This is a genomic window from Neobacillus oceani (genome assembly GCF_046237595.1).
Taxonomy (GTDB): Bacteria; Bacillota; Bacilli; order Bacillales; family Cytobacillaceae; genus Bacillus_D; species Bacillus_D oceani.
Map to the genome: position 1 here is coordinate 3917512 of NZ_CP143543.1, position 230686 is coordinate 4148197.

General features: G+C 46.5%; 219 protein-coding genes, 1 tRNA gene, 1 other RNA gene, 3 pseudogenes and 1 riboswitch. Of the genes and pseudogenes, 74 read left to right on the forward strand and 150 right to left on the reverse strand.

Translation table 11 applies throughout. The annotated features are described in order from the left end of the window. Positions 1-37: 37 nt before the first annotated feature. Entirely contained in the window at positions 38-493 is a 456-nt protein-coding gene (locus V1499_RS19895; RefSeq protein ID WP_409271943.1) for a GNAT family N-acetyltransferase, read from the reverse strand. A gap of 352 nt (positions 494-845) precedes the next feature. Between V1499_RS19895 and V1499_RS19900 the strand changes: the two genes are divergently transcribed. The 3 genes from V1499_RS19900 (at position 846) to V1499_RS19910 (ending at position 1788) form a co-directional block, all read left to right on the forward strand. Further along, positions 846-1025 (forward strand): Spo0E family sporulation regulatory protein-aspartic acid phosphatase, encoded by a 180-nt coding sequence (locus V1499_RS19900; protein ID WP_409271944.1) that lies wholly within the window; start codon positions 846-848, stop codon positions 1023-1025. A 336-nt stretch (positions 1026-1361) separates the two neighbouring features. Further along, entirely contained in the window at positions 1362-1496 is a 135-nt protein-coding gene (locus tag V1499_RS19905; protein WP_082306974.1) for a YuzL family protein, read from the forward strand. 97 nt (positions 1497-1593) lie between these two features. Next, a complete protein-coding gene (locus tag V1499_RS19910; RefSeq protein WP_409271946.1) occupies positions 1594-1788 on the forward strand; it encodes a cysteine-rich CWC family protein in 195 nt (64 codons plus the stop codon). A 232-nt stretch (positions 1789-2020) separates the two neighbouring features. On the opposite strand, the gene V1499_RS19915 is transcribed toward V1499_RS19910, so the two are convergent. Genes V1499_RS19915 through V1499_RS19925 form a run of 3 tightly spaced genes read right to left on the reverse strand, consistent with a single transcriptional unit; the run spans position 2021 to position 2745 of the window. After that, positions 2021-2218 carry a hypothetical protein gene (locus V1499_RS19915; RefSeq protein WP_409271948.1) on the reverse strand — a complete coding sequence of 66 codons (198 nt, stop codon included), beginning with the start codon at positions 2216-2218 and terminating at the stop codon, positions 2021-2023. A gap of 1 nt (position 2219) precedes the next feature. Continuing rightward, on the reverse strand, positions 2220-2447 hold the full coding sequence (locus V1499_RS19920) for a helix-turn-helix domain-containing protein (protein WP_409271950.1): 228 nt from the start codon (positions 2445-2447) through the stop codon (positions 2220-2222). Between the two features lie 31 nt (positions 2448-2478). Further along, on the reverse strand, positions 2479-2745 hold the full coding sequence (locus tag V1499_RS19925) for a hypothetical protein (RefSeq protein ID WP_409271952.1): 267 nt from the start codon (positions 2743-2745) through the stop codon (positions 2479-2481). A gap of 335 nt (positions 2746-3080) precedes the next feature. Between V1499_RS19925 and V1499_RS19930 the strand changes: the two genes are divergently transcribed. Both V1499_RS19930 and V1499_RS19935 read left to right on the forward strand, forming a co-directional pair. Then, complete coding sequence (locus V1499_RS19930) at positions 3081-3362, forward strand: hypothetical protein (RefSeq protein ID WP_409271953.1); 282 nt, start codon at positions 3081-3083, stop codon at positions 3360-3362. 12 nt (positions 3363-3374) lie between these two features. After that, a complete protein-coding gene (locus V1499_RS19935; RefSeq protein ID WP_409271955.1) occupies positions 3375-3707 on the forward strand; it encodes a spore coat protein in 333 nt (110 codons plus the stop codon). A 125-nt stretch (positions 3708-3832) separates the two neighbouring features. Here V1499_RS19935 and V1499_RS19940 read toward each other — a convergent pair whose 3' ends face one another. The 8 genes from V1499_RS19940 to V1499_RS19975 all read right to left on the reverse strand — a co-directional run bounded on the left by V1499_RS19940 (position 3833) and on the right by V1499_RS19975 (position 9542). Beyond that, positions 3833-4066 (reverse strand): DUF3953 domain-containing protein, encoded by a 234-nt coding sequence (locus V1499_RS19940; RefSeq protein ID WP_409271957.1) that lies wholly within the window; start codon positions 4064-4066, stop codon positions 3833-3835. Between the two features lie 61 nt (positions 4067-4127). After that, positions 4128-4361, reverse strand: coding sequence for a hypothetical protein (locus V1499_RS19945; protein WP_409271959.1), 234 nt, complete (start codon positions 4359-4361; stop codon positions 4128-4130). Further along, entirely contained in the window at positions 4358-5065 is a 708-nt protein-coding gene (locus V1499_RS19950; protein ID WP_409271960.1) for an alpha/beta family hydrolase, read from the reverse strand. Before V1499_RS19950 ends, V1499_RS19945 begins: the two co-directional genes overlap by 4 nt. Positions 5066-5157: 92 nt before the next feature. Then, complete coding sequence (locus V1499_RS19955) at positions 5158-5415, reverse strand: YusU family protein (protein ID WP_409271962.1); 258 nt, start codon at positions 5413-5415, stop codon at positions 5158-5160. Further along, a complete protein-coding gene (locus V1499_RS19960; protein WP_409271964.1) occupies positions 5372-6178 on the reverse strand; it encodes an IucA/IucC family C-terminal-domain containing protein in 807 nt (268 codons plus the stop codon). Before V1499_RS19960 ends, V1499_RS19955 begins: the two co-directional genes overlap by 44 nt. Before the next feature lie 302 nt (positions 6179-6480). After that, a complete protein-coding gene (locus tag V1499_RS19965; protein WP_409271966.1) occupies positions 6481-7308 on the reverse strand; it encodes an ABC transporter ATP-binding protein in 828 nt (275 codons plus the stop codon). Between the two features lie 174 nt (positions 7309-7482). Beyond that, a complete protein-coding gene (locus V1499_RS19970; RefSeq protein WP_409271968.1) occupies positions 7483-8538 on the reverse strand; it encodes a FecCD family ABC transporter permease in 1056 nt (351 codons plus the stop codon). Then, positions 8535-9542 carry a FecCD family ABC transporter permease gene (locus V1499_RS19975; RefSeq protein WP_409271970.1) on the reverse strand — a complete coding sequence of 336 codons (1008 nt, stop codon included), beginning with the start codon at positions 9540-9542 and terminating at the stop codon, positions 8535-8537. The genes V1499_RS19970 and V1499_RS19975 overlap by 4 nt, the downstream gene beginning before the upstream one ends. A gap of 373 nt (positions 9543-9915) precedes the next feature. On the opposite strand from V1499_RS19975, the gene V1499_RS19980 reads away from it, so the two are divergent. From V1499_RS19980 to V1499_RS19995, 4 genes are all read left to right on the forward strand, one after another. Further along, the gene (locus V1499_RS19980; protein WP_409271971.1) at positions 9916-10881 is read left to right on the forward strand and encodes an ABC transporter substrate-binding protein; all 966 of its coding nucleotides are present in this window, start codon (positions 9916-9918) and stop codon (positions 10879-10881) included. Positions 10882-11111: 230 nt separating this feature from the next. Then, entirely contained in the window at positions 11112-12590 is a 1479-nt protein-coding gene (locus V1499_RS19985; protein ID WP_409271973.1) for a spore germination protein, read from the forward strand. A gap of 15 nt (positions 12591-12605) precedes the next feature. Further along, on the forward strand, positions 12606-13703 hold the full coding sequence (locus V1499_RS19990) for a GerAB/ArcD/ProY family transporter (RefSeq protein WP_409271975.1): 1098 nt from the start codon (positions 12606-12608) through the stop codon (positions 13701-13703). Further along, entirely contained in the window at positions 13690-14769 is a 1080-nt protein-coding gene (locus tag V1499_RS19995; protein WP_409271977.1) for a Ger(x)C family spore germination protein, read from the forward strand. The genes V1499_RS19990 and V1499_RS19995 overlap by 14 nt, the downstream gene beginning before the upstream one ends. Positions 14770-14841: 72 nt before the next feature. Here the strand turns inward: V1499_RS19995 and V1499_RS20000 are convergent, their stop codons facing one another. Next, complete coding sequence (locus V1499_RS20000; RefSeq protein WP_409271979.1) at positions 14842-16002, reverse strand: FtsW/RodA/SpoVE family cell cycle protein; 1161 nt, start codon at positions 16000-16002, stop codon at positions 14842-14844. Between the two features lie 593 nt (positions 16003-16595). On the opposite strand from V1499_RS20000, the gene V1499_RS20005 reads away from it, so the two are divergent. Further along, positions 16596-17378: an undecaprenyl-diphosphate phosphatase gene (locus V1499_RS20005; protein WP_409271980.1), complete on the forward strand. Its 783-nt coding sequence runs from the start codon at positions 16596-16598 to the stop codon at positions 17376-17378. 144 nt (positions 17379-17522) lie between these two features. On the opposite strand, the gene V1499_RS20010 is transcribed toward V1499_RS20005, so the two are convergent. Next, positions 17523-18011 (reverse strand): C40 family peptidase, encoded by a 489-nt coding sequence (locus V1499_RS20010; RefSeq protein WP_409271982.1) that lies wholly within the window; start codon positions 18009-18011, stop codon positions 17523-17525. A 304-nt stretch (positions 18012-18315) separates the two neighbouring features. Beyond that, the gene (locus tag V1499_RS20015) at positions 18316-18987 is read right to left on the reverse strand and encodes an FMN-dependent NADH-azoreductase (protein WP_409271984.1); all 672 of its coding nucleotides are present in this window, start codon (positions 18985-18987) and stop codon (positions 18316-18318) included. 447 nt (positions 18988-19434) lie between these two features. Here V1499_RS20015 and V1499_RS20020 point away from each other — a divergent pair, with 447 nt between their 5' ends. The 4 genes from V1499_RS20020 (at position 19435) to V1499_RS20035 (ending at position 23078) form a co-directional block, all read left to right on the forward strand. Continuing rightward, positions 19435-20382: a substrate-binding domain-containing protein gene (locus V1499_RS20020; protein ID WP_409271986.1), complete on the forward strand. Its 948-nt coding sequence runs from the start codon at positions 19435-19437 to the stop codon at positions 20380-20382. Then, on the forward strand, positions 20375-21241 hold the full coding sequence (locus tag V1499_RS20025) for a substrate-binding domain-containing protein (RefSeq protein WP_409271988.1): 867 nt from the start codon (positions 20375-20377) through the stop codon (positions 21239-21241). Before V1499_RS20020 ends, V1499_RS20025 begins: the two co-directional genes overlap by 8 nt. Before the next feature lie 407 nt (positions 21242-21648). After that, the gene (locus V1499_RS20030) at positions 21649-22347 is read left to right on the forward strand and encodes an ABC transporter permease (RefSeq protein ID WP_409271990.1); all 699 of its coding nucleotides are present in this window, start codon (positions 21649-21651) and stop codon (positions 22345-22347) included. Continuing rightward, entirely contained in the window at positions 22344-23078 is a 735-nt protein-coding gene (locus V1499_RS20035; protein ID WP_409271992.1) for an ABC transporter ATP-binding protein, read from the forward strand. The genes V1499_RS20030 and V1499_RS20035 overlap by 4 nt, the downstream gene beginning before the upstream one ends. A 344-nt stretch (positions 23079-23422) precedes the next feature. Here V1499_RS20035 and V1499_RS20040 read toward each other — a convergent pair whose 3' ends face one another. From V1499_RS20040 to V1499_RS20050, 3 genes are all read right to left on the reverse strand, one after another. Continuing rightward, on the reverse strand, positions 23423-24499 hold the full coding sequence (locus tag V1499_RS20040) for a GGDEF domain-containing protein (RefSeq protein ID WP_409271994.1): 1077 nt from the start codon (positions 24497-24499) through the stop codon (positions 23423-23425). A 164-nt stretch (positions 24500-24663) separates the two neighbouring features. Further along, a complete protein-coding gene (locus V1499_RS20045; protein WP_409271996.1) occupies positions 24664-26037 on the reverse strand; it encodes an ATP-binding protein in 1374 nt (457 codons plus the stop codon). Further along, positions 26030-26728 carry a response regulator transcription factor gene (locus V1499_RS20050; RefSeq protein ID WP_409271997.1) on the reverse strand — a complete coding sequence of 233 codons (699 nt, stop codon included), beginning with the start codon at positions 26726-26728 and terminating at the stop codon, positions 26030-26032. Before V1499_RS20050 ends, V1499_RS20045 begins: the two co-directional genes overlap by 8 nt. A 570-nt stretch (positions 26729-27298) precedes the next feature. Between V1499_RS20050 and V1499_RS20055 the strand changes: the two genes are divergently transcribed. Next, positions 27299-28663: a sensor histidine kinase gene (locus tag V1499_RS20055; protein ID WP_409271999.1), complete on the forward strand. Its 1365-nt coding sequence runs from the start codon at positions 27299-27301 to the stop codon at positions 28661-28663. 283 nt (positions 28664-28946) lie between these two features. Here the strand turns inward: V1499_RS20055 and V1499_RS20060 are convergent, their stop codons facing one another. After that, positions 28947-30479, reverse strand: a complete 1533-nt coding sequence (locus V1499_RS20060) for a flotillin family protein (protein ID WP_409272001.1) — start codon at positions 30477-30479, stop codon at positions 28947-28949. A gap of 11 nt (positions 30480-30490) precedes the next feature. Beyond that, positions 30491-31033, reverse strand: coding sequence for a hypothetical protein (locus V1499_RS20065; protein ID WP_409272003.1), 543 nt, complete (start codon positions 31031-31033; stop codon positions 30491-30493). A gap of 195 nt (positions 31034-31228) precedes the next feature. On the opposite strand from V1499_RS20065, the gene V1499_RS20070 reads away from it, so the two are divergent. Beyond that, positions 31229-31363, forward strand: a complete 135-nt coding sequence (locus V1499_RS20070; RefSeq protein ID WP_409272005.1) for a hypothetical protein — start codon at positions 31229-31231, stop codon at positions 31361-31363. A 143-nt stretch (positions 31364-31506) separates the two neighbouring features. Here the strand turns inward: V1499_RS20070 and V1499_RS20075 are convergent, their stop codons facing one another. The 12 genes from V1499_RS20075 to V1499_RS20130 form a co-directional block, all read right to left on the reverse strand. Further along, positions 31507-31884 (reverse strand): hypothetical protein, encoded by a 378-nt coding sequence (locus V1499_RS20075; protein ID WP_409272007.1) that lies wholly within the window; start codon positions 31882-31884, stop codon positions 31507-31509. 476 nt (positions 31885-32360) lie between these two features. Then, on the reverse strand, positions 32361-33101 hold the full coding sequence (locus V1499_RS20080) for an amino acid ABC transporter ATP-binding protein (RefSeq protein ID WP_409276346.1): 741 nt from the start codon (positions 33099-33101) through the stop codon (positions 32361-32363). A gap of 99 nt (positions 33102-33200) precedes the next feature. After that, a complete protein-coding gene (locus V1499_RS20085; RefSeq protein ID WP_409272009.1) occupies positions 33201-33899 on the reverse strand; it encodes an amino acid ABC transporter permease in 699 nt (232 codons plus the stop codon). Then, positions 33886-34716: an amino acid ABC transporter substrate-binding protein gene (locus tag V1499_RS20090; RefSeq protein ID WP_409276347.1), complete on the reverse strand. Its 831-nt coding sequence runs from the start codon at positions 34714-34716 to the stop codon at positions 33886-33888. Before V1499_RS20090 ends, V1499_RS20085 begins: the two co-directional genes overlap by 14 nt. A 422-nt stretch (positions 34717-35138) precedes the next feature. Next, on the reverse strand, positions 35139-36566 hold the full coding sequence (locus tag V1499_RS20095) for an amino acid permease (protein WP_409272011.1): 1428 nt from the start codon (positions 36564-36566) through the stop codon (positions 35139-35141). A gap of 156 nt (positions 36567-36722) precedes the next feature. Further along, a riboswitch (Lysine riboswitch) is annotated at positions 36723-36898 on the reverse strand. Between the two features lie 136 nt (positions 36899-37034). Next, entirely contained in the window at positions 37035-38237 is a 1203-nt protein-coding gene (locus V1499_RS20100) for an MASE3 domain-containing protein (protein ID WP_409272013.1), read from the reverse strand. 289 nt (positions 38238-38526) lie between these two features. Continuing rightward, positions 38527-38703, reverse strand: a complete 177-nt coding sequence (locus V1499_RS20105) for a hypothetical protein (protein ID WP_409272015.1) — start codon at positions 38701-38703, stop codon at positions 38527-38529. Between the two features lie 71 nt (positions 38704-38774). Further along, a complete protein-coding gene (locus V1499_RS20110) occupies positions 38775-39050 on the reverse strand; it encodes a hypothetical protein (RefSeq protein ID WP_409272016.1) in 276 nt (91 codons plus the stop codon). A gap of 214 nt (positions 39051-39264) precedes the next feature. After that, complete coding sequence (nadE, locus tag V1499_RS20115; RefSeq protein ID WP_409272018.1) at positions 39265-40089, reverse strand: ammonia-dependent NAD(+) synthetase; 825 nt, start codon at positions 40087-40089, stop codon at positions 39265-39267. Between the two features lie 255 nt (positions 40090-40344). Further along, complete coding sequence (cls, locus tag V1499_RS20120; RefSeq protein ID WP_409272020.1) at positions 40345-41856, reverse strand: cardiolipin synthase; 1512 nt, start codon at positions 41854-41856, stop codon at positions 40345-40347. 115 nt (positions 41857-41971) lie between these two features. Further along, complete coding sequence (locus V1499_RS20125; protein WP_409272022.1) at positions 41972-42289, reverse strand: hypothetical protein; 318 nt, start codon at positions 42287-42289, stop codon at positions 41972-41974. A 267-nt stretch (positions 42290-42556) separates the two neighbouring features. Further along, entirely contained in the window at positions 42557-43579 is a 1023-nt protein-coding gene (locus V1499_RS20130; protein ID WP_409272024.1) for a ThiF family adenylyltransferase, read from the reverse strand. Positions 43580-43753: 174 nt separating this feature from the next. Here V1499_RS20130 and V1499_RS20135 point away from each other — a divergent pair, with 174 nt between their 5' ends. Continuing rightward, on the forward strand, positions 43754-45595 hold the full coding sequence (locus tag V1499_RS20135) for an aldehyde ferredoxin oxidoreductase family protein (protein WP_409272025.1): 1842 nt from the start codon (positions 43754-43756) through the stop codon (positions 45593-45595). A 115-nt stretch (positions 45596-45710) separates the two neighbouring features. After that, positions 45711-46421, forward strand: a complete 711-nt coding sequence (locus tag V1499_RS20140; RefSeq protein ID WP_409272028.1) for a methyltransferase domain-containing protein — start codon at positions 45711-45713, stop codon at positions 46419-46421. A gap of 455 nt (positions 46422-46876) precedes the next feature. Here the strand turns inward: V1499_RS20140 and V1499_RS20145 are convergent, their stop codons facing one another. From V1499_RS20145 to V1499_RS20165, 5 genes are all read right to left on the reverse strand, one after another. After that, a complete protein-coding gene (locus V1499_RS20145; protein WP_409272029.1) occupies positions 46877-47767 on the reverse strand; it encodes a DMT family transporter in 891 nt (296 codons plus the stop codon). A 269-nt stretch (positions 47768-48036) separates the two neighbouring features. After that, the gene (locus V1499_RS20150) at positions 48037-48969 is read right to left on the reverse strand and encodes a nucleoside hydrolase (RefSeq protein ID WP_409272031.1); all 933 of its coding nucleotides are present in this window, start codon (positions 48967-48969) and stop codon (positions 48037-48039) included. Next, positions 48966-49928 (reverse strand): nucleoside hydrolase, encoded by a 963-nt coding sequence (locus V1499_RS20155; RefSeq protein ID WP_409272033.1) that lies wholly within the window; start codon positions 49926-49928, stop codon positions 48966-48968. Before V1499_RS20155 ends, V1499_RS20150 begins: the two co-directional genes overlap by 4 nt. Before the next feature lie 475 nt (positions 49929-50403). Further along, the gene (locus V1499_RS20160; RefSeq protein WP_409272035.1) at positions 50404-50679 is read right to left on the reverse strand and encodes a hypothetical protein; all 276 of its coding nucleotides are present in this window, start codon (positions 50677-50679) and stop codon (positions 50404-50406) included. Position 50680: 1 nt separating this feature from the next. Beyond that, positions 50681-50953 carry a ubiquitin-like small modifier protein 1 gene (locus V1499_RS20165; RefSeq protein WP_409272037.1) on the reverse strand — a complete coding sequence of 91 codons (273 nt, stop codon included), beginning with the start codon at positions 50951-50953 and terminating at the stop codon, positions 50681-50683. 133 nt (positions 50954-51086) lie between these two features. Here V1499_RS20165 and V1499_RS20170 point away from each other — a divergent pair, with 133 nt between their 5' ends. The 3 genes and pseudogenes from V1499_RS20170 to V1499_RS20180 all read left to right on the forward strand — a co-directional run bounded on the left by V1499_RS20170 (position 51087) and on the right by V1499_RS20180 (position 53453). After that, positions 51087-51566, forward strand: a complete 480-nt coding sequence (locus V1499_RS20170; RefSeq protein WP_409272039.1) for a GNAT family N-acetyltransferase — start codon at positions 51087-51089, stop codon at positions 51564-51566. A 484-nt stretch (positions 51567-52050) separates the two neighbouring features. Continuing rightward, positions 52051-52344 (forward strand): annotated as a pseudogene (locus tag V1499_RS20175) (helix-turn-helix domain-containing protein); the annotation flags it as partial. 137 nt (positions 52345-52481) lie between these two features. After that, positions 52482-53453, forward strand: a complete 972-nt coding sequence (locus V1499_RS20180; protein WP_409276274.1) for an IS3 family transposase — start codon at positions 52482-52484, stop codon at positions 53451-53453. A 54-nt stretch (positions 53454-53507) separates the two neighbouring features. On the opposite strand, the gene V1499_RS20185 is transcribed toward V1499_RS20180, so the two are convergent. The 6 genes from V1499_RS20185 to V1499_RS20210 all read right to left on the reverse strand — a co-directional run bounded on the left by V1499_RS20185 (position 53508) and on the right by V1499_RS20210 (position 59537). Continuing rightward, positions 53508-54251 (reverse strand): glycerophosphodiester phosphodiesterase, encoded by a 744-nt coding sequence (locus V1499_RS20185; protein ID WP_409272040.1) that lies wholly within the window; start codon positions 54249-54251, stop codon positions 53508-53510. Positions 54252-54343: 92 nt separating this feature from the next. Beyond that, complete coding sequence (locus V1499_RS20190; RefSeq protein ID WP_409276348.1) at positions 54344-55651, reverse strand: ABC transporter substrate-binding protein; 1308 nt, start codon at positions 55649-55651, stop codon at positions 54344-54346. 147 nt (positions 55652-55798) lie between these two features. Further along, complete coding sequence (locus tag V1499_RS20195) at positions 55799-56611, reverse strand: carbohydrate ABC transporter permease (protein ID WP_409276349.1); 813 nt, start codon at positions 56609-56611, stop codon at positions 55799-55801. Between the two features lie 2 nt (positions 56612-56613). Further along, the gene (locus V1499_RS20200; RefSeq protein WP_409272042.1) at positions 56614-57543 is read right to left on the reverse strand and encodes a carbohydrate ABC transporter permease; all 930 of its coding nucleotides are present in this window, start codon (positions 57541-57543) and stop codon (positions 56614-56616) included. Beyond that, a complete protein-coding gene (locus tag V1499_RS20205; RefSeq protein ID WP_409272045.1) occupies positions 57540-58673 on the reverse strand; it encodes an ABC transporter ATP-binding protein in 1134 nt (377 codons plus the stop codon). The genes V1499_RS20200 and V1499_RS20205 overlap by 4 nt, the downstream gene beginning before the upstream one ends. Positions 58674-58733: 60 nt before the next feature. Further along, on the reverse strand, positions 58734-59537 hold the full coding sequence (locus V1499_RS20210) for an MgtC/SapB family protein (RefSeq protein WP_409276350.1): 804 nt from the start codon (positions 59535-59537) through the stop codon (positions 58734-58736). 124 nt (positions 59538-59661) lie between these two features. On the opposite strand from V1499_RS20210, the gene V1499_RS20215 reads away from it, so the two are divergent. The 3 genes from V1499_RS20215 to V1499_RS20225 all read left to right on the forward strand — a co-directional run bounded on the left by V1499_RS20215 (position 59662) and on the right by V1499_RS20225 (position 61910). Continuing rightward, positions 59662-60540 carry a glycerophosphodiester phosphodiesterase gene (locus tag V1499_RS20215; RefSeq protein WP_409272047.1) on the forward strand — a complete coding sequence of 293 codons (879 nt, stop codon included), beginning with the start codon at positions 59662-59664 and terminating at the stop codon, positions 60538-60540. Positions 60541-60714: 174 nt separating this feature from the next. Continuing rightward, the gene (locus tag V1499_RS20220; protein WP_409272049.1) at positions 60715-61017 is read left to right on the forward strand and encodes a transposase; all 303 of its coding nucleotides are present in this window, start codon (positions 60715-60717) and stop codon (positions 61015-61017) included. Next, a complete protein-coding gene (locus tag V1499_RS20225; RefSeq protein WP_409272051.1) occupies positions 61014-61910 on the forward strand; it encodes an IS3 family transposase in 897 nt (298 codons plus the stop codon). Before V1499_RS20220 ends, V1499_RS20225 begins: the two co-directional genes overlap by 4 nt. Before the next feature lie 430 nt (positions 61911-62340). Here V1499_RS20225 and V1499_RS20230 read toward each other — a convergent pair whose 3' ends face one another. From V1499_RS20230 to V1499_RS20255, 6 genes are all read right to left on the reverse strand, one after another. After that, positions 62341-63996: a glycerol-3-phosphate dehydrogenase/oxidase gene (locus V1499_RS20230; RefSeq protein WP_409272053.1), complete on the reverse strand. Its 1656-nt coding sequence runs from the start codon at positions 63994-63996 to the stop codon at positions 62341-62343. Positions 63997-64158: 162 nt separating this feature from the next. Next, positions 64159-65649 (reverse strand): glycerol kinase GlpK, encoded by a 1491-nt coding sequence (glpK, locus tag V1499_RS20235; RefSeq protein WP_409272055.1) that lies wholly within the window; start codon positions 65647-65649, stop codon positions 64159-64161. A gap of 148 nt (positions 65650-65797) precedes the next feature. Further along, positions 65798-66367, reverse strand: coding sequence for a glycerol-3-phosphate responsive antiterminator (locus V1499_RS20240; RefSeq protein ID WP_409272057.1), 570 nt, complete (start codon positions 66365-66367; stop codon positions 65798-65800). A 122-nt stretch (positions 66368-66489) separates the two neighbouring features. Further along, on the reverse strand, positions 66490-67446 hold the full coding sequence (gene msrB, locus V1499_RS20245) for a peptide-methionine (R)-S-oxide reductase MsrB (RefSeq protein ID WP_409272059.1): 957 nt from the start codon (positions 67444-67446) through the stop codon (positions 66490-66492). Positions 67447-67462: 16 nt separating this feature from the next. Continuing rightward, positions 67463-68017, reverse strand: coding sequence for a TVP38/TMEM64 family protein (locus V1499_RS20250; protein ID WP_409272061.1), 555 nt, complete (start codon positions 68015-68017; stop codon positions 67463-67465). 402 nt (positions 68018-68419) lie between these two features. Continuing rightward, on the reverse strand, positions 68420-69730 hold the full coding sequence (locus tag V1499_RS20255; RefSeq protein WP_409272063.1) for an alkaline phosphatase: 1311 nt from the start codon (positions 69728-69730) through the stop codon (positions 68420-68422). Between the two features lie 512 nt (positions 69731-70242). Between V1499_RS20255 and V1499_RS20260 the strand changes: the two genes are divergently transcribed. From V1499_RS20260 to V1499_RS20275, 4 genes are all read left to right on the forward strand, one after another. Next, complete coding sequence (locus V1499_RS20260; RefSeq protein ID WP_409272065.1) at positions 70243-71382, forward strand: zinc-dependent alcohol dehydrogenase; 1140 nt, start codon at positions 70243-70245, stop codon at positions 71380-71382. Positions 71383-71553: 171 nt separating this feature from the next. After that, positions 71554-73017, forward strand: coding sequence for a diguanylate cyclase domain-containing protein (locus V1499_RS20265; RefSeq protein WP_409272067.1), 1464 nt, complete (start codon positions 71554-71556; stop codon positions 73015-73017). A gap of 135 nt (positions 73018-73152) precedes the next feature. After that, a complete protein-coding gene (locus V1499_RS20270) occupies positions 73153-74808 on the forward strand; it encodes an FAD-binding dehydrogenase (RefSeq protein ID WP_409272069.1) in 1656 nt (551 codons plus the stop codon). 143 nt (positions 74809-74951) lie between these two features. Beyond that, on the forward strand, positions 74952-75161 hold the full coding sequence (locus V1499_RS20275) for a TM2 domain-containing protein (RefSeq protein ID WP_409272071.1): 210 nt from the start codon (positions 74952-74954) through the stop codon (positions 75159-75161). A gap of 76 nt (positions 75162-75237) precedes the next feature. Here the strand turns inward: V1499_RS20275 and V1499_RS20280 are convergent, their stop codons facing one another. From V1499_RS20280 to V1499_RS20295, 4 genes are all read right to left on the reverse strand, one after another. After that, positions 75238-76395 carry a cation:proton antiporter gene (locus tag V1499_RS20280; RefSeq protein ID WP_409272073.1) on the reverse strand — a complete coding sequence of 386 codons (1158 nt, stop codon included), beginning with the start codon at positions 76393-76395 and terminating at the stop codon, positions 75238-75240. A gap of 254 nt (positions 76396-76649) precedes the next feature. Further along, on the reverse strand, positions 76650-79724 hold the full coding sequence (locus V1499_RS20285; RefSeq protein ID WP_409272075.1) for an efflux RND transporter permease subunit: 3075 nt from the start codon (positions 79722-79724) through the stop codon (positions 76650-76652). Between the two features lie 195 nt (positions 79725-79919). After that, positions 79920-80843: a response regulator gene (locus V1499_RS20290; RefSeq protein ID WP_409272077.1), complete on the reverse strand. Its 924-nt coding sequence runs from the start codon at positions 80841-80843 to the stop codon at positions 79920-79922. 5 nt (positions 80844-80848) lie between these two features. After that, complete coding sequence (locus V1499_RS20295) at positions 80849-82147, reverse strand: ATP-binding protein (RefSeq protein ID WP_409272079.1); 1299 nt, start codon at positions 82145-82147, stop codon at positions 80849-80851. A gap of 332 nt (positions 82148-82479) precedes the next feature. On the opposite strand from V1499_RS20295, the gene V1499_RS20300 reads away from it, so the two are divergent. The 3 genes from V1499_RS20300 to V1499_RS20310 all read left to right on the forward strand — a co-directional run bounded on the left by V1499_RS20300 (position 82480) and on the right by V1499_RS20310 (position 85711). Then, positions 82480-83793 carry an anaerobic C4-dicarboxylate transporter family protein gene (locus tag V1499_RS20300; RefSeq protein ID WP_409272081.1) on the forward strand — a complete coding sequence of 438 codons (1314 nt, stop codon included), beginning with the start codon at positions 82480-82482 and terminating at the stop codon, positions 83791-83793. Positions 83794-84033: 240 nt separating this feature from the next. Continuing rightward, positions 84034-85491, forward strand: coding sequence for an aspartate ammonia-lyase (aspA, locus tag V1499_RS20305; RefSeq protein WP_409272083.1), 1458 nt, complete (start codon positions 84034-84036; stop codon positions 85489-85491). Between the two features lie 4 nt (positions 85492-85495). Continuing rightward, complete coding sequence (locus V1499_RS20310) at positions 85496-85711, forward strand: hypothetical protein (protein ID WP_409272085.1); 216 nt, start codon at positions 85496-85498, stop codon at positions 85709-85711. A 95-nt stretch (positions 85712-85806) separates the two neighbouring features. Here V1499_RS20310 and V1499_RS20315 read toward each other — a convergent pair whose 3' ends face one another. Beyond that, positions 85807-87354 carry a YndJ family protein gene (locus tag V1499_RS20315; RefSeq protein WP_409272086.1) on the reverse strand — a complete coding sequence of 516 codons (1548 nt, stop codon included), beginning with the start codon at positions 87352-87354 and terminating at the stop codon, positions 85807-85809. 303 nt (positions 87355-87657) lie between these two features. Between V1499_RS20315 and V1499_RS20320 the strand changes: the two genes are divergently transcribed. Next, positions 87658-88362 (forward strand): DUF421 domain-containing protein, encoded by a 705-nt coding sequence (locus V1499_RS20320; RefSeq protein ID WP_409272088.1) that lies wholly within the window; start codon positions 87658-87660, stop codon positions 88360-88362. A 174-nt stretch (positions 88363-88536) separates the two neighbouring features. After that, entirely contained in the window at positions 88537-89721 is a 1185-nt protein-coding gene (locus V1499_RS20325) for a hypothetical protein (RefSeq protein WP_409272090.1), read from the forward strand. A gap of 103 nt (positions 89722-89824) precedes the next feature. Here V1499_RS20325 and cysC read toward each other — a convergent pair whose 3' ends face one another. The 3 genes from cysC to V1499_RS20340 form a co-directional block, all read right to left on the reverse strand. Beyond that, positions 89825-90439, reverse strand: a complete 615-nt coding sequence (gene cysC / locus V1499_RS20330) for an adenylyl-sulfate kinase (RefSeq protein WP_409272092.1) — start codon at positions 90437-90439, stop codon at positions 89825-89827. Continuing rightward, positions 90432-91595, reverse strand: coding sequence for a sulfate adenylyltransferase (gene sat / locus V1499_RS20335; protein ID WP_409272094.1), 1164 nt, complete (start codon positions 91593-91595; stop codon positions 90432-90434). The genes cysC and sat overlap by 8 nt, the downstream gene beginning before the upstream one ends. A 65-nt stretch (positions 91596-91660) precedes the next feature. Then, the gene (locus V1499_RS20340; protein ID WP_409272096.1) at positions 91661-92401 is read right to left on the reverse strand and encodes a phosphoadenylyl-sulfate reductase; all 741 of its coding nucleotides are present in this window, start codon (positions 92399-92401) and stop codon (positions 91661-91663) included. Between the two features lie 251 nt (positions 92402-92652). Here V1499_RS20340 and V1499_RS20345 point away from each other — a divergent pair, with 251 nt between their 5' ends. From V1499_RS20345 to V1499_RS20415, 15 genes are all read left to right on the forward strand, one after another. Further along, positions 92653-93390 carry a 2-phosphosulfolactate phosphatase gene (locus tag V1499_RS20345; protein ID WP_409272098.1) on the forward strand — a complete coding sequence of 246 codons (738 nt, stop codon included), beginning with the start codon at positions 92653-92655 and terminating at the stop codon, positions 93388-93390. Continuing rightward, complete coding sequence (locus V1499_RS20350) at positions 93338-94108, forward strand: phosphosulfolactate synthase (RefSeq protein ID WP_409272099.1); 771 nt, start codon at positions 93338-93340, stop codon at positions 94106-94108. The genes V1499_RS20345 and V1499_RS20350 overlap by 53 nt, the downstream gene beginning before the upstream one ends. Continuing rightward, positions 94105-94503: a VOC family protein gene (locus V1499_RS20355; RefSeq protein WP_409272101.1), complete on the forward strand. Its 399-nt coding sequence runs from the start codon at positions 94105-94107 to the stop codon at positions 94501-94503. The genes V1499_RS20350 and V1499_RS20355 overlap by 4 nt, the downstream gene beginning before the upstream one ends. Before the next feature lie 286 nt (positions 94504-94789). Continuing rightward, the gene (locus V1499_RS20360; protein ID WP_409272103.1) at positions 94790-95791 is read left to right on the forward strand and encodes an XdhC family protein; all 1002 of its coding nucleotides are present in this window, start codon (positions 94790-94792) and stop codon (positions 95789-95791) included. Continuing rightward, the gene (locus V1499_RS20365; protein ID WP_409272105.1) at positions 95788-96420 is read left to right on the forward strand and encodes an NTP transferase domain-containing protein; all 633 of its coding nucleotides are present in this window, start codon (positions 95788-95790) and stop codon (positions 96418-96420) included. The genes V1499_RS20360 and V1499_RS20365 overlap by 4 nt, the downstream gene beginning before the upstream one ends. A 108-nt stretch (positions 96421-96528) precedes the next feature. Next, positions 96529-98859 carry a xanthine dehydrogenase family protein molybdopterin-binding subunit gene (locus V1499_RS20370; protein WP_409272106.1) on the forward strand — a complete coding sequence of 777 codons (2331 nt, stop codon included), beginning with the start codon at positions 96529-96531 and terminating at the stop codon, positions 98857-98859. Continuing rightward, positions 98846-99691 (forward strand): FAD binding domain-containing protein, encoded by an 846-nt coding sequence (locus V1499_RS20375; protein WP_409272107.1) that lies wholly within the window; start codon positions 98846-98848, stop codon positions 99689-99691. Before V1499_RS20370 ends, V1499_RS20375 begins: the two co-directional genes overlap by 14 nt. Beyond that, positions 99681-100154 carry a (2Fe-2S)-binding protein gene (locus V1499_RS20380; protein ID WP_409272108.1) on the forward strand — a complete coding sequence of 158 codons (474 nt, stop codon included), beginning with the start codon at positions 99681-99683 and terminating at the stop codon, positions 100152-100154. Before V1499_RS20375 ends, V1499_RS20380 begins: the two co-directional genes overlap by 11 nt. Positions 100155-100306: 152 nt before the next feature. Next, positions 100307-101341, forward strand: coding sequence for an ArsR/SmtB family transcription factor (locus V1499_RS20385; protein WP_409272110.1), 1035 nt, complete (start codon positions 100307-100309; stop codon positions 101339-101341). A 102-nt stretch (positions 101342-101443) separates the two neighbouring features. After that, positions 101444-102454: an ABC transporter ATP-binding protein gene (locus tag V1499_RS20390; RefSeq protein WP_409272111.1), complete on the forward strand. Its 1011-nt coding sequence runs from the start codon at positions 101444-101446 to the stop codon at positions 102452-102454. Continuing rightward, complete coding sequence (locus tag V1499_RS20395) at positions 102417-103199, forward strand: ABC transporter permease (RefSeq protein WP_409272113.1); 783 nt, start codon at positions 102417-102419, stop codon at positions 103197-103199. Before V1499_RS20390 ends, V1499_RS20395 begins: the two co-directional genes overlap by 38 nt. A 2-nt stretch (positions 103200-103201) precedes the next feature. Further along, on the forward strand, positions 103202-103990 hold the full coding sequence (locus V1499_RS20400; protein ID WP_409272115.1) for an ABC transporter permease: 789 nt from the start codon (positions 103202-103204) through the stop codon (positions 103988-103990). A 298-nt stretch (positions 103991-104288) separates the two neighbouring features. Continuing rightward, complete coding sequence (locus V1499_RS20405) at positions 104289-106364, forward strand: carbon starvation CstA family protein (protein ID WP_409276351.1); 2076 nt, start codon at positions 104289-104291, stop codon at positions 106362-106364. Next, positions 106357-106560, forward strand: coding sequence for a YbdD/YjiX family protein (locus V1499_RS20410; RefSeq protein ID WP_409272116.1), 204 nt, complete (start codon positions 106357-106359; stop codon positions 106558-106560). The genes V1499_RS20405 and V1499_RS20410 overlap by 8 nt, the downstream gene beginning before the upstream one ends. A 142-nt stretch (positions 106561-106702) precedes the next feature. Next, positions 106703-106903: a twin-arginine translocase TatA/TatE family subunit gene (locus V1499_RS20415; RefSeq protein WP_409272118.1), complete on the forward strand. Its 201-nt coding sequence runs from the start codon at positions 106703-106705 to the stop codon at positions 106901-106903. Between the two features lie 52 nt (positions 106904-106955). On the opposite strand, the gene V1499_RS20420 is transcribed toward V1499_RS20415, so the two are convergent. After that, complete coding sequence (locus tag V1499_RS20420) at positions 106956-107483, reverse strand: GNAT family N-acetyltransferase (RefSeq protein ID WP_409272119.1); 528 nt, start codon at positions 107481-107483, stop codon at positions 106956-106958. Next, positions 107467-108291: an aminoglycoside adenylyltransferase domain-containing protein gene (locus tag V1499_RS20425; protein ID WP_409272121.1), complete on the reverse strand. Its 825-nt coding sequence runs from the start codon at positions 108289-108291 to the stop codon at positions 107467-107469. The genes V1499_RS20420 and V1499_RS20425 overlap by 17 nt, the downstream gene beginning before the upstream one ends. Positions 108292-108426: 135 nt before the next feature. On the opposite strand from V1499_RS20425, the gene V1499_RS20430 reads away from it, so the two are divergent. Further along, complete coding sequence (locus tag V1499_RS20430; protein ID WP_409272122.1) at positions 108427-108897, forward strand: DinB family protein; 471 nt, start codon at positions 108427-108429, stop codon at positions 108895-108897. A 42-nt stretch (positions 108898-108939) separates the two neighbouring features. On the opposite strand, the gene V1499_RS20435 is transcribed toward V1499_RS20430, so the two are convergent. Next, the gene (locus V1499_RS20435) at positions 108940-109449 is read right to left on the reverse strand and encodes a hypothetical protein (protein ID WP_409272123.1); all 510 of its coding nucleotides are present in this window, start codon (positions 109447-109449) and stop codon (positions 108940-108942) included. A gap of 126 nt (positions 109450-109575) precedes the next feature. Between V1499_RS20435 and V1499_RS20440 the strand changes: the two genes are divergently transcribed. Beyond that, positions 109576-110091: a hypothetical protein gene (locus V1499_RS20440; protein ID WP_409272124.1), complete on the forward strand. Its 516-nt coding sequence runs from the start codon at positions 109576-109578 to the stop codon at positions 110089-110091. A gap of 137 nt (positions 110092-110228) precedes the next feature. Here the strand turns inward: V1499_RS20440 and V1499_RS20445 are convergent, their stop codons facing one another. Next, on the reverse strand, positions 110229-111227 hold the full coding sequence (locus V1499_RS20445; protein ID WP_409272126.1) for a DoxX family membrane protein: 999 nt from the start codon (positions 111225-111227) through the stop codon (positions 110229-110231). Between the two features lie 139 nt (positions 111228-111366). Here V1499_RS20445 and V1499_RS20450 point away from each other — a divergent pair, with 139 nt between their 5' ends. After that, positions 111367-111810, forward strand: a complete 444-nt coding sequence (locus V1499_RS20450; protein ID WP_409272127.1) for a cell wall hydrolase — start codon at positions 111367-111369, stop codon at positions 111808-111810. A 93-nt stretch (positions 111811-111903) separates the two neighbouring features. Here the strand turns inward: V1499_RS20450 and V1499_RS20455 are convergent, their stop codons facing one another. The 17 genes and pseudogenes from V1499_RS20455 to allW form a co-directional block, all read right to left on the reverse strand. Beyond that, entirely contained in the window at positions 111904-113103 is a 1200-nt protein-coding gene (locus V1499_RS20455) for an MFS transporter (protein ID WP_409276352.1), read from the reverse strand. 291 nt (positions 113104-113394) lie between these two features. Then, positions 113395-114690 (reverse strand): diguanylate cyclase domain-containing protein, encoded by a 1296-nt coding sequence (locus V1499_RS20460; protein ID WP_409272128.1) that lies wholly within the window; start codon positions 114688-114690, stop codon positions 113395-113397. A 131-nt stretch (positions 114691-114821) separates the two neighbouring features. Next, positions 114822-115769, reverse strand: a complete 948-nt coding sequence (locus tag V1499_RS20465) for a ring-cleaving dioxygenase (RefSeq protein WP_409272130.1) — start codon at positions 115767-115769, stop codon at positions 114822-114824. Between the two features lie 50 nt (positions 115770-115819). Then, positions 115820-116767, reverse strand: coding sequence for a ring-cleaving dioxygenase (locus V1499_RS20470; protein WP_409272132.1), 948 nt, complete (start codon positions 116765-116767; stop codon positions 115820-115822). 64 nt (positions 116768-116831) lie between these two features. Then, positions 116832-117257, reverse strand: a complete 426-nt coding sequence (locus tag V1499_RS20475; RefSeq protein WP_409272134.1) for a MarR family winged helix-turn-helix transcriptional regulator — start codon at positions 117255-117257, stop codon at positions 116832-116834. Between the two features lie 29 nt (positions 117258-117286). Then, positions 117287-117694: a transcriptional regulator SpxA gene (gene spxA, locus V1499_RS20480; protein WP_409272136.1), complete on the reverse strand. Its 408-nt coding sequence runs from the start codon at positions 117692-117694 to the stop codon at positions 117287-117289. Positions 117695-117897: 203 nt separating this feature from the next. After that, positions 117898-118491, reverse strand: coding sequence for a hydrolase (locus V1499_RS20485; protein ID WP_409276353.1), 594 nt, complete (start codon positions 118489-118491; stop codon positions 117898-117900). A 781-nt stretch (positions 118492-119272) separates the two neighbouring features. Then, positions 119273-119860: pseudogene (locus tag V1499_RS20490) on the reverse strand (3-hydroxybutyrate dehydrogenase); the annotation flags it as partial. Positions 119861-119969: 109 nt separating this feature from the next. Continuing rightward, positions 119970-120581: an NAD(P)H:quinone oxidoreductase gene (wrbA, locus tag V1499_RS20495; RefSeq protein ID WP_409276354.1), complete on the reverse strand. Its 612-nt coding sequence runs from the start codon at positions 120579-120581 to the stop codon at positions 119970-119972. A gap of 145 nt (positions 120582-120726) precedes the next feature. Beyond that, positions 120727-121119: a DoxX family protein gene (locus V1499_RS20500; RefSeq protein ID WP_409272138.1), complete on the reverse strand. Its 393-nt coding sequence runs from the start codon at positions 121117-121119 to the stop codon at positions 120727-120729. A 279-nt stretch (positions 121120-121398) separates the two neighbouring features. After that, positions 121399-122163 (reverse strand): (S)-ureidoglycine aminohydrolase, encoded by a 765-nt coding sequence (gene allE, locus V1499_RS20505; RefSeq protein ID WP_409272139.1) that lies wholly within the window; start codon positions 122161-122163, stop codon positions 121399-121401. A gap of 38 nt (positions 122164-122201) precedes the next feature. Continuing rightward, a complete protein-coding gene (gene allD / locus V1499_RS20510; RefSeq protein WP_409272141.1) occupies positions 122202-123251 on the reverse strand; it encodes an ureidoglycolate dehydrogenase in 1050 nt (349 codons plus the stop codon). A gap of 28 nt (positions 123252-123279) precedes the next feature. Then, positions 123280-124511 (reverse strand): annotated as a pseudogene (gene allC / locus V1499_RS20515) (allantoate deiminase). Positions 124512-124561: 50 nt separating this feature from the next. Continuing rightward, entirely contained in the window at positions 124562-125836 is a 1275-nt protein-coding gene (locus V1499_RS20520; protein WP_409272142.1) for an MFS transporter, read from the reverse strand. Positions 125837-125905: 69 nt separating this feature from the next. Next, a complete protein-coding gene (locus V1499_RS20525) occupies positions 125906-127237 on the reverse strand; it encodes an allantoinase (protein WP_409272144.1) in 1332 nt (443 codons plus the stop codon). Between the two features lie 88 nt (positions 127238-127325). Continuing rightward, complete coding sequence (gene allB / locus V1499_RS20530) at positions 127326-128681, reverse strand: allantoinase AllB (protein WP_409272146.1); 1356 nt, start codon at positions 128679-128681, stop codon at positions 127326-127328. 170 nt (positions 128682-128851) lie between these two features. Next, positions 128852-130279, reverse strand: a complete 1428-nt coding sequence (gene allW / locus V1499_RS20535) for an allantoin permease (RefSeq protein WP_409272147.1) — start codon at positions 130277-130279, stop codon at positions 128852-128854. A 581-nt stretch (positions 130280-130860) separates the two neighbouring features. Here allW and V1499_RS20540 point away from each other — a divergent pair. Both V1499_RS20540 and V1499_RS20545 read left to right on the forward strand, forming a co-directional pair. Next, entirely contained in the window at positions 130861-131181 is a 321-nt protein-coding gene (locus V1499_RS20540; protein WP_409272149.1) for a winged helix-turn-helix transcriptional regulator, read from the forward strand. Positions 131182-131603: 422 nt separating this feature from the next. Continuing rightward, positions 131604-132011, forward strand: coding sequence for an LAGLIDADG family homing endonuclease (locus V1499_RS20545; protein WP_409272151.1), 408 nt, complete (start codon positions 131604-131606; stop codon positions 132009-132011). Between the two features lie 412 nt (positions 132012-132423). Here V1499_RS20545 and ssrA read toward each other — a convergent pair. The 8 genes from ssrA to nagE all read right to left on the reverse strand — a co-directional run bounded on the left by ssrA (position 132424) and on the right by nagE (position 140429). Then, positions 132424-132759, reverse strand: a transfer-messenger RNA (tmRNA) gene (gene ssrA / locus V1499_RS20550). Between the two features lie 160 nt (positions 132760-132919). After that, positions 132920-133387 carry an SsrA-binding protein SmpB gene (gene smpB, locus V1499_RS20555; protein ID WP_316572323.1) on the reverse strand — a complete coding sequence of 156 codons (468 nt, stop codon included), beginning with the start codon at positions 133385-133387 and terminating at the stop codon, positions 132920-132922. A 151-nt stretch (positions 133388-133538) separates the two neighbouring features. Next, the gene (gene rnr / locus V1499_RS20560) at positions 133539-135899 is read right to left on the reverse strand and encodes a ribonuclease R (RefSeq protein WP_409272153.1); all 2361 of its coding nucleotides are present in this window, start codon (positions 135897-135899) and stop codon (positions 133539-133541) included. 30 nt (positions 135900-135929) lie between these two features. Next, positions 135930-136676, reverse strand: a complete 747-nt coding sequence (locus tag V1499_RS20565) for an alpha/beta hydrolase (RefSeq protein ID WP_409272155.1) — start codon at positions 136674-136676, stop codon at positions 135930-135932. A 241-nt stretch (positions 136677-136917) separates the two neighbouring features. Continuing rightward, the gene (locus tag V1499_RS20570) at positions 136918-137319 is read right to left on the reverse strand and encodes an NUDIX hydrolase (RefSeq protein WP_409272156.1); all 402 of its coding nucleotides are present in this window, start codon (positions 137317-137319) and stop codon (positions 136918-136920) included. A gap of 108 nt (positions 137320-137427) precedes the next feature. Further along, complete coding sequence (gene secG / locus V1499_RS20575; protein ID WP_115451366.1) at positions 137428-137661, reverse strand: preprotein translocase subunit SecG; 234 nt, start codon at positions 137659-137661, stop codon at positions 137428-137430. Positions 137662-137827: 166 nt separating this feature from the next. Continuing rightward, a complete protein-coding gene (locus V1499_RS20580; RefSeq protein WP_409272158.1) occupies positions 137828-138745 on the reverse strand; it encodes a haloacid dehalogenase-like hydrolase in 918 nt (305 codons plus the stop codon). 307 nt (positions 138746-139052) lie between these two features. After that, complete coding sequence (nagE, locus tag V1499_RS20585; RefSeq protein WP_316572329.1) at positions 139053-140429, reverse strand: N-acetylglucosamine-specific PTS transporter subunit IIBC; 1377 nt, start codon at positions 140427-140429, stop codon at positions 139053-139055. Between the two features lie 239 nt (positions 140430-140668). On the opposite strand from nagE, the gene V1499_RS20590 reads away from it, so the two are divergent. Next, positions 140669-141595: an immunoglobulin-like domain-containing protein gene (locus tag V1499_RS20590; RefSeq protein ID WP_409272161.1), complete on the forward strand. Its 927-nt coding sequence runs from the start codon at positions 140669-140671 to the stop codon at positions 141593-141595. 242 nt (positions 141596-141837) lie between these two features. On the opposite strand, the gene eno is transcribed toward V1499_RS20590, so the two are convergent. From eno to V1499_RS20635, 9 genes are all read right to left on the reverse strand, one after another. Further along, entirely contained in the window at positions 141838-143133 is a 1296-nt protein-coding gene (gene eno, locus V1499_RS20595) for a phosphopyruvate hydratase (protein ID WP_409272163.1), read from the reverse strand. Between the two features lie 76 nt (positions 143134-143209). Further along, on the reverse strand, positions 143210-144745 hold the full coding sequence (gpmI, locus tag V1499_RS20600) for a 2,3-bisphosphoglycerate-independent phosphoglycerate mutase (RefSeq protein ID WP_409272165.1): 1536 nt from the start codon (positions 144743-144745) through the stop codon (positions 143210-143212). Further along, positions 144745-145500: a triose-phosphate isomerase gene (gene tpiA / locus V1499_RS20605; RefSeq protein ID WP_409272167.1), complete on the reverse strand. Its 756-nt coding sequence runs from the start codon at positions 145498-145500 to the stop codon at positions 144745-144747. The genes gpmI and tpiA overlap by 1 nt, the downstream gene beginning before the upstream one ends. A gap of 24 nt (positions 145501-145524) precedes the next feature. Beyond that, positions 145525-146712 (reverse strand): phosphoglycerate kinase, encoded by a 1188-nt coding sequence (locus V1499_RS20610; protein ID WP_409272168.1) that lies wholly within the window; start codon positions 146710-146712, stop codon positions 145525-145527. A 140-nt stretch (positions 146713-146852) separates the two neighbouring features. Then, positions 146853-147860, reverse strand: coding sequence for a type I glyceraldehyde-3-phosphate dehydrogenase (gene gap, locus V1499_RS20615; protein WP_409272170.1), 1008 nt, complete (start codon positions 147858-147860; stop codon positions 146853-146855). Between the two features lie 86 nt (positions 147861-147946). Then, positions 147947-148978, reverse strand: coding sequence for a sugar-binding transcriptional regulator (locus V1499_RS20620; RefSeq protein WP_409272171.1), 1032 nt, complete (start codon positions 148976-148978; stop codon positions 147947-147949). A 154-nt stretch (positions 148979-149132) separates the two neighbouring features. After that, positions 149133-149393, reverse strand: a complete 261-nt coding sequence (locus tag V1499_RS20625) for a glutaredoxin family protein (protein ID WP_409272173.1) — start codon at positions 149391-149393, stop codon at positions 149133-149135. A 15-nt stretch (positions 149394-149408) separates the two neighbouring features. Beyond that, the gene (rpoN, locus tag V1499_RS20630) at positions 149409-150716 is read right to left on the reverse strand and encodes an RNA polymerase factor sigma-54 (RefSeq protein WP_409272175.1); all 1308 of its coding nucleotides are present in this window, start codon (positions 150714-150716) and stop codon (positions 149409-149411) included. 194 nt (positions 150717-150910) lie between these two features. After that, a tRNA-Arg gene (locus tag V1499_RS20635) sits at positions 150911-150982 on the reverse strand. 215 nt (positions 150983-151197) lie between these two features. Here V1499_RS20635 and clpP point away from each other — a divergent pair. Beyond that, positions 151198-151803, forward strand: a complete 606-nt coding sequence (gene clpP / locus V1499_RS20640; protein WP_409272177.1) for an ATP-dependent Clp endopeptidase proteolytic subunit ClpP — start codon at positions 151198-151200, stop codon at positions 151801-151803. Positions 151804-151875: 72 nt separating this feature from the next. Here the strand turns inward: clpP and V1499_RS20645 are convergent, their stop codons facing one another. From V1499_RS20645 to hprK, 14 genes are all read right to left on the reverse strand, one after another. After that, positions 151876-151989 carry a DUF3221 domain-containing protein gene (locus V1499_RS20645; RefSeq protein WP_409272179.1) on the reverse strand — a complete coding sequence of 38 codons (114 nt, stop codon included), beginning with the start codon at positions 151987-151989 and terminating at the stop codon, positions 151876-151878. Next, complete coding sequence (locus V1499_RS20650; protein WP_409276372.1) at positions 151940-152173, reverse strand: hypothetical protein; 234 nt, start codon at positions 152171-152173, stop codon at positions 151940-151942. Before V1499_RS20650 ends, V1499_RS20645 begins: the two co-directional genes overlap by 50 nt. Before the next feature lie 137 nt (positions 152174-152310). Beyond that, positions 152311-152568, reverse strand: coding sequence for an HPr family phosphocarrier protein (locus V1499_RS20655; RefSeq protein ID WP_409276355.1), 258 nt, complete (start codon positions 152566-152568; stop codon positions 152311-152313). A 99-nt stretch (positions 152569-152667) separates the two neighbouring features. Further along, entirely contained in the window at positions 152668-153615 is a 948-nt protein-coding gene (whiA, locus tag V1499_RS20660; protein ID WP_316572341.1) for a DNA-binding protein WhiA, read from the reverse strand. 255 nt (positions 153616-153870) lie between these two features. Then, entirely contained in the window at positions 153871-154854 is a 984-nt protein-coding gene (locus V1499_RS20665) for a uridine diphosphate-N-acetylglucosamine-binding protein YvcK (RefSeq protein WP_409272180.1), read from the reverse strand. Continuing rightward, entirely contained in the window at positions 154851-155744 is an 894-nt protein-coding gene (gene rapZ, locus V1499_RS20670) for an RNase adapter RapZ (RefSeq protein WP_409272181.1), read from the reverse strand. Before rapZ ends, V1499_RS20665 begins: the two co-directional genes overlap by 4 nt. A gap of 16 nt (positions 155745-155760) precedes the next feature. Beyond that, positions 155761-156219 (reverse strand): NUDIX hydrolase, encoded by a 459-nt coding sequence (locus tag V1499_RS20675; protein WP_409272183.1) that lies wholly within the window; start codon positions 156217-156219, stop codon positions 155761-155763. Between the two features lie 313 nt (positions 156220-156532). After that, the gene (gene trxB / locus V1499_RS20680; protein ID WP_409272184.1) at positions 156533-157486 is read right to left on the reverse strand and encodes a thioredoxin-disulfide reductase; all 954 of its coding nucleotides are present in this window, start codon (positions 157484-157486) and stop codon (positions 156533-156535) included. A gap of 209 nt (positions 157487-157695) precedes the next feature. Continuing rightward, positions 157696-159186, reverse strand: coding sequence for a tetratricopeptide repeat protein (locus tag V1499_RS20685; protein ID WP_409272186.1), 1491 nt, complete (start codon positions 159184-159186; stop codon positions 157696-157698). A 529-nt stretch (positions 159187-159715) separates the two neighbouring features. Next, entirely contained in the window at positions 159716-160255 is a 540-nt protein-coding gene (locus tag V1499_RS20690) for an acyltransferase (protein ID WP_409272188.1), read from the reverse strand. Next, on the reverse strand, positions 160252-160911 hold the full coding sequence (gene ppaX, locus V1499_RS20695) for a pyrophosphatase PpaX (RefSeq protein ID WP_409272190.1): 660 nt from the start codon (positions 160909-160911) through the stop codon (positions 160252-160254). Before ppaX ends, V1499_RS20690 begins: the two co-directional genes overlap by 4 nt. Beyond that, the gene (locus tag V1499_RS20700) at positions 160908-161849 is read right to left on the reverse strand and encodes a nucleoside recognition domain-containing protein (protein ID WP_409272192.1); all 942 of its coding nucleotides are present in this window, start codon (positions 161847-161849) and stop codon (positions 160908-160910) included. Before V1499_RS20700 ends, ppaX begins: the two co-directional genes overlap by 4 nt. A gap of 371 nt (positions 161850-162220) precedes the next feature. Further along, positions 162221-163045, reverse strand: a complete 825-nt coding sequence (gene lgt / locus V1499_RS20705; protein WP_409272194.1) for a prolipoprotein diacylglyceryl transferase — start codon at positions 163043-163045, stop codon at positions 162221-162223. A 75-nt stretch (positions 163046-163120) separates the two neighbouring features. Continuing rightward, positions 163121-164047, reverse strand: a complete 927-nt coding sequence (hprK, locus tag V1499_RS20710) for an HPr(Ser) kinase/phosphatase (RefSeq protein WP_409272195.1) — start codon at positions 164045-164047, stop codon at positions 163121-163123. Positions 164048-164239: 192 nt separating this feature from the next. Here hprK and nagA point away from each other — a divergent pair, with 192 nt between their 5' ends. From nagA to V1499_RS20725, 3 genes are all read left to right on the forward strand, one after another. Further along, entirely contained in the window at positions 164240-165418 is a 1179-nt protein-coding gene (nagA, locus tag V1499_RS20715) for an N-acetylglucosamine-6-phosphate deacetylase (protein WP_409272196.1), read from the forward strand. A gap of 85 nt (positions 165419-165503) precedes the next feature. After that, a complete protein-coding gene (gene nagB / locus V1499_RS20720) occupies positions 165504-166238 on the forward strand; it encodes a glucosamine-6-phosphate deaminase (protein WP_409272198.1) in 735 nt (244 codons plus the stop codon). A gap of 216 nt (positions 166239-166454) precedes the next feature. Next, positions 166455-167252 carry an N-acetylmuramoyl-L-alanine amidase gene (locus tag V1499_RS20725; protein ID WP_409272199.1) on the forward strand — a complete coding sequence of 266 codons (798 nt, stop codon included), beginning with the start codon at positions 166455-166457 and terminating at the stop codon, positions 167250-167252. Between the two features lie 133 nt (positions 167253-167385). On the opposite strand, the gene V1499_RS20730 is transcribed toward V1499_RS20725, so the two are convergent. The 9 genes from V1499_RS20730 to V1499_RS20770 form a co-directional block, all read right to left on the reverse strand. After that, positions 167386-167742, reverse strand: coding sequence for a phage holin family protein (locus V1499_RS20730; RefSeq protein ID WP_409272201.1), 357 nt, complete (start codon positions 167740-167742; stop codon positions 167386-167388). A gap of 103 nt (positions 167743-167845) precedes the next feature. Beyond that, positions 167846-168970, reverse strand: a complete 1125-nt coding sequence (locus V1499_RS20735; protein WP_409272203.1) for a DUF4097 family beta strand repeat-containing protein — start codon at positions 168968-168970, stop codon at positions 167846-167848. Between the two features lie 102 nt (positions 168971-169072). After that, positions 169073-169381: a DUF4870 domain-containing protein gene (locus V1499_RS20740; protein ID WP_409272205.1), complete on the reverse strand. Its 309-nt coding sequence runs from the start codon at positions 169379-169381 to the stop codon at positions 169073-169075. A 67-nt stretch (positions 169382-169448) separates the two neighbouring features. Then, entirely contained in the window at positions 169449-170363 is a 915-nt protein-coding gene (locus V1499_RS20745) for an ABC transporter permease subunit (protein WP_409272207.1), read from the reverse strand. Then, entirely contained in the window at positions 170360-171304 is a 945-nt protein-coding gene (locus V1499_RS20750; RefSeq protein ID WP_409272209.1) for an ABC transporter permease subunit, read from the reverse strand. Before V1499_RS20750 ends, V1499_RS20745 begins: the two co-directional genes overlap by 4 nt. A gap of 397 nt (positions 171305-171701) precedes the next feature. After that, positions 171702-174584, reverse strand: a complete 2883-nt coding sequence (uvrA, locus tag V1499_RS20755; protein ID WP_409272211.1) for an excinuclease ABC subunit UvrA — start codon at positions 174582-174584, stop codon at positions 171702-171704. 7 nt (positions 174585-174591) lie between these two features. Next, positions 174592-176571: an excinuclease ABC subunit UvrB gene (uvrB, locus tag V1499_RS20760; RefSeq protein WP_409272213.1), complete on the reverse strand. Its 1980-nt coding sequence runs from the start codon at positions 176569-176571 to the stop codon at positions 174592-174594. Positions 176572-177025: 454 nt separating this feature from the next. Continuing rightward, on the reverse strand, positions 177026-177259 hold the full coding sequence (locus V1499_RS20765; RefSeq protein WP_409272215.1) for a CsbA family protein: 234 nt from the start codon (positions 177257-177259) through the stop codon (positions 177026-177028). A 31-nt stretch (positions 177260-177290) separates the two neighbouring features. After that, positions 177291-178136, reverse strand: coding sequence for an STAS domain-containing protein (locus tag V1499_RS20770; protein ID WP_409272217.1), 846 nt, complete (start codon positions 178134-178136; stop codon positions 177291-177293). Positions 178137-178304: 168 nt separating this feature from the next. Between V1499_RS20770 and V1499_RS20775 the strand changes: the two genes are divergently transcribed. Both V1499_RS20775 and V1499_RS20780 read left to right on the forward strand, forming a co-directional pair. Further along, the gene (locus V1499_RS20775; protein WP_409272218.1) at positions 178305-179111 is read left to right on the forward strand and encodes a YqjF family protein; all 807 of its coding nucleotides are present in this window, start codon (positions 178305-178307) and stop codon (positions 179109-179111) included. Between the two features lie 220 nt (positions 179112-179331). After that, positions 179332-180420 (forward strand): SGNH/GDSL hydrolase family protein, encoded by a 1089-nt coding sequence (locus V1499_RS20780; protein ID WP_409272220.1) that lies wholly within the window; start codon positions 179332-179334, stop codon positions 180418-180420. A gap of 140 nt (positions 180421-180560) precedes the next feature. On the opposite strand, the gene V1499_RS20785 is transcribed toward V1499_RS20780, so the two are convergent. Both V1499_RS20785 and speD read right to left on the reverse strand, forming a co-directional pair. Continuing rightward, positions 180561-182021 carry a spore germination protein gene (locus tag V1499_RS20785; protein WP_409276356.1) on the reverse strand — a complete coding sequence of 487 codons (1461 nt, stop codon included), beginning with the start codon at positions 182019-182021 and terminating at the stop codon, positions 180561-180563. Between the two features lie 237 nt (positions 182022-182258). Further along, the gene (gene speD / locus V1499_RS20790; protein WP_409272222.1) at positions 182259-183155 is read right to left on the reverse strand and encodes an adenosylmethionine decarboxylase; all 897 of its coding nucleotides are present in this window, start codon (positions 183153-183155) and stop codon (positions 182259-182261) included. Positions 183156-183395: 240 nt separating this feature from the next. Here speD and V1499_RS20795 point away from each other — a divergent pair, with 240 nt between their 5' ends. Both V1499_RS20795 and V1499_RS20800 read left to right on the forward strand, forming a co-directional pair. Then, positions 183396-183857 carry a PCYCGC motif-containing (lipo)protein gene (locus V1499_RS20795; RefSeq protein WP_409272223.1) on the forward strand — a complete coding sequence of 154 codons (462 nt, stop codon included), beginning with the start codon at positions 183396-183398 and terminating at the stop codon, positions 183855-183857. A 296-nt stretch (positions 183858-184153) separates the two neighbouring features. Next, positions 184154-184609 (forward strand): PCYCGC motif-containing (lipo)protein, encoded by a 456-nt coding sequence (locus tag V1499_RS20800; protein ID WP_409272224.1) that lies wholly within the window; start codon positions 184154-184156, stop codon positions 184607-184609. Positions 184610-184821: 212 nt separating this feature from the next. Here the strand turns inward: V1499_RS20800 and V1499_RS20805 are convergent, their stop codons facing one another. The 4 genes from V1499_RS20805 to V1499_RS20820 all read right to left on the reverse strand — a co-directional run bounded on the left by V1499_RS20805 (position 184822) and on the right by V1499_RS20820 (position 188248). Further along, positions 184822-185148: a four-helix bundle copper-binding protein gene (locus V1499_RS20805; RefSeq protein WP_409276357.1), complete on the reverse strand. Its 327-nt coding sequence runs from the start codon at positions 185146-185148 to the stop codon at positions 184822-184824. 406 nt (positions 185149-185554) lie between these two features. Beyond that, positions 185555-186493, reverse strand: a complete 939-nt coding sequence (locus tag V1499_RS20810) for a F510_1955 family glycosylhydrolase (RefSeq protein WP_409272226.1) — start codon at positions 186491-186493, stop codon at positions 185555-185557. 23 nt (positions 186494-186516) lie between these two features. After that, positions 186517-187908: a 4Fe-4S binding protein gene (locus V1499_RS20815; protein ID WP_409272228.1), complete on the reverse strand. Its 1392-nt coding sequence runs from the start codon at positions 187906-187908 to the stop codon at positions 186517-186519. Beyond that, entirely contained in the window at positions 187868-188248 is a 381-nt protein-coding gene (locus tag V1499_RS20820) for a hypothetical protein (protein WP_409272229.1), read from the reverse strand. The genes V1499_RS20815 and V1499_RS20820 overlap by 41 nt, the downstream gene beginning before the upstream one ends. Positions 188249-188521: 273 nt before the next feature. Between V1499_RS20820 and V1499_RS20825 the strand changes: the two genes are divergently transcribed. After that, positions 188522-189100, forward strand: a complete 579-nt coding sequence (locus V1499_RS20825; RefSeq protein WP_409272231.1) for a hypothetical protein — start codon at positions 188522-188524, stop codon at positions 189098-189100. A 112-nt stretch (positions 189101-189212) separates the two neighbouring features. Here the strand turns inward: V1499_RS20825 and V1499_RS20830 are convergent, their stop codons facing one another. The 4 genes from V1499_RS20830 to V1499_RS20845 all read right to left on the reverse strand — a co-directional run bounded on the left by V1499_RS20830 (position 189213) and on the right by V1499_RS20845 (position 193339). Continuing rightward, positions 189213-191645 (reverse strand): heavy metal translocating P-type ATPase, encoded by a 2433-nt coding sequence (locus V1499_RS20830; RefSeq protein ID WP_409272233.1) that lies wholly within the window; start codon positions 191643-191645, stop codon positions 189213-189215. Positions 191646-191764: 119 nt separating this feature from the next. Further along, positions 191765-191971 (reverse strand): copper chaperone CopZ, encoded by a 207-nt coding sequence (copZ, locus tag V1499_RS20835; protein ID WP_409272235.1) that lies wholly within the window; start codon positions 191969-191971, stop codon positions 191765-191767. A gap of 25 nt (positions 191972-191996) precedes the next feature. Continuing rightward, positions 191997-192407: a metal-sensitive transcriptional regulator gene (locus V1499_RS20840; RefSeq protein WP_409272237.1), complete on the reverse strand. Its 411-nt coding sequence runs from the start codon at positions 192405-192407 to the stop codon at positions 191997-191999. Positions 192408-192709: 302 nt separating this feature from the next. Further along, a complete protein-coding gene (locus V1499_RS20845) occupies positions 192710-193339 on the reverse strand; it encodes a nitrite reductase (RefSeq protein ID WP_409272239.1) in 630 nt (209 codons plus the stop codon). 181 nt (positions 193340-193520) lie between these two features. Between V1499_RS20845 and V1499_RS20850 the strand changes: the two genes are divergently transcribed. From V1499_RS20850 to V1499_RS20860, 3 genes are all read left to right on the forward strand, one after another. Next, on the forward strand, positions 193521-193880 hold the full coding sequence (locus V1499_RS20850; RefSeq protein WP_409272240.1) for a hypothetical protein: 360 nt from the start codon (positions 193521-193523) through the stop codon (positions 193878-193880). 333 nt (positions 193881-194213) lie between these two features. Continuing rightward, the gene (locus tag V1499_RS20855) at positions 194214-194825 is read left to right on the forward strand and encodes a hypothetical protein (protein ID WP_409272242.1); all 612 of its coding nucleotides are present in this window, start codon (positions 194214-194216) and stop codon (positions 194823-194825) included. Continuing rightward, on the forward strand, positions 194818-195387 hold the full coding sequence (locus V1499_RS20860; protein ID WP_409272244.1) for a peroxiredoxin family protein: 570 nt from the start codon (positions 194818-194820) through the stop codon (positions 195385-195387). Before V1499_RS20855 ends, V1499_RS20860 begins: the two co-directional genes overlap by 8 nt. 62 nt (positions 195388-195449) lie before the next feature. On the opposite strand, the gene nhaC is transcribed toward V1499_RS20860, so the two are convergent. Next, positions 195450-196853, reverse strand: a complete 1404-nt coding sequence (gene nhaC, locus V1499_RS20865; protein WP_409272246.1) for a Na+/H+ antiporter NhaC — start codon at positions 196851-196853, stop codon at positions 195450-195452. A gap of 590 nt (positions 196854-197443) precedes the next feature. Between nhaC and V1499_RS20870 the strand changes: the two genes are divergently transcribed. Continuing rightward, a complete protein-coding gene (locus V1499_RS20870; protein WP_409272247.1) occupies positions 197444-198586 on the forward strand; it encodes a PP2C family protein-serine/threonine phosphatase in 1143 nt (380 codons plus the stop codon). A gap of 272 nt (positions 198587-198858) precedes the next feature. On the opposite strand, the gene V1499_RS20875 is transcribed toward V1499_RS20870, so the two are convergent. From V1499_RS20875 to V1499_RS20900, 6 genes are all read right to left on the reverse strand, one after another. Next, entirely contained in the window at positions 198859-199674 is an 816-nt protein-coding gene (locus V1499_RS20875; RefSeq protein ID WP_409272249.1) for a CheR family methyltransferase, read from the reverse strand. 12 nt (positions 199675-199686) lie between these two features. Then, on the reverse strand, positions 199687-202521 hold the full coding sequence (locus tag V1499_RS20880; RefSeq protein WP_409272251.1) for a response regulator: 2835 nt from the start codon (positions 202519-202521) through the stop codon (positions 199687-199689). Between the two features lie 231 nt (positions 202522-202752). Next, positions 202753-203109 (reverse strand): STAS/SEC14 domain-containing protein, encoded by a 357-nt coding sequence (locus V1499_RS20885; protein WP_409272253.1) that lies wholly within the window; start codon positions 203107-203109, stop codon positions 202753-202755. A gap of 276 nt (positions 203110-203385) precedes the next feature. Beyond that, the gene (locus V1499_RS20890; RefSeq protein ID WP_409272255.1) at positions 203386-204123 is read right to left on the reverse strand and encodes a hypothetical protein; all 738 of its coding nucleotides are present in this window, start codon (positions 204121-204123) and stop codon (positions 203386-203388) included. Positions 204124-204237: 114 nt separating this feature from the next. Next, complete coding sequence (locus tag V1499_RS20895) at positions 204238-204576, reverse strand: YmaF family protein (protein ID WP_409276358.1); 339 nt, start codon at positions 204574-204576, stop codon at positions 204238-204240. Between the two features lie 84 nt (positions 204577-204660). Continuing rightward, complete coding sequence (locus V1499_RS20900; protein ID WP_409272257.1) at positions 204661-205170, reverse strand: GNAT family N-acetyltransferase; 510 nt, start codon at positions 205168-205170, stop codon at positions 204661-204663. A gap of 108 nt (positions 205171-205278) precedes the next feature. Here V1499_RS20900 and V1499_RS20905 point away from each other — a divergent pair, with 108 nt between their 5' ends. After that, positions 205279-206106 carry a sulfurtransferase gene (locus tag V1499_RS20905; RefSeq protein ID WP_409272259.1) on the forward strand — a complete coding sequence of 276 codons (828 nt, stop codon included), beginning with the start codon at positions 205279-205281 and terminating at the stop codon, positions 206104-206106. A gap of 158 nt (positions 206107-206264) precedes the next feature. On the opposite strand, the gene V1499_RS20910 is transcribed toward V1499_RS20905, so the two are convergent. After that, positions 206265-206798 (reverse strand): CueP family metal-binding protein, encoded by a 534-nt coding sequence (locus V1499_RS20910; protein ID WP_409272261.1) that lies wholly within the window; start codon positions 206796-206798, stop codon positions 206265-206267. Between the two features lie 203 nt (positions 206799-207001). Between V1499_RS20910 and V1499_RS20915 the strand changes: the two genes are divergently transcribed. Both V1499_RS20915 and V1499_RS20920 read left to right on the forward strand, forming a co-directional pair. Further along, positions 207002-207322 carry a YbjQ family protein gene (locus V1499_RS20915; RefSeq protein ID WP_115451298.1) on the forward strand — a complete coding sequence of 107 codons (321 nt, stop codon included), beginning with the start codon at positions 207002-207004 and terminating at the stop codon, positions 207320-207322. Continuing rightward, positions 207322-207552 carry a hypothetical protein gene (locus V1499_RS20920; RefSeq protein ID WP_409272263.1) on the forward strand — a complete coding sequence of 77 codons (231 nt, stop codon included), beginning with the start codon at positions 207322-207324 and terminating at the stop codon, positions 207550-207552. The genes V1499_RS20915 and V1499_RS20920 overlap by 1 nt, the downstream gene beginning before the upstream one ends. A gap of 362 nt (positions 207553-207914) precedes the next feature. On the opposite strand, the gene V1499_RS20925 is transcribed toward V1499_RS20920, so the two are convergent. The 3 genes from V1499_RS20925 to V1499_RS20935 all read right to left on the reverse strand — a co-directional run bounded on the left by V1499_RS20925 (position 207915) and on the right by V1499_RS20935 (position 211320). Then, a complete protein-coding gene (locus V1499_RS20925) occupies positions 207915-208811 on the reverse strand; it encodes an aminoglycoside phosphotransferase family protein (protein WP_409272264.1) in 897 nt (298 codons plus the stop codon). A 102-nt stretch (positions 208812-208913) separates the two neighbouring features. Beyond that, positions 208914-209828: a VOC family protein gene (locus V1499_RS20930; protein ID WP_409272266.1), complete on the reverse strand. Its 915-nt coding sequence runs from the start codon at positions 209826-209828 to the stop codon at positions 208914-208916. 298 nt (positions 209829-210126) lie between these two features. Then, the gene (locus V1499_RS20935) at positions 210127-211320 is read right to left on the reverse strand and encodes a PDZ domain-containing protein (protein WP_409272268.1); all 1194 of its coding nucleotides are present in this window, start codon (positions 211318-211320) and stop codon (positions 210127-210129) included. Between the two features lie 203 nt (positions 211321-211523). On the opposite strand from V1499_RS20935, the gene V1499_RS20940 reads away from it, so the two are divergent. Then, complete coding sequence (locus V1499_RS20940; protein ID WP_409272270.1) at positions 211524-212042, forward strand: sigma-70 family RNA polymerase sigma factor; 519 nt, start codon at positions 211524-211526, stop codon at positions 212040-212042. Further along, the gene (locus tag V1499_RS20945) at positions 212035-213036 is read left to right on the forward strand and encodes an anti sigma factor C-terminal domain-containing protein (RefSeq protein WP_409272271.1); all 1002 of its coding nucleotides are present in this window, start codon (positions 212035-212037) and stop codon (positions 213034-213036) included. Before V1499_RS20940 ends, V1499_RS20945 begins: the two co-directional genes overlap by 8 nt. 121 nt (positions 213037-213157) lie before the next feature. Here V1499_RS20945 and treR read toward each other — a convergent pair whose 3' ends face one another. The 3 genes from treR to treP all read right to left on the reverse strand — a co-directional run bounded on the left by treR (position 213158) and on the right by treP (position 217260). Beyond that, on the reverse strand, positions 213158-213868 hold the full coding sequence (gene treR / locus V1499_RS20950; protein WP_409272272.1) for a trehalose operon repressor: 711 nt from the start codon (positions 213866-213868) through the stop codon (positions 213158-213160). Positions 213869-214033: 165 nt separating this feature from the next. Then, on the reverse strand, positions 214034-215710 hold the full coding sequence (treC, locus tag V1499_RS20955; protein WP_409272274.1) for an alpha,alpha-phosphotrehalase: 1677 nt from the start codon (positions 215708-215710) through the stop codon (positions 214034-214036). Positions 215711-215838: 128 nt separating this feature from the next. Beyond that, on the reverse strand, positions 215839-217260 hold the full coding sequence (treP, locus tag V1499_RS20960; RefSeq protein ID WP_409272275.1) for a PTS system trehalose-specific EIIBC component: 1422 nt from the start codon (positions 217258-217260) through the stop codon (positions 215839-215841). Between the two features lie 344 nt (positions 217261-217604). Between treP and V1499_RS20965 the strand changes: the two genes are divergently transcribed. After that, positions 217605-217868: an excalibur calcium-binding domain-containing protein gene (locus V1499_RS20965; RefSeq protein ID WP_409272277.1), complete on the forward strand. Its 264-nt coding sequence runs from the start codon at positions 217605-217607 to the stop codon at positions 217866-217868. A 398-nt stretch (positions 217869-218266) separates the two neighbouring features. Here V1499_RS20965 and V1499_RS20970 read toward each other — a convergent pair whose 3' ends face one another. From V1499_RS20970 to V1499_RS20995, 6 genes are all read right to left on the reverse strand, one after another. Beyond that, positions 218267-219718: a S41 family peptidase gene (locus V1499_RS20970; RefSeq protein WP_409272278.1), complete on the reverse strand. Its 1452-nt coding sequence runs from the start codon at positions 219716-219718 to the stop codon at positions 218267-218269. 384 nt (positions 219719-220102) lie between these two features. Further along, positions 220103-221425, reverse strand: a complete 1323-nt coding sequence (locus V1499_RS20975; protein ID WP_409272280.1) for a murein hydrolase activator EnvC family protein — start codon at positions 221423-221425, stop codon at positions 220103-220105. 101 nt (positions 221426-221526) lie between these two features. Then, positions 221527-222411: a permease-like cell division protein FtsX gene (gene ftsX, locus V1499_RS20980; protein WP_409272282.1), complete on the reverse strand. Its 885-nt coding sequence runs from the start codon at positions 222409-222411 to the stop codon at positions 221527-221529. After that, complete coding sequence (gene ftsE, locus V1499_RS20985; RefSeq protein WP_053368262.1) at positions 222401-223087, reverse strand: cell division ATP-binding protein FtsE; 687 nt, start codon at positions 223085-223087, stop codon at positions 222401-222403. The genes ftsX and ftsE overlap by 11 nt, the downstream gene beginning before the upstream one ends. Before the next feature lie 492 nt (positions 223088-223579). Continuing rightward, positions 223580-223888, reverse strand: coding sequence for a cytochrome c551 (gene cccB, locus V1499_RS20990; protein WP_409272284.1), 309 nt, complete (start codon positions 223886-223888; stop codon positions 223580-223582). Between the two features lie 51 nt (positions 223889-223939). Further along, complete coding sequence (locus V1499_RS20995) at positions 223940-224809, reverse strand: YitT family protein (RefSeq protein ID WP_409272285.1); 870 nt, start codon at positions 224807-224809, stop codon at positions 223940-223942. 409 nt (positions 224810-225218) lie between these two features. Here V1499_RS20995 and V1499_RS21000 point away from each other — a divergent pair, with 409 nt between their 5' ends. Next, a complete protein-coding gene (locus V1499_RS21000; protein WP_409272287.1) occupies positions 225219-225644 on the forward strand; it encodes a hypothetical protein in 426 nt (141 codons plus the stop codon). A 102-nt stretch (positions 225645-225746) separates the two neighbouring features. On the opposite strand, the gene prfB is transcribed toward V1499_RS21000, so the two are convergent. Together prfB and secA are read right to left on the reverse strand one after the other, a co-directional pair. Next, positions 225747-226848 (reverse strand): peptide chain release factor 2 gene (gene prfB / locus V1499_RS21005; protein ID WP_409272289.1). Its coding sequence is split into 2 segments (ribosomal slippage): positions 225747-226775 and positions 226777-226848, totalling 1101 coding nucleotides; the frame shifts between segments, so codons are not numbered across the junction. A gap of 696 nt (positions 226849-227544) precedes the next feature. Then, complete coding sequence (secA, locus tag V1499_RS21010) at positions 227545-230052, reverse strand: preprotein translocase subunit SecA (protein WP_409272291.1); 2508 nt, start codon at positions 230050-230052, stop codon at positions 227545-227547. Positions 230053-230686 lie beyond the last annotated feature (634 nt).

A 230686-nucleotide genomic window follows, 5' to 3' on the forward strand; every position in this document is an offset into this window, starting at 1 on the left:
GTTTTCGTTCGACTAAGGGTATTCGCGGATCCACTCTCTAGCGGTGGCCGTCCAATCGGGCCTGGATGTATCCATAATAGGCACATGTGCCGTTTATAGCAGGGTCTTTTACCTCGAAGCCGCATTTTTCGTAGAACGGGAAATTGTTAGCGGAAGTGTGGGCGAACCAATCCCCGTGCGGGAGTTTTTCAAGGCAAAGGGCGACAAGTTTTCGCCCGATGCCTCTACCTTGGTAGTCTGAGCGGACGATAAGGTCCATAATCGTCGCAGCCATGATCTGGTCGGAAAGAACGCGGACCATAGCGATCATGTCATCTTTATCCCAGATAGTGAAAGCCCAAGTAGAGTTTTTGAAAATCAAAGTGAATTTTTCCTTTTGCCAATTCGGCGTGTTCCGGGCCCAACCGGCATCTTCGAAAAGGGCTTCGACTTTTTCGGCTGGAATACCTTCCGTTCCTTCCCTGATCACGAGGCCGTTAAAGTATTGATACATATCGGATTCCCCCCTTTGTCTTAGCCTTAAGATTCGAGATTGGGAAGAAAAATCCTTTTTTAAAAAAATTCGATGAGGGCTTGCCTTGTTTCGCTTTTACCCTCCCATCAATTTTCGTTGGCGTTTCGTAACGATTTTCTCGCTCTGGAACATTTTTTATTTTGAGATTTATTTAAGGAAATGTTAAAGGTTTGTTCATAGTTTGTTCATTTTTGCGCGTTATGATTGATTTGTGAAAAGGAACCCCCTCAACTTTTTCATACTCCCCCTCTTTTAATATAGAGTCCATATCCGGCTTTTTAGCCGGATCTTTTTTTACGCTTTTCAGACTATCCTGACAGGAGGGCTCGCAATGGGCAAACGACTGCGATTTAAGTTGGACGGATTGTCTGCCTACATCGAACTACTACGGATCGATATGCTGGAAAAAAGCCAGCAGCACGGAATTAATCATCACGCAACCCTCCTGGCCAGCCAGGAACTCGACTACTACATCCTTCTATACCAACGAATGGCCAAAAAAGAATTGTGAGGCTCTGAATAAAAGGCCAGTCATCCAAGTGGAACGTTTCTTGACCCACTGTCTCATGTACTATTTGAAACATCCGGATTCTTTAGAAAATCTTAACATTAAGTTCATATTGTGTTCATATTGGATGGATAGGATGAAGGCATGGAAGGTTACCCCACTTTCCATACTACCCCTCTATTTAATATAGACACCCTTTTTTCCGGCCGAGTGCCGGTATTTTTTTTCGAATTCAATAGATTCGGGATTTCATTATGAAAAGGGCAGATGGGTTGGCACCTTAATATACACAATAATGCCCGATAAAACAGGGCATATTAAAGTGAGGGGTGATTATTGATGGCGAGGTTGAAGAAGAATCCTTCGGAGGCTGGAGTGAGTGCGGCGAGTGTGAAGGGGAATGCGGGTCCGCATAATATTCGGCATCGGAAGAATAAGGTGAACAGCCAGAACAATCAATTTAAAAAGGATTAAATTCAAGGCGCCCTTCATGGGTGCCTTCTTTATTTTGAGGTAGGACTATCCGCCAAAAAAGCTTAAAATAGAGAAAAACCGATGGGAGGGGCTGGCGATGGCGGGGAATATTTGCCCGCTTTGCGGGGAGGAGAACGGGTGCATGTCGTGGAAAACCGAAGCTTGTTGGTGCACGCATGAAGAATTCCCAAGCGGGATTTTCGAATTAATCCCAAATGAGCTTTTGCACAAAGTGTGCATTTGCCGGAAGTGTTTGCTGAAGTTCAAGGAAGAAATGGCGGCCGGCCGTTAAGGACCCGCCGCCCTTTTTCATTTTGGAAAAAAGTTTTAAAAAAAAAGCAATTAGCCTATGCTAACTGCTTTCTGTTTTCGTATATTCGACGAAGTTCCCAAAAATCAGGAGGATCCCCAATTTAATTTCCTGTTCCAAAACTTTTCCAAATCGCGAGTGATTTTCCAAGCAAAATGGATTCCTCCCTTTTTGTTTTTTCGGTATACTAGATTTGATAAACAGGGGCGCATCCCTATTTATCATCTTTTTCGGGGAGAGGATTCAACTCAAGGGTTGGGTCCTCTTTTTTATCATCATCGTTCTCCTCTTTATTCGCTTTAAGATGCAGGTCCAAAATGTTATTAATTTTTAATTGAATATCTATTTGGCGAAAAAGCACTCCCAAGACCACACAACTAATAATAAAGGTCAAGGCGTATATGATTTCCATGTTAAATTCCTATCTCCCCTTTCCGGACTAGTTCTATAAATGATGTTTTCATCTCCTGCTTGAAATCATCTTTTGGCATCGAGGTATAACGGGAAAGCCTGTTGATATCGTCTTGGAAAAAATCCCGAATCACCATCATGGCTTCATTATCACCTGCTTTTGCCTTTGCTAAGATGGAGTGGAATTGTCCCATTCCTGCTTCAGCTTCTTTAGGTATTTGTTTTTGCATTTGGATACCCCTTGCCTTGAAATCTTTAATTTTATTGCCACTTCTCTTTCTGTGTTCCCTTGAATAATGGTGCTATAAATAATGTAGCTCGCCTTATTTGGCATTTTTCGAAGAACCTGCTTAATATAGAGATCGAAATTTTTTCCTTTATGGAATCCTCTGTTCCCACAAGTTCCTCAATTAAGCATATTTCATTTTTTATCCTCCTCCTTTCATAGTATTGAATTCTCCAAGCAAGCCTCCTAAGATTAAGCCTGAGAATCTCCTTTAAGAATTCATCATCCAGTGTATCCTCCATTCCCACATGCAAAATAGAACATATGTTCGATTTAATTATACAATAACATGCCGAAAAATGGCACTTGGGAAAACCCATATCAAGCGAATCCACTTTTCGCAAACTATTCCTTGTACTTTAAAGGAGGAATTTTTCAATAAAAAGCAACCTCTTTATTTTCATATACATTCATTTTAGTAAAAATTCAGATTTAATTAAACGCTCATTCAAAACCACAAATGAACAGTTTTAACCACGGGAAATCCCTTCTATGAATTTCTCATTCCCCGAATATTTCCTATGCCATTGGGGATGTTAACGGATGCGGGATTATTTTGTTCAGGAGGTTTTTAACTATGCAACAGCAACAGAATCAAGGCATGCAGAATCAGCAGGGGGTTATGCAGCAGCCGCCAAATGTGTTGTCCGGAAAGGATGAGCTGTATTTGACGGATATGCTGACGTGGAATTTGCTTGCGGCGAAGAAGGCGCATTTTTACGCGCAGCACTGCCAGATTGAGGCGATGAGGGCAGAGGCCGAGCAGGTTGGGCAGATGCACCAGCGCCATTATGAGAAAATCCTTGGCCATTTGAACGCCCACCAGAACCAAAATGCGCAGCAATACATGCAGCAGTAGGAGGAACAGACGATGACCAACAATTCGATTTCAAACCAACCGACGAAGGTTGAGAAAAACCCATCCATGAACGACCGGGATTTTATCAACGATTTGCTGGCGACAGAGAAATATATGACCCACGGCTACGATGTGTTTTTGAACGAGGCGAGCCATATGGGCCTTTACAAGGATGTCCTTGATATTTACAATGAAACGCAAAACGTGCAGCGCCATTTGTACAATGTGATGTTCCAGGAAGGCTGGTACAAGGTTGAACCGGCCCAGGCGCAATCGCTGCAAAAGAAGTCCCAGCAGTTCTCCGGCTATCGTGAGCAGCTTCCGTATGGCGAGAATGTGCAGTAAATGTACCAAATTGCACCGCAATCTGCGGTGTTTTTTTGTTTCACCAATAGAAAGGCCCAGTTCCGACATGATATGAACTGAGCCATTTAGTATGTACTTTTTTCCCAATTCAACTTAGGCTCCGGTTACTTCAAAATAAAACTTTTGATTGATACAAATAAGATTAATATAAAAACAACTATGCTTAGCCAGCCAGCACCTTTTTTTCCTTTTTGAAATTCTTCTATTCCTAGAAGCAACATCACAAAACTTAATAACAACATCATATATGGTTGTAATGCAAAATTCTCGTTAATCAATCCATATCCTGCGAGTAAAATAACTATTACTGATAAAATAATCCTTAAAAGTTTTAACAACTAAATCCCCCTATATGAAATCTTTTCACTTTCCTTTCCTCTTAAAAACCAAAGCTTCCAACTATTTTAAATCATTGCCGTCCTGTTTCAGCAGCACTTCCTTCACAAATTCCTTTACTTTGTCACGCTTTGGCCCCAGCCTTGATACGCTGAAGTCGACATCTTTTAAAATGATCAGGAGTTCAATTAACAGGGCAGTAACGATGCCAAACGCGATCATGCCGCCAATTGGGCCAAGCAGAAAAAGGGCTCCGCCGACAAAACTCATCAATACTGCAATCAAAAAGACTCTCATATACCTCTCCTTTGTTTATGAGGGTTTGTTTCCCCGCCTGCTTCCGTTTCTATTCCCCTGCGGCTTGGGCTGATTCCTATAAAATCAATTAGTGTTTCCATAACGAGTTCCATCACCGAAAGAGATTGCCGCGTGTTATAAGGTTCGATTTCAAGTGAATGGCCAGCATTTGGAATCGCTATGACTTTGACGAGCGGATTGGTTCCGATTTCAGTGACTTTGCTTTCAATAAAATGATGATCGTTCCCACCAATGGCGACCAATGCCGGCTGGCGGCAATTCATTAAAGTTTCGCATATATCATTGTATTTTAGGAGCGGTGTCAACAGCACCATTTTCGAATTCTCATAGCGGTTGTTCCTGATAAAATCATGAATGATAGGAATCGTCCCGAGCGATTTTCCTAAGAAGAGAATCGAATCGTATTGCTTCTTTCCAAGAACGTCGGTTATCACGGGATGAATATCGCTGCATAGAGTATCGTTTATTTCTGAAAGAGAGCGTTTGAACAAGGGCCCGTACTCATAGGAATAGTGGATATGGATCACGTCGTACCCATTCTCAAGCATGGCCATGGTCGAATAGTATAGAAGCGGTTTTTCATATGTATAACCGGCGCCCGAGAACATAAAGCAAACTGCCGCTCCCCCATTGTCAACAAAAGTGTAACGGATTTGGTTGATTGTTCTTTTTTCGACTTTCATTGGCAGCACCCCTGCAATTTGATTACCTAATTTTACCATTTAAACAGAAAGGTGTATACCAATTTTCCACAAAAAAAGCCACTCCCTACAGTTTAAGGGTGCGGCTTCGTGTTACGATGCTCTTCGTTTAGGCGTTTGATATCGGCCATAAGTTCCTTCATACCGTCCTTCGCATCTGGATAAAGGGCGTTCCAATGCTTGGCAAGGGCTGGCATCGTCTTGGCGATGTGTGTATAGAGGGCATACATCTTCACTTTCTCGGTAATGTCCTTGTCTGAGGTGCCGACGAGGAGTTCAGCGTATTTTTCAAGTAAGGCTTCGAACTGCATCGCAAACGTTTTCTGGTCCATTTGAGCATTTGCCCTCCATTTCAAGTTTCCGGCACGGGCACGTTTTACAGCGCTTTGCCTTTTCGCCGGTCAAATAGGAAAAACAGCATGTTTGGCGGATCCGGACCATTTCATCAAGGTCATCCACGTATGTTTTTTCATAGTAAAATTTGCTGATTGGATTGCGGTTATACCTTCCGAACAGGGACCCTTCCGCTTTTTTGAAAAGAAAATCCAGGTCGTGGTCTGCATTTGGTACATTTTCAAGTTTTGATTCATACAGCCACATGAGATAGACAGCCGTGTTTTCCCAAAGGATCAGTTTTGAAAGGCCGGTTGTTTTGGCAAGCCTTTCGATGACCGGGTTGATGTGGTCGGCGAACAGCTCGGAAATCCCTTTTTGCAAGAGCGTTTGGCGGTCTGCATTAGCAAATTCCTCTGTTTGCTTGTTTTTCAAGAAAAACTTCGGAAGCCATTTCGGTTCAGCTGAAGGCGGTTCGAAATAAATGTTTTCCAGACATATATTAAGTTTTTTGTTCCAGGCCGTTATTGTGTAAAGGGCGACAACGGCTAGAAACGCATACCGCTTCATAAAAACGGATGCCGCAACTTTATCGGAATCCGTTTGGAACGTGGCCTTAAGCCGCTCAATCAACGACTGCATTTCAGCTGGCTCCAGCATCGCTTGAACGGAAATCATCCCCTCCATCGGCTCATCCGAAAAACGGAAATCCTTCAAAACTTCCTTCTCTGTATCCGTCAATTTGCCTACTTTGAACTCCAAAATCCACACAACCCCCTTCCCTAAAAAAGTATGAGCAAACATCAAGGGGCATGGCACCGTTCTTGGGACGCCAGCAGATGTTAGAAATCTTCTTTTAGTGACCGAAGGACCCCCTGAACACTGCTGTTCGGGCATTAAATCCTCTTTTAACGACCGAAGGACCCCCGGAACACTGCTGTTCGGGCGTTAAATCCTCTTTTAACGACCGAAGGAACCCCTGACCAATGCTGTTTGGGCGTTAAATCCTCTTTTAACGACCGAAGGAACCCCCTGAACACTGCTGTTCGGGCACTGAAATAATTTTAGCTATTGGCGGCGATGGGGTTTTTTAGAATACAGCGGCCTTTCCCATATGGGATGCAGAGCGGTGTACCGAAGAGCGGGTCGATTGTGACTTCGCAATCCATACCGAAAACATTTTTGACGAGTGAGCAGTTGATAACGACTTCTGGACGGCCTTGGGCAAAGATTTGTTTGTCCTTAATGGCGACAATGTTATGTGCGTACCGGCAGGCGAGGTTCAGGTCGTGGAGGACCATGACGATTGTCCGGTTTTCACGCTCGTTCAATTCGAAAAGCAAATCAAGAATTTCTATTTGATGGGTCATGTCCAGGTACGTTGTCGGTTCATCAAGAAGCAGGATATCGGTATCCTGCGCCAATGTCATCGCAATCCAGGCGCGCTGCCTTTGCCCGCCGGACAAAGAATCGACGGGACGGTCCTTTAGTTCCTCAAGGCCGGTCGCCTTTAGCGCATCGTTCACCTTTTTTTCGTCCTCTTCGGACCATTGCCTTAGCCAAGATTGATACGGATACCGTCCCTGTTTTACAAGCTGGAGGACAGTCAGCCCTTCCGGAGCAACAGGGGTCTGCGGGAGGATGGCCATATTTTTGGCGACTTCCCTTGTCGATAGCTTTGAAATGGCCTTTCCCTCAAGCAGGACTGTGCCTGACTTTGGTTTCAGCAGGCGCGCAATTGAGCGAAGAAGGGTCGATTTCCCGCAGCCATTCCCTCCGATAAAAACAGTTATTTCGCCTTTGGGAATTTTCAGGTCAAGTTCTTCGATGATTAATGTATCTCCGTAGGAAAGGGACAGTTCTTTCGTTTCAATTGCTTGCGCATGTGTCAATTCAGACAGCTCCTTTACACGTAATCACGTTTTGTTCAAATGGCTTAATCGGTGTCTATTTTATCCGAGGACGGTTTTATTTTTCGTAAAAGATTTCTCAAAATCGGTTTGTTTTTTAATATGACCAAGTTGCTTCGTTTAGAATTTCTTCTCTCCAATTATTCAACCATACTTCTACTGGTTCCTTGTTTTAAAAAGAAGGTAGATGAAGTAGGGCGCCCCGATGCCTGCGGTGAAGACGCCGGCTGGTACTTCAAGCGGCGAGAACATGGTCCGTCCAATAAGGTCCGCGGCCATGACGAGGATTCCGCCCAGTATGGCTGCCACGGGGAGCAGCGCCCCAAAGGATGAACCGACGAGCCTGCGCGCCATGTGCGGAGCCATGAGGCCAACAAAGCCGATACCGCCCGCGAATGCAACGGAAGTTCCGATTAATCCGGTCGAAATTGCGAGCAAGGCAAAGCGTTGTTTTTGTACACGCGAACCAAGCCCAGTAGCGACATCATCACCAAGCTCCTGAATGTTCAAGTTCCTGGCAGCAATGATGGCTAGTACTATTAATATGATTGTGGCCGGCAAGGCGATTGAAACGTTCGCCCACGTCGAACCATAAACGGTTCCTGTTATCCAAATATTCGCCTGGCTTGCCTGAAAAATCGGTCCTAGGATCATCATCATCGTTGTTAAAGCTTTCATTAAGGCCATAAGCCCAATCCCAATAAGCACAAGCCGAATTGGCGAAACGCCATTTTTCCATGCAAGAATGTATACAAGGAATGCAGCAACCGCGGCACCAATAAATGCTGCGACCGGAAGCCAGGCGATGCTGACGGTCAGGGCGTTGCTTCTATCACTGAATATGGCGAGAAAGCCGACGACCGCGACCGATGCGCCGCCAGTAATACCGAGGATATCAGGCGATGCGAGCGGGTTGCGGATCATCCCCTGTAGGATGCCCCCAGCCACGGCAAGCCCCATGCCGACCGTAAGCGCGATAATGATGCGCGGAAGCCGGAACGATTTTACGATCAACTGATCCATTTCTGTTCCGCCGCCAAAAAATACTTGGAGGACGGTGAGAGGGCTAATTTTCATTTCCCCCATCGCCGTACTCCCTACGAAAAGGGCAAAGGCGGCTAAGGCTAGCCCTAAGAAGACAAACAGTGCTTTTTTATCAAGAAGGAAGGAAATCCTTCCTTTTAAAAATCGAGTGCTCTTAAATTGGCTCATCGGCTGTTAAACCCCCTTCTCGCAATATAAATGAAAAATGGGGTACCGATGATCGCTGTTGTGACGCCGACCGGAACTTCCTGTGGCATAAGCAGGTAACGGGAGGCGATATCCGCCGCCAATAAAAGCATGGCTCCAAGGAGCGCCGCATACGGGATGACCCAGCGATGATCGATGCCGACAATTGAACGGGTTACATGCGGGATGACGATACCGATAAATCCGATCGGGCCGGCTACCGCGACTGCCCCGCCAGCGAGAAGGATGACAAGGATCCCGATGCCAATTTTAACAAAAGCGGTGTTTAGCCCAAGGCCTTTCGCCACGTCCTCGCCCATCGACAGGACATTCATTTTCGAGGCAATGAGCAGCGACCCGATCCAGCCAATTGCCAGGTACGGAAGCACGGCAACGAGGTTATCCAGCTCCCTTCCGGCGACGGACCCCGCGAGCCAGAATAGCACCTGCTCAAGAGCCGCTTCATTCAGGACGAGCAAGCCTTGGGTAAAACTGGCGAACATCGCGGAAAGCGCGGCGCCAGCGAGAGTCAGCTTCATTGGGGTAAGCCCTTCGCGGCCGAATGATCCGACTGCGTAAACGCCGATCGCGGCAGCCGCTGCCCCGAAAAACGATAGCCAGGTGAAGGCCTGGATGCTGTCGACTTTAAGGAGCGTGACAGCGATAACGACCATCATCCCGGCACCCGCATTTACGCCAAAAATATCCGGCGAGGCGAGCGGGTTTTTCGTTAGTGTCTGTAGAAGCACCCCCGACACAGCGAGGCTCGCTCCGACCGCTGCGGCGATGAACGCGCGCGGCAGCCGGACCGATTCTATAATTAAATGTTCATTGGATCCGTTAAAGTTGGTGAATGTTTCGATGGCCATTTTAATTGTTGTGTCCGTATAGCCAAACACAATGCTGGCTACCATCAGGGCAAGCATCAATAAGATGGCCCCGAAAAGGCCTAGCCACTTTAAACCTGTATTCTTTAGGAGAACCATAATAGTGAAAACCTTTCCCACATTTACATGATTGACTAGTTATATATCTAGTCTAAAGCGGCTCGGATAGGGTGTCAATGATTCTGAGAATCATTTTCAGTTGGTTTTCCCTCTTTTCACCGATTTGTCAAACTGCCGATGGGATATATGTGCCAAGACCATAGGCGACACTTTTTGTATCCCTTGGCTAACTGGAACCATCGTTACGGCTCAGGTATTTCCTCTTCTTTTCAGGTTTTTGCCTGTTCACATTTCCGCCAATTACTTGAGAATTATTTTCAATTAAATCATTGACATGTTGATTTTATCATTTTATGATGATGGTGGAATTGAAAATGATTATCATTAACATTTATCAGGAGGCACGACAAACATGAGAAAGATGAAAAGCATATTCTCACTGATTGCGATTTTCACGGTGCTGCTATTGGCAGCTTGCGGAGGAAATGATAAGGACAACTCGGCTGGCAAGGATAAATCCAAGACTGAGGAAGATCAAAGCTATACGATTGAACATGCAATGGGAACAACCAAGCTTAAAAAGACTCCCGAGCGTGTCGTTATTTTAACAAACGAAGGTACTGAAGCATTGCTTGCCCTGGGCATCAAACCGGTTGGCGCTGTTCAATCGTGGACAGGCGACCCTTGGTACGACCACATCAAGGATGACATGAAGGATGCAAAGGTTGTTGGCGTTGAAAGCCAGGTCAATGTTGAAGCAGTTGCGGCTCTGAAGCCGGATTTGATTATCGGCAACAAAATGCGCCAGGAAGAAATTTATGAACAGCTGAACGCAATTGCTCCTACAGTATTTGCCGAAACGCTGAGGGGCGACTGGAAACAAAACTTCGAGTTATATGCGAAAGCTGTCAATAAAGAAGAAAAAGGCAAGGAAGTACTTGCCGATTATGGAAAGCGCATCGAAGACTTGAAAGGCAAGCTTGGCGATAAGCTTAACATGAAGGTTTCAATGGTCCGTTTTATGGCTGGCGATGTCCGTATTTACCATAAGGACACATTCTCCGGTGTAATTCTTGAGGAGCTCGGCTTTGCCCGTCCGGAAAGCCAGGAAGTGGACGATTTTGCCGAAAAGAACGTAACAAAAGAGCGCATCCCGGCGATGGATGGCGACATCCTCTTCTACTTCACATATGAAGAAGGCGATGGCAAGGCGTCCCAAGTTGAAAAGCAATGGATTGAAGACCCTCTTTTCAAAAATCTTGAAGTTTCCAAGAAGGGCAATGTCCATAAAGTCAGCGACACGATCTGGAACACAGCCGGCGGCGTTATTGCTGCAAACCTGATGCTCGACGATATTGAAAAGATTTTCGCGGAGTAATTTCAGCGAAACAGGCGTATATGCTCCCTCGCGCGACAACTCTACCCTCCCATATATAACCTTTTGCACCTGCTCATGCGGGTGCTTTTTTTGTTTGTATAAGTACATGAACCCACTTGGACGTATTTGCTCTATTTTCGTGCTTGCACCTTTTTGAAACTTTCCCTATTTTTCATATTTGTGGTTTTTTGGGGGATGCTATTTATGTTGATTTTGTGGAGGTGTAAGCGATGGGGCGGAAGACTGGAGTGGAAGTGCCGCTTCCGGATATTATTTTGCAGTCGAAAGATTTTGTTCAGCAGGAATATTCGAATCGGAAGACGGGTGTTAAGTTCCATTTGTCCTTTTTTTCTACTTTAGTGGACGAAAAGATTGTGCAAAGGGATATTCTTCCCTACCTGCTGGAACGGCACTTCGAGTTTATTGATGATGTGACGGCGTTGGCGCCTATTACTGGTATAGAGATATTGGAAAAACCGGATAAGCTTGAGGAAAAGGTGCTCAGAGGCTATCTTCTTTTGACTGTAGGGACAGACCCAGGGAAGTTCGCGCTTTTTGAAACGAAAGAGGCGAATGTCCGCGCCATCTCCCCGCCTGAGGTTGAATTCAGCGTCATTGGGCCAAAGGAAGCGTTTGTGGAATCGATTGTGGTAAATACAAACTTGATTCGGAAACGGCTGCCAATCAAGGAACTCGTTTCTGAAGAAATCACGGTCGGGTCGCTGACGAAAACGAAGGTTGCGGTCTTCCATATCAAGGGCATTACCGACCCGGACAATGTAAAAACAATTACGGACCGGATAAAGGCAATCGATTTTGATGCGGTTATCGACAGTTCCTACATCGTGCAGCTAATTTCCGACAATAGGAATTCCCCTTTCCCACAGCTTCTCGATACGGAGCGGCCGGACCGGGTAACTGCAATTCTTGCAGAAGGAAAAGTCGCGGTCCTTGTCGATGGATCGCCGCATGCGTTGATTGGGCCTACAACGCTTAGCGAGTTTTTTAGTTCATTTGATGATTATTTCCTTAACTGGATTTTGGCCTCCTTTTTCAGGCTAATCCGTTTTTTTTCTATTTTGTTTTCGGTGCTAATCACTCCTGTGTATGTCGCGGTCCTGACGTACCACTACGAATTGATTCCAAAGGATCTGCTAACAACTCTAGTCAGTTCGAGAAGGGTGATCCCGTTTCCTCCAATCATGGAAGCACTCATCCTTGAATTAACAATTGAATTGCTCCGGGAGGCCGGTGCCCGACTCCCGACAAAGGTTGGCCAAACAATCGGTATTGTAGGAGGAATTGTCATTGGGACAGCCTCGGTAGAAGCGGGGCTTACAAGCAACGTTCTCCTCATTTTTGTAGCACTTGCTGGGCTTGCCTCATTTACGACGCCGGTTTACAAAATGGGGAACACAATCCGTTTGCTGCGCTTTCCATTTTTGCTATTTGCTGCGTTATGGGGATTGCTGGGCATTGTCTTCTGCTTTTGCATTTTACTAACTCATTTAATTAGGCTTACTTCTATGAACAGGCCGTTTCTTCACCCTTTATATCCGCCTCGGCTTGCCGATAACAAGGATGTTCTTATCCGGTTCCCGTTCTCAGCCGTAAGTACCAGGCCGATGTTTTTGCGTACGAAAAATCCATTCCGATTCAATCCTAGAAATATGAGTAAGCTAAAGGAAATGAAAGACATAGACGACTAAAAAGGGGTGGATGGAATGTCTGAGATGGTTCCGGATAAGGCTAAAATTTCCCCATTCCTCGTTTTCTTCATCATTCACGGAATGCAATTCGGTGTTGGCGTCCTTGGCTTCCAGCGTATCATCGCCAAGCACGCGGGCTATGATGCCTGGATTGCGGTATTAATCGCCGGTATTGCAATCCATCCTTTAATTTGGATGGTTTATAAAATGGCGGGAATTGCAGGTGGGGATATTGTCTCCATTCATGAGTTTACTTTTGGTAAGTTGCTCGGAAGATTAGTTAGCCTGCCTTTGATCCTTTATTTCACACTAACTTCGATTGTACCGCTTAGGAGCTTCATCCAAATTGTCCAGGTTTGGATGTTCCCCGGCCTTAGTACATTTTGGTTTGGGCTTGCATTTCTCCTGCTGGCCATTTACGTCATTCAAGGCGGGTTCAGAACGATTACTGGAATCGTCTTTTTTGGGGTTTTTTTGACCTTTTACTTGTTGTTCGTTTTTTTATACACGATTCCTTATTCCGACTACTCGGATTTGCTGCCTATTTTCAACCATTCATTTAAGGATTTAGGGCTGGCGGCGTTATACATGTCATTCACCTATCTAGGCTGGGAAAGTCTGCTTGTTTTGTATCCTTTGATTAAAAATCCCCAGTCCTCGCATAAGTGGGCGCAGCGTGGGATTTTGTTTACAACCTTTCAATATGTATTCATCGCCATAATTTCTTTTGGCTATTATTCCGAGGGCCAGCTGCAACGAACGATTTGGGCAACGCTCTCCATGTTTAAAATTGTGGAACTGCCTTTCATCGAGCGGTTTGAATATATCGGAATTGCGACCTGGGCACTAAACGTCCTTCCGATTGTTTGCCTTGGCTTATGGGCCGCCTCACGAATCCTAAAACGTACTTACAATATAAAACAAAAATACAGCGTTTATTTTCTTGCAGTAGTAACCCTTATCTGTATAACCCTTATTCAATCCCGGGAACAGGAGGCTGCGTTAACTACTTTCTTAGGAAGAGCGGGGTTCGTTCTAGGTTTCGGTTATTTACCCCTCCTTTTTATTGCAGTTCTTATCGCTAGGAAGGTGAAAGGCAATGGGAAAACATAGGTGGTATTGCCTCCAGTTTGGGCTCTGCTCCTTGCTTCTTTTAGGTGGATGCGTACAAACGGAAATTATTGACGATGTCCGGCTTGTCACAGGCATCGGTTATGATAAGGGTCAGGGGGATAAGGTGGTCGGGACCGCTTTGATTCCGTTCTATTTGCCTGACCGAACAGTAGAAAATTACACCCTGACTACCTCAGCTTCGCCAACGAAGGATCTTTTTAACAACTTTCAGCAGATGTCTCCGGATCCGGTTGTAGCGGGTTCTATGGAGGTAGCTCTTTTTGGGATGGATTTTGCAAAAGACGGGATTTATCAAGTTCTTGACGCCCTTCAACGTGACCCTGGTGTCGGAACAAAAACTCATTTGGCAATCGTTGACGGAAAGGCCCAGGAAATTCTTGAAGGAAATTTCGGAAAGCGGGGAAACGCCTCCTTTATTGCCGATATGCTGGAACATAATATAAAGACAAGAGACTTGCCAAAAACAAATATGCACCTGTTTATGTCCGATTATTATCAAACAGGAAAAACCGCATACCTTCCCATTATCAAAAAAAAGGATGACAAAGCCGTCCAGCTTAACGGAATCGCCCTTTTTAAAGATGGAAAGGTTGTTGATAAAATCCCCCGAAATGAAATGTTCTTTTTCAAAATAATGACCGGGGATTATGGGGAGGCGAGCCAAAGGGTGGTTCTTGGTAAAAATAAGGCTATGGTTGAAAGTATAAGAACAAAATTTAAGAAGAAGCTGGTCCGCCGCAATCCTTATGAAATCGATGTGCACATTAAGGTCAAAGGATTCCTTCCTCAGTATACAGGGCATCACCTTGACAAAAAAATCATTAATGAAGTTGAGCGCGCCTTGGAAAACCAAATACGATCTTACTCGGGGAAACTGGTAAGACAATTTCAGAAAAAAAACGTAGACCCATTCGGCTTCGGGCACTTCGTTAAATCAAAAACCCGCGGCTTCAGCTATAAAAAGTGGAAACAAACAGACTACAGAAGCCTGAAAGTGAACATAATACCAAAAGTCCAAATCCTAGAAAGTGGTGTCATTCAATAAGCGAGATGTTTTGGGTTACTCCTACAAAGAACATTGGAATCGACCAAAAAGGTGGCCGGATGAACCTGCCACCTATTCTTTGGTTGAGAACATGTATTTTTTATAGTGGTAGCGGATGGAGAAGATAAGTGCGATGGCGAGCATGTTGCCCATGAGGGAGCTGCCGCCGTATGATACAAATGGCAATGGGATCCCTGTAATGGGCAAAAGTCCGATGGTCATACCGATGTTCTGGAAGACATGGAATGTGATCATCGAAATAACGCCGACGCACAGGTACGTATAATAGTTATTCTTCGTTTCCATCCCTACCTTGGTGATATGGTAAATTAGCAAAAAGAACAGTGAGATGAGAATGCTCGCGCCCACGAAACCAAATTGCTCGCCAACGACAGCGAAAATAAAGTCCGTATGGCTCTCCGGCAGGTAGACCTGTAGCTTCCCGAAGCCTTTCCCTTCCGTTTGTCCAGAACCGATAGCAAGCAGCGAACGCGTAAGCTGGAATCCGGTTGAGCTTTGGTAATTGTACGGGTCAAGCCAGGAATAAATCCTTCCGAACTGGTATGGCTGGACACCGAGGTATTTCTCAAGGAGCTCAGGCTTCCAAAGGACAAAGTATAAAATCGCCGCTGCAAGCGACAGGCCCCCGGCAAAAATCGGGACGAGCAGTTTCCATGTAATGCCCGAAATAAAAATCATTCCAACCAGGATGGCGATGAACACGAGCGATGTGCCTAGATCGGGCTGCTGCATGACGAGTACGAGCGGCACAAATGTCACGGCAGCCAATTTTACCAAAAGGACAAAGTCAGTTCCAATCGTTTTGACCGGGTATTTCTGGTGGTGGTCCCAAATGAGCTTTGACAGTGCAAGGATAATAAACACTTTAATAAATTCTGACGGCTGGAGAGACCCGATTCCAGGAACCTTGAACCACGATTTCGCTCCGTTGATGCGAGGGGCGATGGACTCGGGCGCAATAATTAAGAGTATTAGCAGGAAAACCCCGAAGCCATATGCATACCAGGTTATTTTTTTCAGTTGGTCCGAGTCAAGCGAGACAACGGCGGCTATGATGCCGCTGCCAACTGCGTACCAGAGGATTTGCTTCACAAGGAAGTTTCCTTGGTACTGGCCGGAGCTCTGCGCGCTGTAGATGGCGATACAGCTTGCGAGAAAAAGCAACAGCAGGATAAGTGCAAGATTATAGTCAATTTTTGATGTATTTTTCATTTTGGCGGTGCTCTCCTTCGTCCCTTCCAGTGTGGAACGGCAAGGGGTTTTTGTGTGCGGTAATCGTCTATCTGCCCGCTGGCAATAACGGATGGCCCGTGCTTGTCCCAAAGCATTCATCTTTGTAAGCGTGGCAGTTTTTCAAAAGCTCTAGCAAGAACGGAATAATTGTCACATAAATACCGGGTAATACCGGTTAGGCTACAATACTTCATTATATTTTTTTCAGAAGGAAATCTCAACATAAAAGCGGCACCAGGGAAAATTTGTATACCGAAGAATCCACCTTATCAAGTCTTCTTCCTATTTCCTCCAAAAACCGTTCATCAAACTCCCTAATTTAATCCCGGTTCTTCATGTTAGCTTTGCGTAAGTATGTAATTTTCCTTGACGGATATCCGGAGAGGCAACTAAAATGAAATGGTGCTACTGGAAATTATTGCTTAGTTTTCCCCTGAATACACTGTTTCACCCAGCGCTACCGCGAACATTTTACACATACATATAGATGGATAGATTAATGGACATCATTTCAACCGAGTATATTACGCCGGCCAAGCCCACGCCTTATCCACGAAATCTGGAGGTACGCGATGTTAACGAAAATTGAAGCATTCATTCTTGGGCTGATCCAGGGATTGACTGAATTTTTGCCAATCAGCTCAACTGGCCATCTCTACCTGGGCCGGAACTTATTTGGCCTGCAGGAAGCCGGGCTGCTGCTTGACACGATGCTCCACGTCGGGACACTAGTGGCGGTGTTTGTTTTTTACAGGCACGAATTTTTAAAAATCATTCGAAACCCGTTCGGAAAACTCACATGGCTGCTCGTTGTCGGAACGATTCCCGCAGTGGTTGTTGGCCTCTTGTTGAAGGATTATATCGATGAAATTTCCAAAACGGGCTCAACCATCGGGTGGGAGTTCCTCATTACGGGGTTGTTCCTGTGGATGGCGGATTCAATTAAAAACGGCCAAAAGAAAATGGAGGACATTTCCTACAAAGATTCATTTATTATTGGTGTCTTCCAGGCAGCAGCAATTATGCCTGCAATTTCACGTTCGGGCTTTACAATTGTCGCCGCGCTTTGGAGAAAGCTTGACCGGGAAACGGCAGCCTATTTCTCGTTTCTCCTATCCACACCGGCCATTGTTGGAGCGGTCGTCCTGCAATCCTTCGATCTGATGGAAGGCGGCGCCGAAACAATTTCCCTATCCGCTCTTATCGTTGGCATCATTTCTTCAGCCATTTTCGGCTATATTGCGGTACGGTGGATGATTGGCTACCTGAAAAACCACTCCCTGAAACCATTCGCGATTTACGTGTGGATTTTGGGCGTGGCCGTCTTGTTCTTTCAATTTACAGGTAAATTTTAAACTCCAAAGCTGAACACCCGCCCATGGCATGGACGGGTGTTTTTTTAAACGAACAGACGAAGATTTTCCGTATGAAGAAAAATTCATTCTTAATAAAACACGAAGAGGGGCGGAAAGGCACAGTCCTTATCTTACTCGGCCTTCTTACTGCTCAAGGACCCTCTTTGCTCCCACGTACCGGTCTTTCCAATACACAGTATTCAATGATTGGATAGAGACTCCTTTTGAAGGTGTAACGGTGATGAATTTATCTTTGCCGAGATAGATGCCTACACAAGATACGTCTTTGTCATTCGTATTGAAAAATACAAGATCGCCTTCTTTAAGATTTTTCTTAGAAACTGTTTTCCCGACTTTGTATTGATCTTTTGAAGTGCGTGGAAGGCTGATTTTTGCGGCGGATTTTTTGTAAACGAACTGAGTGTAGCCGGAAGCATCAAAGCCTCTTGGTGATGTACCACCCCATTTGTACGGTGTGTCGATATAGCGTTTAGCCACTTCCGTTACTTCTTGCCCCCATGAAACAGATGCCTCCGCCTTTTTCGCAAACGATGCAAAGACCATGGATAGTGCCAGTGCCAAAACCAAACCTAATAAAACAAATCTTTTTGTTAATTGAATTCGTATAGCCATGTTCATTAACCCCCAATTTTAATTTTTTGTTCGTTACGACACTATAGTCGAGGGGAAGGCCAGTATAGTTTCTGTTTTTCCAAATGAAGTGCTCGACAATAAAAATGCCGTAGAACGACAAATTTCCCAGGAAATAGCGGTCGAGGGCTGAAGGAAATGGTCCTAATGGCTTGAAAATCATGGACGAAGCTAATCGAAAGGAATATATTTTAGTATCTAACAACAATAAAAAGGCTTAGAAAGAAGTAAGTCCTTCATTAAGCCTTTTACATTTCTAATTAGTATAAAGTTTTCCACATAGATTCTAACCTTTATCTACTACAACATTCCCTCTCGCCATTTCACGTGCGGCTTCTGCTGCGCGTTCTTTTGCCGCCGCCATGATGGCAGAAACTTCTTTCGGGAAGTGGTCTACCCCCTCAGCGTAAACAGTCGGCAGGACTTCCATCCCTAGGAAACGAAGCGCGGTCGTTAAGTACTGGTCGCCGAAGTTGAAATCCTTAAGCGGTCCGTCGGAGTAAATTCCTCCGCGCGTCTGCAAGTGGATAGCCATCCTGCCTGTAAGCAACCCATGCCGGTTCCCGGGATCCGGGTCAAACGTCTTCCCTGCGATGAACAGGTTATCCATGAACGTTTTTAAAATTGCCGGCGAGCCAAGGTTCCAGATCGGGGATACAAACACATAATAATCGTTGTCGATAAAACGATCGGCGAGCGCATGCATCTCGGTGATCTGTTTCCTCTCCCCTTCGCTTAGATCCTCCATCTTCTTCCCCATGAAGCTCAATTTCGCTCGTGCATACAGCATATCCATATCAATGATCGGGATATCCATATCGTAAAGGTGCATATGTGTTATTTCAACATCCGGCTGCTCCTGCTTGAAGGCATCAAGAAACGCCTCGCCAAGCTGCATTCCTTTAGAAATTTTACTGTCGGTCTTCGGTGTGGCGGTTACGTAAAGCAGCTTTGCCATGAACATCCCTTCCTTATACAAAATCTACTCTCTTCCATAGTACAGTAAAACTCATCTGTGAGGGGTTGAACAATCCGTGACGTTTATGGAGATTATGTGAATGGCATACCAAGATCTTGACCAACCGAGTCTCCGCTCTGTGCTCAAAAACCGAATATAACTAAACAAAACTTAACTAAACTAAATAAAAATTGACAAAACGTAACAAAAATCACTTCCCCTAGTATTGGAAATCGTTTACTATGAAACTATCAGACAATTTGTAACGCTCCTGAAGAAATGGCAAGTCCAATTGAAATTGTTTGGGTGCAATGGCCGAATTTCTATTGAATTACACTCGCGGTAATGCCAGTTTTTTAAAAATGTTCGGCCTGAAACGCTATATACCTATTTAACGCTCCGGCTCAAACATTACATGCTATTTTAAAACAAAAAGGAGGCTCTTTCGTGGAATTGAAGGCATATACGCCAGATGAGGTAGCGCGGATTTTCCAGATTTCCAAACACACGGTGTACGAGATGATCAAACGCGGTGAGCTTCAAGCGTTCAAAATCGGCAATAAAATGCGTATCGAGCACGATGAAATAGAGCGCTACAAGGAAAGCATGAAGGCGCCAACCCGAAAGGCTGCCCCTGAACAACAGCAGCCGGCGGCAAGCAGGCAAATCCAGGCGCGTTTGGCCGGAAGCCATGACTTTCTTGTCGAGCATCTCGTAAAGGAAACGGCCTCAGCCCAAGGACTGCAAATTCAGCCAACGTATATCGGTAGCCTTGAAGGCCTAATGATGCTGTACCGTGGCCAGGCCGACATAGCAGCGATGCACCTGTTGGACCCAGCCTCGCAGCAATACAATTTACCGTTCATCCATCAGCTGTTCGTCTATGAAACAATTAGCGTCATGCGGCTCGCTTCCAGGGAGCAGGGCTTTATCGTCGCAAAGGGAAATCCGAAGGGCATAAAAGGGTTCAGCGACCTTGCCCGGAAGGATATCCGTTTCATCAACCGGCAAAAGGGCTCCGGAACCCGGTTTCTGCTCGATTCTAAGCTTCTTGCGAACGGGATTGCCCCGGCTGACATCAACGGTTATGAGAATGAGGAATGGACACACCTTTTGACGGCCTCCCACATTAGCAGGGGCGCCGCGGATGCCGCATTCGGAATCCGTTCGGCTGCGTCCTATCTTGGCCTCGATTTCATTCCAATCGCGAAGGAGCAGTTCGACCTTGTGTTCCGCTGGACGGATGAAAATCGGGAAACGCTCGGGAAACTGGCTTCATTTTTACAATCGGCAGAATTTAAAACGAGCCTTTCAGACATCGAAGGCTATGACATAAGCGAGCTCGGCGCAATGATTTATAAAAATACCCAACCGGAGGAAACTTTAAATGTTTAAAAATCGCTATCTATCTGTCCTTATGATTGCATTCCTGCTTCTGTTATCCGCTTGCTCAAGCTCTGGGACATCGGCCGAAAAGAAATCGGCTAATAATGAAAAAGCGGCAGAACCGCCTCAAGATGTCATTCTTGCCACAACGACGAGCACCCAGGACAGCGGGCTCCTCGATGTGCTCATTCCTGTATTTGAAGAAAAGTATAACGCAAACGTAAAAACAATTGCCGTCGGTACTGGCCAGGCGCTTGAAATGGGCACGAAAGGCGAAGCGGATGTCCTGCTCGTCCATGCCCCTGATGCCGAGCAGGCCGTTGTCGATGCCGGCGATGCGATCAACCGGAAGCGCGTCATGTATAATGATTTCATCGTCGTAGGCCCGACTAGCGATCCCGCAGGAATCAAAGGCCTGCCGACAAAAGAAGCGTTCAAGAAACTAGCTGAGTCAAAAGCCATTTTCGTATCCCGTGGCGACGATTCAGGCACGCACAAAAAAGAACTCGGCATCTGGAAAGCCATTTCCGTAACGCCAGCAGGAGAAAGCTATGTTGAAAGCGGCCAAGGAATGGGACCAACCTTGCAAATTGCTTCTGAAAAACAAGGCTACACCCTAACTGACCGGGCGACATACCTTGCCCAGGAGAAAAATCTTCAAGAATTCGGTATTATCGTCGAAGGCGACCCTGACCTGCAGAACATCTACCACGTCATGCAGGTTAATCCGGAAAAGCACGACAAAGTCAATGCAAAAGGCGGCGAGCAGTTCGTCGAGTACATGGTAGACAGCAAAACCCAGGACATGATTGAAGAATTCGGCAAAGAGGAATATGGCCAGTCACTGTTCTTCAAATATACGGAGTAATTGGCCGCTCTCCTGGAAAAATAGAATCTATACTTGCCCACGGGTCGTTAAGCCGCGGGGCGTTCCAAGCAGTAGCAAACAGGATCTTCCCTTCCTGTTTCTATAGAGTTCCCTTTTATCTGCCCCCGTTTTCGCCAAGGACGGGGGCAGCCCTATTTAGTCCTTGATCGTTTTATAGTTTAATTGAATAGTAGGTACATTTTATTGCAGCTTTGCCACGTTGGAATGTGCCCTTTGGTGTAATAGCACTCTATTCATTTGGCTGTTGTTTTCCAATTCAGGCACACGTCTGAAAAGGAACTCCCAACGATAATTACCACTAGCCGGAAATCGGCTACTAACTTTGAAGCTTAAACGAATGACCATAAACACCTCTACCTCTACCATACATGAAAGGTCTGTCTGCGATGGATTTAATTATTGATGGTTTTTTAAAAGCAATAGAGATGATCCTGTCCGGGGACAGGGAAATAGTCGAAATCACACTACTGACCCTCCGGGTGTGCTTTCTGTCCATCCTAATCAGCACGCTTATCGGGATACCATTCGGGATGCTCCTCGGGCTCGCGCGGTTCAGGGGGCGAAGCCTTTTGATGGTATTTATAAACATCGGCATGGGGCTACCGCCAGTCGTCGCGGGTCTGACCATCACGATTATGCTCTGGCGCTCCGGACCGCTCGGAGACCTATCGCTCCTTTATACGCCGACCGCCATCGTGATGGCACAAATCCTCGTGTCGTTGCCAATCGTCACCGGGCTGACGGCATCGGCGTTCCAGGCGCTTGACCCGAAACTACTTTTACAAATAAAAGCCCTTGGCGCGACGGGCGCACAATCGCTTTGGCTGCTGCTGAAGGAGGCGAAAATCGCCATCCTGGCAGCTGTCATGGCCGGTTTTGGGCGGGTCATCGCCGAGGTCGGCGCTGCGATGATGGTCGGCGGAAACATAAAAGGTGACACGCGCATCCTGACGACATCCATTGTCATGGAAGTTTCGAAAGGGAACTTCGACGTCGCCATCGCCCTTTCATTCATCCTGATGACTCTGGCATTCCTAATCACGTTTTTCCTGACAACACTTCAGCAAAGGAAGCGGCCTCTATGACTCCATATCTTCATTTTCATGGTATCAAGCATTTTTTTGGAAAAAGAAAAGTCCTTGAGATTCCCGAGTTTTCAATCTCCGGGGGTGAGTTTCTTGGTGTAATGGGGCCAAATGGCGCCGGAAAAAGTACATTTTTAAAAATTGCATCCTTCCTTGAAGCGCCATCGGAAGGCTCGATTTCGTACAAGGGAGAGGCAGTTCCTGATATCGGCGCGCCTCTTGATCTGCGCCGGAAATTTTCAATCGCGCTTCAGCAGCCCCTCCTGCTCGATACGACCGTTATGCAAAACATCGCAGTCGGACTGAAGCTACGCAAAGTTCCACGGGCTGAAATTTGGCGGCGCGCGGAGATGTGGATGGACCGCTTCCAAATCAGCCACCTTGCCCGGAAAAACGCCCGCTTCCTATCCGGCGGCGAGGCGCAGCGTGTGTCTCTTGCACGGGCGATGATCATCGAGCCCGAAATTTTGTTTTTGGACGAGCCGTTCTCCGCACTCGATTTTCCAACAAAAATCAAGCTAATGGAGGATTTCCGTGAAATCTTCGCAGGGTCTGGCACCACCGCGATGTTTGTCAGCCACGACCTGATGGAAGTGAAATTTTTAACGAGCAGGCTTGCGATTATGGTTGACGGCGAAATCAAGCAGTCGGGTCCAACCTTGGATGTATTGGATGAGCCGAATGAAGCGGCTGCTGATTTCCTTGAGGTTTGGAAAAGATATAGTGTGTGAAGGCGGGATTATGCCGCGGGGTTTTTCACCCGGGCGGCATGCCAACCATTTTGGATAGCCGTTGATTCGCGATTGAAGAACTGCCAACTCGGATTGAAATTTGATTTATCCACTTGTGGATAAATGAGAAATTGTGGATACCGCCTCTCGTATTGAAGCGGTATTTTCTTGTTTCCTGGGGATAACCGGTATTCTGTTGTGGAATTGTGGACATGTAAAGATCTGAATGGGGATAAATAGCTGGAACCTGACACTTTGGGCAGCCTTTTATAATTTGGTTACTGGCATGTGGATAACGAAGAAACGCCCCGACTGACTCTCCGGAGCGGCCTTCGTTTAATCGATTAAACAGCCTCCGCGCAAACCCGGTTCCGGCCGAGATTTTTGGCGCGGTACAGGCATTCATCGGCCTGTTTAATCAATTGGCCGATTTCGTTCGTCGTTTCCGGATAGGAGGCTACCCCAACGGAAACGGTAATGTTGATTTCCTTATCCCCAGAGAGGGAAAACGCATGCTCCTGCACCCTCTTCCTTACTGTTTCGGCAACTGCTTTCGCTCCGGTTTTTGTCATCCCCGGCAGGATGATGGAAAACTCCTCCCCGCCATTCCTTGCCGCGATCCCGGTATTGCCCGCCGCGTCGGCCAGCAATTCACCAAGCTGCTTCAGGATCCTGTCGCCATCCGGATGCCCGTACTTGTCGTTGATCAATTTGAAATAGTCAATGTCAATAACCAAAAGTGAAAGCGGCTCCCCAGTCTGAATAGCCGAAGAAACCTTGTTATTCCACGTTTCGTCAAACTGCCTGACATTGTTAAGCCCCGTCAGGAAGTCCTTTGTTGCCGATACCTTCAGTTTTCGATAGTTTTCATTGGAGCGGTTGATGAAGTCGCATACCCATGCGGAAAGGCAGCCGCCTACCAGCGAAAAAACGCCATAATAAAGAAGCAAGGACATTCGAAGGTCTGCGTTTTTAACCAAAAACGTAATCGCAATCGCAAATAGTAAGACATTACACAGATTGGCTAGTAAAAATTTTGTAAATAGGGTGGCTTTCGATTTTTTTAAATAGCTCGTAAGTAGAATGATGACGATGATGACAAAGCTCGCTGTCAGCGAGGAGGGATTCACCCCGAAAAAGGCAAACCGGTTGCATATAATAAGAGCGCCAGCCGCAAGCCCGCTTGGAAGCCCGCCGTACAGCGTTGCGATTATAACAGCCAAATTCCGGAAATCAATAATCACATTGTTTTCAATTTTTACGGAGAACAGCATGAGAAGCGATCCCAGCAGCCCCGCGGCAATTCCTCCAACGATCTTTGTCATGATGGACGTATCCATTGGTTTTATTCGGGTTAACTGTCCTGTAACTGCAAGGCACGAAATCATAATGGCAATATTCGAAATTAAGTCTTTATACATAGAAACTCCCCTCTTCGATTCTATTTTATAACAAAATTTTCCCAAATCGAAGAGGTTTTTCGACAATCTTCTTTCAAATTTTGACAGTGTTCTAGTCGCTAAACTGTGCAAAAAACCACCCCAATCAACGGAGTGGTTTACTTTGAGGGGTTATTTCTCTCTGCTCATTCCTCTTCGCGCGGGAACCACAGCGTCATGGTTGTGCCTTTTTTCAGCCGGCTTTTCACCTGGATGCTTCCTTTGTGGGCATCCATGAGCGCCTTGACAATTGAAAGGCCGATCCCTGCACCGCCCGTTTTCCTGTCGCGCGACTTGTCGCCACGGTAAAAGCGTTCGAAAATATGCGGGATGTCATCTTCCGCAATCCCGGCTCCTTCATCCTCAACAATGAAGCCGACCGAGTATTCATTTTCACCCGCCACGGAAATCGCAACCTGCTTTTCCTCAGGTGTGTATTTCAGCGCGTTGTTAATGACGTTTGAAAGGATTTGCATCACCTTGTCCTTATCGCCGTAAAACCATTCTTCTTTTTCAGGAAGGCTGCACACAAGCTTGACCCCTTTGTTGGCAAAAGCGGGTGAGAATATCTCCGAAAGCGAGGAAAGGACCGCGCCCGCTTCAAGCCTGGCCATTTCCAAATGGATTTGCGGATTTTCAGCCGCAAGCAATTTCTCCAGTTCATTCACGAGCCGGACGAGCCTCATCAATTCCGCATGGCTCGCTCCCAGCCGCTGCTGTGTCGGCTCCCATATACCGTCCTGGAACGCCTCGATCTGGCTCCTTAATGTTGCGAGCGGAGTCCTTAGCTCGTGCGCCAAGTCACCGGTAAATTGCTTTCGGAGCATCTCTTCTTTCGAAAGCGATTCGGCGAGATTATTGAACGAAATCGCAAGCTGCTTCACTTCTTCCGGCAGACCCCGGAGCGGAATCCGGATTTCAAGGTCATGGTTTTGGAGCTGGTTTGCGGCAAACTGGAGTTTCTTCAGCCCGGACGTCAATGTTTTTGAAAAAAACAGCGAGAAGATAATCGCGATAATCACCGTCAGGCACACTGCCCCGTATATATACAGCTGGATCGTTTGCAGGAACGTAGATTCATCCTTAATAAATCCACGCGGATAAATCGCGACCACCTCTCCAACCGCCTTATCGGCGACAATGAGCGGATATGACTTGGAGAGCCAGCCTTCCGTATTTTCCGGCACGGCAATCCCCATATTGTTCATTACGGCCCTGATCGCAGATGTATCCCGCCGCGTATGGCCGGCAACATCGTAAACCTGAAAATATAGCTGCTCTGTCAGCGCGTATTCATTCATCAATCTCAGAGTCTGGTCATCTACCAATTTCCCTTCACGCTGATACCCGGCTTTTACAAGATTGACAACCCTCTCGATTTTCTGGTCGCGGTTCCGTTCAAGGTATTTGTTGAAGCTCTTGTCGAAGCCCCATTGGATAAAAAGACTGACGAGCACAATCCCGACCATCGACACAAACAGGATGTAAAAAAGCAGTTTCGCCCTGAGCGTCTTAAGCATTCGGAGTGCCCCCGAATTTGTAGCCCATCCCGAACACCGTCACGACAAACTGGGGCTGCCTTGAATCCAGTTCGATTTTCTTGCGGAGATTCTTAATATGCGTGTCGACGCTCCGCTCATAGCCTTCATAAAACATGCCCTCATCCTGGATTTTCTCGAGCAAATCCATCCGGCTGTACACCCGGCCAGGATTTTCGGCCATATTCGTCAAAAGCTTGTACTCAATCGGAGTCAGGCTAATCAATTCGCCGTTCATGGTCACTTCCTTTTTCTCTGTATCAATCGTGAGGCCGCCTTTGAATTGAAGTTTGTCAGACTTCTCCACCGATTTTTTGGCCCGTCGCAAAATCGCCTGGACACGGACGACAACTTCCCTCGGCGAGAACGGTTTTGTTACATAGTCGTCTGCTCCCATCACGATTCCGTTGATTTTGTCATCCTCTCCGGATTTCGCGGTAAGCATGAGAATCGGTACCTCCGACTCCTTCCTCACAAGCCGGCATACTTCCTCTCCGGAAATGTCCGGAAGCATCAAATCCAATATAATTAAATCAGGGTTTTCCGACCGCGCTTTCTTCAGCGCGTCTACCCCGTTATCGGCTTTCGTAATGGAGTAGCCTTCCCGTTCCAGGTAGGCTTCAAGCACTTCAATAATCATTCTTTCATCATCAACAATCAGAATTTTTGCCATAAAAATACACTCCTTCCGCCACTTCCATCATACCATCTAAAACACGCGGCAAATTTGAACAATTTTCATCTTCACAAAAACCACACAACTTCTTCATACCATCTACATTCCCTTTTTCTATTATAGAGATGTGGTAAAGGAGGGGGACGAAAAGCCCCTGACAAACCCAAAATTCAGGAATCGATCCTGAAATGCCGTAAGGAAATAAGCCGAATGCCGCATGGTGGGGCCATGACAGCATGAAGCCGAAGCTGACAAGGCAAATCAGATTGCTTAAATACGCAACACTGACTAAACATCTGTTTTACCAAGTTTTTTTGTTTGAACTATCTGGCTTTACCCTTAATTAACCTCCCTTTTATAATACGGGTGCCTGCGACGCAGGGCCCACTTTTTTTTGCCAAAATTCCCCCAAAATGATGTATTCTAAATTTATCTCCCTCTCCACGATTTCCGCAATTGACAAAAGCCTTTATGGCAATGGGATGTTATTTTTCAAAAAAAGTTCTTGTCTTATTGGATCTTCTAGACTTCATGATCTGAACTTTGCGTATTGGAGGCAATTTTCCTATGAACAAACTTTCCTTCAAAATTGGCCTGGTCTTTTTCGCAGCCATCTTCCTGCTTCAAATCGTTCTGATGGTGTTCCTCCATAGCAACATCATTCATTCACGGGTAAATGATGAACTCTCCGCCTTGAAGACACGCGGTAACAACCATCGCGAAATCCTCGAGGGAAGCTTTCATGAGGAAACAATTCGGCATATCGCCCTTATGGAATCACGGACAGATACAATGGTCGTCCTCACCGACACGTACGGCACCATCCTCATGTCGTCGAACACCGTTACCCCTGCCATGAAGACAACGATGGGACTGAGGCCAGATAATGCTCCCCGCCAAGGGATGATCCTTGAAGACGACTGGAAAAACAGGCCTTTCATCACGTCCGTTTCCCCCGTCAGGATGGATGGCGGCGGGATAGGCTATATTTACATGTTCCAGGATACGGGCAAGCTAAAGGAGCTCATCGCCAACATGAACCAGCATTTCCTGATCGCCGGATTGCTTGCGCTCCTGTTCATGATCGGAGCCGTCGCGTTCCTATCCCGCGTCCTCACTCTGCCGCTTGTCAGGATGAACGAAGCAACAAAGCGCATCAGCAAAGGGGACTTCTCGGTAACCTTGCCAAAGCTGTCCAAGGATGAAGTTGGCGAGCTTGGCCAATCGATCGAAATCCTTGCCCGGGATCTCGCGCTTTTGAAAACCGAGCGCAACGATTTTCTCGCGAGCATTTCGCACGAGCTTCGCACCCCGCTTACCTATATTAAAGGCTATGCCGAAATCGCCAGGCGTCCCGATATTGCAGCGGCTGAGCGCGACAACTATCTGTCCATCATACACGAAGAATCCGGCAAACTCGCAAAGCTCATCAAAGAACTGTTCGACCTCGCCAAGATCGACGAAAACACCTTTTCCGTCGAGAAAATGGACGTCGAGCTCGAGCCTTTTTTCAAAGCCCTTTTGGAAAAAGTGGCCCCCGCCTTCAGGGAACGGCTAATCAACCTCCGTCTCGATTGCCCGGCGGGGTTACGCGCATGTCTCGACCCTACGCGCTTCGAGCAGGTTATCGTCAACCTGTTGGACAACGCCCGCAAGTATTCCGATGCGGGAAGCTCCGTCACCCTGGAAGCGGCTCCCTTGGATGGCGGACGCGTAAGGATATTCGTCCGCGACACCGGGTGGGGCATTCCCGAACAAGACGTGCCAAGGATTTTTGAACGCTTCTACCGCGTCGACAAATCCCGGACCCGCGCACTCGGAGGCAGCGGCCTCGGCCTCGCCATCGCCAAGCAACTCATTGAGGCCCACGGCGGTACCATAACAGCCAAAAGCGAACAAGGTTTCGGAACAGAGTTTGAAATCATCGTATAGAAAACTGGGTGCCCATTGTTGGGTACCTTTTTTTTGACCAGTGACAGTGGGTTTTAAGAAACTACCGGATAAATATTTTAAAAGAACTTCAGGATAAAACTTTTGAAAGAACTACAGGATAAAACCCTAAAATTTCAGGATAAAACCGAAAAACTTCGGGGGATCGCTAGCAACTTGCTATCAAATTGCTAGCAGTATCCCCACCACATATAATAACACCCAAACAAAAAGAAAAGCCACTCCAGCTAACTGGAATGGCTTTTCGATTATCTATTCTATGCACTTACATCTGAACTGGTTCCTTTTGGCTTTGGCTCTCTTCCTTGGCAGCATGCTCGATTATATTTTGGCGAAGGCTGTTTTTACCGGCATAGCTTTCAATCAGTTCCTTCAAGTCAATGCCGCTAGACGCTTTCAAGGTTTCCTGGAGTCCGGCCATCAGGTTCGTGGCATAGCCTGTTACCCGATTCGCGCCGCTGTTCGCACCGCCACCGCCAGTATCAACGATGGAAATCTTATCGATGTTCGCAAGTGGAGCTGCGACCTGCTTCGCGTATTCAGGAAGCATCTTCATGATCATATCCATAACGGCTGCCTCGCCGAACTGTTCGAACGCTTCGGCGATCTTCTGCTTCGCTTCAGCTTCCGCAAGACCTTTCAGGCGGATGATTTCCGCATCGGATTCACCCTGTGCCCTGACTGCGTCAGCCTTTGCAAGACCGTCGAGGCGGATGCGCTCCGCTTCTGCTTTTGCCATTGCTTCAATCCGGTATTTGTTCGCTTCGGCTTCAGCTATCTGCTTTGCCTTTTCAGCGGCAGCAGCTTGCTCAACGGAGTAACGGTCGGCGTCTGCCTTCTTCTTGACTTCTGAATCGTACTGGCGCTCACGGCGGAGGATTTCTTTTTCTTCAAGCTCGATTTGCTTCTGGCGCTCTATGATCTTGATTTGCATTTCCTGCTCGGTAACCTGCTGCTTTGAGCGGGCTGTTTCAAGGTCGTATGCCTGGTCGGCACGGGCTTTCGCGCTGTCCTGTTCGGCGCGGAATTCCGCGACCTTCAGCTGGTTGATTTTTTCAGCTTCAGCGATTTCAGTTGCACGCTCAAGCTCGGCGCGTTTCGCTTCCTTCGCGGCTTCTGCCCTTTTGACGCGTGTTTCCATTTCCGCTTCGGCTGTCGCGATATCGGCATCTCGTTTCACCTGAGCGATTCGCGGTTTACCAAGCGAGTCCAGGTAGCCGTTTTTATCACGGACATCCTTAATTGTGAAAGAAACAATCACGAGACCCATTTTTGCAAGGTCCTGGGAAGCGACACGCTGGACTTCCTGCGAGAACTTGTCACGGTTTTTATAAATCTCTTCAACAGTCATCGAACCGAGGATGGAGCGGAGATGCCCCTCAAGGACTTCCTTCGCTTCGTTCTCGCGGTCTGCCGTCGCTTTACCGAGAAACTGCTCGGCCGCGGTCGCGATTTCGGAAATCGATCCGCCAATTTTAATGATCGCGACGCCGTCCGCCATTACTGGAACGCCTTGCTCTGTGTATACTTCCGGAGTCGTAACCTCAAGCTTGCTCGACAAAAGGCTCAGCGGCTGGGACTGCTGGAATACCGGCAGAATAAATGTACCGCCACCGCGAATAATCTTAATTTTATTTCCCGACTCATCGACGTGGACATTCCGATTGCCAAGCATGCTCCCAGTTACAATCAGCGCCTCATCCGGGCCGGCCGTCTTATATTTTGTTACGAAAACAGCAAGAAGCGCTACTACAATAAATACCGCTATTCCTATTGCAATCAACGTCAAATCAATCATTCAATCTCCTCCTAAATCCACTCTTGTTCTAATTTTTCTTTTACTGCGACTTGAAGCACTCCGTTGGCCGTATCGACAACCAGTACATCCTCGCCGGAACCGATTTCGGTGCCGTCATAGCTTGAAGCCGGCTTGGAAATCCTCCCGCTGATACTGTCAATCATCACTTCGCCGTACCCGTTCACAGGTATGGACGTAATCACTTTTCCAATCCGGCCCCGCAAATCGGACTCGTTGTAGGAAAGCGACGCCTCTGCCTGGGAAAGCGGCACAAGGACGAACACATTCAGCAAGGTAACGAGGATTGCGGAAATTCCTGCGGAAACCAAAAGAATCACCAGTGACGAAATAGCCGTCACTTTTTCCAAAATAAACCCACCAGCCGACAAAAAGGTAATAAATGAAAATAAAAGGACGGGATTTAAAAAATCAAGACTGTCCAACAGGCCTGACAGCAGATCGCTAAACAGCACATAAATCAACGTCAACGCACCAGCTATGATCAGACTGTACAGGTAAATCGTTTCTATCGGGATGCCATTAATCGTTTCCATTCAATCACCCCCGTTTAGTGTCTTCCCTTTTATTTTACAGTAAGGTATACGGCGATTGACAGGTAAAGTTTCAATTTCTGCAATAATTGTAAAAATTTTTATACTATTTGGTAAAGCTCTATGCCGTTTGCCCTATTCCCAAATAGGGTATAGGGAATTTAACGCAACGAATACATTCAAGGGGAGTGCAACGCGATGGAACCTATCGACCATTTGGCATGGGTCGTGCCAACAGTACTGAGCATCTCCTTCGTCGCTTCATTAATAGCGGTTTCGAAAAAGCCGACTTACCTGACCGACAAACTCAAAAGGCGGAATTACCATAAGTAAACCTGGCATTTTTCTAACGAAAGGCTGTCTATTTCTTAAAACGAGTATATTGGCAATCTATCATGTTATTCAAAAAAGCTTGAGGATACCTCAAGCTTTTTTAGTAAAACTGCCTTTCCCGACAGAACTTCTTTTTAAAATATCTATTCCAGATCCTTCGCGAACTCAAATTTCGTATCAATATCCCAATAACCGATTACAATGTTTCCTTTAAATAAATAAAAGGCATGCTCCACCTTTTCCTCTTCATTTTCAAAAATCAGGAATCCGTAAGGCAGGTAATCGTAGGTGAATCCCGTTTTGCGCAGAAACCTCCTCGGGCTGTCATTGATCCGGTCAATGATTTCCTCGATTGCTGCTTTATTTGTAATAATCGCAACCGTTTTATCCATTTTTGTAATCGTCAGTTTATCATAATCTCCATCTATGATGTTGTAATGGTACGCCGCAATGACCATTATCAAGAAAATGCTCGCTAGAAAAGCAATAATGGTAAGCGAAAGCTTCTTCCACCTCACCACCTAGCCCCACCTTTCTATCCTTTTTTCTACTATTTTATCACCGTTTTCCTTTAATTTAGGAAAAACATTGAAAAATTACCAGGTTTAGAAGTTGGGAAATATTTTCGGAATATTGAGATAAAGGAAAATCAACATAAAAACAGGGCGAATAAATGAAAAAATGCGGTGAATTCTTTAAGAAATGGGGTGAATAAATCAAGAAGAAGCCAAGCCAACATCGTTACAGACGTTTTTTTGCAAAAAAACCCCAGCGTGGGGTACCATTCATAGTCATCTTCTTTAAATTCTAGCATCTGTCGTTATCTTTGGATGTGGACATCGCCCAAATCAAAAGGATAATGCCAAAACATCCAAAAACCGCACAAAAAACAGCCCGATTGCAACAATCGGACTGTTATTAGTAAACTTCTCCGGAATCGAGGAGCCCGGCTGGGACAAAAACTCCGCATAAATACGCATGGCACCTACTAACCCACTTATTCCGGCCGAATAAGGTTGAGGAATTGCCTCGTTCGTTCGTGTTTTGGGTTGATGAAGAAGTTTTCGGGGTGGCCGCGCTCGACGACGACGCCTTTGTCCATGAAGATGACTTCGTTGGCGGCTTCGCGTGCGAAACGCATCTCGTGGGTGACGACGACCATGGTCATCCCTTCGTTCGCCAAATCCTTCATAACCTTCAACACTTCCCCAACCAGTTCGGGATCCAATGCGGATGTCGGCTCGTCGAACAACATAACCGCGGGCTCCATTGCAAGCGCCCGGGCAATGCCGACCCGCTGTTGCTGCCCGCCGGAAAGCTGGTGCGGGTAATAATCAAGCTTATCGCCAAGGCCAACCTTCTGCAGAAGCATCGCCGCTTTTTGCCTGGCGTTCTCCCTGTTTTCTCCTTTGACGGTAACCGGCCCTTCCATCACATTCCCGAGCGCCGTCATATGCGGGAAAAGATTGTAGCTTTGGAACACCATCCCGGTCAGGCGCCTGAACGAAGCGATATCCTTCTTCGGCACGCCACCCGAGAAATCAAGCGTTTGCCCGGCGATCGAAATTCTTCCCTTTGTCGGCGTCTCAAGAACATTGAGGCAGCGGAGAAGTGTTGTTTTACCCGAACCGGACGGGCCGATGACAACGACGACCTTCCCCTTCTCGACTTCCAGGTCAATACCCTTCAAAACCTCCAGCTCGCCGAACTGCTTATATAAACCATTAATCGAAATCATCGGCGCCCCGGACCCGGCACCGCCATCGGAAATAACACCGGAACCTTGAAGGCCAACCGATCCATTCACAGTACTCATCTAACAGTCCCCCCTTCCCATCTATTTAACATACCGGTCAAACCTTGCTTCCAGCTTGCCCTGGAAGATGGAAAGGATGAAACAGACAACCCAGTAAAGCAGGGCTGCTTCCAGGTAAAGCAGCAAAAACTCATAGTTCGTCGACGCAATCTCCTGCGCGCGGCGGAACATTTCAGTCACTAGAATCATCGCCGCAAGCGACGTGTCTTTTACAAGGCTGATGAACGAGTTCGACAATGGCGGAACCGATACCCTCGCCGCCTGTGGCAAAATGACTCTCTTCAAAAGCTGCGGATAGGTCATCCCGATCGAATAACCCGCTTCCCACTGCCCCATTGGAATCGACAGGATCGCAGCGCGGATGATTTCCGAAGCATACGCTCCAACACTAAGCGAAAAACCGATAACCGCCGCCGGGAACGGATCGATAACGATTCCGACAGTCGGCAGCCCGTAAAACAGGATGAACAACTGTACCAAAAGCGGCGTGCCGCGAATCGCGGATACATAGAAACGCGCGATGCCCCGGAGCACCTTCACTTGGGAAATCCGCGCGAGCGCCGTTAAAATGGCCAAAATCAGCCCCAACGCGAAAGAAATTAGCGTCAAAGGAATGGTATTGGCAATAAGTCCTTCCAGCAAAGGCTGGAAAGAGTTTTTCGCAATTGTCACTAACCTGTCCATCCGGGCAGGGTCTGTGAAAATACTACTTAAGTACATTCTCACCAAACCATTTCTTTGAGATTTCGTCGTACGTACCGTCGTCAATCATTTCTTTAAGAGCCTTGTTCACTTCATCCACAAGTGTCTGGCTGTCCTTGCGGAACATGAGTCCGCTCTTTGAAACATCGCTTTCCGTCGCAACGACTTTTACTTTCGCCTCAGGACGGTTCTTTTTAAAATCAAGGAACGCAATCTTGTCATTGATCGTCACATCAACCCGCTTCGAGTTCAAAAGCTCGACCGCCTGGTTAAAGCCCTCAACGCCAACAATTTCCGCACCGTATTTCCTAGCGATGTCGGCATAATTACTTGTCATCGACTGAGCAGACTTAAGCCCCTTAATATCCTCAAACTTGGTCACTTTGTCATTGTCTTCACGCGTAATCAGGACGGCCGCGGAAGTAATGTAAGGCTCGGAGAACAAGTACTTCTCCTGGCGGTCCGGACGGATACCGACCTGGTTGGCAATCATGTCAAAACGCTTCGCATCAAGCCCAGCGAAAATCGCATCCCACTGCGTTTCAAGGAATTCAACCTCCACGCCAAGCCGCTTTCCGACCTCCTCGGCAATTTCAACGTCAAAGCCAGTCAGCTTGCCCTTATCATCGTGGAACGTAAACGGAGGGTATGTACCTTCCGTACCGACAACAAGTTTGCCTTCATCCTTCACCTTGGAAAGAACATCATTCCCGCCAGTCTTCTTTTCTTCATTATTCGTATTGTTATTAGCATTATTTTTGTCGTTCGTACCACACGCAGCAACCACCAGCACAAGGCTTAGCATGAGTGCAAACAGAATCGATAACTTCTTCAACATTAATACCCCCTAATTCTTATTGGTTTGGTCAACATTAAACATCATAGTACAGGAACGCCAGCCATGTCAAAGATTAATTTCTGTATATTTTACCCTGCCTTTTGCAGATTAATCGTTTTCTTGAGGGATATGTTGGAAAGCTATCCGAATTCTTTCTAAAGACGCCTTTTGGAAAATTGGCCACCCGGGCCAAGCAGGCAGAATGTTTATGTAAATCTTCTCCCCACCTCTGTTTTTTCCTTTACTATAAATATTTTAAAAAACCGCCTGGGAACCCCCAAGCGGTTTAAGTTGTTTCTATAAATCTTTTTGCGGCACAGGATAGGATCTTACCTCGCCCAGGTATTGATCAATGCGCTTGGATAAGCCCATCTTTCAATGGAACTTGAGAAGTTAAAGCTAACTTTTGTTGATTACCCTTAAACCGCAGGTCTCTTTTTAACAGACCTGTTTCCAGCATTCGCCCTCCAGAGCGGCCCGTAAAAGAAAATTCCGCTTGCAATGAGTAGCATCCCAAAGGTGAATGTTTTCAGGTCGGCTGTCCCGCCAATGATGACCCAAGTAGAATAAATCGTCGACATCGCAGCAATGATTCCATCGGTCGCACGCGATTTGTCACCTAGGTATGTTTCCCCAGTCACAACTAGCTTAAGCTGGTATAGTGAAGCGATGAAGTAAGGAACGAGATACGACAGGGTCGCAATGAAAATAACAAAACCGAACGCCTTCGAAATGGAGTTCGAAATCGTCGAGAAAATGAACAGCTGACCAAGTCCGTTTGTAATGATCATCGAACGGACTGGAATACCTTTTTTATTTTCCTTTAGGAACCACGGCAGGAAAAGCCCTTGCTTTGCAGCCTGGAACGGGATTTCCGCACTCAGCATTACCCAGCCAAGCGTCGAGCCGACTAGGCTGATCAAGCCAATTGCGGCGAGCGCCTGGCCACCAGCCGGTCCGAGCACCTTGGTAATCGCGTCGATAAGCGGCTTGTCGGAAGCAATGAGTTCTCCCTGGCTGAGCATGCCCATAACAAGGATGGAGATACCGATGTAAAGCGCGAGTGCGATGAGCAAGCCCAGGATGGAAGCCCGTTTTACATCGATTTGTTTTTTCGCCCTTGATGAAAAGACAACAGCGGATTCAACGCCGATGAATGCCCAAAGTGTTGACAGGGCGGCTGAATTCACCTGGCCAAGCAAACCGATCGTCTGTCCGCTACCGTCGACCCGTGGAGCGGTGAGCGGCAAGATGTTTGTTTTACTGAATGCGAATAAACCAACAATAATGAATAGAATAAAACCAATAACCTTCGCAGCGGTGGCAGCGAAATTCAGCTTTCCGGCGTTCTCAATTCCGCGAAGGATGATGGCATGGGTAGACCAAAGCATCACCGTGCAGACGATAAACGTCATACCGTTGCCGACCTTTACGGTTAATCCGCCAATCGAAAACCATTCCGCCTGGCTCGTCAAAATCGGGAAGAACGTTGACAGGTAGCCCGCGAACGTCGTAATAATCGCAATATTCCCGGCAAGGTTCCCAATCCAGTAGCCCCAAGTCGCCATGAAGCCTGACAGCGTCGAAGCCTGAGTGCCCGGCCTGAACAATTCCTTCGCATATATTTGCGGCCCACCCTTTAGCTCCGGCTTCCGAATCGCTAGGTTTCCGAACACAAGGACCGTCATCATGACCCCGAATCCGGTCAACCCCCACGCCATCATCACGCCTGCCGGACTTGCCGCCTCAGATAGCGAGCGCGGCAGCATGAAAATGCCGGATCCAACCATATTTCCAACGACAAGTGCCGTCAATATCCATAAACCAAGTTTCCCTTGTTTATTCATCTATGATGTCTCCTCTCTTCGTTGTTGAAAGTGAAGCATTGCGCCATCCCCTCCTCCACTTTTCTGAAAGGTGGCGGAGTAAACGGAAGCATCTGCTTCAAAAACAGGCAGAAAAAAACACCCCTGATACGGAGTGTATTTGTGCCGCATCAGACAAAACGGGATAGTTCACCATAGTTTCCCATGGCAGTCCTGCACCTATTCGGATACAGTCCCAGCTGACGCAGTCAGTGACCTGCGGCGCTTCGGCGGTCATTCCTTTCATCCGGCCTCCCCGGGGTGCCTGCCCCTCTTCCGAATTACTCCTAATACCCGCGACCTCTACCTCATCTCGCTGATGAGGAATCTATATATTTGAATTATGTGATGTTTTTTTAGCCTTACCTAGGATAAAGCCTCGCAGGGGGTTTGTCAACCTGTTCCGCGCAACGCCCAGCCCGGGTGGCCAATTTTCCACAAAGCCGTCAATCATAGTGTTTTCAAGGCTTTCCCTTTCCTGGCAACTGCCGATTGTGGCCTCTCGCGGGCTCCATAATGGACGAAATTGGAAACATCGACGGCGGTGCCCGCAATTTCCTCGACCTTCCCGCCTTTTACGATTGGTACGAGGGAAATGGCGAAATGGCTTTTTTTAATATTGGCCAGAAATGTCTGTTTGGCGCCGGTTTCCCAGCATTCGTGGCAGTAGTCGAGTGCATCGCCTTCCATTGGAGGCATCAGGTCTTCAACGTCGGTGCCAGTGATTGCGGACGGCTTGAGCCCATTCTCGCGGAGCAGGCCGCCTTCCATATAAGTAAACATGAAGCGCCCTTCTTTTTTCATAATCGAGAAAAGGGCCCCTGGGATTTGCTTTACAACGGTATTTTCATCTGGCACAGGTTCCTTTTTCTTCAGAAGCAGGAAAACGCCTTTCAGGATGAAATAATAACCGAGCACCTTGAAAATGTGGCCTGTAAAATTATCGAGGTCGAATACACTTTGGTAGACGGTGAAGATCATCTCCGACAGGAACAGAAGTGTAAAGGCGAGCGCGAGATTTAGGTGTGTGGTGCATTTTTCAAGATAATAATGGTGCAGGCAGACGACGAGTGACAGAAAATGCAGGAAGCTGATGAAGTACTCAAGGCCATTTTTAAGAGGAGTGGTCCCTTGCCCTTCGACAACAAGGACGGGAAGGCTCTTTTCAAAGATGAAAACAATTGCCATGATTGCAAGTCCGAGCATGATTGCGGCGCTGAGAACCGGCTTCCGCAAATCCCGTCTCACCAGCTTGTCCGGCATCAGCATCACTACCAGCATCAGGATAGCCTCGACCATCCGCGCAACAATCCAGAAACCAGTTGCTTTCGCCACGGAGCTCTCGGTTAGGAAGTAGGGCATACCTTTAAAGGTCACCGTGTGGAGGAGATCAACCATTCCCACTGTGGAAAAAATGAAAAGAATGAGCAGCAGCCTTACAGAGCGATTCCGGTCTAACACTCTCCAGCTGTACAAGACAATTACGAACGAAATCATAATACTGAAAAACTCAAGCAGTGCGTGGAACGATACATAGTTCACCGGGTTGTAAACCTGGACTAGCTGCGGGTGGAAAACATGGATTCCCATAAGAGTGATGATCGCCCCGGCCACCCATGCAAGAAAACGTCCTTCCGTCATCGTGTTCCTCACCTGACTCCCCCCTTCCAAGCCAATTTTCTCCATTATAAAATCAATACAGGTGCTTTGGCGGTGGTGAATATAGCAGATTTATGAAAATTTATGCAACACTTTGTGGCTTGGCGACATGCGGGGAAGGGGATGGGGCTCTTTGGGCCGAGCCTGGCCCTGATTACTATGGGTGCGGACTCTCTCGTACCGAAAAGCCGGCTTAATCTTAGGCGCAATCGGTTTCCAAAAAGCTGTCTGAATGACTGGCGCCTTCGGACACAGGAATACCGACGCCTTGTTCCTCTGCAAATCACTCCCCAAGCACCCCACGGATTCCGTCAATCAGCTCGTACTTCTGCTCCTCGGTATGAATGGCGGTATGGCCGAATTTCGGCATCGACAAGTACATGCCGTCACCAACCTCTTGGACGGCAAATAGGTACATTTGTCCCTTTCTCAAAAGTTCGTCATTTTCGAATTTCAGCAAATAAAGCTTGCCGCCTTCCTTGAAATACCCGCCGTTCTGGATGACTGTAATACCGCCAAGCAGGGCTCCCTTTATATTTTTTGCGTGACACGCACCTCAAAAAAAGTGGCGGGATTTCCCGCATGGGAACCGCGGCCTTTTTCCTCAAGGACCTCACCAATGAATATCCGGTCAACTCCTTCAACAAGCGTTTTCGTATCCGAAAAATCTTTTTCGAACTCGTACGTTCTGTTGACTGTTTCCGCCGAACTTTTAAAATCGAGCAGCATCGTATACTGTTTTACATAAAAAAGGCCAGCAGCCACTACAAAAAACAGGAGCAGCAAAATCCAACTCTGCTTTCTCATCCCGCACCTCATTCCGGACAAAATATCTTCCTTCAATTATAAAGGTTTCCCGGATTCGCATCTGTGAAAATTCAAAGAAACCTGAAACGGCATAGGCCTTAAACCAAGCTTCAGCCCCCTTCCCATACAAAAAACACAGCCCCGATAAAAATGGACTGTGTTCCAGTAATTTACAATTGTGGCCTGCTAAACCAAGCCGCACCTTAACAAAAATTTACTTCTTCCACCATTCACTATACGGATTGGCCGGCATATGCCGCTTATGCTCTGAAATGATGAAGCGCTGCTCGATTTTCTTGGCGTTCTCTTCGGAAATCTGCTTGCCTTCCAGATAATCATCGATGACATCGTACGAAATCCCGAGCTCAGTCTCGTCCGCCTGCAGCGGGACATGGTCAAGCAAATCGGCAGTCGGCTCCTTTAAGTACAGCCGCTCAACAGCGCCAAGCTCCTTCATCAGCGCACGGCCCTGCCGCTTGTTCAGGCCAGTCAGCGGGAACACATCCGCTCCCCCATCGCCAAACTTTGTGAAAAATCCGGTAACCGCCTCGGCCGCGTGATCCGTTCCGATAACAAGCAATCCGTTCATGCCCGCATATGCATACTGCGCTATCATCCGCATCCGAGCCTTCACGTTCCCTTTTTGGAAGTCAGCGAGCACCTGGCCCTCCCCTGCACGCTCGTACTCCGCCTTCACCGCATCGACGGCATCCTGAATGTTAAAGGTAAACTCCTCGTCCGCTTTAATAAAATCAAGCGCAAGCTGCGCATCGTCTTCATCCTTCTGAATTCCATAAGGAAGGCGCACGGCAATGAATTTGGCAGTGTAGCCCTCTTCGCGAAGCTCCTCGGCCGCAAGCTGTGCGAGCCGTCCCGCAAGCGTTGAATCCTGGCCGCCGCTAATCCCGAGCACGAACCCTTTTGCCTTAGCCTTCTTGCAATACTCCTTCAAAAAGCCAATCCGCTTCTTAATTTCCTCCTTCGGATCGATCTCCGGCTTCACATTCAATTCCGCGATAATACGCTCCTGCATACTCAACGCAAATCCCTCCTAGCCTAAATTACACTTTACTTCACTCTTCAGGGACACATTGAGCCCTAGTCGCTGTAACAAGCTCCAATCCGAGTACGAACCTCATCAATTACGTTGCGACTCCGAGTATACATTAAAGACATCTGTCCCTAAAGATCCGATTGATCATCAATTTATTTTAACCCTTCTTGGAAAAATGTCCAAACAAACAAAGGGTACGTTCCCTGTTGGCCAAGCTTTCACTATCTCTGCCACAACACTCTATAGAACCCCCGAGAACAAACGGGCGAATGATTCTTTCAGCCGGTTCCACAACCCGCGTTTATAAAAGTCGACGGCGCCAATTTTCTCGCTTTCCTTCATATCCTCTTCAAAATGGGCAACAAGGTCGCGGATCGAACTCGTCCCGTACAGGAACACGTTCACCTCGAAATTCAGGTGGAAGCTCCGCATGTCCATATTCGCCGTCCCGATCGAGGCAAGATTTCCATCGACAATGATGACCTTCTGATGGAGGAAACCTTTTTTATACGAATAAATTTCTGCGCCACTGCGGAGCAGCTCAGGAAAATAGGACCGCGTCGCATACTGCGTCAGGAAGCTGTCGTTGATTTCCGGCACCAAAATCCTGACCTCAAGCCCTTTCGCCGCTGCAATCCTGAGCGCGGTCCGGATTGACTCGTCCGGGACGAAATAAGGCGTCGCAATCCAGATTGAATGGTTGGCCGCAGCCATCATCGCATAATAAAAATCACTCATGATCCCTTGCTGCGTATCCGGTCCACTTGGGACTACCTGAATTGCGCCATCCAGCTCCTCATCCTCAATCGGGTACTTCTCGAGCGGGAATTCATTCAGCACCTTTTCCCCGCTCACATACTCCCAATCAAGGAGGAAAATCGTTTGCAGCGTGTAAACCGCTTCACCCGTCAGCATTAGATGCGTATCGCGCCAGTAACCGATCGTTTCATCCTCACCCAAATACTCAACGCCGACATTCAAGCCGCCGACAAAACCGACTTTTCCATCAATAATTACAATTTTCCGGTGGTTCCGGAAATTGAATTTTTGGTTAAAGAACCCGAATTTCAGCGGCGAAAACGGGATGGCATTAATCCCCGCCTCCTTCATCGCCTTCAGGTCAGCCACCGACAGCGTCCTGCTCCCGGCCGCATCGAAAATGAACCGCACCTCAACACCGGATCGCGCCTTATCAATCAAAATATCTATTATTTCCTTCCCAAGCCGGTCCGACCGGAAAATATAATATTCAATATGGATATAGGACTCCGCTTTCCGCAGCCAATCCTTTAGTTCCCCGAACGTCTCTTTTCCATTTTTTAAAACAACCGACCGAGAAGCCGTGCTAATCGGCGTCTTCGCGGCCTTGCCAGCAAATCGCGAGAAATTCTCCTGGCTGCCGACGAGGAAAGTCAAATCCGGCGTAACCTCCGACCGCATCATCCTCTCCCACTGGTCCCGGTTCAGCTGCCGCTTCGACTTGAACAAATAACCCTTCAAATAAAGCTGGCCCGAATACAGGTAAAAAATATACCCAAGCAGCGGAATGAACACCAGCACATAAATCCACAACAGCGTATGCTGAGCCGAACGATTTTCAAGTATAAGCGAAAACACGCTCACTAAAATAATCCCGGCATATAACAGGCCGAACCCCAGCTTCCATAAAGGTCCCACCCTTGTAAAAAACACCATATACAAAGATATGGTCAGAACAATCACAAATATAAACTCAACTCTCCGTTTTAGCATACGCTCTCCCCAAGTCAGCCGCAGCGAAATTCACTTCCATTACTCTATACCCTTCTCCTTTTGAGAAAAAAACATCCCTAGCCCAGGCACCCTGTCAATCCAGCCTGGCTTTTTATTACCAAAAATGCCAGCTATAGCAAAGGGGCAGCCGGCGGATTCCGGTGCTCGCTCCGCCGGTTGAAGGAGCAAATACCGCGAACACAGATAAACCGCCTTCGCTTACTGATAAAACGGTTGCATTTGCTAACAAACCACGTTCGTTTACTGATAAAATGGTTGCGTTTGCTGATAAACCACGTCCGTTTACTGATAAACAGCCTTTGTTTACTGATAAATCCCGTTCGTTTACTGATAAACTCCGTTCGATTGCTGATAAAACGGTTGCGTTTGCTGATAAACCGCCTTCGTTTACTGATAAACAGCCTTCATTCACTGATAAACCCCATTAGAATGCTGATAAACCATCCGCAAAAGCTGATACACGTTGCTTCGAAGCTTTTACTCTTTTGTAAACGCAAAAAGGAGGGTGCACCCCCTCCTTTGCGGCTAATTCACAAAAATCCCCAGCATGAACTTGCTGTTCTAAGTACCCGGTTTGATCTTTTTAACGCATTTGGAACTATATAATTCCCTATTTCATAATCGCCTGAAAAAATACGCTTGCCATTTCACAGGCAATCCACTGTAAATTTACCTGGCCTTAAGCCCCTGCGTACCTGGCAAAATACGATTTTGCCTCAGCCAGGTCGTTTGTGCCGTGCACCAAAACGCGTCCGTCCTTGAAAAACACCATGGTGATGCGTTCATCGGGCAAAAATTTCAGCAAAAATGGGTTCGCCGCGGTAACAGTGCCTGCTTCGCGGAGGACGCCAGCCAATTTTTCCAGCTCGACCAGGTCCTTTTTCCGCGGATTGATCTGGACGGTGTCGCGCCCGCATAACGCGGTAAAAGCGACTTGTCGGTCAGAGGAACGGTCGAGGAACTCGAATTGCCGTTGCCCACAACACGGGCAATCTGGGTTCCTCCCTTTGGAAATGTCCATTTGCATGTTCGAGTTGTACCAAATGTCGATTTGCTCGAGATTCGGGTTGTGCTCTGCTCCGACTAAAATTTTGAGTGCCTCCATCGCTTCGAACGAACCAATAATTTCGGTGACAGGCGACAGGACGCCAATCGTGTCGCACGTCTCGCCGAGGCCAGCCTGAGCGTCCGGGAACAGGCACCGGTAGCACGGCGTCTTTCCTGGTTTAATAACAGCGAACATGCCGCGCGAGCTAACTGCGCCGCCATACACCCACGGAATCCCGAATTTGACAGCTATATCGTTCACCAGGTACCGCGCTGAAAAGTTGTCGGTGCCATCGACGATAACATCAAACCCCGCCAAAAGTTCCTCCGCGTTATCCAAGTTTAAGTCGGCAATGACCGGGTCAATGGTGATTTCCGAGTTAACCGCCCTCAGCCTCTCAGCAGCGGCAACTGCCTTGGGAAGATTTTTACGCGCATCGTCCTCGGTATAAAGTGTCTGGCGTTGCAGATTGGACAACTCGACCAAGTCTCGGTCAATAAGCCGTACATATCCCACCCCCGAACGGACAAGATGGTTGGCGATCACTGTTCCAAGCGCGCCCATCCCGACCACTGCCGCCCGGCTTTCAAGCAGCCGCTTCTGCCCTTCTTCCCCAATCGGCTTAAAAAGTATTTGGCGAGAATAACGTTCCATCCGCCAGCCTCCCTTCGTTTCGTCTTTCTTCTATTATAAAAGATAAACAGTAATTAACTAAAAATTTTAAATTATTTTTAAAATAGGAAGGAATATGCAATGCGATGAAGAATATATAACAGGTACATGCGTTTTTTTAGTTCAATCCAATCCATGTAAGGGGGCTCCAAATCAATGAAACTTGGCGGTTTCAAAAACAGGGAAGCAGTTGTTGATTTGACCAATGGAACAGTGGAGTACAGGGGCATTAATGAAGAAGATGCACGGAAGTATATCGGCGGGCGCGGCCTTGGCGTCAAGTATGTCCTTGACAACGGGCCGGAGGTGGAACCGCTCTCGGAAGAAAACATCCTCTGCATTATGACCGGGCCGGTGACAGGCTCCCGTTCCTCGATGAGCGGACGCCTTGCGGTTGTAACAAAGTCGCCGTTGACCGGAACGGTAACCGATTCCCATATGGGCGGCTGGACTGCAGCGCGCCTGAAATGGTCCGGTTTTGACAACATTATTTTCAAAGGAAAAAGCGACAAGCCGGTTTACCTCTACATAGAGGATGGCAAAGCGGAATTGCGCGATGCATCCGCCGAGTGGGGAACGTCCACACGGGCAACGGTCAAAGCGATGAAGGACCGATACGGCGCGGAAGACCTTAGCGTTATGGCAATCGGCCAGGCCGGGGAAAACACCGTCCGCTACGCATCCTTCATCAACGAGCATGACCGTTCTGCCGGCCGGGGTGGAACAGCCGCTGTTGCCGGATATAAAAAATTGAAGGCGATCGTCATCAAGGCTGCGCAAAAAGGCAATATGCCGCAGCCAGCACTTGAAAACGAGTACAAAGAGGCAAATAAAAAAGCGGTTAAAGCGATTCTTGAAGGCGGCCTGACCGCGCCGAACAAGGGCGGTTTGTCCGTATACGGTACAAACGTCCTGACAAACCTGATCAACGAGGTTGGAGCGCTTCCGACAAAGAACGCCCAGTTCACCAACTGGGACCAAGCGGAATTGCATAGCGGCGAGTATGTAAACGAGCACCTGCTTGTTGCCAACAATACATGCCACGCCTGCCCCGTCGCCTGTAAAATTGAAGTCGAAGTCAAGGACGGCAAGTACAAAACCCGGGTTGAAAGCTTCGAATTCGAATCCGCCTGGGCGCTTGGCGCGAACAGCGGCCTGAGCAACTCCGAAGCAATCGCCTACTTGATCGACTCATGCAACGAATACGGAATCGACACGATCGAGCTTGGGAATGCCTTCTCGGTCACGATGGAAGCATACGAAAAAGGCATCGTCGACGAGCAGCTTGACTGGGGCGACGCCGATAAGATGATTGAAATGACAAGGAAAATCGCCCACCGCGAAGGCTTCGGCGGCATCCTTGCCGAGGGCCCTGCCCGTGCATCCGCAATGTGGGGAGCACCTCACCTGTCAATGTCGGTCAAAGGCCAGTCAATCCCGGCATACGACCCGCGCGGCATCCAGGGGATCGGCCTTGGCTATGCGACAAGCAACCGTGGCGCCTGCCACCTGCGCGGCTATACCGTTGCATCGGAAATCGCCGGCATCCCGGAACCAACCGACCGCCTGCAGCCTGAAGGAAAGGGCGAGCTCCTGAAAATATTCCAGGACCTACTCTCCTTCTCCGACTCGATGAATATTTGTAAATTCTCATCCTTCTCCGAAAACGCCGAGCATTATGCCGAGCAGTACAGCACAATGACCGGCATCCCGATGACAGCGGAAGACGTCATGCTCGCCGGGGAACGGATTTACAATCTTGAACGCTATTACAACAACCTCGCCGGCTTCAACCGCCGTGAGGACGACTTCCTGCCGAAGCGCTTCACCGAAGAGCCGGCAACAGGAAACAGCGCCGGATCCGTCAGCCGCATGGACATCATGCTTGACGAATACTACCAGGCCCGCGGCTGGGTAGACGGCGTCGTACCGGAAGAAAAACTACGTGAACTCGGGATTCTCCCCGCCGCCGCGGAACCAGGAAGCCAGCTCGTTTAAAACAGGCGGCTACAATAAACCTGGGAATGCATCTTATTTGAAAAATAAACCAAGGCTTCTGCGCGATTTGTGCAGAAGCCTTACTTTTTCCAATAGTATCTATACGAGGTGACCAATGAAAGATAAAGTAAAAGATGTTTTTAACGGGCTTTCTGGCGCTTATGAAAAATCGGTCGACACAAACAGTTTGTACAATAGCGAATACGAACGGCCAGCCATGCTAGCGGTTTTGCCGGAGGATTTAACCGGGAAAGTAATCCTCGACGCGGGCTGCGCAGCTGGGTGGTATACGCTTCAGCTAGCTAATCGAGGCGCGAAGGTCGTGGGCATTGACTTAAGCCCCGAGATGGTCAATGCCGCCAAACGGCGTGTTGGCGACAAAGCCAAAATCTTTTGCCACGACTTGGCGGAACCCCTCCCATTCGCCAGCCAGTCATTCGATTACGTTGTCAGCTCGCTCACTCTCCACTATTTACAAGATTGGCAGCTTACCTTTAATGAATTCAACCGCGTTTTGACTCCCGGGGGCGATTTCCTGTTTTCCATTCGCCATCCGTTCGCAGATATCAAATTCCTTGAAAACCCAGACTATTTTTCAACCGAGCTGATCATCGACCAGTGGAAAAAGGATGGCAAAGTGTTCAATGTGCCATTCTACAGAAGGCCGCTGCACAAGATTTTGAACGACACTCTTGCCTTTTTTACCATAAAGGAAGTCATAGAGCCCATCCCAACGGAAACATTCAAAACCCAGAAGCCTGATGCCTTTGAAAAGCTTCTCCAGACACCACAGTTCCTAATTATTTGGGCAAAAGCGGCAAACTGAATGGAAACGACGAGTACCTCCGGAAAATGAAGATGGGTTCAAGTAGACTTGCAAGTTAAAACTCTCTTGGATCGAAGGTATGAAGACACTTTCAGAGAAGCTTCCCCGTTGAAACTGCCTTCATCGAAGATATGAAGACACTTTTGAAGCGGTTTTCCTGTTGAAACTGTCTTCATCGAGGCTATGAAGACACTTTGGGAGCAGCTTCCCCGTTGAAACTGTCTTCATCGAAGGTATGAAGACAGATTAAAGTAAACTTGCAGCTTAAAAGTGTCTTCACCAAGAAAAAAGAGGTTACTACATGAAGGACGCGCCGGGTTATCACGACCGTTTCATGGAGCTTACACAAGTGAAACGGTCCTGACAGGCAGTATCAAGACCATTTCGAATGACTTTTACAGGCGAAACGGTCGTGAAGCCGTTCCTTCCAGTAACGAATCCCTAACCCCCCGCCCCTACGCCTTTCCGGTCTCGCCATGCCGTACCTGTGACACAACAATTCCGGTAAGGATGAGCAGCATCCCGATCCACTGGACGAGGACGACCTGTTCGCCCAATATCAGATTGGAGGCGATGATGCCGATCGGCAATTCGACTGAACTCAAAATGGACGTTAGCGTTCCGCCGATTTTTGGCGCCCCGTAAGTGAACAGGACCGGGGGCAAAAGCTGGGCGAGTATCCCAAGCAGCAGTCCCCATTTCAGAACCGCGCCGAACGGGTTGATTTCCGCTAGTGGCGTAGTCACCGCGAAACCGATAAACATCAACACAAGCGTCCCGGACACCATCAGACCGTTTTTATAAAACTGCGGAATCGTTTCAGGCAGTACCGATGCGCCGACCAAGAAAATGGAATAGCACATCGCCGCGATAAATCCGAAAATCAGTCCTGGTGCGTTGAAAGCACCCGAATCAATCCCGGTTATCCGCAGTACAAGCAAGGTCCCGGTTAGGACGATCGCCACCGCAAGCCACTCATTCCGGTGAATCTTTCTTTTAAAAACAAGCATTTCAATCAGGAGCCCAATCCAAGTAAATTGGAACAGCATCACCAGTGAAACGGACGTCGGCACAAAGGCAAGGCTTTTGTAAAGTGCGAGGCTCGTTCCGCCAAGGCCGATTCCCCCGACCGCAAGCAGCTTCAAGTAGTCCCGTACCGTTACTCTCCCAAAAGAGCGCGTCACTAAAATCAAAATAATAAGTCCTATTGTTCCATAGACATATTGGCTGATTGTCAGCTCCGGGAACTCAAAGCCATCCGCATAGGCGAGCTTTACGATCGTATTCACAAATCCATATATTGAGGAAGCCAATAATACTGATAATATACCAAGCGTTCTATTCAACGTATCAACCCTTCCGACGTACTGCCCTTTACATACTCCGAGACCATTTTCCAAGGGAAAGAAAGCCGCCCCTGTGGAAAACGGAAAACCGGCTTCCGTTGAATTCCACGGGAACGGCTTCCCCGAAATTTTACCCTATTTATTAACTGCTATCCAATTGAGCTCTTGAGACTGCCTTCTGAGCCACCAGGCAACAGGGCTGGTCAATCAGGTTAAGCGGTTAGACCACTACACCATCCAATCAACCACACTGGTCAAACAACTCCCACTTAAACAACCACACTCAGAAAATGCTTCAGGAATCCATCGGCGTCGACTTCAAGCGCAACATCGACGTTCGGCGGGTTCGCCGGGATGCTTCGTAAATCCGCGATCGTCCTGCCGACCGAGTGGATCCCATCGCAATCGACCTGGATATGCATCGGTTTTGTTTTAATAAAACCAGGGTTGATGACAGCCCCTATCGCGAGCGGATCATGAAGCGCGCAGCCTTTTATGTTTGGATACATGTTCCGGTACGCATTTATGTAAAACTCCACAATATGCGCCATGAAATCGCCAAGCGGCGTTTTCTTTTGCCTCCATACCTCTAGCTGTTCCCACGGAAGGAGCGTCTGCATTGTCACATCAAGGCCGACCATTGTGACCGGAAGCCCCGAACGGAAAACATACTCGGCTGCTTCCGGATCCGCATAAATATTCGCCTCCGCTGCCGGCGTCGCATTCCCCGGCACGGTCGCGGCACCACCCATGATGACCACACGCTCGACCTTTTCAACAATCGACGGGTCCTTCATAACAGCAAGCGCAAGGTTTGCCAGGCTCGCAACAAAGACAAGGGTGATTTCATTTGGATGCTTATGAATCATCTCAATGATGAACTCGACCGAATGCTTTTCGGACGGTTTAGCTTTTGGCAATGGCAGCGAATGGTTCCCCATCCCATCGTCGCCATGGATGAACGCAGCTTTCTCCTTCAACGGAGGCCGGAACAACGGCTTTTCCGCGCCCGGACAAACCGGAATATCCTCGCGGCCTAGCAATTCAAGCAGCTGCAGTGTATTGCGGGTCGCTTCATCCACCGATGTATTCCCGAAGCTGGTCGTAATCCCGACGAGTTCACTGTCCTTAGAATTCACAGCATATGCAATCGCCAGTGCGTCATCGATACCTGTATCAACATCAAGGATAACTTTCTTCATTTTAAAACCTCCCTTTGCTTGCCGGAAACGACTTCCACGAATTCCTTGATGAAGCGCTCAGCGTCGACTTCAAGGCAGACGTCCACATTGTAGTAAGGCTTTTCCGAGCCGCGGAGGTCCGCGATGGTCGCTCCCGAGGAAAGCTGGCCCTTCGTTTCAATCGCGACGAGCATTGGTGTTGTTTTTACAAGGTCAGGATGAAGGGTTACAGCAACCGCCAACGGATCATGGAGCGGACTTCCGTCGATGCCGTCCTGCTTCTTGTACGCAACGAGCCTGAACCGGACCATCTCATCGAGCGCATCGATGAGCTCCGCGTTCGTACCATCCTTCTGGCTCACCATCCACGCCATGTCCCCTGCCGTAATTTGCGTTTGCATCGTCACATCCAGGCCGACCATTGTCAGAGGGAAGCCAGCCTCGAATACCATATTCGCAGCTTCCGGGTCACCGGCGATGTTCGCTTCCGACACCGGCGTCACATTCCCCGGCACCTTTACAGCGCCACCCATGATGACTACCTCTTTTACCTTTTTCGGAAGAGAAGGGTCCTTGGCAAGCGCCTCGGCAAGATTTGTCAGCCGGCCGACGGTAATGACCGAAATCTCGCCCGGCTCCTCATTCACCGCCCGCACAATGAAATCAGAAGCCCTCTCGTCCCCGGCCTTTGCTTTCGGCTCGGGCAGCGAAACATTCCCAATCCCATTCTCGCCGTGGACATGCACGACTGGCCCATTCCACGTCCTAAGCAACGGTTTAGAAGCACCGGCAAAAACCGGAACATCCGGCCTCCCTGTCAGCTCCGCGACCTGAAGGGTATTCTTCGTCGCCTGTTCCACACTAACATTTCCAAAGCCCGTCGTCAGGCCTTTCACTTCAACATTCGGATGCTTTAACAAATATACGATAGCAAGAGCATCATCTATGCCCGTATCAATATCCAGAATTACTTTCTTCACCACTACTCACCTGCTTTTCACTTGTTGTTTCGCGTAAACGCTTTTCTAACATAACTCAGAATATCACTTTACCAGGCGTTTCGGCTACATCCAAGTTTAACCCCGCTTTTTGTAAAAAAATCCTTTGGGCCCATGCACCTGGCGGAAACTGCACACCCCCAGTTCGGCGTCTTGAATAAGTTCAAAACGAATTTACCCGGAGAATACTGCGGAGGACTTTTAAATATACGCAAACGCTGTTTATTAGGATGGACTTTTTAAAAACGGAAACGCTGTTTACGAGTGCTTAAGTGAAAAAACCACAAACGTTGTTCACGAAAGTGGCTCAGCGGCCTATTGATTAGCATGATTTTGAGAAATAAAAAAACACCCCAAAAACCGGGTGCAACGCAAATTCTATTTAGGCACCTTGAGGCCCGCCTGATACTAAAGGTAATCTATTTTCCATTTTCCTGCAATCCCCTGAACCGTAGGCCTACCCGCCGACCCTTGTCGTTTTGTAGCGATAGCGTTTAATAAGCGCTGCAAGCTCTTCCTCTGTTTCCGCCCGGAAGCGGACCATGACGGAGTTCACCTTGAAATTCGGGGTGAAGGCAATTTCTTTTTCCGAGAGGATTTCCCCGCTCCAGCTTCCTCCTCTATACTTTTTCGGCATGTCGGATTCTCCCGTCCACACCCCGCCCAGTTCCTCGAAGTATAGTCCGAGATGGAGAAGATTGATGCCGCGGAATTCAAGAATGGTTTCAGCCATCTCAGCCGCCCGCAACCGGCGGGAACAACGCGAACTGATCCGTCTCGCTTACCGTGGTTTCCAGTCCGTCGAGATGGACGATATTTTTTCCGTTTATGTACACATGGACAAAATCCCTAAGCGTCCGTTCCGGCGTGAAAATTTCCTCTTCGATATCCGGGAACATTTCAACCATTTTCTCCAACACATCAATGACCCGGTCCCCGTCAGGCTTCACTTCAACAGTTACACCCCCGCAGATCACGCGGAGATTGGCAAACACCTTGACCTGCATGCAAACTCCCCCTTTTAACTACCATCTTAAGGGAAACACTGGTGAATGTCACCCAGAAAGCGGACAATTTGATTCCTATTCAAGGCCCACTGGATTACACTTATTTTAAAATAGTCTGCGAGGAGAGATACGCATGGCAGCGACATTCAATGTGGCTGATGGTGAAAATTGCAGTGATATTATTGCACTTTACAATGAAGTCACTTTGCATCTATACAGGAAAGGAATCAACCAATGGGACTATCCGTGGCGGGCGGATATCTTAGAAGACGCCATTGAAAGGCGTGAAGTCTTTACAGCGGGATTGGACGGAATCATCGTTGGGGCATTCTGGATTGTAAAGGCAGCCAATTTTTCAGCCTTGCAGATGGAAGAAGGTAGTCTATACCTTTCAAAGATTGCCATTCTCCCTACCTATCAGGGGCAAGGTTTAGGAAAAGAAATCGTGTCTTTCACATGTACTTTAGCGAAAACCGCCGGCAAGCCCATGTACCTCGACTGCTGGGCAGGCAACCATAAGCTCAGGGAGTTTTATACGGGGTGCGGTCTCGAATATTTGGGGGACATTCCGGAGGAAGATTATTTAATCAGTGTTTTTAAAAGCAGGCAGTGAGGTTATTGAACCCAGTGTTCTTTGGCCAATTCTGAAACTAAACTCCGAAAACCCATATTCTCTGTCAGAACCCCAGCCTCATTCGGATACCAAACTTTGTAAACTCAAGTTCTCTGTCAGAATCCCCTCCTCATTCTGACACCAAACCCCGAAAACTCTTGTTCCCTGTCCGAATCCTGCCCTCATTCGGACACCAAACCTCGAAAACTCTTATTCCCTGGCAGAATCCCCTCCTCATTCTGACACCAAACCCCGAAAACTCTTGTTCCCTGTCCGAATCCAGGCCCCTTTCGGACACTAAACTACAGAAATACCTACTCTTTGTCCATAACTTGAGTGCATGCCCCAAAAGATGGAGGCCATCCCCGATTGCTACCCCGTAACCGCATGTTATTTTCCCCAAATCAAAAAAAGGAAGGACCTGCCGCTCTGATGTGCACCCCAAAAGTTAGACGAACAAATTCTAACTTTTGGGGTGTTTTTTATGGTCAAATATGATGAGGGATTTAAGCAAAAGGTAGTAGACGCTTATTTAGCCGGTGAAGGTGGATATGCTTCCTTGGCGACTAGGTTTGGAATTCGAAGTAAAACCAATATAAGAAAATGGGTCAGTGCGTTCCATCAATTCGGGAAACAGGGCTTAATTACTAAAAAAGCATCTACGAATTATCCTGTTCAATTTAAATTAGATGTCCTAAACTATAAGGTAAGAACAGGAGATTCCCTTGAAGAGGTTGCTAGAAAATTTGGCATTACTGAACCGCCTATGATTCTTAATTGGTTGAGGAAATGGCAAAATGAAGGTATTGAAGGGCTCTCTAAATTAAAGGGGCGTCCATCCGTGTCCAACAAGCCGAAGAACAAGAAAAACGAAAAGAAAATGACGAAGGAAGAACAACTTTTAAAAGAAATAGAATTACTGCGCGCGGAGAATGCCTATTTAAAAAAGCTCCGAGCTTCAGGGATAAATATTCCGAGCCGACTGCTAAAACAGAATCCAGGATCATCCATGAACTCAGAAAAGAATTCAAATTAGCTGTTATCCTTGAAGCTACAGGTTTTCCAAAGGCAACCTATATGTATTGGCAAAAGCGATTTAATGAACCTAATCCAGATGAAGAGATTGAAAGTATTATCCAGGATATTGTAGATAAACATAATGGAAATTATGGTTATCGTCGAATTGATATGGAATTACGTAAGAGAGGTTATATCGTAAATCACAAAAAAATCCTTCGGATCACCAATAAGCTGGGTATTATTTGTACCTCATACACACGTAAATCTCGCAAATATAGCACTTATAAAGGAAGCATAGGTAAAATTTCTAAGAACCTTGTCAACCGCAGATTCCATACAAGCATCCCGCATCAAAAATTAACAACTGATACATCTGAATTCAAATACTACATGACCGACTCTGATGGGAAGATGATTATCAAGAAGGCTTATTTAGATCCGTTCCTAGATATATTTAATGGGGAAATTCTATCATTTCGGTTCTCGGAACGCCCCAACGCAAAAGCAATATTGGATGCTCTAGACGAAGCAATTGAAATAACAAAAGATTGCCCCTATCGAACTACTATACACTCTGATCAAGGCTGGGGTTACCAAATGAACACGTACGTTAAGAAACTGAAAGATAATGGCGTCTTTCAAAGTATGTCACGGAAAGGAAACTGTCTCGATAATTCACCAATGGAAAACTTCTTCGGAATAATGAAGCAGGAAATGTATTACGGTAAAGTTTATCATTCATTTGACGAGCTTAAGCAAGCAGTGACTGATTATATTTTTTACTATAACAATGAAAGAATAAAAGCAAAATTGACTGGCATGAGCCCGGTTGAATACCGTCTTCATACCAGCCAACTAGCTGCTTAAATATTTTGGTCTAACTTTTAGGGTTCAGCACACTCTAGGTCCTTCCTAAAATCTCTATTCCACTCCGTCACGCCCGCTTCTGATTCCAAGAACACGTTCCGGGTAGTCGGTCATGATTGTATCGATGCCAAGATCAATAAGCTCTCTCATATTTTTTTCCTTGTTTACTGTGAAAACACGGACCGGGACTCCAAGTTTGGTGGCTGTCCTGGCCATTTCGGTATAGGCAACGGGAAGATAGACATGAAGCCCGAAAGCGCCAATGGTCTTTGCATACGCCCATGGTTCATGGAGAACCTCCATGAAGAGGATCGCGGTTTCGATTTCCGGATCAAGCTCCCGAACCTTTTTCAGGCTGTAATGGTTAAAGGATGAAATGATCGCCCGCTCCTTATAGGAATGCCGCTCGAGTGCTTCAAGCACCTTTTTCTCGATTCCCTCGTACGGGATGACGTCGCTTTTGATTTCGACATTGAGCATGATTCCGGTGCCGGCCAACAGCTCGAGCACCTCATCGAGCTTCGGAATCCCTGCGCCTTGGAATTCCCAGCCATACCAGGATCCCGCGTCAAGGCTTTTCAGCTCTTGAAGCGTCATGTCGCGTACATTTCCCGTCCCGTTCGTCGTCCGGTCGACGGTTTCATCATGGATAATCACCAGCTCGCCATCCTTCGAGAGGTGGACATCTAGCTCGATGCCGTCCACTCCAAGCCTAACCGCTTCCCTGAAAGCTTCCAACGTATTTTCGGGATGCGTCCCCTTGCTTCCCCTGTGTGCATAAATTTTTGTCCTTCCCATATGCCGCACCTCTTTTTAAAAAAATCCCAACAAGGCGGGCGCCATTTCCCCGATTTTCGCCGGGATGAAAGGCGCCCACCCTAATTTATCGATTATTTCTTCTTCGTTTTATTGGCGATTTCAATTGCCCTATTTGTTCCATCAGCGGCCTGGTCGAGCGCCTTTTTCGGATCCATTCCTTGATACATGTTTTCCAGTGCCGTTACTACCTGCTGGCGTGATTCAGGGAACACAGAGATGAGCGCGCCTTGGGTCGCATACGATGCTTTTGTTGACTGAAGCTGGTCAACCGTCACTTTAAATTGCGGGTATTTTTCCCATTCAGTCTTCACGATATCCTGGTCATAAGCGGCTGGGTTGATGGCAAAATAGCCTGTTCCAACATGCCACTTCGCCTGGCTTTCGGGAGTTGCGAGGTATTTCATGAACTCCCATGCTGCTTCCTGTTCTTCCTCGGCAATTCCTTTTGACATCCAGAGGGAAGCGCCGCCGATGGCAACCCCTTGCCTTTCGACTTCATCCGGATATGGAATGTAGGCGACTCCCACTTCAAACGGAGAGTTGTTGATCGCGCCGGCTACACCCGCTGATGAATCCATATACATTGCAACTTTGCCTGTTTGGAACGCGGCGCGGATATCATCCCAGTTCGTTCCGTAGTTCCCGAACGTTCCCGCTTTGTTCATTTCATTTAGCCAATTGAAGACGCGAAGGCCTTCCTCTCCATTAAAGACTGCCTTTGTGGCATCATCGGAACGGCCGTTGTCATTGTCGACATAATGTCCTCCTTGTGTTGCGACGAGCTGTTCAAAGAACCAGCCATACGTCAGCATGGAGAAACCAAAACGTTCGTTTTTCTTGGTAAGCTTCTTTGCCGCTTCTTTTACCTCGTTGAAGGTTTGCGGCGGGCTTTCCGGATCAAGTCCGACCTCCTTGAACGCATCCTTGTTGTAGATCATAACAGGCGTCGAGGAATTGAATGGCATGGAATACAGGTTTCCATCGACACGGTAGTAGTTCAGGATGTTATCCTCCAGCTGGGAAAGGTCATAGTTATCCTTGTCGATGAATGTTTGCATCGGCTCGATATAGCCGCTTTCAATCATGTATTTCGTACCAACTTCAAATACCTGGGTAATAGCCGGTGCATCCTTTGTACCGCCGACACTGCGAAGCTTTGTGAGAGACTCTTCATATGTACCCTGGAATTCTGCTTTTACAACATATTTATCCTGTGAATTGTTAAAATCGGCAACAATGCTGTCAAGCGCCACTTGGCCTGGGCCAGACATAGCATGCCAGAACGAAATTTCCGTTTTCTCCTGCTTTTCACCAGGATCCTTGCTGTTATTGTCCTTCTCATTTGTTCCTTTGCTTGCATCGTTTGAACAGGCCGACATGATAAGAATGCTGATAATCGTGCTGAGAACAAATAACCATTTAAGTTTCTTTTTCAACTTTTCCTACACCCCTTTTTTAATTTTTTATAAAAACTTCCGGCACTTCCTAACTGAGCGAGACGCCAAAAGGTGGAACCAATTCGTTTTTTATTTGATTGCTCCTTGTGTAAGGCCTTTTTGGAGCTGCTTTTGCCCGGCGAACAAGAGGATCAGCGTCGGGATTATGACAACGATTACCCCGGACATGACGACACCCCACTCTGTTGCGACCTCCTGCGATTGAAGCTGTTTCAATCCAATTTGCACGGTCCTGACTTGGTTTGTGCTGGTGACAAGCAATGGCCATAAATACATATTCCATGTTGTCAAAAATCCGTACGCGCCCAGGGTTACAAGGCTTGTTTTTGAAATTGGCAAAATGACCCTCCAAAAAAAGGCAAATTTGCTCAATCCCGCAACCTCGGACGCTTCATGCAGCTCTTTTGGAATCGTCTTGAAATGCTGGCGAAGCAGGAACGTCCCGAATGCGAGCGCGAAGAACGGGACGGTAAGGCCCTGGTATGTATTCATCCAATCAAGCTTCTGGATGGTAAAAAAGTTTGGGATCATCGTTGCTTCCCACGGAATCATCATCGTCGAAATAAAAAGGAAAAAGATGAAATCACGCCCCTTAAAGGGGATGAAGACGAACGCGTATGCCGCCATGCTGCAGACGACAAGCTGGCCAAGCATGACCCCGAATGAAACGACAAAACTATTAATCAAGTACTTCATTAACGGAAGCCTGTCGAATACTTTTGCATAGTTTTCAAAACTGAAGGAACTCGGAAAGAACTTCCCCTGAAGGATTTCCCCTCCGGTCATGAAGCTGATCATGAATGCATATAGGACCGGAAAGAAAACAAGGAAGGCAGATAGAACGAGCAAAACATAGAACAGTATTTTTTTAGGCAAGGACATGCTCATTGGTAATGCACCTTCTTTTCTCCGAGCTTAAATTGCAAAATGGTGACAACGAGTATACAGATGAACAGGAATACTGCCTGCGCGCTCGCCGTGCCGAATTGGTAGTTGACGAATGCTTCACGGTAAATCGAATAGACTATCAGATTGGTCGCCTGGGAAGGGCCCCCTTTTGTTAAAATATCAACCTGGCCAAACGTCTGGAACGCATTGATCAGGGAAATCGTAATGATGAAGAACAGGGTCGGCGAAAGCATCGGGATCGTAATCCTTCTCAGCTGGTACCAATAGCCGGCACCGTCGATTTTCGCGCTTTCGTATAAGTATTCATCGATATTCTGAAGGCCTCCCAGAAGAATCAGGAAAGAGAAGCCGATGTTCATCCAAATCGTCGAGATGGATATGGAAACAAGCGCCCAATCCGGATCGAGAAGCCACTGGACCCCTGGCATGCCAAGAACATGGAGCAGCCGGTTGAACATCCCGATGCTCGGGTGGAACAAAAACAGCCAAACGACGGATGAGGCCGCTACCGATATCCCCATTGTTGAGGAGTAAATTGTCCGGAAAAAACCGATTCCTTTCAGCTTTTCATTCGCTATTAGTGCAAGAAAAAGGGAAATGATAACGCCTGTCGGAACCGTATACAGGACAAACAGGACGGTTGCCTTCACACTATTCCTGAAGGCTGGCGACTCAAGGAGATATTGGTAATTTTCCATGCCAACGAAAACGGCTGCGGTCCCCTGCTGGTCGGTCAGGAAAAAGCTTAAATAAATCGTCCTGAACATCGGATAAAAAACGAAAACCGTAAACAGCAGAATTGAAGGGAACAAATACAGAAGCGCTGTCCGTGCATTAAGCGACCTTCTCCACAAGGACAGTTTGGGAGGGGTGTATGCCACACGGCCGGTTACTTCCGCTTTCATATGAGCACCTCTTTACCGAACACATAGTTTTCTATATCCGTAGGCGTCTTAACGATTTTCTCTGTTTCAACATCAAAGAAGCATACCGAATCATAATTGATGATGATTGGGATCGTATCGCCAACATCGATGCGCCATTGGCCCGTCCATTTTGCGAGCCATTCCTGTCCGCCCATATTGAAAGAAAAGATCGTTTCGTTTCCAAGAACCTCGACGTTGACTACCTTTACATCGACCCGGTTTTCCCCATCAGAATCTTTCGTGGAGGGCTTTAAGTGCTCCGGACGGATACCGACAATGATCCGCTCTGATTTCAGCAGCCCCTGGTCCTTTGCCGGAACAACTATTTTCGCGCCATCGCCAACCGTTACGACGGAGTTTTTGCGGTCAACCTTGCCATCCCCGATGTTCATCGGCGGCGAGCCAATAAAGGTTGCGACGAAAGGATTTGCCGGATTGTTGTAAATATCGATTGGTTTGCCGATTTGCTGGATTTTCCCGTCATGGAGGATCATGATCCGGTCACCCATTGTCATTGCTTCCACCTGGTCATGGGTAACATAGATCATCGTAATGCCAAGCCTTCTCTGGATTTGCCTTATTTCGGACCGCATATGCGCGCGTAGCTTCGCATCCAGGTTGGACAGAGGCTCGTCCATTAGGCAAATCGGCGCCTGGTTGACGATTGCCCTTGCCAATGCGACACGCTGCCTTTGGCCCCCGGAAAGCTCTCGTGGCTTCCTTTTCAAATAAGGCGTTAGGCCAAGCATCATGGCAACATCATCACACCGTTTTTTCCTTTCATGCTTGGACACTTTTTTTACATGAAGCCCGAACACGATATTTTCTTCAACAGTCAAATGGGGATACAGAGCATAGTTTTGGAACACCATTGAAATGTCCCGTTTGCTCGGCGGGAGATGGTTTGCCTCCATGCCGCCAATTCGAAGGACTCCGCCTGTTATTTCCTCAAGCCCCGCAATCATTCGCAGCATCGTACTTTTCCCGCAGCCGGACGGGCCGACAAGCACGAAAAACTCTCCGGGATCGATTGTTACGTTAATATCAGTGATGACATCCGTTTTCTTGTCATATGATTTGGAAACGTTCACCAACTCGACTTTTTTCAAAATTGCCACCCCTTCTCTATTTAAGCGCTTTCATTTTTGCTTTTAGTTTTCATGAAAAAATTATTCTGCCGCCCGTGAAGGAATGGCTTTATTATTCAGCTTTACTTGTTTGATCCCATCCAGGCTTCCCAAGTCCCTGGAAAGTTCCAAAATATTTTTCTTCGAAGAAATTTTCACCCGGATATCCATCGACAGATACCCTTCTTCGAGAAAGAAATACTCATCCGACATCGAAATCGACTCGATGTCCGCATCTTCATTTTTGAAGAGCTTGTTGATTTTGCCCAAAATTTGCGCTTCGTCCTTCATCGTGAGGGTAAAGGTAATAAATTTGTAGGTTGCCAGGAACCTTTCTTCTAATCCCCTGAGGACAAAAACGGTTAACATGACGATTCCCGTTGTGACGAGGGCAGGAAGATAAAAACCGCTTCCGACAGCAAGGCCGATGGCGGAAACAACCCATAAAGTCGCCGCTGTGGTTATACCCGTAACGCTTCTGTTGGAGTGTTTCAGAATTGCGCCGGCTCCGAGGAAACCGATCCCGCTAATCACGCCATGTGCCAGCCGCGCCGGATCGAAACGGGCATTCACGTGGTTGATTGTCTCATTGAATCCATAGATGGATAAGAGCATGATCGAGGCTGCCCCTACAGAAACGAGCAAATGCGTCTTCACTCCTGCCTGCTTGTTGCGCAAATCACGCTCCCACCCGATAAGGCCGCCAAGAAAAGCAGCCAAAAGAAGTCGTCCAATAATCGCTGTTGCCGAAATTGTAACTGGTTTCACCCCCTGGTTATGCAAAAGGAGGCCACAAATCATGCCTATAAAAAAATAGACAATAAATGTGAGCCTCCTGATCTCCATCACGCTATTAACTTGTTATAATATTACAATAAATCCAAAATTTCGTCAAATCTTATGATGATTGTACCTATCTTAATAGTATTTAAAGTATCTTTAAATAGAAATTCAGATTCGGGGTGCCTGGATGTACAAAAACCTAGTTATCATTCTTTTCATAGTGCTTACCATATCAGGATGCGGGTATACGGAAACGGCTCCGGCATCGGCTTTACCGGGCGGGTTCATGATCATCGGGCACCGCGGCGCTTCCGCCTACGCGCCCGAGCATACGATTCCGTCATACGAACTGGCCCATCTCTTAGGCGCGGATTATTTGGAAATCGACCTGCAAATGACCAACGACGGCCATTTAATTGCCATGCATGATAAAACAGTAGACCGGACAACCGATGGAACCGGTGCGGCTAATTCTTTTTCTTTGGAGGAAATAAAACACCTCGATGCGGGTTCCTGGTTCAATCGCCTCCATCCGGAGTACGCGCGCCCCGAGTTTGGAAACGTAAGGATCCCTACATTAGAGGAGATTTTTAAGCATTTCGGGACTTCAGCAAATTATTATATTGAAACAAAATCCCCTGACGAATATCCGGGGATGGAGGAAAAATTAATTGAGCTGGCAAGAAAATATGGTGTCTTCAGGACCGAGGAAGGAAAGCACCCCGGCCTTATCGTCCAATCCTTCAGCAGCAAGAGCCTAATAAGGATTCACGAGTTAGAACCCGGCATCCCGCTCATCCAGCTAAAAAAATATAAAGGACACGCTTCCCTTACTGAAAAGGAAGCGCGAATGATTCGACAGTATGCGGCTGGAATTGGGCCGAACTTCGAAAAAATCGATCCAGACTATGTTCAAACGGCCCACGAAGCAGGACTGGCGGTACATCCCTATACGATTGACTCGGAACAGGATATGAAAGAAGCCCTGGAGATCGGGGTCGATGGAGCCTTTACAAATTACCCGAATCGCCTTGCTGAACTACTCGGGCGGAAGTCGGCGGAATAACTGTCTCCATCGTGTTATGAAGACACTTTTAAACGGCTTCCATCCCCGAAACTGTCTTCATCGGGTTTATGAAGACACTTTCAAACGGCTTTCGACCTCGAAACTTAAGTTAGTCTAAAAAGTGGACACGTCAAAAGGGTCATCCCTTATACTTAATATAACTTTACTAAGGACGTGTTCAATTTGGGGAAACATTATGATCAGGAATACAAAGACTATGTTTCAAAGTTAATCGTTGAGGAGGGCAGGGTCGCTAAACAGGTTGCCTATGAACTGGAACTTCCCTATTCCACAGTGAGAAAGTGGATAAACGCTTATAAAGAACGCACAAGCCAAGGGACTAAACGGGAAGCCTATGTCACTCCTAGTGAGCTCGAGAAGCTGAAGAAAGAACATGAGAAAGAACTCCAACAGCTCAGGGAGGAGAACGAAATATTAAAAAAGGCCATGCACATTTTCACGAAAAACCAAGCGTGATATACAGTTTCATTTATGCTCATCGAGATGAACATACTGTAGTGATGATGTGCAAAGTGCTGAAAGTATCGAAGAGTGGGTACTACAAATGGCTGGATTGCCAAGCCAACATTGATTCGGAAAAAGAGAAATACAATAAGGAAATTAGGCAAAAAATTCAAAAGTCTTATCATGAGAGTGGAGGCACCTATGGCAGCCCGAGGGTGCATGATGACCTCGTTGAATGGGGGTACACAATCTCCCAGAAAACTGTTGCCCGGATTATGAAGGAACTGGGCCTTCGTGCGATACCGGAGGAGAAGTATGTCGTGACAACGGATTCGAATCATGACATGCCTGTCTTTCCAAACGAACTGAATCGGGATTTTAAAATCCAGGAGCCTAATCGGGCTTGGGTTGCGGACATCACCTATGTCTGGACCCTGGAAGGCTGGGTTTATTTGTCGACGGTTATGGACCTCTTTTCACGAAAGATTGTAGGCTGGAGTATGGACTCCACCATGAAAAAGGAATTACCCCTGAAGGCTTTGAATATGGCCATCCAGATCCGGAAGCCGGGCAAGGGGCTGATCCACCACTCAGACCGTGGTTCGCAATATTGTTCCAATAAGTACATCGAAGTTATGAATACCAACGAAATGAAAATTAGTATGAGCCGGAAGGGCAATCCATATGACAATGCGTGCATCGAATCCTTCCATGCGACAATCAAAAAGGAATTGATCTACAGACGCCGGTATAGGACTCGTGCCGAGGCCATCAAATCTATTGACCACTATATTCGTAGTTTTTACAACGATAGAAGGAAGCACTCAACCTTGGGCTACTATTCACCAAATAAATTCGAGAGAAAATATGTGTCTGTTTACGAGGGAACAACGCTCGTAAGTTAACCCTTTGGGTTTAAAAGGGATACGTCCGGTTTTTGGACTTATCACTTTTAAACCCCCACCAAACGAAGTGCGGTAGGTTCTTTTCCAAAAATGTTATCGAATTTTAGTGTCCACTTTCTTGACATAAGACCAAAACTGTCTTCATCGAGTTTATGAAGACACTTTCAAACGGTTTCCGGCCTCGAAACCGTCTTCATAGGGTTAATGAAGACACTTTCAAACGGTTTCCGGCCTCGAAACTGTCTTCATAGGGTTTATGAAGACACTTTCAAACGGTTTCCGGTCTCGAAACTGTCTTCACGAATAAGAAGCGAACTCATCTCTATTTAGAACAACAGGTTAATCAACACCCCTTACTCTAACACAAAGAAAAGGGCTGGCCACATAACGTGCGCCAGCCCTTTTCATTACTTTAAACTCCAATCTTACGTTATTCAGCGACAGGGGTAGCAGCAAATTCAAGCTCTGTCTCAAGTTCAGCCGCATACATGGCGGCCTGCTCCTGGCTCCACTTGAACAAGGTTCCCATATAGGCGAGGACCGGCTCACGGTACTTTCTTACGGAACCAATATCGAATAGCAGGTCGCCAGTTCTCCTGAAATAAAAGTCAAGCGGAGTCGCCACCATTTCATACTGGATGCCGTAGACCAATTTTGCCATCAGGACCGCCGGCATGCCGAATTTTTCTGCGTCATCCCTGTGGATTTTGGCTAAATCGTAAACAACAGGCGCATTCGATCCATAAAAAGACGCCAAGTGTCGAGCATCCTGATCACTAAGCCCCATGCTCGTTCCCTGCTGAATGGCCGAAGTGATGAAGCTTGCGAAATTCCCAGAACCTCCGAAATCGCCTCCGGATATTTTGATTGACCTCGTTTTACAAGGCCCAGGTTTTTTCTGTCCGACAGATTCCAACTTCATGGCGACAAAGTCGACAATCGTTTCGGCCATTTTGCGGTACCCGGTCAGTTTTCCGCCGGCAATGGTAATGAGGCCGGATTCCGACTCCCAAATTTCGTCCTTGCGGGAGATTTCGGACGGACTCTTCCCTTCTTCATGAATAAGCGGCCGTATGCCTGCCCAGCTGGATTCCACATCCTCCGGCTTCGCATTCACCTCGGGGAACATATAGTTGATTGCCGATAACAGGTAATCGCGGTCCGTGAAGGTCATCCTTGGATTCACTTTATCCCCGTTATAAAAGGTATCCGTCGTGCCAACATATGTTTTCCCGCCGCGTGGAATCGCGAAGATCATCCGTTTGTCGGGTGTATCAAAATAAACCGCCTGCTTTAGAGGAAAACGGGATTGGTCGATGACGATATGAACCCCTTTTGATAAAATCAGCATCTTCCCTTTTTTCGAGCGATCTTTTTCTCGGATTGTATCGACCCACGGGCCGGTAGCGTTGATGATTTTTTTCGCGAAAACCTGGTACGTCTCGCCAGTCAGCTGATCTTTGACCACAACGCCAACCACTTTGCCGGCTTCCGTAACCAGGTCATCCGCTTTCGCGTAATTGATTGCCGTCGCACCTTTTTCAACAGCCGCTTTCATGACCTCAATTGTGAGTCTTGCATCATCGGTCCTGTATTCTACGTAATAACCGCCACCCCTTAGGCCCAGCTTTTTGATGAGCGGCTCTTTTTGCAATGTCTCTTCAACGGACAGCATGGAGCGTCGTTCTTCCTTTTTTACACCGGCAAGAAAATCGTATACCCTCAGGCCAATCGACGTAGAAAAGCTGCCGAACGTTCCTCCCTGGTGGAACGGAAGGAGCATCCATTCAGGGGTCGTCACATGCGGGCCATTTTCATAAACGATGGCTCTTTCCTTTCCGACTTCGGAGACGACCTTTACATCAAGCTGCTTCAGATAGCGCAATCCGCCATGCACAAGCTTTGTCGACCGGCTTGACGTTCCCGCCGAAAAGTCCTGCATCTCAATCAGGGCCGTTTCAATTCCCCTAGTTGTCGCATCAAGGGCAATACCGGCTCCTGTTATACCCCCGCCTATTACAAGCAAATCAAAGGTTTTCCCTTTTAGCTTTTCGATGATTTCCGCGCGGTGCAAATTCGTAAACATTCGTTTCCCTCCTAAAAACAGGAAAAGAGACCGCGAAAAACATTACCACTCCTGGTGATAATGCTTCGCGGTCTCTCCAATTCTCCTGCCGTCATATTAACTTAAAATAATTGTATCAAATTCCAAAACTAATTTCCATTTTAACTATAGAACACTATTTATCTATTTAAAAGCCATAGCCGCTTTTACTGCCTTTTTCCAGCCGCTGTACAACTCTTCCCGCTTGCCAGAGTCCATTTCCGGTTCAAAAGCCCGGTCAATCGCCCATTTCGCGGCAATCTCTTCCTGGCTGCCCCAGAATCCGACTGCAAGGCCGGCAAGATAGGCCGCGCCAAGAGCAGTCGTCTCGTTGATTTGTGGTCGCTCCACCGGCACATCGAGAATGTCGCTCTGGAAGTCCATAAGGAAATTATTTTTTACAGCCCCGCCGTCCGCTCTTAATGTTTTCAGCTTTATGCCTGAATCCATCTCCATCGCGGACAGCACGTCCTTCGTCTGGTAGGCAAGCGACTCAAGCGTTGCCCGGATGAAATGCTCCTTGCTTGTTCCCCTTGTCAGGCCAAACACCGCGCCGCGCACATCACTGTCCCAGTATGGCGTGCCGAGCCCGACAAATGCCGGAACCACATAGACGCCGTCCGTGGATTCAACCTTTTTGGCATAACTTTCGCTGTCCTTGGCGTCTTTCAGCATCCTTAACCCGTCGCGGAGCCATTGGATGGCTGAGCCTGCGACGAAAATGCTGCCTTCAAGGGCATATTCCACTTTTCCGTTAAGGCCCCAGGCAATCGTTGTCAAAAGTCCATGTTCTGACCGGACCGCTTTTTCGCCCGTGTTCATCAGCATGAAGCAGCCCGTTCCATAGGTATTTTTCGCCATGCCCTTTTCAAAGCACGCCTGGCCGAATAAAGCCGCCTGCTGGTCTCCGGCCGCTCCGGATATCGGCACTTCTTTTCCGAAAAAATGAAACGGCGCCGTTTTCGTGTATACTTCGGATGAGGGCTTTATTTCAGGAAGCATCGAGGCCGGGACGCCGAGGACTTCAAGCAGCTCTTCATCCCATTTTAATTCATGGATGTTGAACATCAGTGTGCGGGACGCATTGCTGTAGTCCGTCACATGGGCTTTGCCTCCGGACAGCTTCCAAATCAGCCAAGTATCAATTGTCCCAAACAGCAATTTCCCTTCCTCGGCTTTTTTCCTCACCCCCTCAACATTGTCGAGGATCCATTTCACCTTCGTCCCTGAAAAATAAGCGTCAATTAAGAGGCCTGTTTTTTCGCGGAAAACATCGTTGTAGCCTTTTGCCTTCAGTTCTTCGCAAATCGCGCTTGTCTGCCTTGATTGCCACACAATTGCATTGTAAACCGGGATCCCTGTTTCCTTATCCCAAACGACCGCGGTTTCACGTTGGTTCGTAATCCCGATTCCGGCAATTTGCTCGGGCTTGATATTCGACTCGGACAAAACGCCGGCGATGACTGCAAGGATTGATCCCCAGATTTCGTTGGCGTTATGCTCCACCCAGCCTGGTTTCGGAAAATACTGAGTGAATTCCTTTTGGGACGAATGGACGATTTTCCCGTCCTTGTCAAAAATAATCGCCCTCGAACTGGTTGTTCCCTGATCCAACGCTAAAATGTACGTTTCCATCCCATTTCCCCTCCACTGATATTAATCGGACAAAAAAGGAGAACCAACAGAAATACCCCTTTCAAAAGGACTTGTCTGTGTGATTCTCCTGAGCTCTATCACTTGTTAACTTTGAATTGAGTATACTCCAGCGCGGTACTGCTTTCAATTATTTTTGTATGCCCGGATGTTCTTTTGCAAAATGGTTCCACAAGTCCTTCTTGGAGGTTGTCACACCATGCGCGCCCGCCTTGACTGCATTTTCAATGTCGGCAGGAGTCCGGATAAATCCGCCCGCCAGAACCGGAATGTTCACCTTCTCGATGACCTCGGCAATTAGATCAGGCATCGCCCCAGGCAGAACCTCAATGTAATCAGGCCGCGTTTTTTCAAGGAGCTGATAGCTTTTTTCAAGCGCATGCGAGTCTATTAAAAAAATCCTTTGGATGGCTAGGACGCCCTTTTGCTTAGCTTTCAGGATGACATTCGCTTTTGTGGAAATCAGCCCGTACGGCTTGTATTCCTGGCAGATGAACTCGGTCGCGGCGTCGTCGCTCTTGATGCCGCGAATCATATCCACATGATAAAGCATCTTCTTCCCATGCTGTTTTGCCATCGCGCTGACATTTTTCAACCGGGCGATATGCAGCTCCAAAAACACGCCAATTTCGTATGGGCTTTCCAGAAAAGCCTCGAAATCCTTCATATTTGATGATGCGGGAAGAATAACCTGGTTCATCTTTTTCACCCTCAAACTCTATTTTTACCATCATAATTCTTCTTTTGAAAAAAATCACTCTCTCAAACGAAAAAAGCCGGCGCGATTTCCTTCTATAGAAAAACACGCTGGCATTGGCATTGCTACTCAAACAATGATAAGAACTCCCCATACCCTTCTTCTTCCAGCTTTTTCTTCGGAATAAAGCGGAGGGCGGCCGAGTTGATGCAGTATCGCGCCCCATCCGGTCCTGGCCCGTCGTCAAACACATGCCCGAGATGTGAATCTGCCGTTTTCGAACGGACCTCGATCCGCCTCATTCCGTATGAAGTATCAAGCCTTTCCTCGATTTCATTTCTGCGGATCGGCCGCGTAAAGCTTGGCCACCCACATCCGGCATCGTATTTATCCGTCGAACTGAACAAAGGTTCACCCGAAACGATATCAACATAAATGCCATCCTCTTCATGGTTCCAAAATTCGTTCTGGAATGGCGGCTCGGTCCCGCTGTTCTGGGTCACCTCATATTGCATAGGCGTCAGTTCGCGGCGCAGTTCCTCATCGCTCTTCTTCTTTTTCCAGTTTTCACGGATGAATCTGGCCCTTCCGGAACCTTCCTTGTACATATTGTAGTGCCAGGCGTTCTTTTTGTAATAATGCTGATGATTTTCCTCTGCCCTATAGAACGGCTTGGCCGGAAGAATCTCCGTCACGATCGGCTTGCTGAAACGAGCGCTTTCTTCCAGCTGCTGCTTCGATTCCTCTGCGAGAATGCGCTGTTCTTCATTATGGTAAAAAATCGCCGTTCGGTACGAGGAGCCACGGTCACCAAACTGGCCGCCCGGATCGGTTGGGTCAATTTGCTGCCAGAACAATTCAAGCAATTTTTTGTATGGGAAAACAGCCGGGTCAAACGTGATTTGGACCGCCTCGTAATGGCCGGTCGTATCCGAGCAGACCTCCTCATACGTCGGATTCTCGGTATGGCCACCGGTATAGCCGGAGATAACCTCCTTAATGCCAGGCTGTTCATCAAACGGCTGTACCATGCACCAGAAACAGCCGCCCGCGAATGTGGCTAGTTCAAATTTTTCAGCCATGCAAACCCCTCCTTCTTTATAAAAATTTCTTCTTCCAATTTTTCAATCCAAGTAAAATGATTCCAAGTGAAAAAACCACCAAAATTATTTTGCCCTGAAACGACCATTCCGTAACCTGATAGACGGAATATGCTTCGATCAAAATAGCCGGAATTTTCCCTATCGTGCTAGCAAACGTGAATGTTACAGCCCCCACCGAGCCAATCGCCGCCGCGAACGTGACAAACCCCGATGGGACGAATGGGAGAATCCGTAAAGCGAGAATCAGGAAAAATGCATCCTTGCCGCGGGCATTGAGCAGCTTTTTAACCCAGCGTTTATCAGGCAGCTTTTTCCCGGCCCACCGCTTGAAACCTTTTCTGTAGAGTAGGAATGATACTACGGCACCGGCGGCCTCGCCGATTAACGAAATCGCCGTCCCGGCAACCGGTCCAAACACAATGATGTTCGCCGCAGTCAAAAACACGCTCGGCACAACGCCAAGAATGCTGATCGCCACATTCAAAAGGACGCTAATCAATACTGCAGCTTCGCGATAGTTTTCAAAAAGCCCAATTACCCAGTCCTGCATCACTTTACCCCATTCATGCATGTAGAACGCATCCGGCTGCCGAATCCATCCCCGTTAACGTTAGTATAGCGAAAAATAAGGGGGGGAAGAAAATATATGATTTAAGGCAGTGGTTCCTTCGTCCGGCGGAGCGAGCACCTGGTCACTCCTTCGCCCAGGATGGTAGTTTGTTAACAAAAGCCTGGCTGGATTGAAGGGAATACTTCGAAGCGTCGTCTTTCGTAATTTGGGGTGGCAAATAAGTGGGTGGTACTCGCGAGGGGGTTATCAGTAAACAAAGGTAGTTTAGTAGTAAACGCAACATCTTTATCAGTATTCCCGGTATTTTCCCCCAATTAATCGGAGCGGGTACCCCAACACCAAAAGACACCGCTCTATCCAAGCGGTGCCCTCCCGTCCAACCTATTTTTGTCCAGTAAACTTAATCTTCATCGCCTTTGCCATCAATACAGGTAAATCCGTATTCTGGTGCAGGCCGTTGAACATATCGGAGCCTGGGCCGTATGCGTAGAGCGGTACATCAACCCCTGTGTGGGCGGTGCTTGTCCAGCCAACGAGGGCGCGCTCGGAAATAATATCATTGATTGACATATCCGGCTTTGATGCGTTCTTGATTTTTTCAACTTCGGCATCTGTCAGATCGAGGCTTGTGTACTGTTTTACAACTTCCTTGATGTTGCTCCGGTTGGCATCGAGCTTGCTGACCATGTAGTCGCCGGTCGCGGTTACATTGCGGAGGATTTCAACCTTTGCATCGTAGACGCCGTAACCGCCGACGGACATGCCGCCTGTGTCATGGTCACCAGCGACGACAACGAGTGTTTGCTTGTCTTTTTTCGCAAAGGCAAGCGCTTTGGCCAATGCTTCTTCAAACGCCTTTACATCGTTCATCGCCCATGCTGCGTCATGGTCATGGCCTGCCCAGTCGATTTGGCTCCCTTCGACCATCAGGAAGAAACCGTCCTTATCTTTATTCAACACATTCAATGCCGCGTCGGTCATTTCAGCAAGGGATGGCTGGTTTGTTTCGTCCCTATCGAGCGAAGGAGCAAGCGCGTCGTCAGCGAAAAGGCCAATCAGCTTGTTCAATTTCGCAGCACTAACCAGACCCGATTTGTTGTTGATGTATGTGTAGCCCTTCTTTTTGGCTTGATTAATTAGGGAATCGGGGAAGTACTTCTTTCCGCCGCCCAACAGGAGATCAACGTCGTTTTCGAGCAATTGCGGGGCAATGGATGCTTCATCTGCTCGGCTGGCAACATGGGATGCAAAAACAGCAGGAGTGGCGTGGGTAATTGTCGATGTTGCAACTAGCCCGGTTGCCTTTCCACTGGCTTCGGCCGCCTCAAGGATTGTCGTAAGCTTTTTGCCATCCGGAGATGTACTGATCATTCCGTTGTTCGTTTTCACCCCAGTCGCCATCGCCGTCCCGGCCGCCGCGGAGTCCGTCACTTCGGTATCGGCCGAGTATGTACGGTGCATCCCGACAAGGATGGAGTCCATCTGGCTTTCCTTTCCTTTGAACCAGCGATAGTTTGTTGCATAGGAAGCTGAGAATCCGTCAGGGATCATAAAAATTACATTTTTCACCTTGCCATGGTTGTGCTTGTAAGTTCCATCCGCCCCGGCTGTTGAACCAATACCTAGCGCGCCGAGGGCCAAGGCGGAAACGGCGGCGACTGCCAACACTTTTTTCTTCAACGTATTTTTCATTCAAATCCCTCCTGTTGGTTAGTGCGTTTTCATTATAAAAGTTACGCATAAAAGAATTGTTAAATAGGGGTAAAAGTTCCGTAAACACCAAAATCAGGAATTAACTACTAGCTTACATGTTTTGAAATGCTCCTTTCGGAGGAAAGATAATATATTCATCAATTCAAAAAGGCCCTCGTTTCTGATACCCTCGGAATGAATCGCTGAAAAAGAAAAGGTCTGCCCAAATTGCTCCAGGCAAGCCTTAATATACATATAATCCATCCGCATTATGCTTTTCATCTTACTTCGTTTTATACATTCAAAGATCGGTATTGTTGTTGAAAAACAATCCCCATTGTTATCCATGGCCAAATTATTGAACCTTTTTCCGGCAACTGTCCTCCTTTGTCGGGAGCATGGCGCTACAAGCCTCCCAGCCTGATTAGCGGCCATTCTTTTCCAAAAAAAAAGGAACATATAACCTTGGATGTCGGGTATAGGGTAATGTATTACATCATAGGAGGTTGAAAATGAAGGCTGTTACGTTTCAAGGCGCAAAGGATATTCAGGTGAAAAAGGTAGACTACCCGAAGATTGAAAAGAATGATGATATTATTGTAAGGATTACGTCGACCGCGATTTGCGGTTCCGACCTGCACATCTACCTTGGGGCTGTTCCCACTCGGCCCGGCTATATTATCGGACACGAGCCAATGGGGATTGTCGAGGAAGTCGGCCCTGAGGTCACAAAGGTGAAAAAAGGCGACCGCGTTGTCATTCCATTCAATGTGTCGTGCGGTGAATGCTTTTTTTGTCAGCATGAAATGGAAAGCCAGTGTGACAACTCAAACCCGAACCCGCTTCTTGATACTGCGGGTTACTTAGGATTTACAGAAAGGTACGGAGATTATCCGGGTGGACAGGCTGAATACTTAAGGGTGCCTTATGGCAACTTTATGCCATTTGTCATTCCCGAATCGTGCGAGCTTGAGGATGAAGCAGTGTTGTTCCTGTCGGACGTTCTTCCGACAGCTTATTGGAGTGTGGAAAACGCAGGTGTAAAAGCAGGAGATACGGTTATCGTCCTTGGCTGCGGCCCTGTCGGGCTGATGACCCAGAAGTTTGCCTGGATGAAGGGGGCAAAACGTGTCATCGCCGTTGACCATCTGCCATACAGGCTGCTTAAGGCGAAACAAATGAACAATGTGGAAATCTGTAATTTCGAAGATCATGATGATACAGGGAAATTCCTGCGTGAACTGACAAACGGAGGCGCAGAGGTTGTCATCGACTGTGTCGGAATCGACGGCAAAAAGTCGGCCCTTGAGAAAATCGGCCAAAAGCTACACCTCCAGGGAGGAACGCTCAGCGCGATTGAAATTGCGATGAATGCGGTAAGAAAATTTGGCACCATCCAAATGACAGGAATATATTCTGCCTTGTTCAACGCGTTCCCGCTCGGGCATATATGGGAACGGAATCTGACGCTAAAAATGGGCCAGGCTCCCGTTGTCCATTACATGCCACTTCTATTTGATAAAATCGTCAGCGGCCAATTTGACCCGACTGAAATTATCTCACACCGCCTCCCGCTAGATGATGCAGCGAAAGCATACCAAATATTTAATGACCATGAAGATAATGCGGTGAAAATCGTCCTAAAGCCATAAGATTCCGAAACAATACAGGCCCCTTCCGAACGGGAGGGGTTTTCACGTTTTCCCGCTTTATATGAGAAATAATTTTAAAATGCAAATTAAAAGAAAATCTGTTGGTTTTTACTGGAATTCTTGAAAAGTATGGTAAAATAATGTTAGTTATCTGAAAAAGGAACGATGCCTATGAGGCCACTTGCCAACCTTTTAATACCAGCCTTTAAGGACCGGAACGCCAGCCGCAATTTCCACCTCCATGTCGATGGCCTCATTTTCGAGCGGATTAAATTGGTTTCCCTTCTTTTGGCTGCTTCTTACCCTGTCATGTTTGCCTTTGATTTTTTTCTTTTACGCGATCTTGGCAGCATAGTATACAGGATGAATTTATTCATTCTTCACTCCGTGTGCTTTTTCGCCTCGGTGATTTTTTTATACATAAGAAAAAAACCGGATTTCATTAGCAAGCGATTTATCAACTATGCTTACATCGGATTTTATTTGGCTGCCGGCGCGGCGGCTTCCCTAAACAGCCAGTTGCTGACTGGGACGATTGCCGCGTATGTCATCGTCATGATTTCGGCGGCTGCGGCGTTCCCGCTTAGGCCGCTCCATTTTTCAATCATGCTCGTATGCGTGCACGCCCTCTTCCTGGCGGGATTGTCTAAGGTAACTGAAAACTACTTTACCCTGCTGGCCAGGCAAATGAATTCTTCAGGGGCCGCGGCAGTATCTTTGCTGATTTGCTACAGCTTTTATATGTTCCAAAAGCAAATCTTTATCAAGGAAGAAAAGCTGAAAAGTAAAGAAGAGAGCTTCAAAAGGCTCTTTAGCATGAATCCATCCCCGCTGCTTTTGGCAAATCTCGAGGAAAATAAAATTATCCTAATGAACAGACAGGCTACGGAATTTTATCAAACTGGAACTGGCACTTTAGATGGATTGAATGCTGATTTCATTTTCCCGGCATTGGAACAAAAACAGGAAATCCTTGAAAAACTCAAGCATAACGGAAGCATCCAGAACTATATGATTGAATACAGTGATTCCAATGGTTCCCCCAAATGGACGATGCTCAATTTCGAACCGGTCGATTATATGGAGGAATCCTGCGTGTTAATTGCGGTTTCCGATATTACGAATTTCAAAAAGAAGGAAGAAGAGCTTCATCGCCATGCTACGGTCGATATGCTGACCGGGATCATGAACCGGCGCCGCGGGATCGAAATTCTAGAACAGCAAGCGCTTTCCCAGCAAGGGCACGAGTTTACGCTTTGCTTTATTGATATCAATAATTTAAAGTCAGTCAATGACAAGTATGGGCACAATGTGGGCGATGAAATGATCAAATTGATTTGTTCGGTCATCTCCGGCAAAATCAGCGCTGATGATATCTTCTTCAGGCTGGGCGGCGATGAATTTGTCATTATCTTTAACAAGAAAACACCGGATAACGCCCGGAAAACATGGAAGGAAATTACAGTCGATTTTGAAATCCTGAATGCCACGATGCAAAAGGATTTCCAACTATCGGCCAGCTATGGCCTTTATCACTATACTCCAGGAAATCCGATGACCGCAGAGGAAATCATTGAGCTTGCCGATAAAGAAATGTATAAGGAAAAGTCGATGTTCAGGGCTGTGACAATTTAAGGATATTGTCATAGCCCTGTTTTCTTTTAAACACTGGACGAATTTTCACTTGTGCAGGCAGGAAAAAAACTGTTTCCAAAGAACTCCTTAAAGAACTGAAACGTTGTACCACGGAATACAATTGGGGGAGAAAAAATGGGATATGACGTTATTGTTGTTGGGGCCGGACTAGCCGGACTCGTTGCAACCTGGGAAATCGCCGCCGCTGGAAAAAAAGTTCTTCTATTGGACCAGGAGCCGGAAGCCTCTCTTGGCGGACAGGCTTTTTGGTCTTTTGGAGGCTTGTTCCTTGTCGACTCGCCTGAGCAAAGAAGGCTTGGAATCAAGGATTCCAAGGAGCTGGCTTGGCAGGATTGGCTCGGGGCCGCGGGATTCGACCGGGAATACGACGAGGATTACTGGGGAAAAAAGTGGGCGGAAGCTTATGTCGATTGGGCGGCCGGCGAAAAGCGGGATTGGCTTTACAATCTGGGCATCCGTTTTTTCCCGGTCGTCGGCTGGGCGGAGCGGGGAGGCTACCTGGCCGAGGGCCACGGAAATTCCGTCCCTCGATTCCATATTGTCTGGGGAACCGGCCCCGGGCTCGTGAAACCATTTGAGGAAAGGATGAGAAAGGGGATTGCGGAAGGGTTTGTTGACTACAGGCCGCGCCACCGTGTCAGTGCGTTTTTATCGAACAATGGCACCATCGCCGGGGTCTCAGGGGAAATCCTCGTCCCAAGCAATGCCGCGCGCGGCGAAGCCAGTTCCCGAGAGGTTGCAGGCGAATTTGAATTCAATGCTCCCGCCGTATTGGTGACAAGCGGAGGAATTGGCGGTAACCATGAATTGATCAGAAATAATTGGCCCTCGCGCCTAGGAGCCCCGCCGAAAAGGATGCTCTCCGGGGTTCCGGCGCATGTTGACGGAAGGATGCTTTCGATCGCCGAAAATGCTGGCGGGAGGATCGTAAACCGTGACCGGATGTGGCATTACACCGAAGGCATTAAAAACTGGAATCCGGTCTGGCCAAACCATGGCATCCGCATTTTACCGGGCCCTTCCTCCCTTTGGCTGGACGCGAAAGGGAGGCGCTTCCCCGCACCGAACTTCCCCGGCTTCGATACGCTCGGAACACTCGATGCGATTATGAAAACGGGATACGATTATTCCTGGTTCATTTTAACCCAAGCCATTATTGAAAAAGAATTTGCGCTTTCCGGTTCGGAACAAAATCCCGATTTGACCGGAAAAAGCATCCGGCAGGTTTTAGCAAGGATCCTTCCCGGCCCGACAGCACCCGTAAAAGCATTTATGGATAAGGGTGAGGATTTTGTGATTGCCGATAATTTGGCGGCCCTGGTGGATGGGATGAATAGGCTGGCCGGTGATGACCTGATTAATCTAAAGGAAATTGAGCGGCAGATTGTGGCCCGCGACCGGGAGATGGACAACACGTTCACAAAGGACCTGCAGATTACGGCTTTGAGAGGGGCACGAAATTACATTGGCGATAAACTGATCCGGGTCGCCAAGCCCCACAAGCTTCTCGATCCGAAAAATGGCCCGCTTATCGCCGTCCGCCTGAATATTGTCAGCCGCAAGACACTTGGCGGGCTGCAGACTGACCTGGCGGGCCGCGTGCTGGGTTTGGAAGGCAATCCCGTTCAAGGCCTTTACGCAGCTGGTGAAGTCGCGGGTTTCGGCGGCGGCGGTGTCCATGGGTATCGTTCGCTCGAGGGGACTTTCCTCGGCGGCTGCCTATTCAGCGGCAGGCAGGCGGCGAAGGGGGTACTGGCTGACCTTCGGTAAAAAACAACGGGAAAATGATTTTTGGGAATGGCTATCGCATGGTGCTGAAGCATTTGGAAACGCTAATTAGTATAGGCGCTGTTTCAGGTGCACAAGCTGATAGCTTTTAATCTTTGCTTTTAAAAAAATGGGGGGAATTGACGATGAATCAACGGAGAACTATCGCGCTTTTGCTTTGCTTCTTTCTAGGAGGACTTGGCGCCCACCGGTTCTATGTCGGTAAAATAGGTACTGGAATCCTGCAATTAGTGACATTCGGCGGCTTTGGGATCTGGGTATTGATTGACCTGATTTTGATTTTGATCGGCAGCTTCAAGGACAAAGATGGCATCCCGATTACAGAAGAAGTTTAATAGTGAAGAGGCCTGCCAGCTTAAAGCCGGCAGGCGTTTTTTTAAAAGGCTCTAGTATGGCCGCTTCTGTGTTTTTCTAGTTTTGCTGGACTGGTTCGACACTCTTGGATCCGCGGTTGAAGAATACTTTCATCATCGGCGGAGTTACGATTGTTGTTATGAGGATGACGACAACAAGAACAGCAAACAAGTCTTGTGTCAGCATTTTTGACTCAAGCCCGATCGCAGCGAGAATCAATGCGACTTCACCCCGGGAAACCATTGCCGAACCTATGCCCATTGCACTGTTCCAGCCAAAACCTGATAGTTTTGCGCCAAGTGCTGCCCCGGCCAATTTCGTTAAAATTGCCAGGACAGTCAGGATTACGATAAGGTTCAGGTTATCCGCAATGCCGTTGAATTGTGCCGAGATGCCGATCGAGGTGAAAAACACTGGTACAAAGATGGAATAACTGATCGTTTCGACTTTTTCGAATACCTCTTCCTTAAATTTCGTTACACTGATGGCAACACCCGCGATATAGGCCCCGATAATGGCGGCAACCCCTGTATATTCCGCAAAGTATGCAAATACAAAACAAATGATCAATGCCGATGAAATGACTGTTTCCGTCACCTTTAGCCGCCCGAATTTCTCAAGGAACCATGGGACTGCCTTCCATCCGACGAGGATTGCGCCGGCAAAGAAAGCGATTTTCTTGAGGATGACTGCGATTAAGTTTACATCCCCGCCCGCAAAGCTCATAAGGAAAGCGAGCGCGATAATCACGACGACGTCATCAATGACGGCCGCCCCCATGATTGCCGTCCCTTCACGGGATTGAAGCTGGTTCAGCTCCTTCAACGCCTGGACTGAGATGCTTACGCTCGTTGCAGATAGCAACAGGCCAAGAAACCAGGATTCGATTGTTGAAAGGCCGAACATGCCCCCGACGAAATAGCCCCCGACAAGCGGCATAATGATTCCGCCAAGCCCGACAAAGGAAGCTGCTTTGCCGGATTGCTTGAAATCATCAATATCCGTTTCCAGTCCCGCGATAAACATAAGCAGGATTACACCGATTTGGCTTAATTGGGCAAGCGTTACCGTTTCATTTACAAGGCCAAGGACGGATGGGCCAAGGATGATGCCAATCAGCAGCTTCCCGAGTACCGATGGCTGCCCAAGCCGGACGCTGATGCTGCCGGCCACTTTTGAAGCAATCAAGATAATTGCGAGTTGAAGTATTAACACTCTTTCCCACCCTTTCAATTTTTTTAAAAAAATACAAAAAGAGCCTGCCACCAAAGGGCAGACTCCTCCCCTTGGTGACAGGCTCCTCCAAGAAACGTGTATTTTTTTATTCTTTACCTTTATATCATACTTCATAAACAAATTCACGGATTTTACTCTTGTTATTTTTTACTATTCTGATTTTTGTTGATTTTCGCTTCGGGCACACGCTTTCCGAGAGGGCCTTATTAAAACCCAATGTTTCCCTATGAAAATCAAACCGGTTTTGTTGTGATGATGACGCCCTTTAATGGCTTATCATTGGCATCCTTTTCGCCTTCAAGAGCCGATTCCGCCGCCTTCTTCCTCGGATTGAAAAGGCTATACATGACCGGCACAATGAATAGCGTCAGGAGGGTGGAAGTCGCAAGACCGCCGATGACCACGACTGCCATCGAAGAAGAGACGATACCGGCATGGCTGGATACTGCCATTGGAATCAGGGCGCCAACTGTGGCAATTGCAGTCATCAGGATTGGTCTGATCCGGATAACCCCCGCCTCAATCAATGCTTCTCTGACCACAAGCCCTTGTTTTTCGAATTGCTTCACTTTATCGACGAGAACGATTGCATTCGTGACGACAATTCCATTCAGCATCAGGAGCCCAATCAGCGCCGGCATCCCAATCGGTTCGTTGACGATGTATAGGCCTAGGAGCGCGCCAATCAGCGAGAATGGAATCGAGAACAAGATGACAAACGGCGCTTTCCCTTCCCCAAACGCGATGACCATCACAAGGTAAACAAGCAGGATGCTGACGGCGATGGCAATCGCCATATTTTTAAAGCCTTCCTCCATTGCAGCCGACGCGCCTTCCTTATAGTAATTGACGCTTTTCGGCAAATCGAGGCCTGCTATCGCTTTGTCGGCCTTTTTCGCGACATCGCCGGTTTTGCTCTCGGTAATTTGTCCAAAAACCATTACGTATTCATTCTGGTTCAGGTGGGTAATGACAGTCCGGTTTTTCCCGCGTTTCAGTGTTCCAATGTCCTTCAGTTTCACTGGCATGCCCATCATGTTTGTTATTTGCTGCTCTCCAAGCTCATCAAGCGAGGCAATCGAATCCATTCTCAGGCCAAGCTTCACATCTGTTTTGTTTTCCTCAACGGACATAGTTGTGACTACGTCTCCATTAATCAGCTCGCGGAGGCTTTTCCCAACCATTGCAGGCATCAACCCGTTTTCCGCAAGCTTCTGCTCGTTTAAATCAATCTGGATTTCAGGCTCATCCCCTTCAAGCGAGGACTGGACATCCGCCATGCCATCGATCCCTTTTAGCTCGTTCACGATGTTTTTGCTTGCGGACTTGATATCTTCAAAATCCGAACCGTTCACGACAAGGACATATTGGGACTGCGCTCCTCCGGCAAAATCTCCGACTCCTGTAACAGAAATCTCCTTCGCAACATTCAGCTTTCCAAACTGACCGCGCAAATCTTTTATGAACCCATCAGCATCCTGGACGGAATCCTTTATCTCGAAGCTGATTGAAGCACTTCCGAACTGGCCATTCACGCTCGTGCTGACAAGTTTGACTTCTTCTTTTTCCAATAAAATATCTTCGACGACACTGGCAGCTTCGCTCGTTTTTTCAGGCGATGTGCCTTTGTCCATCGTCATTCTTACGTCATAATTGCTAACCCGTTCCTGCGGCAAAAACGTCGTGCCGAGTTTCGGGGCAATGAGAGCGACCGTTCCGGCAAGCAGTATAATGGATACTCCAAGAGTCAAAGCGCGGCGGCTCAATACCCATATTAACGATGTACGGTAGCCTTTTTGAATGATTCCTTCTTTATGCGCCTTTGGTGATAGGTTAAGAAGGAACAATTTTGACATTAGAGGGACAACTGTAACCGCGACAAGAAGCGAGAACAGAAGGGAAATTACAATTGTCCAGGCAAGCGGCGCGAAGAATTTCCCGATGATTCCAGGTACGAATGCCATTGGCAAAAATACCGCCACGGTTGTGATCGTTGAAGAGGTGATGGCGGACGCCACTTCCCTTGTGGCTTCTTCGACAAGCTTTTCGTCGCGCTCTTTCGCGGCGCGGACCCTTCTGAATACATTTTCAATGACAACAATCGAATCATCGACGACCCGGCCGACGGCAACGGCAATTCCTGCTAGCGTCATAATGTTAAGTGTATAGCCAAGCATGTTCAAAACAGTAAATGATGCGAAAATCGACAGCGGAATCGAAATGATGGCAATAAGAGTCGATCTCATATTCCGTAGAAATAGGAAGGTTACGATGACAGCCATCAAAGAGCCTAGCAACGCTTCACGGAGCATGGCATATACAGAATCCTTGATTTCAATCGACTGGTCCCTCAGGACTTCAATGTTCACGCCGGTTGGAAGCTCTGCTTTTTTGATTTCTTCCTTCGCCTTATCAACGATTGATACTACATTGGCTCCGCCTTGGGCAATGATTCCGATTCGGACGCCTTCCTTCCCGTTGATGCGTGTAAAGTCGCTCTTATTTTCACTTTCAAATGTAATATCGGAAATATCCTTAAGTTTAATCTGTTCAATCGATTGCGCTCCCCGCGCAAACAAGGTGACTCCCTTTACGTCTTCAAGAGACTGCAGTTCCTTGCCGACCCGGACCGGCAGCGTTTGGCCTGAAAGCTTTACATCTCCGGTCGGGATAGTCATATTGTTTGCGGCAATCGCTGCTTTTACTTGGTCTAGCGTAATGCCGCGTTTATTCATTTCTTCCGGAATCAGGCGTATATTCACGGTTTTTTCCGCAATGCCGCCTACATCCACCTTGCTTACTCCTTCAATCATATCAAGCCTTGGGACAAGTTTCTCTTTTACAAACTTCTGGACTTCTGCGCCACTTTTCCCAGCATAAGCGCCAATTGTATAGACGGCTGGGTCAGGATCGGGCCCTTGCAAAATGTATTCCGGGTTTTTCGCGTTTTCCGGGAGGGCAATTTTACCAACAGCAGCTTTAGCCATCTGTTCGGCATCATCCATATCGATGGACATATCGAATTCCATTGTTGCATAGATGGCATTGGCAACCCCATCGGTATACACATTCTTGACGCCTTCAATATTCATCAGCTCCCGTTCAACCGGTTCGCCAATTTCCTTCATTGCCTGTTCTGGCGAGGCTCCCGGATACGGAATGGCGACCGTCAAATACGGAATGTCGACATTCGGGTACTTTTCGATATTTATTTCTTTTAGGGAAAAGATTCCCCCAGCTAGAATCAGCGCCATCATTAAAAACAGCGCAACCCCGTTTTTCATACTAAATTGAATCACTTTTTTCATGTTTTGATTCTCCCATCCTTTTATTGTCCAGAGGAAACCCTTGGAACATCGTCCTCTTTATGGTAATTAAATTACCTTTATAACGTATGAAGCTGTGGATTGATTTTTTCCTAAGACTTCAGACCGAGGTAGAATGGGACGATTGGGTAAGCAAAAAGACCCCGCCTCCCTCCGTTTCCGGGGAAGGCAGAGCCTTTAGTTCATTTTTTCAAGCGCTTCGTTGTACAGGACTTGCACAAACTTTTTGATATTGATTCTTGTGTTTGAATACGTTCCAGGCGTCTTGTTCTCAAGTTCAAGCATTCTGATCCGTACATTCGTGTAATCGAAAAGTGTTGTCGCATACTTCTCGAACTTTGGATTGCTATAATCGGTCAGCCCAAGTGAAGCAATATGGTCAAGCGCCTGGTGGATTGCCCTCCTTACCCTTTGCTCACTAGCCCTGGCTTCTTTCCCCAGTTCTTCCGCCGATGCATGGCTCCCCAGCCTTTTGGCCATTACCTGGGTAAACAACTCTTTAAGCGGAGGCATTTCCTGGTTCCCTTCCGTCTCAAAGGTATAAAGGATACTTACCATATCAAGCAAGTCCTTCCCGCCGCTTTCACTATAAATTCCAAGATCAAGCAAAACATTTTTGCCGGCAGCGACGATTGAATCCGAGGCACTTTTTTCATTGTGCAAGGGGATGGCCCCATCTTTTGGCATGCCCAGGAAACTCAACGACTCATGTATATTTTTCAATGATTTCTCGAGCAGGAGGTTGCCACTGACCTTTTTTAAAACATGGACGACCTCCAGCTGGTTAATTGGTTTCGTTATATAATGGTCAATCCCAAGGGAATATGCCTCACCAATCAGATCTTTCGCCTCCACCTGGGAAATCATGACGATTTTCCCCGCGAACGAGGCGGATAGTTCCCTGACCGTTTCAATCCCATCACGATTGGGCATTAGGAGATCAACTAAGAGAATGTCGATTTTTTTCCTGGCCAGAATATCGGCGTACACTTCCGAACCATCTTCCGCTTCTCCTGCCACTTCTCCCAAATTATGGTCTTCAATTATGTTTGCCAGCATGGCACGGATATAGGCAGAATCATCCACTATGAAAAATCTCAACACGCTCATCCCCTTTGTGTCAGTACCTTTACTGGCAGGCTGATTTGGAAACTTGTTTCATATTCGTCGTTGTCGATTCCATCCACGCTGATTTTACCGCCCATGTTTTCAACCGTATCCTTAACAAAAGCCAAGCCGATTCCATTGGAGGCCAATCCCGATTCGTTGAACTTTGTCGTAAAGCCGGGCTCAAAAATTAATTTCCTGGATTTTTCGGGTATACCGGGACCTGTATCGCGGACCTCGATAAACAGCTGCCCATCGGCTTTTTTAACGCCGATAAGAATCTTCCCTGTTGACTGAATGGCTTCAACGGCATTGGAAACGAGGTTGTTCAATAAGGAAAGAATGATTACAGCATGGTATTCAGGATGGCTGCCTTCCGTTTTCACCTTATATTGGATTGTTTTCCCCAACGATTCCCCATACCGTCTATTGGCGGTAATCGATACATTCAGGATTTCCCCAATGTCCACGAAATCCTTAAGGTTTTCATGATCCATTAACCTGGTTAATCCTGCATAAATGCGCTGGCTGTCCTTTTTGATTTCATGCATCCTGCCTGCTATGCCAAGAGCCCTTCCGGCAGCGGATTCCTGGCTTGCTTCTTTCAGGGACCGATACAATGCGTAGCACTCGGTTGTTAACTGTTCGGCATTTTTCATCGATTTATTCAGCTGAATCCTTTCAACAAACAGGGTGGACACCATCATGAGAATTTCCTCACTTCGTTTCCGCTGTTGTTCTTCGGATAGCCTTGCCTCCCTGATAATGAAAATATTGTAAAACCCAAGTACAAAAAAGCTCCTTATGAAAGCTATGACAACAATGATCATAAATGATTTGACTGTAAGAGGGGTGTGGCTGAAAAAAGATCTGAAAAACAGCTCAGCCAAGGTGGAGATTATTTCTGCCCCAACTCCAAAAAGTCCAATGTATATGGGATTATCATGATTTTTTTTAACTTGGAAAATATGAAAAAGAATAGCGAATGCCAAATAGTAGAAGAAAACCGGGAAATGCAGTTTTAGTGCCCCTTCGAGCAGGAAATTGCCGGGTTCCAACGTTTCCAGTCCTATTCTGAAGGCAACAACGGATATCCCGGTTACCAATCCGGCTGGTATGGGCCGTGATTGCCGGAACCACAAAAGAATGAAGAAAAATGAAGGTGTTCCGAGGCTTACTCGCAAATCCCCGAGGAAAGGGAAAAATTTTAGTTCACCGGCGATTGGGACGACGGCGGCCATCAGTATGTAAATCAACAATTTGTCCTTTGTTTTCCCCATCATTCCAGCCCTTTTCATCTATGTAATCCTATCTGAATTTCATTTAACCATTCTATTACAAGAAAAGTATGGCAATTGTATTAACTTATTCCTTACATCTGTCGTTTTCTGTAGTTTTCTGTAGTCTTTGGTTTATGTTCAACCTGTGGGTATTAGGCATTTTATACTTATTTATACTTCTTCTTTCCCACAAGATATCGCTTTCATTATACATCTTAATTTAAATGTGAAAAACCACACATAAAGGAGGGCCACTTTAAGATACCAGTGGTTTAGGCCACAAACCAAACTTTCAGAGCTATCGATTAGACAATGTTTATAACTATTTTGTTGTAAGGAGGGAATTTTTCATGTTCTGGATTGAATTTTTAGTTGTCCTAGCCTGTATTTTTATCGGTGCAAGGCTAGGCGGGGTTGGACTCGGGGTTATGGGCGGAGTCGGCCTGGCAATCCTTGTATTTGGTTTCGGCCTCCAGCCTACATCCGCGCCGATAGATGTCATGCTGATGATCCTTGCAGTTATCACCGCCGCCGGAGCACTTCAGGCTGCGGGAGGAATGGAATACCTTGTTTATTTGGCTGAAAAGGCATTACGGAAAAATCCGAAACAAATTACCTTTATCGCTCCAATCGTAACATACATTTTTACCCTTTGTGCCGGAACAGGGCACGTGGCATATTCCGTACTTCCTGTCATAGCCGAGGTTTCGCGTGAATCTGGCATCCGTCCCGAACGGCCGATGTCCATCGCCGTCATTGCCTCCCAGCAGGCTATTACAGCAAGCCCTATTTCCGCAGCCACTGTGGCCCTGCTTGCGCTTTTGGCTGATTTTAAAATTCAATTGCTTGATATCTTAATGATCTGTATTCCGTCCACTTTCATTGCCTGTATGATTGCTGCGTTCATCGCAAGCAAAACGGGCAAAGAGCTTCCAAATGACCCGGAATATTTAAGGCGCCTCGAAGCCGGTCTTGCTCCAATTAAAAAGGACAAGAAAGCATTTGTCCCGACAAAAGGAGCAAAACTTTCCGTCGCCCTGTTCCTAATGGCAGCCATTTCGGTTGTTCTTCTCGGATCATTCGAGGAGCTTCGGCCAGGCTGGGACATTGAAGGCGTGTTCACACGAATGGGAATGCCGGCCTCCATTGAAATTGTCATGATGACCGCGGCCGCTCTGATTCTAATTTTATGCAAACCGAAAGTTGATGATATCGTTTCCGGAAGTGTGTTTAAAGCGGGAGCCGCAGCCGTAGTGGCGATTTTCGGAATCGCCTGGATGGGGGATACTTTCTTCCAAGGTAATATGGCAATGATCTCTAGTTCAATTTCTGATTTGGTGACAGCCGCTCCATGGCTGTTCGCAATCGCACTTTTCGCATTGTCCATCCTGCTTTACAGCCAGGCGGCCACGGTTCGGACCCTTATGCCGCTTGGGATAACTTTAGGCATAAATCCAGCCTTGCTGATCGCGATGTTCCCTGCTGTCAACGGATACTTCTTCATCCCGAACTATCCTACAGTCGTTGCTGCAATCAACTTTGACAGGACGGGTACAACCCGGATTGGCAAATACGTCCTGAACCACAGTTTTATGGTTCCAGGCTTGGTGGCAACCATTTTAGCAGTTGGGATTGGAATATTGCTAAGTACAATTTTGCTATAGCAACAAAATGCGTAAGCGCCTTGGTCAGCCCCGACCAGCATAAGACGGGGCCCGCAGGACGGGCCTGCCCTCCGGAGGGAACCGGCTTATGACCTCGAGGGGCTAGGCGCTGGAGCTGGATTACAATAACTTATTTTTGATTTCTCAACTTTGTTCAATTTTATTAATTCCTCAAGAGAACAAAACAGCCGTCCTATTTGGGCGGCTGTGCATGTATTGAAAAATAGGAGATGAATAAAAATGGCAGACCTAATTGATTTTCGTATTGAGAAGGATTTTCTTGGTGAGAAGGCTGTTCCAAAGGATGCATACTACGGTGTTCAAACGCTCCGGGCAATTGAAAACTTCCCAATTACAGGTTACCGGATTGATGAAAAGCTGATCAATGCAATCGCCGTTGTCAAAAAAGCAGCTGCACTGGCAAATGCCGATATCGGCCAGCTTGATAGACAGATTGCACTAGCGATAGCAGACGCGGCGGATGAAATTCTTGCCGGCAGCCTTCATGAGGAATTCATCGTGGATCCAATCCAGGGAGGGGCAGGTACTTCCATCAATATGAATGCCAATGAAGTAATTGCCAACCGCGCCCTTGAACTGCTTGGCGAAGAGAAAGGCAATTATAAGATCATTAGCCCGAATACCCATGTTAATATGGCCCAATCGACTAATGACGCATTTCCGACCGCGATCCACCTATCGACACTAAGTGGACTGGAAGGCCTTTTAAAAGAAATGGACGACCTATACGATGAATTCATGAATAAGGCAAAGGAATTTGACGGGGTTATTAAAATGGGCCGCACCCATCTTCAAGATGCCGTTCCAATCCGCCTTGGCCAGGAATTCGAAGCGTATGCGCGGGTGCTGAAACGGGATATTAAGCGGATTAATGCAACGAGGGAACACCTTTACGAAGTAAACATGGGCGCGACTGCTGTCGGAACAGGATTGAATGCGGACCCGAGTTATATTGAAAAGGCTGTCAGCTATTTGGCGGAGTTCACTGGTTTCCCTCTTAAGGGGGCTGAAAACCTCGTTGATGGAACCCAAAATACCGATTGCTATATCGAGGTCTCAGGAGCTTTGAAGATTTGCATGCTCAATATGTCAAAGGTTGCCAATGATTTAAGGATGATGGCTTCAGGCCCTCGGTGCGGGCTTGGGGAAATCAACCTCCCTGCGCGCCAGCCAGGATCATCAATCATGCCGGGAAAAGTAAATCCTGTCATGGCCGAGGTCTTGAACCAAAGCGCATTCCAGGTAGCCGGAAACGATTTGACCATCAGCATGGCATCTGAAGCGGGCCAATTCGAACTAAATGTCATGGAACCTGTGATTATCTTCAACCTCCTTCAATCTATTAAAATTATGAAAAATGTTTTGGGCGTCTTCCGTGAATATTGCTTGAAAGGCATCACCGCCAACGAGGAAAGAATGGAAGACTATGTGAATAATAGTGTAGGCGTCATCACTGCCATCAACCCTCATATCGGCTATGAGGCGGCCGCTTCGATCGCTAGCGAAGCAATTTTAACGAACAGGCCGGTCAGGGAGATCGTTCTCGAAAGGAAGGCGCTGACAGAATCCGAGTTGAACACAATTCTAAACCCTTTTGAAATGACGCACCCAGGAATTGCAGGCAAAGAGCTTTTAAAAGCGAAAGCCGATACTTCCAAAGAGCCGGTACTGGTGTGAAACAATGGAAATCGGTGGCCTGTATGATGTAGCGAACGTAGCATTTTTACCGAAAGCCGCAGTCCATGTCAGGAACAGTCCAGGCCGGATCGTTCCTGGCTACCCATTCATTCGTCAATTACACTGCCAGGTAGGGCACATGCGCGTATCAAAACTGCTTGGGAAGCCTAACGTGGAGAGACAGATTGAAAGGTTTGGTTCTCGGTTAATGACAATGTAATCCTTAAATGGTAAAAGGACCTATTTTTCAGGTCCTTTTTCTCTTTCCTGGTGGATGTGTGGCTGCTTCTGACACGAAAATCCAGGATTTGCTTCTTACATGCTAATCAACGAATTTTCGGTTTTCCCCTTGATGGCGTATTCAAGTTCAAGAACCCTGACCCCGAATAAATAAGACACATGGTACGCCTTTATGCGGCCTTCCTCCTCCCAGACGTTGATTGTTTCATTGATTGGTATTCGGAAGCTCTTTTTAAAAAGAGTCAAGTAAACGCCGTTATGGTCATTCCTCCTCATATCAGATAGGGATGTAAGTGATACGCCGTCCTTCCCGTAATGGGAGATTCTAAGAATGCTTGTCATCCCGCCGAATGGAAGCGGAAAGAACACATTGTAAAACCTCTCCCCAACCCCATTTTTGTGGGTTGAATAAGCGGCCACATAGATTGCCTTCCCGCTTTTCCGGTCGCTTCTGATCCAGGCCCTGACATTATTACGGCTATCCTTTTCATCAGCCAGCTTCCACATCCCGCTTTCTATTTCCGTAAAGGCTTCATGCTTCAAGGTCGGGAAGTTCATTTGCTCCATTTGAATCGAAAGCTTTTTATACAAGAGGGCGGCAGGGTAAATGAACCATCTCCAGCGAGGCTGGACGTCCATGTCATACAAGACGGTATTTATGTAAAAATCAGCGATGCGGGGATTGATTTTACCAGGATTGAATGTTTCTCTTTTAAAATCGGCCGTTGAATCGATCATGCCTGCCGGATGCCTGTCTGTCTTGGCGACGAAACCGTTTCGGCTGAAAAAGTTTGTCCCAATCCTGCTTTGGCCAGCAATTGTCGAAAACGGGATGGCCATCAAAGGAAAATGGCTCTCCGGCTTCAACTGCCAAAAGCCAGCAAGTCCTAGCCCGGAAAACAATACCGCGTTAACGAACCCATGGAAAAAAACCATAAATGGAATGTCGACCAGCCTTAGGGCGTAAAGGACCGAAAGCAGCATCGTAAATACAATGACGGCAGATGAAGCCCACAGAAACGTGTTCCTGGTTTTAAAAGAGAACCAGCAATATGTATAGAAGGCAGCCAAAAAAAGCAGGACAGCCGCTATTTCGACGACATGGGAGTAAGTAATTCCAACCGCGACAAGCAAAGGAGAAACGATGAAAATCAGTGAGGCAGTACGGTAAAGCCTTGGAACAGGTCCATTCTCCTTCATCCACCGCCCGAGCAGCCCGGGAAATAACAGGCCGTACAGGCTGGAATAATGAAAATGAATCGCTGTCAAAAGGGCAAGCATTCCCGAAAAGCCGAACAGGCTCATTCCATTTTGATAGGCAGCGAACCAAACACCGCCAATTGGCAAATACATCATCGAAAAATCAATCAATGACTCTTCGATGTAAAATCCACCCCGTCCAAGAAACCGGAACGAACCATATACCCCAATTAGGACACAATAAAAGAGCCAGACAAATGAAAGGAGCGGCCAGAAAAAAGAGCCGACCGCAGCAACCGCAAACCACGGATGCAGCATTTTAAGCGTAATAAAGAACCGGTTCCGATCATTGATAAGCCTGAAATAGAACGGCAAATAAACGGCTATTGATAAACAAAGAATAAACTTTAAAAAGTCCAGCATAATCTAATTACTCCTTGCTCCCAGTGAGGATGTATTCTACTTATTATTTAATTCTCCAAACAATGGGCAACTCCTTTTACCCCATTCATAACGGACAGTTGGACCGTACGCTAAAATCGCCGCTGATGGAGTTCACCTAATTTTTGCATGGCCATCTTGAGTTTGGAAATAGTAAAAATATCCTATCGAAAAGCGGGAGACTGAAATGAACCTACATAGTGGAACCTGTTACTGGCTGGAAACCTTCCCCTATGCCCCTCCTAAACAAAAAATAATCCGGATTCGCTAAAGGAAGTGCCAACGATGGATTTTTATCAAGGCCAAGAAATTTTGTCTTCATTTGATTGGATCCTCCGGGCAATAGTTGCTTTCATTTTTTTGGTAATTGTTGCAAAAGTCCTTGGCCAGAGGGCGATATCTCAATTAAGGCTGCTGGATTTCGTCATTGCATTGGTAATCGGGAATATAATTGCCCACCCTTTGTCAGACCAGCATCTAGGTATGAAAGGGTCTATCATCACTACCATCGTCCTTGTCGTTTTGTATAGTTTCGGAATTTTTTTAATTTTAAAATGGCCCTGGTTCAGGAGGTTGATCAATCATACCCCAATCACCATTATCGAAAACGGAAGCATCCTTTATGGCGGGCTGAAACGGGCCAGAATTTCACTCGATGTTGTTTTGGAGGAGTTACGGGAAAATAGGGTCGGCGATATAAAGAAAGTGGCTCTGGCAGTCTGGGAAGTTGACGGAAGGATTTCCTTTTTCCTCGACCCGCAGCACGAGCCGGTAACGCCGGCAACATTAAAAATGGACACAGAGCCGTTCTTTTTGCCCAAGGTCATCATTAAAGAAGGGAAAATTAATCTCGAAGAGCTGAAGAGAATCAGCAAGGATGAGGAATGGGTCCGATCCACCCTGAAACGCAACTATCAGGCAGACATCGCCGATATTCTCCTCGCCACAGTCGACAGGAATGACCTAGTGTCAATTTTTTTATATAAATAGCCGTTTGGTTTGGAGGATGGGTGGATAAACTCATCCTCCTTTTTCCATGGATTAGAAAAAGCCTCATTGGGAATATCAGGATAACGCGAAAGCGTATTTTAAAAATAATGATTTCCGGGTAATGGTATGTTAGTTGGCGATTATGATATTGCTCAAGGGAGGGACAGTTGACCAATGAAAATAGAGCCATCAATGACTTTACGAGATATATTCGGGCCGGAGCTTGTTTTTAATCCGCGCGTTTCATTCCAGGGTTTGGGCTGGGTTCCGTCAAATGAGAATATGGATGATTTCCGGACAGGCGCGCTTCTACCAATTGCGGGTGATATGCCACTCGTGTGCAATGGGAGGACGGTGACGGATGAAACGCTTGGCCTTTTTGAAAAAGCGGGAATCACCCCAGCCTCGAACCTCCTCGTTTATGACTCAGAGGAAAGCTTTTACAGTCTGGTGGACGAGCTTAACAGCGGACCGCTGAAAAAAGTAATGAACCATCCGGTCCCGGAATCCGAGGTGCCGGAGGAAAATTACTGGATTGATAAAGACGTATTTTCCTATTTGAATAACAAGGCGAACCTCGGGGAACTCGTCCCTCTTGCACATCGCCCGATACGGATTGTGGTTACCCCTTCCGAAGCACGTTCGGTAAAAGATGAGTGGGGTTTGCCATTTGTAATGAAAGCCGGGACTGACCTCCCGAACGGGGGCGGACACGATGTTTTCTTTTGCCATACGGATGAGGATTTTGCCGAGGGGCTAAAAAGCCTGGAAGACAGCGAAAGCATAGTAATTGAAGAGATTGTCGATATTAGGAAAAATTACTGCATCCAATTTGCCAAAACACATGACGGAAGAATCATTTACCTTGGTGCTGGAGAACAAATCACGACCGATTCCGGCGAATATAAAGGAAACTGGATTTCCAACGCCGAAGGGCCGCCCGATGTAGCAATCGCCCTTGGGAAATCGATTATGGAAAAGGCATGCAGACTTGGCTACAAAGGGGTCGCCGGGTTCGATATCCTCTTGTCGGAGGACGGGCGGGTGTTATGCATCGACCTAAATTTCCGGCTGAATGGCTCCACCCCAGCGCTCCTGCTGAAAGACAGCATTTTTGAAAGACATAACATGGAAGATATGATGTATAAAACGTGGAAAATCGATTCCGAATGGGATGAGTTCCTTTCGGTTTGTAAAAATATGATTGAATCCGGAGCGCTTATTCCGCTGGCAATCTATCACCCTGACGATGAAGGCGACCAGGGCTCGCAGCCATTCATTAACGGCATCTTGATCGGCCATTCGCGGGATGATATTTTGAAAAAAGAACAATACTTGGCCGAAAAAGGGTGGAACTAGGAAAAGCGCATGCGCCATCCATTCTATAGCTTGACAGGTTCATATATCAAAAAGCATAACCTCCGGATTCTGCGGCGGTTATGCTTTTTGAGTTATTCACTCTTTATGGAATTTGGCGATCCAGCCCTATCAATCCATTATTCTGTAAATATCGGATGACCCGTTTCGCGCAGTCTTCCACCGACGCCGCCGAGGTATCGATTATGAGTTCTGGATCAAGCGGCGCCTCGTACGGGGAATCGATTCCGGTAAAATCCCTGATTTCACCCCGCCGCGCTTTTTTGTAAAGCCCTTTTACATCCCTCTTTTCACACACCTCAAGCGGGCAATTCGCAAAAACCTCGATGAATTCCCCCGGCTCGAACAACTGCCTTACCCTGTTGCGATCTTCTCGGAACGGCGAAATGAAGGCAGTCAGCACAACTAGGCCACTGTCGACGAAAAGCCTCGAAACTTCACCAATCCGCCTGATATTCTCGATGCGGTCCTCCTTGCTGAAGCCAAGCCCTTTGTTCAAACCGTGGCGGATATTGTCGCCATCGAGGACATAGCTTCTGACCCCCATGCTGAAAAGCTGGCGGTCGACCTCGTTGGCAAGGGTTGATTTTCCCGAACCGGACAATCCCGTGAACCAAAGGACAAAGCTTTTATGCCCATTCAAATTCTGGCGGTCCGTTTTTGTCATTGCTGTTGGATGCCAGACGATATGCTCACTCATTTTTGCCCACCATCTCCTGAAGGGAAAGCTGCTGCATCATCATGCCCTCTATCAATATGGCAGCTACTTCCGGGCGGCTGAATTCCGGCGGCGGCGCCTCCCCTTTTTGAAGCATCGCCCTGACTTTTGTCCCGGAAAGCGCGACGTGGTGTTTTTTATCATGAGGGCATGTCTTTACCGACGCCATATTGCCGCATACTTCGCAGTAAAAGCTGTTTTCGAAAAATAAAGTCTGGATGCCAATTTCATCCTTCGTAAAATTTGCGAAGATTTTCTGGGCATCGTACGTTCCATAATAATTTCCGACGCCGGCATGGTCCCGCCCGACAATAATATGCGTGCAGCCGTAGTTTTTTCTGATCAGCGCGTGAAAAATCGCCTCCCGCGGGCCGGCATAACGCATTGCCGCAGGAAAAACGGATAACAGGACCCGGTCTTGCGGGTAATATTTTTCCAAAAGCGCTTTATAGCTTTTCATCCGGATATCACCTGGGACATCGTCCGCTTTTGTCTCGCCGACTAGCGGATGCAAGAAAAGGGCGTCGACTTGTTCAAGAGCGCACTTTTGGATGTATTCATGTGCCCGGTGGACTGGATTCCTCGTTTGGAAGGCAACAACTGTCTTCCAGCCCCGTTTCCTGAACAGCTCCCTTGTCTCCTTCGGGGTGCGGTTCTCTTCCTCATACCGGTTCCAGGGCCTCTTTACCATGGTCACCGGACCGCCCAGATAGACTTCCCCCCGCTCGAACAGTTTTTTGACACCAGGGTGATCCTGTTCCTCGGTCCTGTAAACAAGCCTTGCTTCCTTTATTTTATCAGGGATATATTTATCGGTGACTTCCATAATGCCATAGATGGTCCCTTCCCGTTCCAGGTTGATGGTGTCGCCAGGCTCAATCCGCGCCGCTACCCTTTTCGGGACGGGAAGTGAGATGGGGATGCTCCAGACAAGCCCATTCATAAGCCGCATCTTTTCCACAACGGTAAGGTAATCGTTTTTCTCCATAAACCCGCCAAGCGGGCTATACGCCCCAATCGCAATCATTTCAAGGTCGCTTAAGGCCATTGCATCCAGTTCTACAGACAGATTCGTCTCATCCACCCAGCAATCCTCATTTATTTTATGGACCAGGACTCCCCCGTGAGGATCAATCATGTAATGTTCCTCCTCCTTACGCTTTCAAGTAATCTGTTCATCGGCAGGAAAAACCGGCCGTCCTGCTAAGAACGGCCCTTCTCACCCACTTCCCCTCCCGCAAGATGGAGGCCACATTCCGTCTTGCCTGTATTTGCCCATCTTCCCGCGCGCAAGTCGTCCCCCTCTTTTACTGGATGGGTGCACGGCTGGCAGCCAATACTCGGATATTGCCTGTCATGGAGCGGGTTATAGGGAAGGCTGTTGAGGCGGATATAATTCCAGATATCCTCCCATTTCCAATGGATGAGCGGGCAAATTTTTATGTTTTTAAACCTTTCATCCTTATTGATATATTGGACGCGCTTCCTTGTCTCGGACTGTTCCCTCCGAAGCCCCGAAATCCAGGCCTTCACCGTAGCTAGCTCCCTTACAAGCGGCTCGACCTTCCTGATTTTGCAGCAAAGATTCGGGTCGCATTTCCACAATTCCTGCCCGTAAAGCGCTTCCTGCTCGGAGAGAGATATATCCGGTTTGACAATGTTCAGCTTGAATCCCGGGTATTTTTCCTTTATTTTATCAATCAGTTCATACGTCTCAGCGAAATGAAGGCCGGTATCCAGGAAAAGGACCGCCGCTTGCTTGTTAACTTTTGAAATCAGGTCTAGCATGACGATTCCCTCTGCGCCAAAGCTGCAGGCGTAGACGATTTCGTCCCCATATTCCCGGTATGCCCATTTCAGCACATCCATTGTATCGGTTAATTTCTCCAGCACGAGGCCGGCCTTATCTTCCTCCCAAGTGTCGTAGGTCAGCACATTCCCCATTTCCTTCCCCTCGCATTTTTAAAATTTGGGCCTGGTCCAACCCTTCCGTCTGACAAAATAGGTTAAAACCTATGTACAAAATATTCATTTTTCCATCTAAAAGTTCGGAGGGTAAAAGCCTATTTCAGGAAGGGCATGCGCCTATTTATTTTCCTAGGCGGCAAAGAAAGCGGGATAAGGTACGCTTTCGGTTCTTGGGCATATACTTTTTGCAGAGTGTCTAAGTATTTTAAATAACAGGAGCGCAAAACATGAAAGCAACCATTTACCAGGGCCATTGCCCCCGGCTGCCCCGATCGGATGTGAATATTGTTATCGATGTCGTGCGGGCATTCACTGTCGCGCATTTTGCATTCCTTCGTGGGGCCAGGGAGATTATCCTTGCGGGAACCGAAGGCGACGCCTTTCTTTTAAAAGAAAAGAATCCGGGCTATTTGCTGGCCGGCGAGGTACAGGGATTGCCAATCCCAGGGTTTGATTTTGATAATTCCCCAGCAAGAATGGCCGGAGCGGATGTACGGGGACGGACGCTTGTGCAAAAGACGACGAACGGCGTCCGGGCGGCGCTGAATGCCCTCGATGCAGATGCGGTGTTTGTCACCGGCTTTTCGAACGCGCGGACGACCGCGGAATATGTCCTCAAAAGGTGGCCCCCGGGGTCGATCGTCAATATTATCGCTTCTCATCCCGATGGGGACGATGACCTGGCGTGCGCTGAATTTATAAAAGGGGTACTCCAAGGGGATGAATGTATTTCAGTAGAAGCTGTCGCCGAAAGAATCAGATGCTCCGGACCGGCAAGGAAGTTTTTCGACTCGTCCCGGCCTGAATTTCAGGCTGAGGATATTGCTTTTTGCACGAGGGAAATGCCTGGTAGGTTTGTTATGCATGTGGATTGCACCGGGGAACTCCCGACGATTGTGAGGGTGAATAACGATGAATTATACAGGATTGGACCTGCCCGAAAGAGAAGCGAAGCCGAGGTTTAAGGGGGTAACCGTGCTGATTGACAACGGCGTCCCTGAAGGTTTTTTCGCCGATACGATTAAATGCGCCTCCCGCTATGTCGATTTTGTAAAATTCGGTTGGGGTACTTCCATTGTTTCGCCAAGCCTCCAAAACAAGATTTCAATTTTACAAGAACATGGGGTCGGCTATTTCTTCGGCGGGACGCTTTTTGAAAAATTCCTCAGCCAGAATAAACTCGATGACTACTATGATTATTGCAAACAGTTCTGCTGCATGCATGTTGAAATCTCCAACGGGACTTTGCCGATGCCGAACAAGGAAAAAGCACGGCATATCACCAATTTTTCGAAAGAGTTCACTGTCTTCAGCGAAGTTGGGAACAAGGACAGCAGCGTAACCTCTTCCCCTTCCGAATGGCTTGAATGTATCGAGGAAGACCTTGAGGCGGGCGCGGCTAAAGTTATTACCGAAGCGAGGGAAAGTGGAACGAGCGGCATCTGCCAGGCAAATGGGGAAATGCGTTTCGACATTGTCAACGACATCCTTGTGTCCAGCATCCCTCTTGAGCGAATTCTTTTTGAAGCGCCAACGAAAAAAATGCAAACCGAGTTTATGAGGCTTGCGGGCCCGAATGTGAATCTGGCGAACATCCCGTTCAGCGATGCGATCGCCCTTGAAACGCTCCGGCTCGGCTTGCGTTCCGATACATTTTTCCTTTTTGAGGAGGCTGTAAAATGAGGGATACAAACAAAGTGTTCCACCTTGCGATTCCTTGCAAGGACCTTGACGAGACAGTGGATTTTTACGAAAAGCTCGGCTGCCGGCTTGCGCGCCGGTACCACGACAGGGTTACCTTCGACTTTTTCGGCGACCAGGTCGTCTGCCATTTGAATCCGGATAAAATCGACCCGGCCCCGAAAATGTACCCGCGGCACTTCGGGGTTACATTCCTCAACAGAGAGGAATTCGATCAGGCGCTCGAGCATGCGACAACGAACGAATTGCCGTTTTTCCAGGAACTGATGGTCCGGTTCCCAGGCAAAAAAGAAGAGCATGTTACATTCTTTTTAATCGACCCTGCGAACAACCTGCTGGAGTTCAAATATTATCATGATGAAGGGATGGTTTATTAGTTCGGCTTTAGTTGGTTTATGAACCGTTTTAGGACTTTTACGAACGGTTTTTCCGGATTATGAACCGGAATAATAGATTTATGAACCTAACCGGTTTGTGGCTTATAGACCCGAATCCGAATTTTATGACCCGCTTTTCTGGGTTTATGAACCGGAATCGCAATTTTATGAACCGACATAATTGATCAGTTGCAGTAAATATCCCTCGCCTAGCCGGCCTGGGATATTTTTTTGCGCGGGGGAATATCCATATAGAGATGAAAATTGCAGGAAAGCGGGAGAAACAGTGGATATGATGAATCAATTGCTCGATGCAATTTCCCTTTCATCCCAAATGCCGATCGTATTGGCGACCATTATTCATGTGGAGGGCTCCGCCTACAGAAAGGAAGGGGCGTCAATGCTGATTTTCCAAGACAAATCCAGGCTTGGACTTCTCTCGGCCGGCTGCCTGGAAGAGGATGTAACAGAGCGGGCGCAGAAAGTTTTCACCTCGGGGAAGCCATCCGTTGTCCATTTTGATATGGCAAAGGAAGACGATTTAGCATGGGGGCGGGGAGCGGGCTGTAATGGAAGATTGACAATCCTCATGGAGCCCGTCAGCGATAAGCTGCTTTCAGGACTGATTTTCACAAAAAAATCCCTTGATGCCAAAAAAGCAGTCACACGGGTGGCCAGGTTCACTCCGGAAATGGAACTTGCTAATGAACAATTTTATCTCGCTGGTGAATCCGTGCTCGCAATCGAAGCGACCATTTATTCTGATCTGCCTACGGGGCTCCATCCCGACTCCAAAACTGGCGGATTCGTGTTTGTCCATCATCTGAAGCCAAAGCCCAGCCTTTTTGTATTTGGTGCGGGTGATGATGCCATCCCTGTTGTTTCCCTCGCTTCAAAAACTGGCTTTGATGTCACTGTTATCGATTGGCGGCCGGCTTTTGTGGGGACTGAGAGGTTCCCGGAGGCAAATACCCTTTTAATGGATTCTCTTGAAAAAATATTAAAGGGCCTCACCTTTTCCATAGCGGATTTGGCGATTGTTATGACACATCAGTTTGAGAAGGACCAACTGATTTTGGACAGATTGCTAGAATCCGGGCCGCTATTTTACTTGGGCGTTCTTGGGCCCAGGGAGCGGACCGAACGGCTGCTTCGGGGAGCGCCATTTCCTGTCTACCTCCATTCTCCGGTTGGCTTGGCGATTGGCGCGTGTGGCCCGCAAGAAATAGCCGTCAGCATCATTGCCGAAATGATCCGGAAAATCCGCATGGATAGAGAGCCGGCATGATGAAAATTGCCGGTATTTATCTTGCGGCAGGTAGCAGCAGGCGAATGGGAACGGATAAGCGGATGCTGCCGTTTGGCGGAAAGCCGCTGGGCAGCATCGCGCTCAAACAGGCCCTTCTCTCAAGACTGGACCATATGTTTGTTGTAACAAGACAGGGAGACCGGCTCGATTGGCTGCCTGATCCGTTTTTTAAAACTTGGGGACCACAGATGTGGACCCATTTAGAATGCCCCGATGCCGATAAAGGGCAGGGATTCTCCTTAAGTAGCGGCGTTAAGAAAGCGGCAGAGTATGGAGCGGATGCAGTGCTGGTTCTCCTTGCAGACCAGCCTTTTGTTACGTTTAAAATAATTGATACATTAATAAATTCTTTTATTAAGATTCCCACCCGATTTATTGGTGCTTTGGGACCCAGAGGCAATCCGATGCCGCCAATCTTGTTTTCAAGTGAGTGTTTTTCCTTATTTGAAAAACTTGAAGGTGACCGCGGGCTCCGGGAACTGCTCCGTGGTGAGTTAAAGGCTTTCGGGCGGGCAATCGATTTCAGGAATCCCCAACTGTTTTGCGATATCGATACGATGGATGATTATATAGCATTATTAGAGAAGTTAGAGGAACGGGACAATTGATACGTTCGAAAATCAATAAGGGGTTGGCTTATCCCTTGCACTATACACTTTAAGAGTTTGAACTCAAAATGTCCGTTGCTTTGGCAAATAGAAAGTGAGGTGGTTGGATTGGAGTATATCGGGAAAAGTGTGATCCGGAAGGAAGCGTTTGATAAAGTGACAGGAAGGGCGAAGTACACAAACGATTTCCAGGAAACAGGAACCCTTCATGCGTGGATGCTGATCAGCCCCTATGCCCATGCCGAGATTACTAGCATGGACTTTTCGGATGCCTGGAAAGTGCCAGGGGTAAAAGCCATTCTCGGAAATGAGCCTTTCCCGCTCGTCGGCGAGGAAATCAAGGACAGGTCACCAATCGCCTACAAGAGGGTCCGGTATCACGGCGAGCCTGTCGCGGTTGTTGTCGCGGAAACGCCTGTGATCGCGAAGCAGGCGGTTGACCGAATCAAGGTATCCTACAAACCTCTTCCTGTCGTGAATTCACCACGGCAGGCTTTTCAAAAAGATGCCGTCCTCGTCCATGAGCAGCTGGGCGATTATGAAAAACCGCCCGGGGTTTATCCGATCTCCGGTACAAATGTTGCCACACTGGACAAAATTAGGAAAGGAGATATCCAAAAAGGATTCCAGGAAAGCGAGGTCGTGGTGGAATTTCAAATCGATTTCAACCCCTCGGACCACGTCGCGATGGAAACAAGGGCCTCGATTGCCGAAATAATGCCAGACGGCTATATAAAAATAACGACCTCGACCCAAGCACCATTCGCTATAAAAAAATTATTTAAATGGTACTTCGGTATCGAACCTGGCAGAGTCATCGTCCATACTCCCCTCGTCGGCGGGGCATACGGCGGCAAGGCTGCCATCCAGCTCGAGGTCATTGCGTACCTCGCCTCAAAAGCGGTTGGCGGCCGCCCGGTCAAGCTTTTTAATTCCCGGGAAGAGGACATGATTACCTCCCCCTGCCATATCGGGCTCGATGCAACTGTAAAGCTCGGTGCGACAAGAGACGGCATGCTGAAGGCAGCGGAAATCGTGTTTCTGTGGGACGGCGGGGCCTACTCGGATAAATCAGTCGATATTAGCCGCGCGGGAGCTGTTGACTGCACAGGCCCATATGATATTGAACATATCTACTGCGATTCGTATTGCATGTATACAAACCATCCATATGCTAGCGCATTCAGGGGCTACAGCCATTCCGAAGTCCACTTTGCCTTTGAACGGTCGATGGATGTACTCGCCGAAAAACTTTCGATGGACCCGCTTGAACTCCGCCGGAAAAATTCGATTATGCCAGGCGATATGACGCCGACACAAGTCGTCCTGAACCGGAGCACAGTGGGCGACCTCCCGAAGTGCATCGATAGGCTGAAGGAGCTTATGAACTGGGACGGGGAGCCGCTAATCCAGAAGGACGGCCGGATGATCCGGGCAAAAGGCGCCTGCTGTATCTGGAAGACCTCCACTTTTGATACGGATGCAACATCTGGCGCGATTTTAACATTCAACCCAGATGGCAGTATCAACCTCATGTCGGGTGTCGTCGAGCTTGGCACGGGAACAAAAACGGTCCTGGCACAAATTTTAGCGGAACGCCTGAAAATGGACATTAACAGAATCCACGTAAAAATGCTTGTCGATACACAAACGACACCCGAGCACTGGAAGACTGTGGGAAGCCGGGGCACGCTGATGGGCGGAAGGGCGGTTCTAGCGGCCGCCGAGGATGCCATCCGGCAGCTTAAGGAACGCGCCTCTTGTGTATTGCATGTATCCCCTGATGACCTTGAGGTGGCGCACGAAAAGGTTTATTACATCGACGACCCAACCGTAAGCCTTGATGCAAAAGATCTCGCCTACGGATACAAATTTCCAAATGGCGAGACGATTGGCGGGCAAATCCTGGCCACCGGGAATTATACACAGAACCGAATTACGAGGCTTGACCCCCAAACGGGAAAAAGTCGACCCGGCCCTGAATGGACAGTAGGGGCAGAGGGAATTGAACTCGAGCTGGACACAAGGGATTATACGTATCGGATTTTGAAAGCTTATGCAGTTCTGGATATCGGGAAAGTTTTAAACGAGAAAGCTCTCCTTGGCCAAGTGATGGGAGCAATGAGCATGGGAATCGCGTTTGGAGGAAGGGAAACATTTGTGTTCGAAGCAAACGGGAGGGTCCTGAATCCGCAGCTGAGGACATACAGGCCGCTCCACTATGGCGAACAGCCCGAATACATCGTCGACTTTATTGAAACTCCCCACCTGGCCGGCCCATATGGATCGAGGGGCGCGGGCGAGCATGGGTTGATCGGGATGCCCGCCGCCCTTGGAAATTGCCTTTCGACCGCGCTGGGCGTCCAGTTAAACCACCTCCCTCTTATTCCGGAGCAATTATGGCGGGCTTCAAGGGGGATGAAAAATGCTACCGTTTAACTTCCGGTATTTTAAACCGCAAACAGCCCAGGAAGCCGTCGGTGTTTATCAGGGTGCCAAAAATCAGCAAGAAATCCCTTTTTATTTTTCGGGCGGTACCGAACTGATCACCCTTGGACGGATTGGCCTTGATTACGCGGATGATGTGATTGACCTGAAAGGGCTGCCGGGCTATGGGGAGATTTTTTTTCATGATCAGTTTTTAGTGATAGGAGCAGGCGCGACGTTAACTTCCATTGAGGAGAATAAAAACTTCCCCCTTCTTAGCAAAACGGTGAGTGAAATCGCCGACCGGACTGCCCGCAACAAAATCACGATTGGCGGGAATATATGCGGGAAAATTTTTTATCGTGAAGCGGTGCTGCCATTGCTGATCGCCGACTCGCTTGTTGGGATTATGGGAGCGGGAGGCCTTGCCTACAAGCCATTAAACGATATTTTCAATCAAACAATCCAATTGCAGGATGGGGAATTTGTGTTCACAATTTTAATAGAAAAAGAGTTTTTGAACTTGTCCTACTTTACACAAAAAAGGCGGAAGCAGTGGAAAACCGGCTACCCGCTCGTTACAATCGCCGCCATTAAAAGGGACGAGGAAATCCGGATGGCTTTCAGCGGAGTCTGCCCATACCCGTTCCGCTCAAAGGAAATGGAAAAGGATTTGAATGACAATTCCCTTGCGCCAGAAGACCGGGCATACAGAGCCATAGGAAGCCTTCCCTCCCCCATTTTGGACGATGTCGAAGGCTCAAAGGAGTTCCGCCTTTACGTTTTGAAAAATATGATTGCGGATGCCATCCGTGAGCTGGAGGGTGAAAAAGTTGGCCAATGATCCTAGGTTCAACGTCCGCCTTGCCATCAATTCCGAAACAGAAATTGTTTCGGTCCGTCCGGCCGATTCATTGCTGTATGTTATCCGTGTAAGGCTTGGGCTGACCGGCTCAAAGCCTGGCTGCCTGAATGGGGATTGTGGGGCGTGCACCGTACTTGTTGACGGCACACCACAAAAATCATGCCTCATGCTTGCCGTCGAAGGTGAAGGGAAGGAAATTACGACGATTGAAGGCCTCAAGGATACGCCAATTCAGCGGGCATTCGTTGAAAAATTTGCCTTCCAGTGCGGCTACTGCACATCCGGATTTCTAGTGAATTGCCACGCACTTGTCCAAAAAGAATCCGTTGCTGATGAAAAAGTGCTCGACGATTGGCTTGAGTCCAATATTTGCCGTTGCACCGGCTATAAGGAAATTCAGGAAGCTGTGCTTGCGGCTATGGATGAAATGAAGGATATATAAAAGGTTTCGGAGTTAAAAGATATTCAGTTCAAGCAGCCAGGAGTTCCTTACTCATGGCCCTTTTTATTTTCCGGCTTCACTTTAGGCCCCAAACTTCCCAATATTAGATGGCCACTTTATAATATAAGTAACACGCTATGGAGGATTGGCTAATGACCATTGAAATAAATTACGAAGAAACTGCAAATGAACAAGTACATATGTTTTTTTCTCCTGTTGTGGAAGGCATGATTCTCCTTTGTGGAATGTTATTAAGAAACAAAAAGGATTTTCACTATATAGATTTTCAATCAATTGAAAAAGCGCTTCCTGAACAATCGAGAATATTTATTGAAAAGTGGCACAGTTATTGCACCGATGATCTATTGGGCTGCCTTGATTTACTTTTAAGAGTACCGCATTTTCAAGATGAAAAGGATTTTTGCACAGGCATTTCAGCTTTACCCAATCTTGATTTTGTGCAGAGCTTTTTAGGAGGGGAAATCCCAAGGGATTTAATTGCAAAGCTCCTTACATCACCAGAAGATATTGAATCCATGGAAGATCGTTATGAGTGGAGCACTCCCGAGAAACGGCAATTTATCAAAACGTTTTTGCTGGAACTCCATTCATTCCGCAAAGAATTTTTTGATGCTTTCCTCCACATCCTTCATGGCGATTATTTTCAAAAGTGGATTAATGCGAAGCAAGCGGACATTGATCAACAATTATTGGAACTAAAAAAATTGAACATGAAACCTCTCGCGCTTTCACAATACGTAATGGGAAAAACGTTCAAGCGTACAAGCGATTATAAGCTCTATTATTTTTTCCCAAGCTATGGTTTTTCTCCATTTAAAATGCGTGTTTTTAATCATGCGGTTTGTATTGTGATTTTTGGCTGCGCCCAACCTTTGAATGATGACAGGGAAAAAAGCAAGGAACTGTCTAAAATACTAAAAGTACTTTCCGACCCAAACAGACTTTTGATTTTAAGAATGTTATGCGTAAAAAAGGAATATGGCGCCAGATTGGCGGAGTATGTCGGGGTCACCACGGCGACCGTTTCACATCATCTGGACCTGCTCAAAAAGGCGAATTTGATCAAAGAAGAAAAAATTGGGGCTATAAAATATTTTTCCGCGGACCCGGTTCAATTGGAAAAGTTTAAATCAGTACTGCAGGAATTCACGAATACTAAAACTTGATTAAAAAAGAGCGACAAAATTGTCGTTCTTTTTTTATTGCAAAAATTTAGAATTATAATACAATCATATCATAAGATAATCATCTAATATAGAGGTGAAAAAATGAACCCTTCAATTATCAAAGTGAAGAATGTTAAAAGGACGTATGTGGCAGAGCATGGATTTTTCAAAAAAAAGAAGAAAACTATCGAAGCTTTAAAGGGAATTTCATTTGAAGTACAAAAAGGAGAGGTCTTTGGTTTGCTAGGACCGAATGGGGCTGGCAAGACGACGATGATTAAAATTTTGACAACTATGCTTATTCCAACGGAAGGCCAAGCCACCATCCTTGGTTTGGATGCTGAAACTGAAAATCACAAATTGAGGCCCCAAATCAATTTCATTCTGGGCGGCGAGCGGAATTTATACTGGCGTTTATCAGCCTATGATAATCTCGCCTACTTTGCGGACTTGTATAAAATCCCAAGGATCATCCAAAAGGAACGAATCCCTGAATTGCTGCAACTAGTAGGGCTTGAGAATGCGGCGGCCCAGCGCGTTGAAACTTTTTCAAAGGGGATGAAGCAGCGGCTGCAAATTGCACGCGGATTAATAAATGACCCAAAAATCCTTTTTCTGGATGAGCCTTCCATCGGCCTGGATCCGGTCAGCGCGAGAAACCTCAGGCAAATCATCCGGCAGCTAAACGAAAAAGGAACAACCATTGTGCTGACAACCCATTACATGCAAGAAGCAGATGAGCTTTGCGACCGCATTGCGTTTATTAATCAAGGCGAACTTATCGCAATAGACACACCGGATAATTTGAAGAAGATGGTTGGCCAGCTATCGGTCGTCCAATTTGATTGTACAAATGGACTGAAAGCAAAATCCCTGCTTACCAAACATGCCAGCCTGCACCATTTGGAGGAAACGTCAAATGACTACTTTTCCACTGTCCGTGTCCAAACTAGTGAACCGCAAAAAGTCATTTCCCTTCTTTATAGCGGGTTGGGTGAAAGCGGGATTCAAAACATTTCAATCACGGAGCCTTCCCTTGAAGATGTTTATTTGCATTTGATTGGAGGATTAAAAGATGAACCGCATTCTGCACCCATTATGGCAAACAGCTAATCTGCAAATGAAGCTATCGATCGCACGTCCAATGTTTCAATTCATCATCTGGATTTCGCCTCTTTTTTACGCGACACTAAGCTACTTTATTTACGGGAACGTTCCAAATGAGACACTCGTGCATTATGTGTTGCTTGGTTCCGGTTTTATGGCCCTCTGGTCGTCCATTGTCTACTCTTCCGCGAGCGATATTAACCGGGAACGGTTTTACGGAACATTGGAAAACATATTCGTTGCCCCTACCCCCTTTTCAATTATCCTTCTCGGTAAAATTGTCGGGAATACCATCTGGGGAATGATCGCTATGGGCTTGTCAGTACTCTATTTAGTTGTGTTTTTCCGTGTACAAGTTGTGATTGTCCATCCCCTCCTGTTTTTGCTGGCACTCCTGCTTGTGGTACTTGCATTGATCATCTTTTCATTCTTTTTGGCGCTGTTTTTCACTTTATCCCGCCAGGCGGAAGCATTAATGAACTTCATTGAATACCCAATCTATTTCATTTGCGGGTTTTTATTCCCGATTTCCATTTTGCCGCATTGGATTCAGCCGCTTTCTTATATACTGCCCCCCACATGGGCAATTGCATTATTGCGGGAAACCCTCGCCGCCACTAACACTGATGCCATTCTTAAAACAATGGGCATTTTACTAGTATTGTCCCTTGTGTATGGATTGATTGCATGGTCATGCTATAAAGCTGTCGAGCGAAAAGCACGTATTGACGGAAAGTTGGGGGTGTATTAAACATGGAGGCCATTAAGCGTTTTTTTCGGCATAGTTTTTTATCCTATCGGGCATTATTTGGCTGGCTGGATCCGAAGGTGTATGTACTTGTCATGGTATGCATGCCGCTCAGCCAATTGCTTTTTTTCTCCTTTTTAGTGAGGCATGTTTATGACGGCGTTGACCTTGCAGGCTATATAGGAGCAAACGCTTTACTATTGTGTGTAATGAATTCGGTATTCGGAATCACATCTGTCATAACATCAGACCGGAGCATGGGCACGCTGCAGCTAATCATGGCTACTCCGGCGAACAAGCCTGCGATGTTTTTGGCCCGTTCTTTGGCGCATGTGGCAAACGGGATGTTCACCGCATTTATCGGTTTATTATTTGGAATTTTACTTTTTGATATTTCCCTTAGTTTTGAAGCGGCGGGCGCCCTTGCACTCGTTTGGGCTGTCTCCATTTTCTCTGCTTGCGGCCTCGGGTTAATTATCGGAAGCTTCTGTTTGTGGACGCCATCCATGCACCTGCTGACCAATTTATTAGCCAGCATCCTGCTTCTATTAAGCGGGGCTAACTATCCTCAATCGAGCATGCCCCACGCACTGCAATTCATAGCAAACTTCATGCCCTTAACGAGAGGGGTCAAACTGACAAAGGAGATTATGAATGAAGGAAACTTTGATCGAGTCCCTGTCTATGCAGGCCAGGAGTTTTTATTGGGAATCGTTTTTTTCATAATTTGCCTCGTTTGTATTCGTTTAGCAGCTTACCAGGCAAGAGTCAAGGGGACGATGGATTTAAGTTAATTGTATTTAATCGAGAAAGCTGCCTGCCGACGTCTAACGGATTACTTTAATAGTAAACTCGTTAAACCGTAGCAAGCGGCTTTTTTACTTTTCCGAAAAACACCAAAAGTAAATGGCATCTGTCAAGAAACCAGCTTTTTTTGCTTTTTCCACAAATATACTTTTTCTGTTTCGACCTGCTCCTAGTAGAATATCCTAGTATTTTTTCACAAATCGACATATATTTATTTTAAAATTCAGAATTGTGTAATATAATTCATTTTGGATACACACAAAAAAAGAAAAGGTGGGGAGTGTCATTAAAGCATTAAAGTCAATCATTATTTGGGGTTTGGTTTCCGCGTTGGGAGCCGCGGCATTCGGGGTCTTGGCTCTGAATAATGGCGAAACCATCAATGCCATTTGGCTCGTAACGGCCGCCATCTGTGTTTATGCAATCGCTTACCGTTTCTACAGCAAGTTCATCGCTAGGAAAGTTTTCGAGCTGGATGACAACAGGAAAACTCCTGCGGAAGTCAATAATGACGGAAAAGACTATGTTCCGACAAACAAATGGGTTCTGTTCGGGCACCACTTTGCCGCAATCGCCGGTGCCGGCCCGCTCGTCGGGCCAATTCTCGCGGCCCAAATGGGATACCTACCGGGAACACTCTGGATCGTCGTCGGCGTCGTCCTTGCCGGTGCTGTCCAGGACTTCATCATCCTGTTCGGCTCAATGCGACGCAATGGGAAGTCGCTTGGAGAAATGATTAAGGAAGAAATCGGCCCTATTACAGGCATTATCGCCATGGTCGGCATTTTAGGAATTATGATTATATTATTGGCCGTATTGGCATTGGTTGTTGTAAAAGCGCTTATTGGAAGCCCTTGGGGAATGTTTACAATTGCCGCGACCATTCCAATTGCGGTGCTGATGGGATTCTATATGCGCTATATCCGCCCGGGCCGCGTTGGCGAAGCCTCAATCATGGGGGGAATCCTGCTCCTTCTCTCCATTTATGGAGGGCAATATGTATCCCAGCATGCCGAGCTCGCAAAAATGTTTACTTTTTCAGGCGAAGCAATTGCAATCATGATGATTATTTACGGTTTTGTCGCGTCCGTCCTTCCTGTTTGGATGCTTCTGGCGCCACGTGATTATTTAAGTACTTTCTTGAAAATCGGAGTAATTTTTGGACTGGCCCTGGGTATCCTTTTCGTCGCACCAGATCTTCAGATGCCTGGCGTGACGAAGTTCATTGATGGAACCGGCCCGGTATTCGCCGGAAACCTGTTCCCGTTCCTGTTTATCACCATTGCGTGCGGAGCCGTCTCGGGCTTCCACTCCCTGATTTCATCGGGTACAACTCCGAAAATGATCGAACGCGAATCGCACGCCCAGCCTATTGGCTATGGCGCGATGCTGACAGAATCGTTTGTTGCCGTTATGGCAATGATCGCAGCATGCGTACTGACTCCGGGAATTTATTTTGCGATCAACAGCCCTCCCGCTGTTATTGGAACGGACGTGGTCCAGGCAGCAACTGCTGTTTCAAACATGGGATTCACGATCACACCTGACGATTTGACCGGACTTGCCGAAGATGTCGGCGAGCAATCGATCATTTCCCGTACAGGCGGAGCGCCGACCTTGGCCATCGGTATGGCGTTTATTTTCTCGAAGGTCATTGGCGGAAAAGCACTCATGGCATTCTGGTACCACTTCGCCATCCTGTTTGAAGCCCTGTTCATTCTGACGACCATTGACGCCGGGACACGCGTCGGACGCTTCATCATCCAGGATTTGATTGGCAACGTGTACAAACCATTTGCGAAAACAGATGCTTTAATCCCGAACATCATTGCAACAACACTTTGCGTTACATTCTGGGGTTATTTCCTTTACCAAGGTGTTATCGATCCACTTGGCGGGATTAATACGCTATGGCCGCTATTTGGCATCGCGAACCAAATGCTTGCCGCCATCGCCCTGCTTCTCGGGACGACAGTCCTTTTCAAAATGGGCAAAAAAGCGTATGTATGGGTTACCCTTATCCCGACGACATGGATTTTAATTGTTACCATGACCGCCGGCTGGCAAAAGCTGTTCCACGAGAATCCAAAAATCGGCTTCCTTTCCCACGCCAAGGTATTTAGCCAGGCTTTGGATGAAGGGAAGGTTTTGGCCCCAGCTGCAAACGTGGCACAAATGAGGCAGATAATTTTTAACGACTATATTGACGCGGCCCTTTGCGCATTCTTCATGATAGTCGTGATTGCGGTTCTGATCTCGGCGCTAAGGATTTGGGTTAAGGTGTTTAAAAACCAGAAGCTGGAATTGCATGAATCACCTTATATTCCACGTGGGGATGGAGACCTGAAACATTATGCTTAATAAACTGAAAGACATGCTCGCATACCGGAAACAATTCATTTCGCTGCTCGTAGGGGTCCCGAGTTATGAGAGATATGTTGAACATATGACAGCCCATCATCCAGACCAGCCTGTAAAGACAAGAAAGGAATTCTTTTGCGAAGCACAGGACGCCCGCTACAACGCCAAGGGCGGGAAAGTATCCAGGTGCTGCTAGAAAAAATAGAACCCGTATCCTGATTCTCACTGGATACGGGTTTTTCGATGAGTTAACAAAAGCGTCTGTACTAGTCCTCATTTTTAGAAAAGAGTATACTGGTCTTGAATGACTGGATACAATTCAACCAGGAGATGAGACAATGCTTTCAAATATCGGTGTACCAGGAATGATACTAATACTAGTTGTGGCGCTAATCGTGTTCGGCCCGAATAAATTGCCTGAAATCGGCCGCGCAGTTGGACGGTCAATCCGAGAGTTTAAACGAGCCTCCGAAGGGCTGACGGATGAGATCAAGAAGGAAATCAACAAAGGCGACGATGAGGGAAAAACGAAAAAATAGAGTAAAAAAAGGAACAGTACCCGCTGTTTTGATGGGATACCGTGCCTTTTTGCTATTTTACTGATTTATACATGAGGATATCATCCGCATACTCATTTTCGGCAAACTTCACGTCATTGACCTTGCGCCCCTCTTCTATGAACCCAAAGCTTTTATACAAAGCAATCGCCCTTTCGTTTGTAGAAAAAACCGCGAGGCTTACCTTTTCTATCAGAGGGTTCTTTTCTGCCCAGTCGAGAAGCGTTTTTAAAAGCAATTTGCCTAGCCCCTTATCCCTGTGCTCCTTGCTGATCATGATTCCAAAAGTGCCCGTATGGGAGACCCTTTTTCGATCGGGTGATTGAAACATGATAAAACCGGCAACCTTCCCGTCCCTTTCAGCTACAAAAAGCGCTTCCCGTTCACTGTTCGAAAGCTTCTTTATCCACTCTTCGTGCTGGTCGATGGTTTGATTGAATTCTTCTGGAGCTGTCATGAGATAGCCGCCCTCAGCAATGACAGCTTTAAGCACCACAAAAGTTCCTTCCGCGTCTGCGATAGTCCCAGCCCGTATCGTATATTTCTCACTTAAACTCTTCATGTAAATCCCCCCGCTTTTTAGACCCAATGATATATTCCGCAAATTCCAGCAGCCTATCAATCCGGTCCTCGTTCGAACCGAAAAGCGCTTCCCCGTTCCCGCTTCGAATAGCGATTGCTTCCCTGATAATAGGGTGCCATTCCTCTGGCAATTGGGCGAGCCCATATTCACCAGCGCCAAGTTTGGAAACGATATCGAATTCATTTAGCGTATAGAATTGGCGCAGCAGCCCAAGCACTGTCCATTCAATTTCACCGCTTATTTCCGCAGTGGAAAAAGCGGACAGCTTCTCCTTTGACTTTTCAAGCCATTCAACCCTTTTCCCCCAATAGGAATCCATATTGTCCAAAACGTATTCGACAAGATCCTTTTCGGTCACTCGTATGTCGAGTTCGGAGTTATTTGGCCCTAAAAGGCTGATTCCTTTTCTCTTTAGGAGCCACCAGGTTACAGGGTTAAAACGATCCTCAAATGAGAGCTGCCCTTCATTGTAAGAAGGATATGGAGCGTTATTAAAAGTGTCTCTGCGGCCGAAATCCTCCCAAACAATATACATGCCATCCATCTCAGGTTTTGGATAGCTGGCGGCAATGGCTTTATGGATTTTCTTAACTATCTGAAGTTCTTCTTCCTCCAGAGGATTTTTTGTCACAGCTACAAAATCAAGGTCACTTGAGTGATCTTCAAAAGCCCCAAGGACGATGGAACCGTGCAGGTAAAAGCCTTCTAGCTTGCCCGGCAGGTGTTTGTGCCATAAATCAATGTATGTTTCACAAACCTTAAATACCAACTCTGGTTCTCTTTTCATACTCGCAGAATCTCTCCTCCTAATCCTTCCCTTATTCATTCGACAAAAAAAGAAAATCCCCTCCACCTTATTCCATATTGAATAATAAAAGGAAAATGGTATTGTAGTTGTATCACGTATTGAGGGGTATGCTGCATGCTGGATATGTTTTTGTACAATTGGCAGGTTAGGGAAGATTGGTTCAAGTGGTGCGAGTCAATTTCACAGGAAGAACTCTGCAAATCCCGGGTTGGCGGAATGGGAAGCATTTTGAAAAATCTGTACCATGTGGTTGATTGCGAACAGCTATGGATCAATCAGCTTCTCGGAAAATCGCCTATGAAAACCGATATTAATTCAATTCACAGCCTTGAAGAAGTCATTGAGTTTTCAAATCTGGTTAGGGACGTTACTGAAAACTTTCTCAAGCTATGGAATTCTGCCAGTGAAGAGAAGCTGCTTATCATTCAAAGCAAAAACGGAAAGACATACAATTTAACACACGGAAAAGTCCTTCGCCACATCATCTCCCATGAAATCCATCATATTGGACAATTGTCCATTTGGTCCCGCGAGCTAGGAATCAAGCCCGTTTCGTCCGATTTGATTATCAGGGATTTCACCTAAAAAAAGGACCCCTTCACTGCAGTGCGAAGAGGCCTGAAAATGTTAGTGCCCGGCATTCCTGGCATTCCTTGCCGCCTTTTGGATAGCATTGACGCCCATAACAACGGCGATCATTTCATATACATTCAGCCCTTTATCCGAACTGGACAGCTGAAAAGCGGCTGCTGAAAAGAACCCGCTGATTTTTTCAAAGCGGCCCGCCTCGTTCCTATTCTCATCATAAAGGATATATAAGTTGGAAAAGGCCTCTGACTCAATCTCGAAAATCCGGCCGTTTTCTGTGCTGTATTCATACCTTTTTGAAAATAAAGCGAACTTGGCCCTTAGATTCCCGACTTCCTGTCCATCCGGACCGGTGACAACCCATCTCCGGCTTAAAAAAGGGAATTTGCCGCTAACGATGATTTCCCCGTCCGTATTAAGGACATCCAATCCTGCGGTGAACATACTCCTCAAATCGACTTCTCCAACCTTTTCCTTAGATCCATTATAAATATCGGTCCGTCCAGCAGAGAAAAAATTATCAGATACATACAAAGTTTGTTTTTCCATTTGGATCACCTCTTGCTGGTATTACGGTTGTTTTAGGAAAAAGTTACAAATTAAAACATTTAAGGTTCTTCATCAAAAAGAGTGATTTAAAATTTGTTGATTAGCGCTTTACAAACGAAATCTTCCTTGACAACTTTTTTGGTATTTGGCCCAATCTTTGTCGCTCATCCAGATTTGAGTGACACCTTTTCGGGCTTTGCGCAATTCTTTGTCGCTCAAACAGATTTGGGTGACACCTTTTCGGCTTTGGCACAAATCTTTGTCACTCATCCAGAATTGAGTGACACCTTTTCGGGCTTTGCGCAATTCTTTGTCGCTCAAACGGATTTGAGTGACACCTTTTCCGATTTGGCGCAATTCTTTGTCGCTCAAACGGATTTGAGTGACACCTTTTCCGATTTGGCGCAATTCTTTGTCGCTCAAACGGATTTGACTGACACCTTGTCCGCCTTGGCGCAATTCTTTGTCGCTCAAACGGATTTGAGTGACACCTTTTCCGATTTGGCGCAATTCTTTGTCGCTCAAATGGATTTGAGTGACACCTTTTCGGCTTTTGCCCAAATCTTTGTCACTCATCCAGATTTGAGTGACACCTTTTCGGATTTGGCACAAATCTTTGTCGCCCAGCTTGATTACCTTTAAATGAAAAACCAGAACTTATGGTGAAGAACCACATTAAAGCACAAACTTCTCTTCATAAAATAAAAACAAGGCCAACCGGCATAATCCGTCTGGCCATACGTCCTTTAGTTTTCGTCTAAAAAACAGCTTTCACAGCCTTAAGCAAACCTATAATAAATCAATAAAAATGTTGAAAGGACAAAGATAAAATTTAAGAAAACGAATACCATTTGGTCCAATCTCGTTTTGTGCATTTTGATTGGCGGTTGATAAAAGGAAACTCCCTCGATAATAAAGATAAGCAGTACAATGTGAATCATCGCATGGCCAACAACTTCCGTGTAGCCAAAAATCATCGTCGTCAGGATAAAAAGGACTGTCACTACTACCGCAAGAATCCGGTTTAATATTCCTACGACTAGTAAATAACCGACTACAAATTCGATAAACGCCGCCAGGACAATAAAAGTATCCGCTGGGAAACCAAAGGTTGGCACGTGGTGATGTTGGATTATTTGAAGCGTCATATTTGGAAACACCCATTTTTCAACCGCCACCCAACACAAGCTCAAACCCGTTCCTAAGTACAAGAACGGGAAACCCCAATTCTCCCACTTGGTTTTTCCGACCAGTAATACGCCAATAATGGCGAGGTAAAAGCCGTAATCCAGCATATGAAACCAGCCGGCGGTCTTTGTCACATTTACGAAAAGGATGAAAAGAACTAATGCGCCTAACTTAGTTGAGATGTGGTGCGGGATAACGAGCAGGATTATGGCAGCCCACATCAATACGGTTTCCCAAGTGTGTTCAATATGGAATTCGGGGGCAAACGACGTTCCGGAAAAAACCTGCAGCAGCAATGCCAGTGCGGTTCCGTACTTTAACAAAGAACGGGAATAAGCTCTACGCTTTTCGAGCCACTGGTCTATTTTTTTCGCTAATGTAAAATCAGTCAGCTTATGCATCACTTGCGACAACACTGCGAGGAGAACCGCGCACAGCAAAGCCACCGTAATAAATATCGGGGAAAGGATATTCTCAATTGACTCTCTCTCCGGCTTCACTTCGGCAAACCATTTAACATGCGCATATGTGAAAAAAGGTAAAAGTACCGCACCTAACAAAATAAAGCCTTGCGCTATTTTTTTCGCCATCAAGAAACACCCTCCTTTGGTATGTCCTATTATTATTCCTCAATCTGGTCGATTTCGAACCTTTATTATTTAACCTGCTTTTTGAAAAAAGGCCTACACCAATATAGGCCTTTTTCATACTATATCTTGGGGTGAAAATATGGCGAGAGTAAAATACAGGGATGCAGATGTTGCCTTAATGGCTAGGATGATGAGAGCGGAAGCTGAGGGTGAAGGAAAACAGGGAATGCTGTATGTGGGAAATGTAATTGTTAACCGCGTCAAAGCAAATTGTTCAGACTTCAGAGATGTAAGAACAGTTCGCCAGGTGATTTTTCAAGTCCAGGGAGGGAATTTTTCATTTGAGGCCGTGCAGAAAGGCAATGTGTTTTATCAACGGGCAAGGGAAGTTGAAAAACGATTGGCAAGGATGAATTTGGATTATTGGAGAAAACAACCGGCGAAATTTGCCCTATGGTACTTCAATCCATACGCTCCGTGCCCTCCAGAGTGGTACGGCCAGCCTTTTTCCGGCCAATTCAAAAACCATTGCTATTATGAACCGACAGGTGAGACATGTGATGAGATTTATACAGGAGGTTGAAGCTTACTCTTTTGGGTAAGCTTTTACCTGTTTTTAGGCATCAATAATGTTTATTATCCAGTTGCCCTTAATCCACCTTGCGTATCGAGCCTATTAAATAGGATTAAATACTCTCTTATACCGGAAGGATAAATTGATTCCTAGTAATATAGTTAAGATTGCTATTGCAAGATCAAAAATAAATACTGACGTTACGCTAAAATGCTTTGTCATCATTCCTGTTATAAATGGAATAACAATAAACGCTAAGCTAGAAGCAACGCTGACATATGCGGTACTCGTGCCTTTTGTATCCGGGAAAAATTCAGCCATAATCGTAACAGCTAATTGAAAAATTCCTGAAGTTGAAAACCCTAGAACGAATGCACAGACCATAATCACTACTTGGTATGGAAGAGCTAACATGGCTAGTAACGTAATAAAAGCTATAGACGGATAAACGATTATGACGGTAATAGGCTTAATTCCCTTTTTAAACAGGATTGCGAGCAGAAGGACTGAAATTAATCCTCCAATGCTATAATAACTTAATAATCCAACTGCCGCCTCCTTACCCAACCCAACTATCTGCTGCCCGTAAGTTGGAAGCCAGGTTTGGATAATCATAAATAAAGCAACTGAACTAAAGGCAATCAAGATGACTCCTATACCTTCTCTCCAGAACACAGGCTTTCTTGAAAACCTCTTTCGTATAGAACTGTAATCCACTGAATAGTAATCATACTTACCCACTATATGCTTTGGGAATATAGCTAATGTAAGGAAAAAACCGTTGATAAGGTAAGCTGCCGCAGGAACAAAAAAGGCATACCCATAAAATAGATTGTTTGAAATAATGAATACCACCAAAATAGGCAAAAGGGTTGCCCCAATGGAGATAAAGGCTTTCAGCAGTACCATGGCGGACCCGGAATTTTTAGGAAAAGCATCAATTAGAGCAGGATATGCCCCTGAATCCATAATTGAATTACAAATTCCCGAAATAATCGCAAAAACGAAAGCAACATGATAGTTTGGTGCAAGAGGAATACCAACTAGAAAAATGACATATAAAAATGATGCAATTACGACAAGGGGCTTTCTCCCTACCTTATCAGAAAGCCTTCCAGAAAAACTTAATGTAACTAATTTACCTATCCCAATAGCAGAAATCAAAAAACTAATTTCCGCACTGCCCGTATTTAATTGTTGAGATAAAAAATTCATATTGGATGCAATAATTACATTGATCATACCTAATAGCAAATAATTCAAATATAAACCCATTGCCATTTTTAGGTATGGATTTTTCATAGTACCCTTATCCAAATTCATATATTTACTTCCCTTTCTATATTCATTGTTCTATGCTTCTTTAAGAAACAAAGCTAACCAGTAGTAAGTTCCGGTTAGCTTTTGTTTAGTTAACTTTAAAGTATCTACTATTAAACAGCTACTGCTGAAAGTTTCTTTGCAGCTTCTTTAACTCTACTCAATCCCTCGGAAAGATATCTCTATTTAACATTTCTCAAACTAAAGGTATACTATAAAATGAAAGCCAACTTAATGATCTTTCCTCTTCATAAAATAGCCAACAGTGAGGGCTTACTGCTCGTTAATACGTGATAAACTATGGAAATGGTACTGGTTTCTTGTTTCTTTGGCTAAGTATAATGCTTCGTCAGCATGTTTAATTAATAATTCACTGCTGGAGCCATCTTTGGGGTATAGGGAGATACCGATACTTGCTGTTGCTTCAATCCTATGGCCACTGATGGTATATTCCTGCTGAAGCGCCTTATATAGCCTCTCTACAATTTTATAAACACTCTTACCATTTTTAACGCCTTTAATTAAAACTACGAATTCATCGCCACCTATCCGGCCAATGATACTATCTTCCCTTAAATTATTTACCATGCGCTGTGAAAACTGTTTAAGGAGCTCATCCCCTGCATCATGGCCTAATAAATCGTTAATTTCTTTAAATTTATCTATATCTAAATAAAATAATGCAAGCTGTTCCTTTATTTTGCTCGCAGATAAAATACCCTGTTCAAGAATCTCCATGAAACTGCGCCTATTTCTAAGTCCGGTCAACGAATCATAATAAGCCAGATTTTCAAGTTCCTTCTCATATTTTTTTCTGACGGTTACATCCCTTAATAGTATCTGCATAACAGCTTCCCCATTATAAATAATCGGTAGGGCTGTAACCTCTGCATAAAACTGTTTATAGTCATAGCGAATAAACCGTTCTACAAAAGTAACAGGTTTGTAAGCCTCAATATCGTCCATCATATTGAAGAGCCTTTGTTCAATATCTTTTTTGTTTTCCGAATAAATAAACTTCCAAATTGATCTGCCAACCATATCATTCGGACTGACTTGCCCTAATAACCTTGTGCCTGCAGGATTAATAAACAAGATTTGGTTCTTATTCCGGACGATAATTGCATCAGGTGAAAATTCTACCAGTTTTCGGTATCGGTCCTCATTTTCCTTCAATTTTCTTTGGATTTCCATTTGTTCAGTAAAGTCCTTATACATCCCCAATGCCAAAATTCCATCTTTATTAATAGCTCTATAGGTTGATAATATATCCAGAATTTCTCCATTTTTAGTTTTTCTTTCTGTAAAACAGTAATTAATATTTTCTCCTCTTCTTAATCTATCAAGAAATTCCTTGTGTTCCTTATTATTCATGCCATGTAGGGGAGGCGGAGGGGTTAATCCTCTAATATCTTCAATTGTCCAACCCAATATTTCAGTAAAAGTTGGATTTGCCTGAAGGATTGCCCCATCATCTCCAATTAAAAAGATTGCATCATTTGTGTTTTTCCATATTAATTCAAACGCCTTACGCCCAATTTTTGATAAATCATCTACTTTTATATCCATACAGCTACCCCTTTGCTGTAAGTCAGAAGTCTAAATCCATGGCCATTCCCTGTAGTTATTCTCTATCATTTCTTCGAATGTAGAAATTTTTTTGAACATGTCCAATTCCTTTTCCTTTTTGAAAATGTGCATCATTTTTTATCTTCCTCCAATACGCGGACCTCTACAGGGGGCAAAATATCCTTCAATTCTCCCCGCTTTGTTTCAAACCAGGGCGGCAGCATCAATTTTCCCCCAAGTTCATCAATTGGTTCATCAACCGCAAAGCCGGGCTGGTCAGTAGCTATTTCAAAAAGGATTCCACCTTCTTCATGGAAATAGATAGCTTTAAAATATTTGCGGTCCCTGATTTCTGTTGGATTGTATCCTTTTTCCTCAAGAAGTGATCTCCACCGGTTATGATCTTCTTCATCACTTGCTCTCCAGGCAATATGGTGAACTGTCCCAGCCCCCATAAGCCCGCGAACCGATGGAGTAAGCTTGATATCAATTGTGTTTCCAAGGTCAGAATCTGCTTCGAATCTTAAGAAACCCTCTTCCTGCCCAATCAATTGGAGTCCCAGTATATTCTCAAGAACATCAGCAGTTTTATTTGGCTGTGCCGAAATCAGGGTCGCTCCGCCAAACCCTTTAACGGCAACATCTGGGTGAATTTCACCAAAGCTCCACTTATTGAATGGCCCCTCGGTTCTTTCTACGAATTCAATTTCAAGCCCATCAGGATCCCGGAAGCTTAAATACCTTTCACCGAATCGAATAGTCGAGTAAGTTTTTATCTTATATTTGTTAAGACGTGCTTCCCAAAAGGCGAGTGAGTCTTTTGGGATGACATAACTTGTTGAGCCAACTTGGCCAGTACCAATACGGCCTTTTAACTGTTTTTCCCACGGAAAGAAGGTGATAACAGTTCCCGGTGCGCCCGATTCATTTCCAAAGTAAAGATGATATACTTCCGGACGGTCGAAATTGATTGTCTTTTTTATAAGCCTCAGTCCAAGTACGCCAGAGTAGAAATCAATCGTTCTTTGTGCATCATTCACCATCGCGGTAATATGATGAATTCCAGCTGTTTGTTGCATACCTGCTTCCTCCTTCAGGTTGAACTCAGTACTGTGCATTGGCGGATCAACTAAAGCTTTTCGTCTAAATTCCTGATTTCGAAAGGAAGGACAGATCTTTCTATCCTATCGCGGTATTGCTCATATCGTTCTGGCAGCATCAATTGCTCCCCCATCGTCTCATAGGATTCGTCATGGGCAAATCCTGGAGGATCTGTTGCTATTTCAAACAATATTTCCCCATGCTCCCTAAAATAAATGGCGTTAAAGTAGTTTCGGTCCTGAACAGGAGTGACCCCAAACCCGTGGCTTTCAACATATTCCTTCCATTCAAGCTGGTCTTGGTCATCGATTGCGCGCCATGCTATGTGGTGGACGGTTCCTACTCCCATTTGTCCGCGGCCAACAGGGGTTAATTTCAAATCAATGATGTTCCCTATATCAGCTGTAGAACGGAAACGGACCATATCGTCTTCCTCCGCAATTCGCTCCAGTCCCATTACTGTTTCCAACAACTCTGCTGTCTTTTTTGGCTGAGCGGAAAGTAAGGTTGCCCCTCCAAAACCTTTAATGGCAACTTGAGGAGTAATATTTCCAATTGACCAAGTGTTAACCTCCCCTTCTTCTCTTTCAACTAGTGCGAGACGCAGGCCATGCGGGTCATCAAATTCTAAATATTGCTCCCCAAAGCGGACCATTTTTATAAATGGTATATTGAACTTCCCTAGCCTTTCTTCCCAAAATCGAAGGCTTCCTTTAGGAACTGCATAGGAAGTGATTCCTACTTGCCCATCTCCTATTCTCCCTTGATATGCACCGACCCATGGAAAAAACGTAATAATTGTTCCCGGCTTTCCGCCCTCATTGCCAAAATAGAGATGATACGTACCCGGATCATCAAAATTCACAGTCTTTTTAACTAACCGCAATCCTAAAACTCCTGCATAAAAATCTGCGTTCTCTTGTGGATGGCCTACAATCGCTGTTATATGGTGTATCCCCATTGTTTTCTTACTCATTTATAGCACTCCTTTTTATTTTTATATTAAGAATCTAGATTTCGAGATATTTTTCAAAAGCACATTACTCAACTTTATTATTTACTTTCTTTAAAAGTTTCAAAAATGTTTCTGCCTCTTCTGGGTCCAGTACTTCAAACAGTCCATCAACCATGTCCAGATAATTTGGCATGATCGTGTCCATGAGGTTAAGTCCTTCATCTGTTAAAGAAACATGTATCGCCCTGCGGTCATTAGGACAAGCACTTCTTTTTAAGAGGCAGCGCTTTTCTAATTTGTCTATTACGTACGTCATCGAACCGCTTGAAATTAAGACATTCTGGCAAATTTGCTGGATTGTCATTGTACCTTTTTGGTATAGCACTTCCAACACTGAAAATTCCGTTACATTTAACTTGCTCTTGAGCATTTGTTCTCTTATTTTTTCATGAATCCCTTTTGCCGTTTTCATTAAAACAATAAACGGCCGATTGGGAAATCTTCTTTCCACTTTACTCAACACCTATCCTATTAATATTTTCAATGCGTATGATCATCAGCGATTTGATGAGGGTCGTCAAAAATGAATGTCCTTAACTTTCGAGGCAAGAAACTGCGTATTTCTTCTTCGTTAAATCCAACGTTCATTCTTTTTTCATCCTTGATAATTGGCCGCCTTAACATAGACGGGTTTTCAGTTAAAATTTGATATAACTCATGCAGTTTAAGTGATTCCAAATCTATGTTAAGATTCCTAAACGTTTTAGAGTTAACCGAAATAATTTCTTCGGTTCCTTCATAAGTTAGGCGGAGGATTTCTTTTATTTCTTCAACCGTCAGCGGTTGCTTCGTAATATTTCTCTCTACGTAATCGATTTGATGATCCTCCAGCCATGCTTTTGCTCTACGGCACGAAGTACAACTTGGAGAAGTATATAAATTCAACATGTGTACCACACTCCTACAATAAAAGTTTATCTCAATTTAAAATATCTCTAATTCAAGATAAATTATATAACTTAATTGGAAATAAGTCAATCATCTAAGAATAATTTTAGTTCTAGGACCAAAAAATTTTTATGAAAATATGAGAAAATGCCTCCCTATCATTTTATAAATAGGAAGGCATTTTATTTTTAATTATTATTTATTTATTTTCCTTCTTTTGCACCGAACATTTCTTCAGCATATATAGCACCCAAACCGTATGCACCGCCATGTTCTTTAGCAATGGACATTACACCATCATATGTTTCTTGGTTAGCCCAGTCACGTTGCAGTTCAAGCATATATTGCATCCAAGTGATTGGAGTTGCTCCTGCTTGTATCATGCGCTCTACCGCCATATCATGTGCTTCTGTCGTAACCCCGCCTGAAGCATCGGTTACTACATAAACCTCATAACCATCTTCAAGTGCATCAAGTACTGGCATTACGACACAAACTTCAGTCCAAAGACCAGCTACTACTAATTTTTTCTTTCCTGCCTTTTTAACTGCATCGACAACTTTTTGATCATCCCAAGCATTCATGGATGTACGGTCGATAATTTCCTGCTCAGGAAATACTGCTTTAATTTCCGGGAAAATTTGCCCGCTAAAAGTATCAGCAGCGACCGTTGATAGTATAGTTGGTACATTGAAAAGTTTCGCAGATTTTGCAAGAGCTTCAACGTTGTTACGAACTTCCGCTACATCATGCGACTTAGTGGCAAATGCCATCTGCGGTTGATGGTCAATCAACATCAATGAATGGTTGTCCGGTGTCAAAATGTCCGAAGTGGTAGTTGCTTTTACTTGAGCTTTTACTTGAGCTTTTCCATTTGCTGATACTTTGGAAGCCCCTCCATCTGCAAAAGATGCAGCTCCAACAAGTCCTAAAGCCATAGATAACGCAAGTCCAGTAGCAGTGATTTTCTTAAAAATTCCTTTTTTCATCTTAGTCACTCTCCATAATTTAATTATTTGATATTTTTGTTTTATCTTTCGCAAATCCATCCCAATCAATCTACTTCTCTCTGAAACTCCCCCTTGTTGCTGATTGAATCCAAGTTATTAATTTAAGATCAGCCGGCTTAAATATACTCAGTGGTATATTTTTAATTAATAAATCTTTAATTAATATATCTTGAATTTAAGATAAATATAAACCATTATTAAAATATCGTCAATTATAATGAACTAAAATATTTTTAATTAAAGATAATTTTTAACGCTACCTTAATAACTTTCTCAATTTAAACTACGGAAACTGCATATCCACCGTTCTTACACGTTCCCAAAAGCACTCGGAACCGATAAGCCTGGCAACCGCAAGTTTATAGTTCACTAAGAACAAACTATCCAGGTATTTGCCTCGTGTTTTATTATTTTGTCCGCCAATAAGAAAATATTAGATTGAACAATAATGTTCTAACCTAATTTACTCCTTAAAACCCCTTATCTATTGGTTCACAAACTTTATATATATTAGAAAAGAACTAAAAAAAACTGAAAGGAGTTGTTAACTTCTTTCAGCCTATCTTTTTTATTGAGCTGTATATCCACCGTCAATTACGATAGCTTGTCCGGTTACACTCTTAGCCTTATCTCTTGCTAGGAACAACGCATAATCAGCAATTTCACTTACATCAAGCGAACGTTTTTGAGGTACAAGCGGGAGAAGAACTTCTGCTAATACATCTTCTACAGGTACATTCCGGGATTTTGCAAGGTCAGCCATTTGTCCACGAACAAGTGGAGTATCGACATATCCAGGTGCAATAGCATTCACTGTAATACCATGTTCAGCGCCTTCCAATGCAGCGACCTTTGTAAGGCCAATAACCCCGTGCTTCGCGCTGTTGTATGCAGCCTTGCCTGCAAATCCAATCAAGCCATTAATTGAAGCAATGTTAATAATCCTGCCAAACTTTTGCTCTTTCATAATCGGGAATACATGTTTTGTTAGGATGAATAGTGCAGTAAGCATGATTTTTTGCATCAACTCAAACTTGGCAGTAGGGAACTCTTCTATTGGTGATACATGCTGTAACCCACCATTGTTAATAGCAATATCAACGATACCATATGTTTCTTTAGCCACATTGACTAGATGAATCGATTCTTCCTCACTTTGTTACATCCGGCACAGCAGTTACATTTGACTGCGTCTCACTTTTTGAAAAGGATTTTGAAGAGAACGCAAAAGAGCCAATCGAATTCGATTGGCTCTTTATTATAAATTATTGATTTCCTTTTTTAACCCACTCAGCAACTGTAACTGTACGTTTTGCTTGATGCTTAACAGCACCCTCAACATCCTCAATCATCTTACCATCTTGTCCAACTGTTACACTTGTTCCATATGGATTTCCACCTGCACCAAAGATAACTGGATCAGTGTAACCAGGAGTGGCAATAATTGCACCCCAGTGCATCATTGAAGTATACAACGATAAAAGAGTGGCTTCTTGACCACCGTGCGGATTTTGCGCAGAAGTCATAGCACTTACTACTTTGTTGATTGTTTTTCCATTCGCCCATAGCCCGCCTTGAATATCAAGGAATTGTTTCATTTGTGATGGCATATTTCCAAAACGTGTTGGAACACTAAAAATAATAGCATCTGCCCATTCAAGATCCTCCGATGTTGCAACTGGAACGTCTTTTGTTGCTGCTACGGTTGATTTCCATCCTTCATTTCCTTCAATCGCTGATTGTGGAGCTAATTCTTGTACTTTTAAAACTCTAACCTCAGCACCTGCTTCTTTTGCTCCTTCTGCAGCCCATTTTGCTAATTGATAGTTTGTTCCACCCATACTATAAAATACTACTGCTAATTTAACATTTGTCATATTTTCCATCTCCTTTGATTTTCTAAATAATTTATCGAAAAACCCCATATTTACACCTTCTTCTTTTTTTTTACCTAATAAGAACCTCCATGAAAATACATTATTAATGGAGGTAGTTCTTCGTATTCGACCAGGAAACCTAATTTTAAGCTTCCCTCCCCTTAAATATTAGTTGCCCAAGAGAAAATAACTTACTGCCATTCAAAACCATGTGCACCGCAAGGACTAGTAACACAAGGTCGAAAACATAGCCATTTAGAAATCCATCCGGCAATTTCACCGTAAAGATTGCACCAATCATGATCAAACCAAATAGTAGTGAAACGATCCGAGTCCCTAAACCAAGAATAATTGCAATACCACCTACTAATTCAATGGTAGCTACTGGATAAGCAATGAATCCTGGAATTCCTATACTATCAAACCAACCTGCTGTATTCTCTATACCACCTTGAAACTTAGAAACTCCGTTTGCTAAAAAGACAAGACCTAGCATAACACGAAGTAATAAGGTTCCAATTTCATTTCTGTTTGACATAAGATGTTCCTCCAATATTTAATACTTTTTATCTCCGATTCATATATTATCATGTTATATATTTTTAATTCAAGATATTTGATTGTATTTTTATATAGTAATTTTTCCCGACCATCTAAAATTGATAAGATGTAAACCTAAATATAAAGAGCTTTACATTAAATCTTACTGAAATTTATAATAAACAATAAAATATGTGCTAATAAATACAAACAGAGTAGAACCAATCAATTGACTGATTCTCTCTCTTTTATATAATGATTAAATTAAATGGCTTTTTTATAATTCTTCATCACGGTTGCAGTCTTTTGAATAGACGTATGTTAAATTTTCTCTTCCTACTGCATAGGCTGCCTGATGTACGTAAGGCCCCATGAAAATATAATCGCCTTTCTTTACTGGAATCCAGTTATTATCCAAGTTATACATTCCTTCTCCGGACAGTAAATAGGCTCCATGCTCTTGCACATGCGTTTCAATAAACGGATGGCTAGCAGCTGGATCAAAGGATAGAATATGGAAATTCATATCAAAATCAAGATCTGCTGGCAATAGATCCTTAATGTTAACATTATGCATATCGTCATAAATTCTATATTCAATGTTATTAGCGTGGCCTGAAACAACCCAAGGCTTTCGCCCTTCTAGTGGTTTATATTTTTTCTTGTAAAGGAACAGTTTGGACTCCCCTTCTTGTAGGTTTTCCAAATACAATTTTGTTCCTGGCGGACAATATAGATAGCCGCTTTCTTCAAGAATAAATTCTTCCTCGCCTGCAGCTGCCTTCACTTTTCCATCAATAACATATACGAAAGTCTGTACGTCTGCTTGTCCACCAAAGCCTTCGCTATTTTTACCACCTTTTCGCATTGTCACAATGTAATCGACAAAGCTCGCTCCAAGCTTAGGAGATCCTAATACGGAAATCACACAATTTTCGAATCCGGGAATAACATTATTCACCAATCCTTCTGGTGCTATTAATGCAAATTTCCCATGTTCAATGATCGATCTGCTTGATAATAAGTCTTTTGGATAACCCATCTCAAAAACGCTCCTTTTTCTCATTACTATATAAGTTATTATTTTGCAAATGGATCCTTATCGTCGTATTTATTGTAGTGAACGACATCTGACTCAAGGTAACGATACACTTCGTCGACAATTTCAATCCCTTCCAGCCTGGATTTTTGTTCAATTATTGTCGTGTTTTGGCCAGGATATAATACCTGGTCGAAGCCTGGCGCTGGTTTAATATTATTTAAATCACTCATTGTTTTTGAAATGTTTTCTTTAAATGTTGTTAAGTCTGTAAAATATGCTGGATTGATGACAATATGAAGCTGGCCTAAATTTCGCCCTTCACTTAAATCATGATACATGGATGAAACACGGTTTCCGAATGGCAATCCGAGTAAAATGCCTGATAATACGTCCACCATCATCATTAAGCCATAGCCTTTCGGTCCCGCGATTGGGAGTAAAGCATTTACTTTAAACGGATCTGTCGTCGGCTCACCATTTTTATCGACCGCCCATGTATCAGGAATCGATTCATTCTTTGATCGCGCATGAAGGATTTTTCCCCATGCTTGGACTGTAGTGGCCATGTCAAAGGTAATCATGTCATCATTTTTACCTGGGGCCGCAAACGCAATTGGATTGGTCCCATAGTACGGTTCAACACCTCCAAAAGGAACGACCATTGGATCCGATTGAACAAGTGAAAGACCAATTAAACCTTCTCTAGCAGCTTGTTGAACATAGTATGAAAGAGCTCCGCTGTGGCTGATCCGTTTCACTCCAACTACTGCTACTCCAAACTCTTTCGCCATTTCGATGGCGCGATCCATCGCTTTTTTTGCAGCCACATGCCCGACACCGTTATCACCGTGGAAGATCCCAGTGCTTGGTCCTGTCTTTTCAAATGCAAAATTCGGGTTTGTGTTAATGCCCCCTTTCGCAATTCTTTCAGCATAATATTCCACTCGCATTGCTCCATGGGAATGAACCCCCCGAAGGTCTGCATGGACTAATACATCAGCTACTCCTTCAGCATGTTCTTCTGAAAGGCCAGCTTTGTTCAGCTTTACTTTAATTAGTTTTTTTAAAGCATCTTCTGTTGTTTTCATATTTATAATCTCCTATTCATTTAGATTATTATTCTTTGTAAGCCAATTCATACAATGAATCTATTAGAGCTTTAACGCCCGTTGCTAGATTTTCCGGACTTGTATATTCTAATGGATTGTGGCTGATGCCCTTATGGCTCGGCACAAATATCATAGCTGTGGGCACAAGTGGTGCAATGATTTGAGAATCATGTCCTGCTCCGCTATGCATGAGTTTGTAATTGAATCCATTTTCTTTCACTTGTTTCTCAATGGCTTCAACTACTTGTTGATCCATCGGAATTGGGTCCTCATCCATCCACATATCGATGTTAATTTCTAACCCGGACTCGGCGGCAACACGATTAATAATCGTTGCTAATTCCTCAGTAAACTTTACAAGCATCTCTTTTTCAGTATGCCGGACATCCAATGTAAATAATGCGCTACCCGGAACCACATTCACGATGTTCGGCTTTACCTCGATTTTTCCTACTGTCGCAACAAGTGGATCGCCATATTCAACGGCCTTGCTAATGACGCCGTGAATCATTTGGCTTGCTGCAAATACGGCATCCTTACGATACCCCATCGGCGTTGTGCCGGCATGGTTTGCTACCCCCGTTACCTCAATCGTAAAACGCCTTTGGCCGACAATACTGTTGACAACCCCTATATCTTTCCTTCATTCTCCAAAACATTTCCTTGCTCAATATGAATTTCAACAAAGGCTTTTAAATCATTCCGGACTGAATTTGATTCATTCCTAAAATCAAAACCGGCTCCTCTCATCGCATGTACAAAAGGAACGCCATTAAAATCCGCTATGTTTTCAACATCCTCTTTTTTCGCGATGCCAACAAGGTTTTTTGAACCCCAGAAAGCATATGGAAAACGGCTTCCTTCTTCTTCAGCAAACGAGACTACTTCAAGATTGCGGAGCGGCTGCCCATATTTGGCTTTTAAAAATCGAATCGCTAAAATACCAGCGAGAATTCCGAATGCACCGTCTAATTTACCGCCATTTTTAACTGTATCAACGTGAGATCCAGTTAAAATTGTTTCATTGCTATACTTCGTTCCTTCCAAGCGCCCAAACAGATTGCCAATTTCGTCATAATAAGTAGTCAATCCATCTTCTTTGAGCATTTTTTCTAACGCTTTTTGTGCCTCGATCCACTCGTTTGTATAAAGCAGCCGAGTAACGCCGCCTTCAGGATCCTTGCCATATTCACCCAGCCAATCAACGAGTTGAGATACTTCACGTGTTAAATCTTTCACATTTATCTAACCTTTCCTATTTTTTACGATCATTTACTTCCTTTTTACTTTTACTGCTGTAGGCTTGCTTTACCTTTTCGGTCTTCTTTAAAGAACATCATTAGAAAGAACCCTACGATTAGAACAATGACTGCTGAGTAAAATCCGGCGGCCATGCTGCCTGTTTTATCAGCAAGAAAACCAACAAACCAAGGGGCGATTACTGACGACAACATTCCCATAAAATTAAAGACACTAAATGCAACCCCATATGCCGTTGGAGTAACATTTTCAGAAACAGACGAGATCAGAATCGGATCCAATGCAATTTTGCCAAATAACCCATAAACCAACAGTGCCAGAATCAATAAAAATGTATTGTCAACGTAAACCGTTGCCCACAATGCAATCGCAGCAACTGGAATAAGAATAAATACGAGTGGCTTCTTCCTGCCTGAGCGATCCGAAATATAACTTGCGATAAGCGCCCCCGGTATCGAAGCCAAAGGGACCAAAGCCGATATCAAACCAACTTGACTGCCGTGAAAGCCCCTTTCTGTTTCCAAAAACTTTGGCAGCCAGGTGACAACAACGGTAAAGCCATAAATGGAACAAAACAAGACAAGAAAAGTAATCAAAAGATTGCGGTTTTTAAATAAAGATAAAACCGAAACTTTTTCTCCCTTCTTCGATGGCTCTACTAGCTGTTCACGTTGTTTCGACTCCTTATCTGGATTTTTTTCCTTTACCAATACTGAAATAAGGATCCCGACAAGAACGGTAAGTACGCCGAAGATATAAAAGGGAACACTCCAGCTCATGCCCTTATCCAAAACTAATGTACTCGACAAGACAAAACCGAAAGCAATTCCCAACCCCGATCCACTGTTAATAATCGCACTGCCTTCAGTTCTATTTTTTTCCGGGATTGCTTCGGATGACAGGGCAAATTGTGGGCCGTAATAGGTGGCTGAAGAAAATCCCGCTAAAGCACGAGCCACTAAAAAGCCTGTAAAACCAGCCATGAGGCCACTGATCCCTGTCAATATTCCATATAAAATAAACCCGATGACAAGCAACTTTTTCCTTCCAAATTTATCACTGAAAGCTCCTGCTGGAATTTGCGCGACTGTGTAAGTCAGAAAGAATATACTATTGACCAAACCAAGCTGGCTATTGTTCAGGCTATACTCTAGGCCAATCTCCCCTAAAATAGGATTCAAAAAATATTTATTTGCATTTATAAACATCCACCCTAATGTGAATGCAAACACCACTTTCCACCAATATGGAATGATAAATTTCTTGTTCATTACCACTTGTTGTTCTTTTTCATTTGATGCCATAAAGGTAACTCTCCTTTCCTTTGATGATTACTGTAGGAACGGAAAGTCATAAAAAACATTCCGTAATTTTTATTTTTGTATTGGTTTTCCGTTTTCGAACACGACTTTCCCGCCAACAATGGTTGTCTTCACTTTTCCTTTAAATGTCATACCCACATATGGGGAGTGCTGGTGGCGGTAGAACAGGTCTTCGTTCTTTAGTTCAAAGCTTTCATTCAGGTTGACAATCGCCAAGTCAGCATCGTATCCTTCCGCGATTGTTCCTTTCGTTGAAAGTCCGAACAATTTTGCCGGGTTTGTCGCAGTCAATTCAACAATCTTTTCCAATGGTAGATTTCGTTTAAAATGGCCTTCAGTCAACATGATATTCAAAGTAGACTGAGCACCGGAGATACCGCCCCAACCTTCAAAATAGTTGTCTGTTATTTTTTTCATGGATGCTGGCGCTGGTGAATGGTCGGAGGCGATGACATTGATTTCACCATTGGCAATTGCAACCCAAAGATCTTCTACTTCTTCTTCATCTCTTAACGGAGGAGCACATTTCGCCAATGCTCCTTTTTCTTCTAAATCTTTTACTGTTAATGACAAATAATGTGGGCATGTTTCGACTGTTACATCCACGCCTCTTTGTTTAGCTTCATTAATAACCTGAACGACCTTTCGGCTGCTCGCATGGACGATATGGAGTTTACATCCAGTTGCTTCTGCATAAGAGATTACTCTTCTAACCGCTTCGATTTCGGAAATAATCGGCCGAGATTCAACAAAGTCTCTTGCAGTTGTTTTGCCTTGGCTTTGTTTTTCTTTTGCGAGCTGATCAGTAATAACCGTACTTTCCGCATGAACAGCAAGAAGAGAACCTAGAGAAGCAATCTCTTTCATCCCTTTATAAATTGTTTCATCATCAACATTATTGAAATCTGCAATTCCGCTTGGTGACATGAACGCCTTAAATCCGATAACGCCATTTTCATGAAGTTCCTTTAAATCATCAATATTCTCCGGTACTAGTCCGCCCCAGAAACGTGGATTAACAATCGATTTTTTATCGGCAGCGGAGCTTTTCAGTTCCAAATTGGCTTTGTTAATTGTCGGTGGCGTACTATTCAATGGCATATCAAAGAATGTTGTAACACCGCCTGCAGCCAAGCTTTTGCTTCCTGTCTCCAGCCCTTCCCATTCCGTTCTGCCTGGTTCATTAAAATGGACGTGTGTGTCAATCAAACCCGGAAGGATATGAAGCCCTTCAGCGTTAATCTCTTTATCCGCTGTTGCCTCTAAAGGTTTGCCAATAGATACTTCTTTAATTTTGCCATCCTTGACTGCAATATCACCTTGGACGATTGAATCAGCTGTAACGATTGTTCCATTTTTTATAATTAAATCGTAATTAACCATGGTTCTCCTCCATTATTTCTTCGCATTGACCCTTGCCGTTTTTACATTGGCAAGGGTCTTGATTATATTATCTGTTGCCTTGTTCTTATTACTTTGCGGAAATTAGCTTTCCAACAGGGTTACCAACAATGCCTTTCTCCAAATCGAAAACGACATTCCCGCGCACGATTGTTTTCGTCACACGGCAGTCAATCTTCCGGCCTTCATACGCACTGTGTTTATTTTTATAGTAGAGATCTTCCCTTTTCACTGTATAAGACTGGTTCGGATCAACCAGGATAATATCGGCGTCCTTTGAAACGGCTATTTCGCCTTTATGAGGCAAGTTAAAGCGCTCAGCTGGGTTGGTTGCGATTAAATCGACAAACTTGTGTACAGGTAGTCCACGTTGTTTCACAGCCAAATCAAACATGAGGTCGACGTTATTTTGCGCTCCGCTGATTCCGCCCCATGCTTCCCAAAGGTTTCCTTGCTTCAAGTCCTCAGTACAAGGCGAATGGTCGGATGTCAGCCAGTCAATATTGCCGTTTAGAAGCTCGTCCCATAGCTTTGCTTGGTCTTCTGCCTTTCTAATTGGAGGCTGGCATTTTGCCCTAGGGCCAATTTCATCTACCTGCTCGGCAGTAAAGGCGAAATAGTGTGGGCATGATTCAACTGTTACATTCACACCCTCTTCACGGGCTTTTAAAATAGCTTGAATCGCCTCTGATGTACTAATGTGCACTAAATGCAATTTACAGCCAGTTTCTTTTGCAAAAAGAAGGGCGCGTTGGACGGCATCCACTTCTGTAAAAACAGGGCGGGATTCCGCATATTCTACCCCAGAATTCTTGCCTGCTTCAGCAAATTCTTTAGCAAGCCCAGATGTAACCGAAGGATTTTCCGCATGGATGCACAGCAGCTGATCCAGTTCCGCTAATTTCTGCATCCCCTTATACAAGGTATAATCATCGACATTTGTAAAATCTCCAGGAATATCGCTTGTGATATCAGACATGAAGCATTTAAACGCCAGAACCCCTGCATCAGCCAATTCCTCCAGCTTTTCCAGATTATCTGGCACGAGACCCCCATAAAAGGCATAGTCAACATAGTTTTGTGTTTTTGCCGCTTCAAGCTTCAGATCCAATGCCTTTTTATTGATTGTTGCCGGGAGTGCGTTCAATGGCATTTCCACATAACTAGTCGTTCCTCCGGCTGCCAAAGCCTTCGATCCTGTTTCAAAGCCTTCCCATTCTGTCCTTCCCGGTTCGCTGATGTGGACATGTGTATCAATCATTCCAGGCATGACATATTGCCCATTCGCATCAATGATTTCTTTTGCATCCTTAGTAATTTGCTCAGCAATGCAGGTGATTTTTTCGTTTTTTATTCCAATATCAACCTTTCGAACCCCATCCCGGAATACAACATTGCCGCCTTTAATAAGTAAATCAAGTGCCATTATTAAAACCCCTTTCGATAAAAAAGATTAATACCCACCGTCAAAATTTCCTTTTGTTTGACATTCCCCTAGCAGTATTCCTTTAAAAATTGCTGCCTGACACCCCAATTAATATTGATAAATCTTTTTTCTAGCTACTTTTCTAAATTCATTTTGCTCAGCTTTGTTCACTACACACTTTTTATGCTACGCATCTGAAGGACAATGTAGATAATAAACGCTGAAATAACCCCAACAAACCACGAAATTTCATAAAGCGGCTTTAACAACGGGACGAAATTACCGATTAAGCAAAGTACCCCCGCAATAGTAGCTGTAATAAGGGCATTTACATTAAATCCATTTTTATAGTTGTATTTACCGTCCTTGGAATATAATTCTCCCAACTCAATTTCTGTTTTTGATACCACAAAATAATGAGCTAACATAACACCTGCTATCGGAGCTAGTAAGCCGCCAACGATATTTAAGAATGTAAAAATACTTGTCGCATTCTCCATAAGTTTCCAAGGCATTACAAGAATCCCAATTACAGCTGCAATCATTGCACCTGACTTAAACGTTAATTTTTTCGGGAATAGGGATGCCAACTGGTAACCAGCAGGCACAATATTACCTGTCACATTCACTGATAATGTTGTTAAACATAGTGTTAGAACTGATATTGCTATTGCAAAGGTACTATCAAACCGCGCAACGACATCCAGTACATTCCAAATTGGTGTCCCAAAGGCAATCTCGGAGCCTACAATGATCGAAATACTTGCAATGGCAAACAATAAATAAGTCACGACTAAACCTACTGTTTGTCCAATCGCTTGATCCTTCGTCGAGCGAGCCAGTCTTGTAAAGTCCGACACGTTTACGATAGGGGCTGCCCAAGCAGCAATGATTGCTGTTACAGCTGCAAAAAAGACGATTACTTTATTCCCGCTGACTCCTGCACCTGTATAAGCTAAAATTGGGCCAATACCTCCAGCTAATTTAATTGCCCAAATTGCCATACCGCCAAAAACAATATAGACAAGAGGAGAAAGGATATTTGCAAATTTACCTACAAGTCCCATTCCTCCAAAAATTAGAGCAACATTAAATAACCAGAACAATAGAAATGAAATTAACCCGGGTAATGATAACCCCAAAAGATTCCAATCTCCGCCTAACGTTAAATACGTTCGCCAAAGCTTTCCGATTAGGATAGACAACGCTTGGCTGCCTGCGAATGTTTGAAATCCAAACCACATGATTGCAGCAATTACCCCTCTTAACACTCCTGGAATCATTGCGCCTCTAGTTCCGAAAGATGAGCGTATGAGCATAGAAAAAGGTAAACCATATTTAGATCCTGCATGGCCATTAAGAACCATTGCAGCCGCTAATATAATTGACGCAGTCATAATGACCGCGAAAACTTGTCCAACAGACATCCCTATTGCAAAAAGCCCGCCAATCGCAATATAGTTTGGGATATTATGAACTGAACCCATCCAAATGGAAGTATAATTTCCGACGTTCCAATTCTTATCTTCTAGCTTCGTCGGCAAAATATCTTCGCTAAACCCCGCTTTTATTAATTGTTCACGATTGATTTGTTCCAATCGAATCACCCCTTTTTGTTTCGATCACAAAGCAGAGCCCATCCCGCACTTGAACATTTGATCGATCTAAATTTATTATTTCACTGTCGGTATTTGATAGTTGATTCAAATAGCGGACTGATTTCCAGATTTGAATTTTTTTAGGCTTATTTAGAATTAATTTTTGTTAATGCCTTTGCATTCATACCAGAGTTTGGTTAAGATATTTTTCTTAATCAAACTCTTACATACATACTTTTTAAAAATTTATAAAAATCACCTACTTCACTTTAATCAACAGGTTACTTTTTGTATCAATAAAACATTATATTCACATAATAAATCCTTAGGTTTTATCCGTCAAAGAATTTGTCTTGAATTAAAGATATTTTAATTAAGTATATTTGTGAAAACTATCACAATAAGTAACCATAGTACATTTGTGAACTATTTTAGCAAAACTCCTTAATACTTTTGGAAACGCTTAATTACCTATGTGCCAAGCACTTATTGTGTTACAATAAAACATATATATTATTTTATTTTTCAATAAATGGTTATTAAAAGTAGAAAGAAAACAAATAATGGCAGAGGTGAAACAGTTGAGCAAAGAAGTACCCCAACCACCACTATGCGATAAAATAGAACATTCTTATCAGTTAATCGGAAGAAAATGGGTAGGACTTATTATTCGTTCACTTATTGAGGAACCAAAACGATTTAGTGAGATTCACGCTAATATTCCTGACTTGAGTAAGCGCGTCCTTAATGAACGCCTGAAAGAATTAGAGGAGTCGGGGATTATCCTTCGACATGTCATTACGAGCCGACCTGTGCGCATTGAATATTCCTTAACTAGAAAAGGAAGCGAATTAGGGAGGGCACTTAGAGGTTTAGAAACATGGGCTGAAAATTGGCTTTAAGTGATCAGAGAGGTATATCCTAAGTAAATCATCACTAAATCGCCGTTATTTCACCGTTTATTGAAAAAATTGCATCAAGAACAAACATCGAATTTTTTAGAAGAATAACTATGGAAGAAAAACTGCCACTTGGAGCAGACCTTGAGATTGAAATAATCGCGAAAAGACCTAACCAGAGCGGAACGCAGCAACATTTAAAGTTTAAGGCCAAAAATAAAAGGCATTGGGAATGATTTTTCCCGATGCCTTTTATTTATTTGCTAATTTGAAGGCCGTTCCACTTCGTTTCATGTTATCTATTTTGCCATTTATTATAACCACATAACTAAAACACTGCCATTGCTTCTGTTAATGTAGAATTCTTTAGTTAAAAATTTTAAAATTAGAGTAAAGGATTACAAATCGTGTTGGGGGGATAAATTTTGGAAGAGTGGGAGGCATCTTATCTAGCTGGAATAATTGATGGTGAAGGAAGTATAACCTTAACAAGAATGCATCAAAAAGAGTTTAGACGCCCTTGTATTAGTATTGCATCTACAGATATAGAGCTCTTGGATTATATTAAGAGTATTACCGGAGGCTCTATTATTAACAAGAAAAACTACAAGCCTGGAAAGCACAAAAACTCTTACTGCTTAAATATAAATAAAAAGAATGAAGTCTTCTCCGCATTGCATCAAATTGCCCAATATTTAAGAGTTGAAAGAAAAAGACACCGGTGTAACTGGATTCTTCTACATTATAACAATATTACTCCTAGAAACGGTAAGTATGATCAACAAATGCTGGAGCGAAAAATGGAATTTGAAAAAAGTTTCTTTCTTTTATAATCATGCCATTCGTATCATTCACTCATTTACCTCATGTTCATCAAACAAAGATTTTAATAAAAAAATGTCGCGGATCATCACGGATTTTTGCCTATAAAAAGAAAAAACCACCAATTATGTATTGGTGGAGACGGTGGGACGTGCTATTCCATGCTTTCGTCATGGCACTGACTATATCTTCGACCTCCAATAAGAAGGCCGTCTGGCGTATTATGCATAATATAGTTTTGCCCGGTTCCCAGGCAGATTATGCATCCTAGTACTGCCTTGTGGGCAGCCTATAAGTCGATACACGGCTGTTGGATTGCTCCACATACCGCTCGGCATTGCCTTATCGCAACTGTTGCGACTTAGGTTTCACCGATAAAGCCAGATTTTCACTTGCATATTGCTATGCAAGGCGACTATTTCCTAATCGAACCCACGTCCAAAGATATCGGCACTTAGGCTTCTACGAGTGTAGTCGACATATTCGCGATTCGCTGAGCCATCTGCCTGTCGACAGGCGTTTGGTCAGCTAGCCTGGTTGTTCTCTTCCTTCATCCTCAGACGGTGGAATCCGGCGTAGCCCACTTAGAGTGAGTCCCTTACCCTACCACATGGGCAATGGAGGGAGGAACCGCTACGCAGTATTAAGCTGCGAAAGCGAGGTTGTTGTTAGTTTTGCCAGTTATTGGCGTTGACGTTTTAACGAGGCCGATCCCCTCGACTCGCAACCTAAGCTCGAACTACCCCTGTCGAATCCGTAGCGTCCCCATTGTAGTATGAGCGGCAATTGTTCATTGCCGGACGTCGGAAAAGCTCAGAGCATGAGCTTAGATTATACGCCGCAGTAATCCTGCGACAGTTCTAATTATATCACAAACAGCCATTTTTTCAATAGGAAGGACTTGGTTTCCCTTCGCATCTTACATTTTCTGCCGCTCGCGGAATGCCCTTTCGATATCGCGCTTGGCTTCCTTCTGCTTCAGGTCTTCGCGCTTGTCGTATTTCTTTTTCCCTTTTGCAAGGCCGATAAGCACTTTGGCGTAACCGTTTTTCAAATACATTTTCAATGGAACGAGCGCATAGCCAGATTCCTTCGTTTCGCCGAGCAGTTTCATGATTTCCCGTTTGTGCAAGAGAAGCTTCCGTGTCCTGAGCGGGTCATGGTTGTAGCGGTTCCCTTGTTCATAAGGGGAAATATGGACGCTGTACAGGAACATCTCGCCATTGTGGATCCTAGCGTACGAATCCTTCAATTGCACCTTTCCAGCGCGAATCGATTTGATTTCGGTTCCTTGCAGCACGATTCCGGCTTCATATGTCTCTTCTATAAAATAGTCATGGTACGCTTTTTTATTTTGCGCGACTGTTTTTCCAACACCTTTAGGCATGCTGACTCCCCCTAACATTCCTTAATTGTAGCAAAATTTCTCTATTCCCACAACGAAGCGCCCAAGAATGAAAGAGAGCCTCCAGGAGGCCCTCCAATTTTCCCGAACAAAACAGTTATGGCGTTTTAGCCGAAGCGATGTAACTTGTGCCTCACCGCTTTTTCCGTTTCGCACTCTTGTTTTTCGGGACGTTTTCGTAGAATTTACGTTTCTTCTTCTTGGCCTTATCGCCATCGCCAGAAGCACCAGGCTCCGTGCGGCCAATGCTTTTGGATACGGAACCGCGGCCGCCTGCCTTGCCTTTGGTCGGCTTTTTATCGGAGCTGTTCGTCCTGAAAATGCGTCCTTCCCCGCTCCGTTCGCGCCTTGTCCCTTTCATGCCAACGATTTCAAAGTCGATCGACCGCTCGTCCTTGTTGACGTTAATGACGCGGACGGTGATTTCGTCGCCAATCCGGAACACGTTGCCCGTCCGTTCGCCAATCATCGCAAAATGTCGCTCGTCATAACGGTAATAGTCATCCGTCATATAGCTGACATGGACAAGCCCTTCAATCGTATTCGGCAATTCAACAAACATACCGAAGTTTGTAACCGAGGAAATAATGCCATCGTATTCCTCGCCAATTTTGTCGGCCATGAATTCCGCTTTTTTCAGCTCGTCGGTTTCCCGCTCGGCGTCAACTGCGCGGCGCTCCATTTTGGAGGAGTGTTCTGCGATTTCCGGCAGCCTTGCATTCCATTTTTCACGGGTTGCTTCATCCAGCTTCCCATTTATCAAGTACGTCCTGATTAGCCTGTGAACGATTAAGTCCGGATAACGGCGGATCGGGGATGTGAAATGCGTGTAAAATTCAGTTGAAAGGCCAAAGTGGCCAAGGCTTTCAGGGTAATACTTCGCCTGTTGCATAGAGCGCAGCATGACCGTTGAAACGACCATTTCTTCCGGCTTGCCCTGGACCTCTTCGATGATTTCCTGAAGGGCTCGCGGGTGGACCTGATTGGCCGTCCCCCGAACGAGGTAGCCAAAGTTTGTAATGAATTCAAAAAACCTGCGCAGCTTTTCCTCTTTCGGATCTTCGTGAATCCGGTAAATGAACGGAACTTCCAGCCAGTGAAAATGTTCAGCAACCGTTTCGTTGGCGGCAAGCATGAACTCCTCAATAAGCCTCTCGGCAACGGAGCGTTCACGGATTACAACGTCAGTCGGCTTTCCATCCTCTTCCACCAGTACCTTTGATTCTTTAAAATCAAAATCGATTGCGCCGCGGTCCATTCTTTTTTTACGCAAAATGGACGCCAGTTCCTCCATTAGCTCGAACATTGGAACGAGTGCTTCATAGCGGCTGCGTGTTTCCTCATCTTTCTCGACGAGAATTTTGTTTACATCGCTGTATGTCATCCGTTCGGTCGTCTTAATGACACTTTGGAAAATCTCGTGGTTGACCACATGCCCGCTCGAATCAAGTTCCATTTCGCAAGAAAGTGTCAGGCGGTTTACTTTTGGGTTCAGGGAACAGATTCCATTCGATAACCTGTGTGGAATCATCGGGATGACCCGGTCGACGAGATACACGCTTGTGGCGCGCTCTTCCGCTTCCAAATCAATCGGAGAACCCTCCGTCACATAATAGCTGACGTCGGCAATATGGACGCCGAGCTTGTAGTTGCCATTGTCGAGCTTCGTTACGGTTACAGCGTCATCAAGGTCCTTTGCATCTTCGCCGTCAATTGTGACGATCACCTGGTCACGCAGGTCGCGGCGCCCTTCCATGTCGCGTTCGTCAATTTCATCCGGTACCGAGTTTGCCTGCTCAAGTACCTCTTCCGGAAAAGCGAGCGGAAGTCCGTGTTTATAAATGACCGACAGGATATCGACACCCGGGTCATTTTTGTGGCCGAGGATTTGAATAACCTCGCCTTCTGCACTCGTCCGGCCTTCCGGGTAGTTAACGATTTTCACAACAACCTTATGGCCTTCAACGGCTCCTCCGTTAGCGGCCTTCGGAATAAAGATGTCACCGGCGAATTTTTTTTCGTCCGGGATGACGAATCCGAAGCTCTTGCTTTCAACATATGTTCCGACCATCTGGGTAATGCCGCGTTCCAGGATGCGGACAACCGTCCCTTCCCTGCGCTCGCCCGATGTTTCCGATGAAACCCGGACAAGAACTGTATCGCCATGCATCGCATTGTTCGTTTCATTTGGCGGGATGAAAATATCATCCATTCCCGGCTCTTCGGGCATAACGAATGCAAAGCCCTTTGCATGGCCGGCCACCTTTCCGCGGATCAGATTCATTTTTTGCGGCAGACCATAGCGGTTTGAACGGGTCCTGACGACAAGGCCCTTTTCCTCCATTTGGACGAGCGCCTTTACGAATTCCTTAAAATCGGCCGAATCCTGAATCCCGAATGCTTCCTCAAGCTCCTGGACCGTAAGCGGCTTGTAGGCTTCATCCCTCATATATTGCAAAAGCTTGTCTATATGCGCTTGAATATTATCTTCCAAGCTTATCCCTCCCTTACAGGGTGTTTCTTATTATTCTTTCCAATCTAGGCTTTCCAGAAACGCATAAACATCCTCATGGAGTTGTTCTTTCTCTTTATCGAGGGTAATGACGTGACCAGATTCCTCGTACCACTTGATGTTCTTGTCAATCGACTCCGCTTCGCTATATATGATATTCGCGCTGTCCGGGTTGATCATTCGGTCATGGCGGGCTTGGACGACGAAAAGAGGTGCATAGATAAGGTCGACCTGGTCTCGAACATCCGTTATTAGTTCCTGAAGCGCTTTTAGCGTCGTCATCGGGGTTTTCTTGAACTTTTCCATTTCCTCGTTGACCTCTTCGGGGGTTTTCCCTTCATGCTCTTTGTATTCGCGTGCATACTGAAGAACCCCTTGATACATAGTTTCCTCGCTTCGGAAATCCATCGGGGCACACATTGGAATAATACCCTTTACAGGAACCGTGTAACCCAGCTTGAGCGAGAACACTCCTCCAAGTGACAGGCCGGCGACCGCGATTTCCTCATAGCCCTTATCTTTTAAAAATTGATAGCCGTCCATGACGTCCCGCCACCAGTCTTCAGGTCCGGTTTTCAAAAGTTCTTCCGGCGGTACCCCATGGCCTTTGTAGTGGGGCGCATGGCTAGTGTATCCTTTTTTCTCAAGGAAGCGGCCCAGCATGCGGACATCCGCGGAACTCCCGGTGAATCCGTGCAGGAGGAGCACCGCGCGCGGCCCGGCTTCAAACGTAAACGGCTTAGGTGGTTGTACCTTCATTTCTGTTAACTCCTTCTCATGTACATCTCCCTTAGTTTTAACAAAGGCAGGCTGCACATTCCAGAAATAAGCCTTTACGGCATGGCGAGACCGTTTTCTGAAAATTTAGATAGGAGCGAATCACAAGTAAAACGGGGCGAATATTTTCAAAAACAGGGTGAATAAGTACAAAAACGGGGCGAATTCTTTTTCCTACATTCAGAAAGCCCTTTTGCCAGGTACCTTTTTGTTTAAAATTGCACTAAATTTCCATCCAACCTAGCAAAAAATCCCTGTCTTCCGGGAAGGAAAGGTCCAATGTGGCCAAATCCTCCTTCGATTTCCAGGAAATATCCCAAATCAGGTTATCCGGATCCTGGATTTTCCGGTTGCCGCCGACGATTTTTACAATAAAATAACGGACTTCGACCAAAAAACCTTCATATGTACCTTTTTTCACCTTAACTTCATCCAGCACTTCAACAAGAAAACCCGTTTCTTCCTGAAACTCCCGCCTGCAGCACTCCCGAAAACTTTCACCTTCCTCAACGCCGCCGGAGGGCACGGACCATTTTTTCACTTCCTCAGGTTTTCCCTGCAAAACCATTAAGATGTTGCCTTGTTCATTTATACATATACCCGCTGCGCCAGCCCACTTTAACATACAATCGCTCCTTTTATATCAATCCCACTCAACTATTCGAGAGGAGCAGCCATTCTTCCTTTTTTCGCAAAAAATAAACCCGGCACGCGGCCGGGTCAATTTTCATTATTAAAGTTTTAAGTATGTTACGGCGATTGTCAGGATAAAGAACAATACCGAAAGGACAACCGTAATCCGGTGAAGGATAAGGTCGATACCGCGTGCTTTCTGCTTTCCGAAAAGCTGTTCCGCTCCGCCGGAAATTGCGCCTGAAAGACCCGCGCTACGGCCAGATTGAAGTAATACAACGACGATAAGTCCAATTGATACAATTACCAATAATGTTACGAATAATGCATGCATGAAGGCCACCTCCTGTTAGACGTTCATTCACAGTATTCTTAATTTAACATATAATCCCGTTTTTCACAATAGCGGGATTCATGGAGATTTTGACAATTGCTTCGAGGGTTGCCTCAGCGTTTGTCCCTCTAATACGGTTTGCACGTGGCAGCTGAAGCCAGGCGTCTCAACGCATAACCGATGCCGCCATACGGACATACGTATGCCGCTTACCGCGGACGACTATGGAATAGGCAAGTATATTTTCCGGAAGCGCGATTCCATTTGCACCGGCATCGCCGATATGGTAAAGGTCGGCACCAGCCATCTTGCTATTCAAAGCAATTTGCCTGATGGTTGCTTCGTCCGATCCCTCCTGGCTTGTCCCGGTCGTGAGGATGGCAAGTGCGCCCTTTTCATGGACAAGATCGACGAGGCGTGCTGTTTTTGATACAGTAAAGCCTGGAACGGTTCCCGGAGAAGGGATAAGGATAATATCCGCACCAACCTCAATAAACCGGTGCAATGTTTCCTCGCCCATCAGGCTGCTTCCAGTTTCACCCGCGACTCCGGCTCCGTGCATTTTTCCGGCAATAATCAGTCCTTCAGGTCCAAAGACATCCCGGGCAATGGCAATGGCTTTCGTGATCTCAGAATTTGATACACCTGTTTTCGGATTTCCCGTCAGGCATACGAAGTCAAAGCCGAGCTCCTTTGCCCTGCGAAGGGACCGCTCGGTTGCAATGCGCCCTTCAGGTAGTTCAGTGAGTGCTTCAAGCTTTTCCGCTGAAAGGTCTACAGGTTCTAGGTTCAATCCAACCGGACGGCCGACAAGCCGTTTTAGCGTACGGACAATTTCCTCCGGTTCGGTTGCCGGCATCCCTTGAATTTCAGGGTCGAAAACGTCAAAGAAGTTCAGCAGGATCAAGTCTGCGCCAAATGCGGCCACCATCTCAGCGTTTGTCACAGCAGGGTAAAGCGGGGTAAACGCCCCGATAACCTCTGCTAAAATCGTCCTTCCTTCCGAGGCGAGGATCGACTTTTTAATGTCCTGCCCGGTCATCTTCGCAAAATCGGACGCGGTGCAATCAAGAATTCGTTTCAACTTGGCTACCTCCCAAGGGAATTTTTTAGGTGTTTAATTCGTTGCAAGTGCCCTCAACTTGATGAAGACACGTTCGGGTAAAATTCCAGTTCAAAACTATTATCATAACCCTATTGAAGACACTAAAGGTGAAAATTCTTCCCAAACTTTCTTCACAAACCGAATGAAGACACTTTCATGTTAAAATCCCCCTCAAAACTGTCCTCATAAACATGCTCCTCTTTCTAAAGCATCAACATGGTTATTTTTTCAAAGGGAACGAAAAAAATACCTGGCGGCACGGGGCCGCCAAGCATATCCTAAATATTTATAGTTTCTTCATTTCGTTGGACAGGAACTCAACATCGGTTCCGACGACAACCTGGATATCCTGTTTGCTTAGCTTGATGACCCCTTTGGAGCCGAGCTGCTTAAGGCGGTTTTCATCTACGTTGTCTGTGTCCTTCACACGGAGGCGAAGGCGGGTGACGCAGTTGTCAATGCTAACGAGGTTATCCTTTCCGCCAAGAGCATCGACATATTGGACGGCGGCTGTATGATAGTCGCCTTTAATCGCGGAATCCTCGTCAAACTCACCTTCGACATCATCTTCACGGCCCGGGGTTTTCAGGTCGAGTTTCTTAATGAGGAAGTAGAACACAACAAAGTAAATGGCTGCGTACACAAGGCCGACCAACGCGAGAAGGAGCGGCTTCGTGGCGATGCCGTAATTCAAGAAGTAGTCAATCGCACCTGCAGAGAATCCGAATCCGTGCCGTATGCCCATTAGATAGGTGACCGCGAGCGCAATCCCCGTCAAAAGTGCATGGACAAAGTAAAGAACCGGCGACAGGAACATGAACAAGAATTCAATTGGTTCCGTTATACCTGTCAGGAACGAGGTAAACGCAAGCCCGATCATTACCCCGGCAACTGCTTTGCGCCTTTCTTTTTTGGCCGCTGCTACCATCGCTGCGGCTGCGGCTGGGAGGCCGAACATCATGACCGGGAAGAAGCCTGTCATAAAGATTCCGGCATCTGGATCTTTTGCAAAGAAACGGGTCAAGTCACCCTTGACGACTTCACCGGCTGCATTCGTAAATTCACCGAATTCAAACCAGACGAGCGTGTTCAGGACATGGTGCAGGCCAAGTGGGATGAGCAAACGGTTCAGGAAGCCGAAAGCCCCGACCCCCAGAGCCCCCGCTCCAACGATCCAGTTGCCGACAGAGTTGATTACATGCTGAATTGGCGGCCATACATATCCAAAGACCGCGGCAAGTATAAGCATGGTTAAAGCTGTGATAATTGGAACGAAGCGCCGCCCTCCAAAGAAGCCAAGCCAATCTGGAAGTTTGATATCATGGTATTTATTGTACAATAGCCCGGCAATAACCCCGGCAAGGATACCTCCGAGGACCGCCATGTTGATTTCTTCATTGATGGCTTTTGTGCCCTCCGTTAAAATGAAATAGCCGATCGCTCCGGCAAGCCCGGCGGCCCCGTTACCATCCTTGGCTATCCCAACAGCGACCCCGATTGCAAAAAGGAGTGCAAGGTTGGCGAAAATCGCGTTACCAGCAGAAGAAATAAATTCAATATCCAATAAGTCCGGCTGGCCCAGGCGAAGCAATAGGGCAGCTGCTGGCAATACGGCGATTGGGAGCATGAGCGCCCTTCCTATCCGTACCAAAAAACCTAACATTTTCCACACCTCTTCCTCTTCAAATTTTTAAAACGCTTACAAACAGGCAGAGAGCCTGCCTACCTTTATATTAAACACTATATTTGTATCCGTAAAATAATATGTGTCGAAAGATTGCGACTCTTTAAGTTAGGTTTATTATTTTTTACTCCAGAAAACTAAATTTCAAATATATACCATATTAATTTAGTAATGTAAAATTATATAGATGGCATCATCTAATAGGGGGTAGTATGCAAGTGAGAGAGAACAAGCATTTTTTCCGATTGTTGTTCTTCATCTCCATTTTTTTCTCTTTCTCATCTTCAAGCTATGCAGCTGGTGCTGGCAGCCAGGACAAAGAAAAGCCGGTGCTGGCGGGAATCACTCATGAAATTATTTTCATCGGCCAGGCGTTTACCCCTTTAGAGGGCGTTTCAGCAAAAGATAATGTAGATGGGAACCTCACTCGAAAAATAGTGGTTTCAGGGAAGGTGAATACGAAAAAGGCAGGTCAATATGTCCTGACATATACTGTATATGATAAGGCAAAAAATAAGGCAATGGCGGTACGGACGATAACCGTAATAAAAGATACGGTTGAACCAGAACTTTCAGGGATTGCGAACAAGTCGATTTACATTTCCAAAGCTTTCGATCCTTTGTTTGGCGTTACGGCGATGGATAATGCTGATGGCGACGTGACTTCGAGTATTGAAGTTTCCGGAAGGGTCAATGAAAAGAAAGCCGGAAAGTACAAGCTGATTTATTCTGTTAGGGACAAGGCCGGTAATATCGCTTCTCGAGAACGGATCGTTACAGTTATTGATAATATCAAGCCGGTTTTTTCAGGAGTAGGAAACATAGAGTTGGTTATCGGTGAGTCCTTTCATCCTCTTAAGGGAGTTACGGCCTTCGATAATAATGATGGCGACTTAACCGGGATGATTAAGGTATCCGGTTATATCAACACAAGGGAGTTAGGAATCAATACAATTATCTATAGCGTAAAGGATAAAGCGGGAAACAAGGCTAAATACAAGCGGACCATAACCGTAAAAGAAGGGCCAGATGGCTATCTCGAATTTTTAACGGATTACGTCTCACCGGATAACGGCATGACTGTAACGATGAAGCAAATGTCCAAAACAAATCTTGGCGAATGTTACGAATACAGTGTGGCCTAACCCAAGAGAATAATATAAATGATCCCATTACAGAGCTCCCGCGAAAATCTACTATACCGATGATACGTATGAAGCCAAACCCCCAAGTGATTTTGGAACACTAGCGTAAGAGTGGTTTCATAAATAAAAACTCCTCCAAATGTGATGCTGCACATCGGAGGAGTTTTTTCATTTGGAATAAAGCAAAGTACTTCACTGTTTAAACTTCTGGTGAAACAGTCGACCCGTCCTCAGCTTCACATCTACTTCTTAAGGTTGTAGAAGCTCTTAAGGCCAAGGTATTGGGCAGTTTCGCCAAGCTGGTCTTCAATACGGAGCAGCTGGTTGTATTTTGCCACACGGTCAGTACGGGATGGCGCGCCTGTTTTGATTTGGCCCGCATTTGTTGCAACAGCGATATCGGCGATTGTTGCATCCTCGGTTTCACCAGAACGGTGGGAGATAACAGCAGTGTAACCCGCGCGTTTCGCCATTTCGATTGCATCGAATGTTTCAGTCAGTGTACCGATTTGGTTCACTTTGATCAGGATGGAGTTGCCGACACCCTGCTCGATACCTTGTGCCAACTTTTTTGTATTTGTTACGAATAGGTCGTCACCAACAAGCTGGACTTTATTGCCAATGCGCTCAGTCAATAGCTTATGTCCTTCCCAGTCGTTCTCATCAAGTCCATCTTCAATCGAAATGATTGGGTACTTCGATACCATTTCTTCATACCAGTCGACCATTTCAGCGGACGTTTTTACAACGCCTTCACCAGCCAAATGATATTTTCCATCTTCTCTGTTGTAAAACTCAGAAGATGCCGCATCCATTGCAAGCATAACTTCTTCACCTGGCTTGTAGCCGGCTTTTTCAATCGCGGAAACGATTGTTTGGAGCGCTTCTTCGTTTGAACCAAGGTTCGGAGCGAAACCGCCTTCGTCACCAACAGCTGTGTTGAGGCCCTTGCCTTTCAGGACAGCTTTCAGGCTGTGGAAAATTTCCGTACCCATGCGAAGGGCTTCCCTGAAATTAGGAGCGCCAACAGGCATGATCATGAATTCCTGGATGTCGACATTGTTATCAGCATGCGCGCCGCCGTTAACGATGTTCATCATTGGAACAGGAAGCTGCTTGGAGTTGAAGCCGCCCAAGTATTGGTACAATGGTATATCCAGATAGTCTGCCGCTGCATGCGCGACCGCCATCGATACGCCGAGGATTGCATTGGCACCAAGCTTCCCTTTGTTTTCTGTGCCGTCAAGCTCGATTAGGGCCTGGTCGACGCCAACCTGGTCAAGAACGCTGTATTCGCCAATCAATTCAGGCGCAATTACATCATTGACGTTTTCAACAGCTTTCAGGACACCTTTTCCAAGGTAACGGTCTTTGTCGCCGTCGCGAAGCTCTACTGCTTCGTGTTCACCTGTAGAAGCGCCGCTTGGGACGAGGGCGCGGCCGAATGCGCCGGATTCAGTGAAAACTTCTACCTCGATTGTTGGGTTGCCGCGGGAATCTAGTACTTCGCGTGCGTAAACATCAGTAATAAATGGCATGCAGTATCTCTCCTTAAAAATAGTAGTATTTACCAGAATTCATTCCGGTATTAGAAACTGTTAGTTATATCTGCCGTTATTTTTTCAGAAGCGTTTTACCTGTCATTTCCTTCGGCTGTTCGACGTAAAGCAAGTCGAGGACGGTTGGAGCAAGGTCGCCGAGAATGCCATCTTCCCTTAATGCAACATCAGATTTTGTGATGATGACAGGGACCGGGTTGGTCGTATGGGCAGTCATCGGGTTTCCCCCAATCGTAACAACCTCGTCTGCATTTCCATGGTCAGCCGTAATGATGGCAGTGCCGCCTTTTTCTAAAAGTAAATCGACAATTTTGCCAAGGCATTCGTCAACGGTTTCAACAGCCTTTATGGTCGGTTCAAGCATTCCTGAGTGGCCGACCATATCCGGATTTGCAAAGTTGAGAATGATGCAATCAAATTTTTCATTCTCGATTTCTTTTAAAAGCGCATCCGTTACTTCGTAGGCACTCATTTCCGGTTTCATGTCATAGGTCGCAACCTTCGGGGAGTTGATGAGGATTCTCTCCTCGCCCGGAAACCTGTCTTCCCGCCCGCCGCTCATAAAGAATGTGACATGGGGATATTTTTCGGTTTCGGCAATCCGCAGCTGCTTTAACCCGTTTTGGGAAAGTACCTCGCCAAGTGTGTTGTCGAGATTGGTTGGCTTGAATGCCACATACCCGTCAACCGATTCACTGAAATGGGTAAGGCAGACAAAATACAAATGCTCTGGATGTCCTGGTCCACGATCGAAAGCCCGGAAATCTTCATTGGTAAATGTATTTGAGATTTGGATGGCACGGTCGGGACGGAAGTTATAGAAAATAACCGCATCATTGTCGTCGATTTTCCCTACCGGCTGGCCATCTTCGTCCGTCAGAACGGAAGGAAGCACGAATTCGTCGAAAATCCCGTGCTGGTACGAGTCTTCGATTACCTGCATCGGCTCGGAGTAGGAAGGGCCTTCGCCATAGACCATGGCCCTGTACGACTTTTCAACCCTGTCCCAGCGTTTGTCGCGGTCCATTGAGTAATAACGCCCGGAAATGGTGGCAAACTGGCCGACGCCATATTCCTTGATTTTCTCGAGTGTTTCCTCAATAAAGGTGCCAGCAGTCTGCGGGCCGACATCCCGGCCGTCAAGGAAGGCATGGATATAAACCTTTTCCAGGCCTGCTTCAGCAGCAAGCTTTAGTAACGCAAACATATGGCTGATATGGCTATGGACACCGCCATCGGACAGGAGCCCGAACAGATGAAGGGCGGTCCCGTTCTTTTTCGCATGCTCAATGGCACCCAGGATGGTTTCATTCTTTTGGAATTCCCCTTCCCGAATGGCGATATTCACCCTAGTCAGGCTTTGGTACACGATCCGGCCCGCGCCGATGTTCAGATGGCCGACTTCGGAGTTGCCCATCTGCCCCTCTGGAAGGCCGACCGCCTCGCCGGATGCCCGGAGCTGCGCATGAGGGTATTTATTCCAGTACCGTTCAAAGTTTGGCTTTTTCGCCTGCGCAACGGCGTTTCCAAATCGTTCCCCCCTCAGGCCGAAACCGTCGAGGATGATTAAAGCTACAGGAGATTTGCTCATTATTTACCAGCCTCCAAAAGCTGAAGGAACGATTGTGGTTCCAGGCTTGCGCCGCCAACGAGCGCGCCGTCGATATCAGGCTGTGCCATGTACTCCGCAATGTTATCAGGCTTGACGCTGCCGCCGTATTGGATGCGGACTGCCTCAGCCGCTACCTGTGAAAACTCTTCGGCAACAACTTTCCGGATATGGGCGCATACTTCATTTGCATCTTCCGCAGTCGATGATTTTCCGGTGCCGATTGCCCAAATCGGTTCGTAAGCGATGACGGTTTGCTTCACCTGTTCCTCAGTAAGGCCTTCGAGAGCCTTTTCTATCTGGCCTGCAACAAACCCGTTTGTTTCACCGTTCTCACGCTGCTCAAGGGTTTCACCGCAGCAAACGATTGGCACAAGCCCATGCTTGAATGCCGCCAGGGTTTTCTTGTTCACCATTTCATCCGTTTCGTTGAACATTTCACGGCGCTCGGAGTGGCCGAGGATTACATAAGCGACTCCAAGATCCGCCAAGGCCGCAGGGCTAATTTCACCTGTAAAAGCCCCTTTTTCTTCGAAGTGCATGTTTTGCGCCCCGATTTTTACAGGGGAGCCGTCCGTTTCAGTGACCAATGACGATAAAAATAGTGCCGGGGCACAGATCGCCGATTCGATTTCCCCGCTGTCCGGCACGAGGCCCTTTACTTCTTCTACAAAGCTTTTTGCTTCCGATAACGTCTTGTGCATTTTCCAGTTTCCCGCGATAATCGGTTTTCGCATTCCGGCACGTCCTTTCTTTCTGTTTTATTCCTTATCGTTCAGCGCGGATACGCCCGGAAGGTCTTTTCCTTCCATAAATTCAAGGGAAGCCCCGCCTCCAGTTGAAATATGGCTCATTTTTTCTGCGAGGTTGAACTTTTCAACCGCCGCAGCTGAATCACCGCCGCCAATGACCGAATATGTAGATTCGGATTCAGCAAGTGCCTCGGCAACTGCTTTTGTTCCGTTTGCAAATTTATCAAATTCAAACACACCCATCGGGCCATTCCAGATAACAAGTTTTGAATTCTTGATTACATCCCTGTAAAGCTCCGCTGTTTTCGGGCCGATATCGAGCGCCTCCCAGTCAGCAGGGATTTCCTCTATGCCGACGACTTTGGAATTGGCATCCGGAGAAAAGTCATCCGCGATGACAACATCGACTGGCATATGGAAGGATACGCCTTTTTCCTTAGCCTTTTCCATGAATGAATTGGCCAAATCGATTTTATCCTCTTCAAGAAGGGATTTGCCGATTTCATGTCCCTTTGCCTTTACAAAGGTGTAAGCAAGGCCTCCGCCAATAATCAGATGGTCGACTTTTTCAAGTAGGTTTTCGATTACACCAATCTTATCCTTGACCTTTGCGCCGCCAATAATGGCTGTAAATGGGCGTTCAGGGTTGGAAAGTGCACTTCCGAGAACCTCAAGCTCCTTCTCCATTAAAAATCCCGCCACAGCTGGAAGATGATGAGCGATGCCCTCGGTCGATGCATGCGCCCTGTGGGCCGCGCCAAACGCGTCATTTACATAAATATCGGCAAGTGAGGCAAATTCCTTTGCGAGTTCCGAATCATTTTTTTCCTCGCCGGGATAAAAACGGACGTTTTCCAAAAGAAGCACATCGCCATCAGCCATGCCGCTAATTTGCCCCTTTACAGAGTCACCATAGGCTTCTTCAGCTTTCAGGACATTCTTCCCAAGCAGCTCGCCAAGACGATCGCCAACTGGCGCAAGGCGCATTTCTTCGACAACCTTGCCTTTCGGGCGGCCAAAATGGCTTGCAAGGATGACCTTGGCTCCTTGATCAATTAAATACTGGATGGTTGGGAGTGCAGCGCGGATTCTAGTTTCGTCCGTAATTTTACCGTCCTGCATCGGGACGTTGAAATCGACCCGGCAGAAAACGCGCTTTCCTTTTACATCTACATCCTTCAACGTCTTCTTGTTCATGGAATCCCTCCTGGAACATCCGAATTTTTTCGATTTTGCCGTTAAAAAAGGAGAGGGGAATCCTCCCCGCTCCCCGTTAAAAGCCAATTTCATTATAGTTGTTTTTTTAAAAGTTAGCCAATTTTACCAATAAGGACGGATTAAACGCCTTTTTCAGCGATGTATTCGCACAGGTCAACTACACGGTTTGAGTAGGCGTATTCGTTGTCGTACCAGGAAAGGACTTTCACCAAATTGCCTTCAAGGACCATTGTGGATAGGCCATCAACAATGGAAGATTCCGTGCTGCCGTTATAGTCAGAAGAGACAAGCGGAAGATCTGTATACTTAAGAATTCCCTTCAGCGGGCCTTCTGCCGCTTCTTTCAGTGCCTGATTCACTTCTTCAGCCGTTACGTTTTTCTCAAGCTCCGCAACAAGGTCAACAACGGATACGTTAGGAGTTGGAACACGCATCGCCATACCGTTCAGCTTGCCTTTCAATTCAGGAAGGACAAGTGCAACAGCTTTTGCAGCGCCAGTTGTTGTAGGAATGATATTTTCAGCTGCAGCACGCGCGCGGCGGTAGTCTTTATGCGGTAAATCAAGGATTTGCTGGTCATTTGTATACGAGTGGACAGTCGTCATCATGCCGCGCTTAATGCCGAAGCTGTCGTTAAGTACTTTTGCAAAAGGAGCAAGGCAGTTTGTTGTACAAGATGCATTCGAGATCACATGGTGGTTTGCTGCCTCGTACTTGTCATGGTTAACACCCATTACGATTGTGATATCTTCATCAGAAGCCGGGGCAGAAATAATAACTTTCTTGGCACCTGCTTCAAGGTGTTTCGCAGCGTCAGCACGCTTTGTAAAGCGGCCTGTTGATTCAACAACCACTTCAACGCCAAGGTCTCCCCATCCAAGCTGCGCAGGGTCACGCTCAGCTAGAACTTTAACAGTTTTTCCGCCAACCACAAGATTGGAGCCATCAACTGTCACATCTTTTGAAAGTGTTCCGTGAACAGTGTCATATTTCAAAAGGTGGGCAAGCATATTCGCATCTGTAAGGTCATTTACTGCTACAATTTCAATGTTCGGATTGTCAAGGGCCGCGCGGAAAACATTACGTCCAATACGTCCAAAACCGTTAATACCAACTTTTAATGCCATGATTAGTTCCTCCTTTGATTCGGTAAGGCTTAAAATTTTATATCAAAGGGTAAATACCCTTTTAATAACATGTATCCAGTTTTTGATTAAATTGCATTGCTTCTTACTATTAGTTTTGCTGCCCCTTCGTCGGTTATGAGGATTGTTTGGGGCGGCGCTATTTTTAAATACGATTGAATGGCTTTGGCTTTTGAGCTCCCTCCGGCAACAGCAAGGACTTTTGGGATGCCCGCCAGGTCGCCAAGCTGTAAGCCGATGGTCATTACTTTATGGACAATGTCACCCTGCTCATTAAAATAATAGCCAAATGCCTCAGAAACAGCTTTGTTTTGAATGATTTTTTCCATATCCTCTTTGGGGGTTTTGCGCCGTGTAGCCATTGTCATAGCATCCCCTATCCCATGGAGCACCATTCCGGCCGATTTAATCTGCGACAGCACTTCATGCACTCCGGGCTCCTTAATAAAAGATTCGTATATATCCATGCTCACCTGCTCGGGAACGTAAAAGACTCGATGGCGGGATTTCGTATTGGCAGCCATAATGGCGCAAATCGTATTCGCCTGGTTCTGGACATCCTCGCCGATTCCGCCACGGGCAGGAACGAACAACAAATCTTCCTTCGCAAGGCCCGGCCCCAGTTCCTCGGCTACTGCCGCCATGGTAGAGCCACCTGTGACCGCGATGATATTTTTTCCGTCAATCAGCTTTTTCATCCTGTGCGCCGTCGCCCGGCCCAATTCCTTTTTGGCAAGGGGAGATTGGTCGCTATCTCCGGGTACGATAATAACGTTCCGGATGCCAAGGCGATGCTTCAATTCCAGTTCCATTACATCTATACCCTTTAGCTCCCGCATTAAGCCATCAAGATCTTCCAGTAAATTTCTGCCTCCTTCTGAAAGCATCAGGCCCAAAGGTTGCGAAACAATCAGGTTCTGCTCCTTCAGGAAGTCGGTCTCTGTACGCAGAACCCTCTCCGTATAGCCAAGATTCGCGGCAAGGGTCCTTCTTCCGACTGGCTGCAAAAAATTGATTGTACGCAGAATGGAATACCTTTCCTGCATAACGTCGAGAAGGTCCGGCAATAATCTTTTTTGGATATCTAATAACGAGTGCATGAGCTGCAACTCCTTCTTGCAAATTAGCGGAGCATAGCAGAATCTCTCCCAAGGTACTGGGACGTTTTTTGTCCCGCTATGACAAATTATGTCCCACTTGTCGCAAAAAAAATCACCCTGTTCGCACTTATTTTAACAGGAGTGATTTTCACATTCAACTAAAATGATTGGATTGGCTATTTTTTATGAACGAAACTAAATACTGCTTTTCAATGATTCCGTATCCAGCTTCAATTCCATCAACAAGGATGACCGGTATCATCAGCCCATATTCCTCGGTCAACTCGTCGCTAGACCCAATATCAATTTCCTCAAGCTCGAACGCGATGGACTCGCGGATTTCAAGCAAATCCTCCTTCGCCTTTTCGCAAAGCGGGCAGCGGCTCCTAGTATAGAAAGTAACTTTCGGTTTCAACTCAATCATCCTTTATTAAAATCGTTTCCGTTTTGAAGAAGAGGCGATTCCCAGTTGTTCCCGATACTTGGCCACGGTCCTTCTCGAAATGACAAGCCCCTCGTTCTTCTTTAGCATATTGGTGATCTCTTGGTCTGAAACTGGCTGCCTCTTGTCCTCATGCCCGATAATCGCAGCGATCAATTTTTTCACCTGGGCCGAGGATGCACTGCTGTCCGAGACAGTGCCGATTCCGGAAGAGAAAAACGACTTCAGTTCAAAGGTGCCAAATGGCGTCCCGAGGTATTTTTCACGGACAGCGCGGCTGACGGTCGATTCATGGATATCCAAGCAATCAGCAACTTCCTTCATCGTAAGCGGCATCAGCTGCCCCTTCGCTTCCGCAAAAAAGTACGGCTGCTTTTCAATTATTTTCCCAGCCACTTTTAAAATTGTATCGTTCCGCTGCCTGATACTTTTTGCAAGCCATTGGTAATCCTGGTATTTTTCCTGCAGAAATTTGATTGCCTGCTCATCGCCGCTTGACGTTAGTGAATGGAACATATCGTCGTTAAAGCCGATTGCCGGGAGATTTCCTTCAACAAGATGGACGCGCCATTGCCCATTCACGCAATCCGCCACCACGTCTGGAACAAGATAAGCAGCTCTTTCCTGATAAAAATCAGCCCCGGGCCTTGGGTTTAATTTTTGCATAAGGTCATATATTCCCTGTATTTCCTTGAGGCTTACCTTTAATTCCTTCGCAAGCTTCTTCCACTTTTTTTCCGCAAATTCGGAAAAGAATCCTTTTACGATCACATGGGCCAAAGGAGATCCTTCACCATTTCTATCAAGTTGAAGGAGGAGGCATTCCTGCAGGTTTCTCGCGCCTATTCCTGGCGGGTCCAGCTGCTGAATTTCCCACAGGCACTCTTCCACCTTTGCTGGGCTTGCATTCGAAATGACAGCGATTTCATTTATATCTCCACGGAAATAACCATTTTCATCTATATTCAATATAACCTGGCGTATAAGTTTTTGTTCGTCTTTTTGAAAGCGCCCGGGCTTCAGCTGGGAAAGAAGATGTTCCTCAAGCGTCGTCCCCGTCTCCGATGCAATTCCATTTATATCGTTTTGTTTTTCTCTGTAGGTTGTTTTCCTTGGACGGTCTTTCGACTGCCCGGAAGGCATGACTTCAAGCAGGGGATTTTCAAGCGCCCTTGCTTCCAGAAAGCTCGCCAGCTCCTGGGCACTATATTGGAGCAGGGCAATTGCCTGGGACAATTCCTGCGTCATTGACAATCTTGTCTGCTGCTGTTGCAAAAGTCCAATCCTCATGTTCATCTGCTTACCCCCCGCCTTCTATTTTACATGAAAATCGGTGGTTTGGGTTATAGCCAAAAAAACTTGGCAAGGTTTTTGGGAAAAGAATTGTCTTCCCTTTCCGGGGCCAGTGGCGCGCAACGCGATACCGAGGTTAATAGTACAAAAAAAATCAACGGCCCCGAGTCAGGAACCGTTGATTTTTTAAAAAGTAGCGCCCTCGTCAGGACTCGAACCCGAATTTCAAGAACCGGAATCTTGCGTGCTATCCGTTGCACCACGAGGGCATATTTTTGCATCACAATTTCATATTATAGTGGAAACCAATCATCTTTGCAAGCACAGATTATGTTTAAAATGGGGAACGTTGGGTAAGATGGCTAACATGGAAAAAGTTCGAACAAAACCTTATCTATTGAGCGATTCGTTTGACCTTTATTGACCATCATTGTATGATACTTACATAAGGAAATCTTAAAATGTTTCTTAAGGAGGCAGTCTTATGAATTTGATCCCTACAGTCATTGAACAAACAAATCGGGGCGAGCGAGCATATGATATATATTCACGCCTGTTAAAAGACCGGATTATTATGCTTGGGAGCGGAATTGACGACCATGTTGCCAACTCGATCGTCGCCCAGCTCCTGTTCCTTGAGGCGGAAAACCCTGAAAAGGACATCTCCATCTACATCAACTCCCCAGGCGGCAGCATCACGGCGGGGATGGCCATTTATGATACGATGCAGTTCATAAAGCCGGATGTCCAAACCATCTGCATCGGCATGGCGGCATCCATGGGTGCGTTCCTTCTTGCAGCCGGAACAAAAGGCAAGCGTTACGCCCTTCCGAATGCTGAAGTAATGATCCACCAGCCGTTAGGAGGCGCGCAAGGCCAGGCAACCGAAATCGAAATCGCCGCCAAGCGGATTCTGTTCCTTCGTGAGAAGCTGAACACCATCCTTTCCGAGCGTACTGGCCAGCCGCTTGAAGTAATCGCAAGGGATACAGACCGCGACAACTTCATGACTGCAGAGCGCGCTAAAGAATACGGCCTCGTCGACCATATCATCACTCGTAATATTGTTGAAGAGAAAAAAGATAAATAATACTCGTTGTGATTGCAGCCCGTTTCCGATTGGAGGCGGGCTGTTGTGGTGGTGATGGGATACAACAGACTGCTACTTTACGATTTCGATATTTAGCGCCCTTGCCTGTGAGGGAAGCGATGTATCTATTCCTCCGTCAACCCAGACGACCACTTCCTCCCTTACTGTAGCGATCAATTTTCCCATGGATAGGCAGCGTAACCCATACGAGACCTACTTCTCCATCCTCAATCAAAATTCGGTTTTCATCACTATCTACTTCTTGAATTACTCCTTTTAAATCGGACTGGCCTTTAACTGCTTCTTTACTGTCTTTACAGCCTGCTAAAATCATAAATAAAACTATAATCGAAACCATCCAAATCCTCAAGGCGGGTTCTCCCTTCTCCGCATTTAAGAATTAGACGTCCTTAGTCACCCTTCGATTACACTCTGGGCGTCACCAACACATATCCGTAAAAAAAAAACGGACCCGTTCACTCCAGAACGAATCCGCTTTCAAAAAATTCAATCTTCTTTCGAAACATACTGTGCGAGTGCTTCGACGGCGGCGTTATCATCGGGGCCATCGGCCGCAATGGTGATAACCGCTCCCGAGCTGACAGCCAGGCTCATTAGGCCCATAATACTCTTTGCATTCACTTTCTTGCCGTCCTTCAGTAAAAAGACATCCGCTGAAAAACGGTTAGCCTCCTGTACGAACTGGGCAGCCGGCCGCGCCTGGAGGCCGGTTTTCAATTTTACTTCCACTTCTTTTTCTACCATCACATTCTTCCTCCTCTATATCTCTTTTACGGCAGCTGCCTGTTGCTGTTTCTTTCCCATTGAAGATCCTATGCGACACATCTTCCACATCGGTGGCTGTTATTTCGGCGCCTGTTCAGCTGCCCTTAGTTTCTCCGCGATTTCATCGATTTTTCGAAGGCGGTGGTTGATGCCCGATTTGCTGATGGTCCCTCCGGAAACCATTTCACCCAGCTCCTTTAGCGTCACGTCCTGGTAGGCCACTCTCAATTCCGCTATTTCCCGAAGCCTTCCTGGCAAAACTTCAAGGCCTACTGTCCGGTCGATGTAACGGATATTTTCTACCTGCCTGAGCGATGCACCAATTGTTTTGTTCAAATTGGCCGTCTCGCAGTTCACAAGCCGGTTTACAGAGTTTCTCATATCCCTGACAATCCTGACGTCCTCAAAGCGGAGGAGGGCATTGTGGGCTCCGATAATATTCAGGAATTCGGTGATTTTTTCGGCTTCCTTTAAATAGGTGATAAAGCCTTTTTTCCGTTCAAGCGTTTTGCTGTTCAACCCGAATGTATTCATCAATTCGCACAGCGAATCATTGTGCTCCTTATAAAGTGAAGCTATTTCAAGATGGTACGATGATGTTTCAGGATTGTTGACAGAGCCGCCTGCTAAAAATGCTCCGCGCAAGTATGCACGCCTGCAGCACTTCTTTTTGATCAAATCCGGCGAAATGTCGTGGATAATTGTGAAGCCTTCGCCAAGAATCTTTAAATCCTCGAGGATTTCCTTTGTATCCTGGGCCAGGCGTACGATGTATACATTGTTTTTCTTAAGGCGCATCTTTTTCCTGACAAGCAGCTCGACCTGGATGGGATAATTCTTTTTGATCAGTGTGTAAATACGCCTGGCAATCGCGGCATTTTCTGTCTGGACATCCACCATCAGCTTCCTGTTTGAAAAGGAAAGCGAGCCGTTCATCCGGATCAGGGCGGAAAGTTCTGCTAAATTACAGCATGGCTTTCCTTCAATTGCCGTCAATTCCTTTTTTGTTTCTGATGCAAAAGACAATTCCTCACCTCCAGAACGATACTCTTTCTAACTCATTTTCTAATGGGCACTCACTGAGGAATAAACCAACCCCCACTATGAAGGTTCGCTTTTATTGTACGGGCAAGCCTCAACTTAGTTTCACTTATACCGGGATTTAGCAAAAAAACTGCCAATATCCGATCATACCCCAAAAACCAAGTGCCTACAATAGGCATTAAAAGGAACTTCTGCCGGCAGGATTTATAGCGTAGGCTGTCCAATAGCGATGCAAGTTCAACTGTTTCCGCGCTTGTTCGTTTCCTCAACAATCATGGAATAAAGAATCGCCGATACTTTCTTGGTGTCGTGGCGAAGGGCGGTGCCATCCTGGACGGCAATTTCCTTATGGACTACCTGGATGCCAAGCTCTTCCAGACGTTCCGTGTCATATTTAACCGGATGGGCCAGTTCTTCCTTATAGCGAAGCTGGATATGTTCGTCAATTTCCTCATTGTTGACGAGAATTGTATCGATGAAGGGGTACTCCATATGTTTGTAAATTGCCTGCACATGGTCGCTCGCCGTATATCCGAACGTTTCTCCCGCCTGTGTCATCAGGTTGCAAATATATACCTTCCTGGCTTTTGACCGGCATACTTCCTGTCCAAGCTTTTTTACAAGGAGATTAGGAAGGATGCTCGTATAAAGGCTTCCTGGCCCGATGATGATCATGTCAGCCTGCCTGATGGCCTGAAGCGTTTCAGGAAGCGGCTGGACATCGGAAGGAGTCAAATAAACCCTTTTTATTTTTTTGCCCGAATATGGGATTTTTGATTCCCCGGACACAACCGTGCCATCTTCCATTTCAGCATGCAAGACGACGCTGCGCGTTGCTGCAGGCAACACTTTTCCCCTAACATTCAGAACCTTGCTCATTTCCTGGATTGCATGTGTGAAATTCCCTGTAATTGAAGCCATCGCGGCGAGAATCAAATTTCCGAGCGAATGGCCAGAAAGTTCATTGGATGTAGCGAAGCGGTGCTGGAACATCTCCTCCACCAGGGGTTCGACGTCTGAGAGCGCGGCAAGTACATTCCGGACATCCCCAGGAGGCGGTATGTTCAAATCTTCACGCAGCCGCCCGGAACTCCCCCCATCATCCGCGACCGTTACGATTGCTGTAATATCGACGGGATAACGTTTCAATCCCCTAAGCAGGACGGGAAGGCCGGTTCCGCCTCCTATGATTACGACTCTTGGTTGCGCGGCGCCATTCATGTCGTTATTTCCTTTCGCCTGGCAATATCCCGATGGGAAATGACAGTTTTATAATCTTTTTCGAAATAATGGCCAATGTATTCAGCCAAGGTTACCGAACGGTGCTGGCCTCCCGTACAGCCAATCGCGATGACAAGCTGGGACTTCCCTTCCCTTTTATAATGGGGAAGCATAAAGCTTAGCAGGTCGGTTATTTTCGCCAGGAATTTCTGCGTTTCGCTCCACTTCAGGACGTATTCCGAAACCTCGGTTTCAAGGCCGGTTTTCGGGCGCATGTGCTCAATATAATGGGGATTCGGCAGGAACCTTACATCAAAGACGAGGTCCGCATCGATCGGCAGGCCATGCTTGAAGCCGAAGGACACGACATTTACGGTGAAAATCGTTTCTTTGTCTTCCGAAAATTCGTTTAGGATTTTTTCACGAAGCTCCCTTGGCTTCATATCGCTTGTATTGTAGATAACCTGGGCCCTACCCTTCAAATCCTCAAGCAGTTCACGCTCAAGCCTGATGCCTTCAAGAGGCAGCCCGGAGTTTGCCAGCGGGTGCGACCTTCGTGTTTCCTTGTATCTTCTGACGAGAGCGGCATCATCGGCGTTCAGAAATAGGATTTTCGGGGTCACCCAGTCTGCGTCGGCAAGTTCATCAAGCGCTTTGAATAAGTGGTCAAAAAACTCCCTTCCCCTTAAGTCCATGACAAGGGCAACCTTGTTCATCTTGTTCCCGGATTCCCTCATCAATTCAAGGAACTTGGGAAGAAGAGTTGGCGGCAGATTATCGACGCAAAAAAAGCCAAGATCCTCGAAGCTTTGGATAGCGACTGTTTTGCCGGCACCCGACATGCCTGTAATGATGACCATTTGTGTACCATGTACTGAACCCGTGCTCATTCGTGATTCCCCCTTTTCAACCTGGATCAAGCCGGTAACCAATCAATTCAAACTCCGGTGTATATGTGAATGTTCCAAAAATGATATCGTTACCATGAATAGTATATTCAAGGATATGGTAATCCCCAGGAGCCATCGGCAGGCCGGCAACCCTGTCAGCAGAATGCCACTGGAGAATCCCTTCCTCACAAATTTCGTTTAGTTTCCCCTCGTATTCCTTCGCAAAAAAAGTGAACATCATCCACTCATTTACGGTCTGGCCGTTTTCCTGAATAATGATTGTAAATACTCCTTTTAGCTTCGGATGCTTCAGGTATATGCCCGTTTCCTCCCTGTATTCGCGGATGCAGGCGTCACGGACGGATTCACCCGGCTCCATTTTCCCACCCGGTGCCGACCACCAACCCCGCCGCGGCTTTTGCAGGAGGAGTATTTCGCTATCCTTCATCAATACGCAATTGGCTACCCTTTGCATGGCTTCCACCTCAATTATGGCAAAGCGGGAATTTAAAACGACATTCCTGCCCTGATTCTATACATTATACTATTTTTAAAATTCCCCCACAATGAAGGGAAAATAAGTTTTCTTATTAGCTGGCATGGAAAAAACAACAAAAAAAGGGCACGGACAAGAGCCCGTGCTGAAGGGTATATAAAAAGGGGGTCAATTTCTATTTTTATGATACCCTACCATTATTTCACTTTTGTTACAGTTAAATTAAAATGGCGTTAATTTTTAAAGACAAGCTTACCCATTCTTCGACAGGCTCTTAGTTTTCCGGATTGGGTTATGCCTGCTTCTCCTTCAGGGACTCCTTTAACTCTTCAACATAATGCTGGGCGGATTGGGCCGCGATGCTGCCATCTCCTGTTGCGGTGACAATTTGGCGGAGCGTTTTTTCACGGATGTCCCCAGCCGCGAAAATACCCGGAACCCGCGTTTCCATGCGCTCATTCGTTTCAATGTAGCCATTTGCATTCGTGATGCCTAGGCCTTCAAACGGCTTGGAGAGCGGCACCATGCCGATATAGATGAAAACTCCATCCGCCGGGAATTCCGTTTCCTTGCCGTCAACCGTCGAAACAAGCGTAACACTGCCGACCTTGCCATCCTTCGCGTTGATTTCCTTTACTGTATGGTTCCAGATGAAATCCACTTTGTCATTCGCAAAAGCGCGGTCCTGAAGGATTTTCTGCGCGCGCAGTTCATCACGGCGGTGTACGATGGTCACCTTTGTGGCAAACCTTGTCAAATACACGCCTTCTTCTACAGCGGAGTCCCCGCCGCCGACTACGACAAGTTCCCTGTTTTTGAAAAAGGCGCCATCGCAAACAGCGCAGTAAGATACGCCGCGGCCGCCAAGTTCTTTCTCGCCAGGCACACCGATCTTCTTGTATTCCGCTCCTGCGGAAATAATGACAGAATACGCCTTGTATTCCTTCGCTCCGGCAACAACAGTCTTGTAATCGCCGTGGTCGATCACTTCTTTTATATCTCCGTATGCATATTCCGCGCCGAATTTCTTCGCATGCTCGAACATTTTTGTCGAGAGATCCGGCCCCAGGATATGATCAAATCCAGGATAGTTTTCCACTTCTTCCGTATTTGCCATTTGCCCTCCGGGAATCCCGCGCTCAATCATGAGCGTGGACAAATTGGCCCTCGATGTGTACACCGCTGCTGTCATTCCGGCAGGCCCCGCGCCAGCGATGATGACATCATAAATTTTTTCTTCCGACATGCCTGTCACTCCTTATATCGAACGATGGTTGCAATCCACGAATAGTCTTTCCTTATCACATCTATCCTATAAAACAACAGGCTTCGAGTCCAACCATCTGCTCACTCGGCCGTTGCCGGGCCATCCCCGATTTTCCTTTCCCCGCCGCGCAAAACCGCTGGGATTCTTGGAAAAACGGACCATTCCAGCTTGCCATTTCATTCTTTGCCCTATTGTATGCAGCCCATGATGAGTTTGGCATATTTCCTGATTGTTCCCGATGAAACGCAATACTGGTCGACAAGCTGGTCCATAGGCACCTTATCGTTCCGCAATTTATGCCATACATACGCGACTCCGGCCGCCCAGCCTGCAGCGTTCTTCAGGCTATACCCCCGCTTTTCTGCTTCCTCGAACACCGAGAACCACATCAAATACAAGCCGGCTTCAACAGCGCCAATCGGCCGATACGTCTGGTAGAGGATCTCCGCTGCATCATGCGCATCAGCAGCCGGTGAACGCTTGCCTTCCTTTAGGTAGGCAAGATAAGCCCGTTCAAGCGCGCCAAACTTTCCGCTTTCATCAAACACGCTTGATTCGAAAAGTTCCTGCCTGTTTTTTGAAACAGAAGAAAGGAAAATCCCAAACAGTCGTTCTTCCGGATAATCGCTGCCAAGCTTTTGGATGATTGAACGGGACTGGGTTTCAATCCCTCCCGAAGCGCCGTCATTATTCCACGGCTCGCCGCCTTCTTTGTCGGGTGACATCGCAATAACCTTTTTCCAAAGGGCTTGTGCGAGCTCTTCCCTCCCGGTATAGTAGGCCGCATACGAAAACCAATAGTAGAACGGGGAATCGCCTTCATATCCGCGCTTATGCAGCTTCCTTAACCATTCAAACGCAAGCTCATACTCGCCTGACAAAGCGAAGGTCGCGCCAAGCTTAAACTGGTGCTCCGTCATAATCGGCTTGATTTTCTTCAGGATTTCTATCAACCTTGCAGTCTCTTTTTTATCCCGGCGGTAATGGGCAAACACAAGCAAATTGCATAGTGCGTGCAAGTTCCCTGGATTCTTCTCAAGCACATCATAAAGTACCGCGTGTGCCTGTTCAGTTTCGCCAAGGTAAAAATGGGCCAAAGCCAGGTTGTTGTATGCCGACCAATACTCGGGATATTCCTCGACAATTGACGTCAGCATTTCGATTGCCTTCGGAAAATAACCCGACTCGAGCAGATTGCGTGCTTCCTCCTGCCGTACCATCAGGTCATCTTCCTCAAACAGTTCATCCTCGTCATCGAAGCCTTCCATAACCAGCAGCTCTAGCAGCTCCTCTGCGTCGTCGGCAAACTCCCCATCCTCTTCAAGTTCAAGGTAGAGGCGTGAATGGTGGCTGGCATCTTTAAAGAAACCCAAATGGGCGTAATTGTTCGCTAAAAAATAATGGCATTCAGTCATTTCCGGATCAAGCTCATCCAGGATCATGTGGAGAAGCCGGTTCGAGTTTTCATACCCGCCGATTTCCGTCCACACCAAAGCAAGCTGGCAGGCAATCATCGGTTCGCCGGGCTCCAGCTGGAATGCGCGCTCTAAATATCGTTTTGCTTTATCAAAATCCCTGCGGTGGTAGGCCTTCAGCCCTTTTGTAAAATAATACTCACCTGTCGGGAAAAAGGAGAGAAGCTTCCCCTTGCCTTTAAATGCTTTCGAATCTTTCCCCATGAAGTCCTCCACTAATGTAATAACTTAAGTAGTATATCACAAATTTGACGGCCCGGGGATTAAACTCTGAAACTTCCAGACTGCTTGAGGAAAGAGATAATCAGTTTCGGAGAATTGAAAAAGTTAAGGACGAACTCGACCATTTTCAACTATGGCGGAATTTCAGGATTAACAAACGAAATTCAGGATAAATTAGTGAAATTTCAGAATAAACGAATAAAACTTCAGGATAAGTCGGGGAACTCTCCGGGAATCGCTAGCAATCTAATAGCAATTTGCTAGCATAAAAAAGCGGATAATAAGCAGTTGCTAGCAGCGGACCGGAGCGCTCCCCTATTCAGCAGCTGGGAACAAATTTTGTGGCAGAGCGGACAATTGTGGGACGTGAGTCCAGGCCGCATGCAAAAGGCCGTGCCGGGAGCTGCGTTGAGCAGGTTCCGGCACGGCCTAAGCCGAACGGGGTTCTGGGTGTCCAAATTGGGTAGGCGCGCATACTTTGTCCCTTTTTCCAAAAAAAGAAGTGAACCGTTTATTCCGTTTTCACGGTGCCATAAATCGGGTCGTCGGCCCAGCGCTGGGCAAGTTGTTCGGCGGTGTAGATGACGCGCATCGGGTTTCCGCCAACAAAGCTGCCGGCGGGGACGTCTTTGTGGACAAGGGTGCCGGCCGAGACGATGGCGCCGTCGCCGATTGTGACTCCGGGCAGGATGGTCGAGTTGGCGCCGATCATGACTTCGCTACCGATATGGACTGCGCCTAGCCGGTATTCCTTGATCAGGTATTCGTGGGCGAGGATGGTTGTGTTGTAGCCGATGACGCTATTCTGCCCGACGCTGATTAGCTCGGGGAACATAGTGTCGGGCATGACCATCAGGGCAAATGAGGTCCTGTCGCCGACCTTCATGCCGAGAAATGTCCGATAAAGCCAGATTTTCATTCCGATAAAAGGGGTGTAGCGTGCGATCTGGATGATGATGAAGTTTTTGGCGACTTTCCAAAACGATACTGTTTTGTATACCTGCCAGAGCGAGTTGGCGCCTTGGACAGGGTATCGTTTCGTGCGCCTCATTGCCTGCCTGCCCCGACGATGTCCAGGATGTCGGCCATGCTCTCAAGCATGAAGTCCGGTTCAAATTTTTCAAGGAATTCGCGGCCCTTTAACGACCAGGCGACCCCGGCTGTTTTCGTGCCGGCGTTTTTCCCGCCGAGGATGTCGTGGTAGTTGTCGCCTACCATGATGGCCGATTCCGGTTTTGTTCCAAGCTGTTCAAGGGCGAGCAGGATTGGTTCCGGATCGGGCTTTGGTTTGGAGACATGGTCAAGGGCGACGATGACATCGAAAAATTGATCAAGCTTGGAGAGCTTCAGCCCCTTGAGGACGACATCGTGCATTTTTGTGGTGACGATTCCGATATTGTAGCCGCTTTCCTTCAGCGTCCTTACTGTTTCAAACACGCCGGTGAATTCCTTGACGAGCAGGTCATGGTTGGCGTGATTGAATGCGCGGTATGTTGCGATCATTTCTTCGACAGCTTCCGGGTTCATCGGTTCGAATGTTTCCCGGAGTGTCGGGCCCATGAATGGCAGGACATCGTCACGCGTGTATTTATTTGGGTAATAGCGGTTAAGGGTGTGCAGGAACGAGTTGATGATCAAATCATTCGTATCAATCAAGGTTCCATCAAGGTCAAACAAAATGGTATCGATTCCTAAGGCTGGCTTCATAAATTAACTTCCTTTCTTTGTATAACACCGGGTTGCTTCCAGATTGTCCCTACGATAAAAGTCAGGAGGATCGCGACGCCGATTCTGATAATGAGCAGCGGCCATACCGGGATGCCGAGCGGGATAAAGATCAGTGTGTCCTCGACGACCGCATGGCAGGCGACGAGGAAGATGAACGCTAGCGTCGCATCCTTTTGGCTGACCCCATCCTCCTTGACAGCCTCGATCATGACGCCCGCCCCGTAGGCTAGGCCGAACAGAAGGCCGGCCGCCATTGTCGTGGACGTATTTTCCTTCATGCCGAGCGCCCGGGTCATTGGCGCCATTGTCTTTGAAAATTTACCGAGCCATTGAAGGTCTTTCATGATCTGGATGACAGCCATGAGCGGGATGACGATTAAGGCAAGCTGGACGATGCCTAGGCCTGCTTTTCCGATGGCTTCAAGGATGATGTTCAGAACGCCGGAAGCCGGTTCTGCCTTTGCCTGGATGAATCCGTAAACCGCCTGGCTACCACCTCCGTGCCAAACAAGATTGATAACCGCGGCGGACACGAAGGCCAGTCCAAGCCTGACTGCCAGCACAATCCAAATTTTTACTCCCGCCTTCAGGGCAACGGTTGATTCCACGATTAGATTATGGGAAAAACTCAGCATAACGGCGAGAATGAAAACCTCCTTGACGCTGAAATCAAGAGTCAAAATCGCCCCGATTGCCGCGTACAGGTTGAGCACATTGCCAAGGACGAGCGGGATTGCCGCGTCGCCGGGCAGGCCAATCAGTTTCATCAATGGACTGACCGTTTTTATTAGCCAGGCCAAAAGAGGCGTATATTGCAGGATTGAGACGGCGAGAGTGACAGGAAAAATGACTTTTCCTAGCGACCAGGTTGTTTTTAAGCCAACGAGCAAGCCTTTTTTGATTGATTGGACCAGCATTGCTTCTCTTTTCCCCTTTGTGCGTTTTGTGTTTTGTATAGTGGTGTGTTTTGGAAAATACATATGAAGACACTTTATAGTTGAAAATCACGTCTAAACTGCCTTCATAACCTCGATGAAGACTCTTTCAAGCGGAAAACCTCACCCAAACTGTCTTCATAACCTCGATGAAGACTCTTTCAAGCGGAAAAACCCACCCAAACTGTCTTCATAACCTCGATGAAGACACTTTCAAGCGAAAAACCTCACCCAAACTATCTTCATAACCCCGATGAAGACACTTTCAGGCGGAAAAACCCACCGAAACTGTCTTCATAAATTAAAGGGCAGCTTCCCCGGCCTTAATCCAAAATGTATGTTTCTACACTAGCCTACTTCCCTTTCCCGTCATTATCAAGGTAACGGGCATCGGCGAGGCCGGATTTTCTTCGGTAAATGATCAATCCAGCAGCAAGCAGAATGAGTCCGAACGCTAGTAACTGTGATACCCTGATATCACCGAGCATTAGGCTGTCAGTGCGCATCCCTTCGATGAAGAAACGGCCGATTGAATACCAGATAACGTATGCCAGAAAACTCTCCCCTCGGTGAAGGTTGACGCGGCGCAGGAAAAGCAACAGCGCGACGCCCGCAAAGTTCCAGAGCGATTCGTACAGGAAGGTCGGGTGATAATAATGTCCATCAATGTACATCTGATTAATAATCCAATCAGGCAGGTATAAGCCTTCAAGGAACGACCGCGAAACCTCTTCCCCATGGGCTTCCTGATTTATGAAGTTCCCCCAGCGTCCGATTGCCTGGCCGAGGATGATACTCGGGGCCGCAATGTCAGCCAGCTTCCAAAAAGAAATGCCTCGCGCTTTAGTAAAGAAATACGCTGTCAAAACGGAACCGATCAGTGCGCCGTAGATGGCGATTCCGCCGTTCCAGATTTTTATAATGTCACCAGGGTTTTGGGCGTAATAGTCCCATTTGAAAATAACGTAATAAATGCGTGCTGAAATGATGGCGATCGGGATTGCCCAAATAAGCAGGTCGGAAAAGGTCTCTTTTGGCAGCCCCCTACGGTCACTTTCCCTCATGGCGAGAAATAATGCCAGTGCCAGCCCGGTCCCGATAATGATGCCGTACCAGTGGACCTGGATCGGCCCTAAGTCAATCGCAACCGGATTGAGCGGTGTAATCGTTTCTACCATTCTCATTCTCCTTTTAGTGTTCTCTCTACCTATAAAAATTGGACAGTTTACTAAAGCTTAAGGCGGTTAAAACAGTTAAGACCGGCCTTCCTCGATTACACCAGACAGCTTTTCAGTGAACTGCTTTGCCGCGTTGACGCCCATCCGCTTCAGCCGGAAGTTCATCGCGGCAACCTCGATGATAACAGCCAGGTTTCGGCCTGGGCGAACGGGAACTGTCAGCTTCGTAATTTCGGAGTCGATGATTTTCAATTTTTCATCGTCAAGGCCCAGGCGATCGTATTGTTTTTCCTGGTCCCATATTTCAAGATGGATGTTTAAAATAATATGTTTGTTGGTACGGACAGCTCCAGCGCCGAACAGGGTCATTACATTGATAATGCCGAGTCCACGGATTTCGAGGAGATGCTCGATTAGTTCAGGCGACGTTCCAATCAACGTATTCTGGTCCTCTTGGCGAATTTCAACACAATCATCGGCAACTAGCCTGTGGCCGCGCTTCACCAGCTCGAGCGCGGTTTCACTTTTACCAACGCCGCTCTTTCCGGTAATGAGGACCCCTACTCCATAAACGTCTACCAATACGCCATGGACCGCTGTTGTGGGTGCGAGCCTGCTTTCAAGAAAATTGGTCAGGTTCCCGGAGAAGCGGGTTGTCTTGTATTTCGTGCGCAGCACTGGAACGGATTCCCGCTCGGCTGCTTCTATTAATTCTTCCGGAACATCAAGGCCACGGGTAATGATGATTGCAGGAGTAATATCCGTGCATAGCTGCTCCATCCTTAAGACGCGTTCGCTTTGATTCAACGTATTAAAAAAAGAAAGCTCGGTCATTCCAAGTAGTTGGATGCGTTCTGCTGGATAATAATCAATAAAGCCCGCGAGCTCGATGCCGGGCCTGGACAAATCGCTCGTAGTAATCGGCCTGTCTATTCCTTCACCGCCACAAATGAGTTCAAGGCCAAACTTTTCGTATATATCCCTCGTACGTACTTTCAACATAGCCCTTCCTCCTTTTTCTTCTGGCGCAGCCATTCAATTGATTCTATCTATTTTAGCACTTTTTTCATTGGAACAAAATCAAGCCGGCCAATTTAATCATCGTACATACCTGTTGTCTGGACAGCGAAACGAGAAAAACCGTATACTTAAGGGAAGCACCAAGACGTATTTAGGCGAATGGAGCTGGTTAATTTGGCCATTTTACTAAAAATAAAAGGCAGAATCGTTTTTGAAAATGAAGTCAAAACAAATCAATACATCTTTATAAAGGATGGGAAAATTTCTGCGGCAGGCCCTTTAGCTGATGCCAGTAGACTACACCCCGATGCTGAGGTGTATGAAATCGGGGAATCCGAAACGGTTGTACCAGGATTCATTGACCTCCATATTCACGGGGCGGCCGGCGCGGATACAATGGACGGCACGCATGAAGCGCTTCGGACGATTGCCAGCGCCTTGCCCGCGGAAGGAACAACCGCATTCCTCGCAACGACAATCACCCAGGAACATGGGAATATCGAGAATGCGCTGAAAAATGCGGCGAGTTACTGCGAAGCCGAAAACCGCCCTGGCAAGGCGGAAGTGGTCGGCGTCCATCTTGAAGGGCCATTCATCAATGCAAAAAGGGCGGGGGCCCAGCCAAGGGAATACATTATCAATCCGGATATCGACCTATTCAAACATTGGCAATCAAGCGCCGCGGGCCTAATTAAGCTCGTCACCACTGCGCCTGAGCTTGAAAACGGAACAAAGTTCATTGAATATTTGGCGAGCACTGGCGTCGTCGCCTCCATCGGCCATACCGACGCCGTCTATGAGGAAGTCGAAAAAGCCGTCAAGGCAGGCGCAAGGCATGTGACCCATTTGTACAACGGCATGCGCGGCATGCACCACCGTGAGCCTGGTACAGCCGGAGCGGCGCTTTTGTTCAAGGAACTTCTCGTTGAAATGATTGTCGACGGCATCCATATCTCCCCCGAAATGGTCAAGCTGTCCCTCTCTGCGAAAGGGCCTGATGGGATGGTGCTCGTCACCGACTCAATGAGGGCGAAGTGCCTGAATGCGGGCATTTATGACCTCGGCGGCCAGGATGTAACCGTTGGGGATGGCCGCGCTGTTTTGGCAGATGGCACGCTAGCAGGGAGCATATTGAAAATGAATGATGCGGTCCGGAATGCAGCCGATTTTTCCGGCATTGGCCTCCTGGATGCGGTCCGGATGGCAAGCGTGAACCCCGCGAAGCAAATCGGCATTTTTGATAAAAAAGGCAGTATTGCTCCAGGCAAGGACGCGGATCTGGCCGTTCTGGATTCCAACATGGAAGTCTCAGCCACATGGTGCCGCGGAGTGCTGGCATATAAAAATGAATAAGCCGCAAGTTATCATTTGGAGGAAGCGGTAAAATCCATCATAATAAGAAACGGTAATAATTTTGGTTAGGAAAGAGGGATGAAGGATGAAAATTATCAAAGTATCAAATAGTACAGAAATGGCAAAAACCGCCGGGGAAATGATTGCGGAAAAGGTGCGCGCCAACCCGGAGATTGTCCTAGGACTCGCGACGGGCGGTACGCCAATTGGCACATATCAATATTTGATTGAAGATCACAGGAAAAACGGGACTTCCTATAGCAAGGCATCTTCCGTTAACCTTGATGAATATATCGGTCTGCCAAAAACAGACCCTAACAGTTATTATTTCTTTATGAAAACAAATTTGTTTGACCATCTCGACATCAACCCGGAGAGGACCTTCATTCCCGATGGAACGGCGGACGACCTTGAGGGGGAATGCGCCAATTATGAAAAGAGAATCGCCGCGCTTGGCGGAGTCGACCTACAGCTGCTCGGAATCGGACGCAACGGCCATATCGCCTTCAATGAACCAGGCACTTCATTCGAAAGCAGGACTCAAATAGTCTCGCTCGCGGAGGAGACAATCGCGGATAACGCACGCTTTTTCTCCTCTCCTGAGGAAGTTCCGACAAAGGCGATTTCAATGGGAATCGCGACCATCCTTGAAAGCAAAGAAATTATCCTTCTTGCTACTGGAAAATCAAAAGCGGAAGCGATGCACAGCCTAATAAAAGGAGAAGTTACTGAAGACTTCCCAGCATCCGCACTACAGCGGCACGGCAATGTGACAATCATTGCCGATGAGGATGCGCTCAGCCTGATTAAGGATATTTGACCAAAAGCGCCTTCCAGCTCAAAGAACCACATTTAACGATCAGGCAGGAAAAGTTTTGAACAATACGAATATGAAAAAGAGCCGAAATGGCTCTTTTTTGTTTTATCTTTCTCTACATTGATAATGGAATCTAAATAAATACCAACTTGTCCCTATCCACTATCGTAACTTTTTCATATTTAGTAAGAGAAAGAGTTTAAAAAGGGGGTTAGTTAGATGAAGTTTATGCTGGATGCGGGCCATGGCTATTCGACAGCTGGCAAGCGGAGCCCTTCGGGGATGCGGGAATACGAATTCAACAGAGCTGTTGCAGACTATGCAAAAAAGGAACTCGAAACATATCAGGATGTTTTGGTATACTTCGCCCACTCGGACGACCGGGATGTCCCTCTCAAGGAACGGACAGACAAGGCAAACCAATTAAAGGTAGATGCCTATGTGGCGATTCACGCAAATGCGTACCAGAATACATGGAACAGCGCGAACGGAGTCGATACGTTCGTCTACGTGACAAAACCAAAGGATGCCTATGAGCTTGCCTTAAAGGTGCAGAAAAATTTGGTCGAAAAAACCGGCCGCCGTGACCGGGGTGTCAAGACAGCCGATTTCCACGTCCTGAGGGAAACAAATATGACTGCCATTCTTACGGAATGCGGGTTCATGACCAACCTGGAGGAAGAGTCCCTTCTGCGTACCGACTCCTACAGGAAGATTTGCGGAAAAGCAATTGCCGCCGGGATTGCCGAGCATTACGGATTAAAGAAAAAACCAGCGGCACCTGATTCTGGCGGAGGGAATCTTTATCGTGTTCAGGCTGGAGCTTTCCGTGATAAAGCCAGTGCCGATGATATAGCACTAAAACTCTCGTTAAAAGGCTACCAGGCTTTTGCCAAAAAGGACAAAGACGGCTTATATAAAGTGCAGGCAGGCGCTTTTTCCAAAAAAGAAAATGCCGAAGCGCTTGTAAAAAAGCTTAAGGAAGATGGATTTACAGCCTTTGTCTATCGGGAATAAGGTACAAGCTTCGGAAATGGTTCAGTGGTTATAACACCAAATTAAATGATGTTGTTTCTATTGAAAAAACGATCTTCCAACCCGGCATGCAACGAAAAAAAGCGCGGTTCGCCACGCTTTTTTCCATTGAGAGCTATTTTTTCTTTTTATCCATTACAAATTTTTGGATAATAATATTCACCAACGAGAGAATGACTGCCGCGAGCAGCGCCATTCCGAAGCCTGATATATCGAATGCCGTCCCCATGAGCGCATCTGTCAATAGCAGCGTAATCGCGTTGATTACAAACAAAAACAGCCCTAGAGTAAGAATGGTAGCAGGCAAGGTGAGCAAAATGAGCACAGGCCTGACGAGCACGTTCAGGATGGACAGCAGGAAGCTTGCAACGATGGCTGCGCCAAAGCCCGAAAGCCGGAAATCATCATCAAAATACCCCGCGATTGCCATGAACAATACTGCATTGACTCCAATCCCAATTAGCCATCTCATTTGCAGCTCACCCTTTCGTTTACAGCAACCTTCTCTTTTTTTAAAAATTCATTCGGACTACCTATCGAAAATCAAATTTGAATGACGTAGCCGCAACTATCAATTAATCTTCATCCTTCTTGAAGGCACCAGCCTTTTTGACGGCGATGCCGCCGGTTTTTGTTTCGGCGATGATCCGGGCCGTCCGTCCATCTGGCTGGATCGTTTTAAAGCGGAGCATTTTCTGGATCATCTCGCTCTTTTCTTCAAGAAGCTGGATCCGGTCGAGATCAACCTGGAATCCGCCCAAATTGGACCGTAGCTCACCATCGACCGCCTGGCCGTCCGGCACATATATATCAATGCCCCCGGTCGCCGCTTTTGCCGAAATGAACTCGCATGCCCCCTGGATGTCACAGGTGATGCCGCCAGTAAAGGTCCTAAGATCCGCGGATTGGAAGGAGCCCTCCAGCTTGATGCCGCCATTGATCGTTTCGGCCTCAACCTTTTCCACAGCGCAGCCTTTCAGCTTAATGTGCCCATTTCCGGTCTCTGCCTCAATCTTTTTGCCGGAAATTTCTTTAAAGGAAATTTTTCCGCTCCCCGTCTTTGCCTTTATATCCGCCGCTCGGAGATTTTCCCCGGTTACCGGCCCGTTGAACAATTTGGCTCGAACCTTCTCGTACGACGAGTCCGGGACATACAGGACTGTGTCCACCTTCATCCATTTATGATTTGTTAAAAATCTAAGTCTTCCTTCGGTAATATCGAAAACAATCGTTTCAAGTAGCGTTTTCCTTGCCTCATCCTGGTTCTCGACCCGGTAAACACGGGCCTGGCACTCGGCCCGGACGTTTTGCTGGTCCCATGGGACAATCTTCAGCGAGCCGTTTGCAATACTAACATCAATGTCAGTCAGGCTCACAGCGTTTTGGTGAAAAATATGTGAAATCTCCACCGATTGGCCAAAATTGAAATCCAAATCCAGTTCCTTGATTTTTTTTATCGCTGTATCAAGAAGTTCAAATAGCTTATCCTTTGTCGTATGAGACCTGTATGGCTCATCGCTTCTCCTACTGCTTTCAGGATCCTCGTGCACGACTACCGAAAGCTCGCTCCTCAACTCCTGCTCCCTCTCGCCGGCGGTCTTGGACGACTTCTCGAGCTCCTCAAGCAAGGTAATCGCTTCAACCGCTGATAAACTGCCGCGCTCAACCATTTCCAAAATCCTTCTTCGCTCTTCCTTCACAAAAAACTCCCCTTCCTCTACTTTTTCCTTTTCGTATATTAGAAATCAGCCTAAACAGGGATGTTCGTTTCATTCCTTGCCCATTTTGCAAGTTTGTACAGCTTACAGCTCCTGGATTGTTTTTATTCCTTTCACAACATTCCAGATGATCACGCCTATCGACAGGATTCCGTAAATCCCCATTCCAATTATCGCTATGCCAAATCCGGCATCAGAACCGGCACCAGCCATCGCGCCGAGCAACGCAATCGGAATTGCCACGAATGGAATGAGGTGCGATAACAATGCCTTTTTAGCGTGTTCTTTCGTGATGGAATCATCTACTACGAAATAAACGACAATTGGAAATAGGAAAGGTGCAAAAAAGATGCTGAAATAGCATAAACCCGACAGGATTTTCCTTGTATCCATAACACCAGCCTCCCTTCCCTGTATTTACGGGCTTTTTCCTGAAAAGTTTCAGGATGGGTTGGTTTTTTTACAAATCATACCTTGCAGTCCGGTACTTGCTTTCAAAGTAGCGTTGGAGCCCTCCCGCAAACAGATTGATGAAAAGAAGGGTAATGCCTATCGCGCCGATGCCTGCCAACGGGATCCATCGGTATATGCGGACATCCTTTAGAATGGTATCGAAGATCATCGGCCACGATGGGGAAGTGTTGACAACTTCATACGCCGATCCCCATTCGTTCATCATGAATTTCTGGCTGATGAAAATAAAGACGATGCCAAGCTGCGCAAGTAGGAAAAGCGTCCTGCCGATATCATTGATAACCATTACAATAATATTTGGTATGACGACAGGGAGATAATAATTCCTGAACAATGTGTACGGAGAGCAGCCAGAGACAATTCCCGCCTCAATATATGGCCGTTTCTCTGTATCCCGCAAATGTGTGTGAATAATTTCGGCGACCCTCCCTGTTTCCAGCAAAGCAAGGATGAGAATCATATAAACTGGCCTCCAATCAGAGAAAAAGATGAATGGCAGGCCGGAAAAAAACGATACGAAGAAAATTGGCGGCATAAATGAAAAAAGCTGTTGCCAGCCGTTCATGACCCCCTTCATAAATTTGGAGTAAAACCCGGCTACAGCTAGCGGAACCGCAAATACGTATCGCAGCGCTACGACGCTCAGGACGATTTTAAGCGTTTCTCCCGTTCCCATTATGAGCAGGCTCAGGATATCAACCCCTTTATGGGTACTTCCAAGTGGATATCCTTCCATTGGCGGGAATGGTACTAGGATGATTTTCCCCTCATCCGTTCTTATTGCTCCAGTTTCTTTCAGCTCCGTATCAACAAATGGTAAATGCGGCCCCGCCACAGCGACGACACCTAAGAGAATAAGAAAAAAAGCACCAGTCCAAAGCCTCCAGTTTTTCTTCATCATGCTTCATTCCTTTCAAGCGGATACAGCAGGCTTTTTCCAATCTGGCTTACTAATTTGGAAACGAAAATAACCGTTGTGAAAAGAAAGATATACCCCGCCGCGCTATAAATATTGATTGGGTATTGTTCCTGCCCTACAGCAAATATGAATGGCGATGCAACGGATTGATAAAAGAAATAGGCAGCTCCGCGGTAATTCGTCAAAAATTCAACAATGAACAAGTTTGAGAGAGTATAAAGTGTAATCGTGTTGGTATGGCTGAGTATTTTCGGATAGCAGTTTTTTAGAACATGCGTGTAGAGAACCCTTAATGACGAAGTCCCTTTTGAAAAAGCGGTCTTGATGTAATCCATTGCCTGCTCATCGCGGATGCTTAAAAACGTGATATTAGCAATATAAAATACAGGGTAAATGGAGAGATAAATAATTCCGAGAATCGTCGTGCTCATTGTGTCGCTTCCGTAAACCCGCATGTAAGGGAGGAGGCCCCAACTGTACGCAGTCATGACTCCAATCTGAATCATAATAATTAAAAACAGGTCCGGAATTGAAAGAAAGAACCTTGTTAATGTTTCACCAAAGATATTAGTCTTCTTGTTTCGGATCCGATAGTCGAGCACCCCTTTGGCTACTCCGCCGAAAAGGCCGATGAATAAGGCCGGGATTGCAATTTTCATGCTCTTTATAAAGGTGTGCCTAATGCTCTCTACCCGCGAATGGCCCTCCATTACGTCCCCGAGGCCTTTGTTTTTCTTGATATATGCAAAGAACTCCTTGAATTGATCAATATGTTTCTCAAGCGAGTATTCGTATTTCGCCCCAAGAAATTTACCAGCCCGGCCTTCCTGATAGATGATATCCCTCGGTAAAAATAGAAGAGCCAAAAATAGCGTCATAACCAAAACCCACATTGCCACTTGCTTAAGTAGAAACTTTAACATCTTTCTCACATCCCCCTTGGGCTGAAAACAGCACACAGACACTTTTTTCCGGAGCAATTTTGTGTTTGGTAAGCTCCTTCTTTCTTTACTATTACATATATTTTACACAAACTTCAGAATTGTAACAATTTTGGAAGAAAGATGTAACAAAATCTACAGGTTACGTATACCGAGAACATTCATACTCAGTTGGCGCATTGGAAGGAAAACGGTTATTCGGGACTCATGTCGCACCAGGCTCTAGGTTGCAATTAAAGAGGTTCAGGATTGTTGACTATCATTACCCTTTCTGTTTGCGCTTGGAGCATACACATCAGAACCCTAAAAAATACGTTTAGAACATTTGTCTCCTTACACGAAAAACGGGACCGCCCTTAAAATGAGCGGTCCCGTTTTCCTATCTTGCTTTAGCTGTTTGCTTTTCTGTTCCTTCGACCTGTTTGAGCATCCTTGCGCGGTCGCGTTCGAGGATTGGCTTCAGATAGCGGCCGGTATGCGATTCAGGGACTTCCGCTACCTGCTCGGGCGTTCCGGTTGCCACAATCGTTCCGCCTTTGTCGCCGCCTTCAGGACCAAGGTCGACGAGATAATCGGCCGTTTTAATGACATCAAGGTTGTGCTCGATGACAAGGACCGTGTCCCCGTTTTCCACGAGGCGCTGCAGTACGCTCAGCAACCGGGAGATATCATCGACGTGCAGGCCGGTAGTCGGCTCATCCAGTATATACATCGTCTTTCCGTTTGAGCGCCTGTGCAATTCGGAGGCAAGTTTAACCCGCTGCGCTTCCCCGCCGGACAGAGTTGTCGCTGGCTGGCCTAGTGTCACATAGCCAAGACCGACATCTGCAATCGTCTGGAGTTTGCGGCTGATTTTTGGATGATTGGCAAAAAACTCAACTGCGTCAGCGACGGTCATATCAAGGATGTCAGAGATATTTTTGCCTTTGTATTTCACTTCGAGTGTCTCACGATTGTATCGTTTCCCGTGGCATACCTCGCATGGCACATATACATCCGGCAAAAAGTGCATCTCAATTTTAATGATGCCATCGCCGCGGCAGGCCTCACAGCGTCCTCCCTTGACGTTGAAGGAGAAACGCCCCTTCTTGTAGCCGCGCACCTTCGCTTCATTTGTACTCGCAAATAAATCGCGGATATCATCAAATACCCCAGTGTACGTTGCGGGGTTGGAACGTGGCGTCCGGCCGATTGGCGACTGGTCGATATCGATTACTTTTTCAAGGTGCTCGATGCCCTTGATGCTTTTGTGAGCACCGGGCTTCGTTTTGGCCCTTTGAAGTTTTTGGGCAAGTGACTTATGAAGAATTTCATTTACTAGCGTACTTTTTCCCGAACCGGAAACGCCGGTGACAGCCTGAAACACGCCAAGCGGAAACTTGACAGAGACATTTTTCAGATTGTTCTCGGCAGCGCCCTTAATTTCAATAAATCGGCCATCCGGCTTGCGCCGTTCGATCGGAAGCGGAATGAACTTTTTGCCGGCCAAATATTGGCCAGTCAATGACGCCGGATCGTTCATCACTTCCTCGGGCGTTCCAGCTGAAACAATCTCTCCGCCATGAACCCCGGCACCCGGACCGATATCGACCAAGTAATCGGCAGCGAGCATCGTATCTTCGTCGTGCTCAACAACGATTAAGGTATTTCCGATATCACGCATGCTCTGCAATGTGCTGATTAGTTTATCATTATCGCGCTGGTGAAGGCCTATTGATGGCTCATCAAGAATATAGAGAACCCCGGTCAGACGCGAGCCAATTTGTGTTGCGAGCCTAATCCGCTGGGCTTCACCGCCGGAAAGCGTTCCGGCCGCTCTGCTCAAATTCAGATAATCCAGGCCGACATTCACCAAAAAGCCGAGCCGCTCATTGATTTCCTGGAGAATGAGTCTTGCAATCTGTTTTTCTTTTTCAGTCAGGTCAAGGGATTGGAAAAATCGCTTTGCTTCCTCGACAGAAAGCTCGCTTACTTCTCCAATATGCCTACCTGTAATAAGGACAGCTAGTGTTTCTTTCTTCAGCCTGTATCCATGGCAGGTTGGGCAGGCCTGTTGCCCCATGTACTTTTCCATCTGTTCGCGGATCCAGTCGGAACTTGTTTCCTTGAAGCGCCGCTCGACATTGCGCAGGACGCCTTCAAATACGATATAGCCATCCTTTACCTGGCCAAAATCATTCCGATAACGGAAGTAGATTTTCTTCCCTTCCGATCCATACAAAATCCGGTCCATCTTGCTTTTTGGCAAGTCCTTGACTGGAACATCCATATCGATGCCGTAATGGTCGCTGACAGCCTTCAGAAGCTGCGGATAATATTGCGAAGAAACAGATTCCCATGCGGCAACCGCATTTTGATTCAAGGTCAGTTCCTTGTTCGGGATAACAAGGTCCGGATCGACCTCCATTTTTGCACCTAACCCGTCACATTCAGGACAGGCGCCGAATGGGCTGTTGAACGAAAACATCCTCGGTTCGAGTTCGCCGATGGAGAATCCGCAGATTGGGCAGGCATGGTGTTCGCTGAACAGCAGTTCCTCTTCGCCAATGACGTCGATGACAACCTTCCCATCCCCAAGCTGAAGCGCAGTTTGAAGTGAGTCCGCGAGTCTGGCCGCGATTCCTTCTTTTACAACGACACGGTCAACGACAACGTCGATCGAGTGTTTCTTATTTTTTTCCAACGTAATTTCGTCGCTTAAATCAAGCATTTCCCCGTCAACACGGACGCGGACGAATCCCTGTTTCTTGATGTCTTCCAACACCTGAACATGGGTCCCTTTCCTGCCCGAAACAACCGGGGCGAGAATTTGCAGCCTTGTCCGTTCAGGGTATTCCATAATCCGGTCGACCATCTGCTCAATTGTCTGGGACGAAATTTCTATTCCGTGGTTCGGGCACACAGGGCGCCCAACACGGGCGAAAAGAAGCCGTAAATAATCGTGAATTTCCGTGACCGTCCCGACAGTCGAGCGCGGGTTCCTGCTCGTTGTTTTCTGGTCGATTGATATCGCCGGCGAAAGGCCCTCGATTGCATCGACATCCGGTTTGTCCATCTGCCCAAGGAACTGGCGGGCATAAGCGGACAGCGATTCGACATAGCGGCGCTGCCCTTCCGCATAAATGGTGTCGAAGGCAAGCGAGGACTTTCCGGATCCGGAAAGCCCTGTCAAAACGACAAGCTTATCTCTCGGAATGGTGACATCGATATTTTTTAAGTTATGGGCTCTGGCGCCTTTTACAACAAGTTTATCCATTGCCATGTTACAGTCATCCTTCCGCTTTCAGCTCTAGTATCAGGTCACGAAGCTCTGCGGCGCGTTCAAAGTTAAGCGCCTTTGCTGCTTCCTTCATTTCTTTTTCCATATCGGCAATCACGCGCTCGCGGTCCTTTTTGGCCAGCTTGCCGAGCGATTTCGCCGGTGAATACGCTTCGCCTTCCTCGGCGGCCTGGGTGGCGCGAATGGCCGCGCGTATGTCCTTCTGTATCGTCATCGGCGTAATGCCATGCTTTTTGTTGTATTCTTCCTGGATGGCACGACGGCGCTTCGTTTCTTCAATGGCGATCTGCATGGAATTGGTCATCTTATCCGCATACATGATGACGTGCCCTCGTTCGTTCCGCGCTGCGCGGCCGATTGTCTGGATCAGCGACCGCTCTGAGCGGAGGAAGCCTTCCTTGTCGGCATCAAGAATCGCGACAAGTGACACTTCCGGAATATCGAGCCCTTCCCTGAGCAGGTTGATTCCGACAAGAACGTCATATTTGCCAAGCCGGAGCTCCCGGATAATTTCAATCCGTTCTAGCGTCTTAACTTCGGAGTGCAAGTATTGCACTTTGATGCCGATTTCCTTCAAATAATCGGTCAAATCCTCGGACATCTTCTTCGTCAAAGTGGTTACAAGGACGCGTTCGTTCCGTTTGACCCGTTCATTTATTTCACCGATCAGGTCGTCAATCTGGCCTTCAATCGGACGAACGTCGATATTTGGATCCAATAGCCCCGTTGGCCGGATAATCTGTTGGACCATTTCCGGCGTATGTTCGATTTCATACGGACCCGGCGTTGCCGAAACGGCGATCAGCTGGTTGATATGCCGCTCGAATTCCTCGAATTTAAGCGGACGGTTATCGAGAGCGGACGGCAGGCGGAAGCCATGGTCAACGAGAACCTGCTTCCGAGCCTGGTCCCCATTAAACATACCCCTGATTTGCGGTAGCGTAACATGGGATTCGTCAACGACAATAAGGAAATCGTCCGGAAAATAGTCGAGCAGCGTATATGGAGTTGCCCCAGGCGGCCTCAGCGTCAAATGGCGGGAATAGTTTTCAATACCGGAGCAGAAGCCCATTTCCCGCATCATTTCAAGGTCATAGCGGGTCCGCTGCTCAAGGCGCTGTGCTTCAAGCAGCTTTTCCTCTGCGCGGAGTTCCTCAAGACGTTCTTCCAGTTCTTTTTCAATATTTTCGATTGCTATCCTTAGCTTTGCTTCCCTCGTCACGAAGTGGGATGCTGGAAAAATGGCGACATGGTTCCGCTCGCCAATGATTTCACCAGTCAGGGCATCGACTTCGCGGATGCGTTCGACCTCGTCGCCAAAAAACTCGACGCGGATGCAATGCTCGTCTTTTGACACCGGGAAGATTTCGACAACGTCGCCCCGTACCCTGAACGTACCGCGCTTAAAGTCGATGTCGTTCCGGGCGTACTGGATATCGACGAGCTTATGGAGCAGCTTGTTCCGTTCAATTTCCATCCCTTCCCGCAGGCTGAGCACCATTTCCTTGTATTCTTCCGGCGAACCCAAACCGTAAATGCACGAAACAGACGCAATGATGATGACGTCGCGGCGCTCGAATAGGGCGGATGTCGCCGAGTGGCGCAGCTTATCAATTTCATCATTGATGCTCGCGTCTTTTTCGATGAATGTATCGGTCTGGGGCACATATGCCTCCGGCTGATAGTAATCATAGTAGCTAACAAAATACTCGACGGCGTTGTTCGGGAAAAATTCCTTGAACTCACTGTACAGCTGGCCGGCGAGCGTTTTATTGTGGGCGATTACAAGGGTAGGTTTGTTTACCTCTTTAATGACATTGGAAACGGTAAACGTCTTACCTGTACCCGTTGCGCCGAGGAGCGTCTGGACGCGCTTCTTTTTGTAAATGCCGTCGACCAATTTCTTAATGGCTTCGGGCTGGTCCCCCTCCGGCTTGTATTTGGACACTAACTCAAACTGGTTCTTCACGTTACCGAACCTCCAATACTTAAAAATAAGGCATCTATCAGTAAACAAGGTTGTGTGATTTTCTTATTGAATGGGATGGCACATTGGCAGGCCCTTCGCCGCCAATTCATATAGTAAACAGTATGCCCGCCATGGCGCCCCATTCAAACCGGCTGGCTCCAAATAGGGCCATCTTGCGGGCAAACTGAAAGGATGCCGAAATTCACAATTCCGGCATTGCTAAAAATCTTATAAAAACATTCTACCACAAAGGGGAGGGCGCAAACCAACTTTATACGAACAAATATTCGATTTAATTTTTGGTTTTCCTGCTACATTCAGGATGTTTTTCTGATAAACTGACAACGTGTTTGGGTATGCTTACTTGAACCCCACGGATTACATGGTGCGGGGACCAATTTTTCGAAAACAGCCCCGGAAATAAAAATCCCGCCGGCGTTTGGCGGGCGGGTGGTCAGGTTTTGTTTGCGGTTGGTTTCGGCTTTAGGTACGAGGCGGCCCAGAAGCCCACGGTGAGCGAGAAAGCGTCGACGATGATGAGTCCCCAGCTGTTTGTGTAGCCTTTGTAGACGGATGCCGCGATGAGGCCGACTGTCAGGGCGAGTGCGATGACCCGGTTGTAGGTGACCCTAGCAAACAGCAAGACGCACAGACCGGGCAGGAAGAATGCCGATAGATATTGAATCACCTTTTACCCCCCTTTTGATTTGGTTCGTGCGCTACTCTTGCCAGTTGAGCTTTGTCAATGCAGCGGCGAGGTCCTGTTCGAATTCGGTGTTATCGAAGTTAATTCCCAGGGTGATAGCAGCCTTGGCGACCTCTGGCCTGATACCGGAAAGGATCGCGCGGATGCCAATCAGGTTCAATCCCTTGAATAATTTTGATAACTCACATGCGACTGCCGAGTCCATTTCGGGTACGCCCGACATGTCAATAACGAGCTTGTTGATGCGCATCGCTGCGCTTTGGTTCAGGACGGATTCCAGGATGTCGGCGGCACGGTCAATGTCGATTTCACCGATAAGTGGTAATACGCCCGTGCCTTTTGTTACCGGTATGACCGGTGAACTTAGCTCGTAAATCATCTTTTCCTTTTCCGAAATCAGCTTGCTATGGACTTCGTAGTAATGTTTGGAAAACAAATCAATGACTTTGTCAAAGGCAAAATTGATTTGCTTTGTCCAACGGAAAATGTCTTCGAATGAGAGTTCTTTCTCGTAATCACGCGCGAAATTTTCGATAAAAAGAATGATGACACTCCGGAAAATCCCGAATTGTTTAATCACAGAGTGAAGCGGTACCCCTGAATTTACCCTGTCCTCCGATACCATACGGGTCCAGTCGAGAATTCCCTTTTTGAATCCCTCTTCTTCCTCAATAAAGACTTTTATGATCCGTTCAATAAAAAGCTTGTTTTGTTCGCGGAGTTTGTTGACAAGTTCTTGGGATGCTTCAAGTGAATAAGGCGAACCGACTTTTTCGGTCCTCCGGCTAAGCCACTCCTCCGTCATATCGGCCGAACGGGAAAGTAGATGGTAATAGAGTGCTTGTTCTAAATCTTTCATTTTTTCCCCCGCATTTGTTGTAATTTTTATTCTATCATACCCGAAATAGCATTTATTTGCATATAGGGTGCCTGTTTTTTCAACTTCGGCGGATGTATGGGGTGGCTAAATGAAAAATTGGGTAAGGGTAAAGGATAGGAAGTGCTGAATGAAAGGTGGTTCGCGAATATGGACGAGTTACTCAGGGAGACGGCTCATCGGCCCTATCCCCTTCCGGATGCGCCATGGCTTATGACCCAGACGTGGGAAAATCTACTTTTTTTGCATTGGCCTGTAGATGCCGCCATGGTCAGGGAGCACGTACCGGAAGAGTTGGAGCTTGATACGTGGGAAGGGCAGGCGTGGATATCGATATCGCCATTCCAGGTCAAGCACCAGCGCTTCAGGGCTCTGCCGGAAATCCCGATGTTGAATGAGTATTTGGAGTTGAATGTGAGGACGTATGTAAAACGGAACGGGAGGCAGGGCATCTGGTTCTTTTCGTTGGATGCGAACCTCGCCCCGGCGGTGTTCGCGGCAAACGGACTGCTTGCGCTTCCGTATAAAAATGCGGAGATGTCGTTTGACGAGGTAAGTCCGGAGGAGAACCAAGGCGCGGAAGCAGTGAGTTTGCCGGTAAATAGCACAAGCGCGGCGGCCAATTTTTACAAAAGAAAAGGTTTTCGGTTTTCGAACAGGCGGATTACGGGCGAGGATGGGTTCGGCCAGTTCAATTGTTCGTATCGTCCGGTTTCGGGGCCTGGATTGTGCATGGCGGGGACGCTTGAACACTGGCTGATTGAGCGGTATTGCCTGTTTACGACCCGGGATGGCAAGGTGCTGCGCGGTGATATCCATCACCAGCCGTGGGATGTTTCAGCAGCCGAGGCAGTGGTTTCCATCAATACGATGAGCCCGGTGCCACTTCCGGGAGAGCCGCTGCTTCAGTACTGCGATTCGAAAAAGGTGCTAATGTTCCCGTTTGTGGAGGATTGACTTTGTTTTACAGTTCGAGCATGTCCGAAAGAGCTTTATTGGGGACAGCAACATGTGTGGTCCTCCCCTGTTAATTGACCCTTCCCCTCCGGAGCCAATTCTATTATTTCAACTTGTTCTTCGATCAACTCTCGCAAAATTTGACGAACGGCCTATATTTACAAGTTCATCCTATTCCTATTACATTATTAATATCCTAAATAATGTAAGGAAGTGAGAGATGAGGGCTGATACTGAAAACCGATACCTGTTCACTCGTTCCAAAATTCTTATCGTTGTTTTATTTCTTTCGTTATTAGCCGGCTGCCAGAAAGACGCCATTACTACTGAAAAAAGATTCATTGAACCGACCGCGCCGGAATGGCTTTACGCGAACGGCCAATGGAAAGAGGTTTTAAAACCGAATGGGGATAAAGTGATGCAGGGCTGGCTTGACGGCAAGAACGGCCGGCATTATGGAAGGCGGGCAAGGATTGAGACGGACAGCAGCTTCGCCACATTGAAGCAACGGGGCATTGGAGGAACGGTCTTTATTTTCGTTGATGGAAAACAGGTTGTAACACAAAAACTAGACGTGGATGGTAAGCCTGTGGACATCCCGATTTACAAAAATAAAAAGGGATGGCACCAGATTGAAATTGGCTTTTCCAACCAAAGCGAGATAGACGGCCTTTTCGTAAGCGAGGGGGCAAAAGTAAGGAAGCCGGAGGAAAAAAGAAAAAGGCTTATTGTTATCGGACATAGTCATGCGGACGGGACTGGTACCCAAAATATAGGGATGGAATCGATGGCTTCTGTAATTGGCGACATAATGGGGGTAGAGAGCATCAACCAGGGTATTGGCAGAACCGACATTGATATTTCTTCCCCTCCTGCCGACAACAACAGTGCGCTGGGAAGGGTCAAGACTGATGTAATTGATCTGAAACCGGATTATGTCCTGTCCATTTACGGGTTCAACTCCATCTCTACAATCTATCAGGGAAAAATGACCCACGAGCAATATCAGGAAAAATATATGGAATTTATCAAAGCGATCCATGATGCCCTTCCGGATACAAAGGTTTTTGCAAGCTCCATCATGGCCACTCCTTCCTACTCGGATGAAGAGCTCAAACTATACAACGAGGACATAAAAATAGCCTGTTCCAAAGTGCCAAACTGTACGTACATCGATTTGACAGGCAAGATGAATGAAGGCAATTTTGATAAGTATATGGCATCCGACCGGCTCCACCCGAGCACTGAAGGGCAGAAGTATCTCGCCGAAGAATACGCAAAATCAATTTCAGCTGTTCTGGGCAAATGATAACAAGGCCATGCCGGCGCCGTTTTTGGGGCGCAGAATTGGCCTTGTTTTAGCAGAACAATGTACTCCAAACTATTCCTATACGAAACTGCTGCGCTTCACTAATAAACATCTCCCCGATACCGTGAAGTCCGGTCTATCTATCTGTCCGGATCTTTTGGCTCCAGTACTCTCGGCCGCTTGTCTTTAAGCGGAATAGGCGACCTAAACAGCACGTCCCGCAATGCCTTAATATCAAAAGGGATAAACGGCCATAGATACGGAACGCCGAAGCTTTTCATGCGCGCCAAATAAATGATGACGAGGGTGAATCCGACGACAAGCCCGAATGTATGGAACAAGGCCGTTACGATCAGTAAAAACAGCCTAACAAGCCGGTTGGCAAGGCTTAGTTCATAGCTGGGGGTTGCAAATGTGCCAATCGCGGCGAGCGCCAAATACAGGATGACCTCATTCGTCAAAAGGCCGACTTCAACGGCGACCTGCCCGATCATCAATGCGGCGACAAGGCCAAGAGCCGTCGCAAGCGATGTCGGTGTATGGATCGCAGCCATCCGCAGCATGTCGATTCCAATTTCAATTATTAAAAACTGAAGGAACAAAGGAATTTTACCGGGATCATTGGGCCCGATAAATTTCATGCTTTTCGGCACGAGGCTCGGGTCAATCGTGAGCAAGTACCAAAGCGGCAGCAAAAATAGGGACGCCCATACGGCAAAAAACCGTACAATCCGTAAATAGGCTCCTACAAGCGGCTTATTCCGGTATTCCTCTGCATGTTGGAGATGATGCCAATACGTTGTCGGCGTAATCAAAACGCTCGGCGACCCGTCAACGAGTACACATACATGCCCTTCGAACAGATGAACGGCAGCCGTGTCCGGCCTCTCCGTATAACGGACTGCCGGGAACGGGTTCAAATAGCTCCCGGTAATAAATTCCTCAATGGTTTTCTCGGCCATTGGAAGCCCGTCCGTATCGATGCTGGACAACTTGTCCTTTATCTTATCGACCAGCTCCCCATCGGCAATGTCTTCGATATAGCATATAATCATGTCGGTTTTCGACCGCCGCCCCGCCTGGATATATTCCATCCTGAGCGTCCTGTCGCGAACCCGCCTTCTGATCAGTGCCGTATTGAAGACGATCGTTTCTACAAAACCATCGCGTGATCCGCGGACAACCCTCTCCGTGTCCGGTTCTTCAGGCCCCCTGACCGGATAGGTTCTGGCATCTATTAGGATGACCTCAGATGCGCCGTCTACAACAAGCGCGGTCGGACCCGCAAGCACCGTATCCACAGCCTTGTCAAGATCATCCGTCGAATCGAGCTCAATGTAAGGAAGGTATGACTTCATGAGCTGCTGGATTGTCGCGCTTTGAAGCTGGTCCTCCTTTAAATTCGCCATGAACTTCAGAAGGAGATGGAGCATATCGTCCTTGACTAGGCCATCAACCATGAACAGCGCCATTTTCCGGCCGGCATATTCCACTTCCAGCTGAATGACGTCGAAGCTTTTGCCTACCCCAAGCTCTTTTTTAAAAAAATCTACATTTGCCTCTAGGCTATTGCTTACATTATTTTTCACGTCCGTTTTCATTTCCCACCTCGGCACACATGCCCGTTCTTCCTTACTATACATACCATCTTAGCCATGGTGCCAGCCGTTCATACTTTTTCGGCAATTGGGTTAAACCTTATTATTTTCAAAAAATATTCTGTATAATGCGATTGGGAAAATGGATGGAGGATGATGCTGTTAAACAGCTTTAAGCCTGGAGGGATTGATTAAGTTCAATTGTTTCGAGCAGGACGAAAAAAGACCGATCAGGCAGCCTTATTCAGGCTCCTTACCGGTCTGTTTCTTTTGTACTTCGTGTTCGAGATTGTCACGGAAGGCCTTTTCTGCATTTTTAACAAAGCTGCCCTGGTAAATATTTTTCCCGTAAAAGATTTCGTCCATTTCCCATTGGATGCTTTCAGTGATTTCCCGGCGCTGTTCTTCCGTGAGTTTATCCTTCGTATAGCCAAAAAGGTAATTGTTCAGGTCGAAATCGCGAAGCTTACATTTCGTGTGGAAAATATGCTCCTGGTATACGTTCACATCAATCATTTGATAGCGGTCGATTATCTCGTCAGGGATGTAATTCTGGATGGAAGAAATGTCATGATCGATGAACAGCTTATAGCCTTCCTTGTCGCGCGTAAATCCGCGAACACGATAATCCATCGTCATCACATCTGTCTCGAACGAATGAATCAAGTAGTTGAGCGCCTTCAGCGGCGAAATTTCCCCACACGTCGATACGTCAATATCGGCTCGGAAAGTGCTAATCCCCTCATCCGGATGGTATTCGGGGTACGTATGGACCGTGATATGGCTTTTGTCGAGAGCAAGCGTAACGGCGGATGGCAGCGGTCCGGGTGATTCCTCGTACACCCCTTCCGGCACCTCGACAACCGGCCCCTCCGAGACAAGCATCGTCACGCTCGCCCCCTGAGGCACGTAATCCTGCTTCGCCACATTCAGGACATGCGCACCGATAATATCCGCGACATGCTTGAGGATTTTCGTCAGACGGTCCGCGTTATACTGCTCATCAATATACTCAAGATATGCCTCCCGCTCTTCCTTCGTCTGTGTATAACAAATATCGTACATATTAAAACTCAAACTCTTCGTCAAATTATTAAAACCATGCAGCTCCACTCGCTGCTGCGGCGTCAAATCCATGATGAAACCCCCTCCGAAAGCTGTAAATATTGTTATAATACCCAACCTTTTGCCGAAAAAAACAGAACAGTTAATTGGTATCGGAGGTTAGTGGTGGTGCTTGGTACCTTAGTGGACGTTTTTGTTTCAAGGCGCGCCTTTGACTGGGAATCGGTGTCACAAAACGTTTGAAAAGGGGTAAGTTTCCATCATGGATTCCTTGTTAAAATAGGTTTATACACTACTGAGAGGGAGAAGGCTATGAGGTATTTTAAGTATTTGCTGCTGATGTGTGCAATTCTTGCCATTGGCGTAGTTTCGGCCTGCAGCTCGGATTCGGCAAAATCCGATGAGCTGAAGCTTGATTCGAAGCATGCGCCGCTGCCTGATTATGTCCTGGCTACCCCTGAAATGGTCCAGGAGACGTATGTGATGGCCGCCGAGTATCCGGAAGTGCTCGCATCTGTTCCTTGCTATTGCAGCTGTGGCACAGGCGCGGGACATAAGAGCAACCTTGACTGCTTTGTAAAAGGCATTGGCAATAATAATGCTGTAACAGAGTGGGATAACCACGGCACCGCTTGAGACATTTGTGTCAATATCGCCCGGGAGGCGGTACAAATGAAGCAAGACGGAAAAAGCCTTAAGAAAATCAATGAATCAATCGTCGCCAAGTATTCATCCTATGGAGAAGCAACACCAACGCCGGTCCCCGCGGACTAATCCTGACATGCAAATCCGGTAAATTTACCAATTTATCTATAGGATGATAAAAGCCTTTCTTCAGGGAGAGGCTTTTTTATTGCAGCCAGCAGGCACGGCCAATTACTGTCCAACAAAGATTGGCGCCAATGTTCGAAATTCCTTAACCTTTTCTCGATACTTTCTGCACAATTTTCCTTCATTCTGGAATAGGGTTCATTCATCTTTACTTAAGGGTCACACCAGAATAAAAGTTAACCAAGTTAACCTATTCCTGCTGATTCGATACAAAAATAACCAACACGAAAGGGAGAGCCATGAAACTATCACGTTATATGCTGCTAATCTTGGCGATACTGGCCATTGGCGTCATTTCAGCCTGCAGTTCCTTGGATACTAAAAACCTCGCACTTGATCCAAAGCATCCAGAACTGCCTGATTATGTTATGAAATCTTCTAAAAAGGTCCAGGAAACGTACATCCTGGCCGCCCAGTATCCAGAAGTTTTGGAATCAGTCCCTTGTTATTGTGGCTGCGGAGCAGATTCAGGACATGAAAGCAATCTTGACTGTTTCATAGCCGGCATGGATGGCAATATGGCAGTCACAGAATGGGACCCACACGGCATTTCTTGAGACGTTTGTGTAAATATCGCCCGGGAGGCGGTAATGCTGAAACAAGACGGAAAAAGCCTGAGGGATATCAACAAGACGATTGTCGACCATTACAAATCGTACGGTGAAGGAACGCCTACACCTGTTCCAGCCAAATAAGAATGTTGCCAATTACATCGCGAACATGAAAGTGCAATGCCGCTCCAATTCCGGGGCGGCATTTTTACAATCAGAAAACCCCTTTGATCGGGCAGCACAATAAGTTTTCGAATGTTGAATTACTTCAATCCACTAAAGCCCCTATACTGACTCTAAAAGGAAAAGGCATTCCCCATTATCTTTAAAGGGTGAATGCCTTCATTTGAGAACCATTAGGCTGCCATTCTCCTGCATACCTCGGCACAACGGAAACAAGCTTCCGCACATCTCCTGCAATGGTCGTGATGGCTGTGCTTCTGGCATTCCTCACCGCATGCCTCGCAAATTTCCGCGCAAAGTGCGCAGATTTGTTTTGCAAATGGCGAGTTGGATTGCATTGCCTTAATTGCAAGAGCACATATATCGGCGCATTCCCGGTCCGTCCTAATGCAGTCTGCCATCATCTTTACATCGTCTTCCTTCAGGCACGAATCATAGCAGGAATTACAGGCCACCATACAATCAAAACACGCATCAATGCATTCCTGATACATTTGCATTTGCATCCGATTCACCTCCTTTTTATCACGTTATACTGTTACCCGGGCAACTTATGGCTAAACGGAGAACTCCTTCAACCTTCTGTAAATACGCATGTAAAATAAAGCCAGGGCTTTACATCCAAAGCCCTGGCTTTTAAATATCATTAGCCGCAGCAGCAGCCACGAGAGGATCCCTTAGAATCCTGGCTTTTACAGCAGGATCCACCTCCACCGCAGCACTGGGCCTCTTTTGCTTCACTGCTAGCGAGCCGCATTACAAACATGATTCCCAATCCCACAATCAGGATTAATCCGAACAATACCCCAGTCACTGAAGACCACCCCAATTTTTTCGGTTTTGAATTTCGAAGGCTGGTTACTTTATGGGCTTCATCTCTCCATGGTTCCCGCTTCCGTGGAACTCTTACTGGACAACTCCTTTATCCATTAGCGGTTTCCAATCCCCGCCTCCATCTTCGGTATAAAACACGCTGTTTTCGAATGTTGAAATCGCGATTTTCTTGGAATCTTTCGGGTTGATGCCGAAATAGGCCACCGCATCCTGGCCAAGGTCGAATCCTTTATCCAACCAGGTTTGGCCCTCATCAGAGCTTGTCGTGATCCCCGCTCCCTGGTTAGTGATCGAATAGCCAATCAAATTCTTAGTATCCGGCAAGACGCCAAACGCAGTAATCAACCTGGATTGGTCATACAGCCCCCACGTAATGCCGCCGTCTTCTGACCTGAGGATGCCGGAATCGGTACCAGCCAACAGTACATTTTCGTTATCAGGCATCGAAACAATTGAATAAATGGTATGCAAGTCCTGCGGCAGTCCGGACGAATTCAGGAGCTCCCAATCTTCGCCCCCGTTTGTGCTCTTATAGATCCCCGCTTTATAGTTGCCGCTGTCCATCTGGTTTACCCCGTAGACGAAATCCGGCTTGCTGAAATTGGAGGATAGGATGTGGAAATCAACCTTGCCCAGCAATGATATCGGCTCCCATTTCTCTCCATTATTTTTACTTACCATAAATCCAAGTGGATTTGGGAGATTGGACGCCTTTCCAGGGTGCCCGCTTGAAATCATTGTCCCATCGCTCATTACATTGAAGCCCATAAAATCAAAATCATAATTTCCTTTAAAGGTCCAATTTTCTCCGCCTTCTGTTGACAGCATTCCTTCGTGGGTGGCGATATAAATATTTTGGTCGGCAGCATAGGCAATTCCGTGCAGATGCTCCGCCTTAAAACCTTTGTTCACTTTCTTGGTGCTACCCTCTTCTTTGGATGAAGCCGAACTGCATCCGCTGATGACCAGACCTATCGATAGTAAGCTTGCAAGGACTCTCAATTTTTTCATTTTTCTAAACCCCTTTTCATTTTTTATACCCGATGGCTCATCGGAAGCGAGAACAAGTAAATGTTGATGACCGCCAGCAATAGCATCAGCCCATAAATTGGCAGCATGCTTTTAAACGTTGACTTGTTACCCATTTTATAAACAGTGAACATTGACCCTAAGAATCCTACCGCAATAATCGAGTATTGGAGCAGCTGAACCGACGATGTAGGCAACAGGGCAAGGCTGCCGGGATACGTTTCCACCCCTAATACGGTGATTGTGTTATACCAGATTGCCTTTCCTTCTGTTATGACGTGGAAAAGGTTATGGCCCAAATGCCCAGCAAGGTCCAGCGGAATAATCGCATAACCGAAACGGATGAAGTTCCGTTTTACAGTATCAGCCATGCCCATCCTGTTTGCCAGCTTGGCGGTGCCAAGAAGCAGCAGGATCGGAAGTGCCATTGAAATGACATAGGCGATTGTAAAATTAATGATATAGCTGCTGGTACCGGTAATGCTTCCAATTTTCCCGAGGATTTCACCCCAAATTTCGAGCATTGTGATATTTTGAACAAAAACAATGCCCATGATGACCGCTGCCAGTGCCGCATGCTCCAGCTTCGGATTTTTAATAAACCACAATTCCTTTGTCGGTTTTCTAAAAGACAGCCGGATTGAATCGTTCGGGCAGTTCTTGATGCAATTTCCGCATACATTGCAATCCGCGCTTGAATCCATCGTCCTGACATATTGGAACATCGGGCAGCCCTCAGCCTTCTCGCTACCCTTGAAGCAAGATTGGGATTTGCACGATTTGCAAATATCCGGCGTGCCCCTCAGTTCAAGTGAACCTGCACGTGAATAGTTTCCAGCCAGGCCGCCAAGGAAACAGAGCGTTTTACAGAAGGTCCTTCTTTCATAAAAGACCGACGTCGCAACCACCATTGTGACAAGGATGAGCAACAGGTATCCTGAACCACGCGGGGACTCAACAATCCCCCAAACATGGTCGCTGTATGTGATTAAGATGAAGAACAGGTCGATTAGCCAGATTCCGTATTTCCTTAGGAATTTCGGCATCGGCCTTTCGCTTCCAACCAGCTTCCTGACGATATCGCTTAATTTTCCGAAGGGGCAGATTGCGCACCAGAAGCGGCCCAGGGCGATAAATAGGATTGGGATGATCGGCCACCAAAGGACCCAGGTCATTGTAGTCCCAAAATTCTTTGTAGGATTCGCCGTTCCAGCCACAAGTTCAAAAACGATATAAGAGAATACCACTATGACAATCCATTGAAAAATTCCAGGGTACCAGCGGCTTTGCATGAATTTCTTGATCATCGGCACGGTCAGAAGGTTAAAAGGCTGCTTCTCCGCTTTATCGCTTGTTTTAGGTGCGCGCAGGTTTTTTTCCGGGATTGCCATGTTCATCACCTTTCCTTCTAGACAATTTATTCCAGATGCCAATTAGAATGAATGAGAGATTAATTCCGCCAAAGGTTCCAAGGACTTTCATATTAGGAGGGGTTTCGGTTACCGGCCCGTGGCTATGGCTTCCGCCCTCTCCGCTGCCATCGTGGCTATGCGCCGTTGCTTTCTTGTTTTCTGTTCCATGCCCTGAATGGGGTGATTCCTTCCCGCCATTCCGGAATTTTTTCGCTGCATCTAAAACACCTTGATCATTTTGGCTATGCCCGGCATCCGCCGAAGCGTTTATCCCAAAGGAAAGTATAAGCACCACTCCAGCCAATAAAGAAAACCAATTTTTCACTTGCTTCACCTCCGCAAATTTACATTTGATGCTCTTTATAGGTACACTGTAAGGAAAAACTGTGCAGATTGTTTGCTTTTTCTGTGAATAAAATGTGGAGATAGTCTTTGAAACAGCCATTCGCCACCATTTTGTAAAAAATAGACTTTTTCTACCATTATTAAGTTATAAATGGAGGAAGGAAAAGCCTTATAGGAAGAGCCGTTGCGCTTGCCAAAAAGGAAGCATGTCTCGCGACCGGCTTTCATATGTATGAACGAGGTGATGAAAGCCATGTCCATATTGCTTCCTTATGTCTTGTTTTCGCTTTGTATTGCGGCTGTTGCTGCCGCCTTCCTTTCCTGGAAGCTCAAATCCCGGCTCGGCCATTCTGAAGGGATGACAATTGCGATGCTGTTCGGGATGCTTTCGGGATTGGCGGCAGGAACAGCATTAGGGACCGTGTTTCAGGGGGATTTGTATACCGCCACGTTATACGCCGTGCTCTTCGGGGCATCAGCGGGAGTGGCAAGCGCTTTTCCATTAGGCACTACGGCTTCGGTTGAAGGGTTTGGGGCAGGCTTGATGGGTGGTATGATGGGGGCGATGCTCGGGGAAATGGTTCCTGCTTTTCAATCTATAAAACTTGTAAACATCCTCCTTGTGTTGGCATTCGGTTCCCTCCTTTTATTTGGGGTGCTTCCTACCAGAAACGAATCTTCACTCCCTTCAAAAAGATGGTTATTGAAGCCTGTAACCGTGTTTCTACTCATCTGTGGTTTACTCGTCGGCGGCAACCAATGGGCAAAATTTTCAGCGCACAAAATAAAAGACAATTACCAAATGGATAAACGGAATGAACATGATCACTAATTTTCAAAAAGGGGCTAACTTGAAGAGCCAAGAACCATTTTGCGACTCTAAGGATAAAAAAAGCTGATTCAGCCTCGCTGAATCAGCTTTTTTTCATAGTATTTACTCAATCCTATAGCTTTACCTTCTGCAGCCTTAAAGCGTTCAGAACCACGGATACGGAGCTAAATGCCATTGCCGCTCCGGCGAGCCATGGCGCGAGGAATCCAAGCGCTGCAACCGGAATTCCAAGCGTATTGTACCCAAACGCCCAAAATAGGTTCTGCTTGATGTTGCGGATCGTCAGCTTGCTCATGAAAATCGCATCGGCAATGCTGTTCAAGTCGCCACGAATGAGAGTAATGTCCGCCGCTTCCATCGCCACATCGGTTCCTGTACCAATCGCCATACCAATGTCAGCCACGGCAAGCGCTGGCGCATCATTAATGCCATCCCCGACCATTGCGACTTTTTTACCGGCAGCTTGAAGCTTTTTCACTTCCTCCGCCTTCCCTTCAGGAAGCACCTCCGCGATAACCGTATCAATGCCCGCTTCCGAAGCAATCGCCAGAGCTGTCTGCCTGTTGTCGCCCGTAATCATAATGACCTCAAGTCCCATATCCTTCAGACGTTTCACCGCCGCTTTCGAGGTCTCCTTGATTGTATCGGCAACAGCAACAATGCCCGCGTACTCCCCGTCAACAGCAATCAGCATCGCAGTTTTCCCTTCCCGTTCAAGCTCTTCCATTTTGGAAAAAGCGGACAACGCACTAACGTCGAACTTTGCCATCAGCTTGCGAGTGCCCGCAAGAAGTTCGCGGCCGGACACTACTGCCTTGATACCATAACCAGGTATCGCTTCAAACGATTCCACCGGCTTTAGTGCAACCCCTTTTTCCTGTATTCCCTCGACAATCGCCTGGGCAAGCGGGTGCTCGGACTGCTTTTCCGCGGATCCGACAAGAGTGAGCAGCTCCGCCTCCTCAACCGCCCCTGAAAGGATGATATCGGTCAAAACAGGCTCGCCATTCGTGACCGTTCCGGTTTTATCCAAAACAACCGTTGTAATTCGATGGGTCAATTCGAGATGCTCACCGCCTTTGAATAGGATGCCATACTCCGCGGAACGTCCCGACCCAGCCATGATTGATGTCGGCGTTGCGAGTCCAAGTGCGCATGGGCAGGCAATGACGAGGACAGCAATCATTTTTTCAAGCGCGCCGGCAAAATCCCCTGGACTCGCCCAGAAATACCAGACTAGGAAGGTTACAATGGCAATCCCGACGACAATCGGTACAAAGATTCCTGAGATTTTGTCGGCAAGCCGTTGGATTGGCGCCTTTGATCCCTGGGCTTCTTCGACGACCTTGATGATTTGCGCAAGGGCAGTATCCTTGCCAACCTTTGTAGCTTCTATTTTAATAAACCCATTTTTATTAATGGTGGCGCCGATGACAGGGTCGCCCACCGTTTTATCGACAGGGACGCTTTCACCTGTCAGCATCGATTCATCAATCGCCGAGAGGCCCTCGACAATTTTGCCATCAACCGGAATTTTGTCGCCCGGTTTGACGTGGATAATGTCGCCGACGAGGACATCCTCAAGCGCCACTTCCACCTCGGCACCGTTCCGCTCGACGATAGCAGTCTTCGCCTGGAGGCCCATCAATTTCTTGATTGCTTCCGAGGATCGGCCCTTCGCTTTTGCCTCAAACAGCTTCCCGAGTATAATAAGCGTAATCAGGACTGCGCTCGTCTCAAAATAAAGCTCAGGCATGTGCGCGCTATTTCCTAGTGACGCGATAGACTGATAAAGGCTGTAAAAATAGGCTGCCGACGTTCCGAGTGCCACAAGCACATCCATGTTGGCACTGCCATTTTTTAAAGCTTTATAGGCCCCAACGTAAAACGGGCCTCCGATGTAAAACTGAACCGGCGTTGCCAAGATCAGCTGCACCCAAGGGTTCATGAACATGTCGGGAACGTAGATGAACGATGTAAACGAAAAGTGCCCGACCATCGACCAAAGGAGCGGCAATGAAAGAATGAGTGAGAAAATGAATCTATTCGTTTGCCTTTTGATTTCCTGCTGGCGGTGATCCGCGGCTTCTTCCCCGTTATTCTCATCTTTTAAAATTGCCCCGTACCCAAGGCCTTCCACCTTTTTAATAATATCGCGATCGGAAAGGACAGAAGGATTGTACTCGACGGTCGCCTTTTCAAGCGCCAGGTTAACGGATGCCTTTGTTACGCCTTCCATCCGGTTCAACCCTTTTTCAATCCGGGTGGAACATGCCGCGCACGTCATCCCGCTTATATCGAATTCCTTCTTCTCGGCGACAACATCATAGCCGAGGTCACGGACCTTTTTTTCCAATACTTCGACGTTCGTGACAGCCGGGTCGAACTTGACCGCCGCCCGCTCAAGCGCCAGGTTCACGCTTGCTTCCTGGACGCCATCAAGCCTGTTCAACCCTTTTTCAATTCGGACCGCGCATGCCGCGCATGTCATGCCGGTGATTAGCATCGTCGTTTCTTTTTGCGCTGTTGCGGTTGCCTGGCTCATATCCTCAACTCCTCATACCCATAAGGGGTATATTAGATTGAAAAAAGGAACGTGCCTGAACGAGCACGCGCCTTCAAAGCTATGGAAATCTTCCCTAAAGGGAACTTCCGCTTAATTCCTTAAACTACATCGTAGCCTTGGTCTTCAATTGTTTCCTTAATTTTATCGAGTGAAACGGCATCGCCCTTATACTCGACCGCAACCGTCTTTTCCTTCAAATCGACCAGCACACGCTCAACGCCTTCGAGAGCGCCGACACTGCCTTCAACCGCTTTTACGCAATGGCCGCAAGACATGCCTTCTACATTTAAAAGTGTTTTTTCCATGAGATATTCCCCTCTCATAATGAGTTTATTTTTTCATGAGCCTTTGTATGGTTACTAGGAGCTCATCAACTACTTCGTGATCGCCTTCCTGGATCCGTTCTACGACGCAGCTTTTCATATGGCCTTCCAAAAGGAGTTTGGCGACAGAATTAAGGGCAGCCTGTGTAGCGGAAATTTGCGTGATGACATCGTCGCAATACGTATCTTTTTCAATCAATCCTTTTATGCCACGAATTTGCCCTTCAATCCGGTTCAGCCTTGTCACCAAATTGTTTTTTGTTTTCTCCGAATGGTGGCTCTTACGGACAGAGCCTTCGGCGGCGCAATGCTCGTCACAGCCGGGGACAGTTTCAGCGGTTCCCACATTCAACAGGACGGGGTCCTCCAGGCTGTTCTCTTTGTCACGGATAAGATTCTCAGGATTTAAATGATTCATTCCATCGCCTCCTGATTTAAATAGTACCATACCCCCATATGGTATACAAGGGGTTTGTTTGTCAATTTTTCGGTAAAATAATTTACCCTTATTAATTTTATCTTTTCCCTATAAAAATTCCATATCATATAAAAAATAACCCAGAAACCATGTGGCAAGAATGAACGTTATGTGACAGTGCTCCTACGGCAGGCAGGGAAAAGTGACCAACCACAAATAGGTTACGGAGAGTGAGCTTTCCCCTGCTGAATAGTCCATTCAAAAACCTGGCTAACTCAGCCGGGTTTCTGACTTTCGGGCAATCACGATGTCTTCTCCTGAACAAGACTGGAAACCTCATCGATTCCAAGCCGCTTCAAAAACTTGTGGAAAGGCTCCCGTTTTTTTCCGAGCGACCCATAGATATGGAGAAGATTTTCAACGGTAGCATACAATTCATCCGGAGTCAGGCGTTCCTTAAACAACGTTCCCGCATTGGCATCGGCACCTTTTGATTTACCGCCAATGTAAAGGTTGTAATAGTCATTTACCTTCATGATACCTATATCATTGACCAGTGGCTCCCCACAGCCAACCGGGCAGCCAGTATAGGCAGGCTTTAAGGTGAACGGAACTGGTATCCCGGCAATCCGCTTATTGAGTTCACTTGCAACCGGCATACCCTCTTCTATTTCCCCCTTGCAAAAATTGCACGTTCTTAGGCTTTTTACATAGTTCCCCACCGGATAACAGCTTAGGCCTGCTTCTTCAAATTCTTTTATAACTTCGTCTTTCCTTTCCACGGGGATGTCTATATATAACTGCTGGAACGTAGTCAGTTCCAGTTCCTCGTTTTCTCCAAGGTATTTCGCCAAGGCCAGAAGCTGCCTGGCGGTCAGTTTTGCGCCAAATCCGATTCCGCCATTTACAGCTATCTTTATCTTTTTCTCCATGAATTTCTCCCCTAAGGATTTTTTTAAAAAATTACCTGCTTTCCCAATCATTATATCTAAAAGGGGCATTTGTGGCTCGGCTAAATTGCTCGGGCTTAATCATTATGAATATGATAAGCTATACGCAAGGACTCTCACACAATTGTCCCTATCCAAATATCCTGATAATGAGGTGGCGGCGATGTGTGTTTCCAATCATGCGTTTGAAATGCAATCCTATAAGCTAAGTGAGGAAATCAGGAGAAATTCGATCTATACTCCAGTTGCTGTTGTTTGCTCTGGTGGTAAACGCGTGAATTTCGGGAATCAATTTGTACATTCGGATGGTTTTATCGAAAAGGTGGTCCTGCAGGATAAGGAAGGAAACGACTTTGTGGTGGAACCTTCGGAAAGTGGATTGAGATTTGCGAAGGGTGAGATTACCTATAGTGACTATCAGCGGATGCAAAAGAAGGATGATCGAAAAGCCATTGCCCTATTCGCTGGGGCTGCCGGCTCCTTATTTATCATTGGCTGGGGATTTCTTCATTTATTCGGCTAGCTTTTTCCGGTAATCGAAATGAAAGTTCTTTACTTTAATATGGCCACCGGTTCCCCGGGGGTCATAATTTATGAAAATAAACGGTATAAAACGTAAGCGACTCCTGCCAGGAGCCAGACGTAAACACCTGGTCATATCGGGATGGTTCCTTTGCTTTTTCTTGCATTCTGACCGAAGGCTTTCCCCAACATAATCCTGCAGTTTCTTTTTTCTTCAAAATCTTCTTTTATTCATTTCCTTCCGTACCCCCCATACCTCCCAGTTTTTCATATTTGCTCAACTATACCCCCGCTGGGTACAATGAATAAAACGACAAGTTTCGGAGGCCAGTTCATGAATTTACTCACAATAGGAAAGGTGACCGTGCCGGCTGGTTTGGCCGCGGCCTTGGCGGCAGTTTTCCTGGCACCGCTCCTTTTGAAGGTTTTTGCAAAAACAAAGGCTGGCGATTGGTACTCGAATGCATTCTTTGTTTTTTTCCTGACAGTAAAGATGGCCTATGTCCTTTTTTATTGGGATATATTTAGTAAATCCCCGGTATCTCTCCTTTATTTTCATGGAGGCGCCAAAGGAATGTTGCTCGCCCTATTGGCCGTTTTTGTATACCTATTATCCTTATATAAAAAAGAAAAGGTTCCTTTTGCTAGCGAAGTTCTTCCGTTATTCCTTTTATTCTCCTTGTCGTATTTTTTGATTCAATCGGCATTAGCCAAGGGCTGGCTTGCCTCAGCCGTGTATTTTCTTTTGCTCATGGTTACACTATTCGTTGTTTACCAAAAGAGAAAACTTGGGGTAGAAGCATATAGTATGCTGTATTTGTTTGAAGTACTTTGCGTGAGTCTATTTAATTCCATTTTTAGCCCTGGCAATCTCGCTGTACTTGCCGGAGGACTTTTCATCGGTTTAATGGCATACTTAACAAAGGGGGGTTGGAAGCATGAATAAGAAAACATTCACGGGAATCATCCTTATTCTGGCTATCGCCATTATCGCGGTAAACATTTGGAAACCATCGCTTTCATCCGGAGAGAAAAAAGCACCTCCAGCCGAAGATTCTGTGGCGAGCTCTAAGGTTGTTGGGACTGCCCCGGGAAACATGGCACCCGATTTTGAACTCACCCTGCTTTCAGGTGAGAAGGTAAAGCTTTCCGATTACCAGGGGCAAAAAGTAATCCTGAACTTCTGGGCAACATGGTGCCCGCCGTGCAAAGCGGAAATGCCGCATATGCAAAATTTCTATGAGAAGAACAAGGACAAAGGGATGACCATCCTGGCTGTCAACCTGACCGCGCTCGACAAGGGTCCGGAAGCGATTGATACGTTTGTGAAGGATTACGGCCTCACATTCCCGATTCCCCTCGATGAGAAAAATAAAGTTGGGACGCTCTATGAGGCGATAACGATTCCGACAAGCTATATCATTGGCACCGATGGCAGAATTTCAAAGAAATACATTGGGCCGATGGATGAGGAACTGATGGAGAAGCTGTTAAAAGAGGCAAATTAACATAGTTTAAAAAAACAGCCTGAACCGGATGCTTAACCGGTTCAGGCTGTTTTTGAATGGTTTCATTTTTCCAGTAAAGCTTGTTTGGCCGGCTTTGGAAGGGTAAGGCCGGTTAACCCATACAAAATGGTCAGGAGCGGCGAGAACAGGCAGAAGAAGGCAAACAGCGCATAATCCGTCACTGGCACGCCAAGAACCGATGCGATGAAGACCCCACATACGCTCCACGGAACAAGCGGATTGACGACCGTTCCCGCATCCTCAATGACACGCGAAAGGTGCTTTGGCTGCAGGCCTGCTTTTTTAAAATGCTCCTTGAACGTGTTCCCTGGCAAAAGGATGGACAAATACTGCTCGCCAATCATGAAATTGACTGCAATCGCCATGCCAGCGGTTGCGCTGATCAGCATGGATACACGGGCTAGGAACCGCTGTACGACTGATAACAGTGCCGGGATGATACCGAGCTTGAACAAAAGACCGCCCATGCTTAGGGCGAGTAATATGACGGAGATGCTGAACATCATGCTTTCAATTCCGCCACCGGACAACATCGAATCAACTTCCTCGATCGCACTGGTAGACTTATAGCCTGAGTAAAGGAGCGTAAGGAATCCTTTTCCGTCGACTCCCCCATCAATGATAAACGATATGAGCAATGCTGAAAGTGTACCAGCTGATAAGGTGGCAATCGCGGGTACTTTTTTCACAGCAAGCACGGTAAGCAGGAGGAAAGGCACAAGCGAGTACCAATGGACCAAATTGAGTTCCAGTAGTTCAGTTTTTATAATGCCCATCTGTTTTATACTTTGATGGGTTTCGCCCGGTGAAATAATCATATATACAATGAATGAAAGGATAAAAGCCGGAATGGTTGTCCAGCACATATTTTTGATGTGTTCGAATAAATCGGTACCGGCAACGCTTGATGCCAGATTTGTCGTATCGGATAAAGGCGACATTTTATCGCCAAAGAATGCCCCTGAGACGACTGCCCCTGCAGTGATGACGGGCGAGATGCCGAGCGCGGTACTCGCACCGACAAAGGCGACCCCGAGTGTTGCGGCGGTCGTTAGCGAACTGCCAATGCTTAGGCCGATGATTGATGTAACCGCGAAAACAATCGCATAGTAAAATTTCCCCGAAACGAGATCAATGGCGAGGTAAATGAACGTCGGAATCGTCCCACTGGCCATCCAGCTACTGATGAGCATCCCGATAAAAAAGAATATCATTGCGGCGGCAATACCCGATTTGGCCCCTTCAGCCATTGCTGCTTCAAGCTCCTTGAAACTTACCCGTTTAACCACTCCATACCCGAGTAATAGGGCGATGCCGGAAATAATCGCGATTTGCGGCACCACTTCCATCCCGATAATCAGATATCCGACAAGCCCCATTAATAGCAGCGTAATGATAGCGGCCTCTAGCGGCTTGATAGCAAGCTCTTTCTGATCCTGCAGCATATAAACTCCTCCAATGAATTCTTTGTTTTCTCTTGTTGCGCATGCACTTTATTGCCGCCGTTTCGGCACAAAAAGACCCTTTCGCCGTTAGGGACGAAAAGGCTCCGCGGTACCACCCTACTTGGCAGGTTATCCTACCCTCTTTATAAGATATGCCCGTTCAAGGCAGCCGTATTTCGAAATTGCCAACGCCCGGATTTCCACCAACCATCCGGTCTCTTTCTGCTGCTAACGGCAATCCTACTAATTCTACAGGCATCCTATTAATTTGTTGTTTTTTACTGCACGAAAATACTTTTTCACACAAACGCTTTTAAGTACTAAAGCAACTTTACAAAACTACTATACACACCTTTTCCCTTGCCGTCAAAAAGAAATTAGTACCATAATAGTAAAATAGGTGCGAGGCCTCGCTTTGGGAGTTTCTTGTTCCACTTGAACGTCCTGGACGACGAATGACGCTCCGAATTGATGGCTAACACAATGGCGAAAAATTATGGTAGGTTTTTATTTGACGGGTCGGGGTAATGATTAAGGATATGGTCGTAAAGAGATAAATTAGTGGTTGTAGCAGGTGAAGGGGTAGGATTATGGCGATTTTGATTGTTGATGATAACCAGGTGAATTTGTTTTTGATAGAAAAGATTTTAAAGCGGGCTGGGTACGAAAATTATCTATCCTTTTCATCCGCCCGTGAACTGTTCGATTATTTGCAGATTGATAGTCCGCATCCGGTTGATCGGCCTGCGGATGTTATTTTAATGGATATTATGATGCCGGAAATTGATGGGATCGTGGCATGCCGGAAACTGCAGGAGACACCTCATACAAAGGATATCCCTGTCATTTTCGTTACCGCACTCGAGGATTCGAACAAGGTCGCAGAAGCGCTGGATGTCGGCGGCATGGATTATGTGATGAAGCCGATCAACAAGACCGAATTGCTTGCGCGCATACGTGTTGTCCTGCGGCTTAAGTATGAAAAGGATTGGCACAAGAAACATGACGAAAAAATCCGGAATGAGCTGGAACTCTCGATGCAAGTGCAGACGAGCCTGTTGAGCGAGCCGGTGAATGATCCAAATTTGAAAATAAAAGCCTCGTATCTACCGGCGAATACACTAGCAGGCGATATGTATTACTGGCATAAGATAGATGACAGCCGTTATGCGGTCATTCTTTTGGACATGATGGGCCACGGGATTTCCGCATCGCTTGTGTGCATGTTCATATCCTCTATACTACGCGATTTAATCAGGGTGAATCCCGATCCCGAGCATGTCATTCGCGAACTGAACCGATGGATGAACTCGCTGAACAGCCGGAACCAGCAAATCCCCTATTATTTTACTGCTGTCTATTCGGTTATCGATGCCGGCAAAAAAACGATTGAATACGTGAATGCCGGGCATCCTTCCGGTTATGCGCTTATCGACGGGAAGCAGCTTGAAGCCCTCGATTCGACAACTTGTGCGGTTGGTTTTTTTGACACAATCACTGTTGAAAAAAGAGTCCTTACATACGAAGATTCCGCCCAGCTACTTCTGTTTACGGATGGCGTTCCGGAAACGGCAGAGAAAAACGGCCTTGCCGGGATGGAGTATTTACAAAAAGCAGCATCGTCGGATTGGGTGGATTTAGCCGAGTCCGAACCAATCGACCTCCTTCTTTCAAAGGAGCAGCAATCGTCGGCCACTGATGATATGTGTGTCGTTTTAATAAAAGCTACATGACAGTGCAGCTTAGAGAAGCCCGGAAACCAAATCCCGGCTTTTTTTCTTTTTTGCGCTCAGTCTCAATCGTTTGTCAGGAATCCGATTTATTCGTTTTGGAGGAAACTTTTCACCAGTAGTGTTTATCAGTATTTGAGTCGGGTTTATCAGCATTCGCGGCTCATTTATCATCATTTGCACCCTACTTATCAGCATTCGCATCTCATTAATAAGCAGCTAAGCAGTTCTTTTCCCGAAAAAACACCGCTCTCCAAAGAAAGCGGTGCATTTCTTTATCTATTCATTTTCCTGTAAATCTTTTCGGAAGCATCATACTCCACGAAATGCGGATGGGCTTCGCTCCGGATGGCCTCCTTGCTGCCAAGCCCGAGGAACCCTCCCTGGCAGAGGCTCGAATTAATGAGCCTGAGTACATGGTTCTGGAGATCCTGGTTAAAGTAAATGAGGACATTCCTGCAGATTACCACGTGAAATTCGTTAAACGAGCCGTCAGTCACCAAATTATGCTGGGCGAAAATAATTTTTTCCCGGAGCGACGGGTCGAGCGTCACAAAGTGGCTGTCAGCCGTGTAGTATTCGGAAAATGAGCGCATTCCGCCCGCCTGAAGATAATTTTTCGTATAATCCTGCATTTTTGACAGGGGAATTACTCCCTTTTCTGCGGCTCGCAAGACTTTTTCACTCATATCGGTCGCATAGATTTTAACCTTGTCGCTGAGCCCTTCCTCCTCGAGCAAAATCGCCATCGAATACGCCTCTTCGCCTGTCGAGCAGCCAGCATGCCAAATGCGGATTTCCGGGAGCCCCTTCAGATGGGGGACGACATTTCGGCGGAACGAAGCAAAAAAACTCGGGTCACGGAACATTTCCGTAACATTGATCGAGAAATCGTCCAGAAGTTTTTTCAGAACAGTTTCGTCCTCGATTACCCTTTCCGTCAGGCGGGTGATGCCGGGAAGCTGTTCGAGCCTTAGCCGGTTCTGGACACGGCGCATAATGGATGAATTCATATACTGCCGGAAGTCAAAACCCGAGAGCCTGTAGACCGCCAGCAGCAATAAATCAAGTTCAAGTTCTTCCTTTTGCAAAAAAATCCTCCTCTATCTGGCGAGCCAGACCCTCATTGCTGAAAATAGCTGGTCCATCTTAAGCGGCTTGCTGATATAATCCGAGGCGCCCGCTTCCAGGCATTTTTCTTTGTCGCCCTTCATCGCTTTCGCAGTCAAGGCAATAATTGGAATGTTCCCATAGCGGTCCATTTCCCTTATTTGCTTCATCGTTTCATAGCCGTCCATCACCGGCATCATAATATCCATCAGGACAATGTCGACGTTATCGGTCCTGCTGAGGAGTTCCAAGCATTCCGCTCCATTCTCAACCGATATGACATTCATGCCTTCCCTGGCTAGCGCCTTTTCAAGCGTGTAAATATTACGGTGGTCATCATCGGCAACAACGACCGTTTTTCCGTGGAGATTATTGAACGGAGCAGCGCCGCTAACTTCCATGTCGTCAGCAACCTCGATGGATTTCATATCGTTAGAAGTGCCGACAGCAACTTCTACACTTGCTGCGTCAACGGCCCCTGAAGCCAGCCTTCCGCCAATCGAGGCTTTTGCTCCAGCAACATCACGTTCCGATCCAAATTCCTCTCCTTTGGTTTCCGACTCCGTAGCTGCAGGAAGACCTTTAGGGAGGCTTGGGACGAGAAGCGTGAAGGTGCTCCCCTTGCCTTCCTCACTTACGACGGTTACCGTTCCGCCAAGAAGGCGGGCAAACTCGCTTGAAATTGATAGCCCTAGGCCGGTCCCGCCATATTTCCGCATCGTTGCGCCGTCGACCTGCTGGAAAGCTTCGAAAATAAGCCGTTGTTTATCCTTCGCGATGCCAATTCCCGTATCGGTGACAGAAATTTTCACCCATGTATCCGAAACCGGATAGGCTGGGATTTCATCGGGCTCAGCCACCTTTATGCTGGCAATTACAGCGCCAGACTCAGTAAACTTAAAGGCATTGGAGAGGAGGTTTTTAACAATTTGCTGGAGGCGCTGTTCATCCGTGTAAAAAAGATCCGGCAAATTGTCTTCAATATCGACCATGAACCCAAGGCCCTTCCTGACCGCATGGTGGGAGAAAAGATGCTCAAGCCTTCCACCGAAATCCGCTATGTTGACTCCATCAAAGACAACTTCGAGCTTTCCGACTTCAACTTTGGATAAATCAAGGATATCATTAATCAGATTAAGCAAATCCTGGCCTGATGTATGTATAACTTTTGCAAAATCCCTCTGCTCATCCGTCAAGTTCTTATCCGAGTCTTCCCCGAGCATTTCCGAAAGCAGCAAAATGCTGTTCAGCGGGGTCCGCAATTCGTGAGACATATTCGCCAGGAATTCGGATTTGTATTTTGAGCTCAGCTCCAGCTCCTTCGCCTTTTCCTCGAGCTCTTCCTTCGCTTTAAGCAGCTCGGCAGACTTGATTTCCGCATCCTTTGTCCGTTCTTCAAGCTGCTCGTTGATCATGCGCAATTCTTCCGCTTGGGTTTGCAATTCTTCGGATTGGGACTGTAATTCCTCAGACTGGGACTGAAGCTCCTCTGCCTGGGCCTGCGACTCAAGGAGAAGGCGTTCAATTTCCATTCTGCTAAGGGTATTCATTACAGCCATGCCAAGCGTTTCAAATACTTTATTGGCAAGCATTCTCTCAGCAGGGGTGAATGGCTTCAGGGACGCAAGTTCAATGACCGCTACCGTTTCATCCTTGACGAGCACCGGGGCAATCAGAAGGCTTTTCGGCTTCATTTCACCTAGCCCCGTGGAAATTACTGAATAATCTTCCGGAATATCTTCAATATAAATAGCTTCTTTTTTCACAGCGCATTGGCCGGCAAGGCCTTCCCGGAGCGCGATATCGGTACGGCCCGGGGTTCCGCCTCCGTCAGCATACGAACCTATCTTTTTCAAAGATTGGTTCTCCATTAGGTAAAATGCCCCAAGGCTTGCCCCGACTGCAGGAGCCAGGTTTGCTATCAGCTGCTCGGCAAGGCCTTCAACTTCTGTGCTTTTGTGATACAGATTGATAAGTTCGGCGGATTGGGTCTGCACCCAGTTCTGCTCTGAAATTTCAGCGGTAAATTCCTTTTCTTTCTGGTAGTATGTCTCAAGCGAAACGGCCATCGAGTTGAAGGCGGCCGCAATCTGTCCAATTTCATCTTGCTCTCCAACCTTTATCCTCGGAATTTCCGCAAGGTTGCCCTGATCAATCATGTTGATGCCTTCAGCAACGGAGTCCAGTCTTCTGCCCGTGCTGCGGATAACCCAAAGAGTTACCCCGGTGATGAGGATTGCCGCTGTGATAACTGAAATAAACAGTGCGACGAACAACTGGTCATACGCTTTATTGGCGCTTTTAAGTGACTGGTTCATCAGGCCTTCCTGATAAGATTTGAACTCATTAACATTCTTAACGAGTTCCCCTTTTTCAGCCTCGGAGCCATAATAAATCTTTCGAAGGTCGGCCGGCTTGGCGCCTGCCTTTAACCCATCTATGAGCTGTTTCTCCGTGTCCAGATATTCCCGATAGGCAACATCTATTTCCTTAAGCAAGGTTCTCGACTTCGGCTTGTTCAGAATCCCTTCAAGCTTAACAATCGACTCCTGGACAATTTTTTGGTTCGACACCAGCAATGGGATGAGGGTTTCAATATTTGGGCTGTTCCCTTCCTGAATCGCATTTACTAGTTCCCTGTCTGTTATGAGCATAGCCTGACGAATTTTCAGCGCTTCATTCACTTTATCGTACCGATCCTCGACAATGACTAGCATATTCGTCTTGATTTTTCCGGTTAACGACAATGTGACAAATAAAAGCAATATCATAAATAAAAGCGTCAAACCGAGCCCGAAAAATTGTTTCTTTTTAAATGTCACAACCATTCCCACTTTCCTCAAATCTACGGTCTCTCATTCTATTTATAACTATAACAATGGTGTTAATGTTTTTCGAGAATTAAGCGGCTATTGCCAGGCATTACAAAAAACATGGAGATTCAGGCTTAGTCCATGAATAAACAGGTACTATTTTTGAATCGCAGTCAAAAAATTTCAACTCAAAATCGGTACAAGGGCAAAAAACCGGCACATCTGCCGGCCTACCCCTTAATGCACTTATTGTTTGATCCATGCCCAGGCCGCTTCTTCCTCGCCGCTTGCAAAATGCCTGGCTTCAAGGCCAGGCAGGAATTTCCCAAGCTCTGTTACCGCTTCAAGCCACTTCAGGTCGGTGACAACGGCGAATTTGCGGAACTGGCTCCACCGCTTCGCATCGAATTTCATCCCGTAGGCCAGCCCCATCAGCGTCGTTCCGTCCACCTCATGCATTTTTGCAAATATATTAACCTCGCGGTTATCGCCAATCGTATTTTTTACAAACTGCTCCAGCTTTTCGGCATCCTCACGAGTCGCCGTCCCTGAGAATTCAACAGCGATGGTCGACTCATCCCTGCTTGGAATAATCGTAAGCATATTCGAAGCCTCCCGCCTATAGATATCCTTTCTAGAATTCCCCTTATTAACGGCTTTGAAACTATCAGGCTTCTGCCAATTTCATAGAAAATTCACCAAGTTTTTCATGAAGGCCAAATGAAAAAGCGGCCTTCTTTTCAAAAGGACCGCCCACAATCCATTTTTTCAATGGGTTGGAGTTGTATCCTAATTGACTGCCACCCCTACTTATTTCACTTTTCTACAGTACGGACCGCCGTATCCATTCTTCCAAACGATGCCGGTTGTCGTTCTTCATCACTTTTTCTCCAGCGATGAATCCATGATGAAAAGCTCTTTTATTAAAAGAAATTCTCCTTGTGCTTCATCATTTTTCAATTCGTACCAAATCTTTACCTTATCCCCTGTTTCTAGAAACTCCTGTACCTTCGTTCTTCTTTCAAATTGGATTTGGGTTCCCGTGCCTTCTTCCTGGCTTCCAAAATAACTCTCAGCCTCTTCGGAATTTTTAAAAAGGGGTACTTCCTCCTCTTTTACAAAAAACAGCCCGTTCTCCTTTACACTTATATAGCCATCGGTTCCACAAGCCTTATCCTTCCCGGCACTGCCAGTATAAAAAGAGCGGAACTTCTCCGAACCTTCATTTCTATAGCAGATTGCCGCATCGCCAGCCTTGTCTTCCTCATTCCAAAACACGAAAATAATTCTTCCTGTCTTCCCGAACTGATGGGCCTCTCTGCCAATAATAGCAATTTCCTTCGGTCCAGTAATGTCCCATTGTCCTGTCCTGAACTGAAATGCCGTATAGGCATTCCCATCCATCACGCCATCAAAATTTGTTGGCTGTTCACCCCATAACTGGATCACTTCTTCTTTGTGCATCCCAAGGCGGAATCCTTCAGCTAATTCTTCCAGTTCATCACCCGCATTGCTGTTGGTTGCATTACGTTCACGGTCCCCTGGCGCTAAGGTGAAAAATATACTTAAGCATATTGCCAGTATTAAAAACCCGACAGTCAGCAAAGCGTTTCTCATCCAACCCCTCCAATTATTCATCTATGAATTAGACGTGTCCGGTCAGGAAAAGATTGCTTTTTTCAAAAGAAAAAAACGGCCTGCTTTTAGGAAAGCAAGCCGCTCTATAAACACTTATTTTGAGCCGGGCGCGGGCTGGTCGACTCCCCTTACCCGATGTCGGTGCCCATTGTTTTCGGTCGTGTAAAAATCGTAGTAGTGGACGTGCATGCCATTGCCAACCGGAATCGCAGGCCCCGAGTATGCCTTGTACTGGTGGTAATGGCCGTCCTCGAATACAACATACCCTTCCGTATAATGGATATGGTTCCCATCTTGCGACTGAATTGGAGGAGATGTCACATCCAGGCACTGATGGACATGGCCGTCACTCACCCCTGTATAATCGACAGACCCGTGATTGTGGTTTGGCACAAAACCTGGCACAAAATCGTCTTTTCCCGCCATTCTTATACCCCCTAAAAACATTGTCCTTCTATACTTATTTCCTGAAAGGAGGGAGTATGACAAGGTTGTCATTTCCACAAAAGATTGGTGCTATTTCATTTGTGTGCTCGCATAGATATGATGAATTTTATTAAAAATGAATGACTCCTTTTCTAGCGTGAAGCCTATCTTCTCCGCAACCCTTATTGAAGGGATATTTTCCGGACCGATGATACTGATCAGCCGCTTCAATCCCAACCGGCAAAAGCCGTACTCCCGGGTTCCAAGAGCGGCTTCCGACGCGTAGCCCTTTGACCAGTATTTCTTGTTAATATGGTAGCCGATTTCGATCTCTTCCGTGCCGTCGACAGTTTGCTTCACAAGGCCGCAGTCTCCGATCACTTCATCTGTCTCCTTTAAGCAAACGGCCCACAACCCAAAACCATCGTTTTTATATCTCAATTTGTTTCTCGCAATCCAGTTGTTCGTTTGTTCCACACTGAAAGGCGCCGGGTAATGCCTCATTGTTTCCGGGTCAGAAAAAATTGCGTGGAGAAAAGGTAGATCCGTATCGGAAAATTCTCTAATGTACAATCTTTCAGTTTCAAAAAAGGTTGGCATAATGCACCCCAATCTAGATTATTTTTGTATCAGCCGTCGTTTTTAGCAAATCATGTTAAACTTTTGATAATACTGTTTTTTTATTTTAACAAATTAGGGGGAATCCGGGTGAAGCATATCGTCGAAAAAGAATGGCTGCTGAAACATTTAAATGAAGAGAATGTAAGAATCATTGATTGCCGGTTTTCGCTAGCAAACCCCGAAACGGGCGGGACCGAGTATGAGGAAGCGCATATTCCGGGAGCAGTTTATTTTGATTTGGAAAAAGACCTTTCCGGAAACGTGTCAGGCCACGGCGGCAGGCATCCATTGCCTGACCTGGATGGGCTGATTGAAAAACTTGAAAAGGCTGGCATTGGCGAAGATACAACTGTGGTCGCTTACGATAACGGCGAGGGAGCGTTTGCCGCTCGTTTTTGGTGGATGCTGTCCTATCTCGGCCACAATAATGTGTATGTACTGAACGGCGGCTTCAAAAACTGGACTGGGGCCAATTATCCGGTTACTGCTGAAGTGCCTGTATTTAATAGGGCTTCATTTCGCCCTGCCATTAACGAGGCTATTTTGGCCGATATGGAAGAGGTAAAGGCAATTTCCCAAGGCCAAACCGAAAACTCCGTCCTGATCGATTCGCGTGAAGAAAAACGGTATTTGGGCATCGAGGAGCCGATTGATAAAAAGAAAGGCCATATCCCCGGGGCAATCAACAAACCTTGGATGCAAGGACTTGAGGAAGGGCATTACAAACCGATTGAGGACCAAAAAAAGAGATTTGCCGACATCGATCCCGAGAAAAAAGTTGTTGTATATTGCGGCTCCGGCGTCACCGCGGTCCCTAATTACCTTGCTTTGAAAGAAGCCGGCTATGAAAATGTGAAACTCTATTTGGGCAGCTTCAGTGATTGGATTTCCTACGAGGAGAATGAGATTGAGTAGTATTTTGGGAGCGAAATAGAGTGCAATTTTAATAAAATGAGGTTATCCTGTCCGAGAACAGGGGTACTTCGGATAGCTTTTCTATGAGAAACGGGAATCCTTTCAGAATACAAAGAGGCTCCAAAGCGTTGTCCAAGCTTTTGGAGCCTTTGTTACTTTTACATTAGTTGCATCGTTGTAATGCAGGTAGGGTCGTTTTCAAAAGTGGACAATTCCGCTTCAACCGTCTTCCCGCTATAATCTATTTTCACATTGTACGTCTGATTCCGCGGCAGCCACAGGTCTATAAAGCCATTATTCAGCGACTTCATGGTTTCGTCAAGCACTACATTACCTTTTTCATCTTCAATGGAAACGTCAAATTCTTCATTTGCAAGTTCGCCTTGACAACCTGTCAAGTTATGGTTCGTTCAAGGATGGGTTGTGTTGACGTATGGCGCAATCGATACAAAAAACTCGTCTTTCGGCAAGTTGTAGACTTTCTCGCTTCCGTCCTCTTTCACAATCAGCTGGGTGGCCGTAATGGAAGCTGATTCCGCCATCAGCTCATCCGTGCTATACCCCTGCACCAATTCTTTGATGGCAACACCTTCATTCCCATTTGCGCGATTGCTATCCTTCGAGCTTTCATTGCTGCAGGCAGACAGCGCCAATACGGCAAATAAACCAATCAACAAATATTTATATTTCACGGCATTCACCACCTTTTCTTATTGTAAATAATTATAACATTTTGCATTTCTCTTTGTTACGCTTTTCACATATTCTACACTTATCTCGAATTCCGGTCCTCCTTTATTGTAAAAGACAATGGAAGATACATTTTAAAATCCATTTTTAACAGCAAGAGGAATGTTCTAATATTTAGCGAATTATATAGAATGAGGTGATATTAATGATAGTTGTGACGACAGAAAAAATCGAAGGGTATCAAGTGAAGGAAATTAAAGGGCCTGCATTTGGACTGATTGTACGAAGTAGGGGATTGGGCGGCGACATCATGGCCGGGCTTAAAGGGCTTGTCGGCGGTGAAATTAAGCAGTACACTGCCATGCTCGAGGACTCAAGGAAGGAAGCAATGGACCGGATGATCCGAAATGCCACCGAAATGGGCGCCAACGCCATTATTATGATGCGTTTCGATTCCGGGGAAATCGGCCAAAACATGAGCGAAATCGTCGCCTATGGCACTGCAGCCGTGGTGGAGAAGCTTTAATGGGCTGGCTCATTGCCGCCGGTTTATACGGGCTGCAAATTCTCGCCGTCATTGTCTGCATCCTGCTTGGCTATTTTATTTATGACAAGCGGTATAAGAAAAACCAGGGTGCAAAGGTTCCCGTCGGGTTTATAGCAACAAACGAAATCAATGTGGATCCCGTGACCGGAGAAAAGACGAAGGTATACTACAACCCTGAAACAGGCGAGCGGTTTTACAGGAAGATTTAATGTTTCGTATAAAAAAATGCTCTGGTCTATGATAACCGGAGCATCTTTTTGTGGCCTTATTAAAATACATCCTACCAAAGCTCTTGTTCAGCTTTTATAAGTTTTTTAATATCCTTATATTTTATTTTAATTTCCAGTGGCCACCCACTGCGTGCGGTATTCCAATACTTACTCCCAAGGCATTTTCCGTAAAATAAGTAAAAGTGTTTGAAGAATTGCTTTCATCCTTTTTGTCGGCAGCAACGAACAAATCGATGGCTCCTCTTCAGTAAATCCTTCCATAAATCCGTGAGGGCCACTTCTTGTTCTAAATGCAATCCCTCATGTCAACACACTTCCTTCTTTTATCCGCTTACGGCATTCTAACGGTACCACGCAGGAATTATGCTCCTAAAATTATCGTGATCATCCATAACCTCAAGGGAGTATTTAAATAACTTTTCATAATTACGTCTCTCAAATTTCAGCCCCCAAACCAAAGCAGAAACGATATGCATGGCACTGTAATATGTGTATAGTTCCCAAAAGGAGTGATTCAAAATTTTGCTTTCATGATATCCATCTATAATACCTTTTGTAAATTCGATACTTACTCTCTTGGAAAAGAACCCAAGTTTTTGCAAGTCATGAATCGGGTCTCCCCAATCCATTCGCTGAAAATCAATAATCCCTGAAAATTTTCGATTATGAATTAGTAGATTGGAAGGATGGAAATCATCATGCTGGAAGGTGCTTGGCCTATCTTTCATTAATGGTTCATTTTCTCTTACATAATTTTCAAGAGTGCGTTTCATGCCACTATCCAAATCCAATTTGCTGAATTCAGCCAGGTATCGGTCACTTTTTTTCTTTTTAACGGAATACCAGGTTGGGGTTTTGGAAGGGGCTTGCAGTTTATGAAGATTTCTAAGCTCTTTTCCGGCCTGGAAACCTGCTGAATACTGTTCCTCTCCGGTTAAATTTCTTAATTCTTCCTCTGCGTCTCTCCCTGGCATAAAAGTTAGGATCATATAGGAGAGGCCTCCGTTTGCAACACTTCCAAACTCCAGGGCACTGGGCACAAACTTGGAATAGTCCGCTAGGGCATTAATTGTATTGAATTCTTCTTTTCTTTTTTGTTCATTGTCACTTGGAAACACCCTTACAAGGTACTTTCCATCAACAACAAACTTCTCATCATTTGAAAAACCTTTATTAAGCTTCGTTATAGACTTAGCATCTTGAAGGAATGGAATAGATTGAGTCATTAGTATTTTCATTTAGTTTCTCCATTGAATCAGGCTTTTTTAGGGAGATTTGATCATTACTCAAAACGTATTTTTTAAAATATAGCTTATTCTTCTACTGTAGACGGAATCCAGTTATCCCTTGTATGCATCTTCTAATTTTTCGAGATCAAATTTCTTCATTTTTAGAAACGCATTCGTTACACGAGCAAGTTGCTCAGGTGTGCCCTTGCTCATCATCTCATTCATATTGCTCGGTATAATCTGCCAGGATAAGCCATACTTATCCTTCAGCCAGCCGCATTGCTCTGCTTCAGGTACTGCCGAGAGCCTTTCCCAGTAATAATCAATCTCTTCTTGTGTGTCGCAGTAAACCATAAATGAGATTGCCTCATTAAAACCGAATTTGTGTTCATGTGCGCTATCCATTGCCGTAAACCACTGGCCTTCAAGCATGAATTCGGAGAACATGATTGTTCCTTCTTTATCATGTTCCATGCCTCCAGGATAACGGGCGATAAGGCCCTGTTTAGAGTTTTTAAAGACTGTTAGATAAAAATTAATCGCCTCTTCCGCCATGCCACATTTATCGCCTACAAACAAAAATGACGGGATTATCGCAGGCCGCTCTTCCCCTTCCGGATTGGTAAGGATTAATTGCCAGGTTAAACCAAACTTATCCTGAATCCAGCCATACCACTCACTGAACGGATACTTATCAAGTGGCATTAACGCTGTGCCGCCTTCGGACAATTTGTTCCAAACCTCTGTTAATTTCTCTTTCGCATCTTTTTCCCGCGAAGGATCAAAATTAACCATGAAAGACACTGACGGATTTAACTTGAAGTGAGGGCCTGCACTGATTGCCATAAACTTCTGTCCCCATAGCTCAAAAGAAACTAGATCAGCGTCGCCTGATGGGGTGTCGTGGATTGTTCTCACATTCGTAATTTTTGAGTCCGGGAATATGGAAGTATAAAACTCCGCGGCTTCTTTTGCCTCCTTGTCATACCATAAATGCGGAACGATTTTTTGATTTGTTTTTGACAACGTAATTCCTCCTTAATTTTGATGCAACGGTAAAACTTCCAATGTAATGAAGATTCTTTGCAAATTATTTTACCACCTTCGCTCTGTTATAATTTCTTATCGATTGCTGAATTGCTTATCTCATCTACCGAAGCATTCTTGTACTCAATAGTAATAAGAAATTCAACAAAAGATCCCTTTATCCTTCCTTGAAAGCCTCTACGGCTAAAAAACCACATAAAAAAGCCCTTCAAGATTAGTATCTCAAAGGACTGTCGTATTTCCCAAAATCATTTAGAGGTGAAATTGAATTTATTTATTAAACCGCCTTCTCGTCCCATTTCCTGTCATCATGGACGAAAAGGATGCCCAGTTCGTGATGGTCGTTTTCGTATAGGGCGCGCTGGACGAAGCGGATTTGCCCGTTTGTATCGAAGACCTCCAGCTTACAATGGGCGCGGTTTTGCAGAAGTGCCTCGTATAATTCATTTTCATCCCGTACCGGCATGCCATTTGCCTTGCTAATCAGTTCGCCGACTTTCAGGTCCATTTTATCCGCGGGCGAACCCGGAAGGACGCCGAGGATCATCAGGCCCTCATTTTTACGCGAAAAATAGAATGGACGGTTATCTTCTTTGATTTTTTGAAAAAATGCTATCCCTTCGCGTCCGAGGATAGCAATGGCCGCCGCGCCGATTGAAGCAACCGGGTACCAGTAGCCTGCCGCCGAAACGAGAAGGACAAGCACCCCGAGCGTTGTCACATTTTTCCCATAACCCCTGACAGCTTCAGCCGGAAGCATGCCCTGGATTTGTTGATGCATGCCAATTGCGAACGGGACGAGGAACAGGGAATACGTGTTTTCCCCAATGCTGAACACAGGCCACCAATCGAACGGCAAGGTGAGAACGCTCCCCGGAATTAAGAGGAACACGGGTACGAGCCATAGCCTTTTTGCCTCGTGGACGCCGACCCGCTGGCCGCGTTTGCTGGTGATAAGTTTCGGCGAAGTAGCGATGCTTCCCCTTTTTAAAATCAGGATTCCTTCAGCGATGAGCAGGAGGGCAAGCAGTACAGCGATGGAGGGGTAAATCCGGCCAGAAGCGGACTCGAATGCTTCACGGACATATGGGACGTTGAGGGTTTTCCCCCCAAGGTAAATGAGCGCGAAAAACGCTGCGCCGACCGTGTATGCGGGCCCGATAAGCCGCATATTTCCGATCAGGCTGAAAAGGAGCGTAAAGAGAGCCGCGAGCATGATGGCCGCAACCGGCACAGCAAGGCCGGTCGCCAGCGCTACGAGCGACAGAACTAGCCCGGCAATAAGCCCGGCCGACACCAGCTGCCTAAGCTCGAAGTACGCATCCTGCGCCCTGACAGTGAAATTTTTGCGTTCCCGCTTGACCCGGCTGACCCCGAGCACAGCCCCAAGGAAAAACGCATAATAGAAAACCGGATTTAGCAGCATCCTCCCTATTCCTTTCAGCACCTCTATACCCCATTGCTCAATCAAATCCCGCACCGCCCTGTTAATATCGTAAAATTTTTTTAAGTTTCATTTTAATGAAGACCATTTTGTCAGTCAACTGACTTACTTCCATTCTATCAAAAAAGGCTTATAAAACATATTGCTAGATTTTCGTTCGTGCTAAAATTCAATCTAGGTGTAACAAAAAATGGATTCATTCGTTGTATGGATGTGGGAGGAGGGAAGCGTTGGAAAGTTCGCGGATAGAAAAACTCGATGATTTATACCGGAAATATGCAAAAGGATTGTACGGCTACCTGCTTCGGCTCTCCGGCTCTCCCTCCATTGCAGAGGATTTGGTCCAGGAAACATTTTTACGGGCAACGGTTTCGTTGTCATTTTACCGGCATGAGGATGTTAAACCATGGCTGTTCCGGATAGCGCGAAATATTTATATTGATGAATGGCGGCGCAGGCAGCGCTGGAAGTGGGTGCCATTCTTTGATAAGGAAGAGATGATTAGCCCTTTTGGGACGCCTGAGCAGGAGGCAATCGCTGGTGAAACCGCCCGGGAATTGGAGGGGCTGATCGGATTGTTGCCTGAAAATTACCGGACGATCATTTATTTGCGGGAGTATGAGGGCTTTTCATACAGCGAGCTGGAAGAAGCCCTTGGTTTAACAGGCGCCCAGGTAAAGGTGCAATTGCATCGGGCGAGGCAAAAACTGAAGCAGCTCGGCGCGAAGGAGGAATTTTTGAATGACTGAATGGACGACGGATAAGGAAAAGAAAATTTTATGGAAATACCGGTTTACGTTGACGCTGAGAATCATACGGGTCCTGGCTGCGATTGGTTTTTTATACGGGGCTTATAACATAATTTTATCGATTGCATATGACCAGTCGGAAAAAGCCGACAAGAACTATTTTTCCATATCACAGGCTATCAATTGGACTCAGAACGGGTACCTTGTAAAAAATGAGCCCTTTTTACATGCCGAAATCACTCCCTTTTTAAGCCAAGAACTATCACTGCCCCTTGTTCGCACGATTGGGAAAAAGGAGGTGCAGATTGGTTTGGTGGATGTAACCAAAAGGCTGATCGCTCCTTTTTCATCCAAGAACATTACCTATACCGAACCATCCGCTCAATCGGGTTTTACGTTTTACTTGCCTGAGGATCCTCGGACCGGGAAAAAACTAACTTTAAAGGTAGACCCCACGGTATGGTCCACACTAGAAAAGGTGCATGAAGGGACGGTTGCCGATTTTGCCTTCTCGACTGACCGCTATTACAAACCAGAGGAATTGCTAGAGCTTTTGTCCAATTATGATGTTGATGTACTTTGGATGCCTTTATATACGGGGGAACTTAAGGAAATAAAGGACGTCAGCTACAGTGTTGCAGGCGGAACCTATTTTATGGTTGATGGCCTCGGAATGACCCGGGCCCGGGAAACGGATGATTACAAATCCTACACAGAAATCGGCCTGCATTCTGATGGGATAAAGGAGAATGAAAGAATTATGCTCGCCAATATGGAGCATTTGCTGAAGTCTGAAAATAAAACTTACCTGGAAAATGTCCTTGGCCTTAGATTCCTTCAGGAAAGGCATGATTATTTGAAGGAAAATGGATTTAAAGTATACGGCGCCGTTGTGACCGGGCCGGTGAAGGAGCTTTTGAAGCTGCAGGATCTAAAAACGATTCAGTCGGCGCAGGTTGGAGAGTTTGCTTATTGGAATTGGACAGGGGAATGATCTGACTGGAATATTCCTTGCAAAAAAAGAAGGCTGCCACGGGAGTGAATGCTTGGCGGCCTTTTTCATATGTCATACTGTTGCGAGCGGAAATATTATTCGGGATACCGCTATGAATGGCTTACCTGCTCCTCCTCGCAAAATCGACGAAACGGAACTTATCGAGGCGATGCCTTGACTCCGTATACTCAATCACGGACGCGTTGTCGAGGAAAACATTGTTCCGTACGACAACGATATGGTCGTATCCATTCATATCAAGGTAGGTGCGATCTTCGTCCGTACATTCCTCGACGGTGATTTCCTTCCGGGCAAACGAAATGTTCAGTTTCAAGTCACCTTCGATATACTCATAAATGCTGTCTTCGCAAATTTCCTTCGTCAGTCCTGGTACGTATTTTTTCACAAAAAACGACTTGTCGAGAATGATCCTCTCCCCGTCTTTCTCACGGGTCCGCGCAACCTTCCACACTTCCTCCTTGGAGAGGATTTTCAATTCGTTTTGTAAAAAACTGTCCGGCTTCATAACATATAACTCATGTACGGTTGTGTGGAATCTTTGTCCAACCTTTTCAGCCACTTCCTTGAAGCTTGTCAGTCCCGAAACCGGGAAGTCGAAGCGGCCAATGTCGAGCACGACCGACCCTTTTGCCTTTATTTTTTGGATATAGCCATTTTGTGACAGGAGGTTCAACGCCTTTCGGATCGTTTCCCTGCTCGTCCCATACATTTCCGCGAGCTCGTTCTCCGACGGCAGCTTTGTGTGCTTTTTCAGCTTCCCGCTTTCGATTTGCTCGGCAATATCCTGATAAATGCTGTCGTATTTGTTCATTACCACGGTTCTCACCCGGTTCCATAAAATTGGGAGACAGCTTAAACCGCCTCCCGTTCATTGTACCACTGCTGCTGTTTGTTATGAAGATTCAGCCTAATCCGTTCTGCTAGTGAAACAGTACCTGTGAAACAAGATTTTTCGGGTGATGACACTGTTCTTATTTTACTTTTTGATATGGAATACTACCGATTCATACGGACGGAGGGTGAAGCTGCGGTAGTCTTTGGGATGGTCTTTGTAATTTGAGATAAGCACGCTGGCTTTCCCGCCAACACCTTCGATCCGAACGTCATCCGGTAGCTCAAACTGTGCGTTTTTACCATAAAAATTGTTCACTACGAGCAGTGTTTCTCCGTTCCAGGAGCGGGTGTAAGCGAATATCCGCTGGTCTTCTGCCAGAATAAGTTTGTAATCCCCGTGCGTAATAATATCGTATTCTTTCCGCAAGCCGATTAGCATTTTATAGTGATAGAAAACCGAATCCTTGTCGGCAAGCGCCTTTTCAACATTAATGTCCCGGTAATTGCCGGCAACGCCAATCCAGGGGGTGCCTGACGTAAAACCAGCGTTCGCGGAAGCGTCCCATTGAACCGGTGTCCGCGAATTGTCACGCGACTTGCTTTTCAAAATCTCGAGTATTTCCTTTTCGTCCATTCCAGCGGCTTTTTTCAGCCTAAAAATATTGAGCGATTCTACGTCCCTGTAGTCCTCGATCGACTCAAAACCGGGATTTGTCATCCCAATTTCTTCACCCTGGTAGATGTACGGAGTTCCCTGCATCATATGGATGGTTGTCGCAAGCATTTTCGCGGATTCGACCCTGTACTCGCCGTCATCGCCGTAACGAGAGACAACCCTCGGCTGGTCGTGGTTGCACCAGAATAACGCGTTCCAGCCGCCGCCCCCGTTCATTTCCTCCTGCCAGGTGGACAGGATTCGTTTTAAAGCAATGAAATCAAAGTCTGCTAGCGTCCATTTATCGCCGCCCTCGTAATCAACCTTCAAATGATGGAAATTGAAAGTCATGCTGAGCTCTTTGCTCTCCGGATTGCTATACTGGATGCAATTTTCAATGGTCGTGGAAGACATTTCACCAACGGTCATGCTGTCGTATTTGGAAAATGCCTCGCGGTTCATCTCTTTCATGAACTCATGGACACGCGGGCCGTCCGTATAGAAGCGGCGGCCATCGCCTTTATCATCATTCGGAAAGCTTTGATCTTTCGAAATCAGGTTGATGACATCGAGCCTGAAACCATCGACCCCTTTTTCAAACCAGAACTTCATCATGTCATAAACTTTCTCGCGGACTTTTTCATTCTCCCAGTTCAGGTCGGCTTGGGTGACGTCAAACAAGTGCAGGTAGTACTGTCCGGTCTGTTCATCATACTCCCAGGCGTTGCCGCCGAATTTCGATTCCCAGTTCGTTGGCGGGCCGCCATCGACGCCATCCCTCCAAATATAGAAATCCCGATATGGGTTGTCCTTTGATTTTCGTGATTCCTGAAACCACGGATGCTCTGTGGACGTGTGGTTGACGACAATATCCATAATGAGCTTGAGCCCTCGTTTATGTGCTTCATCAAGGAGGCGGTCGAAATCGTCCATTGTGCCGTATTCCTCATGGATTGAAAAATAATCACTAATATCATAGCCGTTATCACGCTGTGGCGACTTATAAATCGGCGTCAGCCAAACCACATCGACGCCAAGCTCCTTCAAATAATCGAGCTTATCAATAATACCTTGCAAATCCCCAATGCCATTTCCCGTCGTGTCCTTAAAACTCTTCGGATATATCTGATACACAACCGACCTTTTCCACCACGGTTCCCTCATGCTGATCACCTCTTTTGTAATGGTGCCTGGCACTCTTTTGAAAAAAATAATGTCCAGTTTTAAAGCCAGGAACCCGTTGGGACACTATATTCCACCCCGGTTTCCTGGCCCTATAGCTCAACCTGTAATTAAGCAAGTTCGCCTTTACGGGCTTTTGTTTTACCCCATAGGTATGTTAGGGCGAGTGGTACCGCGATTGAAATTGCCATCCCGATAAAGAATGGCACCCATTTTTGCGGAACAATCGACAGGAAGCCGGGCAAGCCGCCAACCCCGATGGATGGCGCAAGAACTTTGTTAATGGTAATGAACATTCCGGCAAGAGCGGAGCCAATCATCGCGGAGATGAAGGCAAAGCGGAAGCGGAGGTTCACCCCGAACATAGCAGGCTCAGTAATGCCGAGATATGCGGAGACCGCGGAAGTTCCGGACAAGCCCTTAAGCTTCTCGTCTTTAAGCAGGAACATCATCGCAAGTGCGGCGGATCCCTGGGCAATGTTGGACATTACGAGGATTGGCCATAGGAATGTCCCGCCTGTGCTTGAAATCAGCTGCAGGTCGACTGGAAGGAACGTATGGTGCATACCCGTCACGACAAGCGGTGCGTACAGTGCGCCATAAATAAGTCCGCCAATCGCTGGTACGGCATCAAAAATTCCCGTGAACATATTCGTAATCCATTGTCCGATAGTAAAGGTGATTGGCCCAATGACGATAAACGAAAGGAAACCGGTAACCAAAAGCGCAATTGGCGCTACAAGCAGCAGCTGAAACGCATCAGCGATCTTGCTGCGAAGGAAACGTTCAATTCTCGCCAAAACATACGAAGCAACAAGTACCGGTAGAACCTGTCCCTGGTAGCCAACCTTTTGGATTTCAAGGCCAAACAGGTTCCAGGTTGGGATATCACCTTCGGCTTTCGCCGCTCCCCATCCCCATGCGTTCAGAAGATCCGGGTGGACAAGCATAAGGCCAAGTACAATCCCAAGAAGCGGACTGCCGCCAAACCGGGTTACCGCGGCCCAGCCAATCAATCCCGGAAGGAAGACGAACGCCGTATTAGCAATCAGGTTGATAATGGATGCGAAATCACCGAAATTCGGATGAACATCGACAAAGGACTTGTCCGGGTAAAAAATCCCCGGCCCTGTCAGGACGTTGTTAATCCCCATCAATAAACCTGCGGTAACAATCGCCGGTAAAATTGGGATAAAAATATCAGCAAGCGTCTTGATTGCCCGCTGGAATGGATTCAGGTTTTGCGCGGCAGCGTCTTTAGTTTCCTGCTTGCTCGCATGGGCAATACCCGCTTGCGCAGCGAGCTCATTGTACACTTTGTCGACAGTTCCCTGGCCAATTACAACCTGGTACTGCCCACTTGCGGAGAACGAGCCCTTCACAAGATCGATTTTTTCAAGTTCTTCCTTATTTACCTTGCTCTCGTCATTCAGCGCAAAACGCAGCCGTGTCACACAATGGGTTGCAGCAGCGATGTTCTCTTTGCCTCCAACCGCATCAATAATTTCGGAAGCTGTTCTTTTTAATTCCATTCTCTTTTCCCTCCTAAAACTAAATGAATGACAGCGTTTTCTTTTTATCGATTATGAATCCTGCCTATATGCAGTTATCGTTTCATTTTTAAACGGAAATAGACGCTTGCGGCACATTTAAATCCGAATGAAAAGTTTCTCGCAAAACAAGCAAACGGATTCATAATCATGGACTAGTTTTAACATGTATATACAAGTTATATTAATAAGTATATCCTGTATATACAAGTTGGTCAACAATACTGTTTGCCTGTGTGGTGATGTGTTTATATGACAATTTATGGTTGTTTGCACTGTCGACACATTGTAAAATAAAAGAAAATATTACATAAGGAGCTGGTAATTTGACAAAAGGTTTAAAGATTATCCTCTCATCCGCTCTGTTTTTCGGACTTACCTACGGGTCAGCGACCATAGCGGAAGGCGCAGCAAAAAAATACGCCAATTGCACAGAACTGAATAAAGATTATAAAGGCGGCGTTGCAAAAGACTCTAAAGTTAAAAACATAGGAGGAAAAACGCGCTACCAGCCATTTGTCTCTAAAGCGCTTTATGATGCAAACAAATCGAAAGACCGCGACAAAGACGGCATTGCCTGCGAACGATAATTCCGGAGTCCAGCCATGGGCTTTTTTTTATTTTCCAAAATGGGATCCACACGTATCGGTTCATAAACATTTCATTTCAGTTCATATTCGACACGAGTTGGTTCATAAAACCTAATTATCGGTTCAAAAACTCATAACATCGGTTCATAAACCCTAAAGATCGGTTCATAAACACCAACAAAAACAACGAACCTACCATAAAAGTATTCTCTCTTTCAAATACTCCGTCTACCCCAAAGCAGCACTGAAATTTCCGTGAAACAGTTAGCGTGAAACAAGATTTTTCGAGTGGAGCCACTGTTTGCATTTTTTACACCACAGTAAAAAGGGCAGGGAGTCGTTTCCCCTGCCCAAAACTCAACTATTCTGGCCCCGAATCAACTAATCTAGACCACAACCTATTTTGCCAACAGCCGCAGTGCCGTCCGCAGCTGCAGGTCATTTTTGTCTTTCTTCGTTTCCGCTGCCCTCGCTTCATCAAGCGCCAAGGCAGTCTTCCCGTCAATTTTTCCAGTCGGCTGCAACCCGGCATGCTGTTGGAACGCCTTCACCGACCGTACAGTCCCCGTACTAAAATAGCCATCCGTCCGCCCAGGCGAATACCCAAGTCCCTCCAGTATAATCTGGGCGTTCTTTACCTGCTCATTGTTCATATCCGCTTCAAGCGCGCCGTCCACCTGGATTGGGTGCGTCCCATAAATAACAGGCTGCGCAACCTCCACATCCGGCTTAATACCCTTTTTATGAATCCAATTTCCGTCAGGCGTAAGCCATTTGAAGAGCGTCAGCTTAATATTGCTGCCATCCCCCATCGGCATCGCTTGCTGCACCGTCCCTTTGCCAAACGTCTTCTCGCCGACGAGTGGGTATCCTTCCGCCTCGGCAAGCGCCCCGGCAAGGATTTCCGAAGCAGATGCGCTTCCTTTATCAACAAGGACCGCCACTGGATACGGCTTCCCCTTCTTTAATGTTGAAAAATACTTATCACGCTTCCCATTGCGCTTTTCGATCTGGACAAACGGCTTATCACCGTCAACAAATTCACGCAGGATCTCCTCCACACTTATAAGCAGCCCGCCCGGATTGCCGCGCACATCAATCGCAAGCCCGGTAATTCCATTCTCCTCAAGCGCCTTCAGCTGCTTTTTAAAATCATTCGCTGTATCGTCGGCAAATGAAGTAATTTCGATTACGCCAATTCGCTTCCCATTCACATTCTTTACTTTTGAGAAAACGGTCTCAATCGGAATCTGATCCCGTTTCACCTCAACCGTAATTGGCTCCTTCACATTCTTGCGTTCAACCTCAAGGCGGACAATCGTCCCCTTTTTGCCGCGGATTTTTACTGTCACCTGAATCAAATCAAGCCCCTCGACACTTTTCCCGTCCACCTTCATGATTCGGTCATGCGGCTTCAACCCCGCCTTTTCCGCAGGAGAATTTTTAAAAGGCGACACAATCACGATTTTGCCGTCCTCCATCCCAATCTCCGCGCCAATCCCCTCAAACGACGATTCCAATGATTCATTGAATTGCCGTGCCGTTTCCTTGTCCATATAAACGGAATAAGGATCATCAAGCGAAGCCAGCATCCCCTGGATCGCGCCCTCAACAAGCTCCTCGCGCTCAACCTTCTCCACATACTGGCTGACAATCAATTCATACGCCTGGTCCACCTTATCAAGCAACGCCGAATCCGTCTGCCGATCCTTTCCCTTCTTAGGCACCGCCGCCGCATCAACCGCAAATCCTTCTGCCCGCGACTCCACCCACTTCATCCCGGCAAATGTCCCCCCGGAACCGACCGCGAGCGCCCCCGCCACCAACAACGCCATCCACTTTCGCCTCATGCCCTCACTCCCAACATCTCAATCCATTTTTAGAAAAAGCACCGCCATACACGCGATGCCCGTTACTATACATATATGCTGGCCTGGACGAGTTATGAAGCTGTTTTTTGGAAAAGGGGCCCATGCCATCCGGCACCACCTTCATTCCGATGGACCCACACACACCATTCCATGGAGTCTGGCACCGCCTGCATCCTAGCATCGGCAGTGTATGCGAAAAATACGAAAAAAGCACTAGTTTCATTGATGCACAAAAAGGAAATAAATAGAATGTAGACCCCGGCGCCCGACATCACGAATTACACAGGCCGGGTACAAAAAAGAGCGGGGAAGCCATGCTTCCTCCGCTCTTTAGCCTTACATATTTTACTTTGGAGTGCGTGCTTACCGCGGCACGCCGTATGCAAATGGGTTGACCGCATTTGATTTGCTGTCGTTCCACTCGCCTTTGTGAAGTTCAAAATGAAGGTGTTTCCCTGTTGAATGGCCTGTATTCCCCATATAACCAAGGAATTGGCCTTTGGAAACGACTGCGCCATCCCCGACCGCGCGCATATCCAAGTGCGCATAGACGGATGTATATGTTTGCCCGTCAATATAATGGGCAACGAAAACGACATTTCCATAGCTAGGAGAATAATAGGATTTGATGACAACTCCGCTTGCCGCGGCGACAACAGGGACATTCGAAGCCCTGTTTGCCCAGTCAACGCCATAGTGGAATGTTCCCCAGCGGGCGCCAAATCCTGATGTATAGATACCATTCGTAGGCTTCATGAAATTGCCGGATGTAACAGGCGGTGCTTCGGCTTGGGCAGAAGATTGATGGGAACCACCGCCACCACTCGACTTTTTAGCCGCTGCAGCACGTGCGGCTGCGGCGCGGGCTTCCGCTTCACGGCGCGCGCGCTCGGCTTCCTTTGCAATCCGCTCTTTCTCAAGTTGGATAGCCTTTGCCATTGCTGCTTCCTGAGCCTTCAGAATTTTGTTTTTCTCCTGAAGCTCCATTTTATGATCGTGCTCTTCCTCTTCCTGTTTTACAAGCTCTTTCATCAGCTTGTCCTTTGCAGCGCGCTGTGAGCTGAGTTGCTTGTTCATCGTTTCAAGTTCAGCGAGCATTTGCTGAAGCTTGGCAAGGTCACTTTCAACCTTTTGCTTCTTTTGCTCAAGTTCTTCGATATCAGCCTTGTGCTGTTCAAGGATATCCTTGTCCGCCTCCATAATCGTCGCAACCGCGGTTGCCCGGTCAACGAAATCGCTGAAGCTTGTCGCACCCATTAAAACATCCATGTAGCTGACCATTCCGCCATTTTCCTGGAAGGTGCGTGCGCGGTCCTTAAGAAGCTCGTTCCGCTTCGCAATCCGCTCCTCGAGAACCTTGATTTCTCCCTGGAGCTTTTTGATTTCCTTTTGTGTTTCATTAATATCCTGTGTCTTTTCACGGATTTTCTTGTTTGTATCACTTATTGCAAGGTCAAGCTTCTTGATTTCCGCATTGACTTTTTGCTGCTCGGACTGGAGCTTTTTGATTTTCTCGTCCGCCTCGCTGATATTGGCGTCTACTTCAGAACGGTTTTTCTGAATTTGTGTTTTCTCATTTTCTAAGTTCGAAAGTTTTGAAGCTTCTGTGTGAACGATCGAACCCCCAAATAAACTCCCTATGCCTACCACGATTGACGCGGCAAGCGCCATGGCTGATCTTCTCAATTCCCGATTTCTCCTTTCCACTGCAACCCATGTACAGGTAAATCGTCTCTATTTTTTTGGAACCCTCTGTTCCCGTAAGCCTGCCTTCAAAAACAACTTTTCTAAACCCTAAGAAACTTCCTGACCGACATCATACTTCCCCAAATTCCAATAAACGCTCCCATTAAGATAAGCAAACCCGATACCTGGTACATGAATGGGTCAAACGGAAGGATTTGGATAAAATGGCCTTCAAGCAATGGATCGAGATAACTGTATGCCTGATAGTAGGCAATAGATAGGAGGGTGACCGGAACGATCGACCCAAGAACGCCTAGCCACAAGCCTTCAAGGAAGAACGGCCAGCGGATGAAGGCATTTGTTGCCCCTACCAATCTCATAATCTGGATTTCTCTTCTTCTTGCAATAATCGTTATTTTAATTGTGTTCGAGATTAGGAACACAGCGGTGAAGAATAGCCCGGCAATCAGTGCGAGCCCTACATTCCGGCTCGCGGCGATGAATTTGAACAGCTTTTCGACGCTCTCCTGCCCGTATTGTACCTTATAGGCGAAATCCATCTTCTTGATCTTTTCCGCGGCCTTCATTGTATCCTCAGGATCCTTCGTTTTTACGACCAATACATCGTTCAAAGGATTGTCCTGTTCAAAAAGTTTGTAGGATTCACCGAGATTTTTTATTAATATTTGAAGTTCCTCTTCCTTTGACGAATACCTAATGTCCCCGACCTCCGGAAGTGCTTCTACCTTTTTCCGTAGCTCCTGCTGCTGGTCATCATTGGCGGTCGTATCGATATGTACGCGGATTTCCACGTCCTCCTCGATGGTCTCCGCCACCCTGTTGAGGTTCATCATAATAATGAAAAAGACACCGACAAGAATGAGCGTGACCGTAACCGCGCCGACCGACGCGAACGTCATCCACCCGTTCCTTCCAATGCTTTTCAAGCTCTCCCGTGTATGGCGGCCCAAGGTTCTAAGCTTCATAGCCGTAGTCCCCCTTTAGCTCATCACGGACAATTCTGCCTTCTTCTATCGCAATGACACGGTGCCTGATTGTATTGACGATTTCCCGGTTATGGGTCGCCATGACAATGGTCGTGCCGCGCGTGTTGATTTCTTCGAATATTTTCATGATTTCCCATGATGTATCCGGGTCCAGGTTCCCGGTCGGCTCATCTGCAATCACGACCTTTGGGGAGTTTACAATCGAGCGCGCGATTGACACACGCTGTTGTTCCCCGCCGGAAAGTTCATTCGGCATCATCCTGGCTTTATGCTTAAGGTTGACGAGGTCGAGTACCTCCATAACCCTTTTCTTAATGTACTTTGGATGCTCTTCAATTACCTCCAGCGCGAAGGCGACATTTTCATAAACCGTCTTCATAGGAAGCAATTTGAAATCCTGGAAAACCACGCCGAGATTACGGCGGAAAATTGGTACCCTTTTCGATTTCAGCTTTGCAATATTTACACCATTTATAAGGATTGTCCCGGATGTAGGTACTTCTTCGCGATACATCATTTTAATAAACGTCGACTTCCCAGCCCCGCTCGGCCCAACCACGTAAACGAACTCTCCCTGGTTGATCCGGACTTCGATGCCGCTAACAGCCGTAACGCCATTCGGATACTTTTTATAAACATTTTGCATTTCAATCATGGAAACAATCACCTAATTTGTTTTTGTCGACAACAACCTGCTTGTTGATGGATCTTGATGGACACTATTCTCGCATTTTTGACAAAAAACCTATGTGTTTAATAGCACAAACCCATTATAACATTGAAAACCTGTAAAAAAAGGGGTTCAAATATTACAGTTTCTTTTCAAGTTCGTCGAAATATGACAATAATATCCTATATTGGCGAATATATCATTATTTTCCCTCTTTGAAAACAGTAAAATAAAATTGCTATTTAGCGGGGGAGTAACAGCGAGGAGTATTTGGAGGTGAAAACGTTTTTCTTCAATATCTTTTCAAATGGGAGTCTTTATTACAAAGTTATTTCAAAAATTTTTCCTAACGTGGAAGGGGTTGGTTGGTTGTAGGAATTTTCAATTAAATGAAAAAATTGTTTGATTGCTTACTCCAACTAAATTATTATTTCCATATATAAAGCGTCCTGCCGGTCGACAGGACGCTTTTTGACATTATTTTTTCTCTGCAAGCCACTCGGCAACCTTGGATGCTTCTTCACCTTTATAAAGGCCACCAGGCATCCCGCCGCCTTTTCCTTCTTCAATAATTTTCTGAATTTCATCTTCTGAAAGCGCAGCCCCGACCTTGGTCAAATCCGGACCTGCTCCGCCTTTAAGGTCACCGCCATGGCATCCTGAGCATTTTTGGTTATACAGCTTTTCAGGATTTACATCTGAAGCGGAATCCTTGTCTCCGCCACCTCCGCAAGCAGCCAACACCATTGATGCGCCCACGAGCAAGGCAAGTAGTTTTTTCTTCATTTATATAACCCCTTTAGCAAAGTTATTAAACCCTACATAATTATACCAATACTATTCCCGTTTGAAACCCTCCCCAAGGACCTCTGCCGCATCCATAACAATAACAAATGCTGACGGATCAATGTTTTTGACCAATTGTTTCAATTTTGTGAACTCTGTTTGGTCGACCACGCACATAAGCACAGGCTTCTCGGAATCCGTAAAACCGCCGTAGGCTGACAATCTTGTGACCCCACGGTCAATCTTATTCAGGATTCCTTCCTGAACTTCCGTTTGTTTATTGGTAATGATCATCGCCATCTTTGAACGCCCGAAACCTACCTGGACAAGATCGATTGTCTTACTCGTTACATACAAGCCAATAAGTGCATAAAGTCCCCGTTCAATATCAAAGACAATCGCCGCGGACAGTACAATCAAGCCATCAATCAACGCCACGCTGCGGCCAAGCGTAAGCCCCGTATATTTGGTAATGATTTGTGCTGCCAGGTCTGTGCCTCCGGTTGATGCCCTTCCGCGAAAAACAATTCCGAGGCCAAGGCCGACCCCCACTCCACCAAACAGCGCTCCCAAGAGCGGGTCATTCGTCCAGGGCTGAAGATGTGCGGAGGAAAGGACAACAAACGGGAGAAAAATAGTCCCGACAAGCGTTTTGATGCCAAAATTCCTGCCAAGCAAAACGGCCCCTGCTATGAATAACGGTATATTCAGCGACCACTGCACATATGCCGGCGCCCAGCCCATGACCGCATCGAGGATTGTTGAAATCCCGCTTACGCCGCCGGAGGCAATCCTATTTGGCAGAAGGAATAAATTAAACGATAGCGCCACAACAGCAGACCCAGCCAGTATATAAATATACTCAAGCACTTTCTCAGCCCGCGTTTCAACAATGAAAGCCTTCTTTCTGCGTTTTCTCAAGAGGACGCACTCCTTCTCTGTGACTCCATTTATTCTACATTTAATAGATAGCACGCGGGAAAAAATAATTCACTGATGAAAGATTCATCTTATGAAAAATATACCCATACCAAAGCAAGAGTATAGCATTCACCGGCAGGGCGCGCAAATTCACGTAAAAAACATAAAAATTTATTATCCACCCTGTGGATATGTTTGGGGCTTTTATTAGGAAACACCCTGTTGATAACCCGTAGTTCTGCCTCTCTAAGAGGGCCAGTTGTGAATAACTATAAAAAGGTTGCCGAAAATCTTGTGGATAAGGTGGTTATCCACTGTTTTTTGTTGATAAATCAGTGAATTTCCACATTTTTCGCTAAGCTTTTAAGGTGAAAAATCTGTGGTATACTGGCAAAAAGGAGGTGAAAAAGTGGAAGAGCTATTAAGAGATTTAATGGGAAAAATCCATAATCAGTTCGAACTGATGGGCAAGAGATTCGATGGCATTGATCAGCGGCTTGATGGAATGGATAAGCGCCTTGATGGAATGAATAAGCGCTTTGATGGCATTGATCAGCGCCTTGATGGAATGGATAAGCGCTTTGATGGCATTGACGCTAGGCTGGACGGAGTGGATGAACGCCTGGAAACACTCACTGACACAATCAACAACCACGCAACAGAGTTTAGGAGCCATTTTAACCAAATCCACACCAAGCTGGACCAGCACGAGAAAGTATTCAACGTCGTTGCTGACGAAATCAAAGGAATAAAGTTTGATATTGCACACCTAAGTGCCAAATCCGGCATCCACGAAACCGAAATCTCCACAATTAAAAAACGCATGCAGCTTTAGCCTCTCCGACTATTCCACGTCGGCAAATGAAATCCAAAAAATAAAACAAGCCTTTGCCGGCGGTATTTCCGGCAAAGGCTTTAATTTTTTCAAATGTAAATCTTATGAAAGCTTCGACCGCAGATATGAATCAATGAACGGATCAAGCTCCCCATCCATCACAGCCTGCACATTCCCGGATTCAGTACCCGTGCGATGGTCCTTCACCATTGAATACGGATGGAACACGTACGAACGGATCTGGCTTCCCCAGCCGATCTCCTTTTGTTCGCCGCGGATTTCCGCAAGCTGCTTTTCCTTTTCCTCAATCTCGCGCTGGTACAGCTTTGCCTTCAGTAAATTCATCGCCCGTTCACGGTTCTTAATCTGCGACCGCTCCGTCTGGCACGTCACAACCACACCAGTCGGAATATGCGTGATCCGGACCGCGGAATCAGTCGTATTGACGTGCTGGCCGCCCGCGCCGCTAGACCGGTACGTATCAATTTTCAAATCCTCGGTCCTGATGTCGATTTCAATCTCGTCATTGAATTCCGGCATAACCTCGCATGAAACGAACGATGTATGGCGGCGGCCCGACGAATCGAATGGTGAAATCCTCACAAGTCGATGGACGCCCTTCTCAGCCTTCAAATAGCCGTAAGCATTATGCCCTTTGATCGCCAGAGTGACACTTTTGATTCCAGCTTCATCACCGGGAAGGTAATCAAGCGTCTCGACCTTATAGCCGCGCTTCTCCGCCCAGCGGGTGTACATCCTGAGGAGCATTGAGCCCCAATCCTGGGACTCCGTACCTCCTGCACCTGGATGCAGCTCCAAAATCGCATTGTTTTTATCATAAGGCTCGCTTAACAGCATCTCAAGCTCATACTCATCAAGACGCGCTGTCAATGCGGTAAGCTCCTCTTCAAGTTCCGTCTGCAAATCTTCATCAGGCTCTTCTTTTAAAAGCTCAAAGGTTACTTCCAGATCTTCATACTTCTCATTCATCTCCAGGAACTCATGCACCTGGTCTTTAAGGGCATTCGCCTCATTAATTACAGATTGAGCGGCATTCTGGTCATTCCAAAAATCCGGATGCAGCATCTCATTATCAAGCTGCGCTATCCGCGCCTCCTTTTCCTCCAGGTCAAAGAGACCCCCTGAAGCCCGCTAATCGCTTAGCTGTTTTCTCCAACTCGTTTCTGATATCTGAAAACTCCATATCAATCACCTCAAACATCTTTCCATTAGAATAGTCATTATCTAGTATATACCCTCAAGCCCCGAATGCCAAAGCTCCTTGGAAAATTAAAAGCCGAAGAAGCCCAGCTACGCAGGCAAAAAACAAGGAAAACTTTCGAAAAAAATTTCCTTTAACACATAGGATAAGTCCGAACATAAGGCAGCTTTGGACTCTTACCTCCTGGAAATGCAGTTCTGTGTCCAAACAACGGGCAGCTTTGGACTCCTACCTCCCGAAAGTGAAGTTCCGTGTCCAGAGAACAGGAACCTATGGACTCTTACCACCCGAAAATGAAGTTCCGTGTCCAGAGAACAGCCATCTCTGGACTATTACCTCCCGAAAATGAAGTTCCGTGTCCAGAGAACAGGAACTTCTGGACTCTTACCACCCGAAAATGAAGTTCCGTGTCCAGAGAACAGGAACCTCTGGACTCTTACCCCCCGAAAATGAAGTTCCGTGTCCAGAGAACAGGAACCTCTGGACTCTTACCCCCCGAAAATGAAGTTCCGTGTCCAAAGAACAGGAACCTTTGGACTCTTACCTCCTGGAAATGCAGTTCCATGTTCAAACATTTGCCTATAGGCCAAATATTCGTATTTAGTCTAGCTTCCCGCTAGCAAAAAATTAAGCAAAAACAAGAGAACCGGCAACCGCCGGCTCCCATCAATAACACTATTACACCGCACCGTGGCAGTTTTTGAACTTTTTGCCGCTGCCGCAATGGCAAGGGTCATTGCGCCCAATGTTCGTCTTTTTAATGACAGGCTTCTTTTTAATTTTTTCTCCGTCTTCCTTCGGGTTGACGGCATGGCCCTTTGCAACTTCCTGGCGTTGGAGGTTGCTGCGGATTTCCGCCTTCATGATGTAACGGGAAACCTCTTCCTCAATGGAGACGACCATGGTCTCAAACATCGCGAAGCCTTCATGCTGGTATTCACGCAGAGGGTCCGTTTGGGCATACGCGCGAAGGTGGATACCCTGGCGTAGCTGGTCCATCGCATCGATGTGGTCAATCCACTTCGAGTCGACGGCGCGTAGGACGATAACCTTCTCGAATTCGCGCATTTGCTCCGGAGAAAGGATTTCTTCCTTCTCGTCGTAGCGTTCCTTGACTTTGGCAAAAATGAGATCGGCCATTTCGTCCGGATCCTTGTCTTTCAAATCAGCAACCGTGATGTCGCCTTCATGGAGCAGGTTGTTCGTGGTGAAGTCGACAATGCCCTGAAGATTCCATTCGTCTTCATCCCCGCTGCCAGGAGCATATGCCGGGATTGCCCTGTCGATGGTTGCTTTAATCATATTCTCTACGATTTCGCGAAGGTTTTCCGCATCAAGCACTTCGTTTCGCTGGCCATAGATGATTTCCCGCTGCTGGCGAAGAACGTCATCATACTGGAGGAGCTGCTTACGGGCATCGAAGTTATTGCCTTCAACGCGCTTCTGGGCAGACTCGACGGCACGCGATACCATTTTGCTCTGGATTGGCTGGGAGTCATCCATCCCAAGGCGGGCCATCATGTTCTTCATATTATCAGAACCGAAGCGGCGCATGAGCTCGTCTTCCATGGATAGATAGAACTGGGTTACCCCTGGATCTCCCTGACGTCCGGAACGTCCGCGCAGCTGGTTGTCAATCCGGCGCGATTCATGGCGTTCAGTACCGATAACGGCTAGCCCGCCAAGATCCACAACGCCTTCGCCAAGCTTGATATCCGTACCACGCCCGGCCATGTTCGTCGCGATGGTTACCGCGCCCTTTTGGCCAGCATCCTCAATAATTTCCGCTTCACGGCCATGGTTTTTCGCATTGAGGACGTTATGCGGAATGCCTTTTTTCTGCAAGTATTTCGAGATTAATTCGGATGTTTCAATTGCAACTGTACCAACTAGGACTGGCTGGCCATTTTTATGTCGTTCGGCGATGTCCTCGACGACAGCGCGGAACTTCCCGTCCATCGATGCATAGATCAAATCCGGACGGTCATCGCGGATGATCGGACGGTTTGTCGGGATGACGATAACGTTCATATTATATATGTTGCGGAATTCTTCTTCCTCGGTTTTCGCGGTACCGGTCATACCAGCGAGCTTCTCATACATCCTAAAATAGTTCTGGAATGTAATCGTTGCAAGTGTCATGCTCTCATTCTGGACTTCAAGGCCTTCCTTCGCCTCAATTGCCTGGTGAAGGCCTTCGGAATAGCGGCGACCCTTCATGAGGCGTCCGGTGAACTGGTCAACGATGACGATTTCGCCGTCCTGGACGACGTAGTCAATATCCAGGTGCATTGACACATTTGCCTTCAGCGCCTGGTTAATGTGATGGTTCAACGTTACATGGTTGATGTCAAAAAGGTTTTCGATACCGAATGCGCGCTCAGCCTTCGAGATTCCCTGCTCGGTCAGCATGACGCCTTTCGTCTTTTCATCGTAGGTATAATCCTGATCCCTTGTCAGCGTCCGGACGAACGCATTCGCCTGCATGTAGAGGGACGTCGATTTCTGGGCGGTACCGGAAATGATCAGCGGTGTCCTCGCTTCGTCGATCAGGATGGAGTCAACCTCGTCAATAACAGCGTAATAAAGCGGGCGCTGAACTTTTTGTTCCTTATATAACACCATGTTGTCACGGAGATAATCAAAGCCGTATTCATTGTTCGTCCCATATGTGATATCCGCCGCGTACGCTTCCTGCTTTTCTTCTTTTGTCATGCTGTTCAGGTTCAACCCAACAGTAAGGCCAAGGAAATTGTACAGCTGGCCCATTTCCGTGGCGTCACGGCTGGCCAGGTATTCGTTGACTGTAACAACATGGACGCCTTTGCCGGACAAAGCATTCAGGTATACGGGCATCGTAGCTGTCAGTGTTTTACCTTCCCCTGTTTTCATTTCGGAAATATTTCCTTCATGAAGGGAAATACCGCCCATCAACTGGACCGGATATGGATACAGCCCAAGTACACGGCGAGCTCCTTCACGAACCACCGCAAACGCTTCGACAAGCAGGTCATCAAGCGACTCGCCGTTCTGGTAACGCTGCTTGAATTCTTCTGTTTTTTCGCGAAGCTGGTCGTCTGTTAGCTTTTCGGTTTCATCCGCCAGCGCCTCAATCTGGCTGGCTATCCGGGTCAGCCTTTTGACTTCGCGTTTATTCATATCAAACAATTTATTTAAAATTCCCATCTTGACTCTCCTTCTTCATTCAGCGTTTGAATCCCATAAGGAGAAAGGATTCTCTATTTCAGGCAAATTTCCTCTAAAAAGATTTCGTCAATTTCTGTTACCATCTTACCACTTCCGCTATGCAGTGACAACAAATGCTCACCTTGATAAAGGCATTGAACGTGACAAACAGCGGATGTTTTACAACTTCCCAACAAATTGTGTCCAATCTACAAAAAGCCCCATTGAGGGATTCAAAAATGTCTAAAATGATATTTCCTTCATTTATAAAACAGCCTATTATTTTCGTTTTATTTCCAAACTAGAAGGATTTGTGATTTCCAAACGGGGTGCAAAGGTTAAGGCAGCCATATTCCTATCAAGCGTTTCCCTTTCCCAGAAATTTCTTTTTGTAAAACCGCTTTCCCCCACTTGGTTTGTGGGCCAATTTTTAAAAAAGAAAAAATCTTCACAAGTTCTTCACAACTTCCACATAATAAAATCACAACTCGGCTCATTGATAAATATTGGCCGTCAATTTCACCTCAATATTTTCATTATGCATAAAACCAACTCAAAACCGCTAGAATCAGCTAATAGTAATTCATATTATTGTATAAAAATTAAATATTATTCTAGTTTACACTACACACGC

Excerpts from the sequence above, each read along its gene's own strand:
- V1499_RS19895 (WP_409271943.1), bottom strand. The coding sequence starts at position 493 with ATGTATCAATACTTTAACGGCCTCGTGATCAGGGAAGGAACGGAAGGT.
- V1499_RS19900 (WP_409271944.1), top strand. The coding sequence starts at position 846 with ATGGGCAAACGACTGCGATTTAAGTTGGACGGATTGTCTGCCTACATC.
- V1499_RS19905 (WP_082306974.1), top strand. The coding sequence starts at position 1,362 with ATGGCGAGGTTGAAGAAGAATCCTTCGGAGGCTGGAGTGAGTGCGGCG.
- V1499_RS19910 (WP_409271946.1), top strand. The coding sequence starts at position 1,594 with ATGGCGGGGAATATTTGCCCGCTTTGCGGGGAGGAGAACGGGTGCATG.
- V1499_RS19915 (WP_409271948.1), bottom strand. The coding sequence starts at position 2,218 with ATGGAAATCATATACGCCTTGACCTTTATTATTAGTTGTGTGGTCTTG.
- V1499_RS19920 (WP_409271950.1), bottom strand. The coding sequence starts at position 2,447 with ATGCAAAAACAAATACCTAAAGAAGCTGAAGCAGGAATGGGACAATTC.
- V1499_RS19925 (WP_409271952.1), bottom strand. The coding sequence starts at position 2,745 with ATGGAGGATACACTGGATGATGAATTCTTAAAGGAGATTCTCAGGCTT.
- V1499_RS19930 (WP_409271953.1), top strand. The coding sequence starts at position 3,081 with ATGCAACAGCAACAGAATCAAGGCATGCAGAATCAGCAGGGGGTTATG.
- V1499_RS19935 (WP_409271955.1), top strand. The coding sequence starts at position 3,375 with ATGACCAACAATTCGATTTCAAACCAACCGACGAAGGTTGAGAAAAAC.
- V1499_RS19945 (WP_409271959.1), bottom strand. The coding sequence starts at position 4,361 with ATGAGAGTCTTTTTGATTGCAGTATTGATGAGTTTTGTCGGCGGAGCC.
- V1499_RS19950 (WP_409271960.1), bottom strand. The coding sequence starts at position 5,065 with ATGAAAGTCGAAAAAAGAACAATCAACCAAATCCGTTACACTTTTGTT.
- V1499_RS19955 (WP_409271962.1), bottom strand. The coding sequence starts at position 5,415 with ATGGACCAGAAAACGTTTGCGATGCAGTTCGAAGCCTTACTTGAAAAA.
- V1499_RS19970 (WP_409271968.1), bottom strand. The coding sequence starts at position 8,538 with ATGAGCCAATTTAAGAGCACTCGATTTTTAAAAGGAAGGATTTCCTTC.
- V1499_RS19975 (WP_409271970.1), bottom strand. The coding sequence starts at position 9,542 with ATGGTTCTCCTAAAGAATACAGGTTTAAAGTGGCTAGGCCTTTTCGGG.
- V1499_RS19980 (WP_409271971.1), top strand. The coding sequence starts at position 9,916 with ATGAGAAAGATGAAAAGCATATTCTCACTGATTGCGATTTTCACGGTG.
- V1499_RS19985 (WP_409271973.1), top strand. The coding sequence starts at position 11,112 with ATGGGGCGGAAGACTGGAGTGGAAGTGCCGCTTCCGGATATTATTTTG.
- V1499_RS19990 (WP_409271975.1), top strand. The coding sequence starts at position 12,606 with ATGTCTGAGATGGTTCCGGATAAGGCTAAAATTTCCCCATTCCTCGTT.
- V1499_RS19995 (WP_409271977.1), top strand. The coding sequence starts at position 13,690 with ATGGGAAAACATAGGTGGTATTGCCTCCAGTTTGGGCTCTGCTCCTTG.
- V1499_RS20000 (WP_409271979.1), bottom strand. The coding sequence starts at position 16,002 with ATGAAAAATACATCAAAAATTGACTATAATCTTGCACTTATCCTGCTG.
- V1499_RS20005 (WP_409271980.1), top strand. The coding sequence starts at position 16,596 with ATGTTAACGAAAATTGAAGCATTCATTCTTGGGCTGATCCAGGGATTG.
- V1499_RS20010 (WP_409271982.1), bottom strand. The coding sequence starts at position 18,011 with ATGGCTATACGAATTCAATTAACAAAAAGATTTGTTTTATTAGGTTTG.
- V1499_RS20015 (WP_409271984.1), bottom strand. The coding sequence starts at position 18,987 with ATGGCAAAGCTGCTTTACGTAACCGCCACACCGAAGACCGACAGTAAA.
- V1499_RS20025 (WP_409271988.1), top strand. The coding sequence starts at position 20,375 with ATGTTTAAAAATCGCTATCTATCTGTCCTTATGATTGCATTCCTGCTT.
- V1499_RS20030 (WP_409271990.1), top strand. The coding sequence starts at position 21,649 with ATGGATTTAATTATTGATGGTTTTTTAAAAGCAATAGAGATGATCCTG.
- V1499_RS20035 (WP_409271992.1), top strand. The coding sequence starts at position 22,344 with ATGACTCCATATCTTCATTTTCATGGTATCAAGCATTTTTTTGGAAAA.
- V1499_RS20040 (WP_409271994.1), bottom strand. The coding sequence starts at position 24,499 with ATGTATAAAGACTTAATTTCGAATATTGCCATTATGATTTCGTGCCTT.
- V1499_RS20045 (WP_409271996.1), bottom strand. The coding sequence starts at position 26,037 with ATGCTTAAGACGCTCAGGGCGAAACTGCTTTTTTACATCCTGTTTGTG.
- V1499_RS20050 (WP_409271997.1), bottom strand. The coding sequence starts at position 26,728 with ATGGCAAAAATTCTGATTGTTGATGATGAAAGAATGATTATTGAAGTG.
- V1499_RS20055 (WP_409271999.1), top strand. The coding sequence starts at position 27,299 with ATGAACAAACTTTCCTTCAAAATTGGCCTGGTCTTTTTCGCAGCCATC.
- V1499_RS20060 (WP_409272001.1), bottom strand. The coding sequence starts at position 30,479 with ATGATTGATTTGACGTTGATTGCAATAGGAATAGCGGTATTTATTGTA.
- V1499_RS20065 (WP_409272003.1), bottom strand. The coding sequence starts at position 31,033 with ATGGAAACGATTAATGGCATCCCGATAGAAACGATTTACCTGTACAGT.
- V1499_RS20070 (WP_409272005.1), top strand. The coding sequence starts at position 31,229 with ATGGAACCTATCGACCATTTGGCATGGGTCGTGCCAACAGTACTGAGC.
- V1499_RS20080 (WP_409276346.1), bottom strand. The coding sequence starts at position 33,101 with ATGATTTCGATTAATGGTTTATATAAGCAGTTCGGCGAGCTGGAGGTT.
- V1499_RS20085 (WP_409272009.1), bottom strand. The coding sequence starts at position 33,899 with ATGTACTTAAGTAGTATTTTCACAGACCCTGCCCGGATGGACAGGTTA.
- V1499_RS20095 (WP_409272011.1), bottom strand. The coding sequence starts at position 36,566 with ATGAATAAACAAGGGAAACTTGGTTTATGGATATTGACGGCACTTGTC.
- V1499_RS20110 (WP_409272016.1), bottom strand. The coding sequence starts at position 39,050 with ATGAGAAAGCAGAGTTGGATTTTGCTGCTCCTGTTTTTTGTAGTGGCT.
- cls (WP_409272020.1), bottom strand. The coding sequence starts at position 41,856 with ATGCTAAAACGGAGAGTTGAGTTTATATTTGTGATTGTTCTGACCATA.
- V1499_RS20130 (WP_409272024.1), bottom strand. The coding sequence starts at position 43,579 with ATGGAACGTTATTCTCGCCAAATACTTTTTAAGCCGATTGGGGAAGAA.
- V1499_RS20135 (WP_409272025.1), top strand. The coding sequence starts at position 43,754 with ATGAAACTTGGCGGTTTCAAAAACAGGGAAGCAGTTGTTGATTTGACC.
- V1499_RS20140 (WP_409272028.1), top strand. The coding sequence starts at position 45,711 with ATGAAAGATAAAGTAAAAGATGTTTTTAACGGGCTTTCTGGCGCTTAT.
- V1499_RS20150 (WP_409272031.1), bottom strand. The coding sequence starts at position 48,969 with ATGAAGAAAGTTATCCTTGATGTTGATACAGGTATCGATGACGCACTG.
- V1499_RS20160 (WP_409272035.1), bottom strand. The coding sequence starts at position 50,679 with ATGGCTGAAACCATTCTTGAATTCCGCGGCATCAATCTTCTCCATCTC.
- V1499_RS20165 (WP_409272037.1), bottom strand. The coding sequence starts at position 50,953 with ATGCAGGTCAAGGTGTTTGCCAATCTCCGCGTGATCTGCGGGGGTGTA.
- V1499_RS20170 (WP_409272039.1), top strand. The coding sequence starts at position 51,087 with ATGGCAGCGACATTCAATGTGGCTGATGGTGAAAATTGCAGTGATATT.
- V1499_RS20185 (WP_409272040.1), bottom strand. The coding sequence starts at position 54,251 with ATGGGAAGGACAAAAATTTATGCACACAGGGGAAGCAAGGGGACGCAT.
- V1499_RS20190 (WP_409276348.1), bottom strand. The coding sequence starts at position 55,651 with ATGTCGGCCTGTTCAAACGATGCAAGCAAAGGAACAAATGAGAAGGAC.
- V1499_RS20195 (WP_409276349.1), bottom strand. The coding sequence starts at position 56,611 with ATGTCCTTGCCTAAAAAAATACTGTTCTATGTTTTGCTCGTTCTATCT.
- V1499_RS20200 (WP_409272042.1), bottom strand. The coding sequence starts at position 57,543 with ATGAAAGCGGAAGTAACCGGCCGTGTGGCATACACCCCTCCCAAACTG.
- V1499_RS20210 (WP_409276350.1), bottom strand. The coding sequence starts at position 59,537 with ATGGAGATCAGGAGGCTCACATTTATTGTCTATTTTTTTATAGGCATG.
- V1499_RS20215 (WP_409272047.1), top strand. The coding sequence starts at position 59,662 with ATGTACAAAAACCTAGTTATCATTCTTTTCATAGTGCTTACCATATCA.
- V1499_RS20230 (WP_409272053.1), bottom strand. The coding sequence starts at position 63,996 with ATGTTTACGAATTTGCACCGCGCGGAAATCATCGAAAAGCTAAAAGGG.
- glpK (WP_409272055.1), bottom strand. The coding sequence starts at position 65,649 with ATGGAAACGTACATTTTAGCGTTGGATCAGGGAACAACCAGTTCGAGG.
- V1499_RS20240 (WP_409272057.1), bottom strand. The coding sequence starts at position 66,367 with ATGAACCAGGTTATTCTTCCCGCATCATCAAATATGAAGGATTTCGAG.
- msrB (WP_409272059.1), bottom strand. The coding sequence starts at position 67,446 with ATGGCTGAAAAATTTGAACTAGCCACATTCGCGGGCGGCTGTTTCTGG.
- V1499_RS20250 (WP_409272061.1), bottom strand. The coding sequence starts at position 68,017 with ATGCAGGACTGGGTAATTGGGCTTTTTGAAAACTATCGCGAAGCTGCA.
- V1499_RS20255 (WP_409272063.1), bottom strand. The coding sequence starts at position 69,730 with ATGAAAAATACGTTGAAGAAAAAAGTGTTGGCAGTCGCCGCCGTTTCC.
- V1499_RS20260 (WP_409272065.1), top strand. The coding sequence starts at position 70,243 with ATGAAGGCTGTTACGTTTCAAGGCGCAAAGGATATTCAGGTGAAAAAG.
- V1499_RS20265 (WP_409272067.1), top strand. The coding sequence starts at position 71,554 with ATGAGGCCACTTGCCAACCTTTTAATACCAGCCTTTAAGGACCGGAAC.
- V1499_RS20270 (WP_409272069.1), top strand. The coding sequence starts at position 73,153 with ATGGGATATGACGTTATTGTTGTTGGGGCCGGACTAGCCGGACTCGTT.
- V1499_RS20275 (WP_409272071.1), top strand. The coding sequence starts at position 74,952 with ATGAATCAACGGAGAACTATCGCGCTTTTGCTTTGCTTCTTTCTAGGA.
- V1499_RS20285 (WP_409272075.1), bottom strand. The coding sequence starts at position 79,724 with ATGAAAAAAGTGATTCAATTTAGTATGAAAAACGGGGTTGCGCTGTTT.
- V1499_RS20295 (WP_409272079.1), bottom strand. The coding sequence starts at position 82,147 with ATGAAAAGGGCTGGAATGATGGGGAAAACAAAGGACAAATTGTTGATT.
- V1499_RS20300 (WP_409272081.1), top strand. The coding sequence starts at position 82,480 with ATGTTCTGGATTGAATTTTTAGTTGTCCTAGCCTGTATTTTTATCGGT.
- aspA (WP_409272083.1), top strand. The coding sequence starts at position 84,034 with ATGGCAGACCTAATTGATTTTCGTATTGAGAAGGATTTTCTTGGTGAG.
- V1499_RS20310 (WP_409272085.1), top strand. The coding sequence starts at position 85,496 with ATGGAAATCGGTGGCCTGTATGATGTAGCGAACGTAGCATTTTTACCG.
- V1499_RS20315 (WP_409272086.1), bottom strand. The coding sequence starts at position 87,354 with ATGCTGGACTTTTTAAAGTTTATTCTTTGTTTATCAATAGCCGTTTAT.
- V1499_RS20320 (WP_409272088.1), top strand. The coding sequence starts at position 87,658 with ATGGATTTTTATCAAGGCCAAGAAATTTTGTCTTCATTTGATTGGATC.
- V1499_RS20325 (WP_409272090.1), top strand. The coding sequence starts at position 88,537 with ATGAAAATAGAGCCATCAATGACTTTACGAGATATATTCGGGCCGGAG.
- cysC (WP_409272092.1), bottom strand. The coding sequence starts at position 90,439 with ATGAGTGAGCATATCGTCTGGCATCCAACAGCAATGACAAAAACGGAC.
- sat (WP_409272094.1), bottom strand. The coding sequence starts at position 91,595 with ATGATTGATCCTCACGGGGGAGTCCTGGTCCATAAAATAAATGAGGAT.
- V1499_RS20340 (WP_409272096.1), bottom strand. The coding sequence starts at position 92,401 with ATGGGGAATGTGCTGACCTACGACACTTGGGAGGAAGATAAGGCCGGC.
- V1499_RS20345 (WP_409272098.1), top strand. The coding sequence starts at position 92,653 with ATGAAAGCAACCATTTACCAGGGCCATTGCCCCCGGCTGCCCCGATCG.
- V1499_RS20350 (WP_409272099.1), top strand. The coding sequence starts at position 93,338 with ATGAATTATACAGGATTGGACCTGCCCGAAAGAGAAGCGAAGCCGAGG.
- V1499_RS20355 (WP_409272101.1), top strand. The coding sequence starts at position 94,105 with ATGAGGGATACAAACAAAGTGTTCCACCTTGCGATTCCTTGCAAGGAC.
- V1499_RS20365 (WP_409272105.1), top strand. The coding sequence starts at position 95,788 with ATGATGAAAATTGCCGGTATTTATCTTGCGGCAGGTAGCAGCAGGCGA.
- V1499_RS20375 (WP_409272107.1), top strand. The coding sequence starts at position 98,846 with ATGCTACCGTTTAACTTCCGGTATTTTAAACCGCAAACAGCCCAGGAA.
- V1499_RS20385 (WP_409272110.1), top strand. The coding sequence starts at position 100,307 with ATGACCATTGAAATAAATTACGAAGAAACTGCAAATGAACAAGTACAT.
- V1499_RS20390 (WP_409272111.1), top strand. The coding sequence starts at position 101,444 with ATGAACCCTTCAATTATCAAAGTGAAGAATGTTAAAAGGACGTATGTG.
- V1499_RS20395 (WP_409272113.1), top strand. The coding sequence starts at position 102,417 with ATGAACCGCATTCTGCACCCATTATGGCAAACAGCTAATCTGCAAATG.
- V1499_RS20400 (WP_409272115.1), top strand. The coding sequence starts at position 103,202 with ATGGAGGCCATTAAGCGTTTTTTTCGGCATAGTTTTTTATCCTATCGG.
- V1499_RS20410 (WP_409272116.1), top strand. The coding sequence starts at position 106,357 with ATGCTTAATAAACTGAAAGACATGCTCGCATACCGGAAACAATTCATT.
- V1499_RS20415 (WP_409272118.1), top strand. The coding sequence starts at position 106,703 with ATGCTTTCAAATATCGGTGTACCAGGAATGATACTAATACTAGTTGTG.
- V1499_RS20420 (WP_409272119.1), bottom strand. The coding sequence starts at position 107,483 with ATGAAGAGTTTAAGTGAGAAATATACGATACGGGCTGGGACTATCGCA.
- V1499_RS20425 (WP_409272121.1), bottom strand. The coding sequence starts at position 108,291 with ATGAAAAGAGAACCAGAGTTGGTATTTAAGGTTTGTGAAACATACATT.
- V1499_RS20430 (WP_409272122.1), top strand. The coding sequence starts at position 108,427 with ATGCTGGATATGTTTTTGTACAATTGGCAGGTTAGGGAAGATTGGTTC.
- V1499_RS20435 (WP_409272123.1), bottom strand. The coding sequence starts at position 109,449 with ATGGAAAAACAAACTTTGTATGTATCTGATAATTTTTTCTCTGCTGGA.
- V1499_RS20445 (WP_409272126.1), bottom strand. The coding sequence starts at position 111,227 with ATGGCGAAAAAAATAGCGCAAGGCTTTATTTTGTTAGGTGCGGTACTT.
- V1499_RS20450 (WP_409272127.1), top strand. The coding sequence starts at position 111,367 with ATGGCGAGAGTAAAATACAGGGATGCAGATGTTGCCTTAATGGCTAGG.
- V1499_RS20455 (WP_409276352.1), bottom strand. The coding sequence starts at position 113,103 with ATGAAAAATCCATACCTAAAAATGGCAATGGGTTTATATTTGAATTAT.
- V1499_RS20460 (WP_409272128.1), bottom strand. The coding sequence starts at position 114,690 with ATGGATATAAAAGTAGATGATTTATCAAAAATTGGGCGTAAGGCGTTT.
- V1499_RS20465 (WP_409272130.1), bottom strand. The coding sequence starts at position 115,769 with ATGCAACAAACAGCTGGAATTCATCATATTACCGCGATGGTGAATGAT.
- V1499_RS20470 (WP_409272132.1), bottom strand. The coding sequence starts at position 116,767 with ATGAGTAAGAAAACAATGGGGATACACCATATAACAGCGATTGTAGGC.
- spxA (WP_409272136.1), bottom strand. The coding sequence starts at position 117,694 with ATGTTGAATTTATATACTTCTCCAAGTTGTACTTCGTGCCGTAGAGCA.
- V1499_RS20485 (WP_409276353.1), bottom strand. The coding sequence starts at position 118,491 with ATGTTGATTGACCATCAACCGCAGATGGCATTTGCCACTAAGTCGCAT.
- wrbA (WP_409276354.1), bottom strand. The coding sequence starts at position 120,581 with ATGACAAATGTTAAATTAGCAGTAGTATTTTATAGTATGGGTGGAACA.
- V1499_RS20500 (WP_409272138.1), bottom strand. The coding sequence starts at position 121,119 with ATGTCAAACAGAAATGAAATTGGAACCTTATTACTTCGTGTTATGCTA.
- allE (WP_409272139.1), bottom strand. The coding sequence starts at position 122,163 with ATGGGTTATCCAAAAGACTTATTATCAAGCAGATCGATCATTGAACAT.
- allD (WP_409272141.1), bottom strand. The coding sequence starts at position 123,251 with ATGAAAACAACAGAAGATGCTTTAAAAAAACTAATTAAAGTAAAGCTG.
- V1499_RS20520 (WP_409272142.1), bottom strand. The coding sequence starts at position 125,836 with ATGGCATCAAATGAAAAAGAACAACAAGTGGTAATGAACAAGAAATTT.
- V1499_RS20525 (WP_409272144.1), bottom strand. The coding sequence starts at position 127,237 with ATGGTTAATTACGATTTAATTATAAAAAATGGAACAATCGTTACAGCT.
- allB (WP_409272146.1), bottom strand. The coding sequence starts at position 128,681 with ATGGCACTTGATTTACTTATTAAAGGCGGCAATGTTGTATTCCGGGAT.
- smpB (WP_316572323.1), bottom strand. The coding sequence starts at position 133,387 with ATGCCTAAAGGTGTTGGAAAAACAGTCGCGCAAAATAAAAAAGCGTAC.
- V1499_RS20565 (WP_409272155.1), bottom strand. The coding sequence starts at position 136,676 with ATGAAGGTACAACCACCTAAGCCGTTTACGTTTGAAGCCGGGCCGCGC.
- V1499_RS20570 (WP_409272156.1), bottom strand. The coding sequence starts at position 137,319 with ATGTTAAAGTGGGCTGGCGCAGCGGGTATATGTATAAATGAACAAGGC.
- secG (WP_115451366.1), bottom strand. The coding sequence starts at position 137,661 with ATGCATGCATTATTCGTAACATTATTGGTAATTGTATCAATTGGACTT.
- nagE (WP_316572329.1), bottom strand. The coding sequence starts at position 140,429 with ATGTTAGGTTTTTTGGTACGGATAGGAAGGGCGCTCATGCTCCCAATC.
- eno (WP_409272163.1), bottom strand. The coding sequence starts at position 143,133 with ATGCCATTTATTACTGATGTTTACGCACGCGAAGTACTAGATTCCCGC.
- gpmI (WP_409272165.1), bottom strand. The coding sequence starts at position 144,745 with ATGAGCAAATCTCCTGTAGCTTTAATCATCCTCGACGGTTTCGGCCTG.
- tpiA (WP_409272167.1), bottom strand. The coding sequence starts at position 145,500 with ATGCGAAAACCGATTATCGCGGGAAACTGGAAAATGCACAAGACGTTA.
- V1499_RS20610 (WP_409272168.1), bottom strand. The coding sequence starts at position 146,712 with ATGAACAAGAAGACGTTGAAGGATGTAGATGTAAAAGGAAAGCGCGTT.
- gap (WP_409272170.1), bottom strand. The coding sequence starts at position 147,860 with ATGGCATTAAAAGTTGGTATTAACGGTTTTGGACGTATTGGACGTAAT.
- V1499_RS20620 (WP_409272171.1), bottom strand. The coding sequence starts at position 148,978 with ATGCACTCGTTATTAGATATCCAAAAAAGATTATTGCCGGACCTTCTC.
- rpoN (WP_409272175.1), bottom strand. The coding sequence starts at position 150,716 with ATGAACATGAGGATTGGACTTTTGCAACAGCAGCAGACAAGATTGTCA.
- clpP (WP_409272177.1), top strand. The coding sequence starts at position 151,198 with ATGAATTTGATCCCTACAGTCATTGAACAAACAAATCGGGGCGAGCGA.
- V1499_RS20645 (WP_409272179.1), bottom strand. The coding sequence starts at position 151,989 with ATGGGAAAATTGATCGCTACAGTAAGGGAGGAAGTGGTCGTCTGGGTT.
- V1499_RS20655 (WP_409276355.1), bottom strand. The coding sequence starts at position 152,568 with ATGGTAGAAAAAGAAGTGGAAGTAAAATTGAAAACCGGCCTCCAGGCG.
- V1499_RS20665 (WP_409272180.1), bottom strand. The coding sequence starts at position 154,854 with ATGAATGGCGCCGCGCAACCAAGAGTCGTAATCATAGGAGGCGGAACC.
- rapZ (WP_409272181.1), bottom strand. The coding sequence starts at position 155,744 with ATGAGCACGGGTTCAGTACATGGTACACAAATGGTCATCATTACAGGC.
- V1499_RS20675 (WP_409272183.1), bottom strand. The coding sequence starts at position 156,219 with ATGCAAAGGGTAGCCAATTGCGTATTGATGAAGGATAGCGAAATACTC.
- trxB (WP_409272184.1), bottom strand. The coding sequence starts at position 157,486 with ATGTCGGAAGAAAAAATTTATGATGTCATCATCGCTGGCGCGGGGCCT.
- V1499_RS20685 (WP_409272186.1), bottom strand. The coding sequence starts at position 159,186 with ATGGGGAAAGATTCGAAAGCATTTAAAGGCAAGGGGAAGCTTCTCTCC.
- V1499_RS20690 (WP_409272188.1), bottom strand. The coding sequence starts at position 160,255 with ATGAGGCGCACGAAACGATACCCTGTCCAAGGCGCCAACTCGCTCTGG.
- ppaX (WP_409272190.1), bottom strand. The coding sequence starts at position 160,911 with ATGAAGCCAGCCTTAGGAATCGATACCATTTTGTTTGACCTTGATGGA.
- V1499_RS20700 (WP_409272192.1), bottom strand. The coding sequence starts at position 161,849 with ATGCTGGTCCAATCAATCAAAAAAGGCTTGCTCGTTGGCTTAAAAACA.
- lgt (WP_409272194.1), bottom strand. The coding sequence starts at position 163,045 with ATGGTAGAAACGATTACACCGCTCAATCCGGTTGCGATTGACTTAGGG.
- hprK (WP_409272195.1), bottom strand. The coding sequence starts at position 164,047 with ATGTTGAAAGTACGTACGAGGGATATATACGAAAAGTTTGGCCTTGAA.
- nagB (WP_409272198.1), top strand. The coding sequence starts at position 165,504 with ATGAAAATTATCAAAGTATCAAATAGTACAGAAATGGCAAAAACCGCC.
- V1499_RS20725 (WP_409272199.1), top strand. The coding sequence starts at position 166,455 with ATGAAGTTTATGCTGGATGCGGGCCATGGCTATTCGACAGCTGGCAAG.
- V1499_RS20730 (WP_409272201.1), bottom strand. The coding sequence starts at position 167,742 with ATGAGATGGCTAATTGGGATTGGAGTCAATGCAGTATTGTTCATGGCA.
- V1499_RS20740 (WP_409272205.1), bottom strand. The coding sequence starts at position 169,381 with ATGGATACAAGGAAAATCCTGTCGGGTTTATGCTATTTCAGCATCTTT.
- V1499_RS20745 (WP_409272207.1), bottom strand. The coding sequence starts at position 170,363 with ATGATGAAGAAAAACTGGAGGCTTTGGACTGGTGCTTTTTTTCTTATT.
- V1499_RS20750 (WP_409272209.1), bottom strand. The coding sequence starts at position 171,304 with ATGTTAAAGTTTCTACTTAAGCAAGTGGCAATGTGGGTTTTGGTTATG.
- uvrA (WP_409272211.1), bottom strand. The coding sequence starts at position 174,584 with ATGGCAATGGATAAACTTGTTGTAAAAGGCGCCAGAGCCCATAACTTA.
- V1499_RS20770 (WP_409272217.1), bottom strand. The coding sequence starts at position 178,136 with ATGAAAGATTTAGAACAAGCACTCTATTACCATCTACTTTCCCGTTCG.
- V1499_RS20775 (WP_409272218.1), top strand. The coding sequence starts at position 178,305 with ATGGACGAGTTACTCAGGGAGACGGCTCATCGGCCCTATCCCCTTCCG.
- V1499_RS20780 (WP_409272220.1), top strand. The coding sequence starts at position 179,332 with ATGAGGGCTGATACTGAAAACCGATACCTGTTCACTCGTTCCAAAATT.
- V1499_RS20785 (WP_409276356.1), bottom strand. The coding sequence starts at position 182,021 with ATGAAAACGGACGTGAAAAATAATGTAAGCAATAGCCTAGAGGCAAAT.
- speD (WP_409272222.1), bottom strand. The coding sequence starts at position 183,155 with ATGGATTTGACGCCGCAGCAGCGAGTGGAGCTGCATGGTTTTAATAAT.
- V1499_RS20805 (WP_409276357.1), bottom strand. The coding sequence starts at position 185,148 with ATGCAAATGTATCAGGAATGCATTGATGCGTGTTTTGATTGTATGGTG.
- V1499_RS20810 (WP_409272226.1), bottom strand. The coding sequence starts at position 186,493 with ATGAAAAAATTGAGAGTCCTTGCAAGCTTACTATCGATAGGTCTGGTC.
- V1499_RS20815 (WP_409272228.1), bottom strand. The coding sequence starts at position 187,908 with ATGAACATGGCAATCCCGGAAAAAAACCTGCGCGCACCTAAAACAAGC.
- V1499_RS20825 (WP_409272231.1), top strand. The coding sequence starts at position 188,522 with ATGTCCATATTGCTTCCTTATGTCTTGTTTTCGCTTTGTATTGCGGCT.
- V1499_RS20830 (WP_409272233.1), bottom strand. The coding sequence starts at position 191,645 with ATGAGCCAGGCAACCGCAACAGCGCAAAAAGAAACGACGATGCTAATC.
- copZ (WP_409272235.1), bottom strand. The coding sequence starts at position 191,971 with ATGGAAAAAACACTTTTAAATGTAGAAGGCATGTCTTGCGGCCATTGC.
- V1499_RS20840 (WP_409272237.1), bottom strand. The coding sequence starts at position 192,407 with ATGAATCATTTAAATCCTGAGAATCTTATCCGTGACAAAGAGAACAGC.
- V1499_RS20845 (WP_409272239.1), bottom strand. The coding sequence starts at position 193,339 with ATGGAGAAAAAGATAAAGATAGCTGTAAATGGCGGAATCGGATTTGGC.
- V1499_RS20850 (WP_409272240.1), top strand. The coding sequence starts at position 193,521 with ATGTGTGTTTCCAATCATGCGTTTGAAATGCAATCCTATAAGCTAAGT.
- V1499_RS20855 (WP_409272242.1), top strand. The coding sequence starts at position 194,214 with ATGAATTTACTCACAATAGGAAAGGTGACCGTGCCGGCTGGTTTGGCC.
- V1499_RS20860 (WP_409272244.1), top strand. The coding sequence starts at position 194,818 with ATGAATAAGAAAACATTCACGGGAATCATCCTTATTCTGGCTATCGCC.
- nhaC (WP_409272246.1), bottom strand. The coding sequence starts at position 196,853 with ATGCTGCAGGATCAGAAAGAGCTTGCTATCAAGCCGCTAGAGGCCGCT.
- V1499_RS20870 (WP_409272247.1), top strand. The coding sequence starts at position 197,444 with ATGGCGATTTTGATTGTTGATGATAACCAGGTGAATTTGTTTTTGATA.
- V1499_RS20880 (WP_409272251.1), bottom strand. The coding sequence starts at position 202,521 with ATGGTTGTGACATTTAAAAAGAAACAATTTTTCGGGCTCGGTTTGACG.
- V1499_RS20885 (WP_409272253.1), bottom strand. The coding sequence starts at position 203,109 with ATGCTTACGATTATTCCAAGCAGGGATGAGTCGACCATCGCTGTTGAA.
- V1499_RS20890 (WP_409272255.1), bottom strand. The coding sequence starts at position 204,123 with ATGAGAAACGCTTTGCTGACTGTCGGGTTTTTAATACTGGCAATATGC.
- V1499_RS20900 (WP_409272257.1), bottom strand. The coding sequence starts at position 205,170 with ATGCCAACCTTTTTTGAAACTGAAAGATTGTACATTAGAGAATTTTCC.
- V1499_RS20915 (WP_115451298.1), top strand. The coding sequence starts at position 207,002 with ATGATAGTTGTGACGACAGAAAAAATCGAAGGGTATCAAGTGAAGGAA.
- V1499_RS20920 (WP_409272263.1), top strand. The coding sequence starts at position 207,322 with ATGGGCTGGCTCATTGCCGCCGGTTTATACGGGCTGCAAATTCTCGCC.
- V1499_RS20925 (WP_409272264.1), bottom strand. The coding sequence starts at position 208,811 with ATGAAAATACTAATGACTCAATCTATTCCATTCCTTCAAGATGCTAAG.
- V1499_RS20945 (WP_409272271.1), top strand. The coding sequence starts at position 212,035 with ATGACTGAATGGACGACGGATAAGGAAAAGAAAATTTTATGGAAATAC.
- treR (WP_409272272.1), bottom strand. The coding sequence starts at position 213,868 with ATGAACAAATACGACAGCATTTATCAGGATATTGCCGAGCAAATCGAA.
- treC (WP_409272274.1), bottom strand. The coding sequence starts at position 215,710 with ATGAGGGAACCGTGGTGGAAAAGGTCGGTTGTGTATCAGATATATCCG.
- treP (WP_409272275.1), bottom strand. The coding sequence starts at position 217,260 with ATGGAATTAAAAAGAACAGCTTCCGAAATTATTGATGCGGTTGGAGGC.
- V1499_RS20970 (WP_409272278.1), bottom strand. The coding sequence starts at position 219,718 with ATGAGGCGAAAGTGGATGGCGTTGTTGGTGGCGGGGGCGCTCGCGGTC.
- ftsX (WP_409272282.1), bottom strand. The coding sequence starts at position 222,411 with ATGAAGCTTAGAACCTTGGGCCGCCATACACGGGAGAGCTTGAAAAGC.
- ftsE (WP_053368262.1), bottom strand. The coding sequence starts at position 223,087 with ATGATTGAAATGCAAAATGTTTATAAAAAGTATCCGAATGGCGTTACG.
- cccB (WP_409272284.1), bottom strand. The coding sequence starts at position 223,888 with ATGAAGAAAAAACTACTTGCCTTGCTCGTGGGCGCATCAATGGTGTTG.
- secA (WP_409272291.1), bottom strand. The coding sequence starts at position 230,052 with ATGGGAATTTTAAATAAATTGTTTGATATGAATAAACGCGAAGTCAAA.